Source organism: Pontibacter vulgaris (assembly GCF_022758145.1).
In the GTDB taxonomy this organism is placed as follows: Bacteria; Bacteroidota; Bacteroidia; order Cytophagales; family Hymenobacteraceae; genus Pontibacter; species Pontibacter vulgaris.
On record NZ_JAJVDH010000004.1, the window covers coordinates 115344 to 346029 of the forward strand.

At 44.3% G+C, this 230686-nt stretch carries 211 protein-coding genes, 3 tRNA genes, 1 pseudogene and 1 riboswitch (1 of these 216 running past the window's edge); of the genes and pseudogenes, 92 read left to right on the forward strand and 123 right to left on the reverse strand.

Annotated features, from left to right (window positions below; all coding sequences use genetic code 11):
* Nucleotides 1-96: 96 nt before the first annotated feature.
* The 4 genes from LWP20_RS10680 (at nt 97) to LWP20_RS10695 (ending at nt 2832) form a co-directional block, all read left to right on the forward strand.
* A tRNA-Thr gene (locus LWP20_RS10680) sits at nt 97-169 on the forward strand.
* Nucleotides 170-228: 59 nt separating this feature from the next.
* Nucleotides 229-301 (forward strand) — tRNA-Thr (locus tag LWP20_RS10685).
* A gap of 266 nt (nt 302-567) precedes the next feature.
* Nucleotides 568-1734: a hypothetical protein gene (locus LWP20_RS10690; RefSeq protein ID WP_242928135.1), complete on the forward strand. Its 1167-nt coding sequence runs from the start codon at nt 568-570 to the stop codon at nt 1732-1734.
* Between the two features lie 78 nt (nt 1735-1812).
* Complete coding sequence (locus LWP20_RS10695; RefSeq protein ID WP_242928136.1) at nt 1813-2832, forward strand: metal-dependent hydrolase; 1020 nt, start codon at nt 1813-1815, stop codon at nt 2830-2832.
* 55 nt (nt 2833-2887) lie between these two features.
* Here the strand turns inward: LWP20_RS10695 and LWP20_RS10700 are convergent, their stop codons facing one another.
* Complete coding sequence (locus LWP20_RS10700) at nt 2888-3628, reverse strand: hypothetical protein (RefSeq protein ID WP_242928137.1); 741 nt, start codon at nt 3626-3628, stop codon at nt 2888-2890.
* Nucleotides 3629-3756: 128 nt separating this feature from the next.
* Between LWP20_RS10700 and LWP20_RS10705 the strand changes: the two genes are divergently transcribed.
* The 5 genes from LWP20_RS10705 to LWP20_RS10725 all read left to right on the forward strand — a co-directional run bounded on the left by LWP20_RS10705 (nt 3757) and on the right by LWP20_RS10725 (nt 10103).
* Nucleotides 3757-4527 (forward strand): SDR family oxidoreductase, encoded by a 771-nt coding sequence (locus LWP20_RS10705; RefSeq protein ID WP_242928138.1) that lies wholly within the window; start codon nt 3757-3759, stop codon nt 4525-4527.
* 194 nt (nt 4528-4721) lie between these two features.
* Nucleotides 4722-4910, forward strand: coding sequence for a hypothetical protein (locus tag LWP20_RS10710; RefSeq protein ID WP_242928139.1), 189 nt, complete (start codon nt 4722-4724; stop codon nt 4908-4910).
* Nucleotides 4911-4993: 83 nt separating this feature from the next.
* Nucleotides 4994-7534 (forward strand): DNA gyrase subunit A, encoded by a 2541-nt coding sequence (gene gyrA / locus LWP20_RS10715; protein ID WP_242928458.1) that lies wholly within the window; start codon nt 4994-4996, stop codon nt 7532-7534.
* 74 nt (nt 7535-7608) lie between these two features.
* Nucleotides 7609-8742 (forward strand): tetratricopeptide repeat protein, encoded by a 1134-nt coding sequence (locus LWP20_RS10720; RefSeq protein ID WP_242928140.1) that lies wholly within the window; start codon nt 7609-7611, stop codon nt 8740-8742.
* A 299-nt stretch (nt 8743-9041) separates the two neighbouring features.
* Entirely contained in the window at nt 9042-10103 is a 1062-nt protein-coding gene (locus LWP20_RS10725) for an oxidoreductase (protein ID WP_242928141.1), read from the forward strand.
* Between the two features lie 2 nt (nt 10104-10105).
* Here LWP20_RS10725 and LWP20_RS10730 read toward each other — a convergent pair whose 3' ends face one another.
* A complete protein-coding gene (locus LWP20_RS10730; RefSeq protein WP_242928142.1) occupies nt 10106-11032 on the reverse strand; it encodes an AraC family transcriptional regulator in 927 nt (308 codons plus the stop codon).
* Nucleotides 11033-11158: 126 nt separating this feature from the next.
* Between LWP20_RS10730 and LWP20_RS10735 the strand changes: the two genes are divergently transcribed.
* Together LWP20_RS10735 and LWP20_RS10740 are read left to right on the forward strand one after the other, a co-directional pair.
* Entirely contained in the window at nt 11159-12691 is a 1533-nt protein-coding gene (locus tag LWP20_RS10735; protein ID WP_242928143.1) for an aldehyde dehydrogenase family protein, read from the forward strand.
* A 65-nt stretch (nt 12692-12756) separates the two neighbouring features.
* A complete protein-coding gene (locus LWP20_RS10740; protein ID WP_242928144.1) occupies nt 12757-13119 on the forward strand; it encodes a DUF779 domain-containing protein in 363 nt (120 codons plus the stop codon).
* Between the two features lie 110 nt (nt 13120-13229).
* On the opposite strand, the gene LWP20_RS10745 is transcribed toward LWP20_RS10740, so the two are convergent.
* The 4 genes from LWP20_RS10745 to LWP20_RS10760 form a co-directional block, all read right to left on the reverse strand.
* Nucleotides 13230-13637 (reverse strand): phage holin family protein, encoded by a 408-nt coding sequence (locus LWP20_RS10745; RefSeq protein ID WP_242928145.1) that lies wholly within the window; start codon nt 13635-13637, stop codon nt 13230-13232.
* A gap of 114 nt (nt 13638-13751) precedes the next feature.
* A complete protein-coding gene (gene msrA, locus LWP20_RS10750; RefSeq protein ID WP_242928146.1) occupies nt 13752-14441 on the reverse strand; it encodes a peptide-methionine (S)-S-oxide reductase MsrA in 690 nt (229 codons plus the stop codon).
* Between the two features lie 140 nt (nt 14442-14581).
* Nucleotides 14582-14866, reverse strand: coding sequence for a GIY-YIG nuclease family protein (locus LWP20_RS10755; RefSeq protein WP_242928147.1), 285 nt, complete (start codon nt 14864-14866; stop codon nt 14582-14584).
* Between the two features lie 120 nt (nt 14867-14986).
* A complete protein-coding gene (locus LWP20_RS10760) occupies nt 14987-15274 on the reverse strand; it encodes a hypothetical protein (protein WP_242928148.1) in 288 nt (95 codons plus the stop codon).
* A gap of 332 nt (nt 15275-15606) precedes the next feature.
* Here LWP20_RS10760 and LWP20_RS10765 point away from each other — a divergent pair, with 332 nt between their 5' ends.
* From LWP20_RS10765 to LWP20_RS10775, 3 genes are all read left to right on the forward strand, one after another.
* A complete protein-coding gene (locus tag LWP20_RS10765) occupies nt 15607-16029 on the forward strand; it encodes a hypothetical protein (protein ID WP_242928149.1) in 423 nt (140 codons plus the stop codon).
* A gap of 81 nt (nt 16030-16110) precedes the next feature.
* Nucleotides 16111-16539 carry a hypothetical protein gene (locus LWP20_RS10770; RefSeq protein ID WP_242928150.1) on the forward strand — a complete coding sequence of 143 codons (429 nt, stop codon included), beginning with the start codon at nt 16111-16113 and terminating at the stop codon, nt 16537-16539.
* 75 nt (nt 16540-16614) lie between these two features.
* Complete coding sequence (locus LWP20_RS10775; protein WP_242928151.1) at nt 16615-16881, forward strand: hypothetical protein; 267 nt, start codon at nt 16615-16617, stop codon at nt 16879-16881.
* 10 nt (nt 16882-16891) lie between these two features.
* On the opposite strand, the gene LWP20_RS10780 is transcribed toward LWP20_RS10775, so the two are convergent.
* Complete coding sequence (locus LWP20_RS10780) at nt 16892-17092, reverse strand: hypothetical protein (protein WP_242928152.1); 201 nt, start codon at nt 17090-17092, stop codon at nt 16892-16894.
* A gap of 174 nt (nt 17093-17266) precedes the next feature.
* On the opposite strand from LWP20_RS10780, the gene LWP20_RS10785 reads away from it, so the two are divergent.
* On the forward strand, nt 17267-18013 hold the full coding sequence (locus tag LWP20_RS10785) for a pseudouridine synthase (RefSeq protein ID WP_242928153.1): 747 nt from the start codon (nt 17267-17269) through the stop codon (nt 18011-18013).
* Here the strand turns inward: LWP20_RS10785 and LWP20_RS10790 are convergent.
* The 7 genes from LWP20_RS10790 to LWP20_RS10820 form a co-directional block, all read right to left on the reverse strand.
* A complete protein-coding gene (locus tag LWP20_RS10790) occupies nt 18003-18356 on the reverse strand; it encodes a hypothetical protein (RefSeq protein WP_242928154.1) in 354 nt (117 codons plus the stop codon). The two genes, LWP20_RS10785 and LWP20_RS10790, sit on opposite strands and share 11 nt — an antisense overlap.
* A 25-nt stretch (nt 18357-18381) precedes the next feature.
* Complete coding sequence (locus tag LWP20_RS10795; RefSeq protein ID WP_242928155.1) at nt 18382-19326, reverse strand: DnaJ C-terminal domain-containing protein; 945 nt, start codon at nt 19324-19326, stop codon at nt 18382-18384.
* 153 nt (nt 19327-19479) lie between these two features.
* The gene (locus LWP20_RS18420) at nt 19480-20079 is read right to left on the reverse strand and encodes a YqaE/Pmp3 family membrane protein (protein ID WP_437179405.1); all 600 of its coding nucleotides are present in this window, start codon (nt 20077-20079) and stop codon (nt 19480-19482) included.
* A 160-nt stretch (nt 20080-20239) separates the two neighbouring features.
* Nucleotides 20240-20938 carry an N-formylglutamate amidohydrolase gene (locus LWP20_RS10805; RefSeq protein WP_242928156.1) on the reverse strand — a complete coding sequence of 233 codons (699 nt, stop codon included), beginning with the start codon at nt 20936-20938 and terminating at the stop codon, nt 20240-20242.
* Entirely contained in the window at nt 20932-22188 is a 1257-nt protein-coding gene (locus tag LWP20_RS10810; RefSeq protein ID WP_242928157.1) for a carboxylate-amine ligase, read from the reverse strand. Before LWP20_RS10810 ends, LWP20_RS10805 begins: the two co-directional genes overlap by 7 nt.
* Nucleotides 22181-23653, reverse strand: a complete 1473-nt coding sequence (locus tag LWP20_RS10815) for a RimK family ATP-grasp domain-containing protein (RefSeq protein WP_242928158.1) — start codon at nt 23651-23653, stop codon at nt 22181-22183. The genes LWP20_RS10810 and LWP20_RS10815 overlap by 8 nt, the downstream gene beginning before the upstream one ends.
* Before the next feature lie 3 nt (nt 23654-23656).
* On the reverse strand, nt 23657-24379 hold the full coding sequence (locus LWP20_RS10820) for a C39 family peptidase (protein ID WP_242928159.1): 723 nt from the start codon (nt 24377-24379) through the stop codon (nt 23657-23659).
* A gap of 188 nt (nt 24380-24567) precedes the next feature.
* Here LWP20_RS10820 and LWP20_RS10825 point away from each other — a divergent pair, with 188 nt between their 5' ends.
* A complete protein-coding gene (locus LWP20_RS10825) occupies nt 24568-25254 on the forward strand; it encodes an MCP four helix bundle domain-containing protein (RefSeq protein ID WP_242928160.1) in 687 nt (228 codons plus the stop codon).
* 18 nt (nt 25255-25272) lie between these two features.
* On the opposite strand, the gene argH is transcribed toward LWP20_RS10825, so the two are convergent.
* The 8 genes from argH to LWP20_RS10865 all read right to left on the reverse strand — a co-directional run bounded on the left by argH (nt 25273) and on the right by LWP20_RS10865 (nt 33873).
* A complete protein-coding gene (gene argH / locus LWP20_RS10830; RefSeq protein ID WP_242928161.1) occupies nt 25273-26607 on the reverse strand; it encodes an argininosuccinate lyase in 1335 nt (444 codons plus the stop codon).
* 50 nt (nt 26608-26657) lie between these two features.
* Nucleotides 26658-27710, reverse strand: a complete 1053-nt coding sequence (locus tag LWP20_RS10835) for a M20 family metallo-hydrolase (protein ID WP_242928162.1) — start codon at nt 27708-27710, stop codon at nt 26658-26660.
* A 1-nt stretch (nt 27711) separates the two neighbouring features.
* Nucleotides 27712-28512 (reverse strand): acetylglutamate kinase, encoded by an 801-nt coding sequence (argB, locus tag LWP20_RS10840; RefSeq protein ID WP_242928163.1) that lies wholly within the window; start codon nt 28510-28512, stop codon nt 27712-27714.
* Nucleotides 28513-28651: 139 nt separating this feature from the next.
* Complete coding sequence (locus LWP20_RS10845; protein ID WP_242928164.1) at nt 28652-29605, reverse strand: Rossmann-fold NAD(P)-binding domain-containing protein; 954 nt, start codon at nt 29603-29605, stop codon at nt 28652-28654.
* Nucleotides 29606-30754, reverse strand: coding sequence for an aspartate aminotransferase family protein (locus LWP20_RS10850; protein ID WP_242928165.1), 1149 nt, complete (start codon nt 30752-30754; stop codon nt 29606-29608).
* Between the two features lie 195 nt (nt 30755-30949).
* Nucleotides 30950-31960, reverse strand: coding sequence for an N-acetyl-gamma-glutamyl-phosphate reductase (gene argC, locus LWP20_RS10855; RefSeq protein WP_242928166.1), 1011 nt, complete (start codon nt 31958-31960; stop codon nt 30950-30952).
* Nucleotides 31942-33153 carry an argininosuccinate synthase gene (argG, locus tag LWP20_RS10860; RefSeq protein ID WP_242928167.1) on the reverse strand — a complete coding sequence of 404 codons (1212 nt, stop codon included), beginning with the start codon at nt 33151-33153 and terminating at the stop codon, nt 31942-31944. The genes argC and argG overlap by 19 nt, the downstream gene beginning before the upstream one ends.
* Nucleotides 33154-33174: 21 nt before the next feature.
* Nucleotides 33175-33873, reverse strand: coding sequence for a GNAT family N-acetyltransferase (locus LWP20_RS10865; protein ID WP_242928168.1), 699 nt, complete (start codon nt 33871-33873; stop codon nt 33175-33177).
* Between the two features lie 553 nt (nt 33874-34426).
* On the opposite strand from LWP20_RS10865, the gene LWP20_RS10870 reads away from it, so the two are divergent.
* Nucleotides 34427-34708, forward strand: coding sequence for a hypothetical protein (locus LWP20_RS10870; protein WP_242928169.1), 282 nt, complete (start codon nt 34427-34429; stop codon nt 34706-34708).
* Here the strand turns inward: LWP20_RS10870 and LWP20_RS10875 are convergent.
* Nucleotides 34705-35955 carry an aspartyl protease family protein gene (locus LWP20_RS10875; RefSeq protein WP_242928170.1) on the reverse strand — a complete coding sequence of 417 codons (1251 nt, stop codon included), beginning with the start codon at nt 35953-35955 and terminating at the stop codon, nt 34705-34707. The two genes, LWP20_RS10870 and LWP20_RS10875, sit on opposite strands and share 4 nt — an antisense overlap.
* A 136-nt stretch (nt 35956-36091) precedes the next feature.
* Nucleotides 36092-37426 (reverse strand): voltage-gated chloride channel family protein, encoded by a 1335-nt coding sequence (locus LWP20_RS10880; RefSeq protein ID WP_242928171.1) that lies wholly within the window; start codon nt 37424-37426, stop codon nt 36092-36094.
* A 50-nt stretch (nt 37427-37476) separates the two neighbouring features.
* Nucleotides 37477-37552: riboswitch (Fluoride riboswitch) on the reverse strand.
* A 235-nt stretch (nt 37553-37787) separates the two neighbouring features.
* On the opposite strand from LWP20_RS10880, the gene LWP20_RS10885 reads away from it, so the two are divergent.
* Complete coding sequence (locus tag LWP20_RS10885) at nt 37788-38414, forward strand: carbonic anhydrase (protein ID WP_242928172.1); 627 nt, start codon at nt 37788-37790, stop codon at nt 38412-38414.
* Nucleotides 38415-38526: 112 nt separating this feature from the next.
* Entirely contained in the window at nt 38527-39873 is a 1347-nt protein-coding gene (gene nhaA, locus LWP20_RS10890) for a Na+/H+ antiporter NhaA (RefSeq protein ID WP_242928173.1), read from the forward strand.
* Between the two features lie 60 nt (nt 39874-39933).
* On the opposite strand, the gene LWP20_RS10895 is transcribed toward nhaA, so the two are convergent.
* On the reverse strand, nt 39934-40860 hold the full coding sequence (locus LWP20_RS10895; RefSeq protein WP_242928174.1) for a universal stress protein: 927 nt from the start codon (nt 40858-40860) through the stop codon (nt 39934-39936).
* A gap of 223 nt (nt 40861-41083) precedes the next feature.
* Between LWP20_RS10895 and mbhE the strand changes: the two genes are divergently transcribed.
* The 7 genes from mbhE to mnhG are packed head-to-tail and all read left to right on the forward strand — an operon-like array spanning nt 41084 to nt 46941.
* Nucleotides 41084-43348, forward strand: coding sequence for a hydrogen gas-evolving membrane-bound hydrogenase subunit E (gene mbhE / locus LWP20_RS10900; protein WP_242928175.1), 2265 nt, complete (start codon nt 41084-41086; stop codon nt 43346-43348).
* Entirely contained in the window at nt 43345-43887 is a 543-nt protein-coding gene (locus LWP20_RS10905; protein ID WP_242928176.1) for an MnhB domain-containing protein, read from the forward strand. Before mbhE ends, LWP20_RS10905 begins: the two co-directional genes overlap by 4 nt.
* Before the next feature lie 5 nt (nt 43888-43892).
* A complete protein-coding gene (locus LWP20_RS10910) occupies nt 43893-44249 on the forward strand; it encodes a Na+/H+ antiporter subunit C (protein WP_242928177.1) in 357 nt (118 codons plus the stop codon).
* Between the two features lie 12 nt (nt 44250-44261).
* Nucleotides 44262-45776 carry a proton-conducting transporter transmembrane domain-containing protein gene (locus tag LWP20_RS10915; RefSeq protein WP_242928178.1) on the forward strand — a complete coding sequence of 505 codons (1515 nt, stop codon included), beginning with the start codon at nt 44262-44264 and terminating at the stop codon, nt 45774-45776.
* Entirely contained in the window at nt 45773-46273 is a 501-nt protein-coding gene (locus tag LWP20_RS10920) for a Na+/H+ antiporter subunit E (protein WP_242928179.1), read from the forward strand. The genes LWP20_RS10915 and LWP20_RS10920 overlap by 4 nt, the downstream gene beginning before the upstream one ends.
* Nucleotides 46270-46539 (forward strand): MrpF/PhaF family protein, encoded by a 270-nt coding sequence (locus LWP20_RS10925; RefSeq protein ID WP_242928180.1) that lies wholly within the window; start codon nt 46270-46272, stop codon nt 46537-46539. The genes LWP20_RS10920 and LWP20_RS10925 overlap by 4 nt, the downstream gene beginning before the upstream one ends.
* A gap of 6 nt (nt 46540-46545) precedes the next feature.
* Nucleotides 46546-46941, forward strand: a complete 396-nt coding sequence (gene mnhG, locus LWP20_RS10930; protein WP_242928181.1) for a monovalent cation/H(+) antiporter subunit G — start codon at nt 46546-46548, stop codon at nt 46939-46941.
* On the opposite strand, the gene LWP20_RS10935 is transcribed toward mnhG, so the two are convergent.
* Entirely contained in the window at nt 46938-47744 is an 807-nt protein-coding gene (locus LWP20_RS10935) for a metallophosphoesterase (RefSeq protein ID WP_242928182.1), read from the reverse strand. The two genes, mnhG and LWP20_RS10935, sit on opposite strands and share 4 nt — an antisense overlap.
* A gap of 215 nt (nt 47745-47959) precedes the next feature.
* Between LWP20_RS10935 and LWP20_RS10940 the strand changes: the two genes are divergently transcribed.
* Nucleotides 47960-49738: a chloride channel protein gene (locus LWP20_RS10940; protein WP_242928183.1), complete on the forward strand. Its 1779-nt coding sequence runs from the start codon at nt 47960-47962 to the stop codon at nt 49736-49738.
* A 94-nt stretch (nt 49739-49832) separates the two neighbouring features.
* On the opposite strand, the gene LWP20_RS10945 is transcribed toward LWP20_RS10940, so the two are convergent.
* A complete protein-coding gene (locus tag LWP20_RS10945) occupies nt 49833-51479 on the reverse strand; it encodes an AsmA family protein (protein ID WP_242928184.1) in 1647 nt (548 codons plus the stop codon).
* 193 nt (nt 51480-51672) lie between these two features.
* Between LWP20_RS10945 and LWP20_RS10950 the strand changes: the two genes are divergently transcribed.
* The 3 genes from LWP20_RS10950 to LWP20_RS10960 are packed head-to-tail and all read left to right on the forward strand — an operon-like array spanning nt 51673 to nt 53753.
* Nucleotides 51673-52230 (forward strand): TetR/AcrR family transcriptional regulator, encoded by a 558-nt coding sequence (locus tag LWP20_RS10950; RefSeq protein WP_242928185.1) that lies wholly within the window; start codon nt 51673-51675, stop codon nt 52228-52230.
* 34 nt (nt 52231-52264) lie between these two features.
* Nucleotides 52265-53131, forward strand: a complete 867-nt coding sequence (locus LWP20_RS10955) for an alpha/beta fold hydrolase (RefSeq protein WP_242928186.1) — start codon at nt 52265-52267, stop codon at nt 53129-53131.
* A 46-nt stretch (nt 53132-53177) separates the two neighbouring features.
* Complete coding sequence (locus tag LWP20_RS10960; protein WP_242928187.1) at nt 53178-53753, forward strand: hypothetical protein; 576 nt, start codon at nt 53178-53180, stop codon at nt 53751-53753.
* Nucleotides 53754-53814: 61 nt separating this feature from the next.
* On the opposite strand, the pseudogene hisIE reads toward LWP20_RS10960, so the two are convergent.
* From hisIE to hisH, 4 genes and pseudogenes are all read right to left on the reverse strand, one after another.
* Nucleotides 53815-54441 (reverse strand): annotated as a pseudogene (hisIE, locus tag LWP20_RS10965) (bifunctional phosphoribosyl-AMP cyclohydrolase/phosphoribosyl-ATP diphosphatase HisIE); the annotation flags it as partial.
* 54 nt (nt 54442-54495) lie between these two features.
* Entirely contained in the window at nt 54496-55254 is a 759-nt protein-coding gene (hisF, locus tag LWP20_RS10970) for an imidazole glycerol phosphate synthase subunit HisF (RefSeq protein ID WP_242928189.1), read from the reverse strand.
* Nucleotides 55248-55970: a 1-(5-phosphoribosyl)-5-[(5-phosphoribosylamino)methylideneamino]imidazole-4-carboxamide isomerase gene (hisA, locus tag LWP20_RS10975; protein WP_242928190.1), complete on the reverse strand. Its 723-nt coding sequence runs from the start codon at nt 55968-55970 to the stop codon at nt 55248-55250. Before hisA ends, hisF begins: the two co-directional genes overlap by 7 nt.
* A complete protein-coding gene (gene hisH, locus LWP20_RS10980; protein ID WP_242928191.1) occupies nt 55967-56548 on the reverse strand; it encodes an imidazole glycerol phosphate synthase subunit HisH in 582 nt (193 codons plus the stop codon). The genes hisA and hisH overlap by 4 nt, the downstream gene beginning before the upstream one ends.
* A gap of 323 nt (nt 56549-56871) precedes the next feature.
* Here hisH and LWP20_RS10985 point away from each other — a divergent pair, with 323 nt between their 5' ends.
* Complete coding sequence (locus tag LWP20_RS10985; protein WP_242928192.1) at nt 56872-58920, forward strand: S9 family peptidase; 2049 nt, start codon at nt 56872-56874, stop codon at nt 58918-58920.
* 260 nt (nt 58921-59180) lie between these two features.
* Here the strand turns inward: LWP20_RS10985 and LWP20_RS10990 are convergent, their stop codons facing one another.
* The 13 genes from LWP20_RS10990 to LWP20_RS11050 all read right to left on the reverse strand — a co-directional run bounded on the left by LWP20_RS10990 (nt 59181) and on the right by LWP20_RS11050 (nt 72305).
* Complete coding sequence (locus LWP20_RS10990) at nt 59181-60191, reverse strand: bifunctional 3-deoxy-7-phosphoheptulonate synthase/chorismate mutase (RefSeq protein WP_242928193.1); 1011 nt, start codon at nt 60189-60191, stop codon at nt 59181-59183.
* Complete coding sequence (gene trpA / locus LWP20_RS10995; RefSeq protein ID WP_242928194.1) at nt 60188-60970, reverse strand: tryptophan synthase subunit alpha; 783 nt, start codon at nt 60968-60970, stop codon at nt 60188-60190. Before trpA ends, LWP20_RS10990 begins: the two co-directional genes overlap by 4 nt.
* Nucleotides 60960-62153, reverse strand: coding sequence for a tryptophan synthase subunit beta (gene trpB, locus LWP20_RS11000; RefSeq protein WP_242928195.1), 1194 nt, complete (start codon nt 62151-62153; stop codon nt 60960-60962). The genes trpA and trpB overlap by 11 nt, the downstream gene beginning before the upstream one ends.
* Before the next feature lies 1 nt (nt 62154).
* A complete protein-coding gene (locus LWP20_RS11005; protein ID WP_242928196.1) occupies nt 62155-62787 on the reverse strand; it encodes a phosphoribosylanthranilate isomerase in 633 nt (210 codons plus the stop codon).
* Nucleotides 62784-63599 carry an indole-3-glycerol phosphate synthase TrpC gene (gene trpC, locus LWP20_RS11010; protein WP_242928197.1) on the reverse strand — a complete coding sequence of 272 codons (816 nt, stop codon included), beginning with the start codon at nt 63597-63599 and terminating at the stop codon, nt 62784-62786. The genes LWP20_RS11005 and trpC overlap by 4 nt, the downstream gene beginning before the upstream one ends.
* 44 nt (nt 63600-63643) lie before the next feature.
* The gene (gene trpD, locus LWP20_RS11015) at nt 63644-64654 is read right to left on the reverse strand and encodes an anthranilate phosphoribosyltransferase (protein ID WP_242928198.1); all 1011 of its coding nucleotides are present in this window, start codon (nt 64652-64654) and stop codon (nt 63644-63646) included.
* A gap of 146 nt (nt 64655-64800) precedes the next feature.
* On the reverse strand, nt 64801-65364 hold the full coding sequence (locus LWP20_RS11020) for an anthranilate synthase component II (protein WP_242928199.1): 564 nt from the start codon (nt 65362-65364) through the stop codon (nt 64801-64803).
* Between the two features lies 1 nt (nt 65365).
* Nucleotides 65366-66775: an anthranilate synthase component I family protein gene (locus LWP20_RS11025; RefSeq protein WP_242928200.1), complete on the reverse strand. Its 1410-nt coding sequence runs from the start codon at nt 66773-66775 to the stop codon at nt 65366-65368.
* Nucleotides 66776-67096: 321 nt separating this feature from the next.
* Nucleotides 67097-68191 carry a bifunctional histidinol-phosphatase/imidazoleglycerol-phosphate dehydratase HisB gene (hisB, locus tag LWP20_RS11030; RefSeq protein WP_242928201.1) on the reverse strand — a complete coding sequence of 365 codons (1095 nt, stop codon included), beginning with the start codon at nt 68189-68191 and terminating at the stop codon, nt 67097-67099.
* An 85-nt stretch (nt 68192-68276) separates the two neighbouring features.
* A complete protein-coding gene (gene hisC, locus LWP20_RS11035; protein WP_242928202.1) occupies nt 68277-69326 on the reverse strand; it encodes a histidinol-phosphate transaminase in 1050 nt (349 codons plus the stop codon).
* A complete protein-coding gene (hisD, locus tag LWP20_RS11040) occupies nt 69327-70607 on the reverse strand; it encodes a histidinol dehydrogenase (protein WP_242928203.1) in 1281 nt (426 codons plus the stop codon).
* Nucleotides 70607-71467 carry an ATP phosphoribosyltransferase gene (hisG, locus tag LWP20_RS11045; RefSeq protein WP_242928460.1) on the reverse strand — a complete coding sequence of 287 codons (861 nt, stop codon included), beginning with the start codon at nt 71465-71467 and terminating at the stop codon, nt 70607-70609. Before hisG ends, hisD begins: the two co-directional genes overlap by 1 nt.
* A 340-nt stretch (nt 71468-71807) precedes the next feature.
* Nucleotides 71808-72305, reverse strand: a complete 498-nt coding sequence (locus LWP20_RS11050; protein WP_242928204.1) for a T9SS type A sorting domain-containing protein — start codon at nt 72303-72305, stop codon at nt 71808-71810.
* Nucleotides 72306-72868: 563 nt separating this feature from the next.
* Between LWP20_RS11050 and LWP20_RS11055 the strand changes: the two genes are divergently transcribed.
* Complete coding sequence (locus LWP20_RS11055; protein ID WP_242928205.1) at nt 72869-73696, forward strand: DUF2911 domain-containing protein; 828 nt, start codon at nt 72869-72871, stop codon at nt 73694-73696.
* Between the two features lie 58 nt (nt 73697-73754).
* Here the strand turns inward: LWP20_RS11055 and LWP20_RS11060 are convergent, their stop codons facing one another.
* The 5 genes from LWP20_RS11060 to mnmA all read right to left on the reverse strand — a co-directional run bounded on the left by LWP20_RS11060 (nt 73755) and on the right by mnmA (nt 80561).
* A complete protein-coding gene (locus LWP20_RS11060; protein WP_242928206.1) occupies nt 73755-76193 on the reverse strand; it encodes a TonB-dependent receptor in 2439 nt (812 codons plus the stop codon).
* A 12-nt stretch (nt 76194-76205) separates the two neighbouring features.
* A complete protein-coding gene (gene rpe, locus LWP20_RS11065) occupies nt 76206-76865 on the reverse strand; it encodes a ribulose-phosphate 3-epimerase (RefSeq protein ID WP_242928207.1) in 660 nt (219 codons plus the stop codon).
* A gap of 168 nt (nt 76866-77033) precedes the next feature.
* Nucleotides 77034-78620 carry a S8 family serine peptidase gene (locus LWP20_RS11070; RefSeq protein WP_242928208.1) on the reverse strand — a complete coding sequence of 529 codons (1587 nt, stop codon included), beginning with the start codon at nt 78618-78620 and terminating at the stop codon, nt 77034-77036.
* A 58-nt stretch (nt 78621-78678) separates the two neighbouring features.
* Nucleotides 78679-79434: a hypothetical protein gene (locus LWP20_RS11075; RefSeq protein WP_242928209.1), complete on the reverse strand. Its 756-nt coding sequence runs from the start codon at nt 79432-79434 to the stop codon at nt 78679-78681.
* Complete coding sequence (mnmA, locus tag LWP20_RS11080; protein ID WP_242928210.1) at nt 79431-80561, reverse strand: tRNA 2-thiouridine(34) synthase MnmA; 1131 nt, start codon at nt 80559-80561, stop codon at nt 79431-79433. Before mnmA ends, LWP20_RS11075 begins: the two co-directional genes overlap by 4 nt.
* A gap of 240 nt (nt 80562-80801) precedes the next feature.
* On the opposite strand from mnmA, the gene LWP20_RS11085 reads away from it, so the two are divergent.
* Nucleotides 80802-81422 (forward strand): phosphoribosylanthranilate isomerase, encoded by a 621-nt coding sequence (locus tag LWP20_RS11085; RefSeq protein WP_242928211.1) that lies wholly within the window; start codon nt 80802-80804, stop codon nt 81420-81422.
* Between the two features lie 81 nt (nt 81423-81503).
* Here LWP20_RS11085 and trmB read toward each other — a convergent pair whose 3' ends face one another.
* The 12 genes from trmB to LWP20_RS11145 form a co-directional block, all read right to left on the reverse strand.
* Nucleotides 81504-82157 carry a tRNA (guanosine(46)-N7)-methyltransferase TrmB gene (gene trmB, locus LWP20_RS11090; protein ID WP_242928212.1) on the reverse strand — a complete coding sequence of 218 codons (654 nt, stop codon included), beginning with the start codon at nt 82155-82157 and terminating at the stop codon, nt 81504-81506.
* Between the two features lies 1 nt (nt 82158).
* The gene (locus LWP20_RS11095; RefSeq protein WP_242928213.1) at nt 82159-83451 is read right to left on the reverse strand and encodes a bifunctional folylpolyglutamate synthase/dihydrofolate synthase; all 1293 of its coding nucleotides are present in this window, start codon (nt 83449-83451) and stop codon (nt 82159-82161) included.
* Nucleotides 83452-83465: 14 nt separating this feature from the next.
* On the reverse strand, nt 83466-84344 hold the full coding sequence (locus LWP20_RS11100) for a hypothetical protein (protein WP_242928214.1): 879 nt from the start codon (nt 84342-84344) through the stop codon (nt 83466-83468).
* Nucleotides 84345-84358: 14 nt separating this feature from the next.
* The gene (locus LWP20_RS11105; RefSeq protein WP_242928215.1) at nt 84359-84760 is read right to left on the reverse strand and encodes an ExbD/TolR family protein; all 402 of its coding nucleotides are present in this window, start codon (nt 84758-84760) and stop codon (nt 84359-84361) included.
* A gap of 2 nt (nt 84761-84762) precedes the next feature.
* Nucleotides 84763-85473 carry a MotA/TolQ/ExbB proton channel family protein gene (locus tag LWP20_RS11110; RefSeq protein ID WP_242928216.1) on the reverse strand — a complete coding sequence of 237 codons (711 nt, stop codon included), beginning with the start codon at nt 85471-85473 and terminating at the stop codon, nt 84763-84765.
* A gap of 1 nt (nt 85474) precedes the next feature.
* Entirely contained in the window at nt 85475-86632 is a 1158-nt protein-coding gene (locus tag LWP20_RS11115) for an HU domain-containing protein (RefSeq protein WP_242928217.1), read from the reverse strand.
* Between the two features lie 6 nt (nt 86633-86638).
* Nucleotides 86639-88327 (reverse strand): TonB-dependent receptor, encoded by a 1689-nt coding sequence (locus LWP20_RS11120; RefSeq protein ID WP_242928218.1) that lies wholly within the window; start codon nt 88325-88327, stop codon nt 86639-86641.
* A gap of 32 nt (nt 88328-88359) precedes the next feature.
* Nucleotides 88360-91437 carry a tetratricopeptide repeat protein gene (locus tag LWP20_RS11125; RefSeq protein ID WP_242928219.1) on the reverse strand — a complete coding sequence of 1026 codons (3078 nt, stop codon included), beginning with the start codon at nt 91435-91437 and terminating at the stop codon, nt 88360-88362.
* Between the two features lie 233 nt (nt 91438-91670).
* Nucleotides 91671-92717, reverse strand: coding sequence for a DNA polymerase III subunit delta (gene holA / locus LWP20_RS11130; RefSeq protein ID WP_242928220.1), 1047 nt, complete (start codon nt 92715-92717; stop codon nt 91671-91673).
* A gap of 196 nt (nt 92718-92913) precedes the next feature.
* Nucleotides 92914-93297, reverse strand: a complete 384-nt coding sequence (locus LWP20_RS11135; RefSeq protein ID WP_242928221.1) for a DUF3037 domain-containing protein — start codon at nt 93295-93297, stop codon at nt 92914-92916.
* Complete coding sequence (locus LWP20_RS11140) at nt 93275-94075, reverse strand: HipA family kinase (protein WP_242928461.1); 801 nt, start codon at nt 94073-94075, stop codon at nt 93275-93277. The genes LWP20_RS11135 and LWP20_RS11140 overlap by 23 nt, the downstream gene beginning before the upstream one ends.
* Before the next feature lie 137 nt (nt 94076-94212).
* On the reverse strand, nt 94213-95514 hold the full coding sequence (locus tag LWP20_RS11145) for an NCS2 family permease (protein WP_242928222.1): 1302 nt from the start codon (nt 95512-95514) through the stop codon (nt 94213-94215).
* A 333-nt stretch (nt 95515-95847) separates the two neighbouring features.
* Here LWP20_RS11145 and LWP20_RS11150 point away from each other — a divergent pair, with 333 nt between their 5' ends.
* A complete protein-coding gene (locus tag LWP20_RS11150; RefSeq protein WP_242928223.1) occupies nt 95848-97365 on the forward strand; it encodes a malate:quinone oxidoreductase in 1518 nt (505 codons plus the stop codon).
* 201 nt (nt 97366-97566) lie between these two features.
* Nucleotides 97567-98871, forward strand: coding sequence for a tyrosine--tRNA ligase (gene tyrS, locus LWP20_RS11155; RefSeq protein ID WP_242928224.1), 1305 nt, complete (start codon nt 97567-97569; stop codon nt 98869-98871).
* 81 nt (nt 98872-98952) lie between these two features.
* Here the strand turns inward: tyrS and LWP20_RS11160 are convergent, their stop codons facing one another.
* Together LWP20_RS11160 and LWP20_RS11165 are read right to left on the reverse strand one after the other, a co-directional pair.
* The gene (locus tag LWP20_RS11160) at nt 98953-99141 is read right to left on the reverse strand and encodes a BF3379 family histone-like protein (protein WP_242928225.1); all 189 of its coding nucleotides are present in this window, start codon (nt 99139-99141) and stop codon (nt 98953-98955) included.
* A gap of 104 nt (nt 99142-99245) precedes the next feature.
* Complete coding sequence (locus LWP20_RS11165; protein ID WP_242928226.1) at nt 99246-100484, reverse strand: aminotransferase class I/II-fold pyridoxal phosphate-dependent enzyme; 1239 nt, start codon at nt 100482-100484, stop codon at nt 99246-99248.
* Nucleotides 100485-100699: 215 nt separating this feature from the next.
* On the opposite strand from LWP20_RS11165, the gene accC reads away from it, so the two are divergent.
* Nucleotides 100700-102205, forward strand: a complete 1506-nt coding sequence (gene accC, locus LWP20_RS11170; protein WP_242928227.1) for an acetyl-CoA carboxylase biotin carboxylase subunit — start codon at nt 100700-100702, stop codon at nt 102203-102205.
* A gap of 161 nt (nt 102206-102366) precedes the next feature.
* Here the strand turns inward: accC and bshB1 are convergent, their stop codons facing one another.
* The 8 genes from bshB1 to LWP20_RS11210 all read right to left on the reverse strand — a co-directional run bounded on the left by bshB1 (nt 102367) and on the right by LWP20_RS11210 (nt 111015).
* Nucleotides 102367-103086 carry a bacillithiol biosynthesis deacetylase BshB1 gene (gene bshB1 / locus LWP20_RS11175; protein ID WP_242928228.1) on the reverse strand — a complete coding sequence of 240 codons (720 nt, stop codon included), beginning with the start codon at nt 103084-103086 and terminating at the stop codon, nt 102367-102369.
* Between the two features lie 8 nt (nt 103087-103094).
* The gene (locus tag LWP20_RS11180; RefSeq protein WP_242928229.1) at nt 103095-104045 is read right to left on the reverse strand and encodes a M23 family metallopeptidase; all 951 of its coding nucleotides are present in this window, start codon (nt 104043-104045) and stop codon (nt 103095-103097) included.
* A gap of 234 nt (nt 104046-104279) precedes the next feature.
* Nucleotides 104280-105218 carry a thioredoxin-disulfide reductase gene (gene trxB / locus LWP20_RS11185; RefSeq protein WP_242928230.1) on the reverse strand — a complete coding sequence of 313 codons (939 nt, stop codon included), beginning with the start codon at nt 105216-105218 and terminating at the stop codon, nt 104280-104282.
* 153 nt (nt 105219-105371) lie between these two features.
* Entirely contained in the window at nt 105372-106235 is an 864-nt protein-coding gene (locus tag LWP20_RS11190; protein WP_007656436.1) for a sigma-70 family RNA polymerase sigma factor, read from the reverse strand.
* A gap of 187 nt (nt 106236-106422) precedes the next feature.
* Nucleotides 106423-108564: a polyribonucleotide nucleotidyltransferase gene (gene pnp / locus LWP20_RS11195; RefSeq protein WP_242928462.1), complete on the reverse strand. Its 2142-nt coding sequence runs from the start codon at nt 108562-108564 to the stop codon at nt 106423-106425.
* Between the two features lie 137 nt (nt 108565-108701).
* Nucleotides 108702-108977 (reverse strand): 30S ribosomal protein S15, encoded by a 276-nt coding sequence (gene rpsO, locus LWP20_RS11200; protein ID WP_242928231.1) that lies wholly within the window; start codon nt 108975-108977, stop codon nt 108702-108704.
* Between the two features lie 116 nt (nt 108978-109093).
* The gene (locus LWP20_RS11205; RefSeq protein WP_242928232.1) at nt 109094-110506 is read right to left on the reverse strand and encodes an LptF/LptG family permease; all 1413 of its coding nucleotides are present in this window, start codon (nt 110504-110506) and stop codon (nt 109094-109096) included.
* 104 nt (nt 110507-110610) lie between these two features.
* Nucleotides 110611-111015, reverse strand: a complete 405-nt coding sequence (locus LWP20_RS11210) for an START-like domain-containing protein (RefSeq protein ID WP_367615748.1) — start codon at nt 111013-111015, stop codon at nt 110611-110613.
* Nucleotides 111016-111150: 135 nt separating this feature from the next.
* On the opposite strand from LWP20_RS11210, the gene LWP20_RS11215 reads away from it, so the two are divergent.
* A tRNA-Met gene (locus LWP20_RS11215) sits at nt 111151-111224 on the forward strand.
* 587 nt (nt 111225-111811) lie between these two features.
* On the opposite strand, the gene LWP20_RS11220 is transcribed toward LWP20_RS11215, so the two are convergent.
* From LWP20_RS11220 to LWP20_RS11260, 9 genes are all read right to left on the reverse strand, one after another.
* On the reverse strand, nt 111812-113092 hold the full coding sequence (locus LWP20_RS11220) for an alginate export family protein (RefSeq protein WP_242928233.1): 1281 nt from the start codon (nt 113090-113092) through the stop codon (nt 111812-111814).
* A gap of 609 nt (nt 113093-113701) precedes the next feature.
* Nucleotides 113702-114046 (reverse strand): 50S ribosomal protein L20, encoded by a 345-nt coding sequence (gene rplT, locus LWP20_RS11225; RefSeq protein WP_007656428.1) that lies wholly within the window; start codon nt 114044-114046, stop codon nt 113702-113704.
* A 91-nt stretch (nt 114047-114137) separates the two neighbouring features.
* Nucleotides 114138-114332 (reverse strand): 50S ribosomal protein L35, encoded by a 195-nt coding sequence (gene rpmI, locus LWP20_RS11230; RefSeq protein ID WP_242928234.1) that lies wholly within the window; start codon nt 114330-114332, stop codon nt 114138-114140.
* A gap of 23 nt (nt 114333-114355) precedes the next feature.
* Entirely contained in the window at nt 114356-114880 is a 525-nt protein-coding gene (gene infC / locus LWP20_RS11235) for a translation initiation factor IF-3 (protein WP_242928235.1), read from the reverse strand.
* A gap of 117 nt (nt 114881-114997) precedes the next feature.
* Nucleotides 114998-116935, reverse strand: coding sequence for a threonine--tRNA ligase (thrS, locus tag LWP20_RS11240; RefSeq protein WP_242928236.1), 1938 nt, complete (start codon nt 116933-116935; stop codon nt 114998-115000).
* Nucleotides 116936-116953: 18 nt separating this feature from the next.
* Nucleotides 116954-118027 carry a tetratricopeptide repeat protein gene (locus LWP20_RS11245; RefSeq protein WP_242928237.1) on the reverse strand — a complete coding sequence of 358 codons (1074 nt, stop codon included), beginning with the start codon at nt 118025-118027 and terminating at the stop codon, nt 116954-116956.
* A gap of 169 nt (nt 118028-118196) precedes the next feature.
* Nucleotides 118197-118979, reverse strand: a complete 783-nt coding sequence (locus LWP20_RS11250) for a tetratricopeptide repeat protein (RefSeq protein WP_242928238.1) — start codon at nt 118977-118979, stop codon at nt 118197-118199.
* 63 nt (nt 118980-119042) lie between these two features.
* Nucleotides 119043-121796 carry a DNA gyrase/topoisomerase IV subunit A gene (locus tag LWP20_RS11255; RefSeq protein WP_242928239.1) on the reverse strand — a complete coding sequence of 918 codons (2754 nt, stop codon included), beginning with the start codon at nt 121794-121796 and terminating at the stop codon, nt 119043-119045.
* Nucleotides 121789-123651, reverse strand: a complete 1863-nt coding sequence (locus LWP20_RS11260) for a DNA topoisomerase IV subunit B (RefSeq protein ID WP_242928240.1) — start codon at nt 123649-123651, stop codon at nt 121789-121791. Before LWP20_RS11260 ends, LWP20_RS11255 begins: the two co-directional genes overlap by 8 nt.
* A gap of 354 nt (nt 123652-124005) precedes the next feature.
* Between LWP20_RS11260 and LWP20_RS11265 the strand changes: the two genes are divergently transcribed.
* The 3 genes from LWP20_RS11265 (at nt 124006) to fbaA (ending at nt 127880) form a co-directional block, all read left to right on the forward strand.
* Entirely contained in the window at nt 124006-125139 is a 1134-nt protein-coding gene (locus LWP20_RS11265; RefSeq protein ID WP_242928241.1) for an AI-2E family transporter, read from the forward strand.
* A gap of 132 nt (nt 125140-125271) precedes the next feature.
* Nucleotides 125272-126681 (forward strand): exonuclease domain-containing protein, encoded by a 1410-nt coding sequence (locus LWP20_RS11270; RefSeq protein WP_242928242.1) that lies wholly within the window; start codon nt 125272-125274, stop codon nt 126679-126681.
* Nucleotides 126682-126800: 119 nt separating this feature from the next.
* Nucleotides 126801-127880 carry a class II fructose-bisphosphate aldolase gene (gene fbaA / locus LWP20_RS11275; RefSeq protein ID WP_242928243.1) on the forward strand — a complete coding sequence of 360 codons (1080 nt, stop codon included), beginning with the start codon at nt 126801-126803 and terminating at the stop codon, nt 127878-127880.
* Nucleotides 127881-128000: 120 nt separating this feature from the next.
* On the opposite strand, the gene LWP20_RS11280 is transcribed toward fbaA, so the two are convergent.
* From LWP20_RS11280 to LWP20_RS11300, 5 genes are all read right to left on the reverse strand, one after another.
* Nucleotides 128001-128939: a 1-phosphofructokinase family hexose kinase gene (locus LWP20_RS11280; protein WP_242928244.1), complete on the reverse strand. Its 939-nt coding sequence runs from the start codon at nt 128937-128939 to the stop codon at nt 128001-128003.
* A gap of 78 nt (nt 128940-129017) precedes the next feature.
* Nucleotides 129018-131420 carry a glycoside hydrolase family 65 protein gene (locus LWP20_RS11285; RefSeq protein ID WP_242928245.1) on the reverse strand — a complete coding sequence of 801 codons (2403 nt, stop codon included), beginning with the start codon at nt 131418-131420 and terminating at the stop codon, nt 129018-129020.
* A complete protein-coding gene (gene otsB, locus LWP20_RS11290) occupies nt 131413-132984 on the reverse strand; it encodes a trehalose-phosphatase (protein ID WP_242928246.1) in 1572 nt (523 codons plus the stop codon). Before otsB ends, LWP20_RS11285 begins: the two co-directional genes overlap by 8 nt.
* 40 nt (nt 132985-133024) lie before the next feature.
* Entirely contained in the window at nt 133025-135769 is a 2745-nt protein-coding gene (locus tag LWP20_RS11295; RefSeq protein WP_242928247.1) for a cation-translocating P-type ATPase, read from the reverse strand.
* Between the two features lie 64 nt (nt 135770-135833).
* Complete coding sequence (locus LWP20_RS11300; RefSeq protein ID WP_242928248.1) at nt 135834-136082, reverse strand: hypothetical protein; 249 nt, start codon at nt 136080-136082, stop codon at nt 135834-135836.
* Nucleotides 136083-136272: 190 nt separating this feature from the next.
* On the opposite strand from LWP20_RS11300, the gene pgi reads away from it, so the two are divergent.
* Together pgi and LWP20_RS11310 are read left to right on the forward strand one after the other, a co-directional pair.
* Complete coding sequence (gene pgi / locus LWP20_RS11305) at nt 136273-137913, forward strand: glucose-6-phosphate isomerase (protein ID WP_242928249.1); 1641 nt, start codon at nt 136273-136275, stop codon at nt 137911-137913.
* A gap of 52 nt (nt 137914-137965) precedes the next feature.
* On the forward strand, nt 137966-139546 hold the full coding sequence (locus LWP20_RS11310) for a hypothetical protein (protein WP_242928250.1): 1581 nt from the start codon (nt 137966-137968) through the stop codon (nt 139544-139546).
* Nucleotides 139547-139709: 163 nt separating this feature from the next.
* Here the strand turns inward: LWP20_RS11310 and LWP20_RS11315 are convergent, their stop codons facing one another.
* Entirely contained in the window at nt 139710-140792 is a 1083-nt protein-coding gene (locus tag LWP20_RS11315) for a DNA topoisomerase IB (RefSeq protein WP_242928251.1), read from the reverse strand.
* A 163-nt stretch (nt 140793-140955) separates the two neighbouring features.
* On the opposite strand from LWP20_RS11315, the gene LWP20_RS11320 reads away from it, so the two are divergent.
* The 6 genes from LWP20_RS11320 (at nt 140956) to LWP20_RS11345 (ending at nt 147750) form a co-directional block, all read left to right on the forward strand.
* Nucleotides 140956-141366 (forward strand): hypothetical protein, encoded by a 411-nt coding sequence (locus LWP20_RS11320; protein ID WP_242928252.1) that lies wholly within the window; start codon nt 140956-140958, stop codon nt 141364-141366.
* 79 nt (nt 141367-141445) lie between these two features.
* Nucleotides 141446-144295 carry a M16 family metallopeptidase gene (locus LWP20_RS11325; RefSeq protein ID WP_242928253.1) on the forward strand — a complete coding sequence of 950 codons (2850 nt, stop codon included), beginning with the start codon at nt 141446-141448 and terminating at the stop codon, nt 144293-144295.
* Between the two features lie 214 nt (nt 144296-144509).
* The gene (locus LWP20_RS11330; RefSeq protein ID WP_242928254.1) at nt 144510-145343 is read left to right on the forward strand and encodes a M48 family metalloprotease; all 834 of its coding nucleotides are present in this window, start codon (nt 144510-144512) and stop codon (nt 145341-145343) included.
* A 48-nt stretch (nt 145344-145391) separates the two neighbouring features.
* Entirely contained in the window at nt 145392-146534 is a 1143-nt protein-coding gene (locus LWP20_RS11335; protein WP_242928255.1) for an App1 family protein phosphatidate phosphatase, read from the forward strand.
* 324 nt (nt 146535-146858) lie between these two features.
* Nucleotides 146859-147356, forward strand: coding sequence for a class I SAM-dependent methyltransferase (locus tag LWP20_RS11340; RefSeq protein ID WP_242928256.1), 498 nt, complete (start codon nt 146859-146861; stop codon nt 147354-147356).
* A gap of 10 nt (nt 147357-147366) precedes the next feature.
* A complete protein-coding gene (locus LWP20_RS11345; RefSeq protein WP_242928257.1) occupies nt 147367-147750 on the forward strand; it encodes a nuclear transport factor 2 family protein in 384 nt (127 codons plus the stop codon).
* Nucleotides 147751-147788: 38 nt separating this feature from the next.
* Here LWP20_RS11345 and LWP20_RS11350 read toward each other — a convergent pair whose 3' ends face one another.
* Nucleotides 147789-148253 carry a YybH family protein gene (locus LWP20_RS11350; RefSeq protein WP_242928258.1) on the reverse strand — a complete coding sequence of 155 codons (465 nt, stop codon included), beginning with the start codon at nt 148251-148253 and terminating at the stop codon, nt 147789-147791.
* Nucleotides 148237-148974 carry a monofunctional biosynthetic peptidoglycan transglycosylase gene (gene mtgA / locus LWP20_RS11355; RefSeq protein ID WP_242928259.1) on the reverse strand — a complete coding sequence of 246 codons (738 nt, stop codon included), beginning with the start codon at nt 148972-148974 and terminating at the stop codon, nt 148237-148239. The genes LWP20_RS11350 and mtgA overlap by 17 nt, the downstream gene beginning before the upstream one ends.
* Before the next feature lie 197 nt (nt 148975-149171).
* Here mtgA and LWP20_RS11360 point away from each other — a divergent pair, with 197 nt between their 5' ends.
* Both LWP20_RS11360 and LWP20_RS11365 read left to right on the forward strand, forming a co-directional pair.
* On the forward strand, nt 149172-149807 hold the full coding sequence (locus LWP20_RS11360; RefSeq protein ID WP_242928260.1) for an LON peptidase substrate-binding domain-containing protein: 636 nt from the start codon (nt 149172-149174) through the stop codon (nt 149805-149807).
* Between the two features lie 32 nt (nt 149808-149839).
* A complete protein-coding gene (locus LWP20_RS11365; protein WP_242928261.1) occupies nt 149840-151066 on the forward strand; it encodes a metallophosphoesterase in 1227 nt (408 codons plus the stop codon).
* A gap of 1 nt (nt 151067) precedes the next feature.
* Here LWP20_RS11365 and LWP20_RS11370 read toward each other — a convergent pair whose 3' ends face one another.
* The 3 genes from LWP20_RS11370 to LWP20_RS11380 form a co-directional block, all read right to left on the reverse strand.
* Entirely contained in the window at nt 151068-151976 is a 909-nt protein-coding gene (locus LWP20_RS11370) for a diacylglycerol/lipid kinase family protein (protein ID WP_242928262.1), read from the reverse strand.
* 139 nt (nt 151977-152115) lie between these two features.
* Nucleotides 152116-152322 (reverse strand): hypothetical protein, encoded by a 207-nt coding sequence (locus LWP20_RS11375; RefSeq protein ID WP_242928263.1) that lies wholly within the window; start codon nt 152320-152322, stop codon nt 152116-152118.
* 153 nt (nt 152323-152475) lie between these two features.
* Nucleotides 152476-153285 carry a M48 family metalloprotease gene (locus LWP20_RS11380; RefSeq protein ID WP_242928264.1) on the reverse strand — a complete coding sequence of 270 codons (810 nt, stop codon included), beginning with the start codon at nt 153283-153285 and terminating at the stop codon, nt 152476-152478.
* 387 nt (nt 153286-153672) lie between these two features.
* Between LWP20_RS11380 and LWP20_RS11385 the strand changes: the two genes are divergently transcribed.
* Entirely contained in the window at nt 153673-153864 is a 192-nt protein-coding gene (locus LWP20_RS11385; protein ID WP_242928265.1) for a hypothetical protein, read from the forward strand.
* Between the two features lie 93 nt (nt 153865-153957).
* On the opposite strand, the gene LWP20_RS11390 is transcribed toward LWP20_RS11385, so the two are convergent.
* Nucleotides 153958-154773, reverse strand: coding sequence for a murein L,D-transpeptidase catalytic domain family protein (locus LWP20_RS11390; protein ID WP_242928266.1), 816 nt, complete (start codon nt 154771-154773; stop codon nt 153958-153960).
* Between the two features lie 275 nt (nt 154774-155048).
* Between LWP20_RS11390 and LWP20_RS11395 the strand changes: the two genes are divergently transcribed.
* Nucleotides 155049-155426 (forward strand): hypothetical protein, encoded by a 378-nt coding sequence (locus LWP20_RS11395; protein ID WP_242928267.1) that lies wholly within the window; start codon nt 155049-155051, stop codon nt 155424-155426.
* Nucleotides 155427-155479: 53 nt separating this feature from the next.
* On the opposite strand, the gene LWP20_RS11400 is transcribed toward LWP20_RS11395, so the two are convergent.
* From LWP20_RS11400 to LWP20_RS11410, 3 genes are all read right to left on the reverse strand, one after another.
* Nucleotides 155480-155881 carry a hypothetical protein gene (locus tag LWP20_RS11400; RefSeq protein WP_242928268.1) on the reverse strand — a complete coding sequence of 134 codons (402 nt, stop codon included), beginning with the start codon at nt 155879-155881 and terminating at the stop codon, nt 155480-155482.
* A 378-nt stretch (nt 155882-156259) separates the two neighbouring features.
* Nucleotides 156260-156718, reverse strand: a complete 459-nt coding sequence (locus LWP20_RS11405) for a DUF4199 domain-containing protein (protein WP_242928269.1) — start codon at nt 156716-156718, stop codon at nt 156260-156262.
* Between the two features lie 29 nt (nt 156719-156747).
* On the reverse strand, nt 156748-157218 hold the full coding sequence (locus LWP20_RS11410) for a DUF4199 domain-containing protein (RefSeq protein WP_242928270.1): 471 nt from the start codon (nt 157216-157218) through the stop codon (nt 156748-156750).
* A gap of 312 nt (nt 157219-157530) precedes the next feature.
* On the opposite strand from LWP20_RS11410, the gene LWP20_RS11415 reads away from it, so the two are divergent.
* Together LWP20_RS11415 and LWP20_RS11420 are read left to right on the forward strand one after the other, a co-directional pair.
* Nucleotides 157531-159156 (forward strand): ABC-F family ATP-binding cassette domain-containing protein, encoded by a 1626-nt coding sequence (locus tag LWP20_RS11415; RefSeq protein WP_242928271.1) that lies wholly within the window; start codon nt 157531-157533, stop codon nt 159154-159156.
* A 27-nt stretch (nt 159157-159183) separates the two neighbouring features.
* Nucleotides 159184-159852, forward strand: coding sequence for a hypothetical protein (locus LWP20_RS11420; RefSeq protein WP_242928272.1), 669 nt, complete (start codon nt 159184-159186; stop codon nt 159850-159852).
* 65 nt (nt 159853-159917) lie between these two features.
* On the opposite strand, the gene LWP20_RS11425 is transcribed toward LWP20_RS11420, so the two are convergent.
* Together LWP20_RS11425 and LWP20_RS11430 are read right to left on the reverse strand one after the other, a co-directional pair.
* Entirely contained in the window at nt 159918-160067 is a 150-nt protein-coding gene (locus LWP20_RS11425; RefSeq protein ID WP_162345496.1) for a lmo0937 family membrane protein, read from the reverse strand.
* A 69-nt stretch (nt 160068-160136) separates the two neighbouring features.
* Nucleotides 160137-160289, reverse strand: a complete 153-nt coding sequence (locus LWP20_RS11430) for a lmo0937 family membrane protein (RefSeq protein ID WP_242928273.1) — start codon at nt 160287-160289, stop codon at nt 160137-160139.
* Nucleotides 160290-160734: 445 nt separating this feature from the next.
* On the opposite strand from LWP20_RS11430, the gene LWP20_RS11435 reads away from it, so the two are divergent.
* Nucleotides 160735-161643: a 3-hydroxybutyryl-CoA dehydrogenase gene (locus tag LWP20_RS11435; RefSeq protein WP_242928274.1), complete on the forward strand. Its 909-nt coding sequence runs from the start codon at nt 160735-160737 to the stop codon at nt 161641-161643.
* Between the two features lie 75 nt (nt 161644-161718).
* Here LWP20_RS11435 and LWP20_RS11440 read toward each other — a convergent pair whose 3' ends face one another.
* Nucleotides 161719-162531, reverse strand: a complete 813-nt coding sequence (locus LWP20_RS11440; RefSeq protein WP_242928275.1) for a 2,3,4,5-tetrahydropyridine-2,6-dicarboxylate N-succinyltransferase — start codon at nt 162529-162531, stop codon at nt 161719-161721.
* Between the two features lie 52 nt (nt 162532-162583).
* Here LWP20_RS11440 and LWP20_RS11445 point away from each other — a divergent pair, with 52 nt between their 5' ends.
* The 6 genes from LWP20_RS11445 (at nt 162584) to mnmE (ending at nt 170353) form a co-directional block, all read left to right on the forward strand.
* Complete coding sequence (locus LWP20_RS11445; protein WP_242928276.1) at nt 162584-163720, forward strand: glycosyltransferase family protein; 1137 nt, start codon at nt 162584-162586, stop codon at nt 163718-163720.
* 77 nt (nt 163721-163797) lie between these two features.
* Nucleotides 163798-164796, forward strand: a complete 999-nt coding sequence (locus tag LWP20_RS11450; protein ID WP_242928277.1) for a 3-oxoacyl-ACP synthase III family protein — start codon at nt 163798-163800, stop codon at nt 164794-164796.
* 113 nt (nt 164797-164909) lie between these two features.
* A complete protein-coding gene (locus LWP20_RS11455) occupies nt 164910-165566 on the forward strand; it encodes a metal-dependent transcriptional regulator (RefSeq protein WP_242928278.1) in 657 nt (218 codons plus the stop codon).
* A gap of 97 nt (nt 165567-165663) precedes the next feature.
* On the forward strand, nt 165664-167547 hold the full coding sequence (locus tag LWP20_RS11460; RefSeq protein ID WP_242928279.1) for an Nramp family divalent metal transporter: 1884 nt from the start codon (nt 165664-165666) through the stop codon (nt 167545-167547).
* A 100-nt stretch (nt 167548-167647) separates the two neighbouring features.
* Nucleotides 167648-168253, forward strand: a complete 606-nt coding sequence (locus LWP20_RS11465; RefSeq protein WP_242928280.1) for a thioredoxin family protein — start codon at nt 167648-167650, stop codon at nt 168251-168253.
* A gap of 720 nt (nt 168254-168973) precedes the next feature.
* Complete coding sequence (gene mnmE / locus LWP20_RS11470; RefSeq protein WP_242928281.1) at nt 168974-170353, forward strand: tRNA uridine-5-carboxymethylaminomethyl(34) synthesis GTPase MnmE; 1380 nt, start codon at nt 168974-168976, stop codon at nt 170351-170353.
* A gap of 44 nt (nt 170354-170397) precedes the next feature.
* On the opposite strand, the gene LWP20_RS11475 is transcribed toward mnmE, so the two are convergent.
* From LWP20_RS11475 to LWP20_RS11490, 4 genes are read right to left on the reverse strand one after another with little or no spacing between them, the layout of a single operon-like run.
* Entirely contained in the window at nt 170398-171210 is an 813-nt protein-coding gene (locus LWP20_RS11475; protein WP_242928282.1) for a hypothetical protein, read from the reverse strand.
* Nucleotides 171207-171386, reverse strand: coding sequence for a hypothetical protein (locus LWP20_RS11480; protein WP_242928283.1), 180 nt, complete (start codon nt 171384-171386; stop codon nt 171207-171209). The genes LWP20_RS11475 and LWP20_RS11480 overlap by 4 nt, the downstream gene beginning before the upstream one ends.
* 2 nt (nt 171387-171388) lie before the next feature.
* Nucleotides 171389-172471, reverse strand: a complete 1083-nt coding sequence (locus tag LWP20_RS11485; protein WP_242928284.1) for a toxic anion resistance protein — start codon at nt 172469-172471, stop codon at nt 171389-171391.
* Nucleotides 172472-172476: 5 nt separating this feature from the next.
* Complete coding sequence (locus tag LWP20_RS11490) at nt 172477-172917, reverse strand: Z-ring associated ZapG family protein (RefSeq protein WP_242928285.1); 441 nt, start codon at nt 172915-172917, stop codon at nt 172477-172479.
* 358 nt (nt 172918-173275) lie between these two features.
* On the opposite strand from LWP20_RS11490, the gene LWP20_RS11495 reads away from it, so the two are divergent.
* The 4 genes from LWP20_RS11495 to LWP20_RS11510 all read left to right on the forward strand — a co-directional run bounded on the left by LWP20_RS11495 (nt 173276) and on the right by LWP20_RS11510 (nt 176812).
* Nucleotides 173276-174403, forward strand: coding sequence for an MBL fold metallo-hydrolase (locus LWP20_RS11495; protein ID WP_242928286.1), 1128 nt, complete (start codon nt 173276-173278; stop codon nt 174401-174403).
* Nucleotides 174404-174482: 79 nt separating this feature from the next.
* Nucleotides 174483-175373, forward strand: coding sequence for a phosphorothioated DNA-binding restriction endonuclease (locus tag LWP20_RS11500; protein ID WP_242928287.1), 891 nt, complete (start codon nt 174483-174485; stop codon nt 175371-175373).
* Nucleotides 175374-175489: 116 nt separating this feature from the next.
* Nucleotides 175490-176044 carry a 3'-5' exonuclease gene (locus tag LWP20_RS11505; protein WP_242928288.1) on the forward strand — a complete coding sequence of 185 codons (555 nt, stop codon included), beginning with the start codon at nt 175490-175492 and terminating at the stop codon, nt 176042-176044.
* 447 nt (nt 176045-176491) lie between these two features.
* The gene (locus LWP20_RS11510; RefSeq protein WP_242928289.1) at nt 176492-176812 is read left to right on the forward strand and encodes a hypothetical protein; all 321 of its coding nucleotides are present in this window, start codon (nt 176492-176494) and stop codon (nt 176810-176812) included.
* A 6-nt stretch (nt 176813-176818) separates the two neighbouring features.
* Here the strand turns inward: LWP20_RS11510 and LWP20_RS11515 are convergent, their stop codons facing one another.
* Together LWP20_RS11515 and LWP20_RS11520 are read right to left on the reverse strand one after the other, a co-directional pair.
* On the reverse strand, nt 176819-177259 hold the full coding sequence (locus LWP20_RS11515) for a DinB family protein (protein WP_242928290.1): 441 nt from the start codon (nt 177257-177259) through the stop codon (nt 176819-176821).
* A 277-nt stretch (nt 177260-177536) separates the two neighbouring features.
* Nucleotides 177537-181169 carry a T9SS-dependent M36 family metallopeptidase gene (locus tag LWP20_RS11520; RefSeq protein WP_242928291.1) on the reverse strand — a complete coding sequence of 1211 codons (3633 nt, stop codon included), beginning with the start codon at nt 181167-181169 and terminating at the stop codon, nt 177537-177539.
* Between the two features lie 783 nt (nt 181170-181952).
* Here LWP20_RS11520 and LWP20_RS11525 point away from each other — a divergent pair.
* Nucleotides 181953-182420 carry a MaoC family dehydratase gene (locus tag LWP20_RS11525; protein ID WP_242928292.1) on the forward strand — a complete coding sequence of 156 codons (468 nt, stop codon included), beginning with the start codon at nt 181953-181955 and terminating at the stop codon, nt 182418-182420.
* A 159-nt stretch (nt 182421-182579) separates the two neighbouring features.
* Here LWP20_RS11525 and LWP20_RS11530 read toward each other — a convergent pair whose 3' ends face one another.
* On the reverse strand, nt 182580-183986 hold the full coding sequence (locus LWP20_RS11530) for a S8 family peptidase (protein ID WP_242928293.1): 1407 nt from the start codon (nt 183984-183986) through the stop codon (nt 182580-182582).
* A 519-nt stretch (nt 183987-184505) separates the two neighbouring features.
* Here LWP20_RS11530 and LWP20_RS11535 point away from each other — a divergent pair.
* From LWP20_RS11535 to LWP20_RS11545, 3 genes are all read left to right on the forward strand, one after another.
* Complete coding sequence (locus LWP20_RS11535) at nt 184506-184835, forward strand: hypothetical protein (RefSeq protein ID WP_242928294.1); 330 nt, start codon at nt 184506-184508, stop codon at nt 184833-184835.
* An 85-nt stretch (nt 184836-184920) separates the two neighbouring features.
* Nucleotides 184921-185073 (forward strand): hypothetical protein, encoded by a 153-nt coding sequence (locus LWP20_RS11540; RefSeq protein ID WP_242928295.1) that lies wholly within the window; start codon nt 184921-184923, stop codon nt 185071-185073.
* A 452-nt stretch (nt 185074-185525) separates the two neighbouring features.
* Nucleotides 185526-186812, forward strand: coding sequence for a citrate synthase (locus tag LWP20_RS11545; protein ID WP_242928296.1), 1287 nt, complete (start codon nt 185526-185528; stop codon nt 186810-186812).
* A gap of 175 nt (nt 186813-186987) precedes the next feature.
* On the opposite strand, the gene LWP20_RS11550 is transcribed toward LWP20_RS11545, so the two are convergent.
* The 5 genes from LWP20_RS11550 to lepA all read right to left on the reverse strand — a co-directional run bounded on the left by LWP20_RS11550 (nt 186988) and on the right by lepA (nt 193084).
* Nucleotides 186988-188913: an OmpA family protein gene (locus LWP20_RS11550; protein WP_242928297.1), complete on the reverse strand. Its 1926-nt coding sequence runs from the start codon at nt 188911-188913 to the stop codon at nt 186988-186990.
* A 6-nt stretch (nt 188914-188919) separates the two neighbouring features.
* Complete coding sequence (locus LWP20_RS11555; RefSeq protein WP_242928298.1) at nt 188920-189573, reverse strand: 7-carboxy-7-deazaguanine synthase QueE; 654 nt, start codon at nt 189571-189573, stop codon at nt 188920-188922.
* Between the two features lie 237 nt (nt 189574-189810).
* Complete coding sequence (locus LWP20_RS11560; RefSeq protein ID WP_242928299.1) at nt 189811-190692, reverse strand: bifunctional 5,10-methylenetetrahydrofolate dehydrogenase/5,10-methenyltetrahydrofolate cyclohydrolase; 882 nt, start codon at nt 190690-190692, stop codon at nt 189811-189813.
* Nucleotides 190693-190726: 34 nt separating this feature from the next.
* Nucleotides 190727-191227 (reverse strand): class IV adenylate cyclase, encoded by a 501-nt coding sequence (locus LWP20_RS11565; RefSeq protein ID WP_242928300.1) that lies wholly within the window; start codon nt 191225-191227, stop codon nt 190727-190729.
* A 72-nt stretch (nt 191228-191299) separates the two neighbouring features.
* On the reverse strand, nt 191300-193084 hold the full coding sequence (gene lepA, locus LWP20_RS11570) for a translation elongation factor 4 (RefSeq protein WP_242928301.1): 1785 nt from the start codon (nt 193082-193084) through the stop codon (nt 191300-191302).
* Nucleotides 193085-193249: 165 nt separating this feature from the next.
* Between lepA and LWP20_RS11575 the strand changes: the two genes are divergently transcribed.
* The 3 genes from LWP20_RS11575 (at nt 193250) to bamJ (ending at nt 197836) form a co-directional block, all read left to right on the forward strand.
* Nucleotides 193250-196636, forward strand: a complete 3387-nt coding sequence (locus LWP20_RS11575; RefSeq protein WP_242928302.1) for a methylmalonyl-CoA mutase family protein — start codon at nt 193250-193252, stop codon at nt 196634-196636.
* A gap of 180 nt (nt 196637-196816) precedes the next feature.
* Nucleotides 196817-196948 carry a hypothetical protein gene (locus LWP20_RS18235; RefSeq protein WP_262914578.1) on the forward strand — a complete coding sequence of 44 codons (132 nt, stop codon included), beginning with the start codon at nt 196817-196819 and terminating at the stop codon, nt 196946-196948.
* A 288-nt stretch (nt 196949-197236) separates the two neighbouring features.
* Nucleotides 197237-197836 (forward strand): BamJ family beta-barrel-assembly machinery protein, encoded by a 600-nt coding sequence (bamJ, locus tag LWP20_RS11580; RefSeq protein ID WP_242928303.1) that lies wholly within the window; start codon nt 197237-197239, stop codon nt 197834-197836.
* Between the two features lie 55 nt (nt 197837-197891).
* Here the strand turns inward: bamJ and LWP20_RS11585 are convergent, their stop codons facing one another.
* A complete protein-coding gene (locus LWP20_RS11585) occupies nt 197892-198383 on the reverse strand; it encodes a hypothetical protein (RefSeq protein ID WP_242928304.1) in 492 nt (163 codons plus the stop codon).
* A gap of 299 nt (nt 198384-198682) precedes the next feature.
* On the opposite strand from LWP20_RS11585, the gene LWP20_RS11590 reads away from it, so the two are divergent.
* On the forward strand, nt 198683-200107 hold the full coding sequence (locus LWP20_RS11590) for a Glu/Leu/Phe/Val family dehydrogenase (protein ID WP_242928305.1): 1425 nt from the start codon (nt 198683-198685) through the stop codon (nt 200105-200107).
* A gap of 33 nt (nt 200108-200140) precedes the next feature.
* On the opposite strand, the gene LWP20_RS11595 is transcribed toward LWP20_RS11590, so the two are convergent.
* Nucleotides 200141-200548 carry a hypothetical protein gene (locus tag LWP20_RS11595; protein WP_242928306.1) on the reverse strand — a complete coding sequence of 136 codons (408 nt, stop codon included), beginning with the start codon at nt 200546-200548 and terminating at the stop codon, nt 200141-200143.
* Between the two features lie 281 nt (nt 200549-200829).
* On the opposite strand from LWP20_RS11595, the gene LWP20_RS11600 reads away from it, so the two are divergent.
* The gene (locus tag LWP20_RS11600) at nt 200830-201561 is read left to right on the forward strand and encodes an SIMPL domain-containing protein (RefSeq protein ID WP_242928307.1); all 732 of its coding nucleotides are present in this window, start codon (nt 200830-200832) and stop codon (nt 201559-201561) included.
* Between the two features lie 58 nt (nt 201562-201619).
* Here LWP20_RS11600 and LWP20_RS11605 read toward each other — a convergent pair whose 3' ends face one another.
* Nucleotides 201620-203428, reverse strand: coding sequence for a M61 family metallopeptidase (locus LWP20_RS11605; protein ID WP_242928308.1), 1809 nt, complete (start codon nt 203426-203428; stop codon nt 201620-201622).
* A 109-nt stretch (nt 203429-203537) separates the two neighbouring features.
* Nucleotides 203538-203930, reverse strand: a complete 393-nt coding sequence (locus LWP20_RS11610) for a hypothetical protein (RefSeq protein ID WP_242928309.1) — start codon at nt 203928-203930, stop codon at nt 203538-203540.
* Nucleotides 203931-204243: 313 nt separating this feature from the next.
* On the opposite strand from LWP20_RS11610, the gene LWP20_RS11615 reads away from it, so the two are divergent.
* The 3 genes from LWP20_RS11615 (at nt 204244) to LWP20_RS11625 (ending at nt 206411) form a co-directional block, all read left to right on the forward strand.
* Nucleotides 204244-204801, forward strand: a complete 558-nt coding sequence (locus tag LWP20_RS11615; protein WP_242928310.1) for a C40 family peptidase — start codon at nt 204244-204246, stop codon at nt 204799-204801.
* 107 nt (nt 204802-204908) lie between these two features.
* Nucleotides 204909-205283 (forward strand): hypothetical protein, encoded by a 375-nt coding sequence (locus LWP20_RS11620; RefSeq protein WP_242928311.1) that lies wholly within the window; start codon nt 204909-204911, stop codon nt 205281-205283.
* A gap of 678 nt (nt 205284-205961) precedes the next feature.
* Nucleotides 205962-206411 (forward strand): DUF2147 domain-containing protein, encoded by a 450-nt coding sequence (locus tag LWP20_RS11625; protein ID WP_242928312.1) that lies wholly within the window; start codon nt 205962-205964, stop codon nt 206409-206411.
* Nucleotides 206412-206558: 147 nt separating this feature from the next.
* On the opposite strand, the gene LWP20_RS11630 is transcribed toward LWP20_RS11625, so the two are convergent.
* Nucleotides 206559-207020 carry a hypothetical protein gene (locus LWP20_RS11630; protein ID WP_242928313.1) on the reverse strand — a complete coding sequence of 154 codons (462 nt, stop codon included), beginning with the start codon at nt 207018-207020 and terminating at the stop codon, nt 206559-206561.
* Between the two features lie 245 nt (nt 207021-207265).
* Here LWP20_RS11630 and LWP20_RS11635 point away from each other — a divergent pair, with 245 nt between their 5' ends.
* On the forward strand, nt 207266-207826 hold the full coding sequence (locus LWP20_RS11635) for a hypothetical protein (protein ID WP_242928314.1): 561 nt from the start codon (nt 207266-207268) through the stop codon (nt 207824-207826).
* A 121-nt stretch (nt 207827-207947) separates the two neighbouring features.
* A complete protein-coding gene (locus tag LWP20_RS11640) occupies nt 207948-210128 on the forward strand; it encodes a T9SS type B sorting domain-containing protein (RefSeq protein WP_242928315.1) in 2181 nt (726 codons plus the stop codon).
* Between the two features lies 1 nt (nt 210129).
* On the opposite strand, the gene LWP20_RS11645 is transcribed toward LWP20_RS11640, so the two are convergent.
* Complete coding sequence (locus tag LWP20_RS11645; RefSeq protein WP_242928316.1) at nt 210130-210756, reverse strand: cytochrome c oxidase subunit 3; 627 nt, start codon at nt 210754-210756, stop codon at nt 210130-210132.
* A gap of 254 nt (nt 210757-211010) precedes the next feature.
* On the opposite strand from LWP20_RS11645, the gene LWP20_RS11650 reads away from it, so the two are divergent.
* Nucleotides 211011-211574 (forward strand): hypothetical protein, encoded by a 564-nt coding sequence (locus tag LWP20_RS11650; RefSeq protein WP_242928317.1) that lies wholly within the window; start codon nt 211011-211013, stop codon nt 211572-211574.
* Between the two features lie 475 nt (nt 211575-212049).
* On the opposite strand, the gene LWP20_RS11655 is transcribed toward LWP20_RS11650, so the two are convergent.
* Entirely contained in the window at nt 212050-212376 is a 327-nt protein-coding gene (locus tag LWP20_RS11655) for a hypothetical protein (RefSeq protein ID WP_242928318.1), read from the reverse strand.
* A 2-nt stretch (nt 212377-212378) separates the two neighbouring features.
* Entirely contained in the window at nt 212379-212597 is a 219-nt protein-coding gene (locus LWP20_RS11660) for a hypothetical protein (RefSeq protein ID WP_242928319.1), read from the reverse strand.
* Nucleotides 212598-212757: 160 nt separating this feature from the next.
* Here LWP20_RS11660 and LWP20_RS11665 point away from each other — a divergent pair, with 160 nt between their 5' ends.
* Nucleotides 212758-213264, forward strand: a complete 507-nt coding sequence (locus LWP20_RS11665; protein WP_242928320.1) for a DUF4920 domain-containing protein — start codon at nt 212758-212760, stop codon at nt 213262-213264.
* A gap of 169 nt (nt 213265-213433) precedes the next feature.
* A complete protein-coding gene (gene ligA / locus LWP20_RS11670; RefSeq protein ID WP_242928321.1) occupies nt 213434-215443 on the forward strand; it encodes an NAD-dependent DNA ligase LigA in 2010 nt (669 codons plus the stop codon).
* 70 nt (nt 215444-215513) lie between these two features.
* Here ligA and LWP20_RS11675 read toward each other — a convergent pair whose 3' ends face one another.
* Both LWP20_RS11675 and LWP20_RS11680 read right to left on the reverse strand, forming a co-directional pair.
* Nucleotides 215514-216269 carry an ABC transporter permease gene (locus tag LWP20_RS11675; protein ID WP_242928322.1) on the reverse strand — a complete coding sequence of 252 codons (756 nt, stop codon included), beginning with the start codon at nt 216267-216269 and terminating at the stop codon, nt 215514-215516.
* 14 nt (nt 216270-216283) lie between these two features.
* The gene (locus LWP20_RS11680; RefSeq protein ID WP_242928323.1) at nt 216284-217243 is read right to left on the reverse strand and encodes an ABC transporter ATP-binding protein; all 960 of its coding nucleotides are present in this window, start codon (nt 217241-217243) and stop codon (nt 216284-216286) included.
* Nucleotides 217244-217565: 322 nt separating this feature from the next.
* Between LWP20_RS11680 and LWP20_RS11685 the strand changes: the two genes are divergently transcribed.
* The 10 genes from LWP20_RS11685 to LWP20_RS11730 all read left to right on the forward strand — a co-directional run bounded on the left by LWP20_RS11685 (nt 217566) and on the right by LWP20_RS11730 (nt 228655).
* Nucleotides 217566-218570 carry a sensor histidine kinase gene (locus tag LWP20_RS11685; RefSeq protein ID WP_242928324.1) on the forward strand — a complete coding sequence of 335 codons (1005 nt, stop codon included), beginning with the start codon at nt 217566-217568 and terminating at the stop codon, nt 218568-218570.
* Between the two features lie 11 nt (nt 218571-218581).
* The gene (locus LWP20_RS11690; RefSeq protein WP_242928325.1) at nt 218582-219316 is read left to right on the forward strand and encodes a LytR/AlgR family response regulator transcription factor; all 735 of its coding nucleotides are present in this window, start codon (nt 218582-218584) and stop codon (nt 219314-219316) included.
* 99 nt (nt 219317-219415) lie between these two features.
* Entirely contained in the window at nt 219416-220285 is an 870-nt protein-coding gene (dapA, locus tag LWP20_RS11695) for a 4-hydroxy-tetrahydrodipicolinate synthase (RefSeq protein WP_242928326.1), read from the forward strand.
* A gap of 537 nt (nt 220286-220822) precedes the next feature.
* On the forward strand, nt 220823-221479 hold the full coding sequence (locus tag LWP20_RS11700; protein ID WP_242928327.1) for a DedA family protein: 657 nt from the start codon (nt 220823-220825) through the stop codon (nt 221477-221479).
* Between the two features lie 71 nt (nt 221480-221550).
* Entirely contained in the window at nt 221551-223488 is a 1938-nt protein-coding gene (locus LWP20_RS11705) for a KUP/HAK/KT family potassium transporter (RefSeq protein ID WP_242928328.1), read from the forward strand.
* Between the two features lie 332 nt (nt 223489-223820).
* Nucleotides 223821-225581 (forward strand): amino acid permease, encoded by a 1761-nt coding sequence (locus LWP20_RS11710; RefSeq protein ID WP_242928329.1) that lies wholly within the window; start codon nt 223821-223823, stop codon nt 225579-225581.
* A gap of 10 nt (nt 225582-225591) precedes the next feature.
* On the forward strand, nt 225592-225948 hold the full coding sequence (locus LWP20_RS11715; RefSeq protein ID WP_242928330.1) for a hypothetical protein: 357 nt from the start codon (nt 225592-225594) through the stop codon (nt 225946-225948).
* Nucleotides 225949-226061: 113 nt separating this feature from the next.
* Complete coding sequence (locus LWP20_RS11720) at nt 226062-227552, forward strand: amino acid permease (RefSeq protein ID WP_242928331.1); 1491 nt, start codon at nt 226062-226064, stop codon at nt 227550-227552.
* Nucleotides 227553-227706: 154 nt separating this feature from the next.
* On the forward strand, nt 227707-228192 hold the full coding sequence (locus LWP20_RS11725; protein ID WP_242928332.1) for a hypothetical protein: 486 nt from the start codon (nt 227707-227709) through the stop codon (nt 228190-228192).
* 13 nt (nt 228193-228205) lie between these two features.
* Nucleotides 228206-228655 carry a DUF421 domain-containing protein gene (locus LWP20_RS11730; RefSeq protein WP_242928333.1) on the forward strand — a complete coding sequence of 150 codons (450 nt, stop codon included), beginning with the start codon at nt 228206-228208 and terminating at the stop codon, nt 228653-228655.
* 80 nt (nt 228656-228735) lie between these two features.
* Here LWP20_RS11730 and LWP20_RS11735 read toward each other — a convergent pair whose 3' ends face one another.
* From LWP20_RS11735 to LWP20_RS11745, 3 genes are all read right to left on the reverse strand, one after another.
* On the reverse strand, nt 228736-229284 hold the full coding sequence (locus LWP20_RS11735) for an SRPBCC family protein (protein WP_242928334.1): 549 nt from the start codon (nt 229282-229284) through the stop codon (nt 228736-228738).
* Nucleotides 229285-229483: 199 nt separating this feature from the next.
* Nucleotides 229484-230029, reverse strand: a complete 546-nt coding sequence (locus tag LWP20_RS11740; protein ID WP_242928335.1) for a hypothetical protein — start codon at nt 230027-230029, stop codon at nt 229484-229486.
* A gap of 102 nt (nt 230030-230131) precedes the next feature.
* Nucleotides 230132-230686: the 3' portion of a hypothetical protein gene (locus tag LWP20_RS11745; RefSeq protein WP_242928336.1), read on the reverse strand. It continues 132 nt past the right edge of the window; 555 of the gene's 687 nt are visible here — the last part of the coding sequence; its start codon lies beyond the right edge, outside the window; the stop codon is at nt 230132-230134.

Below are 230686 nucleotides of genomic sequence, written 5' to 3' on the forward strand. Positions count from 1 at the left end.
AAAACCTTTTAAAAAAGTTGGAAGAGGTGTTTGCAGATTAAAAATTAGAATATACCTTTGCAACGCTTTAGAACGATAGAGCAACACAAAGAGTAAGCCTCCATAGCTCAGCTGGTAGAGCAACTGACTTGTAATCAGTAGGTCGTTGGTTCGATTCCGACTGGGGGCTCTTCTCAAAAAGCAAATGATTGTACTGCATTTGCTTTTACAGTAACAAAATAAGTACAAGCCTCCATAGCTCAGCTGGTAGAGCAACTGACTTGTAATCAGTAGGTCGTTGGTTCGATTCCGACTGGGGGCTCAGAAAAGGCTTCAGAGAAATCTGAAGCCTTTTTGTTTTTATACTTTTCCCCAGGCCAAATATACTTTTCGGTTTAGCTCTATTTCCTGAAAGCCGCTTAACCCTTAGTTCTCTGGCAGCAATTCATTTCAAATCCGATCAATTCAGGCAAGTATAAATTACCTGTGCAGCAGAATAGCACGGTCAGTCATACCTTGTTGTTGCCATGGTTTTATCAAGTATAATTCTTTATTTTGAGCTTCTGTTTGAAAGGCAAAACCAACACGATGCAATTAGTAGAAGTAACAACCCCTGAACTTGCCGAGGCATTTCTGAAAGTACAGATCCAACTGTATAAGAACGACCCGAATTACATTCGACCACTTGATAAAGACATACACAGTGTTTTTGATCCGGCCAAGAATAAACTTTTGCGCGATGGTGAAGCTATACGCTGGGTTTTAAAGGATGCGCAAGGCAAGCTAATCGGGCGTGTGGCTGCTTTCATTAATAAAAAAACTGTGAATGCATCTGAGCAGCCAACCGGCGGCATGGGATTTTTTGACTGCATAAACGACCAGCAGGCAGCCAATATACTTTTAGATGCCTGCAAAAACTGGCTTCAGGAGCGTGGCATGGAAGCTATGGACGGGCCTATTAATTTTGGCGACCGCGACAAGTGGTGGGGTTTGCTGATAGATGGTTTTCACAAGCCAAACTATGGTATGCATTATAACTACCCATATTACCAGGGATTGCTCGAAAATTACGGCTTTGGCTTATACTTTAAGCAGTATACGTATTACAGAAAAGTAAATGATCCGCTTCCTCAGAAGTATAACGATAAAGCCGAGCGCATTCTGGCCGACAAGGCTTACAGGTTCAGGCACATGGATAAAAAGGACCTGGCGAAGTATACAGAAGATTTCAGAGAGGTTTATAACAAAGGCTGGGCAAAACACGAAGGCGTAAAACCAATGAGCGAAGCACAGGCAGCCAGCATCATGAAAACCCTTAAGCCTGTGATTGATGAGCGCATTATGTGGTTTGCATACTATAACAACGAAGCTGTTGGCTTCTTTATAGCCATACCAGAGCTAAACAGGTTATTCAGGTATGTAAATGGCAACATGAACCTTTGGGGCAAGCTGAAGTTTGCTTTTCACCGCTGGAGAGGTGCCTGTAAAACGATGTATGGTATTGTATTCGGCATAACACCGGAGCACCAGAGCAAAGGCGTAGAGGCAGCCATGATCGTAGAAGCCGGCAAACTGATTCAAGGCAATCCGAGCATTCCGTATGAAGACCTGCAGATGAACTGGATCGGTGATTTTAACCCTAAAATGATGCACCTTGTTGAGCAGATTGGTGGTCGTATTTATAAAACACACGCAACCTTCCGCTACCTTTTTGACAGAACAAAGGAGTTTAAGCGCATGCCGCTAATTAAATAGCCTTCAAATTTTGAAAGTATAAACCTTTGCTGCTATACTGTGCTTTAAGTATAGCAGCAAAGGTTTTCGTTTTATACCATGGATTCTCTTACACAAATAGTTTTAGGCGCAGCAGTAGGCGAGGCGGTTTGCGGCCGCAAGATCGGGAACAAAGCTATGTTATGGGGCGCAATTGCCGGCACCATTCCAGACCTTGATATCCTGCTTAACCCCTTGCTTGATATGGTGGAGCAACTAAGCTTTCATAGGTCTATAACGCATTCTTTTGTGTTTGCAGCGGTAATGTCGCCTATACTTGGTTGGCTGCTCCGGAGGCTTTACCGCAACCAAAGCGCTACTTTCCGCGACTGGACGCTTTTGTTTTTCCTGGGCTTTACCACCCACGCCATACTTGATAGCTTCACCACCTGGGGCACGCAGCTTTTCTGGCCATTCAGCAACTATGGCGTAGCCTTTTACAACATCTTTGTACTAGATCCTTTCTATACTGTTCCGTTTCTAATTTTAGTGGTTGCTGCCGCATTTCATAGCAAACACAATCGCAAACGAACTATACTTAACTACGCCGGCCTTGCTATCAGCTCTTTCTACATATTGTTCTCTTTTGTAGCTAAAAACAGGGCAGACGCAGCTTTTGAGAAAAGCTTGCAACAACAAGGCATACATTACACTTCCTACATCAGCAAACCAACCCCGCTCAATACTATACTCTGGGCCGTAACTGCCGAAACCAAAGAAGGTTATTACACAGGTTTTTATTCGTTGCTGGATAAAAATGCAAGTATAAAGTATAACTATGATGCCAGGAGTGAACACTTGCTGAAACCCTATTTACAAGACACCAAAATGCAGCGGCTACTGGAAATTACCAAGGGTTATTATACTGTAGAAAAAGCAGACACCGGCATTTACATAAACGATATGCGGTTCGGACAATTTGATGGCTGGCGCGAAGGTGAGGGCCGTTACGTGTTTGTTTACCACGTCTGGAAAGGAAAGGATGGCGCAACAAAATACAAGGAATTGAATTATCGGCCTAAACCAGACAAAGCATACTTTAAAGCTTACCTGGGCCGCATTACCGGAAAATCACAATAAACATAAAAGGCACCCGATCGGGTGCCTTTTCCAATGTCAAAAAAACCTAAACCAGCTACAGGCTTTCGTAATAATTCAGAACTTTGATCCAGCCATCTTCGGTACCGGCATCAATTTTTTCCTTCTCTAAATAAGCCTGCACTTTCTGTTGTTCGTTCGCCAACACCTTCAGTAAATTCTTTTTATTCAGTTTTACTTTCTGCGCGGTTTTATCCGATTTAACGATGTAATAAGCATTTTCGGTCAGCAGCTCATCGTGCGTGCGGTTTGCACTATAACCGCCCTTATAATCAGCTTTCAGCAGCGATTTTGATGGGTTAAGCAATAATTTATACTTACTTCCTTCGTAAAGTATGGCATTAAACTGAGTTCCTGCTTTCTTATCTATTGCAGCCAATTCAGGAGTACGCTTAAACATATAATTTTTAAGCCCCAGGCTATCCTGCAGTATAAAATAGTCTAAATTATTCGTATTCAGTTCTAGCACCGAACCATCAGGTTTGCGGTACAAAATCGTATTATCATACACATTATACTTCAAAACCACATTGTCATACTTCGTCTTGCCGTTCAGCACCAAAGACGCTTTGCCCCAGTTTTCTAAGAAAAAAGGCGTGCCCTTTATGCCGGAATAACGATTATCATACGTTCTCACCAATCCGCCGATACGGTCAGATGCGAGCTCATTCAGGTTTTGCTGTGCATTAAGGCCAGTTGGTATATTATTCTGCTGTTGCGCAAAACATACTGGAGCCGCAAGTATAAATAACGAAGTTAGTGCTGTTTTTACATCCATTACAGTTACATGCCAGTGGTTTTAGAGAAGAAAAATATTAACTAATTTAATGTTTTATTTCGATTTGAATGCCGATTTATACTTTTATACTTTCACGGGTCAAATACAGATTTTAGAAACTACAGAAAATGCAGCAGAACAGATGGTCGCTTGCCGGTAAAAAGGCAGTTGTAACAGGTGGCTCCAAAGGTATAGGAGAAGCTATTGTAAAAGAATTTATAGCACTGGGGGCCGATGTGCTGGCCGTAGCCCGCAAAACGGAAGATCTGCAACAACTACTTCAGCAATATCCGGAAGGCTTGCACATTCTTGCAGCAGATGTGAGCACACCGGAAGGCAGACAAACTTTGATTGATACAGTACAGCAGAAATGGGATAAGCTCGACATACTGGTAAACAACGTGGGCACCAATATTCGCAAGCCTGCCACTGCCTATACTTCTGAGGAGTATGATTTTATACTTAACACGAACCTGCGCTCGGCATTTGAGCTTTGCCGTTTATTACACCCCATGCTGGTAAAGTCGGAGCAGGGCAACATCATCAATATTACTTCTGTAGCCGGCCTTGTGCATGTGCGCACAGGCGCCGTTTATGGCATGACCAAAGCAGCTCTGGTGCAGCTCACGCGCAACCTGGCAGCCGAGTGGGCCGAGCATAACATTCGTGTTAATGCCGTAGCGCCCTGGTACATCAGCACACCGCTGGCACAAACTGTGCTGCAAAACCCTGAATATTACGAAGCTGTCATCAGTCGTACACCAATGCGCAAAATTGGCAAACCAGAAGATGTTTCAGCAGCTGTGGCCTTCCTGAGTATGCCGGCATCTGCTTACACCACAGGGCAGTGTCTTGCCATCGATGGCGGTTTCACTATTAACGGCTTTCATCCGCTATAATCTGGTAGAATTCAGTGTGTTTTTCAGGGTATAAAGTGCAGGTATAGATGCTGGTTTTTTCCGTAAAAAATGCGTACTTTTGTATGATTAGGCAATAAGAACAGCGCTAGTATAATGCTGTTCTTTTTAACACAAAATGCATGGCCCTTCACCGAATTTTATTGCTGCTGAGCCTGGCTCTGCTTTCCTTAAATATGTTTTCCTGTAAACCGCGTTGTCCAATTTATTCCTGCCAGGTGCGCATGCTGCACCGCCATGGCGAACAGGAGTTCAGGGGCGTGCCGATCTACAAAAAACAGAACATGAAAATGGGAGAGAAGCTACCTAAACAAAAAGGCGAAAAAGTAGTCAGGAAAAACGACAAGAGCAGGAATAAACAGTAGTAATTTAGGCTGTAAAGGCTTTTTTGCATAACTTGCCTACTATATAGTAAAAAAGATATTTCATTAAATATTAAACCTTGAACATGAACGAAGGCGAACGAATAATACCGATAAACATTGAGGACGAAATGCGTGGTGCATACATCGACTACTCAATGTCTGTTATCATTTCCAGAGCCTTACCCGATGTAAGAGACGGCCTGAAGCCTGTGCACCGCCGCGTGCTTTACGGTATGTCCGAACTGGGGGTATCCTATAACAAAGCTTATAAAAAGTCTGCCCGTATTGTGGGTGAGGTACTGGGTAAGTATCACCCGCACGGTGACTCTTCGGTGTACGAAACCATGGTACGTATGGCTCAGGAATGGTCGTTGCGCTACCCGTTGGTTGATGGCCAGGGTAACTATGGCTCTATCGATGGCGACTCGCCGGCGGCAATGCGTTATACCGAGGCTCGCCTGAAGCGTATCGCGGATGAACTGCTTGCCGACCTGGAGAAAAACACGGTAGACTTTGTACCAAACTTCGACGACTCCCTGAAAGAGCCTTCGGTAATGCCTGCCAAATTCCCGAACCTGCTGGTAAACGGTACATCGGGTATTGCAGTAGGTATGGCTACCAACATGGCGCCGCACAACCTTACTGAAGTAATTAATGGTACCATTGCCTACATCGACAACAAAGAGATCACTGTTGCCGAACTGATGCAGTACATCACAGCGCCAGACTTCCCGACAGGTGGTATTATCTATGGTTACGATGGGGTAAAAGCTGCATTTGAAACTGGTCGTGGCCGTGTGCTGATGCGCGGACGCGCTACTTTCGAAACAACTTCAACAGGCAAGGAGCAAATTATCGTGACGGAAATCCCGTACATGGTAAACAAGGCTTCGATGATCGAGAAAACGGCTGCCCTAATAAACGAGAAGAAAATCGAAGGCATATCGGACTTACGTGACGAATCTGACCGCGATGGTTTACGCATTGTATACGACCTGAAGCGCGATGCCATTCCGAATGTAGTTCTTAATAACCTTTACAAGTATACGCAGCTGCAGTCTTCGTTTGGTGTTAACAACGTGGCACTTGTAAAAGGCCGCCCAATGACACTGAACCTGAAAGAGCTCATCCATTATTTTGTTGAGCACAGGCATGAAGTGGTAGTTCGCAGAACACAGTACGAGCTGGATGAAGCGAGAAAACGCGCGCACATTCTGGAAGGCTTGCTGATAGCGCTGGATAACTTAGATGAAGTGATCAACCTGATTCGTTCGTCGCGAGATCCTGAAATTGCCCGCAATGGTTTGATGGAACGCTTTAACCTGAGCGAGATACAGGCACGTGCCATTCTGGATATGCGTTTACAGCGCCTTACTGGCTTGGAGCGTGATAAAATTCAGGCAGAGTACCAGGAGATCATGAAACTGATCGATTACCTGACATCTGTTCTGAACGACGAAGGCCTACGTATGCAGATCATCAAAGATGAGCTTACGGAGATAAGAGAGCGTTACGGTGATGAGCGCCGCACTGGTATTGAAGCATCAACAGGCGACATTTCTTACGAAGATATGATACCAGAAGAGAACATGGTAATTACCATATCTCATGAAGGTTATATCAAGCGTACTTCGCTGAGCGAATACCGCAGCCAGAGCCGCGGTGGCATTGGCTCAAGGGGAGTAGCTGCTTCTAAAGAAAGTGACTTTACAGAACATATTTTTATTGCCAGCACGCACCACCACATGTTGTTCTTCACAGAATTTGGTAAAGTGTTCTGGCTGAAAGTATACGAAATACCAGAAGGAGGGAAGACGACCAAAGGCCGCGCTATCCAGAATCTGATAAACATTGAGAAGGACGATAAAGTACGCGGCGTAATTAACGTACACGATCTTAAAAACCAGGATTTTGTACTAAACCACAACCTGGTATTCTGTACTGAACAAGGTACCATTAAGAAAACGGTACTGGAGTCTTACTCACGCCCTCGCACAAATGGTATAAACGCCATCACTATCAACGAAGGCGACAGACTGCTTGATGTTCAGCTGACAACCGGTAATAGCGAAATTGTTATCGCGCTAGAGTCGGGTAGGGCCATACGCTTTAACGAAACACAGGTGCGCCTGATGGGCCGTAATGCTGCGGGTGTGCGCGGAGTAACCCTAGCCGGACCTGATGACAAAGTAGTTGGTATGGTTTGTGTAGAGAGTCCGGAGACTGAACTGTTGGTAGTTTCTGAGAACGGATTTGGAAAACGCTCCCTGCTGGATGAATACCGTATTACAAACCGTGGCGGTAAAGGTGTTAAAACCCTGAACGTAACGGATAAAACCGGTAAACTGGTAGCCATAAAGGGTGTTATCGATTCTGATGACCTGATGATCATTAACCGCTCAGGCATTACGATCAGATTGCGTGTGGCTGATATCAGAGTAATTGGCAGGGCTACACAAGGCGTACGTCTGATCAAACTGAACGAAGGCGACCAGATATCTTCTGTAGCAAAAGTAGAAATGGAAAACGAGGAAGAAGTAATTTTACTTGAATCGGAACCGAAGCCGGAAGATGTGTTGCAACCCGACGACATGATTGACCCGACAACTACTGAGGAAGTTTAGTAGCACCATTTTGGAATTTAATTTCATAATACAAACGTTTAATTAGTAATCTCAAACCTTTTCTTAGAACAAGTATGAAGAAAGTACTTTTGACAGCCTTGGCCGCCGCAAGCATTTCGGTTGCTTCAGCTCAGAACTCTGCCGTTAACAGTGCGGTTCTAAACCATAAAAATGGCACTTTAGACAAAGCACAGGCTGATATCAATAAGGCTATAGCGCATCCAAAAACAAAGGAGAAAGCCAAAACTTGGTTCTATCGCGGCGTAATTTACCAGGATATGCTTGGTAACCCGATCTATGGTAAACTTACAGATGCCAAAACGCCAGAGATTATAGTGGAGTCTTTCAACAAAACTGTTGAAATTGATGGCAAAAACGGGGAGTATGGCAAACAGGTGCCTGAGCGCATGAACATGCTATATGGCCAGGTGCTTAATGAGGCCGTTGAGTTCCACAACAAGCAGGACTGGGATAACGCTATTGCCAAGTATGACCTAGCATCTAAAGTAAACCCAACTGATACAACTGCAGTGCTTTACGCTGCTTATGCATCAGCTGCGAAGCAGGATTATCCTGGCGCTATCAAATATTATGATAAATTGATAGGAATGGGCCACAAGACTGAAGATGTTTACAAAGCAAAAGTTCAGTTGTTGCAAACCACTGAGGCGAAAGACGAAGAAGTGTTAAATACACTTGCTGCTGGTCTGAAAGAGCATCCGAACAGTGTTTACCTGATGCAGGAAGAACTGAAGTACTACCTGAAAAACAACCGTGCTGACGAAGCTATGGCTAAATTGGATGCCGCAATTGCTGCTGATCCTAAAAACGCCAGCCTTTATGCAGTAAAAGGTAACTTACAGGAGCGCAAGAAAGACATAGACGGTGCTTATGCCAGCTATAAAAAAGCTATTGAAGCAGATCCGAACAACTTTGATGCTTACTATAACCTAGGTGTACTGGAGTACAACAAGGGTAGCGAGTTTAACAACAAAGCTGCTAAAATGGACTATGCAACATACCAGAAGAAAGGTAAAGGCTTAGAAGCTCAGGCTAAAAAGCACTACGAAGCATCTTTGCCATACTTTGAGAAAGCTCTTGCAATTCAGCCTAACGATCAGAGCACATTACAAAACCTTCAGCGTGTTTACACGCGCTTAGGCCGTAAAGCAGATGCAGACCGTATTGCGAAATCTATCAAGCAATAACAAAACATAACAGCTAATAAAAAGATAAGGGAGGTTAATTTAGCCTCCCTTTATTATTGCCAAACACATTACTTAACATAATATAAATTATAAGACTGATTTATACATCCTAAATAAGTGTCACTGATAATATACTTTATGTTAAATAGGCTTAGTATTTAATTTTGCTTCATAATATATTTATTTGTGATTTGCGTTTCATCTCATTTTAAAAGTATAAATAGCTTTGAGAAATTTATTATGAGTATACTTAAGTATAATTGCTTTAGCTTCTACCACTTTCGTATTATTAACGACAAATGACACAAACTATAAATGTAGGCCTTATCGGCTTTGGCATGTCTGGCAGAATTTTTCATGCTCCATTTATTTCCAATGTGCCTGGATTGAGCCTGAAAAAAATCAAAGCAAACCGACCTGAAAGTATTGAATTGGCTAGACAACGGTATCCGGATGCTGTTGTGGTGACTAATGAACAGGAAATATTTGAAGATGCGACAATTGACCTTGTTGTAATTGCTACGGCAAATCCTACGCACTATAGCCTGGCAAAAGCTGCTTTCCTAGCTAATAAACACGTTTTGGTAGATAAACCTTTTACTATTACCAGCACCGAAGCCGATGAATTAATTGAACTAGCAGCCGAAAAAAATAAAGTGCTGACCATTTACCAGAACCGCCGCTGGGACAGCGATTTTAAAACTGTGAAAAAGGTGTTGGATGCGCATTTACTTGGCAATCTTGTAGAATATGAAGCCCACTTCGACCGATTCCGTAACGCCATAAAACCCGATACATGGAAAGAAGAAAACCTTCCCGGGTCCGGCATTCTCTATGACCTTGGCTCCCATCTTATTGATCAGGCATTGGTACTTTTTGGCGAACCTCAGGAAGTGTTTGCCGATATACGCTCGCAACGTACTGGCTCTCAAATACCTGACTATTTTGAAGTTACATTATACTATGAAAACTTTAAAGCCATACTTAAAGCAGGAATGCTGGTCAGGGAAACCGGCCCGCATTTTATACTTCATGGTGATCAGGGCTCCTTTATCAAGTATGGAATGGATGTACAGGAAACCGCACTTAAGGCAGGCTCCTACCCTTCCGAATCTGCTGACTGGGGTATGGAGCCGGAAGATCAGTGGGGTATATTAAACACAGAAATACAGGGAATGCATTACCGTGGCAAAATCACCAGCGAAGCAGGCGACTATAGTGGCTTATATAATAATGTATACAATGCCATACTTGGGCAGGAAGAACTGGAAGTAAAACCGGAGCAGGCACGCAATACTATCCGAATAATTGAGCTTGCCATGCAAAGCAGCCACGAAAAACGAAGAATAAAGTATAGTTAATTTTAATTTAGTAACGACGACTGAAAAGCTTTTGGTGTAGTGCCTACCTCCTTTTTAAAAGCCCTGATAAAATAATTAAGATTATGGAAACCAGCCATATAGCAGGCCTGCGTTACAGAATTTAACGGGTTTTGGAGGTACTGTTTCGAAAGCCGGATGCGTTCCTTTAAGATATAGTCTGCTGGCGTGTATCCAAACTCTTCTTTAAACTTTCTGAAAAAGTTTGCCCTACTCATGCAGGCCTTATCGCTAAGTTTTTCAACGTCAATTTTCTCTCGTATACTTTCCTTTATATACTGGATAATATGCGCAAAACGGTTGCTGCCAGCCATCTTTTTATAGTTTGCTTCTATCAACGTACGGGCCTGGGTCTGCATCAGTCTTACCAGTAATTCCCGTAAAGCAAGGCTCGTCAGAATATCTTTTTCCCTTGTTTTATCATTGATACTGATCCGAATTACACGATTAATGCTGTCAGCCAGTTCGCTGTTGTTACACAGGTGAAACATCTGTTTATCAAGTTGCCAGATTGCCTGCGGCTCTACTTTCGGATAACGTTCATTCAGCATATCTATAGTTGACTGAATATGCTCTTCTGCTATGGCGAGTGCAATGCATTGCGTAGGATTTTCAAGCCTTGCTTCCGGAAAATCAATTATCATTTCCTCATTTGGCGGTACAATAACGGTTTCGCCTGGCAGGTAGTCAAAGCCTTTGTTTCCGAAAAGGTGCATTACTTTTTTGCCGCGCAGCATGCTTGTTAATACCAAATCTTTGAAAACCAAAGCTACATTTTCAGCTTCCTGACGGGTCTCGAACACGTTTAGCTCACAATTCTCTAAAGTATAAGCAGAACGGTTCTCAACAAGCGTGCTTAACGAGTGTTCGGTATTTACCGGAATTGCCTGTAACTGAAATTTTTCTTGCATACACATTTAACGGAAAATACAGCATTCTATTCTGATACAATAGATATATTTTTTGATACAATAGGATAAGTTTAAGATTTAATTTCTTCAGAGATTCGTTTCAAACAAATAAAGAAACTATACCCTATGGAAACTTTAAATGCAACAAAGCAAGCGTCTCCGGTACTGGAGCGCCCCACCTTTAAAGAGAAATACGAGCATTTTATTGGCGGAGAGTGGGTAAGCCCAGCTAATGGCGAGTATTTCGAAAACATTTCACCTATTGATGGCAAAGTATTTACCAAAGCCGCCCGGGGTACAAAAGAAGATATTGACCGGGCGCTTGATGCAGCACACAGGGCCTTCCCTTCCTGGTCCAGAACATCGGCTGGCACACGTAGCAAAATATTGCTGGATATCGCAGAGCGCATGGAGCAGAACCTGGAATTTCTGGCCCGGGTAGAAACAGTTGATAATGGAAAGGCCATACGCGAAACACGCGCAGCTGATATTCCACTGGCAATAGACCACTTCCGTTATTTTGCCGGTGTTATCCGTGCAGATGAAAGCACGATGGCCGAGCTCGATGAACATACTGTAAGTATAAACCTGCAAGAGCCGCTTGGTGTAGTTGGCCAGATCATACCTTGGAATTTCCCGTTGCTGATGGCAACATGGAAGATGGCCCCTGCCCTTGCAGCCGGCTGCACCATCGTACTTAAACCCGCCGAGCAAACACCTACCAGCATTATGGTGCTGATGGAGCTTATTCAGGACCTATTGCCGCCAGGAGTACTGAATATAGTTACAGGATTTGGCCCTGAAGCTGGCAAGCCCCTGGCTACCTCTCCCCGGGTTGCCAAAGTAGCTTTTACAGGCGAAACCACTACTGGCCGCCTGATCATGCAATATGCTTCAGAAAACCTGATTCCGGTAACAATGGAGCTGGGCGGTAAATCACCAAACATATTCATGCCAAGTATAGCCGATGCTGATGACGAGTACTTCGATAAATGCGTGGAAGGAGCTGTTATGTTTGCCCTGAACCAGGGCGAGATCTGTACCTGTCCTTCACGTCTGATCATCCACGAAAGTATATTCGACCGCTTTATGGAGCGTGTGGTGCAGCGTACAAAAGCGATAAAAGTAGGCAATCCGCTCTCCGAAGATACTACTATGGGTGCACAGGCATCTAACGACCAGTTCGAAAAGATCCTCTCTTATATGGATATAGGCAAGCAGGAAGGAGCCCAGGTTCTTTGCGGCGGCGGCATAGCCAAGCTCAATAATGGCCTGGAAAATGGCTATTACATTGAACCAACCATTTTTAAGGGCAACAATAAAATGCGTGTGTTCCAGGAAGAGATTTTCGGCCCGGTGGTTTCGGCAACAACATTTAAAACTCCGGAAGAAGCTGTTTCTATTGCCAACGATACGCTATATGGCTTAGGGGCCGGCCTCTGGACCCGCGATGCGCATGAGATTTACCAGATACCGCGCGCCATACAAGCTGGCCGTGTATGGGTAAACTGTTACCATGCATATCCGGCGCATGCGCCATTTGGTGGATATAAGAAGTCAGGTTTTGGCAGAGAAACGCACAAAATGATGCTCAACCATTATCGCCAGACTAAAAATATGCTTATCTCTTATAATAAGAACAAGCTGGGTTTCTTTTAGAATTTGATAATATACCTATAGATCCCTGCTTATACTTTAGGCAGGGATTCTTTTTACATTTCATCATGGAAACAGAACGCGTAAAAGTTACTGAAGAAGCAAAAAAGATAATAGACCAGTTGCGGGATAAGTATGGCCCGCTGATGTTTCACCAGAGCGGGGGTTGTTGCGACGGCTCGCAGCCAATGTGTTTTGAAGCAGGCGAATTTAAAGTTGGGGATAGTGATGTATTACTTGGCACTGTGCATGATTGCCCGTTCTACATGAGCCGTGATCAGTTTGAATACTGGAAACATACACAATTAACCTTAGATGTAATACCTGGTAGAGGTTCCAGTTTCTCATTGGAGATTCCCCTAGGCGTACGCTTTTTAATCCGGTCCAAATTATTTACCGAAGAAGAAATGAAGCAACTGCCTGTTTTGTAATCGGGTTAGCCTATTTATAAGCATAAACAGCTAATCTATACTTGATACCAAACAAAAAGCCTGCAGAGCAGCTTTGCTTTACAGGCTTTTATACTTTAAAGGTCTTACTTTTAGTTAGCGGCGTATAAAGCCTGCGATGGCACTTCTATGCGCGCTTCTTCTAATTCATCCATTTCTTCATCGCGGGTGGCACGGTCTACCAGGCTGCTGGCAATTGCGAGAGCTATGGCTATTACAATTGCGGGCCAGAAACCTTTAACCTCGAAATTTCGAACCAATTTATCTACCAGTTTGATAATAAGAGCAGTAACTATCAGGCGCACAATAAAGCTTAACAGGAAAAATGTAACCAGGTTAAGCGGCAACCTGATCAAAAAACCAACGGTTGCATTCAGCAAACCGATAAGCAACGCTACCCATACGGCAGTCCAGAAGCTTTTTACATGTACTTGCGGCATAATATATGCCAGGAGCACAAGTACGCCGGCGCTAACCAGCAGATTAATAATAAAGTCCATAGTTTTGTGCAGATTAAGTTAAACAGTTGTATGCTACATACGTGCAATGGTTTTAAAAGATAACCTACAATCGCATGGCTAATTTATCTGCTTCTTCTACTAAGCTTTATTCGTTTAATTGCTCTTTAACTTGCTCCTGAAAGCATCTTCGAACTTCTTTATTTTGGGACGTGCTACAGAAACAACATAAGGGTCTGTCGGATTAAGGCGGTAATAATCCTGGTGATAATCTTCCGCTTCCCAGAACTTAGTAAACGGCACTAATTGCGTTACTATCTTATTTTTATAGGTGCCGGCAGCATCCAGTTCTACAATGTACCGCTTTGCCTGTTGCTGTTGTTGTGCATCGTGGTAAAATATAACTGACCGATATTGTTTTCCTACATCGGGGCCCTGCCGGTTTAGAGTTGTTGGGTCATGGGTAGCAAAAAAAACTTCGAGCAGCTCTGCATATGATATTTCTTTAGGATTAAAATATACCTGCACCGCCTCTGCATGGCCAGTCTTACCAGCGCTCACCTGCTGGTAAGTCGGATTTAATTCCTTACCTCCAGTGTAACCTGATACAACATGCTTAACCCCTTTCAATCGCTCAAAAATGGCTTCGGTACACCAGAAACAGCCACCTGCAAAAGTCGCTTTAGCCAGACTGGTAGTATCGGGTTCACTCAGGTCCTCTGCCTCAGTTGTGGTTTCGTTAGTATTATCATTGTTATTGAGTGCCTGCACGGTTCCTGCACCTGGGTCTGAGCAGGCAGTTAAAAGCATTAATAGCGGAAGAAAAAAGGATAAGAATGTAGCCATGGTAAAAGCGCTTTATACTTTAGATTACGGTAAGTAGCGCTCCCCGGATTTATACAGAACTACATTGAAGGAATTTTGGGGAATAAATAAAGCTGCCTCATTTACAAAAGACGAGTTAACCTTACAGAGTATAGGTAAGATCAGTCTGTAAGCGTATCACTCAGGTCGAGCCAGTTTGGGTTCATGGATTCGATCAGGCTGAAGATGCTATCTATAGTAGCATTTTTTATATGTCGTTCGCGTGCTACTGCCACTTCCTCCAGATCATAGTGCTCATAATATATTAGCTTAAATGGATCGTTGTCAACTGTATTAGCCTGCTGTTTAATCTGTTGCTGCAGGTCTCCTACTATCCCAATCTGTACAGTTGAACGGGGCTCGGTACCAAAAATATAGACGAAGTAATGGGCTTGTTGAATTTGCATGGCGATCACCTTTGTAGCATGAGTTAATGTATACGCTGTTCACTATATTGCGTTCAGGCAGTAAAGGAATTTTGTTTAAGTAAAACGCCAGTATTATCCTTCAAAGTATAAAGTATAGCTTTATACTTCAGCAGGTTGCATCAGGAGCCAGTCCATAGCGGTAACTAAATCAAAAAAAGTCTTAATAGTCACTTTCGAGCTTAATTCAATTATTGAATCGGTACCTACCTGTGTGTAGAATTCAGGAGAGTACACCCAGGCAAAATAGAGAACGCCCTCGTCAAATAGCGAAGGGAACCAGATTTTTCCGACCCAATCTATAGCACCAGGATAATGCCCTGTTACATGCTGGTTATTGTTCAGTATTTTGGTAACAGGGTATTTTTTTACGTGCTCTAAAATCTGCAAGCATCCCTCCTTTGCCCGGTTCGCATCTAAAATACCAGACCAATCTGCTGCTATAAAACCTGGGTTTTCGCAGTAATAAATATTCAGATATTCATTAGAATAAACATGTTTTATATCATAATATTTACTATACCGGTACATTTCTTATGCAAGATTTAATGGTTTGATTGCCATGCACTTATAATACTATTTTAAGATATACGTAGTATATTAATATGCTTCACAGAATTTTATCTATTTAAATTTGAATTATTATTCATTTATATTGTTTAACATTCATACTTAAAAATGAACATCCGCAAAATTATTCTGTAGTAGAAGTTTACTCAATTATGATTGTATTTCAAAACCAGAACTTTTCAATTAATATTTCAGAGGAGAAAAGCCTGTTGCAGTTAACCTGGCTTAAAGTAGTCAGCTCTGAGCAGTTTAAAGCCGGCTTCAGGAAAGCGGTAAACTTTGCTATACATTACCAGGTAAAGTATTGGGTATCTGATAATCGGATTGGCACAGAACTTGACCTCTCTACGCAACGGTGGCTTGCTGAATTCGCAACGGAGAATTTACCGCAAACTTCACTGGAAAAGTTTGCGCGTATAATTCCTTTAGATGCCTTTGTGCATTTTGTTTCTTATAAAGTAAATGACCGGATCAGCCAGAAGCGCGCGGAGGCATTTTCGTTTGAAGTATTTACAGATATGGACCAGGCAACTTACTGGCTGTTTGAAAATAATCAAATGTCTATATCGGCCTAATAATCCGGACCATACTTATTTTATTTCGATAACCATTTACATTATATATTTGCATACTCATCGTTAGATTCTGCTGCTTAAATGTTGCTTCACCAAGATAAATACTGTTTAGTTACTTTAGACTCAGCAAACAGTTTACTGGAAGTAAAATGGCTGTCGGTGCCCGACCCTGATGCTTTTGTAAAGTATTTTACCATGTGCCTGGATTTTTCAGAAAAGTATCATGTAAAGTATGTGCTGGCAGATAATACCTTAGGTGTTCAGATAGATGTGGCTACTCAGCGCCGTGTTATCGAAATTGGTGGGGAACGGTTAAAAAAGATAGTAGTTAAAAAATATGCCCGTGTGGTGCCCATGGATGCTTTTCAGGAAATGGTATCCTATAAAATTGCGACCGAGATATTAAAACTGGTACCAAACGATATGGAGTTAATGGTGTTTTCCAACACCGATTCTGCCAGAACATGGTTATTGGGTTCTACAGTTAGCGTTAAAATCACCACCGCCTGATTCGCTGTTTTAATCCCCAAACTATATCTCTTAATTATTATGTGCGTACTATAATTGCAATCAAACTAATAATTTATGCCATTAAGCCCACGCCTGGAAGCCAAACTTAGCAAAATATTTAAGCCCGATACCCGCATAGAAGACAACTATAACGGCAAAGACATTACCTTTATCACAAACGAAAATGGGGAGGCTGTTACTTTGTTTATAGGAAAACGTCGTGATGATGGTGCTATTAGCGGTGAGCGTTACGTACGACGTATTGTGCGCAAACCCAACAGCCAGGAAATTCAGAAAAGCCACTGGGATCTGAAAGGAAAAGTAACAAGAGATACTCTATAAGTTGTACTACTTATAGCTCATTCAGGTCAAAGTCTTTGCCCCTGCCATACTTCACCAGGTCATTTAAGTTATAAGTTTCCAGTGTGTTCAGATCTTTAACTGTGTACACGCCATCTGCAGGCATATCCAGCACCTGAAAATCAAATACCTCTCCATAGTTTTGTAAACTATATTTCTTTCCTTTTCTCAGGTTGTCAAACGATAATGGCATACAGTTAAATCATATTAAGCAGGCAACAAATATAAGGCCTCTTTTATCTCCATCTCTATATACAAAATATAAAGGCTGCGAAGGCTCTCATATTTATAGTTTAGCCATAGATGTAGATAAACAGGCAAAGTATAAATTTGGTTACCTTTGCATTGTTCTACTTATAGTGGTATTGTGGAGTTAGATATAATTTATGAGGATGCGTACTATGTGGCCGTTAACAAACCAAATGGCTTGCTGGTGCATCGTACGCGAATAGCCGAAGAAAAAAAGGAATTTGCCTTGCAATTGCTGCGCGATCAGTTGGGCTACCATTTGTTTGCCGTGCACCGGTTAGACAGAGGTACATCCGGCGTGCTTTTATTTGCTAAATCGCCGGAAGCTACGGCCCCAATGGTGAAAGCGCTGGAAGAGCGGCAGGTAGATAAAGTATACTATGCAATTGTGCGCGGTTATACTCCAGAAAAAGAAACCATAGACAACCCCATCCGCCCCGATAAAGACCATAAGCATAAAGCACCGCAGGATGCCGTAACACATTTTGCACGGCTGGCAACTATAGAATTACCAATACCAGTAGGCCGTTATGCTACAGCGCGCTATTCGCTGGTTCAGGTCAGGCCGGAAACCGGGCGCATGCACCAGATACGCAAGCATTTTGCACACATCAGGCATTACATTGTTGGCGATAAACGGCACGGCGATTGGCGCCACAACCAGATGTTTCTGGAGCAATTGCAGAGCCCATCCTTATTACTTCATGCAGCCGAACTTACATTTACGCATCCTTTTACAAAAAAGGAAGTAACCATAAAAGCACAGCCACCTGGGAACATGCTGCGCCTTTGCCGGCAATTTAACTGGACAGCCGCACTTACAGAAGCCGGAATTGAAGTACCAGAAAGTATACTTACAGATTAAGCATTCGCTTTACAAGTTCTACCTGCACTTTGGCAACCACATTTTTACGCGAATCTGAATTGATGACCAGCAACATATAAGCCAGCGGTGATAATCGCCAGTCCTGTACCACTTCGCTACCCTGAGACCGGAAAACTGCTTTAAAGTTTTCCTGCAAGGGCATGTGCATGCAAGTACATACTTCGGTGGCACGTTTTAAGGCATGGCTTAGCTCATCCATACTTTGGCAACCTTCAAGTTTCATAAGGTCGCTGGCATAAAAAGTAAGATTCCTGTCGGTTAGGCTCTCAACAAAATCATCGATCCGCGTGTGTACCCTGCTTTGGTCTGTGGTCATCAACATAGTTGTTCGGGCTTTATAAGTTTACTTATACATGCGCTGCCTTTTTCTGGTACAGGTCCCGGAGTTTTTTCATCAGTTCCGTTTCCTCATCTGTCAGTTGGGTAGGCAGCTTGATATTTATTTTTACGTACAGATCGCCATGCTGGTCAGGTTTGCCATAGTGTGGCATCCCTTTACCGCGCAGGCGCAGGGTTTTATCATTTTGGGTGCCGGCAGGTATTTTCAGCTTCAGCTGGCCGGTAAGCGTTTTCACATGGGTGTCGCCCCCAAGTATAGCCGAATAAATATCCAGTGGCAACGAAGTATACAGATCATCGCCTTTGCGTTCGAAATCAGGGTGAGGCTGTACCAAAACGTTAATGAACAGATCGCCACTTTCGCCGCCGCCTACAGCCGGGCCGCCTTTACCTTTTATGCGCAATGTCTGGCCATGAGCTACACCGGGCTTTGTGGTAATGCGCAACTGCTGGTTATTTACATTAAGTAAACGTGATGTTCCGTGGTAAGCTTCCTGCAGCGAAATTTCCATTTCTGCCTGGTAATCCTGGCCTTTGTGCGCACGCCCACGCCCGGCCCGTTGGCCACCTCCAAAGCCGCCACCGCCTCCTCCAAAAAACTGTTGAAAGAACTCTGAAAAATCGGAGCCAAACATATCGCCGGCATCGCCACCGAAACCTCCGCCAAAGCCACCACCGGGTTGCCCGCGGTACTGGCCGCCGCCATAACTGCCCCCGCCCTGCTGAAATTGCCGCCAGTTAGCGCCCAGTTGGTCATACTGCTTGCGCTTTTCTTCGTCGCCCAGCACTTCGTATGCTTCGCTTATATCTTTAAATTTTTCTTCGGCAGCTTTATCGCCTTTGGTTTTATCAGGGTGATATTTTTTGGCAAGCGCACGGTAAGCCTTTTTAATTTCGGCCTGAGAGGCAGACTTCTCTACACCCAATATTTTGTAGTAGTCCTTGTAGTCCATGCAGCAAAAATTTGAAGCTCTTTTGTTTAATTATACTTTGATTTACAATTTAAGAAACGTAAGCAATGTCGGATAGTTGGCAAGCATTAACCGTAAAATCAAAACGAGCACTACCAGGGGCAGTGCTCGTTTTGTTATAGTTTATACTTTCCGTTAAATACTATCCGTAACTACCAGCAAGGCGTGAATAACACCCGGTATGAAGAATAACAACGTCAGGATGATATTTATCCAGAAAGAAGTACCGATACCATCATGTAGGAAAACAGCCAGTGGCGGAATAAAAATAGCAAGTATAATCTCTACTATGTTTGTTCTGGAACCACCACGGTCTTGTTTTATCGCTTCTTTCAGTTCTTTTTTAAACTCCTTTTTCTCAGCTTTTGTCATGCTGGCAATGCGTTCTTTAGCCATGGCCATTGCAGCGGCTTCGGTAACAACGTTTGCTTTTGCTTCGCGGGTTGCAGTCACAACTGGCTCAGCTACCGGAGTTTTAACTTTAGCAGCAACTGGTTTCGCCACACTTGCTTCCAATGCCGGCTCAGTTTGTGCAGCAACAGCTTTTTCATCGGCAGCAACCAAGGCTACTTCAGACATAGTTGGTGCAACTTCTGCTTCAGGAGCAGGTTTTTGTTTTGTATGGTTATAAGCATCTGGCTTGTTGGCAGCAAACTCATAATATTTGGCTGAACTACAGGCAAATAGCAATTGAGTTACTACCAATACCATCACTAAATTTAGTAAACTTCTCATTCTCATAGATTTTATTATATTAAAGTTGGAAATTCAATTGAAAATAAAGCTTTTATATAAGCGTGTCTTATACTTTGGAAAGTACAAAATGGCCTGAATCTAAATACCAATACTCAAAATATTAAGTTTTTGTTATCTAATTTCAGAAAAGCATCTTATACTATTTATTTTTAAGCAGTGCAGCAAGCGATGTTTTTATTGTTTGCTTGAGCTGCTTCCAGTCCTGATCATGACCCAGCGGAAACTTCTGATTCACTTCCAGCTCTATGCCGCTATACTTTACCGGACTATATTTTTTGCGAAGATAAGTAGTTAAGCCATCTGCTTTGCCCTGGTAAGGATAATTAAAACGAACGCGCAACTCGTTAGCTAGATGCTTTAGTTGCTGTTTCCATTGCTTGCAAAATAACTGTTCTTGCTTCCTGACCGGGTCAAAAAGCAAACCGATATCTGCGTTTCGCTCCTCTCCGTCCAGCACTGGTGTAAAAGAATGAACTGACAAGTGCAGCACTTGATTGCCAGCTGCAAGTAAACGATCAACCATTTCTTCCACCTGCTGGCGGTAAGGCTGGTAATAATGCTGTATTATACTTGCCTTCTCCTGGATTGGCAAAGGCTTGGTAGCAACAGAAAATAACTTAGGATGATGAAGTGAACGGTTGAGCTCGACCAGTAACCGGCTGGTTTCAGCGTAAATACTTTCATCTGCCAGATCTTCCAGCTCAAAGTATAAATCTAGTGCACCAGGGTCCCAGCCCTGGTGCGAATTAAGTAAATCTTCTTTGCCCAGGAAAAGCGAAGTATACTTTTCAGGAATCCGGTTGCCGCCATGCTCGCATGTAAGCAGGAGTTTTAGCATGGTTTTTCAGCCAGAAAAACGCCCCCACGTTGCAGGCAAACTGCCAAACGGCTGTATACTCTTTTTATGTTTTCTTCTGATGGGTTATTACCTAATGCTTCCAGTATTCTGGTAGATAAATTACCTCTGGAAAGTAAAATATTCAGGGCATAAGCAATTTCCGGTTGTTCGTCCAGGGCAAGTGTTTCTTTTGTAAGGTGGCGCCATAGTTCGCCAATTGTACAGTTCTCGCTGCAATCAAACCCGAAGCATCTGATAAAATCATAGTCGTTCAAGATAGCCGACTGGCCTTGTGAAATCACTTTCAGAAATATAGCTGACAATGTATTTTCATCCCATTTTTTGAGCTCAGCTATAGGCACCCAACGCTCTGATACCAAGGCTTTAATTACAGCTACAGCAGCCTGTGCTATGGCCATATCCACTACCGGGCTTTCTTGTATATCCAGTAACCGGATCTCGATGGTGTTGCGCTCGAAACGGGCTATCGCGCCGCGTGAGTTCAGGAATTCTTCCTGCAAAGTTCCATCCGGGTCGTAAGGGGCAACATCAGCATACATTTTCTGAAGAATTTTCTCCTCATACTCAACCTGGCTGAAAACCTGCTCTGGTATTACCTGGCCTGCTATACTTGGAATTTTGCTCTGGTTTGTACGATAAACATCCAGGCGCGTGTCCTGCAAGCCGGTTACCTTACCATCCAGTATAGGTGACGAAGCGCTCAGTGCCGGAAGTATAGGCAACACCATGCGTATAGCGGCGTGCAGTTTCTCAAACTCCTCGTCGTTGGCAAACGGCAGGTTCAGGTGTGTACTTTGCAGGTTGGCCCAGCCATGTCCACGGCAATCGAAGATTCGGTTATAGGCTTCGTAAACGGCGTTGTGCTCATGCGGCCATAGTTGTGTTTCGGTATACGGGTCCATTAGCGGGTGTGCGCCGGTTGGCAAAAGCATGGCGTTATACTTCTCCAGTATAGCATTTATCTTCTGTACATGCTCCTGGAACATGCGGTGCAAACCTGCAAGCGATTTTACAGGTCCCTGCGTTTTCAGCTCGACCACATGCAGCACCAGCTCGTTAGACCAGGCAACATCGCCAAACTCGACATCAGACACGTAAGCGCCCACTTCTTCCCAGATCAGTTTATCTGTTATCGGGCTTACCTGCAGGGTGTCGCGTTGCACGATCATGTATTCCAGTTCCACGCCATACCCTTCGAAAAGGTGCAGCGAATTGGGAGAATTACTCATCAGTTCTGATGTTTTTATGGTTGTCAATGCGACGCTTGATGGACTTGATAATGGAAGCATAGAGTTCTTTCTTAAGGATTTTATCTTCGCAACCCGCGTCTATACTTGGGTTATCGTTTATTTCGATTATGTACGCTTTACCGTCAATTTCTTTAATATCCACCCCATATAAACCATCGCCTATCAGGTTAGCCGCCTTCAAAGCTGTGTGCAATACATGAAATGGTACTTCCTCGAACGGCACTACTTCATCATCTCCTTCCTCGTCCTGCTTTTTCTTTCCGTTCCAGTTATAAATTTGCCAATGGTCTTTGGCCATATAATATTTGCAGGCATAAAGTGGTTGCTTATCCAGTACGCCAATACGCCAGTCAAAGTCTGTTGGCGTAAACTCCTGGCCTATGATCAGTTCCGAATCTGCCAACATTTCATCCAGCTTCTTTTTCAGGCTTTTAGGATCATTTGCTTTCACCACGCCCTGCGAGAACGAACTATCCGGTTTTTTCAGCACACAGGGTAAGCCTAACTCTGCCTCTACCTGGTCACGATTATCTTTGTGGATGATCATGGTTTTAGGTACAGGCACTTTTGCTTTGGTAAGTAATTCGGCTAGATATACTTTGTTTGTACATCTGAGTATAGAAACCGGATCATCTATCACTACCATACCATCGGCGTAGGCTTTGCGCGCAAACTTATAGGTATGATGGTTTACAGAGGTGGTTTCCCGGATGAACAGGGCATCAAACTCGGCCAGCCTTCGGTAATCGTCTTTGGTGATGAGTTCGGTATAAAATCCCTGCTGTTCTGCTGCATCTACGAAATTTTGGATCGCGCGTTCATTAGATGGCGGAGCTTTTTCATTCGGATCTACAAGAATAGCCAGATCATATACTTTACGGCTGATGCGGGCACCTGCAAAACGATGGCGTGCAAAGTATGATCTGGCAAATTTTACCATGTAGCGGCTATGGTTTTCAGGTACATCAGTTACAGGTATAGGCGATATACTTTGCAACACCCATTCATCTTTATAAACAAACTGGGCACGCAGCAACGGTGCCTGAAAAAGATCGTGCAGTTGTTTGCAAAGCTTCTCGTATTTCTGGGCCACATTCTGGCCGAAGTATATACTAAGCGTGAAAGTTTTCGATTTTAGCTTGGAAAGGCTCTTTTGGATCAGGTCGTTAATTTCTACAGTAATGGCCCGCGCTATAGTTGGCGTTTTCAGGTCCTGCATAGTCGTAACGCTGGGTATGGGTTTGTGCCCACGCGCTTCTGCCAGCAACGATACATAATAACCTGCGCTCTGATATCTGTAAGAGCGGCACATATTAAATATCCGGGCGTGTTTTATATCGGTATAGGTTGTGTCGGTTAAGTATGTTTGCGCATCCACTACCTCTACGTCCTCAATCGGTGTATCCCAATCTTTGAGATAATCGACAACAACAATTTTTCGCATGTTTTATTCTTCGGAATTTTCTGGTAAAGCCGGCTGAATAGCCAGCAGGTTGGCGTCGTAAGTGGTCATGCCCAACATGATGGAATTGAGCAGGCGCGAAATACTTACCTCGTAATAATTGTTTTTAAAGTATGGGTTCTCTTGGTATGGATCGGCAACAACAATGTGTTTCTGGTCTTCGCCAAAACCGCAGAGTACCACAAAATGCCCCATCGGGTAGCCCTGCACATCATCGTAAACAGATTCTCCCTGCTCGTTGCTATACTCACGGGCACTCTGGTATAAATAAGTAGCGCTTAAACCCGTTAGCAGCGGAATGCCCTGGTCAAAGTATTCGCGTAACAACCCCTTTGTTAGGTCTTTGCATTTTATTTCGCCTCCAAGCCGCAGGAAATCAATGTAAGCTTGTGTAGCCCGCTGAAGCTTTTTGCCTTTCTTTACTGCCATCTGCTGCTCCAGTTTTTCTATCACTTCTTCGTTGCTCAACCCGATCCAGGTGGGGTCGAAAATGTTCAGGTTGTAAGTATAAATATGTGCGCGATAGCCTCTTTGCAAAGCATGGCAGGCCAGCAAAACCTCCAGCGTACCACCCTCATCCAGGTAAGGCACTTCTTTGATCACTTCACCCAATGGAATAGGATCTTTAAAATACCGGTAAACGGCATGCAGGCTGGTAGGCCCGCAGGTAGAGTCGTCTGGCTGAGTATGTATCTTTATGGGTATCACGGTTATCGCTGCTGTACAAGAGTGCAATGTCTGCCTCTTATACGCTGCCAACCCGATAAGTTATTCGAATTAAACAAGATAGTATAGGACCAAAACTTCCTCATCTGGATTAAAAACCTATCTCAAATCAGCTTAAGTTTTAGTTATTTCACTCAGAATGATTATCTTAGTATACTAACTTAAAAAGTATGAGCTGGAGTTTTGAGTTGAAGAAACGCAATAAAATAGCCTTTGCCTTTGCTGCTATTTTTGTGATAATTATACTTGCCAACTGGTTTGTGAGCTATACTATGGAACGGGTAAGCAGAAATTTCCAGTCTGTTTACCAGGACCGGTTGGTGCCCTCATTGGATATATCACAGATACTGGAACGGTATTATCAGAACCGGATGCTACTGGAAGAGCATGTAATGGCAGAGGACCACTCGTTACAAACCAGCCTGCAACAACGCATATTTGCCAATACCAAAACGATAGATTCGCTCGCTGCCAAATTCGGTAACACCTACCTGGTTGATAAGGAATTGCAGGAACTGGCTACTTATAAAGCACAATTCGAGAGGTTGGTAAACGTTCAGGACCAGATCTTATACCTGAGTGCACAAGGAAAAAAGGCCGAGGCAAAACAATTATACCGCTCTGAAGGCCAGGAAGCTTTTCAGGATTTACTGGTTCCGCTGCACGCGCTCATTCGGGTGCAGGGCGATGTCGGTCAGGAACTTTACCAATCGGCAGACAGAAGTGTAAAAATGCTTAAAGTGCTTTCTTACCTGGTTATCGGGTTGGCCGTTATAGTTGCCCTTATAGTGGGCACATTGCTACAGACATCGCGCAAACTAAACAACGTGAAGCCCCAGAAATACCACCTGAACTAAGTATAAAAGCGGCAGTTACTATTCCGCTAGCAAAGCACTTACAGCTGCATCAACTACAGCAAAATCGAATCCTTGTAACACCTTTTGCATTTGCGTTGCAATTTGCTCCGTACAGAGGTTTCCTATACTTCCTTCGTGGGTATGATTTAGTTGTGTTGGCGCTTCGAAAGTACCGTTAGCTATAGTTGCACCGATGTTCTTATAAGCATCCCGGAAAGGCACGCCCTGCAGCACTTCGTTGTTCACCACTTCCACGCTAAAGGCATATTTATACTTTTCGTCCTGCATGATGTTTTCTTTCACTATAAGTTTAGGTAGCATATAATTCGCCATCTGCAGGCAGTCGAGTATCGTCGTAAAAGCCGGGAACAAACTTTCTTTCAGCAGTTGCATGTCGCGGTGGTAACCGGATGGCAGGTTTGTAGTTTGCAGCGCTATTTCGTTTGGTAGTCCCTGTAGTTTGTTGCACTTGCCACGAATAAGCTCAAACACATCGGGGTTCTTTTTGTGCGGCATAATACTGGAACCGGTAGTCAGTTCATCTGGCAGACTTACAAAAGCAAAATTCTGACTCATGTAAAGGCAAAGATCCATCGCCATACGGCCAATCGTTGCAGCTATAGTTGCCAGTGCGGTTGCTACCACACGTTCTGTTTTGCCGCGGCCCATCTGCGCATACACCACGTTATAGTTCAGGCTTTCGAAACCTAATAAATCAGTAGTTAGCTGACGGTTTAACGGGAACGAAGAACCATAACCAGCCGCAGAACCCAACGGATTTTTATTGCTGATTCGGTAAGCCGATTGTACTACCAACAGGTCATCAATCAGACTCTCGGCATAAGCGCCGAACCACAGACCAAACGACGAAGGCATGGCTACCTGAAGGTGTGTGTAGCCTGGTAGCAATTTATTTTTATGCTCTTCGCTTAGGTCCTGTAAAGTATGAAACAACATTTCAGTAGCTTCTACTACCTGCCGCAATTGGTGACGCATGTATAGTTTAAGGTCCACCAAAACCTGGTCATTACGGGAACGGCCGCTGTGTATCTTTTTTCCGGCTTCGCCAATGCGTTTGGTCAGCAGCAATTCCACCTGCGAATGCACATCTTCAACGCCCTCTTCGATCACAAAATTACCCTGCTCAACTTCTGTGTATAGTTGCTTCAACTCACGTTGCACCGCAACCAAATCATCCTGCTCCAGCAGACCAACATGGTTTAGCATACGCGTGTGCGCCAGTGAGCCAAGTATATCGAACGGGGCAAGCTCCAGGTCCATTTCGCGGTCGTTGCCAACCGTAAAACGTTCAATCTCTTCCTGTACCTGTATGTCTTTCTGCCAGAGTTTCATCTGATTGATGGTTAAATTGTTGGATTGTTTAATTGTTGATCTGGTAACTATTAAACTACCTTTTCAAGCATTTGTATGTATAGTTGGATGCCTTCTTCCAGTTCCTGCAGTTCGATATATTCATCAGCAGTATGTGAGCGGGCGGAGTCTCCGGGGCCGAGCTTTACCGATGGTACGCGAAGCAACGCCTGGTCGGATGTGGTGGGTGAACCATAGGTGTTGCGACCTAGCGCTAAACCGGCCTGAACTATAGGATGCGAAATTGGAATACCGGAAGGTTGCAACCGGACAGAGCGCGGCGTAACTGTTGCCTTTACATGCTGCTTTACCGTATCCAGAACTTCTTCCAAAGTATAAGAATCCGTTACGCGAACATCAACGGTAAACTTACAGGTATCCGGCACCACATTGTGCTGCGAACCGGCCTGCACCACCGTTACGCTCATTTTTATCGGACCAAGCGTATCTGATACTTTCTCGAATTTATAGTTGCGGAACCACTCAATATCGGGTATTGCTTCGTAAATGGCATTTACACCTTCTTCGCGGGCAGCGTGACCGGCTTTTCCGTGGGCAACACAGTCTAGTACCAGCAGTCCTTTTTCAGCTATGGCCAGGTGCATTTGGGTTGGTTCGCCAACTATAGCAAAGTCAATTTCGCCGAGTAAAGGAAGTATAGATTCAAGTCCGTTTGTACCGGAAATCTCTTCTTCGGCAGTGGCGGCAAGTATAAAGTTATACTTCAGGTTTTGCTGCGGATAGAAGTATAAAAACGTCGCGATCAACGACACCAGGCAACCACCTGCATCGTTGCTGCCCAGCCCGTATAGTTTGCCGTCTTTTATTGTCGGCGTGAACGGATCTATAGTATAACCGGCGTTTGGTTTTACGGTATCATGGTGCGAGTTAAGCAGTATAGTTGGCAGTTCCGAGTTGAAGTGCTGGTTACGAGCCCACACATTATTTCCCTGTCGCTCAGCTTTTACGCCGTGTTGCTCCAGGAAAGTATAAATGGCATCAGCAGTTTTATCTTCTTCGCGACTGAATGATGGGATGCTTATCAGTTCTTTTAGCAGGTCCAGCGATAGTTCTTCTACAGTCATTTTATACTTCCAGCGCTATAGTTGTTCCGGCACTTTTACCTTCGGCCATTGCCAGCACATCTTCAGACTGCCCTATTTTAACTACACTTACGCCACTCCGCAGGGTAGCAAAAGCATTGTCCAGTTTCGGTAACATACCGGCAAACACCTGACCCTTCTCCTGCATCACTTTATACTTGTCCGGTGTCAACAATTCCACTACAGATTCATCATCTGCAGCATCTTCAAGTACTCCTTTCTTCTCGAAACAATACAGTAACTGCACAGTATACTTCTGCGCCAGAGCTACTGCCAAAACCGATGCCACGGTATCAGCATTCGTGTTCAACAAAGAGCCGTTGCCGTCGTGAGTAAGTGGTGCTACAACAGGTGTAAAGCCGGCCTGCAGCATGGCATCCAGTGCCTGCACATTTATACTTTCAGGGCCTTTCACATCACCCACAAAACCATAGTCAATCGTTTTAACCGGACGCTTTTCTGCTTTAATGATGTTGGCATCGGCACCGGTTAAACCAATAGCATTGTTACCTAATGCCTGTAGTTGTGCCACGATGTTTTTGTTCACCAGACCACCGTACACCATGGTAACTACTTCCAATGTTTCGGCATCTGTAACCCGACGCCCATCTACCAGTTTAGGTTCGATGCCCAGCCGCTGGCCAATGGCCGACGCTATTTTACCGCCGCCATGCACCAACAACTTAGGACCGGTTACTGCCGCAAAATCAACCAAAAAGCGGTGCAGCAACCGGGGATCATCAATTACATTTCCACCGATCTTAACTATCGTGAGTTTTTGCATCTTATACTAATGTTGTCATTTCGACCGGCGGGAGAAATCTGGGTTATAAATTAGCCCCAGATCTCTCACTTCGTTCGAGATGACAATTTGTAGTTTTATAGTTACCATCTATTCCTGAAACATCTAAGTCTTAGAAATTTTAGATCAAAGATTCCAGCATGCGTTTCAGAACAGCCTGCGCCGCATAGGTACGGTTGTTGGCTTGCTGCAGTACAAGCGAGTTTGTTCCGTCCAGGATTTCATCGCTAAGCTCTACGTTACGGCGAACCGGCAAACAGTGCATTACTTTTGCGTTGTTTGTCAGCGCCAATTTTTCTTTGGTCATCATCCAGCCTTCGCCATCAGTCAGCACTTTGCCGTATTGCTCGTAGCTCGACCAGTTTTTCACATATACAAAATCAGCGTCTTTCAGGGCTTCATCCTGGTTGTGAAAAACTGTAGCGCCCTTAGTAAATTCATCTGCCAAGTCATAGCCTTCCGGGTTGGTAATTACCAGTTCTACATCTGCCTGCTGCATCCATTCGGCGAAAGAGTTAGCCACGCACTGCGGAATAGACTTTACGTGCGGCGCCCAGGTTAACACTACTTTCGGCTTTTTATTGGCAGGCTTTTGCTCGGTTATAGTTACCAGGTCGGCCAGACTTTGCAGTGGGTGGCGCGTAGCAGATTCCAGGCTTACCACCGGCACGTTGGCATAAGAAATGAATTTGTTCAGCAGGTCTTCGCTGTAGTCTTCTTCTCTGTCCTGCAACTTCGGAAACGAGCGGATACCGATGATATCACAGTACTGGCCCATTACAGCGGCAGCTTCTCTTATGTGCTCCACGGTAGTGCCATTCATAATAGCGCCATCCTGCGTTTCCAGCGCCCAGCCTTCCTTATCCAGGTTCATTACTAACACGTTCATGCCCAGGTTCTGCCCGGCTTTCTGGGTGCTCAGGCGTGTGCGCAGACTTGGGTTCAGGAAGATTAGTCCCAGTGTTTTGTTCTCGCCAAGTGTTTTATACTTATATGGATTTTCTTTCAGGTGCAGCGCTTCATTTACTAACTCATTCACATTAGCAACATCTTGCACAGAAGTATATTTTTTCATTTAGTTTTCCTGAAGAGAATAAACAATTGATTCAAAGGCAGTGATGAAAGTCTCCACTTCTCGGACACCTATAGTTAATGGTGGCAACAGGCGAAGCGTATTTTTATCTGACGAGGAACCTGTAAAGATGCGGTGTTTCTCCAATAGCTCTTTACGAATTGGGGCGCAAGGTTCTTCCAGCTCTACTCCTATCATTAAACCTTGGCCGCGTACTTCGCGCACACCCGGTAATGTCTGCAATTCCTGCATCAATCGCTGACCCATACGGTTTGCATTGTCAACTAACTGCTCTTGTTGCATTACTTCCAGTACAGCTATACCTGCAGCACAAGCCAGGTAATTGCCACCAAAAGTAGTGCCCAGCATTCCATGTTTCGCTTCAATATCCGGGCTAATCAAAACTCCGCCAATTGGGAAGCCATTGCCCATACCTTTTGCTACTGTAATAAGGTCAGGTTTAACACCGGTATGTTGGTGCGCGAAGAATTTACCTGAACGGCCATAACCAGACTGAACCTCATCCAGAATCAATAAGGCGCCTACTTTTTTGCAACCGGCCGCTATAGCTTTCAAGAAAGTCGGTTCCGGAATATGTACGCCTCCTACACCTTGTATACCCTCTACAATAACAGCTGCCAGCTCATCTCCATACTTTGTAATAGCCTGTGCAAACGCATCGAGGTCGTTAAGTGGCAGGAATACCACATTATTTGTTTCGTTTACCGGCGCTATGATAGACGGATTGTCGGTAGCGGCAACGGCAACAGAAGTACGGCCATGGAACGCTCCTTTAAAAGAGATGATCTTTTTACGCCCTGTATGGAAAGAGGCTAGTTTGATGGCATTCTCATTGGCTTCGGCTCCGGAATTGCACAAAAACAAACTATAATCCGGGTATCCACTCAGCTCTCCGAGTTTAGCAGCCAGTTCTTCCTGCATCGGCATCTGCACCGAGTTAGAGTAAAAACCGATATCGTATAGTTGTCGCGCGATGCGCTTCACATAATGCGGGTGGCTGTGCCCGATAGAAATAACAGCGTGGCCGCCATAGAGGTCAAGGTAACGGGTACCTTTGTCGTCCCAAACGTAACAGCCTTGGCCGCGAACAGGGTTTATATCAAAGAGAGGATAAACATCGAAGAGAATCATGGTATCTGCGTTGTAGATTAGATGTAAGAAGTAAGACAGTAAATGAAGTACTTGACGTACATATAGTTAATTGTTGATTGTTGTATTGTTAAATTGTTGTTTTCAGAATTTATCATTTCAAGGATGGTAAGAAATCTATTTAAAATTTGAGATAGATCTCTCCTAACGTCGAGATGACAATTCTTAAGCTATCGTTTAAAAACCCGAAGGCTTCAGTTTTAATCCGGCAGTTTCTTCCAGTCCAAACAGCAGGTTCATGTTCTGCACCGCCTGGCCCGATGCTCCTTTCAAAAGGTTATCGATCATGCTCGTGATCACGAGCATTTCACCTTGTTTCTCCAGGTATAAAATGCACTTATTTGTGTTCACAACCTGTTTCAAGTCCGGCGTGCTATCGCTTATCCAAACGAACGGATGTGAACTGTAATAGCTGCTGTATAGTTCGCGAACTTCTTCTATAGTCTGGCTGCAATGCAGGTAGCTGGTGCAAAGTATACCACGCGTAAATGGCCCACGGTAAGGCACAAAATGAATAGCTGGTAACTCCTGAGTTGGTTGTAGTTCATGCAATGTGCGGCGAATCTCATTAAGGTGCTGGTGGTTAAGCACTTTATAGTTGGAGATGTTACCGCTGCGCCAGCTGTAATGCGATGTCGGACTCAGGCTTTGTCCAGCTCCTGTGCTACCCGTAATACCACTTACATGCACTTCTTCTGTGATCAAACCCTTAGAAGCCAGTGGAAGCAATGCCAGTTGAATGGCTGTAGCAAAGCAACCCGGGTTAGCAATGTGCTGTGCCTGTTGTATACTTTCGCGGAGCATTTCCGGCAAACCATAGGTAAAAGCTCTGCCGTTTGCATCTATAGTTTGCGCTTTACCAGCTTCACCGTTCCAACGAAAATCCTGGCTCAGGTCGATGATTCGGGTACTTACTGCAAAAATGTTCTCCGCTAAAAATTTCTTCGCTTCACCGTGGCCTACGCACAAAAATAGCACGTCTATTTCCTGCTCGAAAGAGTCGCTGAAGTATAGTTCGGTTTCGCCCAGTAGGTCGGCGTGAGTAGCATGAACTGGTTTTCCTGCCTGGCTTTTGCTGTGCGTGAAAACCAATTCAACATTCGGGTGATTCAGCAACAGCCGCAGCAATTCGCCGCCGGTGTAACCCGCTCCGCCAATAATGCCAGCCTTTACTCTTTGGTTCCCCATGCTACGGTGGTGTTGTTTACGTTGTGGTATAGTTTGGTCTGATTACCAAATATCTTGGTAAAGCCTTTTACATCGTCAGCCGTCCAGGCGCGGTTCATTTCGCCGTAGCTGCCAAACTTATCGCTCATCAGATCGTGCTCGCTTTCAATACCTTCTACCTGGAAACGATATGGCGCCAGCAGCACATGCACTTTACCGGTTACGGTTTGCTGAGTGCTCTCCAGGAAAGCTTCAATATCGCGCATCGTTGGGTCCAATAGTTGGCCTTCGTGCAGCCAGTTACCGTACCAGGTTGCCAGTTGATCTTTCCAGTATAGTTGCCATTTGGTTAGGGTATGCTTCTCCAGTGTGTGGTGCGCTTTGATGATCACCATCGGGGCAGCTGCTTCAAAACCTACACGGCCTTTGATACCAATGATCGTATCACCCACGTGTATATCGCGGCCGATTGCAAACGGACCGGCAATTTCCTGCAAGCGCTGTATTACCTGTACCGGGCCCTCAAAAACTTCATCATTCAGACCTATAGGTTCGCCGTTTTTGAAAACTATAGTTACACGCTCAGCATCTTGCTTTGTAAGCTGCGTAGGGTAAGCTGATTCCGGTAATGGCAGGTGCGATGTAAGGGTTTCTTTACCGCCAACTGATGTTCCCCAGATACCTTTGTTGATCGAGTATTGTGCTTTGGTAAAGTCCATCTCCACACCATGTTTGCGCAGGTATTCAATTTCTTCTTCACGCGAAAGTTTCATGTCACGGATCGGTGTGATGATCTCTACATCCGGAATGATCGCCTGGAAAACCATATCAAAACGAACCTGGTCGTTACCGGCGCCAGTACTGCCGTGGGCGACATAATCTGCACCAATACTCTTGGCAAAGTTGGCTATACTTAAAGCCTGCGTAACACGCTCCGCACTCACTGATAATGGGTAGGTATTATTCTTCAGCACATTCCCGAAGATCATATACTTGATGCAGCTCTTATAGTAGCTTTCCTTCTCATCCAGGTGCGTGAACTGCTTTACACCTAAACTATACGCACGGCGCTCAATTTCCTGAATTTCTTCTTCAGAGAAACCACCGGTATCCACTAAGGCAGCATATACTTCCAGCCCCAGTTCCTGCGACAGGTAAATAGCGCAATAAGATGTATCGAGGCCGCCACTAAAGGCTAACAAAACTTTTTTCATGATTTTTATACTTTGATGGCCTTAAGAGGCTTGCTTATTTTCGTCTTTATCCTGATCTGGTAACTGTATTGGTTGCACTGCCAACCGCTGACGGTAACGTACCCAACGCTCCTGTAAACTACTCGGCTTAGCAGCTGGCTTTTGCTCAGCCACTGGCAATGGTATAAAAGTCGGCTCCTGTGCTGGGTCAAACAACATAGCGGTACACAGGCAATTGCTGCGGTTCTTGCTTGTCAGGATCGGGAAATTCACACAGCTTTCGCAGCCTTTCCAGAATGACTCATCATCTGTCAGTTCAGAGTAAGTAACTGGTTTATAGCCCAAGCCAGAGTTTATCTTCATAACAGCCAGCGCCGTGGTTAAACCGAAGATCTTTGCATCCGGGTACTTGGTGCGAGAGAGTTCAAAAACCTTTTGCTTGATCTGGCGGGCCAGACCGCTTTTGCGAAGCTCCGGCGATACTATAAGGCCAGAGTTTGCCACGTAGTTACCGTGCCCCCACGTTTCGATGTAGCAGAAACCAGCCCACTTGCCATCCGGGTGCAGTGCTATCACGGCTTTGCCTTCCTGCATTTTAAGCGCTACGTATTCCGGCTTGCGTTTAGCGATACCGGTACCACGCGCTTTGGCAGAGGCTTCCATCTCATCGCAGATCGTCTGCGCATAACCCACATGGCTTTCGTTAGCCACTGTAACTATAAAATCCGGTAAATTGGTCATCTAATAATTAAAATGTATCCCGTAAGGCTGCGCCAACAGCCAGATCAGTAAATCAGATAAAATACAAATGCCTTGAGCTGCCTTTCGAAAAAGCTGAGCTTAGTACAAATGATCCCGTAAAATGAATGAATTGGTTAAACTGATGACCACTACGTAGGCGGTCAGGCAAGACATCGGCCTAGGGCCTGAGTCGAAGAGAAGAAAAGGTGCGCCTAAAAACTACCCGGCCTAACAGGGTAGAAAAAGTCTCACTCTTGCGGAAAGAGTGTTTTATCGTTGGCATTACACCAGATAAAAGGACCTTTTTTTTCATTTTTAAAAGTTAAAAGAAATATGTCTTGAGGTTTATACCTTTTTGGAATACAAATGTTTTTAATAAATTCTGAGTTATACAAACATTCGCCTATATTTCAGATAAACTTTATACTTTATACTTTCAAAAAGCAAATTTAAGACCAGTTTTCACCTTTCCCATTATTTTTAGCGATCTGCTTTAACTCTGAATTAAAAGTAACCTAACTTGCGACTTTCAAGCAAAAGGTAAAATTTAGTAATGAACCGATTTTCAATCAGCCTGATTTTAGGTATACTTTTCTCAGCCATAGGCACAGCCTCCTTGTTTCTTACAAAAGAATACCTTACACCAGCCATCTGGCTGAGCTTTGGCAACGGACTTATACTTTCTAACCTGAGGTTTACGAGAAAAGATGCAAATGGAAATGTGGAAACCATGCCTATTCCTAAAGCAAGAGTTTATTCCGGACTTTTTCTGATCGTGCTGGCGGTAGTATTGTTAGGCATCCAGGTTTATCTCGATATGCAGCGTATTTCTTAAATTTCGCTTTTCAGCACCAGGTCTACGTTGTGCACAACGGCGTCGCGCTTAACCTGCATGCGAAGTTTACGGCCAGGCTTACTTTCAAATATCTCCATCAGTTCGTTTAGGGTCAGCTCGGTGCAGTTTTTCCCGTTTATATTGAGTAACTGGTCGCCTGGTTTTAGCCCTACTAACTTGGCTGGGGAATCTTCTACAACATTGGATACAGTATAATAATTGGTGCCCGGCAACGGTGTACTTACCTCAAAGCCGGCCATGTTATAATGAAATGGCTCTTTGAACTTGCGGTTTGGTTGCAGCACCATGCGGTTGTGCGGATAATCAAGTATAACGGTAAAGCGCTTTAAAATATCCGAGCCAAGATTGCCATTCCGGTTTGATATGTTGAGTGCCAGCTTAATGGCTTCTTCGTTAGGGTAAGATGCCGGCAAATTCAGTAACTCATAGCGTCCAATCTTAAACCCGTTAATTCTTCCTATTTTCCCGTTAATGTCCCCACTCAGCCCCCTGCCTAAGTATGCTTCCATCACTTTTGGGGGCAGCGTAAGGCGGTTGTTAGATGGCAGATACAAGGAGAGTGTATGGCTTGCCCCAGTATCCACTACAAGCTTAACATTTACCGTATCGCCGTTGTGCTGGCGCACATTAGCAAACACATAAGCCTTGTTTCCTTCAATATGCAAGGGGTATTCTTCCGCTCGTTTTTTTCTGGCCAGTTTAATATCCGGCCTGTAAAGGGTTATTGTTTTGGCGTGATAATTAATCTTTACTACAAAATTTTTGAAAATATCATACCCGATTATACCATGCACAGGCATCCCCATGCGTGTAGACAGATCGAACATATCTTCCAGAAGTACATACACCTGGTGGTTATCACCTTGAATGCCCTCCATACTCATGGTATTGCCGCTCGAAAAAAGTGCCTCCACTGTATAACCAGTCCCAAGTCCGCTCAATGTAATTTTATCGGCCTGGTTCAGATCCAGGGAATCGCTATAATAAAGGCGTGTAATGATCGTATTCCTGACGCCGGAATCAAGTATGAAATTGAGAGATTTAGAGTCGTTTATTTTAACCGGAATTATAATCAGATTATGCACCAACTGGAAAGGAAGCGTAATGCTTTTGCGGTTGGACGTGAAGTAGACGGTGTCTTTGGAAACAGGTTGCCCCTGTGCCCCCGCCAGCAGCAGCAGGTACAGGCAAAGACAAAGCAACACAGCAGAACGTGCTCTTGTCATATCCCAGTTGGTTTATAGTTCAATACGTTAATGAATATACGTACATTGCGCTATAAAATCAACAAAATGCCATTATAAATTAATTGGTTTACAACAGTTTATACTTACAGGTAGCAGCTTGTAAGTATAACATACTTTAGCTTAGCTTTCTTTTGCGTCTTTGCTCGGCAACTGCAGCCAGGCTTTTGCCTTTTTCACGCCCGAAGAAAAGATGTTTAGGGCTACCGATAACCTGTGAGCCATAAATGCCGCTATGCCCCGAAAACAGATAAGCAGCTACACAGGCAACTGCCATAAAAACACTGCTCTCGGCACCGAAAAGCTCAATAGCCATAAAAGTACAGGTGAGCGGTGTGTTGGTAGCACCAGAAAAAACGGCTACAAACCCCATACCTGCCAACAGAGCCATGGGCAACGGAATTACCTGTGAAAGCGCATTGCCCATAGTAGCCCCGGTAAAAAACAAGGGGGTTACTTCTCCGCCTTTAAAGCCAGCCCCTAATGTAAATGAAGTAAAAAGCACTTTAACAAAGGCATCATAAGCAGGGAGTTCCTGCGAAAAAGCAGCCTGAATGGTTGGTATGCCCAAGCCGATATACTTTGTTGTACCCAGCAGAAAAACCGCACCAGCTATTATAATACCTCCAACTACCGGGCGTAGCGGAGCATATCCTATACTTTGTTTAAATACTTTGCTCCAGAAAGAGGTTGCTTTTGCGAAGATCATCCCTGCCAATCCAAATAAAGCGCCTGCAATGAGGGCAAAGACTAAGCCAGCCGGAGAAATTTCTGGCACAAATGGAATAGTATAAATTGTATGGTGCACGCCCCAGGCATTGCAAGTATAACTTGCGATAACGGCTGCCATAAAACTTGGTAAAAGGGCATCGTAGCGAATCCGGCCAATAACAAAAACCTCCAGCCCGAAGACTGCCGCCGCCAGGGGCGTTCCAAACAAGGCAGAAAAACCTGCACTAATACCGGTAATGATAAGTATGCGACGATCGCGGGGGCGCAGGCGTAACATTTTAGTGAATTGATCGGCGATGGCCCCGCCCATTTGTACGGCTGTACCTTCGCGGCCAGCAGACCCACCAAATAAGTGTGTAGCAAGCGTACCAAAAAGCACAAGTGGCGCCATGCGCAACGGGATTATACTTTTGGGCGCATGAATTTCATCGAGTAGCAGGTTGTTGCCTTTTACAGCACTTTGGCCGAAATAATGGTAAAGCAATCCGATAACCAGGCCTGCAACAGGCAATAACCAGATAATCCAGGTATGTGCCTCGCGGTAGTTGGTTACCCAATCAAGGGCAACAAGAAAAAAAGCACAGGCAGAACCAACCAGAATACCAACCAACAGGCAAATAAACAGCCATTTTACAGTATAAAGTATAGCCGTAACTGGCTCACCAGCTGATAATAGTCTACTCAGTATTTTTTTAACCTGGTTAGGAGTGTTTTTGCGCATCGTTAACTGCTGATAATAGTTTAATATACTGGCAAGCCTGATTGCTTACCACTTCAGCAGGAGTTATCAGCCGATGCACTTTGCGTGAGGAGGCGGTTTCAGGCAAACCCCATTGCCTTTAGCGCAAATGTAATAAAAGTGCTTCTTTAATTTAAACCTGCTGCTTTAAAACTAAGTTATTTGGGCAAAAATCTGTTATCTAACATAGTGCCAGCTATAAAATTAGCCTTAGAGCAGAAAGAACCAGCGCATTCGTTATACTTTACTTAACTCTTGCCCTAATCGTATTTTACCTATATTTGAATGCTAAAAATATAGCAGTTGGCAGCATATTCAGCTCAACTAATTAAAAATCAGACCTATGCATTACCACGAATACAGCGACCTGATAAAGAACAACCTTGAATGGGCACAGGAAAAACTCGAACAGGATTCGTCTTATTTCGAGAAGCTTGCGAAAGGCCAGCGTCCTCCGTTTTTGTTTATCGGCTGTTCCGATAGCCGCATGCCGCTGAATAGTTTTACCAAAACCGAACCTGGCGAATTATTTATACATCGTAACGTGGCTAACCAGGTTTCGCTGACAGATATGAACCTGCTGGCTGTGCTGGAGTATGCAGTAGAATCTTTGGAAGTGCAGCATATTGTGGTGTGCGGGCATTATTGCTGTGGTGGCGTAGAGGCAGCCTACAGAGGAACAGCTACCGGGGTGGTAGAAAACTGGGTTAATCCTATCCGTGAATTATATATTAAAAACCGCCAGGAAATTGACGCGCTTCCAACAGATAAACTCAGGCTGAATAAACTTGCCGAATTAAACGTAGTGGCTCAGGTAAAAAACATCTGTAACACATCTGTTATGCACCGTGCTTTTAAATCCGAACGGTATCCGCAGGTGCACGGCTGGGTGCTAGATATTGAATCGGGCCACATTAAAGACCTGGAGTTGCCGCTAAATAACTGGCACGAAATGGGTATTATGCCTTAAAGTATAGCTTAAATTAATTTATACTTTACTTTACTGTACTACCTAAAACTTTTGAACTGACGCCACGTCTTAAGTATACTTAAATTGAAGTATAAATATAAAGGCTATCATATTGAGCAGTTCTACAAGGTTTCAACTTCTTCGCAGCATTCTGCATCCTATACAGGATTTCATCAATAAAGAATCTTTTAGCGGCCTGTTGCTGATGTTTATTACTGTGGCAGCGCTGGCCTGGGCCAACTCACCCTTGGCAGACAGTTACGACAAAATCTGGAACACACCTTTTAACATTTCCTTCGGAGATTTCGGACTTGAAAAGGCAGCCATACTTTGGATTAACGATGGCTTGATGGCCATTTTCTTTTTTGTAGTGGGGCTGGAAATAAAGCGTGAAATACTTACCGGTGAACTGGCCAGCCCCCGTAAAGCTGCATTTCCGGTAATAGCAGCTCTAGGCGGAATGGTGGTGCCGGCCGCTATTTATATTTTCCTTAATTTAAATAACGAAAATCTGCATGGCTGGGGAATACCAATGGCCACTGACATTGCTTTTGCTCTTGGCATACTTGTACTGCTTGGCAAACGTGTTCCGCTTTCGCTGAAGCTATTTCTGGTAGCCTTTGCCATAGTTGATGATATTGGGGCTGTTCTGGTTATTGCATTCTTTTATACTTCAGAAATCAGTATGCTTAGCCTGCTGGTAGCAATTGGTGTATTCGGTATTCTTCTTGTTCTTAGTGCCCTGAATGTGCGCAATATCTGGCTTTATACTTTGTTGGGCCTAATTTTGTGGGTAGCCTTCCTGAAATCGGGCGTGCATGCTACTGTGGCAGGTATCTTACTGGCCATGACCATACCTCACCGGTCCAAAATAAGCGAAGAAGAATTTATAGCCAGCACCAATTCCGTTCTGGCTGAGTTGCATGCCGTACATTTACCTCGCAACAATACAGACGAAGAGAATGATGAAAATGAAGCTTTGGATTCTGAAAATTTTCAGGCTACCATACATACCTTAGAAACTAACTGCGAGGAGGCACTATCGCCGCTGGCCAGGCTGGAGCACGCTTTACACCCGTGGGTAGCCTACCTGATTATGCCGGTTTTTGCTTTATCCAATGCTGGAATCAGCATAGATAGCGCTATGCTTAACAGTTTCAGCGACCCTGTACTTACCGGAATTATACTTGGACTCGTACTTGGTAAGCCAGCAGGCATTATGATTTTCACATGGCTTGGCGCTGTTACCGGGCTGGCTGCAAAACCTAACGATATAAGCTGGATACAAGTTCTGGGAGCGGGGCTACTTGGCGGTGTGGGTTTTACCATGTCCATATTTATTGCCAACCTGGCATTTGCCGGTTCGCCCATGCTTGTGTTTGCAAAACTGGCTATACTTAGCGCCTCATTAATTGCCGGTTTGGTCGGTTACTTGGTACTACGCTCTGTTAAGGCTTAAGAGGACATTGCTGAGTGCTTTTTATTTTTTAAAAATTCTATAATACCTTGAATGCCCGACTTAATCTCCGCTGATAATTGCATCTAAAAACCCGATTTCTTCATCTCGTTTTTTAAATACAATAAGCGGGATATCATCGTTATACCGCAGCACTTTTTCAGTAGTGCTGCCCAATACAAACAATGCTGCCGCTGATTTTCCTTTTGCCCCGATCACGAGTAAATCGGCTTTGGCACGTTTAGCTTCCAGTACAATCAATTCGCCGGCTACTTCATCCTGTTGTTGTTTAACTAGCCTTAGGTTGGCATGTGAACCAAGCTCAGGAAAACGCTCTAACACGCGTTCAAACTTTTCGTTCGCAAAGCCCTGCATTCGCCGGTCAAACTCGTCGTAACTGATGCCTAGCGTAATATAACCGGGCGGCACCTGGTATACATGCATACAAATTATTTCGATGCCGGGCTGCGTGTTTGTTAACCGAAGTACATGTTCGAGCGCCATCGTTGAATACTCTGAGAAGTCGATACTGACAACAACCCGCTTTAAAACAGTTTCTGCGTTTTCAGGAATAAAGAGTATACTTACCCTGCCTGTCCGAAGCAATTTCCCAGGCAACAACCCGCTCCCTTTCAGACGAAACTTTCTGCCTACCATAATCAGGTCTATGTGTTTTACTTTAGACCAGTGCAACAGCTCTTTCAGCGGGCTACCCTCTACAACCTGCACTCTTACCTGCACATGGGGCAGTTGTTCAAAGTATGGCCTCAACTTATCTTCGAGTAAATCACAGAAGCGTTCATCGGCTGGCATGTGGCTACTGCCTGTATCCAGCAATATCTCCTGAGGTATATCCAGATTTCGCTCTACATGCAGAAAGTATACTTTCTCTACCGGAAAACAGGAACACATAAAGGCTGCATAACGGATCAGCGTTTCGTCCATTACAGTCAGGTCAAGCCCTACCATCAAGCGGTTTACAGCATTCATACAATAGATTTCTGTAGATAAAATTTAACTACTAATATGGTACCTCAGACTGTTCACCCGGCCTTTGATTAAAAATGAAACTTAATGCAGGAAGGCCTGTAAACACTAGTATAAACTTAATACGGGAAAAAACATGTAAGATTTCAGAAGATTACCATTTAGATTACTAATAATGCTTTTAGCAACCATAGTCCGCTTACCAGTTACGTATGCTGCACCCATTATGCAACGTATACCAGGCAGACAATTGTTGGTTCCGGCCGCGCTGTTACCTCTTGTACTATTTGCGTATTTCTGCACCTACCTTTCCGAAATCATTTCCGGAAAAACATTCAGTTTCGCTTATTCCTGGGTACCCGAACTTAACATTAACCTCGCTTTTTACCTGGATGGGCTCAGCCTGTTTTTTGCACTCCTCATCAGTGGATTTGGTGTCTTTATTATGGTGTACTCTGCCGAGTATCTCAGAGGCCACCCGCTGCTGAATCGCTTTTACCTGTACCTCAGCGTATTTATGCTCTCCATGCTGGGGCTGGTATTGGCAGACAACCTTATTTGCCTCTTTATTTTCTGGGAACTTACCAGCATCAGCTCCTACCTGCTTATCGGGTTTTCACATGACAACCCGGTTTCACGATCATCGGCATTACAGGCTTTACTGGTAACAGGGCTGGGCGGCCTAGCACTAATGACTGGTATGATTCTGCTGGGTAACGTGGGCGGTACTTATACGATTAGCGAATTACTCACACGCGGCGAGCTGGTTAAATCCCACCCCTTATACTTGCCTGCGCTTTTACTTATATTGCTGGGGGCTTTTACAAAATCGGCGCAGTTTCCGTTTCATTTCTGGTTGCCCAATGCCATGGCTGCACCAACGCCTGTAAGTGCTTACCTGCACTCAGCTACCATGGTAAAAGCCGGCGTCTATTTACTCGCCAGGTTTACTCCTGTTTTAGGAGGTACTGAAGTATGGCAGTATACTTTGGTTACTATTGGAGCCATAACAGCCTTACTGGGTGCCTTGCTGGCTGTGCAGCACATCGATCTGAAAGCAATTCTGGCGAATACTACCATCAGTTCCCTTGGCGTACTGATGATTATGCTAGGTATAGGAACGCCAGCAGCTTTAGAGGCACTGCTGGTTTTTATACTGGCACATGCCCTTAATAAATGCGCCCTTTTCCTGATAACAGGTAATATTGACCATGCTACCGGTACCCGCGATTTTAAGGTGCTGTATGGCTTAGCGCTGAACATGCGGCCTACGGCTGTTGCAGCAACTATGGCTGCTTTGTCGTTTGCAGGTATGGTCCCATTTCTGGGGTTTATCTCAAAAGAAATGCTTTATGATGCTACCCTGGGGGCCGGCAAAGCAGGTTTCCTTATTTTTAGTATAGTTTTTATTTCCAAGGTAGTAGCTATTTTGATCGCCATTATTATAGGGTATAAACTATTCTGGCCGCGTGTTTCTGAGCCAACTCCTATCCACCACCCCTGCGGACTTAACCTGACAATTCCGCCTATGGTAATGGCATCAGCCGCGCTGGCATTTGGTATGCTCCCAGGCATTATGGCAACTCCTTTAATACAAAGCGCCCTTGCGCCAATTGCCGGTAAAACACTATTTATAGAGCTTAAAATATGGCATGGCCTGAGCCTAGGGTTAATTAACTCCATCATGACATTTATACTCGGCACACTGGTTTATACTGTACATAGCCGGATTATTGAATTTAGCCCCAGACTCACTCCTCTTTACAACTATGGCCCTAATTCTATATACCAGTTTTTCGTAACAGGCCTGGTAAAAGGCTCATCTAAACTGATCTCAATTATACAGAGTGGGTATGTTCGGAGTTATATTTCTGCCATTGTGCTTACTATGGTTGGCCTGGTAGCACTTTCGCTTTGGAATAAGGTCCCATTGCTGAATCTCACACAAGAGATAAAAATGTTACACGATGTAAGGCTGTATGAGCTTGTACTCCTGTTTCTGATTTTGCCAGGACTCTTTTTTCTTTTCAAGACCCACTCACGCCTTATTGCCATCGCCATCATGGGCATAATTGGTTATTCTGTTGCGTTGTTTTATATATTGTTCGGAGCTCCTGATGTAGCTGCCACCCAATTACTGATCGAGACGTTAACGGTGGTGCTTTTTGTGCTTGTGTTACATAGGCTACCGCCCTTCCGTTTTATCAGCCATAAATCTAAAAGGTATAAATACATCCTGATTTCAGCACTTTTCGGAGCCATGATGACCTATGTTGTATTGCTGGTAAAACAATACCCGCTACACTCCGAACTAAAGCAATTTTACGGCGACAACAGTTATCTGCAGGGCCATGGGCGCAATATAGTAAATGTAATTCTGGTAGATTTTCGTGGCTTTGATACGTTGGGCGAGATTACTGTACTAGCAGTTGCTGCTATTGGCATTGTGGCACTACTGCGGCTCCGGTTAGAGAAAGGAGGTAAACGATGAAAACGCTTGTTCTGTCTGTAGCTATCAAATTGCTGATACCGGTTTTTCTCTTTTTCTCGCTCTACTGCCTGTTCAGAGGGCATAACCACCCGGGTGGTGGCTTTATAGGGGGCCTGATCGCTTCAATAGCATTTATTTTTCATACGATGGTGCATGGCCCAAACCGCACTATTACCAGCTTGCTCAAAATTAACCTGTATGGTTTTGAACATCAGCCAAACCAGAGCCGCTCGCTTTTCCTGATGCGCATGCAACGTGTTAAAAGATGGCGAAGAAGGTGCGCTCTGGATGATAAAAAATCCGGCAAACCGGATTTTCGTCTCGACCCTTTCGACCTGATTGCAACGGGTTTACTGGTAGCAGCCACCAGTGGTATAGTTGGCTTTCTCTTACAGGAGCCTTACATGAGTTCCAGTTGGTTCGCATTTTCGGTTCCGTTCATCGGCAGTATCGGCACCCCGGTCATTTTTGATATCGGTGTTTACCTGCTTGTGCTTGGCGTTGTACTTAAGATCACATTTGTAATGTCTGAAGAGTAAATATCATGGAAATTATACTTCCTTTTCTCATTGGAATTCTGTTTGCTTCAGGCCTTTACCTGATTCTGCACCGCCATTTCTTTAAGCTTATACTTGGCCTGATGTTGTTTAGCCTTGGTACAAATTTATTTGTATTTGTGATAGGCCGCCTGACGCGGGGAGGCTCTCCTATTATTGATAAAACTGCTGAAACCGCCACAGTACCCTACGCCGATCCGGTGCCTCAGGCGCTGCTTTTAACTGCCATTGTTATTGGCTTAGGTATACAGGCCTTTGCCATTGTACTTATTAAAAGAGTGTATCAATCATTTAATACCAACGATCTGGATGAACTACGCAATGCTGAATTAATCGAACATTGAAACACCCACCCAATGAACCACCTCTTGCTTTTATTACCCTTGCTGATTCCGATCTATGGTGCCCTCCTTTGCCTTTTTTCGTGGCGTAATGTTGCGCTACAGAAAATTATTGCACTGATGGCGCAGTCAGCTTTATTTGTTACAGCAGTGTTGCTCCTGCTTTGGGTTAATGCAAATGGCATCGTTTTAACTCAGATCGGAAACTGGCCTGCTCCGTTTGGCATTACTATAGTTGCCGACCTTTTCAGTTGCCTTATCCTGCTTTCGTCTACTGTTATTGGTGTGGCTGTGTCGTTGTACTCGCTTTATGGACTTGATGAGCAACGGCAGCGACACGGCTACTACCCGATTATGCTGCTGTTGCAATTAGGTGTAAGTGGCGCTTGCCTTACCGGCGATCTGTTTAACCTGTTTGTCTGGTTTGAAGTCCTGCTGATTTGCTGTTTTGTACTGATGGCACTGGGCGGAACAAGGCCACAACTGGAAGCATCCATCAAGTATATGACCATCAACTTTTTGGCTTCCGGTTTTTTATTGACGGGCATTGGGGTAATGTACGGGCTAACCGGAACACTTAACATGGCTGAGCTGGCCAGGATGGTGCGCACCCCGGATCCAGATTCGCACCAGGATCTGGTAACTATGGCCAGTATGTTCTTTCTGGTTGCATTTGGTATAAAGTCAGCTGTTTTCCCATTGTTTTTCTGGTTGCCGGCCTCATACCATACTCCCCCGGTTGCCATTTCGGCTTTTATAGCGGGTATTGTAACCAAAGTGGGAGTATATGCTATGGTTCGGTTATTTACCCTGGTATTTATTCCAGAATCTGATTTTACACTTTTGATTTTATCGGTGATAGCAGGTCTGACAATGGTTATAGGAGTGTTGGGCGCTGCTGCTCATTACGATTTCCGGAAAATTCTTTCCTTCCACATTGTCAGCCAGATTGGCTACATGATTATGGGTTTAGCGCTGTTTACTCCGCTTGCACTGGGCGGAGCCATTTATTTTATTATACATAACATACTTGTAAAAACTAATCTTTTCCTGATAAGCGGCGTGGTTGCAAAGCAACATGGCACTTTTGCGCTTAAAGACCTGGGTGGTGTGTATGCAAGTCAACCGTTTCTGGCATTGCTTTTTGGAGTTTCGGCATTTTCGCTGGCTGGCTTACCACCGCTTTCCGGTTTTTGGGGCAAGTTTATGCTTGCTAAGGCCGGCCTGGAAACCGGAAGTTATCTATTGGTTACTACCTCGCTTGTAGTTAGTCTGCTTACGCTGTTTTCTATGACTAAGATCTGGAACGAAGTGTTCTGGAAAATGAAGCCTGTTGCAGAAAATACAAATACAACAGAAGCCACTCCTCATCTTCAATTTTTATACTTCCCGGTAATATTTTTAACCTGTTTTATACTTTTTATAAGCTTTTTTGCCGCCCCCCTGATCAACCTTGCCTCACGTGCTGCCCAACAGCTCTTTCATCCTGAACTATACATGAACGCCATACTTAAACCACCACTGAAATGAAGACCTTCCTGCTGCATGTGATAATTGCCTTAACAGTATCGTATGAACTTCTCAGATCTGTAATTACCACTGCCATTCCTTATAACGCCACCTTTGCACTGCTCCTTTTTATACTTGTATTTATACTTTTCTGGCTAACTACAGCACTTTATAACCGCGAGTATTTCCGGAAGCTGCCAAAAGCGTTAGGCCTGTATGGATATTTTATAAAAGAAATGATCCATGCAAACCTGACTATTGCATACGATATACTAACTCCAAGTTTCAGCATGACGCCCTCAGTGCTGAAACTGCCTCTGACTGCCCGCAGTAATCTGGAAATCACACTGCTTGTAATTATTATCTCGCTTACACCGGGCACTCTTTGTTTAGACCTCGATGAAGACAAAAGAATTCTGTACATCCATGCGCTATACTTTGATGATGGCGGCACAGACAAACTCAGGCAAAGTATAAAAAACGGATTTGAAAGGCGGTTACTGGAAATAATGCGATGACACTTTTTCAACTTTCTCTGCTTGCAGCCATTGTTGTGCTGAGCCTGTGCCTGGTACTGGTAGCCATTCGTTTTGCCATTGGCCCCACCTTACCAGACCGTATCTCGGCATTCGATCTTTTTGTTGCCAACGTGATCGGTATCATCGCCATTTATACTGCTTTCACCGGTCATCAGGATTTTATAGATGTTGGGATCATACTTTCGCTTTTCGGCTTCCTGGGTTCAATTTCATTTGCATACTATATTATGAAAACCTACCAGTAAACGAGCATGGAAGAAACCAGCCATATCCGGGAAACCATTAGTGCGGTATTTATACTTGCCGGCGTGATCTTTATGGTTATTGCAACTATCGGATTGTTACGCTTCCCGGATTTTTACAGCAGGATGTCGGCTATTACAAAAGGGGCAACGCTAGGGCTTGGGTTAATTGTTGGCGGCATGGGAATTTATTTTAACCTACCCGACATGTCGCTGAAAGTGACGCTAATTATTTGTTTTATAACGATAACCGCTCCTGTTGCAGCGCATGTAATGGCCAGAACTGCTGTGCGTAACAAAGTCTCTTTCTGGCATAAAACAGACCTGAAGGAATTTGAGGATTACATGCACGAAAAACACCTGGAGAAATTAAAAGAACAAGATAAAGAAAGTAAGAAAGCTTAATGTGTACGATGCGGTAAAAATGGGCGAACAGATTCTGCGTAAATTTCCAGGGCATCAACCTGCGTAAGTACATGGTCGGGGTAGGTAAGTGCTGTCAGTTTACCCCCGAACACGCAACCTGTATCAATATTAATCGTGTTGTTTCGCCAGCGGGGAACATGTATAGGCGTATGGCCATAAACTACCACCGCTTTCCCGCAATAATCAGCAGCCCAGTCCAGCCGGATAGGTAATCCTTTTTCATCAACTTCGCCGGTTGTAGGGCCATACAGGCAAAGCTCCCGCGCTCCTTTCGTGTCCCTCCCATGATGGCGCTCTTCGAGGCCGGCATGCGCTATTACCAAACGGCCCTCGTCTAAAAGTATGTGGTGCGGCAGTTTCTCTAAAAAGTCTTTCACCCTGGTCACAAAGGCCTTGTTATACTTCTCCAATTGTTCCATTGTGAGTTCTAAACCATGCCGTACCTGCACATTGCGGCCCATGAGTTTGCGGTATAGTTTGTTGTCGTGGTTACCGCTGACACAGTAGGCTACGTCCTGGTCCATCATATCCATCACCAGGCGCAGCACTTCCGGCGAGTTAGGCCCACGGTCTACGAGATCACCTACAAAAACAACTTTGCAACCAGATGGAGGCTCTACAACATACCGTTTTTGTTCGTAATTGTCTGTTATAGTATAGCCCAGTTTACGCAATAATAGCAGCAACTCATTAAAGCAGCCATGTACATCGCCTATTATATGAAATGGGCCATGTTTATCTAATAAAGTCAGGTATCCGCTACTGTCATTTTTATCTGCCATACACAATGGTAATGTTTCAACCTGTATTATAACTTGTAAAAAGAGATTTTGGTTAAGCCAGAAGCCATGTTTTTAATTGAAGGTATACTTCAGCTGCTGTTTATAAAAGAAGCTGTAAATTTAAAACAAAGTATATGGTTTAACTTAATAATGTAGAACTTAACTGAGATAGCAAGTACCTTTGTATTCTTAAGTATTAACAATACCCGCATTTCATGTCTTTCCTTAAAAAGTATAAATTACCCCTCCTCTGGTTGCGCCGGCATACCTCCAGCCGCGAATTTATGCTTATTTCCAGTGCACTGGTTGGGTTCACAGCAGGCATGGCTGCTGTTATACTTAAGACCATAGTACATTACCTTTACATTATGCTTGCCTATGGTGGCCGCCTGCTCGACAGGCCAGTGCTGCTGGTAATATTGCCCATCATAGGTATACTTCTGACGGTATTGGTAGTACAGCTGTTTTTTAAAGGAAAAGTAGAAGGTGGTACGGCTGGCATTCTTTACAGTATAGCTCAGAAATCAAGTATAGTCCGGAGGAGTAAAATGTACTCTTATGTCATAACCAGTGGTATTACAGCAGGTTTTGGTGGTTCTGCAGGTCTGGAGTCCCCTATCGTGGTTACCGGTTCGGCCATTGGCTCCAACTTCGGCAGGTCGTATCATCTTAATTACCGTGAACGCACGCTTTTACTGGCTTGTGGTGCTGCTGCTGGTGTTGCGGCAGTTTTTAATGCCCCTGTTGCGGGTGTTCTGTTCGCTGTCGAAATTTTGCTTACAGATATAAGCATTTCTGCTTTTATACCGCTAATGGTTGCAGCTGTAGTTGGTACGCTCTGCTCTACACTTACCCTGGACGAAGACCTGCTATTCTTTGTTGAAAAGATAAATGATTTTTACGCCGGCAACATTCCTTTTTACATGATTTTAGGCGCGCTTACCGGCCTGATATCTGTGTACTATACCCGCACCGTACATTGGATAGAACATATTTTTGAACCACTAGCCAGCAATGTATACAAACGTGCTTTGATCGGTGGCTTATGCCTGGGCTTGTTGATCATGTTGTTCCCGCCACTTTTCGGGCAGGGCTACGAAGCTATAAAACTGCTGCAGCACGACAACGCTGATCTATTGCTGAAAGATAGCTGGCTAAACTTTTTCGGGACGAATGAGTGGGTGGTGCTTTGTTTTGCAGGTGCGCTTGCCTTGGTAAAAGTAGTGGCTTCTACCCTTACACTGGTCTCTGGTGGTAAAGGTGGTAATTTTGGTCCTTCTATGTTTGTGGGTGCTTTTGCAGGCTTCTTTTTTTCGAAGTTTGTAAACCTCACAGAACTGGGAAATGTACCTATAAACAGCTTTACCATGGTGGGCATGGCCGGTATACTTAGCGGTGTGATGCACGCGCCTTTAATGGGGATATTTTTGATCGCAGAAATTACGGGTGGCTATGCCCTTATTATACCGCTGATGATCGTTTCTGCCACCTCTTATGCGGTTGTAAAATATTTCGAGCCATACTCCCTTGAAGCAAAAAAACTGGCACAAAAAGGACAACTCCTCACGCATAATAAAGATGCTACCGTACTTCGGATTATGAAGATCCGGCACCTGATCGAAACCGAATTTCAACCTGTAAGCCCGGAGGCAACGTTACGCGAACTGGTAGATGTTATCGCCCATTCCCGCCGAAACCTTTTCCCGATTGTAAATGCCCAAGGCACATTGGAAGGTATCATTTTGCTGGAAGATATCCGTGAAATAATGTTCAATACCTCTAAATATGATACGGTTAAAACCAAAGAACTAATGGTAAAACCACCTGTGCTGGTGCAATACGATGATAGTATGGCAGACGTCATGAAAAAGTTTGATGAATCAGGGGCCTGGAATCTTCCGGTGGTGGAAGGTGAAAAATACCTGGGTTTTGTTTCTAAGTCCAGCATTTTCACGAAGTATAGAAAGCTGCTGATAAAGACAACCAATGTTTAAAAGCGTAAACTTATGCCTATCTATAGTTCTGGCCAGGTTTATATCAAGCGATTATACTTCAACTGAATTTAAGTTTATACTTCTGAGCTATACTTTACCTGTTCGGGTCCTGTAAATCTACACCTAACTTTTCAACTCCGGCGGCGCTCCTGAAACCACTTATCAGGCAATCTTTCCAGTAGCTTATGACAGATCTTTTCCTAGAGCGTGCAACAGTGATAGTGCCTGCTCGCAGGCTTTCCCCCTCTTTCGGGTTATCAGATTTTATAACCACTTTGTTGGCTACTTTAGAGAGTATTTTTTTCCGGAAGGTTTGCCGCTTGTCTTCGTCTTTGCTTAACACATCCACTTTGAGGTCACTATAGCGCAGGTTAAGGTTTCCGGTTGCTTTTGTTCTGGTAAGCTCCACCCTGAAATCACTTTTCTGAATCCGGCCTTCCTCTATACTTATAAAAGCGGTTGGCTCCAATATAGAATTAAGCGTAGCAGGATTTGCCGGACCAACAGTGCCCTTCAATGTATGATAACCACTTGGGTCGAGCAGGTTAAGGCGTATGGTGGCCGTTACCGGTGCCGTACCATTTATACTTCCGCGCACTTTAGCTACTGCAGGACTTTTAGCCGACATCAGGTTCTTGTCGTTGGTTAGGTTACTTATACTTGCATTGATATTCTGAATAGTAATCACTCCGGTCTTGGTTGCTTCGGGCACCAGTTCTTCGTAGCGCACAAACATACCCTGCACTTCCAGGTGCCTGATATTTAAGCCGGTTTTTAATTCCTGCACCAGGTCGTGCGGCAAAGGCTTCTCGCCTCGCTGCACGTAGTTCTTCTTATCCTGGTATGCTCTTAACGACGGATTTTTTATGTCCAGTCGCTTTACTGCCAGGTTATTGTAACGCGAATGGGCATTGTAATTCACGCCACTTACATTTATTTCGGGCACAGTCAGTCTTATTCGTGATATTGCTTTTCCCTCACTTCGGGCCATTTCGTTATACTTCAGCAACGGCATCACTTTAAAATTTCCTAAGTTCAGGGTGCCATCCGCTGTATTAGCTTTAACTGCACTTGCCTGCAACTTATAGGTGCCATCCGGTAAAGTATAACCAAATTCACCCGATTCTAAAGCCAAACTTTTTGCATAATAGGCTCTGCTCTTATCGTAAAAGGAAGCACTGTCTAAGCGGAGATCATGCACATTAATTGTAAAATGCTCCAGATAAATCTTATCAGCTTTTGAGTCTTTACCAGTTCTGATCCGTATCGTTCCGTCTTCAATTTCGATGCGGTTAATGTGCAGGTTTTTAGCAATGCCTTGCAGCGATTTATGTAAAGGCTCATGCTGCTGCGTTGTATCCGGGCGCATTTCTGTTACCTGCAAAGCAGGTTGCTTTACAACAAGGCTACTTACATCAAGCGGTTTTCCCTGAAGTATACCTATAAAATTCACCCCTGATATTACAAGAGATCTTGTGTTCAGATCGAGCAGGATGCGTGGTGCTTTATTGATTTTCGAAGCGCTGTTTTTAGCTGCTTTGTCATGTTTCTCCCACACAGAAAAATCAGGTATAAAATGCACGCTATCGGCAGCAATGCGTCCGCCCAGAAAGGAAGTGCTGAAGCCATATAGTTTCAATGTATACAATCCTTCGGTTTGAGTGCGAACTGTAGTTTCCAGCTTCTCTTTTAACCAGGGACTAAAGTAACGTGTGGTTACCAATACTGTAATACCAATCAAGAGCAAAACGACAAGTATAGCCCAAGTCCACCATCTACGAAAAAGAGATCTGAAATTCACGGATAAGTCAAATTTTAGGCTACATACGCTTTTCTGTCTGCACTGTTCATCAATAGTTTAATTCCTAAATCAGACTTTGATTTGGCTAAGTAAAATTAAAACTTTAATATTGAACGTACGTTCATTCATAAATATGAATCGATTTCAGGAAAAGCGGGAACTAACTATAAATAAGCTGCTTGAGGTGGCCTTGCGCTTGTTTGCAGTACAGGGTTTTGAAGCAACTTCTATCCGAACTATAGCCGCAGAAGCAGGAATCTCGCTGGGCTTGCTATACAATTATTTTAAGAGCAAAGACGAACTGCTGGAAGCGATCTTTAAACGCGGCGTAGAAGATATACATGCTTCTTTTCAGAAAACGCATGACACCTCTGGCTCCGGAATAGAGCGGCACATACGGCAGACAGTTAAACTGTTGAAAGAGAAAAAAGACTTCTGGAAACTCCTTTATGGTATCAGGATGCAATCTGCAGTGGTACGCCAACTTATGGATGAAATGAAGGAACAAACAACTTTTATAGAGGCTCAGATAAAACACAACCTGATAGAAGCAGGTACCCCCTTCCCTGACCTGGAAGCCAAACTGCTGTTTGCCTCTATCGACGGAATAGCGCACCACTATTTGCTATATGACAATTACCCGATTGATGACGTAGCTACCTTGCTTATAATGAAGTATAAAAAGAGCTGATTAGTAAGCTCCTGCAACATCAAACTACAAAACTATGAACTCACCAAAATGGCTAGACCGCATACTTTATCCGTTTGCGCACCACACATTGCAGCTACCACAAGGCAATATGCATTATGTAGATGAAGGCGAAGGCGATGCGATCGTATTTGTACACGGTACGCCCACCTGGTCATTCTTGTGGCGGCAGCAGATTAAACGATTAAGCAGAACCCACCGCTGCATTGCCCCCGACCATCTGGGTTTTGGCCTGTCAGATAAGCCTGTTGATTTCAGTTATACTCCGGAAGCCCACGCCGATAACCTGGAAAGATTGATAGATCATTTGCAACTGAAGAATATCACATTGGTCGTGCATGATTTTGGAGGGCCAATAGGTTTGCGTTATGCCCTGCGCCACCCTGAAAATGTAAAGAACCTAGTGATACTAAACACCTGGATGTGGAGCCTGGAGGCTGAAAGCAAGATCATGAAGATCAGCAGGTTTATGTCAGGTGGAATTGGCAGATTTTTATACTTACAACTGGGTTTTTCAGCTAATATACTTCTGCCGCAAGGCTACCACGAGCGCAAGCACCTCCCCCGCGACATTAAACTGCATTATCAAAAACCGTTATCGTCAGCCAGTAGCCGATTCGGTACCTGGCAATTTGCTAAAGCCCTACACAATTCAACTCTATACTTTGCTGAACTATGGGAAGAACGCGAGAAACTACGAAGTATAAACAAGCTTATACTTTGGGGTGAAAAAGACAAATTGTTGCCGCTGCATTTCCTAGATAAATGGGAACAGGAATTTCCGGAGGCAAAGGTTATAAAGTATAAAGCCGGGCATTTTGTGCAGGAAGAACGTGGCGGTGAAGTAGCCGAAGCCATTCAGAACTTTATATTAGAAAAATAGAATATTTGGCATCATCTTGGCTAAGTAGTTTTGTAAAATAAAACCTATGAAAAAGACATTACTTTACATTTGCCTGACTTCATTAGCCCTCCTCAATTTCTCTTGCGACAGCGACGACAAAGAAGAAGTTATTCCGGAAATGGAGCTTTCCATGGATCGTACCTTTATGTACCACGATACCCATGAAACAAAAGCTGCCAGCTATGCTTCTGATGATCTGCAAAGCGGTTTCTTAACTGGAAATGAAAAGTTAACCATTTATGTAGGTTCCGAAAAAGATGGAATCTCTTTTGAGATAGCAGATGCTGATCTGATAAGCGGTTATGTTGGGAATTATACGTTGAAATCACTTCCTAATCCGGAGAACGGCAAAGCTAAAATAACTTACTCTTACTCAACCAGCGGAACATCAGGGTCAGTCATGTTTAGCCAGGCAAACACAATGATCGGCTCAATTGAAATAACCGACTATAATGAAAAGCACAACCTTATTAGCGGTGCTTTTGAGTTAAGAATGGAAGATGTGCCAGACCCAACAGCCACATCACCAACTAACCCAAGAAGATGCGATGTAACTGTAACTGGAACTTTCGAGAATGCTAAACTGACTTCAAATCCATAAACAAAAAACAGCGCCAAGTATACCTTATACTTGACGTTGTTTTACATAATAACCCTACTCTTTACTTCTTCTGATGGCGTTCCTGCAGCACCGCCACAACATCTGCTAGTTCCAAACCAGTAGCAGCTAATAACACTAATAGATGGTAAAGAAGATCAGCCGCTTCGCCTTTCATGGTATCCAGTTTACCGGCTACAGCGTCAATTACTGTTTCTACCGCTTCCTCTCCTACTTTCTGGGCTATCTTGTTCACGCCCTTTTCGAACAGGAAGTTGGTATAAGATCCTTCCGCCGGATTAGCTTTACGCTGTTGAATAACTTCTTCCAACTGCGCTATAAATTGAATTGCCTTCGCTCTTTTGGCAGTCTGTTCTTCACCAAAGCAGCTGGTGGCTCCTGTATGGCAGGTTGGGCCGTTGGGTCTCACTTTTATTAGGAGCGAATCGTTGTCGCAGTCTTCGGCTATACTTACCACCTGCAGCGTGTTGCCCGATGTTTCGCCTTTGGTCCAGAGGCGGTTTTTGGAGCGGGAAAAGAAAGTCACCAGTCCTTCCTGCTGCGTTTTTTCCAAGGCTTCTTGGTTCATGTAGCCTAACATCAGCACCTGGCTTGTCTGCTCGTCCTGTATTACAGCGGGCACTAATCCGCCCATTTTATCAAAATCAATTTTCATAAAGTTCTGAGTCTCGAGTTCTGAGTTCTGAGTTTATAATCACTCATTCGCTCAGTCACTCATTCAAAATTATATTCTCACATCCACGTCCTGCGCTTTCAGGAAACGTTTCAGGTCCGGTATCTCCAGTTCACGGAAATGGAAGAGGCTGGCTGCCAGAGCAGCGTCGGCGTGTGCCTTGTTGAAAGCGTCTACAAAATGCTGCATGTTACCTGCACCACCCGAAGCAATAACCGGAACAGAGACAGCTTCCGAAACGGCTTTGGTGATATCTAACGCAAAACCTGCTTTAGTGCCGTCGTTGTTCATGCTGGTAAGCAGAATCTCGCCGGCGCCCAGTTCTACTACTTTCTTGGCCCAGTCAACTGTATTGTACTCAGTTTCCACGGTGCCGGCGCGGGTGTATACTTTCCAGCCGGTGGCCTCGGTATACTTGGTGTCGATGGCAACAGTAACGCATTGGCTACCAAAGCGGCTCGCCAGATCGTGTACCAGCTTTGGATTTTTAATGGCAGCTGAGTTGATGGATACTTTATCAGCACCGGCCTGCAGCAACAGTTCTACATCGGCAACAGCACTAATGCCACCACCCACCGTGAAAGGAATATCAATGTGGCGGGCTATATCGCGCACCAGTTCTGCAAAGGTTTTGCGCTCTTCATTCGTAGCAGTAATATCCAGGAAAACCAGTTCGTCGGCACCTTGTGCAGCATACCATTTTGCCAGTTCTACCGGGTCGCCGGCATCACGGATATTCTCGAAACGGACACCTTTTACTGTGCGGCCATCCTTAATATCAAGGCAAGGGATAATGCGTTTGGTTAACATACAAATCGCTCTAAATCTTTTAAACTGATGGTGCCTTCGTAAATTGCTTTGCCAATGATAGCACCTTTAACGCCGATCTCCTGCAGTTGCTCCAGGTCGGTTATAGTTGTAACACCGCCGCTTGCAATTACTTCAGCTTCTGGCAGCGTAAGTTTTAAATGGCGGTACGTGTTAATGGATGGCCCCTGCAGTTTGCCGTCTTTGCTTACATCTGTACAGATAAAAATACGTGCACCAGTTTTTACATAACCAGAAATAAAATCCTGCAGCGGGTATTTGCTTTCTTCAGTCCAGGCGCTGATAGCGATGTTGGTGCCTTTAAAATCTGCCCCGATGATGATCTTCTCCGATCCATACTTAATCAGCCAGTTCTTTACCGTTTCAGGTTCGCGCACAGCTATACTTCCGGCCGTAATCTGAGCTGCGCCAGCGTCAAAAGCCTGTTTTACCGCTTCATCCGACTGCAGACCACCACCGAAATCTATGATTAAGCCTGTATTGGCAGCTATACTTTCCAGTACCGCCAGGTTTACCGGTTTCTTGGCACGGGCACCATCCAGGTCTACCAAATGCAGGCGTTTGATTCCGTGTGCTTCAAAACGTTTGGCTACTTCCAGCGGTTTGCTGTCGTAGGTGGTTTGCTGGGCAAAATCGCCTTCGGTAAGGCGCACGCACTGGCCGCCAATTATGTCTATCGCTGGGATGATCTCCATCATAGGGCTAAAAAGTTTTTCAGAATTTGAGAGCCGGCAGGTCCGCTTTTCTCCGGGTGAAACTGCGCGGCGTAAAAGTTTTTATAGTGTAAGGCAGCCGAGAATGGCTCTGGGTACGATGTCTGGGCAATGGTATATTCGCTCATTGGCACGTAATAGCTGTGCACATAATAGGCATACTCACCTTCATTTATACCTGCAAAAAGCGGTGATTGCAGCTTCTCGAGCTGGTTCCAACCCATGTGCGGTACCTTCAGATCAGTTTCAAATCGCTTTACCGCCAGCGGAATAATACCCAGCAGATCGGTATCGCCTTCTTCGGAGTGCTGGCAAAGCAGCTGCATGCCCAGGCAAACACCAAAAAACGGCTGCTCCAGCGTTGGCAACAGCTTATCCAGGTTGCGGGCCTTCAGCTGGGCCATCGCTGAGGAAGCTTCGCCTACACCCGGAAAGATCACCTTGTCGGCAGACTTAATGGTCTCGAAGTCGCAGCTAAGGGTAGCATTTATACCCAGCCGTTCCAGCGCAAACATCACCGACTGCACATTGCCCGCCTTGTAATCAACTATAACTAAGTTCATTTTGTATTAATTACAAATTAAATAATTACGAATTATGAATGAATTCTAAAGTATAAATCCTGTAAATCCTGATTCGGACAAAAACAAAAAAGCCTGACTCGTTTCGGAGTCAGGCTTTTGGATATATACGTTTATACTTCTAGCAAATCCATAGGCAAGCGGCTCCGAAACTATTGCTTCGTGCATGATGATGGTACATATGAGCCATTGTGCCTTTCATTACTGCAAATATAAGACAAGTATAGTTCAGTAACTACAAAATCTTACAATCTCTTCTCTTCACAAGCATTTCAGAATACCGCCATTTAAATTACATTTGAGGTATGAAAAAGACATTGATACTGGCTGGCGTGTTTGCTGTAACTATAGCGCAGGCACAACAGCGCATGACTCCGGAACTGCTCTGGAAGCTGGGGCGCGTTTCGGCTGAGGCGGTAACGCCCGACGGTAAATCGGTTATCTACGGCGTTGGCTATGTAAATATGGAAGAAAACGGCAGCGAGCGCAATCTCTACCGTATTCCTGTTGCTGGCGGACAACCTACCCAAATAACAGCTACAAAAGGTGGCGAAAGTGTAGTTAGGGTTGATAAAGCTACTGGCAACATCATTTACCTGCACAAAGGCCAGCTGTGGCAGCTAACAGGCGGTAAAGGCGAACCAAAGCAGCTTACCAACGTTGAAGGTGGCCTGAGCAATGTTCGTTTCTCGCCGGATGGAAAGCATGTGTTGTTTTCGCGCGAGGTGGAAGTGAAAAACGTACACAGCAAGGATATTTACCCTGAGCTGAAGAAATCGAACGCTTACGTGTACGACGACCTGAACTACCGCCACTGGGATACCTGGGAAGACGGTAAGTTTCAGCACGTTTTCTTCGCCCCTTACAACGAAGGCAAGATTGGCACGGCTACCGACATCATGAAAGACGAGCCTTTCGATACGCCGCAAATGCCGTTTGGCGGACTGGAAGACATGATCTGGAGCCCGGACAGCAAAGCTATACTTTATGTGAGCAAGAAGAAGTTCGGAAAAGAGTACGCGGTTAGCACCAACACCGACATTTACCGCTACGACATAGCTTCAGGAAAAACAATCAACTTTACGGAAGGCAACATGGGATATGACAACGCTCCTGCCTTCTCGGAAGACGCTACCAAACTTGCCTGGTTAAGTATGGATGAAGACGGTAACGAAGCCGACCAGAACGAGATGATTGTTCTCGACACCAAAACCGGACAGAAGTATAACCTGACCAAGGACTGGGATGAAACGATAAACTCCTTTACCTGGAGCAAAGATGGCAGCAAGATCTGGTTTGTAGCGCCAACTAAAGGTACGATACAGCTGTTTGAAGTATCGCTACCTAAAAACTTAGGCAAATTCTCGGCTAAAAGTATAAAGCAGGTTACCAAAGGCCAGTTCGATATCAATGGCATTGCAGGCCAGTCAGGCAACAGCCTGATCGTGTCGCGCGCCGACATGAACCACGCTGCCGAACTTTTCCGTGTTGACCTGAAAAACGGTAAACTGACGCAACTGACCAATGTGAACGACGCGATCTACAGCAAACTATCACTGAGTAAAGTTGAGTCACGCGTTACCAAAGCTACTGATGGCAAAGACTTGTTCTCGTGGGTAGTTTATCCGCCGGATTTCGACCCGAACAAAAAATACCCAACCTTGCTTTACTGCCAGGGTGGCCCGCAATCAGCCTTAACACAGTATTACTCTTACCGCTGGAACATGCAATTGATTGCTGCTAACGGTTATATCGTGGTTGCACCGAACAGACGCGGAATGCCGGGCCACGGCGATGAATGGAACCGCCAGATCAGCGGCGACTGGGGCGGACAAGCCATCCGCGATTACCTGACTGCTATAGATGATGTGGCGAAAGATAAGTATGTAGACAAAGACAGACTTGGTGCTGTGGGTGCCAGCTACGGTGGTTACTCCGTGTTTATGCTAGCTGGTCTGCACGAAGGTCGCTTCAAGACCTTTATCGCACACGACGGTTTATTTGATATACGCAGCTGGTATGGCACTACCGAAGAGCTTTTCTTTGCCAACAACGAACTGAAAGGCCCTTACTGGGATACAAAAGCCCCGCAAGCTTATAAGGAATTCAACCCGATCGAGCATGCTAATAAATGGAACACGCCAATCCTGATCGTTCAGGGTGGCCAGGACTTCCGTGTAGGTATTGAGCAAGGTTTGCAGGCTTTCCAGTTGGCACAGCTGAAGGGTATTAAAAGCCGACTGTTATACTTGCCAGACGAAAATCACTGGGTACTGCAGCCGCAAAATGCAATAGTTTGGCAGCGTGAGTTCTTCAAATGGTTAGATGAAACGCTGAAACCAGCCAATAACTAAAGTATAAAAGCCCGGTGCAATTAAGTACCGGGCTTTTTCTTTTTGACTGTCCCCTTGAGGGGACAATAGGGGTGTTTACTCGTGCAAGATAAATATCCCCCCTAACCCCTTCAAAGGGGGACTTATCCTTTCAAGCTTTTCCTTTTGCTGGCGCGGGTTTGCAACCCGTGTCCTTACAATAATATCGGATTTATTATCCGATTAGGCCAGAGGCCCAACTATAGTTCGTCACGAGCGAGGACGCTCGCGCCATAGCTATTCTAAAAACTCTCCCTTAAAGTATAAGCCTGACGCATACGACGTATCAGCCTTTCTGACTCTTTAAAATTCACCGTCTGCTGTCCGTCAGAGAAAGCCTCTTCAGGCTTCTGATGCGTTTCGTAGATTACACCGTCTGCACCAGCCATCACCGCTGCCAGCGACATTTCTTCTACATAGTCGCGTAGACCAATTCCATGCGATGGATCAACTATAACCGGCAAGTGTGTTTTGGCTTTCAGCACTGGCACTGCGTTAAGGTCCAGCACATTGCGGTAAGAGTTTTCATAAGACCGAATACCGCGCTCGCACAGCATGATCTTTTCGTTGCCGTTCGAGAAAATGTACTCTGCAGCCTGCAGCAGTTCTTCCAGTGTACCGGAAATACCGCGTTTTAGAAGTACAGGCTTCTGCGCCGCCCCTAAGGAATCCAATAAGTTAAAGTTCTGACTGTTGCGCGCTCCCACCTGGAATACATCCACATAATCGATCATGTCTTCGATCTGCGACACCTGCATAACCTCGGTAATGATCTTGATCCCGTTCTCACGGCAAATGCGGTGGAACATCTGCAATCCTTCCAACCCAAGTCCACGGAAAGCATACGGCGAACTGCGCGGCTTGAATACGCCGCCACGCATGATCTTCACATTATTCTCAACCAGGTGCTGCACCACCAACTCGATCTGCTTTTCGCTTTCGATAGAGCAAGGGCCGGCCATGATACTGAACTGCCCTTCGCCAATCACCACGCCATCACCTAGGTCAATGCGGGTAGGTTCAACTTTCCATTTGCGAGAGATCAGTTTATATTCATCCGACACGCGGTGAATGTCTGCTACGCCAGGCAACTGGCCAATGGTACGAATATCAAAATCTTTCTTGCCAATGCCTACGATGTAATGGCCTTCCTGCGTCAGTACTTCGTTGCCCTTAAAGCCGACAGCCTTAATCTGCTGCAGGATGTTTTCTTTCAGTTCAGCAGGTATACCTTGCTGCAATTGTATGATCATACTTCTTGTTTAATGCGTTGGATGAATGTCTGGATATTTTGCTCTAGGCTGCCTTCCTGGGCCAGCGCCTTTATAAAAGCACTGCCGATGATGGCGCCGCGTGCGTGGTTGCAGGCCTGCGAAAAAGTATCGCGGTTGTGAATGCCGAAGCCGATCATGCCCGGATTACGAAGCCCCATCTGGCCTACCCGCTCGAAATAACCGGTGTTAACTACTGCCTTTCCGTTCGTGCTGCCAGTTACCGACGCCGACGAAACCATGTATACAAAACCATTGGTGTGGCTGTCGATCTCACGAATGCGCTGCTCCGGAGTTTGTGGCGTGATCAGGAAGATCTTGCTCAGGTTATTCTGCTCAAACAGCGCTTTATACTCCCGCACATAATCTGAAAGCGGCAGGTCCGGAAGGATAATTCCATCTATTCCGATTTCTTTGGCTTTCTGGCAGAAGCGCTCCACTCCATACTGCATAACCGGGTTCAGGTAGCCCATCAGCACCAGCGGAATCTGTGTATATTGGCGGATGTCTTTTAACTGTTCAAACAGCTTCGGAATGGTCATGCCATTGCGCAGGGCAATTTCACTGCTTTGTTGTATGGTTGGGCCATCCGCCAAAGGATCAGAGAAAGGCATCCCTACCTCAATCAGGTCAACGCCATTCTTCTCCAACTCCAGGATGATCGGAACAGTATCTTCCAGGTTTGGGTAGCCGGCCGTAAAGTATACCGACAGCAGCCCCTGTGGCTTTTGTTCGAAAAGGGTTTTGATTCTATTTTCCATGGAGCTCAAATCTGTCTAAGTAGGTAGTTAAATCTTTGTCGCCGCGACCGGAAAGATTCACAACTATAACTTCGTCCGGCTTTGCACCGATTCTGCCAAGAGCTGCCAGTGCGTGCGCGCTTTCCAATGCAGGTATGATTCCTTCCAGTCTCGTTAGCTCCAACACTGCCTGTAGTGCTTCGTCATCGGTTATACTTTCGAAAATGGCTCTTCCGGATTGGTGCAGGTGCGCATGCAGCGGCCCAACACCTGGGTAATCCAGCCCCGCCGAGATAGAGTATGGCTCGGTTACCTGCCCGTCATCTGTCTGCATAAGCAAGGTGCGGCTGCCGTGTATAATGCCTTCTCTGCCCAACACCGATGTAGCTGCCGACTCACCGGAACCAACGCCCAATCCGGCTGCTTCCACAGCCACAAGTTTCACTTCAGGCGTATCCAGGTAATGGTAGAATGCGCCTGCTGCGTTGCTGCCGCCGCCCACACAAGCCACCACATAATCTGGGTTCTCGCTGCCGGTCTTCTCTTTCAGCTGTACTTTTATCTCTTCTGAAATTACCGACTGAAAACGCGCTACCATGTCCGGGTACGGGTGAGGACCAACTACCGAACCGATGATGTAGTAAGTGTCTTCGGGGTTGTTGATCCAGTCGCGGATGGCTTCGTTGGTGGCGTCTTTCAGGGTTTTGCTGCCGCTGGTGGCTGGCACTACCGTGGCGCCTAACATTTTCATTCTGGCCACATTAGGTGCCTGCCGTTGAATGTCTACTTCACCCATGTACACGATACACTCCAGTCCCATCAGGGCGCAAACCGTAGCCGTAGCCACGCCATGTTGTCCGGCACCTGTTTCGGCAATAATGCGTTTTTTACCCAATCGTTTCGCCATCAGTACCTGCCCAACGGTGTTGTTGATCTTGTGCGCACCGGTATGGTTCAGGTCTTCGCGCTTCAGGTAAATGTTGGTGTTATACTTTTCAGATAAGCGCTTGGCAAAGTATAGCGGCGTTGGGCGGCCCACATAATCTTTCAGTAATGTCTGCAGTTCTTCCTGAAACTCCGGCTCTGCCATAATCTTTAGGTAATTCTGGCGCAGCTCTTCCACATTGGGGTACAGCATTTCGGGGATATAAGCTCCGCCAAATTTGCCATAGAAGCCGTTTTCGTCAACGTTATAGTTTATCATCTTAATTCTTCTCTTTAATAAATATGATCAGCTCCTTCACCTTCTCCACATCCTTCAGCCCCGGCTCCAACTCAAATCCGCTGTTTACATCCAGTGCAAACGGTTTCGGCCAGATTTTTTCAAACTCCCGGCTCTTAAGGTTTTCCAGGCTCAGGCCACCGCTCAGGAAGTATGGCTTGTCAGACAGGTAGCCTTTAAGTATTTCCCAGTCGAAGACAGTTCCATTACCACCGTAGTTGTTGCCACGGGTATCGAACAGGAAGTAATCACAGCTTCTTTCATACAGCAGCGTGTTTTCAAAGACAAAGTTATCATCTACTGAGAAGGCCTTTATCACCTCTAACCCAGCTTCTTGTAGTTCTTTGCATTGCCTTGGAGTTTCTCTTCCATGCAACTGTATTACATCCAGTTTATACTTTCGGGCTGTGTCAAGTATAACTTCAGTAGATTCATTTACGAACACACCTACCTTTTTTATACTTGCCGGCAGTTCGTCTAACAATTTCGGAGTTATAGTTTCATCACAATAGCGCTTAGACCCTTCGTAAAAGATGAAGCCCATGTAATCCGGCTGAAGCGCCGCGATCTGCCTCAGGTTCTCCGGCTCTCGCATGCCGCATACTTTTACCTTCATACTACCTGTGCTTTAAGCTCCTGTAATTGGCGCAGTTCTTTTACAAAAGCAGCGGCAGCACGCTCAGGACGGCTGTCGGTCATAAACGTCTCTCCAATCAGGAAGCCGTTGTAGCCTGCCTGCTGCAGCTCAACCAACGTTTGTGCCTGGCTCAGCCCACTTTCCGAAACTTTAGTAATACCCTGAGGAATGTACTGCGCCAGCTCAAACGATAAGCCTACATCAGTCTTAAATGTTTTAAGGTTGCGATTGTTCACACCGACTACGGTTACAAATTCGTTAAAGCTACTTTCCAGTTCTTCATTGTTATGAACTTCCAACAGCACTTCCAGGCCAAACGAGCGGGCAAAAGAGGCCAGTTCTTTCAAGCGTGCAGGATCTAGGGCAGCCGCAATCAGCAATATGGCATCGGCACCGATCGATTTTGCTTCCACGATCTGGTACTCATCCACCATAAAATCTTTGCGAAGAATCGGGCAGAAATTAAATTTGCGGGCTGTCACCAGGTCTTCGTTCTTACCGCCAAAGTAGTTGGTGTCAGTAAGAATAGATAAGGCAGAAGCGCCTGCCTGCATGTAACCAATAGAAGTGCGCTCCACCGATACATAAGGATTGATATCGCCTTTGGATGGGGACTTACGTTTGATCTCGGCAATGATCCCACTCTTGTCCGGGCGCAACAGGTAACGCTCCAGCGACAGGCAAGGTGTTTCGAAGTATAAACTCTTCTCCAGCAACTTTACCGGGTATAGGTCTTTGCGTTCGGCTACTTCTTTGTATTTATGGGCGATGATTTCGTCGAGTATGTTCATGTTGTTTAATTTGTAAATTTGAAAATGTGGAGATTTGAAGATGTTTAAGCTTCCACTAAGTTCTTATCGTTTATCAAGCTGTTAAATAGCGCGTAAGCTTTTCCTGATTCCAGCGTTTGTTTAGCTAGTACAACAGCATCTGTAGTGTTGAGTACCGGTCTGGCGCATTGGATAGCCATTCCGGCGTTGGCGGCAACTACGGCAGTCTGGGCAGCCGTGCCTTTACCTTTCAGCACCTTCACAAAGACCTCGGCCGATTCGGCTATACCTGCTCCGCCTTTGATCTGCTCGTGCTGCAGGCGTGGCAGGCCAAGGGCATCCGCATCTAACAGAGACTCTTTGCTGTCAGAGATCACTTTAAACGGGCTGGTGAGGGAAATCTCGTCGTAGCCATCCAGGGTATGGATGATGCTATACTTCACATCCGGCTGCTGCTGGTACAGGTAGCCGTACATGCGAGCCAGCTCCAGGCTGAACACCCCAACCATCTGCAGCTTCGGAAAGGCAGGGTTTACCATCGGTCCCAGCATGTTAAAGAAGGTCTTCACTCCCAGGTCTTTCCGGATCGGGCCTACGCTCTTCATGGCCGGGTGAAATAAAGGCGCATGCAGAAAACAGATGTTATACTTGTCAATGCTTCGCTCCAGCCTGTCAGTATCAGTGGTAAACTTGATCCCCAACGCTTCCAGCACATTGGAGGAGCCGCAGGACGATGAAACGCCGTAGTTACCGTGCTTGGCAACCGGAATACTATTGGCCGCCACTACAAAAGAAGAAAGTGTCGAAATATTAAAGGTATCCTTGCCATCGCCACCCGTACCGCACAAGTCAATAGGGTTATATGCCGATAAGTCAACGCGATGGCAAAGGTCCAGCAGCGCATTCCGGAAGCCTTCCAGTTCCTCCACAGTAATGCTGCGCATCATAAACACGGTAAGGAAACTTGAGATCTGGTTCTGGTTATACTTGCCGCCTGCAATATTCACCAGCACTTCCCGCGCCTGCTCCTTGCTTAGCGTTTTATGTTCAAATAAGTGATTTAGTATTTCTTTCATGGTTGATATTCTGTAGATGATTTACCCACCCCTGCCCCTGCAGGGAGGGGATTTTTCGATTGTACCAAATTCCCCTCCTCGGAGGGGTTAGGGGTGGGTACAATCTGCTCACTCCTTACTTTCTAACTTTCTAACTCTCAAAATTTCTAATTTCCCAGCCAGTTCTTAATCATTTCCTTCCCATGCTCGGTCAGCACTGATTCCGGGTGAAACTGCACGCCGCGTACATCATGCTCTTTGTGGCGCAACGCCATGATGTTTCCAGTTTCATCTACTGCCGTTGGCACCAGGCACTCGGGTAATTCCTGCTCCACCAGCCAGGAGTGGTATCGGCCGGTGTTAAACTGATTTGGCAGGTTTGTGAACAGTGGCTCCTCCTCGCACACCACCCGAACGGGGGTAGCCACACCGTGCCATACTTCGTTGCTATTAAACAACTTACCACCATATACTTCACCAATTGCCTGATGTCCTAAACATACTCCAAACAGGCTTTTTGTCGACCCAAAAGTGCGAATGATTTCTTTCAGCATACCAGCTTCGTCGGGTATTCCCGGACCGGGAGACAGCATGATCTTGTCAAAACTGGCTACTTCTTCCAACGTGGCCTTGTCGTTGCGACGCACCGTTACATTAGCGCCTAGTTCCTGCAGCAGGTGCACCAGGTTGTAAGTGAAAGAGTCGTAATTGTCGATTACCAGAACATTCATATTAATTGATCTCCTGTGCCAGCTGAAGCGCACGTCTTAATGCCATTAACTTATTGTCTACCTCCTGCAGTTCACTTTCCGGGTTAGAAGCCGCCACAATGCCGGCCCCAGCCTGGTAAAACAGCTTGTAATCTTTGCTCAGGAACGAGCGGATCATGATGGCACTGTTGAAGTTGCCGTTAAAATCCAGGAAGCCAATGCAGCCGCCGTAAAAAGCTCGGTTAGTCGTTTCATACTTATCGATGAGCTGCATGGCTTTGTGCTTAGGTGCTCCGGAAAGCGTGCCTGCCGGAAATGTGCTGGCTACCATCTGCAGCGAATCTTCCTGGTTATGCAGCTGCCCCGATACTTTCGATACCAGGTGAATGACGTGCGAGTAAAATTGTATTTCCCGGAAGGTTTCCACTTCTACGCTGTGTCCGTTGCGGCTCAGGTCGTTGCGTGCAAGATCCACCAGCATCACGTGTTCGGCATTTTCTTTCGGATCGGCTAATAGTTTTTCAGCCAGTGCAGCATCGGCCGCGTCATCGCCGGTTCTTCTGAAAGTACCTGCAATCGGGAATATACTGGCTTTGCCGTCTTTGATCACCAGCTGCGCCTCCGGCGATGAGCCGAAGATCTTGAAGCTGCCATAATCGAAATAGAACAGGTAGGGAGACGGATTAACAGACCGCAACGCCCGGTACACGTTAAACTCATCTCCCTGGAAAGCCTGCTCAAATCTTCTGGAAAGCACCAACTGAAACACATCCCCGCGGAAGCAATGCTCCTTTGCTTTCTGTATATTTTTTAAAAACCCTTCGCTGCTGATGTTATGAGCTTCTGCACCAGCCGTTTTGAAAGTATAACTCGGGATGTTACGGCTGTTCAGGAGTGCCTCTAGTTGCGTTATACCGTTCTCGTCGCTTTGGTTATAGCTGTGCGAGAAAATATAGGCTTCGTTGGTGAAGTGGTTGATCGCGATGACAAAGCGATACACCGCATAAAACAGGTCCGGAATATCCTGGCAGTCTGGGCGCAGGTTCAACTCGATATCTTCGTAATAGCGAACGGCGTCGTAGTTCATGTAACCGAAGAGTCCGTTAGTGATGAAGCTGAAGCCGTTCTGCTCTACCTCGAAACTCTGTGCGAAGGCTGCCAGTTGCGCCGGCACATTTACATCCTTCGTGATAGGCGTCTGTCTGGTGCTACCATCCGGGAAAAGCTCCGTCAGCACTTCGTTCTCGGCTTTTATACTTGCCATCGGGCTGCAGCAGATATACGAGAAGCTGTTTTCGGCACCGTGGTAGTCCGAGCTTTCCAGCAAAATGCTGTTTGGGTAACGGTCACGTAGCTTCAGGTACACACTTACCGGGGTTAGTGTATCTGCGAGCAATCGTTTGTAATTGGTTGTTATTTTATAGTTACGCATGGTTCTGGTTTGGTCTAAAAACAAAAAAGGCCTGCTGTTCAGGTGAACAGCAGGCCTTTGATACCTTTGGCTTAAGACTATACTATCTCTTCAAAAAATGCATAGCCGGGCTGTTCACGATATTTTGCGTAACGTGCCACCACCATGCATTAAGATGAAGATTCTGGATCATGTTCTGTTTAAATGTCACAGCGCTTATAGTTGCGACGTCACAAATGTAAGCCCCGATTTTTCAAAAGCAAACTATACTTCAGTTTTATTTTTAAGCTATCGCTTATACTTAGGTTAAAATAAGCCCACAACTATTTGTGGACTAACGAATTACAAAACTCCTTTTGTTGAAGGCAAAGAATTATCGTTGAGGTTACGCTGAACCGCCATGCGTATGGCTTTGGCAAAAGCTTTAAAGATTGCTTCAATCTTATGATGCTCGTTCTGCCCTTCTGCTTTGATATTCAGGTTACATTTAGCGGTATCGGAGAAAGATTTGAAGAAGTGGAAGAACATTTCGGTTGGCATGTCTCCTACTTTCTCGCGTTTAAATTCGGCATCCCAAACTATCCACGGCCTACCTCCAAAATCAATCGCCACCTGAGCCAGTATGTCGTCCATAGGGAGTAAAAAACCATAGCGCGTAATACCTTTTTTGTCGCCCAACGCATTCAGGAAAGCTTCGCCTAACGCCAGCCCAGTATCTTCTATCGTATGATGTTCGTCTATGTGCAGGTCACCTTTCACAGCTATTCTCAGATCCACGTTGCCATGGCGGGCCAGTTGCTCCAGCATGTGGTCGAAAAAGCCAAGGCCGGTTTTGATATCTGACTTTCCGGTTCCATCCAGGTTCAGGTCTATCTGGATATCAGTTTCTGAAGTCTGGCGGCGGACACTTGCTTTGCGCTCTGGTAGCTTCAGGAAAGTATAGATCTCGTCCCAATCGTTGGTGTTCAGGGCAGCGTCTTCGCTCTGAAAATCGGCCAGAAGTATAGCTTTAGCGCCCAGGTTTTTCGCCAGTTGTACATCGGTCAGGCGGTCGCCGATCACATAGCTGTTTGCCAGATCGTACTCTTCTTCCAGGTACTTTTTCATCATCCCAATGCCGGGTTTGCGCGTTTCAAGTCCTTCGTGCTCAAAACTGCGGTCAATCAGAATATCATGAAACTCTACGCCTTCGCTCTTTAGTATATCCAGCATTTTATTCTGATAAGGCCAGAAGGTATGTTCCGGGTAAGAGTCAGTACCAAGCCCGTCCTGGTTGGTAACCATCACAAACTCGTATTCCAGCTCGGTGTAGATCTTATACAAATTGCGGATCACTTTCGGAATAAACTCAAACTTCTCAAAAGAATCTACCTGGTAATCGGTTTTGGGCTCGACAAGTATGGTACCGTCGCGATCTATAAATAATGCTTTTTTCATTTTGGAAAGATATTGATGTTAGACTCTGAAAAAGCCTAATCATCTGGATTCTAACAACTATAGTCTAATTTCTAACTTGTTATGTCTAAATATTAAACTCTGACATGGCCTGGTATAGTTGCTGGTTCTCGTCGGTGGTACCAACGGATATGCGCAGGCAATTATCGCAGCCGGGCACACTGGAGCGGTTACGGGTCACAATTCCCTTATTTAAAAGGTAACTATAAAGGCTGTTAGCGTCAGTTACTTTTACAAGTATAAAGTTGGCATCTGAAGGATAAACTTTCTCAACTATAGCCAAGGTGGGCAGAGCCGTCTCTAACATCTGTCGTTCCTGAATGATCTCTTCGATCATATACTTCAGTTGCTCATCCTGATCAAGGGCTTTCAGAGCAAGTTCCTGAGTAGCTTCGTTTATGTTATACGGCGGCTTTATTTTGTCGAGCAGCGCGATAATCTCCTCAGATGCGAATGCCATACCTAAACGCAAACCGGCCATTCCCCATGCTTTGGAGAAAGTCTGCAGCACTACCAGGTTCGGGAAATCCTGTAGTCGGGTGGTCCAGCTTGGCTCCTCCGAAAAATCAATGTACGCTTCGTCAACTATCACCAGTCCATCAAAATTGTCAAGTATGGCTTCAATGTCTTCTGATTTAATAGCATTACCTGTCGGATTGTTGGGCGAGCAAATGAAGATGAGCTTTGTTTCTGGCTTTACGTTTCGCAGCACTTCGGCTACCGGTATTTGGAAATCAGCTGTCAGCTGCACGGTATCCAGCTGCACATCGTTCAGGTTAGCTGACACTTCGTACATGCCATAAGTTGGCGGTAAAAACAGCGCGCGGTCCTGGCCCGGTCGACAAACCATACGGAACAGCAGGTCAATTGCTTCATCAGAGCCGTTACCCAGGAATATCTGCGAAGGCTTCACTCCTTTTATACTTGTAATCTTACTTTTAAGCGCTTTCTGGTGCGGATCAGGATAGCGGTTATAGTTGCTGCCGGCCAAACTTCCCAGGTTATTTTCATTGGCATCCAGGTATACGCTGGCGGTGCCTTTAAACTCGTCGCGGGCCGATGCATAGGGTTTCATGCGCCATACATTCGGGCGAACTATACTTTCTAGATCAAACATTTATAGCGTCTTTAATCTGATACTTACTGCATTTTTGTGTGCCTGCAACCCTTCGGCTTCGGCCATTACTTCAATCGTTCTGCCAATATTCTTCAGGCCTTCTGTAGTGATATGCTGGAATGTGATCTTCTTGACAAAACTATCCAGCGACACGCCACTATAAGCGCGTGCATAGCCATTGGTTGGCAAGGTGTGATTGGTACCGGAAGCATAATCGCCGGCTGCTTCAGGTGTATAGTTGCCCAGGAAAACCGACCCTGCATTTACCACGCCATTTGCTATAGTTTCAAGATCCTGAATGGCAAGTATAAGGTGCTCCGGTGCGTACAGGTTCGAGAAATCAAGCATCTGCTGTGAGTTTTCCAGAACTATAGCCATGCTGTTTTCCAGTGCCTGTGCCGCAACAGCTTCTCGAGGTAGTTCCTGTAGCTGCTTCTGGATTTCAGCGATCACCTGATCAACTATAGTTTCAGATGTGCTCAGCAACACCACCTGCGAATCCGGGCCATGCTCTGCCTGCGAAAGTAAATCAGCAGCTACAAAAGCAGGGTTAGCTGTTTCATCGGCCATCACCAGCACTTCCGATGGTCCGGCCGGCATATCGATAGCCACGCCTAGTTGCGTTACCAGTTGCTTCGCCATGGTTACATACTGGTTTCCGGGTCCGAATATTTTGCTTACAGCCGGTACGCTTTCCGTACCAAAAGCCATAGCCGCTACTGCCTGTGCACCGCCTGCCTTCACTATAGTTTCGATGCCCAATAAAGCAGCCGTGTAGCGAATGGCCGGGTGAATAGCACCTTCTTTTGATGGCGGTGTGCAAAGTATAATTTGCTTACAGCCAGCCAGTTTAGCAGGCACACCCAACATCAGCAACGTAGAAAAAAGCGGTGCCGTTCCTCCCGGAATGTATAAACCTACTTTATCGATGGCCACACTTTTACGCCAGCAGTTTACCCCCGGCATGGTTTCCACTATAGGCATTTGTTCAGCCTGCTGCAAATGGAAAAGCTGAATGTTACTATATGCCTGTAGTATCGCTTCTTTCAGTTCCGGGCTGATTTCACTTTCTGCAGATGCCAGTTCCTCCGGTGTGGCCAGTAAAGCTTCAGGACGCTTGCCATCATACTTTTCAGCCAGTTGATACAGGGCTTCATCGCCTTGCTCCTGCACCAGCTTAAAAATGATGCGGATGGTTGACTCCAGTTCCTGAAGGTCTTTTACAGGTCTTTTTGCCAGTTCAGGCCAGTTTATAGTTTCTGGATATAAGATCTTTTTCATCAGATGATCATTTTCTCGATAGGTACAACCAGAATACCCTGCGCACCGGCTGCTTTCAGTTTTTCTATGATCTCCCAGAAATCATCCTCGTTTACCACAGAGTGCAGCGAGCTCCAGCCTTCTTCGGCCAGCGGAAGTATAGTTGGTGATTTTACGCCTGGGAGTAATTGAGAGATCTCGGCTACCTTATCATTTGGTGCGTTTAACAGTATATATTTGGCGCGTTGTGCGCGTTGCACAGCATGTATCCTGAAAAGCAGTTTCTCAAGTATCTCTTTCTTTTCAGCACTCAGATCCTGGTTGGCAATAAGTACAGCCTGCGATTTAAACACACGCTCCACCTCTTTTAAACCATTGCTGATAAGGGTACTTCCCGAGCTTACAATATCGCAAATGGCATCGGCCAAACCTATACTTGGCGCAATCTCCACAGACCCGCTTATGGTATGAATATGTGCCTTGATGCCGCGCTCCGAAAGGTATGACTCCAATAAATTAGGATACGAAGTAGCAATATTCTTTCCGTTCAGGTCCTCCAGGGAAGTATAGTTTTCTCCTTTTGGAATAGCCAGAGACAGGCGGCATCTGGAGAAACCAAGCTCTTCTACAGAAAGGTGTTTCATCCCTTCTTCTACCAGCACGTTCTGGCCAACTATACCAATGTCGGCCACGCCATCGGCTACATAACCAGGTATATCATCGTCGCGGAGAAAGAGGATTTCCAGCGGAAAATTAGTGGATTCTGTTTTGAGTTTCAGGCTGCTGCTGATGAACGAGATACCGCACTCACGGATCAGTTTAAGCGAATCATCACTGAGTCTGCCTGATTTTTGGATAGCTATACGAAGCATAAATGTTATTCTGAAAATGAAAATAAAGGCGATCTATACCCTGCTTCCTGCAACGTATAAATGGGTATACACCCAACGGGGGCTATATGTTAATTGGATTCCTCTTACGAGGAATGATAGAAATGATGTACGTGCGCAGCAGTACCATAAGCAACAGAAGTTGCCGGAGTAGAAAGGATGCTATGTAACGTGGTGTTGCGCATTATGTGCTGCAAAAGTAAGCAGGAATTTTTAGTAAACTATAAACACTGGTAAAAGTTTTAGTTTATTCTTTAAGGCTATCCTTTTAAAAATAAAAGTGCTGGCCTTAAGCAAGACCGGCACTTTTGTTGAAAATTTTATACTTGTATTACTTTTTAAGCAGCATTTTTAAAGTTTTGGTACCTGCCGTAGTTGATAAACGTGCAAAGTAAATTCCCTCGGCCATACTTCTGGCATCGAGTTCATACTCATATAGTTTACCTTTCTCTGCTACGCCCATGTCTACTTTTTTGATCAATGCACCTCTTACATCAAAAACTTCCAGCACAAAGCTTTCTTCTTTTTCTAAACTAAAAGCAATTGTAGTTCTGTCTGAGAAAGCATTCGGATAATTGTAGAATTCAGAAGTGCCCGGCTCAGGTTTTGAAATAGTTTCGCTTATAAATTTGCCTGACCCGGTAGCTTTAACCACCTCATGTATTACGATAGAGCCGCCGCCAAGTATGGCTGTAGAAGAAAGGTCAGCATTTTCGGCGGTTCCTTTTTCGTTATCATAAACTACATCTCCGCCTGATTTCCAGATCTTAATTCTGAACTTATCGGATCCACCTCCTCCTGTTACCTGGCCATCAGTGGCTACATCCATAAATTCATGCACATCAGAGCTTCCGTTAATATAGCCAGTACCTTTATATTTAGTAGAATTTTAATATCCATATAAAGCAGTATAAAATGTGTTATGATAGGGAAAACTAAAGTGGAAATGCCACACTATGGCGCAATAAGCTATACACAAGCTCTGCCCAGGAGCACATAATTGTGCTTTGGGGTATTAAGAAATTTTCATAGCACGATGTAGGAGCGGGAGTGTGCTTTATTGTAAAAGCTCAAGCATTGGTTTTTGTATACATAAAATTGAAACTTATGTTTCGTAATACAATAAATTATTTTTAATTTTATATTATTAAATTATGTATTGATGAGGCTTAATAGTAAATAGGACTTATGACAGATGTTGGTAGCACACAAAAGCCAAACATAAAGTAGTATATATCAGCTTCATTGAAACTTTATTACCTTTGCAAACCAATTTATACTTTGCTGGCGGGCATCTGGCATAGTTTTTTCGGGAGAATAAATCTAAATCAATCGATTTTCAGCAGTAGAATGAATAAGTACTTACTACACATATTTTTTTTAGCAGTTTTTATGCTAGCAGGCCAGGCTGCTACTGCACAGCTCAGGCTGCCACAGGCCAGCCCTGAGTCTTATCTGAGGCAAACGATAGGACTTACCGACATTACAGTACGGTACCATGCACCAGGTGTGAAAGGGCGTAAAATATTTGGGTCGCTGGTGCCTTACGGGCAACTTTGGCGTGCCGGAGCCAACGAAGCTACACTGATTACTTTTTCTGATGAGCTTTTTCTGGAACAAGAGCGCGTGCCTGCCGGAACATACTCCTTGTATATACTTCCGGAAAATGATTCGTCCTGGAATGTAGTATTAAACAAGGATACTACTTTATGGGGACTAGAAGGCTATAATGAACTAAATGATGTTGCTTATGTGCATGTAAAACCTACTAAAGCTGCGTTTAAAGAAACCATGCAATTCTCTTTCTCCGATATCAGCTTAAACAAAGGTTACTTATACCTTAACTGGGAAAACACGCAGATTGCCATCCATATAGAAACAGAAATTGAAAAAAAGGCGCTGGCCAATATTTCAAAAGCACTCGCAGAAGCCAAACCCGACGATTGGTTTATCTGGGCGCAATGTGCTGAGTACCTATCTACTAAAAAGGAGTTTCAGGAGAAGGCCTTGGAGCTGATAAATAAATCCATTGCCATTAAAGAAAACTTCTATAACAATTGGGTAAAAGCACGGTTGTATGCTCAAAATCAGGAATATGAAGTGGCTGCCTCTTTAACTGCCAAAGCCATGCAACTGGGCACAACTGACCCCGAAGCTTATAAAACGTATGCCCGCGAAATTGAAAGCGCCTATAACGACTGGAAAAAGAAGCGTTTTTAGAAACTCAGAAAGTATAAAATAAAAAAGGAGCGGTTAAACCACTCCTTTTTTATTGCCTTTAAAATCTTGCTATAAACCGCAGGTTTAACCTGCGGCCTGTCAGGAAGTTCGGAACAGCGTATGTAACGCCATTTAAATCGTCTACATAAGTATAAGATACCCTGTTTTTTGCATCTATCAGGTTTAAAACTTCCAATCCTATCCAAAGACTTTCCAGCGAGAATTTATTTTTTTCTGCTAGGTCATCTCCCAATACAATCACTTTCGAAAAACCGATATCTACCCGCTTAAATGATTTGCCTGAAAAGGCATTTCGGTACTCAGGTCGGTTTGGAGGCCCAAAAGGTAACCCGCTGTTATACACCAGGTTTAAATACATCCGGATGGTTGGATTATCCGGTAAATGGTCCTGGAAGTATACGCCAACATTCAACAACTGGTCAGTGGGTCTTCGGATATAACCCAATGGTTTTTTTCCTGCAATATCACCGTTGCCATTGTAAACAAAAGTAGAATCGTTGTCCAGGTTTTCCTTTGTCGAAAGCACGCCCAGGCTCAACCAGGATTCAGCACCTTTTATAAATTCGCCGTTTACGCGTATATCAAAACCGGCTGCATAGGCCTTGGCATTGTTTTGGGCATAATATCGCAGGCGCACATTATCAATATCGTAAGGCACCACGTTTGTCATGTGTTTATAGTATGCCTCAGCTGTTAGTTTAAAATCGCGGTCCCAGGCTTTAAACATATAATCGGAGCCAACTATAGCATGAAGCGAGCGCTGTGCTTTCAGATTTTGATTGATAACTCCCTCAAAGTTGCGAAGCTCCCGATAAAACGGCGGCTGGTAATATAATCCCACGGCTGCTTTAAAAGACAGATCCGGGTTATGTTTTGTAATAAATGAGTATTGAACACGTGGTGTTATGATGAATTCTTTATTGAAGCTCCAGTAAGCAGCACGCAAACCATACGTTATCGTTTTAAGGGAATCGATCTCGTAAGTATGCTGGGCGTAAGCATTGTAGCGCTGCGAGTTCATGTTAAGGTCTGATGTAAGAAAATATGACGGCGAAACATAATCAGCAGAATCTCTGAAACCGTATTCGTGCAGTTCATCGTCCATCTTTTCAATACCTGCTTTCAACCCAAACTCAAAGCGGTTTTTACTGTTCAGTTGCCAGCTGTTGCGGTTTTCTGCTGTGGCAATTCGTGCAAGCAGGGCGTTACGGGCATAGTCGTACTGGCTACCAATGCCACGCTCCTGCAGACATTCGCCATAGTTATCGCCGTTTTCTGTATTTACATCACACAACCGGTAACCAGCCTCCAGATCCCTGAACTCACGCTCCCGCGATTGCACCACCGAAAGTATAAGCTCCGACAAAAAATCATCTGTAAAACGATGCGACAGGTTCAGGCCCAACTGGTATGTAGTATACTTCATCAGCTCATGGCCATCAAAACCTACCTGCAGGCGCAAGGGGGTTTGACGAGTTCCGAAAGTAGTTACTCTGGATTCGGGCTCGACCACATAATCATTCTGGGCGTAGCTGGTAAGTATACTTAAACTGGTGCGGTTACTTGTTATGGAATCTTTTGTTAGATCAACAGTAACATAAGCCTGCGCATCTGAGAATTTTGGTTTATACTGCCCATCGGTTTGTAGCCCTTGCAGCATGTATTGCCCGTTTTTATGCCGGAGCCCCAGCAAATAAGTCACTTTCTTGTTTTTAGACGCCGACTCCAGGTGCATGGTTCCGCCTGTTAAACCGCCGGTTACAGAGCCTGCAAATGTCTGCGGTTTTTTATAAACAATGTTAAGTACCGATGAAAGTTTATCGCCAAACTTGGGCTGCCAGCCACCCGATGAAAATTCGATGTTGCCAACCAGATCCGGGTTTACAAAACTTAGGCCCTCTTGCTGTGCGTTTGTTACTAAAAAAGGCCTGTAAATTTCGATGCCGTTTACATACACCAGGTTTTCATCGTAGTTGCCGCCACGAACTGTGTAAGTAGAAGAAAGCTCGTTGTTGCTGCGTACGCCTGGCAGCGTAACCAGTATTTTATTGAAGTCGCCGTAGGCAGAAGGAAGTTCTTTGGTTAGGCGCGGATCAAGCTTTGTTACGCTTACCTGTTCACGGGTATCGTCTGTGTTTTTGCCCCGGACATCTACGGTATTGAGCTGGCGGGCATCTGGCTGAAGTATAAACTGCAGATTTATACTTTGACCAGGTTGCAGACGCAGGCTTCGCTCCTGCTCTTTGTAGCCAAGGTAGCGCACCAGTACAATCAGGTCCTGGTCTGCCGGTACTTTAATTATAAATTTGCCCTGGTTATCGGTTTGAGTGGCCAGCGTAGTGCCTTTTATACCAATGGTTGCCAGTTCAAGCGGCTGTTTCGCTTCTCCTGTTACAGTACCGGAAACTGTAGCCTGTTGTGCTGAAACACCTAACGGCAAAAGTATAAATAACCATACCGATAGATATTTCAGCATCCGGCCTGAATATTAGTTTACAGTTACGTTTTTAAGATCAGTTATAGTTTGCAACGGATCGGATGAAGAGAAAACAAAGCTTCCGGCAACCAATGCGTCGGCACCTTTTTCAAGTAAAAGTGGTGCATTCTGCTGGTTTACGCCACCATCAATCTCTATCAGCGCATTAGAGTTACGTTGGATGATTAGGTCCTTCAGCGCCTCTATTTTACGAAAAGTATTCTCAATAAACTTCTGGCCGCCAAAACCCGGGTTAACAGACATGATACAAACCAGATCAGCATCTGCGATCACATCATCCAGCAATTGTACTGACGTATGCGGGTTAATAGCTATACCAGCTTTAGCGCCGGTTGCTTTAATTTGCTGCAAAGTACGGTGCAGGTGGTTACAGGCTTCGTAATGCACTGAAATAATTTCTGCGCCTGCTTGTCTGAACTGCTCAATGTATAGTTCTGGCTCCACAATCATCAGGTGCACATCCATTGGTTTTTTAGCATAACGCTGGATAGCCTGCATTACCGGAAAACCAAAAGAAATGTTCGGCACAAAGCGGCCATCCATAATATCGATGTGTAACCAGTCGGCCTGGCTGTTGTTAAGCATTTCTACCTCCGATTGCAGGTTGGCAAAGTCAGAAGCAAGTACAGAAGGGGCAATAATTGGTTTCATGAATCAAATATAAGATTTTGCAATGCGAGATTAACTATATGAGAAAATAAATTGGGAAAGAACAAAGTATAAATTCATCAAAAGCTTTGTCAGGGTTCGGCATTGTTCAATGTATTTATACTTGTGTTAATAATAAAAATGATAACTATGATAGCGCCTGTTTATACTTTACAGCTTTACAAACCTGATGGTACTGCTTTCGGTGCCAGCGCTAACTTTACACAAGTATAAACCTTGCTTTAACACCTGAGGGCGCAGCGAAATGACATGCTGGTTCTGGTTAGGAGGCAAAGCCTGTTTAAACAGCATTTTACCTGTAACATCATACACATAAACTGTAGAGCGTTGCGTTGCCCATTTATTACCTATAGTTAAGAAAAGCTCGTTTGAAGTTACAGGATTGGTAAGTATCAGCGCATCTGCAGGGGTTTGAACCAGCAACCGGGTATAATTGGGAATGCCGTAGCCAAGCATATTATCCGGCTTGCTGGCATTGCTCCCGATCTGGCGCATCAGTCTGATCATTTCCAGGTTGGTTTTGGTGTTATTGGCCTGCCACAAACAGGCAACCATGCCCGCTACTATTGGCCCCGAAAATGAAGTACCGTTACTTTTTACAACTGCGCCGTTAGGGCTCATTACATATGCCCTATAACCCAACCCAACCACATCCGGTTTAATCCTGCCATCAGCTGAGGGTCCGAAAGAACTGAAAGGCGCTTTAATGCCGAGCGAGTCTACAGCACCAACTGTCAGCACAGAATCTGCATCGGCAGGTGCCGAAATATAGCGCCAGGGTTTGTTGCCTTCGTTTCCGGCACTAACTACCACCAGCATACCCGTTGCCGCAGCAAAGTCAGCGGCTTTAGTAATTAGTGCTGTGTTACCATTTAACTGGTCGTAAGTATAACTAGTGGAGGGAGCATCAAAAGTAGTATAACCAAGCGAAGAATTGATCACATCAACGCCGGCGCTATCAGCATATTCGGCAGCTATGAGCCAGTTTATCTCTTCTATGTTATGCTCGGTAGCAGCGTCCTCTGTCCGGAAAAGGTAATAATTAGCTCCATAAGCTGTACCTATCATTTTAGCGGGCTCTTTTGCCGCCATAGTAGACAGAACACTGGTGCCATGTGAGCTGTTGCTATAAACATCCGGCTGCTTCGTTACAAAATCAAAAGTGCCTTTCAGTTTATTGTTCTGGTAGAGATGGGCAAAAGCGGGCAGCGTATTTACAGCCGGAAACCCAGCATCAAAAACAGCGATAGTCATACCTTCGCCGGTATAACCAGCTTCGTGCAGTTTATCTGCGCCCAGCATATTGGCCTGGTGGTAAGCCGGTCCGTAATCTTTTACATCCGGAGCAGTTAGCTGGCTGGCATCTACCTGTTCCTGTGGCTTAAGTTGCTGAGCTAGCTGGTTTGTAAATGCAATACGGTTAAGGTTTTGTGAAGCCCGAACGAATGGTAATGCCTGAATTTCAATAAGTTGCTCTGTGTTGCACTGCACCACAGCAGCGTTAAACCAACGCGAAGTATACCATACTTTTACACCCAACTGTTTCAGGCGGCTTACATATGCAGCATTTACCGGCAGGTCGCGCGGGGTTATACTTATACCTTGCTTTGTACGGCGCTCCAAAGCTTTCTGCGATAAGTATAGCTGTGGTTGCTGGGTTGAGTAAGGAGAGTTGGCCTTATCGGTAAAGTATATTAAACGCTTTTGCTCCTCCCCGCTGCCTGTCTGCTGTGCCATAACATTTGGCAAGTATAAAAGCAGAAAGGATATAGAGAGGAGCAAATGGCGCATTTTGTTATTCTTTTCCGTAAGAAACCAGCACTTCGTGCCGTTCGTGGCCGTCTAGTTTAAATTGCTCCCCGAACGCACATTGGTTAGGTGCACATGGAGCAAAGGTCGCACGATTAAATATCCTGTAAACTCTACCTATTCCTTTAGCATATACCTCCTTACGGTCATCAATACCCATAATAGGGTCAATAGGTGTGCCCTGTATAATGGTGACTGTATTCGTATATGATTTACCACCTACACTATAAGGCTTATCTACATCTATAAAAGTAGATGGCTCTTTTATTTTAAACGGATCACGATCACTCATAAAATCATTCCGCTTCTCTTCTGGTATGGTATGGGTGTTATACATATCAGCTGCCCACTTTTTCCCTTCTTTTACAGGAAATACCATTTTAACATACTTTGTATTATCCTTAGTAAGGATAACATTAGTAAGAGACTTTGTTACAACCATTACAGAATCTTCCTGCCACTCGCTGTTATCATCTGCCCTTATAGAGCGGATAATTTTATAGTTAACAGTATTGGTCTGGTCTATGAAAGTTGTATCAACTAACTCACGCATCTGAAAACGTGTGGTATCTCCCACGTTATGCAGAAAACGAATGTTAGTTACATCGTAGATACGGTAATCACCGACTTCCAATGGATAATAATCATAGCCGGCAGTACTTGGATCAAGCTCTGCAAACTTATCGTCGCAACCGGCTATAAACGCAGTTGCAAGCACCAGACTCAACACTATTTTTTTCATGAAGGAAGTATATCCAACGGGTAAAACTCGTTATAGTTTGTTTCTATCCAGCCACCACCAACAACATCATCGCCTTCGTAAAACACAGCCGCCTGGCCAGGTGCAATGGCGTGCACTCCACTCAGGAAGTGTACTTTCATCTTATCGCCTTCCTGTTCAATAATGGCTTGTGTGCCCGGGTCGTTATAACGTACTTTGGTTATAGTCGGAATCGGCTGATCGATCAGGTTTTCATACTTTACCATGTTCAGCTTGCCTACCGTCATGGCGTTTTTGGCCAGGTCCTCATAATTACCCAATACCACACGGTTCGTTTCTTTCTCGATACGCGTTACATAAGCCGGAAAACCTAAAGCTATGCCCAGGCCTTTACGCTGTCCGATAGTATAAAACGGGTAACCTTCGTGCTTACCAACCACAGTACCATCCTCTAAAATAAACTCGCCGCCGGCAACCTGCTCTTCCAGGCCTTCCACCCTGCGTTTCAGGAAGTTACGGTAATCGTTATCTGGTATAAAGCATATTTCGTAAGATTCCGGTTTATTAACCAGCTCGGTAAAGCCACGGTCAAGCGCCATCTGGCGAATCTCGGTTTTACGCAGCTTGCCCAACGGGAAAATAGTACGGCTCAGGCTTTTCTGAGAAATTCCCCACAAGGCATAAGACTGGTCTTTGTTTTCATCCAATCCTTTAGAGATCACATAGCGTCCGTTCTCCTCGCGTATGTTTGCGTAATGCCCGGTGGCTATAAAATCACAGCCTAACTGGTCGGCACGGCGCAACAGCGCATCCCATTTAATGTGCGTATTACAAAGCACACAAGGGTTTGGCGTGCGGCCGGCTATGTACTCATCCGTAAAATGGTTGATAACAAAATCACCGAATTCTTCACGTATATCAATAATGTAATGCGGAAAACCAAGCTGTACGGCAATATTACGGGCATCGTTTATAGAATCAAGGCTGCAGCAGCCAGTCTCTTTTTTAGAGCCGCCACTAGAGGCATAATCCCAGGTCTTCATGGTCATGCCAATTACCTCGTATCCTTGCTCATGCAGCATAACGGCAGCCACCGAACTATCGATACCACCGCTCATAGCTACCAATACCCTTCCTAACTTACTCATATATAGTTAAAAATGAAAGTGCGATTAAATATAGATTTTCTACAAAGATAGCAACAACCGCACACTTATAAAGATTCAGAAGACTAAATAATGTAGTTACACCGTTTGAATACAAATAATGAGGAAATAGATTCTCACAAAAAAAATGCAAAAAAGGTAGCATAACACTCCTGAAGCGTTTTACTTTGGGCTATTAAAATTCAAAGCGGATTTACCTTACAAATAAAAGTATAGATTTCAATGGGATTGCGTACCTCAGTGATAGTGAACGGTGTAAACAACCTAAGTGATGCCCGGTTTTGTGCCGGAATGGGTGTAGATATTATTGGGTTTAACTTAAGATTAGACAGCCCGGAGCGGATCTCGCCTGAAATGCTGAAAGAAATTACAAGCTGGGTATCGGGCGTGAAACTGGCCGGCGAATTTACAAGAGCCCGCCCCGAAGTTATAAACGAACTTGCCGAAGAGTTTAAGCTTGACCTGATACAACTGGACACCGCCTACCTGATAGACGAGATAGAAGAAATAAACCGCCCGGTCATTCAAAAAATTTTTATTGATAAGGACACAGTTGAAGGCGAACTATTGGAAATGATGGAACTCTATAGCCCGGTAGTGCACTCCTTCCTTATTTATTCCAACGACTTTACAACCATAGATGACACCAATACGCGTTTGTTAAAATCTGTTGCAAAAAAATTCCCGATCATTATTGGTTTTGGCATTAATAAAGAGAATGTGAATACTATACTTGATAAAGTAAAACCAGCTGGTATAGGTTTACAGGGAGGCCACGAAATAAAACCCGGCCTGAAAGACTTTGATGAGTTGCAGGATATTTTTGAAGAAATCGAAGAGTAATTCCTGTTAATTGTAAGTATAAAAAAGGCCGCTGAAATATATTTTAGCGGCCTTTATTATACTTATTAGTTTATACTTGCTCTACATTGAGAACTGCAGGTACTTGATCGGAATGCCTTCTTCCAAGTAGCGCTTCTCATAGGTAGTATAAATTCCCATCGTATGGTTCTGCAGATCAGAAGTATAAAGGTCAGCGGTGCAGATAAGATTTTTTGCCTGGCGCTCCAGCAAAGTTTCCAGGGTATACTCATACAAACACTGGTTATCTGTTTTTAAATGCACCAAACCGCCTGGCTTTAGAATGCGCTTGTAGATTTCCAGGAAACGAGGCGACGTAAGACGGCGTTTGATGTCGCGGTCTTTCGGACGTGGATCCGGGAAAGTGATCCAGATCTCATCTACTTCACCTTCAGCAAACTGGCTGCCTATACTTTCTATGATCAGGCGAAGAAAAGCTACGTTGTAGAGGCCTTCTTCAATGGCCATAGTGCTGCCCTTCCAGATGCGGGAGCCTTTAATATCTACGCCAATAAAATTCTTGTCTGGAAAAAGACGTCCCATACCTACCGTATATTCACCACGACCACAACCAAGCTCCAGTACAATAGGATTATTATTCTCGAATTGTTCTTCGCGCCACTTCCCGGCCAACTGGCCAAACTGTGCATCATCAGGCTCGATCACGTTTTCACGCTCGGCCAACTCATTAAATTTTCTAAGCTTTGTTCTTGCCATTCTAAAGTTCTTCAATCTCTGCCACTACAAAGGTACTACCTCCTAAAAAAATTACATCATCGGGGGCAGCATTGTGTTTGGCAGCATTTACTGCTTCGGGTACAGTTGTGTATACTTCACCGCTTAAGCCAACAGAAACCGCTTTTTCATAAAGTTCGTTCACTGGCAAAGCACGCGGAATCTGCGCCTGGCAAAAGTAATAACGGTACTTTTTTGGCAGCAACGCAAGTATAGTAGTAATATCTTTATCGTTTACAGCTCCAAAAACCATGTGTACCTGCTTAGGATTCAGCGCCTGCAACTGTGCAAGTATTTGTTTTATTCCATCAACATTATGACCTGTATCACAAATAGTTAAAGGAGTTTTACTTAACACCTGCCACCTACCCTTCAGGCCGGTTATACTTTTTGTATTTGCCAAACCGGCACGTATAGCTTCATCGGTAATTGCAAAGCCTTTTTCCTGTAGTATAATAATAGTTTGCAATACACCGGGCAGGTTATACTTCTGGTAAATACCGGCAAGGTCTAAAGCCAGTTCGGGCAAGTATAAATCCTGATTTCGGTAAACATTAAATACCTGTTGCTCCAGGTTGCCTTCTTTCAGGTTTGCCTGTACATGATCTGTTGCAAAGTATAAAGGTGCATGTACAACTGCGGCCTTCTCTTCGAATACATGCGCAATGTCAGCTTGCCTGGTGCTGATTACAGCTGGTGTGTTGGGTTTTATTATGCCGGCTTTTTCTCCTGCAATTTCTTCCAGCGTATCGCCTAGCAAAGCCTGGTGGTCGTAACCAATGTTTGTAATAAGCGATACTTCCGGCTGAATAATATTGGTGGAATCAAGTCTTCCACCCAAACCAACTTCAATTACAGCCACATCTACCTGCTCATCTGCAAAGTATTTAAAAGCAAGCGCCACCGTCATCTCAAAAAAGGATGGCTTTATACTTTCGAACAGGCTTTTATGCTGCTTTACAAAATTAATGAGATACTGCTGTGGTAGCTCGTTGCCGTTGATGCGTACGCGCTCGGTAAAGGATTTGAGGTGGGGTGAAGTATAAAGTCCGGTCTTGTATCCCGAACGCTGCAAAACGGCAGCCAGCATATGCGAGCTACTGCCTTTGCCGTTTGTGCCTCCAACATGTATGGTTTTAAACTGATGCTGTGGCTGGCCCAGTGCCTCACAAAGCGAAATAATATTGTCCAGGCTCTTCTTAAAAGCAGCATTGCCGATGCGTTGAAACATCGGCAATTGCTGGTATAGGTAATCAAGGCACTCTTGATAAGTCATAAATTAAAATAAACTTAGCGGGATCTGATAACGAAGGTAACTACACCACTTGCTCCTGTTGCGGCGGCAGAACTTGAACCAGTCCTGCTGAAAGTTGATTTTTGTAACTGGTCTTTATACCACTTCTCTACGTGCGAAGAAACGGTACTTTCCAATGTAGTTACAGAAACCAGGTTACCATCAGAGTCGATTTTGATCCGGAATTTTACAAAGCCGGTCTCGTTATCATAAGGGTCACGCTTCGGTTGAATATCGTAGCGCCAGCCTGGCATATCAAGGCCTTCTCCGCCTCCACCTCCACCTGGTTTGCCGTACAGTGCTTTCGCATCCAGCTTACCTTCCGGCGATCCTTTATCTCCTACTTTGCCTTCATCGTCGCCGTTGTTATTACCGGTAGGGTTATTTGAGGTTCCGGCTTTGCCATTACCTGTGCTGTTAGTTGGCTTTCCGGGATATAATGATTTCGGCTTTTCAGGCTCCTTTTTTACAACTTCCTCTTTAGGTTGCGGCTTTGGTTCCGGTTTAACTTCCTCTTTTACACTAACTGGGGCATCGGCAGTTGTGGTTACAACTTTAGGTGCTGCTGTAGGCGTTGGAGGCGTTGGCGTTACAGTAGGTTTAGGCTCAGAAACCGGATCTGGTTGCGTTGGAGCAGGTTTACTATCAGCTACATTTTTTGATTCGTTTGCTGCGGCAGTTGTCTGTACATTACCACTACCAGCCGCGTCCATTCCAAAATTTAATTCAATACCAATCTCTGCTGCAGGTGGATCCGGAGAGCGCCATGCCATAATATAAATCAAAAGAAGCACAAGTATAGCGTGCACGACAACGCTTACGCCTGCTGCAATACGCTTATTCTTTTCCTCCTCCTGTGTCAGGGCTAATGCCATACTTTAATCAATAGTTATTCTGTTGGCACAGTGGCCAGCGTAACTTTAGCTTTTAATTCTGTTGCAATACCTGCCACCTTAACAAGGTGCTCTACTGGTACGCTTTTGTCTACGTGTAATACAACCACGCCATCCCCTTCTTCAGTTCCCTGCAAAAGTGCTGCCAATTGTGGTTCAAGCTCGTCAAAAGCTACAGGTTTCTCATTAAGATAGTATTTCAGATCTGGCGTTATTGTTACACTTATCTTCTGCATCACAATGTTAGATGATTTGCTCGAAGGCAAGTTCACTGGCAAACCTGTTGGTGTAACAAAGTTTGAAGTAAGCATAAAAAAGATAAGCAACAGGAATATGATGTCCGTCATGGAGGACATACTGAATTCGGCACTTATCCTGTTTTTTGAGCGAAGATTCATTCTTAAAGCTGTGGTTCTTGTAAAAGATCAAGGAACTCTATTGAAGAGTACTCCATAGAATGCACGATACTATCAATTTTAGATACCAGGTAGTTGTAGCCTACATAAGCTGGCAGACCAATGATCAAACCAGCAGCTGTTGTAACCATCGCCTGATAAATACCGCCTGATAGTAACTGCGGGCTAACAGAGCCTTCGGCCTGTGCAATGGCGATGAACGCCTGGATCATACCAGTTACCGTACCCAGGAAACCCAGCATGGGCGCAGCACCGGCTATAGTTGCCAAACCAGACAGGTTGCGCTCCAGGCGGCTGATCTCTATCTTACCAACATTCTCGATAGAGGTCTCGATGTTTTTGAGCGGGTTACCGATACGTGTAATACCCTTTGCCAGCATTCTGGAAACCGGAGTATTTGTTTGCGCGCAAAGCATTTTAGCTCCGTTAATATCGCCAGCCAATACCATACTTTTAATGCGGTCGTTAAAGCCTTCCGGGTTTTTAGCTGCCTTCTTCAGCGTAAGGTAACGCTCTACGAAAATGTAAACCGCAGCCAGTGATAATAAAGCTAATGGAATCATAGCCCAACCACCGGCAAGTGCCAGATCTATCAGCGAAACAGTAGTTTCAGTTGCGGCTTCAGCACCCTCAGCAAGTGCAGCAGTAGTATCGGCAGGAGCCGTAGTAGTAATTTGTAATAAGAATGAGGTCATGTTAGTTATTAAGTACCCAAATGGTTTCTCCGAATGTTTTTCTGTAATCTTTCAGGGCAGCCTTCGCTTCTTCTTCAGTAGCAAAATCAGCAACGGCTACACGGAAAAGTCTGCTGCCACGTACAGGCTCCAGCACAACCGCCTTCTGTCCTTTATTTATAATGTCATCACGGTTGATCTCAGCATTATGTAAACGCGCATATCCGCCGGTAATAATGTAAAAACGTCCAGTCTTTTCTTTAATTATAAGTGCTTCAGACTTAGTTTCAGCTACTGGCGCAACAGCTTCTTTAACTTGCTCAACCTCCTGAACACCAAATCCTTCAGCCAGGCTATCAGAAGTTATACTTTCATTCTCTGAAGTACTATCGGCAAACTGCTCTCCACCTTCTGCCCATGCTTCTTCTGTAACTTCAGCTACCGGAGTATAAGCTGGAATTATAGCTTCGTAAACTGTAGCACGTTCTTCTTCTGTAAGCGGAATAAAGTTTGAGGTATACCTTGATACTACCCTGTCGCCGATATTAGTAGATGTACCGAAGAAAGACATCGGGTTAAGGCTGCTCAGATTATAGTCATTCTGAAGTGATAGTAAGTAGAAAACTGAACCCACAATGCCACTAAGTGCCAGGGCCGCCGCTACATTGTAAATACGCTTCAGGCGCTTGCGTAAAGGCTGTTTGGTAGCTACTGGTGCAATATTACGATCTTTCAGCAGCGTGCGCAGTACAGCCGGCTCTTCTGCTTTAATAGGCCGAAGGGTTAACTCCGGTAAGCCAAAGCTTGCTTCCAGCAGGTTATCTGCTTCTACATACTCAAAAACCAGTTTGCGTTCGGCATTATACTTAAAAACACCGATCTCTGGCAGTTCAAAGCGGTTTTCAGTATCAAGCTGGTTTTTAGCCTGATGCACAAATGATGACACCAGACGCTGTGCCTCTTCCTGCGAAATGTTCTTGTGGTAGGCGATTGAGCTTATGAGTAAGCCATCGTTCAGAACAAGCTTTTCGTTGAAGGCAATGCGCCTGGAAGGTGGCACGATGGTGTGCTTAACCGGGTAAATCCTGGCAGAAACATAACGCGCTATCAGTCCGCCAAAATCCGGAATAATGACACAGTCATGATCATACAACAAGGATTTGATGTGCTTTTCTACCATAAAGCCTTAGAATGAATAAGATATACCGCCTATCAGGTTTATACTTTTGTTTGGGTAATTTACAAACCGTTCGTACTTCTTGCCAAACAAATTGTTGGCCATCACAAATGTTGTGAATTTATTCGAGAATCTGTAATCCGCTTTCAGGTTCAGATCTACGATGCTGTCGGTTTCCCGCAACACCGAAGTACCGTCAGGTCGTGTGATACGCCCAAACGAGCTACCAATATAGTAAAGTTCTGAATTAAACAGAATCTTATCGTAGAAGTTATAGGTACCGAAAACGCTGGCCATCATCTCAGGGCGATGAAACGGTTGCTCTAAGCTGGCCGTGTTATACTTATTATAATCAGCCTTTAAACCCAGGCGAATCTCATCAGAATAATTAAATACTGCCTCTGCAAAAATATTTAAAACATTTGTTACACCATCGTCATAAACCAGGTCAAACTTGGTAGAGTCAGAAAGCGAGCTGTTATAGAAGTATAAATTACGGATGTTCTGATAAGCTACGCGGCCTGTAAGGTGTACATAGTTGGCAATGTTGGCCGACATGCCCCCGTAAATTTCCAGACCTTTGTTTGTATCTGCTACGCGTACATTCGGAGCCAAGAACGGATTCTCTTCTGTCAACCCATATAAAGTAACTCTTTGCAGATCACCACCCAAACCAGCGTAAATCAACAGGTTATCTTTAATAGGCTCCACTCCTAAACGTACCATCGGGTATACATTAAACTTACGGGCATCGTTAACGGTATCGCCGGTGTAAGCAACGTTCGCACCAATGGCCAGACGCAAGGCACCCAGCTGGCGCTCGTAAGTCGGGGCCAATTTAAAGTAAGAGCGGCTTACGTTGGCAGAGTCGTTGTGTGAAAGTATAGACAGGTCAGCATCAACTTTAAAGCCGGAAATTGAATCGGTGCTGTACTCACCGGTTACCTTAAAGGCCAGGTTCGATTCGCTCATGTCAAACCGATCGTTCAGGTAATTGAATTTTATACCTGCGTTGTAAAGGAAAGGCATTCCGGATGTCTGGTTATGCATAAAGCCTTCAGCGGCCACCCGGTTAAACACCTGGCGGATCGTATCTTTATCAACTTCGGTATCGGCAACAGGTTTGTAGCCATAAAAATGGTACTTGTCGCGGCCATAGTTAAGTCTGCCACCGGCCGTGAAGCCTTTCATGTAACGTTCGCCGTGAACACCCAGCATAGAGTTGGCAACAGCAGAATTACCTCTGTCTACCGGCCCTTTGGCTGAGCCTACGTGGCTAACTTCTGCGCCATAAGAACCAACATCGTTGCGCTTGTTATGGAAATAGCCTTTTAAGTATAGCGTACCATAGTTACCAATACCAGCTTTCAGGTAGTTACCGTAAAGTTTATTCAGCTCGTCCTGCTTTATCGTAAGCACCTTCATTTGCAGGTTAATATCCTGCGAAGGCAGGCGGTAATCTGTGAAACGGTAACGTACGTTGCGCTCGCCGGTAGTTGGCTGCTGTATCCTGAATTTCTCGAAGTTACGGGCAGCCTGCGGTAATTCTATCACCCGGTTTTTCTCTACCACAATTTCAGCATCTTCCAGTTTTGAGCCTTCGCCCCAACCTGTATTTTGAGCCTGTGCCTGGTTCATAAAACTATAACCAACACACATTACAATGGCAAGCGAGGCTATTCTTATCTTCTTTTTCATGGGATGTTCTGTTCTTCTGATACTTCGGATGATTACTTCTGCTCCTCTTGTTTAGGTGTGCCGGTAGAATCCTGCTGCGCTGGCGTTGATGCAGGGGCCGCTTTATCGCCTCCCAGTTTTTCCAGCTTTTGCTTCGCTTCTGCTACTATTTCTTTCTCCGGAGAGTTTTCGATTATGGAGTTCAGCGTGGCACGCGCCTGGAATAGTTCGTTCTGTGCAGTATAGTTATCAGCTATAACCAGGAACGACTTGCCAAGCCAGTAATCATAGTTAGAGAACTTGTTGTTGTATTCGTAAGCCGCATCAAGCGACTCTTTATACTTCTTCTGTTTATAATATACTTCTGCTACCAGGTATTGCGCCTCGGCGCCATTAACATCCGAAGCAGTTTTGGCAGTCTCTTTAAATTCAGTTAGCGCCTGCTCCAGGTTACCCTCGCCGTAAGTAGATTTAGCACGGTATAACAAAGCCGTATTGAAAGCATTAAGCGCAGCATTTCCCTGGCTGATCAACTCGTTAGCAATTCGCTTGGAACCTGCATAATCGTTGGTTCGGTAGTAGCTCATCATTAAACCGGTAAGCGCTGTTTGCTGCTCTTTTCGGTTCGCAGCTACATCGCGCAGGCGGCTGTAATATTTAATAGATTCCGTATAGTTTTTGCCTTCATACTCCAAGTCAGCCACTTTCTGAATAGCGCGGTTCACATATTCAGACTTATTTTCAGCGATCACCTCTTTCATGCGCTGCAAACCAGTTTCGCGGTTGTTCTGGCGCAGGTATGAATCTGCCAGGAAGTAGCGGGCATTGCTCGCATACGGGCTCTTGGCATAAGTTGTCAGATAGTTCTCGAACTTAGGAATTGCCTGAGCATATTTCTCACTGAAATACAGGGTCTTAGCTGCTTCAAATTCAATTGTTTCTAAAGCTGTGCTTTCAGGGTTTGATGATTTATATTTGGCCAGGTAAGTATCAAATTCTTCGCTTCTGTCCTGTGTGGCCAGCACTTCCTGTAAACTATAAAGTGCGCCGCTTGCTACCTTAGACGACGGATACTCATCCAGTACACGCTTAAAGTCTTCAATAGCTTCGTTATACTTTTTCAGGTTTGAGTTAGCAATTCCACGCTTGTGCAACGCATTTGGTACCAACTTGCTATCGGGGTTATTCTGTATAATAGAAGAAAAACCTGTAATGGCAGGCGCATAGCTACCTGCTTCAAAATCAAATAGTGCACGCTGATACTTGGCATCATCCGCATAGCGCGAATTCGGATACTGCTTCAGCATAGTTTGCAGGTTCTGAGATGCCTGATCAGTTTTGCCGCTTATACCTAACACAACACTTTTCTGGAAGTAAGCATAATCCTTATCAGGAGAGTTGGATGCAATTACTTTGTCGTAAAGATCCAGCGCTTCGCCGTAATTTTTGCTCACATAGTAGCAGTCAGCCAGGCGCATGGTTGCATCATAGTAGTTGGCATCGCTTTTCGGAACAGCATTTACATAAGCCCTGAAATGTGTAAGCGCTTTATCATATTGTTTCGTGTTATAATAGGCATAGCCAATACCGTAACGCGCCTTGGTGTAGTAATCAGATTTACCGGCACTGCTGTTACGGAACACGGCACCATAACTATTAATGGCATCATCATAACGCTGCCCTACCGAAAAAGCCTCGCCCTTCACAAAATGACTGGCCGTGGTTACATCCTTGTCATAAGGGTATTGCAACGATTTGTCCAGCATGGCTACTGCCGCCGGAAATTTGCTTTCGTTGAAAAGGTTTACTGCATGGTAATAGGTTACGCGCTGGTAAGTTTGCAGAATACGGTAACTTTTCTTCGGCATACTTTCGATATGGCGAATAGCTTCCGGGTAATTGTTTGAGTTGAAGTATGCTTCGCTGATCAGGTTGTCGGCTTCGTCGGCCTGGTCCGAATCAGGGAAATCCTTACCGAAATTAGCCAGCGCATTTATAACCTCGCGCAGGTTACCCAATTCATAACTTACCTGCGCATACTTTAGCGTAGCTGCTTCTGTAATGTCTTTATCCTGATCGTTTTTACGGGCCTGGTCAAAAGCTGTTAAAGCGAATTGCTTGTTGTTCTCGCGCAGGTAGCTAAGTCCTAAATAGTAGGCTGCGTTCTGGCCAAGTGCACTTTTCTTAAGCGCTACTGCTTTAAAATTGGTAATAGCGTTTTTGTAATCGTTGTTCTTGTAATTAGTGAAACCGATCTTATACTGCACTACTTCATCCAGGCTTTTCTTGCCTTCGGCAAACTGGTTAAAATATTTGGCAGCCGTTTTATACTCGCCACGCTGGTAATAAGCATCGCCTACCAAAAGCGCTATCTCATCAGCCTGCTGTACTTTAGGCGTTTTAGCCAGCGCTGCCTCTCCATAACGAATTACCTCATATACATCGTTTTCCTTGTACAGAATTTCAGTAACCATGTAAGGCACGATCTGGGCATAAGCTTCGTTCTGTTCGGCAATCTTTAAATCTGCTTTGGCTGCGGCATAATCGCCATTGCGATAAGCAATGTAACCGGCATAGTAGTTAGACGCATATGCAAAACGGTGCTCATCTTTGCGGAACCCGGAAGTTTTGTTCTTATCGAAGTATACTTTGGCATTCTTAAAATCCTTTGTAGCAAAATATGAATAGCCCAGTTTAAACTCGAGTTCTTTGTTTTGCTTTATACTTAGTAAATGTACCGGGGCACGTTTAAGATACTCCACTGCATTTTTGTAGTCTTTACGCTCGAAATAGTAAAGGCCCAGCTCGTAGTTTGCCGATGCAGTTTTGGGGTGAGAAGGGTATTTTTTAGTGAAGTTAAGTATAAGCTGTTCTGCATCGGGGTGCAGCAGGTATAAGCCACTGATAGCGTAGTAGTATTGTGCGTCGGCCGTTTTAGCATCATCTCCAATCAGGTTTATATACTTTCTGAAAGCTTCCTGTGCCGAGCCATACTTGGCGCGGTCAAACAACTCAACGCCCTCATGGAAATACTTATCTTCAGAAGTGAAAACCTGCGTGTGCTGTGCCGCTACAACATGCGAGCCACCAGCTAATACCGATGCAAGTGCTACTTTGTACGCTATCTTCATATTTTTATCTGTTTGCCCATCTCGGGCACGTGTATCTTGTGTGTCTTGGTTAAGTATGAGCCGTTTTTATACATTGGCTATACTTTTCAGCCTTGTCGGCCAATCTCAAAGTTAATAAAAAAAAGAAAACTCATTGCCCCGGCATAACTGCACCGCAGCAACGGATCTTAAGTAATATTTATACAATGAGTACAGTTGGCTTTATATTGTACTGCCAGGTATAAATTTTAAAATCACGATGCCAGCGCACGCGGAACCGGGTGCAGAATCTTAAAAACCAGCTCTTTCAGTATATCGCCCTCCGACATATCACCCCCGGTTATACCTTTCACCTGCAGGTCGGCTACCCGAATAAAATGGATGATATCAACGGTGCGTTGCCCCGGATAAGCACGAAGGGCATGCATGTACTCTTTTACCAGGAATCCTTTATTACCCAACTCCTTGCGTATGCCTGGCTCCGACTTATCTTTTGCCATGTGCAAGCACAAAAGCTTGGTGAAGAACGAAAACAGCAGCGACAGGTTCGGGATAAGCGGATTGTTTTTAGGATTGGCCTCGAAATACTGGATAATACGGTTTGCTTTCAGAGCATCCTGCGCAATAAGTGCCGACTGTAACTCAAAAATATTGTACTCCTTGCTGATGCCTACATTCTCCTGCACCACGCGCTCATCTATAGGCTGTCCTGGTTGCAGGTTTATCAGCAGTTTATCAATTTCATTAGCCAGGCGGGTCAGGTCAGAACCAATAAACTCGCTCAGCATGGTTACTGCCTGCGGCGTCGCTTTCAGGCTCTTCGACTTGATATAGCTTGTCACCCAGGCCGGCACCTGGTTATCGTAAAGTTTTTTTGTAGTGAGAAGTATAGCGTGTTTGTTTACTGCTTTTGCCAGCGCCTTGCGCCCATCCAATGATTTATGTTTGTGGCAGAAAACAAGTATAGTTGATGGCAGCGGATTCTGGAGATAGGCTTCGAGCTGTTTCATGCCTTCTTCCTTCTCTATATCCAGTATACTTTGGGCCTCTTTTACAATTACTACTTGTCGCTCGGCCATCATCGGGAAACGCTTGGCCTGCAGCAGCACCGTGCTAACGTCTACATCCTTTCCATAGATCACCACCTGGTTAAAGCCTTTTTCGTGCTCCTGCAGCGCATGGGCTTCTATGTAATCGGCAATCAGGTCAATATAGTATGGCTCTTCGCCCTGCAGGAAATATATAGGTGCGAACTGGCGTTTTTTAAGCTGTTCTAGTATGCCTTCGGGTGTGTGCGACATCAGTTGCAATAGGTTAAGGTAAAATAAGGCGAGTCAGGAAGTTATACTTCGGCAGTAATATTTATACTTCCTGCGCCACCTCTCTCCTACAAATTTAACCCACTGCAGCCAAACTCAAAGTATAAATCCTGATAATTGATAAAGTATAGTTTCTTTTCAGGATTTATGCTGATACCAAGTATAAGCCGCTGAAAGCCTAGAGCACCAGTTCTGTATGCAGATGTGTAAGCATCTTTTGGGCATCATCACACAAGCCAGGGTGTACAGGCGATGTTTGCACGATAGTACTCCGGGCTGCTGTTAACCAGCGGAAACGCTCTGAAATTGATAACTGTCCGATCGTGCCGCCTTCTTTTCGGCCTGCACAGATCTTCTCGAAAGCCTGAAGGCGCGCTTTGAGTTCCTGGATGTCCAGATCTCCTGCAAAGGCGTTCAATCGGTTCTCGTTGAGTTCGTAAACAGTTTGCAGAAACCCAAGGCTACGGCAATACAGAATTACGCCCACATTCATGAATTCTTCACGCTCTACCCGCGGAACCACACGGATTACGGCATACTCAAATAAGTGCTTTTCTTGCATGCTGCGCTTCTTTGACAAAAATTTCTGAATGGGCAATACGGGTATTTAAAAAATAGGCATAAGCCTGTCGGTGTTCTTCTGCAGTAGCAAAAGGCGACTCTTCTCCAGCGAGCCATGCATCCGGGATAAGCGATACTATACTTTGGATCACTTCCGGGCCAAGTATACTTCTGAATTCGGCATCAATGGCTTCCAGTTCGCTGGCCTGAGGCAGCAGCACGTGATCTTTTATAGGTGCAAATGGCCGCTTAGCCTGTTCTTCCCAGTTAGTCCAGGAGTGATGAAAGTATAAAGAGGCTCCATGGTCTATCAGCCATAGTTGCTTGTGCCACATCAGCATATTGGTATTGCGGGCAGTGCGGTCAACGTTGGTAACCAGGCAATCGAGCCATACTATCTGGGAGGCCAGTTTTGCGTCAATGGTTGTAACCAGGGCATCGTAGGTGATGGCGCCGGTAAGGTAATGAAGCGCCAGGTTCAGGCCTTCGCTGGCACGCAGTAAGTCCTGAATTTCCTCGTCAGGTTCGGTCCGGCCAAAGGCTTCGTCCAGGTTCACAAACACGATTTCAGGCACCCTAAACCCAAGCGCACGGGCAATTTCACCGGAAATGATTTCAGCAATAAGCGCTTTTACTCCCTGGCCGGCTCCCCTGAACTTCAGTACATACATGAACTCATCGTCTGCTTCCACTATGGCAGGCAAAGAGCCGCCCTCCCGCAGGGGCGTCACATAGCGGGTTACATTAACTGTTCTTAATTCTGGCGGATTATACTTCATAGTTGAGTTAATCATACTATATACTTCCTCGGATAAGCCATTTCAGGCTAATCCGGTTTGAAACGGAAGTCGGGTAAAAAAGCTTCAAATACAGTCTTTATTTATACTTGTATCTGAAATTCAGGTAGAGGACAATTCTACAATACCAACGCCATTATGGCAAAAATATCTATTATCCAGAGGGCCAGGCTAATTTCTTTTGGCTTACCGGAAACCAGTTTTAAAGCGGTCCAACTCAGGAAACCCCAGATAATACCCTGCGTTATAGAATAAGTAAACGGAATAAGCACCATTGCCAGAAAAGCAGGAATTGCCTCATCAAGCTCTGTCCAGTTAATTTTAGTTACAGGGCGCACCATAAAAACTCCAACCAGCACCAGAGCCGGTGCTGTAGCAATTGGCGGAATAATAGAAAGCAACGGTGCCAGGAAAAGGAATGGCAGGAAAAGCAAGCCACCCACAACAGCCGTTAAGCCGGTACGGCCGCCCGCCTCAATACCTACCGCAGACTCTACATAAGCAGTACCAGGACTTGAGCCTACCAGTCCAGCCAGTGTAGTTGCAACCGCATCAGTAGTTAACGATTGTTTTACGTTTCTCGGCTCACCGTTTTCATCCATTAGGTTTGCCGCTTCTGCCAGCCCTACAAACGTTGAAATACTATCAAACATATCCGTGAAAACGAAAGCAAATATCACCGGAATAACCGAAAACTGTAAAGAGTTTACCAGATCTAACTGCATTACCAGGCTGAAATCTGGTGAAGACAAAAGACCTTTCCAGTGTATGAGGGGCTCCATGTCTGTAGCCCACCAGCGACCTAACGGATAAGCTGCCAGTGTAGTAAAAATGATCCCTATCAGCATGGCTCCTTTCACATTTTTCACCAAAAGTACAGCCGTAAGTAAAAGGCCTACCAGAAATGTGAGCAATGCCGGGTTCATAGGACTAATACCGATAATAGTAGCCGGGTTAGCAACTATAAACTTGGCGTTAGCAAAACCGATTAAACAGATAAACAAGCCTATACCTGCCGCAATAGCAAAACGCAACGGCCGCGGAATAGCCCGAACAATATGCGTTCGAATATTAAATACCGAAAGTATGAGAAAGACTATACCAGACCAGAATACAGCTCCCAGCGCAACCTGCCAGCTTATGCCCATACCTAATACCGCTGAATAGGTAAAAAAAGCATTCAGGCCCATGCCAGGAGCAACCAAAATCGGGTTGCGGGCATAAAGCCCCATCATCACGCTGCTAAAAAAAGACACCAGAACTGTAGCTGTCAGTACTCCTGAAAAAGGCATACCCGCCTGGCTTAAAATGCTGGGGTTAACTACAATAATGTAGGCCGTAGCCAGAAAAGAAGAAACACCCGCTATAATTTCAGTATGGATGTTGGTACCGTTCTTTTTCAGTTCAAAGTATGATTCCATTCGGAGTTAGTATGAAAACGTGGAGCCGCCTTAAAAATCGCAGCCAATAGTGAAGCTTGAAATTAATAAAAAAGCATAACAATGATTTCGGCAAATTTCCAATTACCGTTTTCAGGATAACTACTTTCTTATTCTAATATTTTAACCCTATAAATTACCGCTATAAAACAATTCATACAGTTAAGATTCATTCAGCAATAGTACGCCATCACACGATTTTATTTCCTACGTCATCATCAAAGGCATCTCGCAGTAAAATCATCGTATAAACTGTATTCCTTCAAAAGGTGCCCCGTATTTAACTAAAAGGGCATTACTAACAATGTATGAACTATGATTTTAAAAGATAAAGCAACTGCAACTAGCCCGGATGTTATCCTGATTGGTGCCGGCATTATGAGTGCTACCCTTGGCATGATGCTGAAAGAACTACACCCCGGCATTACAATTGATATTTATGAGCGCCTGGATGTTGCCGCCGCTGAAAGCTCAGATGCCTGGAACAATGCCGGAACCGGCCACTCCGCTTTTTGTGAATTAAATTATACCCCTGAATTGCCTGATGGCTCTATCGACACATCAAAAGCAGTAAAAATTGCCGAATCGTTTGAAGTGTCGCGGCAGTTCTGGGCTTACCTCATACAACAGGAACACATTGCCTTACCAGAAGATTTTATCAGAAGTATACCCCACATGAGCTTTGTTTGGGGGCAGGAGAATGTAAACTTTCTGAAGAAAAGGCATGAAGCACTAACCAGTTGCCACCTTTTTAAAGGTATGGAATACTCTGAAGATCCTGACCAGCTGAAGGAATGGATGCCACTCACCATGGAGAGTCGTAATCCGGCTGAGCAGGTTGCCGCAACCCGCATGGAAATTGGTACCGATGTAAATTTTGGGGCATTAACCCGAAGTATGTTCAATCAGTTAAAGAAAATGGAAGGTATAAACCTCTATTTTAACCACGAAGTTCGCAAAATACGTCGCATGTCAGATGGCAGTTGGCGCATAAAAGTGAAAGACCGGACAAAGGGAGAAAAAAGAAAAGTTTATACCCAGTTTGTGTTTATAGGTGCCGGAGGCGGATCCTTACCCTTGCTTATGAAATCGGACATTCCGGAAGGAGAAGGTTATGGTGGCTTTCCAGTTGGCGGGCAATGGCTTAAATGTGTGAACCCTGCCGTAATCGAAAAACACCAGGCTAAAGTATACGGCAAGGCTTCTGTTGGCTCTCCTCCCATGTCGGTGCCGCACCTGGATACCCGGTATATTAATGGTAAAAAAGAATTGCTTTTTGGGCCCTATGCTGGTTTTTCTACCAGGTTCCTTAAAAATGGCTCCTTATTCGATCTGCCGTTCTCGGTAAGCCCTACTAACCTGCGCCCCATGGTAGCGGCTGGTATAAAAAATATTCCGCTTACACAGTACCTCATTAACCAGGTGCGGCAATCGCCGGAAGACCGGTTGGCTTCGTTGCGGGATTATTACCCGAATGCCCGGGCAGAAGACTGGGAACTGGAAATAGCAGGGCAACGTGTGCAGGTAATCAAAAAAGATCCGAAACAGGGTGGTGTACTTGAATTCGGGACTGAAATGGTAAGCGCCTCGGATGGCTCGCTGGCCGCACTGCTCGGTGCCTCTCCGGGCGCTTCTACCGCGGCTTCTATTATGCTGGAACTACTTGAACGCTGCTTTCCCGAGCATATGAACTCGCAGCAATGGCAGGAAAAAATTAAACAGATGATCCCTTCCTATGGCCAGTCGCTGGCAAAAGATGCAGCTTTACTGGAAAGAGTACGCACCTGGACATGTGAAGTACTGGGGTTAGAATACAAAGAGCTACTAAAGTAAAAACAGTAACTAACTATACTTGAGGAAGGTGCATTTAATTTAATGTAATGTACTCTCCTCAAGTATAAAAATGCTTACCCAGCCTCAAAACCTCAATTTATACTTTAGAATTAACAGCAATACCCCACATCATTATTCAACGGCCCCACTAATCTGCCAACTCTTTTTTATATTTGCCCTGAACAGACGATTTAGGCTTACATGAATTTAATAGAAGAACTGAGATGGAGAGGCATGCTCCACGATTTCATGCCCGGTACAGAAGAGCAATTAAAAGCCGAAATGACAACGGGTTATATTGGTTTCGACCCTACTGCTGCATCGCTGCACATTGGTAATCTGGCTACTATTATGCTTTTGGTACACCTGCAACGCGCCGGCCATAAGCCAGTTGCTTTGGTTGGTGGTGCTACCGGTATGATCGGTGACCCTTCCGGAAAATCAGCTGAGCGTAACCTGTTAGATGAGGCAACCCTGCGTGCTAACCAGAAAGGTATAAAAGCACAACTGGAGAAGTTCCTGGATTTTAATAGCGGTGCCAATTCAGCAGAAATCGTTAATAATTACGACTGGTTCAAAGAATTCAGCTTCCTGGGTTTCCTGCGTGAGGTGGGCAAACACCTGACTGTAAATTACATGATGGCCAAAGATTCTGTTAAGAAACGCATCAGCGCCGTTGAAGAAGGAGACCGTGCGGAGGGTCTTTCGTTTACAGAATTTTCTTACCAACTTATACAGGGCTACGACTTTTACCATTTGTACAAAAACAAGAGTGTAAAACTACAGATGGGTGCTTCAGACCAGTGGGGCAACATTACCACCGGTACCGAGCTTATCCGCCGCATGGATGGCGGCAAAGCTTTTGCGTTGGTAGGTAAACTGGTTACAAAATCGGATGGCACTAAATTCGGAAAATCAGAAGGCGGTAATATCTGGCTCGACCCGGCTTTAACCTCTCCTTACAAATTCTACCAGTTCTGGCTTAACCTCTCCGACGAGGAAGCTGAAAAGCTGATAAAAGTATACACGCTCCTGCCACAGGATGAGATCGAAACTTTAACTGCTGAGCATAAAGAAGCCCCGCACCTGCGTATTTTGCAGAAAGCCTTAGCTAAGGATGTTACAATTCGGGTACATTCTGAAGAGGACTACCAGGCGGCTGTAGATGCCTCAGAAATTTTATTTGGCAAGGGTGATTTAGAGACCTTAAAAGGCCTAAAAGAGTCAGTTTTGCTGTCGGTGTTCGAAGGTGTGCCTCAAATTGAAGTAGCACGCGTTAAGTATGAGGAAGCCCCAACTGTAAGCGATTTGCTTTCTGACCTGACAGGTGGGCAAATATTTGAATCGAAAGGCGAGGCTAAGCGCATGATCAAAAACGGCGGCGTAAGCATAAACCGCCAGAAGATTGGTAACCCGGAAGATAAAGTAGCTTACGAGCTGTTGCAGCAGAAGTACCTGGTTGTACAGAAAGGCAAGAAGAACTATTACCTGGTATCTGTTAACTAACTGATAACTAAGTATATAAACACAAAAAAGGTGACCTGAAATAGGTCACCTTTTTTGTTAATGTCTTAAGCAATTTGCTTATTAAGCTTTCTCAGCAGAGTTTTTCATGTCCTGAACTTCCTTACGGATGTCCTGAGCCATGTTTTTCAGGTCTTGCATACCTTTACGTACACGTGTACCAGCAGCTGCATTGTTCTTGTCGTAGAACTTTTCGAAATCAGATTCCAACGACATTACAAGATCCTTCAGTTTGCTAAAGTTGTTGTTCATTAGAGCTATTGTTATAGTGAAACAATTGTTTTATAACTCTAATATACACATTTAATCATAACAAGCAAAAATTAAGAAAATTTAATATATGCCTTTTAAGCGAATTAGGCAGTAACTGTAGACTTAGAGTACAAGCCTTTGTCCAATTTCTGTGCAATTTTCTCAAACGCTTCTATTGTCTCCTTCACATCGTCCAGTGTGTGGGCAGCAGTAGGTATAAGGCGCAGCATGATCACATCTTTAGGCACAACCGGGTAAACCACGATAGAACAGAAAATGCTATAGTTCTCACGCAGGTCCAGCGTTAATTGCGTTGCATCCGGAATCTGGCCATTCAGGAACACAGGCGTAACCGGTGATTCTGTTGTACCAATGTTAAAGCCTTTCTCGCGCAGACCTGTTTGTAAAGCATTTACCACTTCCCAAAGCTTATCTTTCAGCTCTGGCTGGGTACGCAGTAATTCAAGTCTTTTAAGTGCACCAACCGTTAACGGCATTGGCAGCGATTTTGCAAATATCTGAGAACGCATGTTGTAGCGCAAGTACTCAACTACCTGCTCATTAGATGCCACAAAAGCACCAATGCTAGCCATAGATTTGGCAAAAGTAGAGAAGTATACATCTATACCATCCTGCACACCCAGGTGTTCGCCTGTACCGGCACCTGTTTTACCCATTGTACCAAAACCATGGGCATCATCAACAAATAAACGGAAGTTAAAGTCTTTTTTAAGCGCAACTACCTCATCCAGCTTGCCCAGGTTACCAGACATACCAAATACACCTTCAGTAATTACAAGTATAGCGCCACCGGTGTTCTCAGCCCAGCGTGTAGCACGCTCAAGCTGCTTGCGCAGGCTATCCATATCGTTGTGGGCGTAAACAAAACGCTTGCCCTGGTGCAGACGAACACCATCAATAATACACGCATGAGACTCCGCATCATACACAATCACATCATGGCGGTCTACCAGCGCATCAATGATAGAAACCACACCCTGGTAACCGAAGTTAAGCAAAAGGGCGTCCGGTTTCTGAACGAAATCAGCCAGTTCCGACTCAAGTTGTTCGTGCAGGTTTGTGTTACCAGACATAATGCGGGCACCCATTGGCGCTGCCATACCCCATTCAGCTGCTGCATCTGCATCGGCTTTACGCACCTCAGGATGGTTAGCCAAGCCAAGGTAGTTGTTCAGGCTCCAGGTAAGTACATCTTTCCCTCTGAATTTCATGCGAGGAGCAATTTCTCCTTCTAATTTAGGGAAAGTGAAATAGCCATGTGCATAATGAGAGTGGCTGCCTAGTGGGCCTCTGTTGGTTAACAACTTTTCAAATAAATCCACTTGTGTAATAATTAGGTTATCGGGAAAATTTCAGATCGTTAATTAAGCTCAGTAATACATTTAAACGAATAAAGGCATACTGCGGTGCAAATTTATATTTTTAATGCTTCATAAGCAATTTCTATATATAAAGGAAGCACCTTTTTCCTCGGCTCATTTTTAAGTCTCGCCTTAAAGCATTTTCTTTGAAGTATAAATAATACATTAGCTTCTGCATGAGAAAAATAAACAAGATACTGGTAGCAAACCGGGGAGAGATTGCGCTGCGTGTTATGCGTTCTGCAAAAGAAATGGGCATCAAAACAGTGGCCATTTACAGCGAGGCTGACCGTAATGCCCTGCATGTGCGCTATGCTGATGAGGCAGTCTGCGTTGGCGGGCCTAAATCGAATGAGTCTTACCTGCGGGGTGATGTGATCCTTGATGTGTGTAAGAAGCTAAAGGTTGATGCTATTCACCCGGGTTATGGTTTCTTGTCTGAGAACGCCGGATTTGCCCGAATGGTACAGGAGGCAGGCCTTATTTTTATAGGTCCTTCTCCGGAAGCTATTGAGCTTATGGGAAGCAAACTGGCAGCAAAAGCAGCTGTTGCTAAGTATAACATACCTATGGTGCCGGGCACCGAAGAAGCTATTACTGATGTAGAGGCTGCTAAAGTTATTGCCCACGAGGTTGGCTTCCCGATACTGATTAAAGCCAGTGCAGGCGGTGGCGGTAAAGGCATGCGTGTAGTAGACCACATCGATATGTTTGAGGAACAGATGAAACTGGCTGTAAGCGAGGCTACTTCTGCCTTCGGCGACGGCTCTGTTTTCATTGAAAAGTATATTGGCTCGCCACGCCACATTGAAATACAGGTTTTGGGCGATACGCACGGAAATATTGTGCATTTGTTTGAACGTGAGTGTTCTATTCAGCGACGCCATCAGAAAGTAATTGAAGAAGCGCCATCTTCAGTGCTCACTCCTGCCCTTCGCGAAGAAATGGGCCGTTGCGCTGTAAACGTAGCCAAGGCCTGCGATTATGTAGGTGCCGGCACGGTTGAGTTTCTGGTAGATGAAAACCTGAACTTCTACTTCCTGGAAATGAATACGCGCCTGCAGGTAGAACACCCGGTTACAGAACAAATAACAGGCCTTGACCTTGTAAAAGAGCAGATTTTAATAGCAGAAGGAAAAGCCTTAAGTTTCAGACAAGAACAGCTGCATATTAACGGACATGCTTTAGAGCTTCGCGTTTACGCCGAAGATCCTGCTAACAACTTCCTGCCTGATATCGGAAGACTGGAAACTTACAAACGCCCACAAGGCTTAGGAGTACGCGTGGATGATGGATTTGAGCAAGGCATGGATATTCCGATCTATTACGACCCTATGATAGCCAAGCTGGTTACGTTTGGCAAAGACCGCCAGGAAGCGATTGACAAAATGCTGCGCGCCATTGACGAGTACCAGATCACAGGAATTGAGACAACTCTGCCATTCGGAAAGTATGTTTTAACGCACGAAGCATTCCTTTCAGGTAATTTTGATACAAAGTTTATCGAGCGCTATTTTGCTCCGGATATGCTGAAGCTGCAGGTGGATGAAGAAACAGAACAAGTGGCGGCTGCTTTAACAGCTATACTTTTGCAGCAAAACAAACCAAACGCAACACAGGAATCAGCTGGCACTATAAGCAATCATACAGCATCTAACTGGCGTACAAACCGGCTCAAGTAAATCGTTAAGCATAATCTGAATGTATAAATCCCACGGTACTGGTAGTGCCGTGGGATTTATACTTTAGAGCAAAATGGATTAAAAGTATAAATCTTGTTAATCAAAAAAAGAGCAGCATCCACACCGGATGCTGCTCTTTTTATACTTTATACTTTCAGTTTTTAAATCAGGTCGAATAAGCTACGAACTCCCATTCTGCGCTCTGTGGTAAAACCTTCGCCATACTTTACCCCAATGGCATGACCATATTCCTGCGCGCGTGCTTCAATAAAATTCAGAAAATCAGGAGAGGAAATATAGGTATTTGGAGAGGTATCATCCGGGTTGTAGAACTGAGATTTAAATGCCCGGATAGTTTCCATTTTCTTTTCCCAGAAAGGCGTTACATCTACTACAATATCAGGTTGTATGTAGCGGTCTTGTATAAAATGATATACTGCTTTTGGGCGCCAGGCCTGCTGTGCTTCACCATTATCTCCTATGGTTTCAATCATTTTAAGGCCAGCCAGGAAACAAGCTTCTGATACTACCTGCGAGCCACGTCCATGATCAGGGTGGCGGTCATAAATAGCGTTCATCAGCACAATCTCCGGTTGGTATTGCCTGATCTTCTGCACAACCTTCAGTTGGTGCTCCCGATCATTCTGAAAGAAGCCATCTGCAAAATCAAGATTATCTCTTACCAATAGTCCCATGATCTTTGATGCATCCTCTGCTTCTGCAGCACGCATTTCCGGTGTTCCTCTTGTTCCCAGTTCACCCCTTGTCAGGTCTACAACACCAACCGTTTTGCCGGCAGCTATGTGCGCTATCAGTGTTCCGGCACAACCTAGTTCCACATCATCGGGGTGTGCAGCAAATGCAAGTATATCTAACTTCATACTACTATCTATTTTATGCGGAGCGACCTTCCGACTCTAAGTGTCGTACGTGTACTGATTCCGTTTAAACGAGCAACCTGGCTTGCTGATACACCATACTTCTTTGCTATACGCGACAAAGTATCACCACTTCTTACACGATGGTACATGGTTTTGCGTGCAGCAGAAGAACTCCCCTTAGCCTTATTGTAATAGTTAAACAAGGCGGAAGTAATCTGGAAATTCTGACCTTTCAGCAGGTAATCCGGGAAATCATAAATATGTTCCGGATCTATCGGATTGCCCTGGTAGCGTACTTCATAGTGTAAGTGCGGCCCGGAGCTACGGCCGGTACTACCACCCAAACCAATAACTTCACCGGCTTTTACAAACTGACCAGACTTAGCAATTGGCTTACTCATGTGGCCGTATAATGTTTCCAGACCGTTGTAGTGGCGCAGCACAATGTAGTTTCCATAGCCACTTCCATCCCATTTATTGATTCGGACTACGCCATCAAAAGCCGCATAAATTGTATCGCCGGTATTCAGGTCTATATCGGTACCATAATGCCAACGATACCCGCGATGGCCGAAATGGCTGGTTATCGGGGTTTCATACAAAGGCATTTTATAGTTACGGTTAGCTTTCGGATCATATAGCTTGATATCTACAGTATCCTTCAGCTGTCGGCCATCCATACGGTAAGGATTAATATTACGCGTATCCCAGATGGCATAGTAACTGGCAATTTTTATCCAGGAAGAATCTATTAGAACTTCTTCCGATACCTCCACAATATGTTGCTCTCCCAGGTCTAGCTCTGAAGTATCTTCACTAACAATAGAGAGCTCTTTCTTAGGATTGAAATAAATGGATTTACCCGCGTCCGAACCTTCATCATCAAACTCCTCATACTTGATAAGTATGGTAGTATCAGGCCTTACGTACTGGATCTTAGGTGATTTTACCTTAAACAAGTCCTTTACTTTTCCTTGTGCAAAAACGGCATTGCATCCCCAAAGGGTACACAACAAAAAAAGTACAACTGATAAAGGTGCTTTATACTTTAACATCGGAATTTAATTAGGCAGTGGGGCAGCATCTAAACCTCTTCTCGCAAACATAAACTGCGCCCTGACCATTTTATTGTAGAATTACATCTGCCAGAAACCAAAAAATCTGTACAATATGCTTGTTCTACTTTTTATAAATTAATGCAAATCGCGCGAAGCCAGGTAACGCTCCGCATCAAGTGCGGCCATACATCCTGTACCAGCAGCTGTAACAGCCTGGCGGTAAGTAAAGTCCTGCACATCGCCACAGGCAAATACACCATCTATGTTTGTTTTAGATGTACCAGGTATAGTTCTGATATATCCGTTTTCATCCAGGTTCAGGTAATCTGCAAAAATAGCCGAGTTAGGCTGATGGCCTATGGCTACAAAGAAACCCTGGGCAGGTATTTCACGGGTTTCGCCAGTAAGTATATTTTTAACACGTACAGCTTCTACCACATCCTTGCCTAATATTTCATCGGTTACTGTATTCCAGAGTATCTCAATGTTTTGCGTTTTCTTAACACGCTCCTGCATAATCAGGGAAGCACGCATTTCGTCGCGGCGCACTACCATGTATACTTTTTTGCACAGGTTAGCCAGGTAAGTAGCTTCTTCAGCAGCCGTATCGCCGGCGCCAACTATAACAACATCCTGCCCACGGTAAAAGAAACCGTCGCAAACAGCACACGCCGAAACACCATTTCCATTTAACCTGGCCTCTGACTCCAGGCCAAGCCACTTTGCTGAAGCTCCAGTTGAAATAATTACAGTATGTGCCTCAATTACCTTTTGGTCATCTATAGTTACTTTATGCGGCTGCGAAGAAAAATCAACGGCTGTTGCAATTCCATAGCGAACATCAGTGCCAAAACGCTCTGCCTGCTTTTTAAAGTCCTCCATCATCTGCGGGCCGTTAATACCCTCAGGATAACCAGGATAATTTTCTACATCGTTCGTAATGGTAAGCTGTCCACCGGGCTGCAGACCCTGGTAAAGCACCGGGCTAAGGCCCGCTCTAGATGCATAAATAGCGGCTGTATAACCAGCAGGACCTGAGCCAATAATCAGGCATTTAACTTTTTCTATTTCCATTCGTGTTGGGAGCGATCAAATTTGGTTGCAAGTATACAAAATTTCTGCTCCTTTGCCTGCATTCATTTATGGCTTTATTCATTCAGGCTGAAGTATAAACACACAAAAAAGCCCCGGTTTGTGGCCGGGGCTTCCTTCATTCAGCACAATTACTTATCCTAAGTATGGCTTTAATGCTTTGCTTCTGGATGTATGGCGAAGTCTTCTGATAGCCTTCTCTTTAATTTGTCTTACGCGCTCGCGTGTCAGGTTAAACTTCTCACCTATCTCTTCAAGTGTAAGTGAGTGTTCGCCATTCAGACCAAAGTATAACGTAATCACATCGGCCTCACGTTTAGTAAGTGTAGAAAGGGCACGCTGTACTTCTTTGCGAAGCGAATCGTTCATCAAACCAGTATCCGGCGACTCTTCATCTTCGTTTTCAAGCACATCTAACAGGCGGTTTTCTTCGCCCTGCACGAACGGAGCATCTACTGACACGTGGCGGCCAGAGATTTTCAGGGTATCAACTACTTCGGCAGTGGTTAGTTCAAGAACTTCGGCAATCTCTTCCGGAGACGGCTCGCGCTCAAACTTTTGTTCAAGCTCTGAGAATGATTTGGAAATCTTGTTGAGTGAACCTACACGGTTAAGCGGCAAACGCACAATACGAGACTGCTCAGCCAAAGCCTGCAGAATAGACTGGCGAATCCACCAAACGGCATAAGATATGAATTTAAAACCTCTTGTTTCATCAAAACGCTTTGCCGCTTTGATCAAACCCAGGTTACCTTCGTTAATAAGGTCACCCAGCGAAAGGCCCTGATTCTGGTATTGCTTAGCCACCGACACCACAAAGCGCAGGTTGGCTTTCGTCAATTTCTCAAGCGCAAACTGATCTCCTTCTTTGATTCTCTGTGCTAACGACACCTCTTCATCCGGAGTAAGCAAATCAACTTTACCAATCTCCTGCAGGTATTTATCAAGCGACTGGCTTTCGCGGTTTGTTATCTGTTTGCTTATCTTGAGTTGTCTCATCAGAGTAATTTATTAATTCAGGAATGTAAAAATTTTTATTTCGGCTCGGTGTGGTAACATAAGAAAATCGCGCAAAGTTCTTACATCTTATAAATAAAATCAAGAGCAATAGCGATAGCACTGAAAATAAAAACTCCTGGTGCCGCTCTGACCACTACAGAGGCTGCACCAGGAGTTGAAAATCATACTATTGGTTTGGCTGCGTAGCTTCCGGTTTTGGAAGTATAGCCTTACGAGACAGTTTGAATTTACCTGTCTTTTTATCTACATCGATTAGCTTCACTTTCACTTCTTCGCCAATCTCAAGTACACCGTCCATCGTTTCCAGGCGCTCGTGCTTAATTTCGGAGATGTGCAGTAAACCATCTTTACCAGGCATGAACTCAACAAAAGCACCGTAAGGCTGAATTGACTTCACTTTACCTACGTATACTTCGCCGATTTCAGGCTGAGCCACGATGTTTCTGATCTTTCTAACAGCCTCGTTCATAGAATCCTGGTTGCTCGCAAAGATATTTACATGGCCTTTTTCGTTCTTCTCTTCGATGATGATCGTAGCGCCAGTATCTTTCTGGATCTGCTGAATTACTTTACCACCTGGTCCGATAACCGCACCAATAAATTCTTTATCGATCACGATGTTGAATGAACGCGGAGTATGCGGCTTGTAATCAGGGTTTGGAGCAGAGATAGTTTTCGCCATCTCATTCAGGATATGCAGACGACCATTTTTAGCCTGTCCTAATGCCTGGCTAAGAACTTCATGCGATAAACCTTGTACTTTAATATCCATCTGGCAAGCTGTGATACCTTTTTTAGTACCGGCAACTTTAAAGTCCATATCACCTAAGTGGTCTTCATCGCCCAGGATGTCAGAAAGTACGGCAAATTTACCAGTAGCTACATCCGTGATAAGACCCATAGCGATACCAGAAACGGCATCTTTTACAGGCACACCGGCATCCATCAGCGCTAAGCTACCGGCACAAACCGTAGCCATAGAAGATGAACCGTTAGATTCCAGGATATCTGAAACGATACGGATAGTATATGGATTCTCTGCATCAGGTGGAAGCACCTTCTTTAGTGCACGAAGCGCCAGGTTACCATGACCGATCTCGCGACGGCCCGGGCCTCTGTTTGGCTTCACTTCACCAGTTGAGAATGCAGGGAAATTATAGTGCAACAGGAATTTGCTTGTACCTGAAACCATAGCACTGTCAATCATCTGCTCATCCAGCTTTGTACCCAGCGTTACAGTAGTCAAAGACTGCGTTTCGCCACGGGTAAACACAGCAGAACCATGTGTAGCAGGCAGGTAATTTACTTCAGACCAGATCGGGCGGATCTGATCAAGCTGGCGGCCATCCAGGCGAACACGATCATTCAGGATCATGTTACGAACAGCTTCCTTCTCCACATCGTGGAAGTATGTTTTGATCATGCCCAGGTCATATCCATGCTCCTCGCCCAAAGATGCGATAAACTCGTTAGCCACAGCACTGAATCCTTCTTTGCGGTCAGATTTTGAAGCGCTGCCTCTCTTAGCTACCTCGTATGCTTTCTGGTAAGTGGCATCGTATACTTTCTGGCGAAGTTCATCGTCATGTGTTTCGTGCGAGTACTCACGTTTTTGCAGTTTGCCAACCATTTCAGCAAGCTCAAGCTGCGCCTGGCACTGCACTTTAATGGCCTCGTGTGCAAAAGCAATTGCTTCCAGCATTTCCTCTTCCGAAACTTCGTTCATTTCGCCTTCTACCATGGCAACACTGTCGATAGAAGCACCCACGATCATATCGATATCTGCACGCTGCAGATCAGATACGCTTGGATTGATCACCAACTGGCCATCGATACGGGCAACACGAACCTCAGAAATAGGGCCGTTAAAAGGAATATCAGAAACTGCCAGCGCAGCAGAAGCAGCAAGTGCTGCCAGTGCATCTGGCATGATCTCCGTATCAGCAGAGATCAGATGTATAGTCATTTGTGTTTCTGCATGGTAATCATCCGGGAACATAGGTCGCAGGATGCGGTCTACCAGGCGAGACACAAGAATTTCGTAATCAGAAAGGCGGGCTTCTCTTCTCAGGAAACCACCAGGGATTTTACCAGACGAAGCGAACTTCTCCTGATAGTCTACAGAAAGCGGAAGGAAATCAACTCCCTCACGTGCTTCTTTGTTTGAAACAACGGCAGCAAGCAACATGGTGTTACCCATTTTAACTACTACCGAACCGTCAGCCTGCTTGGCTAGTTTACCAGTTTCGATTGTGATCTCCCGGCCATCCGGAAGAAGGATTGTTTTGTTTATCGCGGTATAAGACATCATCAATTATTTTTAGCATCAATAAAACAGCGCCACCCATTGCGGCAACTGTCGGGTACTGGCAAAAGAGGAAAGAAAGGAGGGTACTTAGAAAAAGATTAGGGAATCCCAGTAAGAATTCCCTAACACTAATAAACTTATTTTCTGATACCTAGCTCAGCTATGATAGCTCTGTATCGCTCTATATCATTTTTTGTAAGGTAGTTAAGCAATCTTCTTCTTTTACCTACCAGCTTAAGAAGACCAAGGCGAGTGCCATAATCCTTCTTGTGAATTTTAAGGTGCTCTGTAAGATCAGAGATGCGAGTTGTGAAAAGTGCGATCTGAGCTTCAGCAGAACCAGTATCGGTTTTAGACTTGCTTACGCTGTACTTTTCAAAAATTTCTTGTTTCGCTTCAGTAGTTAATTTCATTGCGTATAAAAAATATCAAACTGTTTTTCTTGGGCTGGATAGCTGTATAAGCCGCAAAGTTATAAAAAATTATCTTTATTAAAAAATTATTTACTGTCTCTTATACAGTAAAAGCACTATATTTTATTTCGTTTGAGGCGGGTCATCAGTTTTCGCCAGAAATCCACTTCCAGTAAGCTCGAATCGTTACGCGCCTGGTAAAGGAAAAACAAGCCTATTGGCAACAGGATCATGTTGGCTCCCCACATACCTGCTCCAACAGAAACCAGGCCTTCCCTCGCCCACTTCTCACCAAGTATGGCCATCACATACATGGTAATAAAGAAGATGATAGAGATAAGAACCGGCACCCCAAGTCCTCCTTTTTTAATGATTGCCCCCAGCGGTGCCCCGATCAGGAACATGATGAGTATAGCTGCAGACTGGGTATACTTGCGCCAGATCTCAATTTCATAGTTGTTTGCCTCGCGCACCGTATTGTTTACACGCTCCACATAACTTGATGTAAAGCTCTTTATGTTTCGGGCTTTATTGGTTGCCAGAGTCATAGCTTCAGAAGTTAAAGGCGGCAATTCGTTCTTAACTTCTTTCTTCACCAGCCGCATACCATTTTTTATATCGCCGGTGTCGGCTTTGAAATACATGTAAAACGGGTCAACGTTAGGAGCAAACAGTTTCCTTTCGCGCTCGCCATAGGTACGCAAAGAATCTGTTACCACATCCAACTGACTGATGTTTTTCATCATCTTGTTGTCTGAGAAAAGCTCTTCGCGCGTACGATCGAGGTTAAAAGAAGCCAGACTGAACACAATTTTGCTTTCGTTAAACTTTTGCCTCACAAACTGCTCAGTCGAGTTTCGGATAGAGCCATCGTCCTGATCTACATAAGTACTGCCGTCAAACAACTCCAATACCATGTAATTATCGTTGTTCTGCATATACATCTTACCAGAATCGGCAAGTATAACTGTTGTATTGGAACCACCTTTCGAGTGGTCGTAGATCATGATGTTGCGTAGGGCTTCACCATCATTCAACTTCTCATTTATTTTAATGCTGTACCCCGGCAGGCCATTATAAAAAGCGCCTTCCTTAAAGTTCATGGTCGGCTTTTTCTGGCGGATATCCCATAGCAAACTATAAGCTTTGAGGTTTGCCTTTGGCACTATAATGTTATTAAAGAAAAATGCACCTACCGACAACCCCGCTACCAGGAAAAAGATAGGGCGAAGTATACGAGGCAATGCAATACCCGAAGTTTTAATGGCGGTGAGTTCGTGGTGCTCGCCTAGTGTACCAAAAGTCATTAAAGACGAAAGCAATACCGCCAGGGGCAACGCCACGGGCGCCATGTTCAGGCTGAAATAGAAAAGAAGTTCGCCGAAAACTTCAGCGCCAAGGTCTTTTCCTACCAGTTCATCCAGGTACTTGAGCATATATTGCGTTAGCAGTATAAACTCAACTACAGCAAACGTAAGTATAAAGGGGCCGATAAACGACCTGAGTATAAGCTTATCTAATTTCTTCATGTGAGCCCTTAAGGCGGATAGCGTACTGGCCGCCACAATGCTTAATCAACAACAACGGCTTGCCAAAAATCGTGCAAAGATAAGCAGTTGAAGCAGAAGACGTGCTACCCTCCTACTATTTCGCGCAAATTTTGCAGCAAATGCTCCCACAGCTCCGATAATTCCTCTACATCCTCTTCCTCGGTATAATCGGTTACTTTAAGGAACTGCTCCTGCGTGAGCTCGCTCGATTCGATAGAAAAATCTATATAAGACGGGTCTGAAACCGGCTGTTTTCTATCATCCAGGAAAAGAAAGCGGACAGAGCGGTTTGTGCGGTGGCCGGTCATCTCTGCAAAATGGCTGGTGCCATCCCAAACAAAGTTGTATACTTTATCACCGTTTATAGTTACGTTATCACAAAACCACTGCGATAAGCCACTCGCTGTGCTCAGGTAAGGGTAAAGGAGTTTAGCCGAGGCATTGATAGGGTATTCACGAACAAATTTCGTCTTCGTAGCTCGCATCATAATTGGTATTGTAAGTGTTTGAGTAAGTATAGCACTAATTTTTGATTTAGTATATATCTTAAAAATAAAATATTTTTTTTTGAGGCAAACTGTTGTGCGGAATAAAAACTTTTACATACTTTTGCATCACAATTCGGCGGGGTAGCTCAGATGGTTAGAGCGCAGGATTCATAACCCTGAGGTCGGCAGTTCGATTCTGCTCCCCGCTACGAAAGTCAAAAGGCTTGTTGGTTTATCCCGACAAGCCTTTTTTGTTTTCTGTCTGAATCAGAATTTATAGTTTCAGGATTACCGCGATCAGACAGTTTATACATTAGTATAGTATACTTTAAAGTATAAAGTTTTGTAACAGGAATTGATGGCATTAATCTTAAGCTGAAACCAATAAGTCAGCTCTATGCAACTCTATTTTAGCGCTTTACCTGAAGTAGACTTTGTACTTGCAAAACCACTCTTTCCGGATCTTCAGCCAGCAAAATAGCAGCACATTTCTCCCCGTAATATTATAAAAGTGTTAAAGCGGGAACGCCGGTGCCTGAACTCTCCTACCAAGAACTGGTTACAACGGATGTATAATTCTTCTTCCATAAAATTGATGCATTGAAATGGATAAAAAGATTAACTGACATTTTCATTATACTTTAATCAATTGTAATAACGAAGCATAACCAGGCTAAAGTGGATTGTATTAAAGCACTTCAGTCAATTTTAACTCCGGGTTTACCGAAAACAAAAAGAAGGCGCATATCATATATATTCCATGCGCCTTCTTTTTTATACTTCAACAGGGAGTTTCTTACTGCTCCTTATCAAATGCTTTCAGTAAGATCTTCGGTTGTATGTTAACCATCAGCCATCCCCAATCGGTATGCTGCGAAGCATCGCCACCACGTAGCGCTTCCATAGAATCCGAAGCAAAAAGGGTACTATAACCTACCGAAAAGTTTATTCCTTCTGAGTATTTATAATTAAAAACCGCATCTAGCTCAGAGCCCAGGTATTTATTTTTAGTACCGCTTAAAGTTTCAGTAGCTGGCACATTAGCGGCTAAGGCAAAATAATGATAGTCTAAAGCTACATTATAATTTGGGTTGGTGCTGTAGTGAAGCTTAAAGTAATTATCGTGCAAGCCACCGTTGCGGGTATCCATAGGCAAATTGGTGAAATAATCCATGTAGCCATAGTATTTATGGTTGGTAGCGTACAGCGTGTTAAAAGTACGGGTCTTGCTTCTCTCTCCACCTGATCCGGAAAGATGGTTGAAGCCGATAGTAGCTTTTAATGAGTTCAGAGTATAATGTGCCTCCGCCACTCCCATATATGCTCCAATTGCCTTATCACTTACACCGGTACCAGATTGATGGTAAAATGCTCCGTTTAGCTGCAGCTCACCCTTTTTATACATCAGGTCTGCGCCATAAGTATATCTGAACAGGATATCCTTATTGGTGCCTTTACCCTGAAACCCATCGCTCACAAAGAGGCCGGATAAAGTGAAATTTTCTTGCAGTACTTTTTTGCCCCACACAAAACCAAGCACTTTATAGTTGTTTAAAGTATAATCAGTCTGGCTTAGCTGTTCCTTTTCCTGGTTAAAGGCTCCCCCAGCATCAAGGCTCCAGTCGTTGTTAAACCGGGCTTTAAGCACTACAGCATCATGGCTACGCGCCTGCTGTGCCCAGTCTACGCTACCTAACAGCCGCTCGTCGTTATAAGCAAGCTCCTGTCGCCCCAGTCTCATCGAAAATACATCTGAGAACATGATTTCGCCCCAAGCCTCATGCACACTAACTGATGCTACATCTTTTGCCTGTTCTTCATCGCCCCAAACACGCACATCCTGAAAACTAAACCTGGAAGTTATCTTGTCCTGTTTATAATCCAGCGTTACGCGAGAGCGCTGCGAAACAAAAAAAGCAGCCTTTGCAGTGGCTGAAGGTAAATTTTTATACCCATTCCGCCACTCGGCACGCGGCCTGATTTGAGGCGTTAGGGTTAGCTGCGCAAAGGCTGTACTTAGTGGCAATGCCAAAAGCGACCCGAGTGTAACTAATCGGCCAATAGCTTTAATTTTCATGATCCTGAACGTTAAAATTATTCCATATCCTTTTCTTTTCACAAACTATAGCCTGTAAACAAGACACAGTACAGTCCATTAGCTTTTTATCTGCAAATGCCGTTTTGAATGCCAATTCCAGTAATGTTTTAATAAACAAGTGCACTTAACAGGTTGCTAAGCTCCGAAAACGATCATGGTTGAAGTATGATGGGTGTCATGCAAGGGAATGACTTTCATTAGTAAAACTACTGCAAGAGTAATTCCTATCCAGAATAAGTATAGAAGAGAATTATTAGAAGGGAGCACAGCATTTATACTATGCTGCAGTATAACCGAAACTATATTAGACTTGCTGTTAATGCGGCAATTTACTTTTCCGGACATCAGAGTCCAATACGAATGCTGCTGAAGAAATCTTTGTTAATGTTGAAGTAATAGGGATCAGGAACCCCCACAGAACATTAAGTTTAAACTTTGGAAAGTATAAACTTAAGTATAAAACATGATCAATAAAGGGGCCTAGCCGATTAATGACTTTGACAACAAGCTACAATGAGCTGGGTAGGCTATATAAAAACAAAAAGGGCTTAGCATGTGCTAAGCCCTTCTCTTATGGTCAAAAGTAAATTACTTTACTTTATCAACGATGCTTTTGAAAGCTTCCGGGTGGTTCATCGCCAGGTCAGCAAGTACTTTGCGGTTAAGGTCGATATTAGCCTTTTTAAGGGCACCCATTAACTGCGAGTAAGACATGCCATGCTCACGTGCACCTGCATTGATACGCTGAATCCACAACGCTCTGAAGTCTCTCTTTTTCGCTTTTCTGTCACGGTATGCATAAAGCAAACCTTTTTCAATTGCGTTTTTCGCAACTGTCCAGACATTCTTGCGACGGCCAAAGTAACCTTTGGCCATTTTCATCATTTTTTTTCTTCTGTGTCGTGCTGCTACGACGTTTACCGATCTAGGCATTTCTTTAAAGTTTTGGCGGCTGGTGACATTTTCATGCTTAAAAAACCAGGCACCGGGTTCGTACTAAATTAACCTTACTAATTCCGAAGAATTAGATTTGAAGCATAAGCTTCACTCTTACCGTGTCAGCTGTGCTAACAAGGCCTGCATGCGTTAAATTACGCTTCTGCTTAGTCGTCTTCTTGGTCAGGATGTGGCTTTTGTAAGCGTGCTTACGCTTAATTTTGCCAGTACCTGTCAAAGAAAAACGCTTCTTTGCACCAGATTTAGTTTTTACTTTTGGCATGTGTATATAATTAATTAAACAAATTACTTTTTAACCGGAGCTGCAACTTTTGGCGCAAGAATCAGGAACATTCTCTTTCCTTCCAGCTTAGGCAGTTGTTCTACCTTCGCTACGTCTTCCAGTGCCTGAGCAAACTTAAGCAACAAAATCTCGCCTCTTTCTTTGAACACGATGGTTCTACCAACAAAGTGTACATAAGACTTGATCTTGAAACCACTTTCCAGGAAAGCTTTTGCATGCTTCATCTTGAATTCGAAGTCGTGATCATCCGTGTTCGGACCGAAACGAATTTCTTTGATTACCACTTTCTGCGCTTTCGCCTTCATTTCGCGCGTTTTTTTCTTCTGCTCATACTTGAATTTTGAGTAGTCGATAATGCGGCAAACAGGCGGAACTGCAGTAGGCGAAATCTCAACCAGATCCAGGTTTTGTTCGTTGGCCATTTGTTGGGCCACGCGAACCGGATAGACACCTTGCTCTACATTGTCACCAACTAGCCTGACCTCTCTGGCAGTTATTTTATCATTGACTTTGTACGGCTCTTCCACCTTTCCTCGTGGGATGTAGCGCTTATTTGGCGTAGCTATAGTTTTACCTCCTTAATTAAATTTCACAATTAGGCTGCGAATATCGCAATTAATCTATCAAGAAAAAAATATCTTTCCTTAATTGTTTAACATCTCGGCTATTTTAGCCTTGAATGTTTGGATGAATTCATCCACTGGCATGGTGCCAAGATCGCCTTCCCCGTGCTTACGCACCGATAGGGCATTCTCTTCCTGCTCCTTCTCTCCTACGATCAGCATGTAAGGCACTTTGCGAACCTCCGCATCGCGTATCTTACGGCCAATTTTCTCATCGCGGTTGTCTATAAAACCACGGATGTCTTCCTGCTGCAGGCGTTCGTATACCTGCTGCGCAAAATCCTGGTACTTCTCAGAGATAGGAAGTATGGCAAACTGCTCCGGGCTTAACCACAATGGGAAATTACCGCCACAGTGCTCAATAAGTACAGCTACGAAACGCTCCAGTGAGCCAAACGGCGCACGGTGGATCATTACTGGGCGGTGCTTGGCATTATCTGCACCAATGTATTCCAACTGGAAGCGTTCTGGTAAGTTATAATCTACCTGAATAGTTCCCAACTGCCACTTACGTCCCAAAGCATCCTTCACCATAAAGTCGAGCTTAGGTCCGTAAAACGCAGCCTCGCCCAGTTCGGTTACAGTACGTAAACCTTTCTCAGTGGCAGCTTCAATAATTGCGCTTTCGGCTTTCTCCCATGCTTCGTCGGCACCAATATACTTGGCTTTATTTTCCGGATCGCGCAGGGAGATCTGGGCAGTATAGTCTTCGAACCCAAGTGCTTTAAATACATAAAGCACCAGGTCAATTACCTTGATAAACTCTTCTTTTACCTGATCAGGCCGGCAGAAAATGTGTGCATCATCCTGGGTAAAGCCACGAACACGGGTTAAGCCATGCAGCTCACCGCTTTGCTCGTAACGGTAAACGGTACCAAACTCTGCCAGGCGCACCGGCAGCTCCTTATAAGAGCGCGGACGTGTTTTATAGATCTCGCAGTGGTGCGGGCAGTTCATCGGCTTCAGGAAGAACTCCTCGCCTTCGTTCGGCGTTTTAATTGGCTGGAATGAATCTGCTCCATACTTTTCGTAATGGCCTGAAGTTACATAAAGCTCTTTGCTGGCGATATGTGGCGTTACTACCGGCTGGTAACCTGCACGCATCTGGGCCTTGCGCATAAACTGTTCCAGGCGCTCGCGCAGCAAAGTTCCTTTTGGCAACCACAACGGTAAACCCATGCCAACTTTTTCAGAGAAAGCAAATAACTCCAGCTCTTTCCCCAGTTTGCGGTGGTCGCGTTTTTTAGCTTCTTCCAGGCGCTCCAGGTATTCGCTCAGTTCCTTTTGTTTTGGGAAAGTGATCGCATAGATACGGGTAAGCTGCTTGCTTTTTTCATCGCCGCGCCAGTAAGCACCGGCAACGTTCATTAGTTTGGCAGCCTTTATAACACCAGTATTCGGGATGTGCGGCCCACGGCAAAGGTCTACGAAGTTACCCTGTGAATAGAAAGTAATACTTCCATCTTCAAGGTCCTTTAACAGGTCCAGTTTATACTCATCGCCTTTTTCAGTGAAGTAGGCAATGGCATCGGCTTTAGAGATTTCCTGACGCTTATACTCGCTTTTATTACGGGCAAGTTCCAGCATCTTCTGCTCGACTTTGGCGAAATCATCCTGCGAAAAAGTTCGCTCGCCCAGATCTACATCATAGTAGAAACCATTTTCTATCGGCGGACCAATGCCGAATTTAATGCCAGGATATAGTTCTTCCAGCGCCTCCGCCAGCAGGTGCGCAGAAGAGTGCCAGAATGTATTCTTCCCTAAATCATCGTTCCAGGTGAGTAACTGCACCGTCGCATCTTCCTGTATCGGGCGCGAAAGGTCCCAGACAGTATCGTTTACTTTTACGGCTAACACATTACGCGCTAAGCCTTCGCTGATGCTTGTTGCAATCTCAAGGCCTGTTACACCCTTTTCATACTGGCGAACAGAGCCATCTGGCAATGTGATGTTGATCATGTATATTTTAATTTACGTTTACTCAATGATTACTGGCTGCACGCTGGTTGTATCGGCTGCAGGCCGTTGCAATTTACTTTTAAGGCGCCTGATGCTGCCATAAGCAAATGTATAATTCGGATCCCTGGCAAGAATACGCTGGTACTGTTCCAACGCTTTCAGGTATTGCCCGGTTCGTTCGTAACTACCTGCTAAAACAGCATTATACTTTAACAGATGCTCGTAACCCGGCGCTTTGAGCAAGTGCGAAATAGCCGCCTCGTTTTCGCCCATAATATAAGCCCGCAACCCTAATTTATAATGTGCACCCTGCAACGTATCGGCTATACTTATTGCCCTGTTAAAGAACGCATGCGCACTATCCGGTTTTTGCTCGCCCAGGTATAACAAACCTCTGTAATACCAGAGCAAGCCATCCTTAGGAGCTGCCCTTTGAGCCTTTGTCAGGTAAGAACGTGCTGTAACATAATCCTTCTGGGCAACTAGTATTCCGGCTAATTCGCGTTTAGGCTCCATAAATTCCGGTGACTGGTCTAATGCTAATCTATAGTTACGAACCGCTCTAACTGTGTCGTTTGCCGCTTCTGCTAACCGCCCCTGGTAGTATAAAGCAAATTCATCTGTTGGAGATAGCTCCAGTGCTTTCCGGATATATACCCTTGATTGCGCATAATCCTTTTGCTTCAGGTATAACTCCCCAAGCAAAACATATAGCGATGTATTCTGGTCGGAATTTCGTTCTGCCTGTAATGCAAGCGGCAAGGCTTCTTGTTCGCGGCCTAATAAACGTAATGCCTGAGCTTTTACAAAAAGTGCCGACGGATGATTTTTTGTCAGCTTTACCGCTTCGTTTGCATCAGCAAGTGCCTCGTTATAGGATCCTTTTTTTAAAAGAACCATAGCACGACGCGTATACAAACTTCCATCGCGTTTAGAGCGGGCAATAGCTTCGTTAAGGTTTTCCAGTTGCTTATCCGGGTTGTCTTCAACCTTCTGCAAATCTACCATCTGCTCTCTGTTGCCCTCGTTCAGGCTACAGCCCGAAACCATAACCACCACTAGCACCAGCAAAAATAAAGCGCGCACATTCATGAGATATAGTTTATACTTTGGGCAAGCCTGCCACAGCTTTGTAGCGCTAAATTATAGATTATTATCTTAAATAGCGAAATACCTGCACGATTGCCTTCCATAGATTTTAAAAACAAAGAAGCCTGCAACCAAAAAGGATACAGGCTTCTTTTATACTTTATGCTGACAATCAGTTTTTCATGTGTTGCTGAAGCATGATTTTGCAGCGCCTGCTTAGTTCCAGTTCCTCTTTCGTATCAAGGTTCACCGTCAGTGCCTGCTCCAGGGTATTCACGCATGCTTCGCTATCCTTAAGCTCATCATAAATGGTAGCTAAATCGTAGTAATACCTGATATTTTGTGGGTTATACTTAATAGCCATTTTCATAGCTTCTACAGCATCAGCATTTAACGGACGCTCGCATACACCGCCAAAAAACAGTTTGGAGGCTGCTACTTCAGCAAAATTGAGGTTTGCCATTTTAAAATACCAGCGACCAAGTAAATGCCACGCGCCTGCATGCTCGTTGTTACAAGCCAGTGCGGCATCCAGAAAAGATTTAACCTGGTTAGTTACTGCCAAACGCTGTCTTGGCCCCGACATCATGGCTGAACAGGCCAGTGATAAAGCCATCACATAATTTGATTCCGCATCAGCCGGGTTAAGCTCGTAAGCTTGTGTGGCATATTGTTTTGCTTTTGCGTAGTGATTCAGCTTGCGGGTATCATCGGTGAAACGGTCGCCGATACGGCTGTGCAGGAAACTTGCCCTGCAAAGTGCCTCGTAGTTTTCAGGAGAAGCAGACAAAACCTGCTCGTAAACTTTTAAAGCCTCTACATCCTTGTAATTAACAAGCAATTCTTCCGCTTTACGCAATAACTGCTCATTGCCTGAAGTGGCAGCTGCCTCAAAAGCAGGCAGCCCCATTCCAAACATTAAGATCAATAATATTGCTTTAAAAAGTCGTTTCATTTTGAGTGCTTCACTAAACAAAGTACAGAAACAAAAAGACTTATGCAAATTTATTGCTTCGGGTTAAAACAGGTTTAGCTGTTTTTTCTTCTTTAGCGCTTCTTTTTCTGTATCCTTATCTACTTCATTCTCTACGGCAACTACAGCATCAGGTTGAGTTCCGCTTGCACGGGCAGCTTCCTCAGCCAACTCCTTCAGCTCAGATGGCAGCGTAACAGGTTCACGCTTAGCGGCAGCTTTCTTTGCTTTCGGCTTATCTTCCTCATACTCTACCACTTCCTGCTTCGGCACTGTCACATCAAATATCTTGAAGTAATTGAGCTTATTACCCATAGCTTTCCAGCCTTTTACATCAATAAATTCGCTTAACAGAATCTTCTCAGATTCCTTGTCGCCACGCAGGCTACGCTTGAATTTGATCTCAGCCAGTGGCTCCGGATGTGTAGATACGGCTTCCAGCCTGGAGTTCTTGCTTTCCGAAATGAAGGTGAATTTCTTACTAACCGTAGAAGTTTCGATCTTGAAACGTTTCACATAGTAGGTTTTATTGTCACCTTCGTAGTAAATCGTTGAAACAACCAGTTCCGGATCAAACTTCTGCAGCACCTTGATCTTCTCTACTGTATAGTGGTTGCTCAGGTCAAATGTGGTTTGCTCGTACGTACCATCCTCGTAGATCACAAGTATAGTATCCTCGGTATTAAACGAACCCAAGTAACGTCCACGACCTTCTGTGTTCAGTCGACCAATCACTTCATCGTAGAAGATCTCACGTCCACCTAAGGTAGAATCGCCCAGGCTCTTCTGCACCACTTTTTTGATCGGGTACTTGGTTACAATATTACCGTTAGAGCCTTTGCCTTTAATCATCAACTCCGCAAAGTCGAAATCAAACTGTTTGTTGCGGGCCGTAGACTGTGGCGACAAGGTTATACTTACCACTTCCGATTCAGAGTTCGGGTTAGCCGTCAGGTAGTGTACCTTAGAGTTCTTCTCTCCTTTCGTCAAGTCGTACTCCTTATCACGGGTGATGGATTTCACAGCAAAGCGTTTCGCAAACGAAATACCGGTCTTACCATCCACATAGATCATGTTGTAGACCATGTGCTCGTCGTTCTTGTTATAAACGCCAGCCATGATGATATCTTTCCCTACGAAAGTCTTGTCTGCTACTTTGGTTACCGTGAACTTGCCGTCTTTACGGAACACAATAATGTCGTCCATATCAGAGCAGTCGCACACAAACTCGTCTTTGCGCAGGCTGGTACCAATAAAGCCATCTTTGGCATTCATGTATAGCTTCTGGTTGGCAATGGCAACCTTCTGTGCCGTAATTACATCAAAGGTTTTGATCTGTGTTTTACGATCACGGCCCTGGCCATACTTCTTTAGTAAGCCTTCAAAGTATGCAATGGCATAACGAATCAGGTTAGCCAGGTTATCATCCACCTCAGCCATTTCCTCTTCCAGCTTGTTGATGTATTCATCAGCTTTGAAAGAGTCATACTTAGAGATACGCTTGATACGGATCTCCGTCAGGCGGATAATATCGTCTTGTGTTACTTCACGACGGAGTAGCTTTTTGAACGGATCAAGTCCTTTGTCGATAGCTTCCAGTACAGCCTCCCAGGTTTCGCATTCTTCGATGTCGCGGTAAATGCGGTTCTCGATAAAGATCTTCTCTAGCGACGAGTAGTGCCACTTATCTTCCAGTTCACCTTTACGGATTTCCAGCTCACGCTTCAGCAAGTCTACTGTTTTAAAAGTAGAAATACGAAGCAACTCATCCACGCTCAGGAAGTGCGGCTTATCGTCAATAATTACACAGGTGTTTGGCGAGATAGACACTTCGCAATCCGTGAAAGCGTACAGTGCATCCATCGTTAAATCCGGAGAAACACCCGGCGGCAACTGCACCTGTATCTCTACATCAGCAGCCGTGTTATCGATCACCTTCTTGATCTTGATCTTGTTGTTCTCGCTCGCTTTCACGATCGATTCCATCAGACCAGTAGTCGTAATTCCATAAGGCACATCACGGATGATGAGCATGGTCTTGTCTACTTTCTCAATCGTAGCACGCACACGGATCTTACCACCGCGCATACCATTGTTATAGTTGGTCACGTCTACCATACCACCGTTCGGGAAGTCTGGTAATAAGGTAGTGCTACGGCCTTTCAGTACATCGATAGAGCCTTTCAGCAACTCCTTAAAGTTGTGGGGCATTATCTTCGTAGATAAACCTACGGCTATACCTTCCACACCCTGCGCAAGCAAAAGCGGGAATTTAACAGGCAATGTTACCGGCTCGTTTTTACGACCGTCATAACTCAACTGCCAAAGCGTTGTCTGCGGATTGAATACCACATCCAAAGCAAACTTGGAAAGACGTGCTTCAATGTAACGTGGTGCCGCCGCACTGTCGCCGGTACGAACATCACCCCAGTTACCCTGTGTTTCGATCAGCAAGTCTTTCTGACCCAGGTTTACCATCGCATCGCCAATAGAAGCGTCGCCATGCGGATGGTACTGCATGGTCTGACCAATAACATTGGCCACCTTGTTAAAGCGACCATCATCCATCTCTTTCATGGCGTGCAGAATACGGCGCTGCACTGGTTTTAAGCCATCTTCGATAGCTGGTACCGCACGCTCCAGAATTACATAAGAAGCATAGTCGAGAAACCAGTTTTCGTATAATCCGGAGACAGGCGTAACGTTATGAATAACTTCTTCTTCGCCATCTGTAAACGCAACTTCCAGTTCCTCTTCTTCGTGATGGTGCAATTCTTCGTTTATATCGTCGTTATGCATAAATTTCTTCAACTATGTCTTTCTCAATCTTCAAATTCTCGATGATGAACTGCTGACGTTCCGGCGTGTTCTTGCCCATATAGTAGTTCAACATTTTCTGGATCGTGGTATCCTTCTGCAAAATCACCGGCTTCAGTTTGATGTTGTCGCCAATGAACTTGCCAAACTCTTCCGGCGAGATCTCTCCCAACCCTTTGAATCGGGTAATCTCAGGGCGCTTGCCCAGTTTCTGTATCGCTTCCTGCTTCTCGGTTTCGTTGTAGCAATAGATCGTTTCTTTCTTGTTGCGCACACGGAACAATGGAGTTTCCAGGATATACACGTGGCCGTTACGCACCAGATCCGGGAAAAACTGCAGGAAGAAGGTAAGCAGCAACAAACGTATGTGCATACCATCAACGTCGGCATCTGTAGCAATTACTACGCGGTTGTAACGCAGACCTTCCAGACCTTCTTCAATGTTCAGGGCGTGCTGCAGCAGGTTAAATTCCTCGTTTTCGTACACTACCTTTTTCTTCATACCGAAGCAGTTCAGCGGCTTACCTCTTAAACTAAAAACGGCTTCTGTATCAACGCTGCGTGATTTGGTGATAGAACCACTCGCGGAGTCACCTTCTGTTATAAAGAGCGTAGAAAGAAGTGTTTTCTCGTGCTTGTCTTCATTAAAATGCAGGCGGCAGTCGCGCAGCTTACGGTTGTGCAGGTTGGCCTTTTTAGCACGCTGGTTAGCCAGTTTTTTAACACCGGCCATATCCTTACGCTCACGCTCACTCTGCTCAATGCGCTTCTTCAGCGCTTCGGCTGTAGTCGGGTTCTTGTGCAGGTAGTTATCAAGCGCTTCTTTGATAAAGTCATTGATGTAGGCACGCACTGCAGGACCATCCGGTCCCATTTCAATGGAACCTAGTTTTGTCTTCGTCTGAGACTCAAACACCGGCTCCTGCACACGCAGTGAGATAGCACCTATAATAGAGCCACGGATATCCGCAGCATCGTAATCCTTTTTAAAGAAATCACGCACCGTTTTAACAACCGCTTCCCGGAAAGCAGCTAAGTGCGTACCACCCATGGTAGTGTACTGACCGTTCACGAAAGAATAATACTCCTCGCCATAGTCGTTACCGTGTGTTAGTGCCAGCTCGATATCCGGTCCTTTCAGGTGGATGATCGGGTAGCGCATGCTTTCTTCGTCGGCTTTGTTACGCAGCAGGTCCAATAGACCATTTTCTGAATAAAACTTTTTACCGTTGAAGTTTATAGTTAAGCCAGCGTTCAGGTAAACATAATTCCAGATCTGATTCTCCAGATACTCCAGGTTAAACTGGTAGTTTTTAAAGATGGTATCGTCCGGGGTAAACGTAGTAAGCGTACCGTTACGCTGCGAAGAATCCTGTAATTCAAAATCTTCTGTAAGCACACCGCGTTCAAATTCAGCAGCTTTCATCTTTCCATCACGAACCGACTGAATACGGAAATGGCTGGAAAGGGCGTTCACCGCCTTTGTACCCACACCGTTCAGACCAACTGATTTCTGGAAAGCTTTGCTGTCGTATTTACCACCGGTGTTAATCTTACTAACGCAGTCGATCACTTTACCCAGTGGAATACCACGGCCATAGTCACGCACTTGTACCTTATGGTCTGAAATTTTGATGTCGATGGTTTTACCAAAACCCATCACGTGTTCATCGATGGAGTTATCGATTACTTCTTTCACCAAAATATAAATACCGTCATCGGCCGAAGAACCGTCTCCAAGCTTGCCGATGTACATACCAGGGCGCAACCTGATGTGCTCGCGCGGCTCCAGCGAGCGAATGCTGTCTTCGTTATAATTGTGTTCTAACTCTGCCATTATGTAAGCGTAAGTGTAGTTGTGTTAGTAAAATCAATCGGAAATATAGAAAATTAAAAGGCTATTGACACAATTTTAGTTCAGTGCCTTGGTTTTCTGAAAACATTTGAGCCTTTATTTGCTAATTTTTTTAGCTTTCAATACAAGACTAAATCCTTTATTTATAAAGCTACAAGTATAAAACCAACTATACAAAGGTGTAGTTCATTTCTGAAGCAGGTTTTCAAAAATAAAATCAACTAATTTATTTAGCAAATTTATATATTATTTTTAATATACTTGCAGCTATACTTTAGCAAATTTAAAGTATAAGTTAGGGCAACAAAAGAAGCGTATTGAGAACAAATTAACCCGATGGAAATAAAATTACCTGCTTACTTTAAGTATACTGTTATACTGCTGGGCCTGCTGCTGTTAATGTATGTACTGGAGACATTTAAACCGGTACTGATGCCACTTGCATTTGCGGGGCTCTTTGCATTGTTGCTGCTTCCCATTACCCGTAAATTAGAAATGTGGCGCTTACCACGCGCAATTGCCATACTTTGCAGTCTTATACTTATCATCATTATTCTAGTGCTTCTTATCTGGTTCCTGTCATCGCAGCTTATCAGCCTGACTTCGGAGCTGGAAACTATAGAAGAAAACTTTGATAAGCTGCTGGCAAATGTACAGGAATTCCTTTACCACAAATTTGGCATCGTACCGTCAAACAAAGGAGAACTGATCAGGACGGCAATCGGTAATGTGAGGGAATATGCTACCTCGCTAGTTGGCGGCACTATTTCTACTACCACCGGAGCCCTGAGCCTTATTACCATTATACCCATTTTCATTTTCTGCTTTCTGTATTACCGCGACCACCTGCAGCAATTCATGTTTCGGTTTGTGGCCAAGGACCGTCGAAGCAATATTATGCAAACCCTAGAAAACATACAGCGCGTAGTTCAGAGCTATATTTCCGGTCTAATGATCGTCATTATCATCGTATCCATTCTCAACTCGATTGGCTTACTCTTTTTAGGAATAAAGTATGCTATCTTTTTTGGGGTATTTGCTTCTATACTTACCATTATACCTTACATCGGTATATTAATCGGCTCTATGCTGCCAGCCTTATTCACGCTGGCATCTACGGGCAATTACATTGATGCCTTGCTGGTAATCGGTGTTTTCACGTTTGTGCAGTTTCTGGAAGGTAATTTTATCACACCGTTTATAGTTGGCTCAAAGGTAAGTATAAACCCGTTTGCGGCTATAGTGGCTTTGCTGATTGGCGGGGAAGTATGGGGAGCTGCAGGCATGATCATTTCCATACCTGTAATTGCCACGATTAAAGTTATTTTTGATGCCTATGAGCCGATGCAACCTTTTGGTTTTTTACTGGCTGATATAGATGATATTAAAACCGGACCATCGAGCCGATTCAAGAAAATTTTCGATAACCTGCGCGATAAAGCAAAGCGTAAAGGAAAAGAAAATGCTTAAGCTTTTACTAAAGCTTTTCGCAATAATAAGCAGCTGATACAATTTGAAACGTATTGCTAAAAATATTGGTTTACAGGAAGTATGCTTTCGGTATGACCTGAAGCATTTATTCAGCACTAAAAACACCGACGCTTGTACGCCATCATAGATATTGAGACAACGGGCAGCCAGCCTGTTCAGGACAAGATAACTGAAATTGCCATTTTCATTCACGACGGGCATCAGATCGTGGACAAGTATAGCACGCTGATTAACCCGCAGCGCCCTATTCCCTATTTTATCTCGCAGCTTACCGGCATTACCGATGAAATGGTACAGGATGCACCAAAGTTTTATGAGGTAGCTAAAGAGATCGTGCAGTTTACAGAAGGTAAAGTGTTTGTGGCACACAATGTTCGCTTCGATTACTCCTTCATTAAAAAAGAGTTTGCAGACCTGGGCTTTACGTTTCAGCGCAAAACACTTTGCACCGTACGCCTTAGCCGTTCGCTCATTCCGGGCTTGCCTTCTTATAGCCTGGGCAAACTTTGCAAAAGTATAGACATAGACCTGCAACAGCGGCACCGAGCAATTGGCGATGCCGAAGCAACTGCCAAGCTTTTTGATAAACTCATTAAAATAAACCGGCCGGTTATAGATGGCGCTAATCATGCCGCTGAACCATCCGAGCAGATTAAGCACGAGATCAAAACATCACTGCTACCGCCAAGTATAAAAAAAGAACAGGTAGATGCCCTACCCACAGAGCCAGGCGTTTATTACTTCCATAACGAAGTCGGCGAAGTGATTTATGTTGGCAAAAGCATCAACATACGCAAGCGCATTATCCAGCACTTTAACATCGATTATAAAAGCCGTAAATCACTGGAGTTCAAAAACAGCATTGCCGATATAACGTATGAGCGCATGGGCAATGAGCTGGTGGCCCTGTTGTATGAATCGGCTGAGATAAAACGCATGAAGCCCCATTATAACCGGCAGCAGCGCCGCAGCGTGTTTAACACGGGCATATTTGTTTACGAAGACAGCAATGGCTACAAGCGCCTTACGTTTGGCAGCGTTAATAAGGCCGATAACGTGAACATGACGCCCATTATAGCGCTTTCAAACCAATACAAGGCAAAAGGTTTTCTGTTTCATAAAGTAGCTAAGTATAACCTGTGCCAGAAACTGTGCGACCTGTATAAAACAAACGGCGCCTGTTTTGATTACCAGGTGCATCAGTGTAAAGGCGCCTGTATCGGGCTTGAAACACCAGAAGTGTATAACGCCCGTGTTGATGAAGCCTTGGATTCTTTCACCTATGAGCACAATAGCTTTGCAATTATTGGTAAAGGAAGAGAGCAGGGTGAGAAATCAATCGTTATTGTAGAACACGGCACCTACCTGGGCTTTGGGTTTGTAGATGATCATTTTTTGGCACAAAGTATAGAAGACTTTAAAAGCGCCATTACCCGCTACAACGATAACAAAGATATACAGCAGATTATACGGGGCCACATGCGCAGCAAGCACAAGGATAAAGTAATCGTATTTGGATAGAAAACTACCTTTACATTTTTATCCTGCCTATCTTTGCTTTTAAAGCTAAATTAAAGTAACTCTGAAGTATAAATCTATAACCTGCCAGGCAGCCCTTGCTTTGGCCAAATAAAACATAAGTGAAAGAAACAAACACAAAGTTCAGAGCAGGCGTTTTGTCTGGCGATGAAGTAACAGAACTCTTTAAGTATGCCAACGAGCAGAATTTCGCGCTTCCGGCTGTAAACGTAATTGGTACCAACTCGGTAAATGCCGTTCTGGAAACAGCAAAAGCAGTTAATTCACCTGTAATTATACAATTCTCACATGGCGGGGCGCAGTTCTTTGCAGGCAAAGGCCTTGCAAACGACGCCCAGAAAGCTGCCATTGCCGGCGCTGTTTCTGGCGCACAACACGTGCACCTGATGGCAGAAGCATACGGTGTTCCGGTTATACTGCACACTGACCACGCTGCAAAAAAATTATTACCCTGGATAGATGGATTACTGGATGCAGGCGAGAAATTTTTTGCCCAGAACGGTAAGCCCCTTTATAGCTCGCACATGCTGGACCTTTCTGAAGAGGAGCTGAAAGAAAATATTGAAACCTGCGCCAGCTACCTGAAGCGTATGGACAAAATGGGTATGACTGTTGAGATTGAACTAGGTGTTACCGGCGGCGAAGAAGATGGCGTAGACAATACTGGTGTGGATAGCTCACGCTTGTATACCCAACCTGAAGAAGTAGCCTTTGCTTACGAAGAGCTAAACAAGATTAGTAATCGCTTCACAATTGCGGCAGCTTTTGGTAACGTGCACGGGGTTTATAAGCCTGGCAACGTAGAGCTTCGCCCTGAAATATTGAAGAACTCACAGGAGTATATTCAGCAGAAATTCGGCACTGGCCACAACCCGGTAAACTTTGTATTCCATGGTGGCTCAGGTTCTGAGAAGGCCAAGATAAAAGAAGCTATCGACTATGGCGCTATCAAAATGAACCTGGATACCGATATGCAATGGGCATTCTGGGATGGCGTACGTAACTACTACGAAGGCAAAAAAGGCTATCTGCAAAGCCAACTTGGTAACCCGGAAGGAGCCGATTCGCCAAACAAAAAATACTATGACCCAAGAGTATGGCTGCGCGAAGGCGAAACAAGCTTTATTACTAGATTAAAAGAAGCTTTCGAAGACCTGAACTGCATTAACCGCAACGCATAGATGGTTAACTATAAAACAAAAGAGGTAGAGCTGCAGCTCTACCTCTTTTGTTTTATAGTTATGTCAGGCAATCAAAGTATAAAACTATACTTCAGGCATTAAGTTTAACCTAGTATAAATTTATTTGTGGTTAAGCAGCCATTGATAGATCATATCGGTATCCTCTCTGCGGCAAAGCTCGGAACCTGTTGTCATGGTAGCGGCTGTGCCGGCAGCTACGCCATAGCGAACCATCTCTTCCAGGCTAAAACCTTTTATCAGGCTAAGTACCATACCTGCTACCATACTATCGCCTGCGCCAACGGCACTTTGTTGTTTAACTGTAGGCGGCACCACGTAATGTATACCCTGGTCTTTTGTAGCCAGCATTGCTCCCCGCGGCCCCAACGAAACTACTAAAACCTGGCACTTGCCCTCATCCAGAATTTGCTTTGCAATAACCTCCTGCTCCATAGCTGATATATGCTCTTTGCCAGCCAGTGCCGCAAGTTCTCCAAGGTTGGGTTTGAGTAAGTATACACCTTCGCCTGCGGCTTTTAATAATGCCTCCCCGGAAGTATCTACAATAAGTTTAAAGCCTTTTTGCCTGGCCATTTGAGCCAGTTGGAAGTAAAAATCATCAGGCATGCCGGGCGCCAGGCTGCCACTGGCCACCACGAAATCTGGTTGCTCATCCAGCTTTTCCAGTTTATCTAAACATGCTCTCCATTCAGCTTCCGAAGTTTCCGGTCCGGGCATACCGAAGCGGTACTGTGCGCCATTACTTTCATCTATTACCAGCAGGTTTTCACGGGTCCAGTTTTTTGAAGGAATTACCAGACTTTCTACCTGTTCCTCATTTAACAGTGTAATCAGGCGGTCGCCGGCAGGGCCACCGGCCAGAAACCAGGCCCATGCTTCGCCTCCTAGCTTTTTCATTGCCCGGGCCACATTTATACCTCCACCGCCGGCTTCGTAGCGCGGTTCTTTGCAACGTAGTTTTTTATCAGGTACAACCTGTTGTACGCTGGTGCTTTTATCCAGAGCCGGGTTAACGGTTATCGTAATTACCTTGTGCATACAACGTAGTATAAAATGCCTGAAGGAAAGACAAATAAGGTTAGTAAGTCAATCTATACTTTATAGTATTTCAAACATTTAACGCCTGATATCGAACTCGCGTTTATCGCCGGTTCTGAAAATATGCACCTGCCCGCGCACTCCTATCTGTACTTCGTTCGACCAGCCCCGGGCAAAAGTTATCACCATGCGCTCACTTGTTAACTCCAGCGATATCCAGTGCCCACGGTAGCGCAATTGCTGCTTTAAGCAACCTAAGGCCTCAGGCAAAACCGGGTTCAGCCACAACACATCATCTCTTATTTCCAAACCGATATAACAGCGCTGCACTAAGTCTATAGTTCCGGCCATTGCTCCCAGGTGAATTCCCTCCGCTGTAGTACCTCCCTGCACATCTTCCAAATCGCTTAACAGAGCCATTTCAAAATTAGACCAGGAACGTATACGGTCAGAACGGGCAAGAACCCAACTATGCACAATCTGGCTTAGTGTAGAACCATGCGAAGTACGCTCTTCATAATACGCGATATTCAGTGGTATACTTTCAGGGTTAAATTTGTAACCGATACGCGTAAAAAGCTGCACCAACTCTTCAGATGAAAACAGGTAAAACAACATCAGTACATCGGCCTGCTTACTCGCTTTATACTTATTTACGTTCTTGCCTTCGCTCTCCAGAATACGGTCCAAACGCATCACTTCGCCATACTTTTGCTTGTAGGTATTCCAATCAAATTCCTGAAGCTCATCATACCCTTCAAACTGGGCAATAATCTGGCTTTCGGCAATAAAGGGAACAAACATTTTCTGGCTGATGTGATGCCATTGTTCGACTTCCTCGGCAGTTATGGCACATTTTTCAAGCAGTTCCTGAAGCCGGGATGCGTCGAGCATTTCAAAAAGCTTGAGGGCACACTGTATTACCCACACCGCCATCACATTTGTATAAGCGTTGTTATTTAAGCCCGGCTTATCAGAGTCCGGATAGGCTGTATGGTATTCATCCGGCCCCACAACATTTCTGATCTCGTAGCGATCTTTTTCTGCATTATAGGCTGCAATGCTGGACCAGAAAAGTGCGATCTCAAGTATAAGCTCGGCACCAATATAGGTGAGAAACTCCCTGTCTTCGGTAGCCTGGTAATACTGCCATACATTGTAGGCTACAGCCGCGTTAATATGACGTTGCAAAAAAGTATTATCCGGAAGCCAGCGACCTGATTTAGGATTCAGATGAATGACTTGGCTTTCTTCGCGCCCGTTACTCCCACTCTGCCACGGAAACATAGCCCCACGGTAACCAGCCTGCTGTGCAGCAAATTTAGCCTCTTGCAGGCGCCGGAAGCGGTACATGAGCAAAGCCCTGGTAAGTTCTGGCTGGCGTAGGTTCAGGAAAGGAAAGATAAAAAGCTCGTCCCAGAAAACATGCCCTCTATAGGCCTCACCATGTAGGCCACGGGCGGGAACCCCGGCATCGCGCCCGACTATGTGCACTGAAACCGTTTGAAGCAAGTGGAAAATATGCAACCGCAGCACAGCCTGGGTTTTTGTATTACAGGCCAGGTCGAGATCGAAGCGATCCCAGGTGTGGCGCCAGGCCCTGCGATGTGCCTTAAATATCTCCTCAAAATTACCCCACCTGGCCAGGTTGGTTCTGGCTTCCAGTAAGGGTTCGGAAATAGCAAAATCACGGGAAGTATAAACAGAAACAGTTTTTTCAATTACCACATCTTCGCCCTGCCGGCAACTTAGTTGTAATATTTGTTCTATGTAATCTTCTTCGCGGTTTAACTGACTTTTTACTTCCTGCTTTTTGCAATTAGCATATACAAGGGTACGTGCTGCCTGCGCCATCCTGATTTTGGATTGATTTGTTTGCACCAGGAGAAAAACAGTGTCAGGGTCGTGCTGGCCGGCTGCTATAGGTTCCAGGTGTTTTTTCTGGAGGCTGCGGTATCTGGCTATACCATTATTTTGCACACGGCCGTCGAGGGCAGTTCGCACTTCTATTTCACCAGACCAGTTAACCGGGATAATTTCCCATTGCAGTGCCGCCGCATGCGGGTTGGCCATACTTACAAAGCGCCTGCTGGTTAGTTTTGTTTCTCTTTCTGAGGTATCTCTAAAGTGAAGCTGCCGTGTAAGTAAGCCAATCTCCATATCCAGTTCCTGACGGAAGTTTAGCAGCGTAACCTTTTCCAGGCTAAACCACTCCCCATCTTTATGGCGAAAAGTAAGCGGCAGCCAGTTTGGCCAGTTTACTAGGTCTTCGTTTTCAATTTCTTTACCCGCTACTGTGGAGGTCAGGCGGTTATAACCCCCTCCCAGGTATGTACCCGGATAGTGAATCTTCTCATCATCCTGCGCTTCTTCGGCAGCGCCCCGGGTTGCAAAATTACCATTGCCTAATGTGCAAAGCGCTTCGCGCACCGGCTGTACCTCTGGCTGCCAGCTGTCGTAAACAATTTTCCACTTATCCATGGTAAGTTAAAGTATGCAGAAGTTGATCCAGAAACTGCTTCACTTCATCTACATCTTTTAGCCTGTAAGTTGCCGCCGTTTTTTCGTCGTGCTCGCCAACAAGTATAGTTATACCACGATCCTGAAGTGTTGCAAAAGCATCTTCGTCTGTAATATCATCACCAATGTATAGTGGCATTGTTACCTGTTCATTCAGCTCAAGAGCCTCCATCAGCCAGAGCACCGCTTTGCCTTTGTGCCAGTCCAGGTTTGGCTTTAGTTCGATAACCATTTTACCTAGGCCTTTTTTTAGTTCCGGGTGTTGTGCTATCACTTCTTCCGTAATTTGCTTTACCTGTTCTACATTTTCATCGGCTACATTCCGGTAATGTACAGCAATGGCATAGCGTTTTCGTTCAACAAGTGTGCCTTTTATACTTTGTAATTTCTCACGGAGAACTTTTGCAGAAGCATCTAATGCAGGCAATGCGGCGCTGGCACCTCCCGGCTCTGTATGCATGCCACCCGGCCCGGAAATATCGAACCCATGGGAACCGGCAAAGTATACATTATCGAGTTGAACCAGTTGCTTAACATTCTGCCGGTCGCGGCCGCTTACTATGGCTACTTTACAAACATCGGCAAGCTGACGCAACACATTCCGCATCTCATCGGAAAGTATGGCTTGGTCGGGGTCTTTTACAATGGGTGTCAGGCAACCGTCGTAGTCCAGGAAAACAGCCGGCTGTTTTCCGTTTAGTTTTTCCTTAAGCAAGTTGTTTTCAAGAGCTGAAGGCAGTTCTTGGGCTTCGGTTCTATGTATGGTTGTTTCCATGCGGTTGTCTGTAAAATTACTGATCACCAGATCAGCGCCGTTGTGTAAAAGAGTATTGGCTGCGTTGCCCCTGTTTACCCCAACTACAAGTGCAAAGTTGCCGGCCTTGCCTGCTTTTACCCCCGCCAGTGCATCTTCAAAAATTGCTGCCTGCTGTGGCAATACACGTAACTTGCGGGCAGCCTCCAGAAAAATAGCCGGATCAGGTTTTCCTTTCAGGCCAAGTTCTTCAGCTACCACCCCATCTACCCGCACATCAAATAAATTTTCGATTCCTGCACCACGAAGTATGGCCTGGCAGTTTTTGCTTGCTGAAATGATGGCTGTTTGCCTGCCAAGTCTTCTTTGTTGTTCGAGCCAACTTATGGTATCGGTATAAACTTCCGCTCCGCCCTGCTTTACCAGTTCCAGAAAGTATTGATTTTTTAGATTCCCGAGGCCTGCTACGGTTTCTTTTCCGGGTTCATCCTGGGGGCTACCTTCGGGCAACGATATACTTCTGGTTTTTAGAAAATTTCTTACTCCATCATAACGCGGAATTCCATCGATATACTGGCGGTAATCAAGTGGTATACTTAGCGGCTCGTATTCTTTTTTATCCTGTTTGCCACGTTGCAAAAGATAATCATCGAACATATGTTTCCAGGCGTTGGCATGCAGCTTGGCTGTTTGTGTAACCACTCCATCCAGGTCCAGGATAAGCGCCTTTATACTTTTCCGGTTCAGGGCATTTTCTAAAATCTTATTCATCATTTTGAGCTACCAGTGGAAGTATGATCTGCCATAAAACTTATACTTTACTTCCTGTTTTAATGAGCTTCCCAGCACCTCTAAACCACAAGAATTTATAAAGCTCCGCTACCAGAATTACGATCGAAGAAAGCAATATCAGGAATACCAAATCACGAATAGGCATTAGCTCGAAACGGAAAATATTGCGCAGGTAAGGCGAATATATAACCAAGGTGAGCATTGCCAGGGAGATCAGGAAAACAATGTTGAGGTACTTATTGCTGAATGCCCCTATTGAAAATAATGACTTGTTGAGCGATCGCATGTTATAGGTATTAAAAACCTGGGCCATTGCCACTACCAGAAATACGGCCGTACGGGCAGTGCCTGCTCCCTGCGGCAAGTATAACCGGAAAGCTCCCAGCGTTAGCACAACCATGGTTATGCTCATGAGCAACAGGTAAGGTATTACAGATTTATCAAGTATAGGTTCATCACGGGCAACCGGTTTCTGTTTCATAATATCCTCTTCGCCACGCTCGCCAGCCAACCCCAGTTCCATAATACCATCGGTTACCAGGTTTACCCATAATATCTGAGTGGCAGTAAGCGGAAATGGCCAGCCAATGGCTATGGCAACTATAAAAACCGATACCTCTGCAAAGTTTGTAGTAAGCAGAAAAAAACTTGTTTTGCGCACGTTCTGGAACACGATCCTGCCTTCGCGCACGGCTGCTACTATGGTAGAAAAATTATCATCTGATAGCACAATATGGGAAGCGTCCTTAGCTACATCTGTCCCTCGGATACCCATTGCAATGCCAACATCGGCACGTTTGAGGGCTGGAGCGTCGTTTACACCATCGCCTGTCATGGCTATCAGGTGACCTTTATCCTGCAGGTGCTCGGCAATGCGCATTTTGGTAGCCGGGCTTACACGCGCAAAAACGGATGTATGCTGCACCTGCTTTTCAAATAATGCTTCATCTTCTTCCAGTTCGTTTTCCTGCAAGGCGTGTGGGTAGTTTTCATCCTGTTCATGGTGTTCGATGATGCCTACCTCTCTGGCAATAGCTGCGCCTGTTTCTTTATGATCACCAGTGAGCATCATAACCCGGATTCCTGCAGATTTACAGGAGCCTATGGCTTCTTTTACACCACTCCTCGGCGGATCCACGATACCTGTAATACCCACAAAAACCAGATCATTTACATCATTTGAGTTGGCTGATGTTATACTTGCTGGAACAGGTTTATAAGCCAGGGCCAATACCCGCATGGCTTCACTTGTCCAGGTCCTTACAGTTTGCGATAACTGTTCCTGAAAATCCTGACTTAAATCCTGCACGCCTTCTTGTGTAAGCCGGCGGGAGCTACGCTCCAGTATAATTTCGGGAGCACCTATTACGAGTAACTCACGCGTGTTATCAGCATGTGCTATTAAAGTGGCCCTGTACTTTTGATCTGAACTGAACGGCAGATCATCTAACGTTTCGGTTTGCGGAAGTATGAACGCTGAAAGAGCCTGCGCTTTTTTAGAAAGTACAAGCAAAGCCACTTCAGTAGGATCGCCGCTTACAAGCGGCTCGCCGGGCAAATTTACATTGTGCTCCAGGTGGGCATTATTACTTTTTTCAGCGATAAGCAGCAATTGGCGCAGCACCGGGTTGGTTGCCATATCAGTCTGTGGGCCTTGCTGTTCAAACGCACCCTGTGTGGTATAGCCATCGCCAGTCACAGAAAATGAGGAACCATCGCCCAGGAAAAGACGACTTACAGTAAGTATACTTTGGGTAATAGTGCCTGTTTTATCGGTAAGTATAACCGTTACAGCACCCAGCATTTCGGTAGCAGTAAATTCCCGGATAATAGCATTTTGCTTTGCCATGCGGTTGGCCCCTATGGCCAGCACAATAGATATAACGGCAGGCAAGCCTTCCGGCACAGACGAGACAAGTGTTGCTACCGTTATCAAAAGCACATCCTGAAATGCAAAGCCCCGCAGATAGTACCCGATCACAAAAACAATTATAGAAGTAAATATAGCTATGGCTGCCATCTGCCTGCCCAACTTCGAAGTTTTTTTCCGGAAATTGGTTTCTGTGATTTTTATCTGGCTAAGCGACTCCGATATCTTTCCGATTTCGGTGTTTTTTCCGGTAGCCGTTACAATGGCTTTAGCTGTACCATGTGCCACGTGGGTGCCCCTGAAAATCATATTCTGCCTGTCGCCGATACTGGTTTTTTCTTCGATAAGCTCTGTGTGTTTACTTACAGGCAACACCTCGCCGGTAAGAGACGCTTCCACCGTTTTCAGGTTTTTCTGTTGCAGAATACGTGCATCGGCGGGCACGCCATCGCCCTCTTCCAAAAGTATAATATCGCCTGGTACTAACTCGCTTGCATCTATTTCTTTTGCTTTGTTATCGCGCAGCACAGTAGCCTGCTGCTTTATCATCCGCTTCAGGGCAAGTATGGCTTTTTCGGCCCGGTACTCCTGCAAAAAACCAAGAATGGCATTGAACAAGATAATCCCCAGAATCACGTACACATCAACATACTGGCCGCTATACCAGGCTACACCAGCCGCAATCAGAAGTATAAGTATCAGAAAATCCCTGAACTGCTTTAAAAACAGGAAAAGCATACTGGTACCCTCCTGGCCGGTCAGTTCATTGGGTCCGTAGTCCTGAAGCCGTTGGGCGGCTTCATTGGCAGAAAGCCCTTCTGAGCAGGTTTGGAGTTGATCCAGTGTTTCATCTACCGGAATGCAATGGTAAGGATACTTCTGGTTGATGGCCATTGATTTTAGGTGTGATCTTAGTGTGGAAAACTACAAAGAACTAAACCTGATGTAATGTGATGGCTTAAGGTATACCGGCTGTCTGCTCTTCAGGTGGCACCTGCGGGCCTTGCTCTGGCCGCGTAGCCGGATTATCGCCACCTGTAGTATATTCTTTTGGCGCAGGTTGTTGTGGCGGTTCCGGCTTTGGTGTGCTTTGCTGTTGCTCACGGGTTTTATCAGGTGCCGCATCTACCGGATCTACGTTTAGAGCAATCAGGTTTTGCAGACCTACAGTTTGGTTACTAAAGAATAAAATATCGGCTAATGACATGAATTTGTGCAGTTTAGTATGATTAGCTTTACGCAAAGCCTTCAAACATGTGTTACGGCTGGCTCCGGATATTATTCCTATAAGGCATATTTATAGTTTAGTAAGCGTAAAAAACGGTTTCCTGAGTAACCACGACAACAATTTTGCTATGTTTGCAGTAATTCAACCGAAGCTACGCTAACCTAATATTATGCTGAAAAACTACTCTCCGACCACGACACAAGCCTGGAAAAAACTTGAAGCACATTTTGCAACACTTCAGCCACAACACTTGCGTGAGTTGTTTGCCCGGGATCCGGAACGTTTCGATAAATTAAGCTTCCGTCTTGAGGACACGCTTTTTGATCTATCAAAGAACAGGATAACGGAAGAAACCCTGGATTTGCTAACCCAACTGGCAGAAGAAACCGCCTTACCGGAAGCAATAGAAAGTATGTTCAGAGGCGATAAAATAAACGCCACTGAAGGACGTGCCGTGCTACATACTGCTCTTCGTAATTTTACAGATGCGGAACTGATTGTGGATGGCGAAGATGTGCTGAGTGAAGTACGGGATGTGCAGCAGCAAATGAAAAATTTCTGCGATAAGCTGCATAGCGGCTCCTGGCTTGGCTATACCGGCAAACCGATAAACAGCATCGTGAATATTGGTATCGGAGGATCGCACCTTGGCCCGCAAATGGTTTTTGAGGCGTTGAAGAAGTATAAAAAACCGGAGCTTGAAGTATACTTTATCTCCAATGTAGATGGTACCGATGCCGCTGAAGCATTGCGCAAACTCGATCCTGAAACAACGTTATTTATCATTGCTTCCAAAACCTTTACTACAAAAGAAACTATAGCCAACGCTCATACTTCGCGCAGTTGGTTTCTGGAGAAGGCAAAAGACGAAGCGCATATCAAAAAGCATTTCGTAGCACTTTCAACCAACACAGCAGAAGTAGAAAAATTTGGCATTGCACCTGAAAACACGTTCAGATTCTGGGATTGGGTGGGAGGCCGTTTTTCGCTGTGGTCTGCAATCGGGCTATCGGTGGCTTGTGCGCTCGGCTATGATAAATTTGAAGAGTTACTGCGGGGTGCCGAGTCCATGGACAAGCACTTCCGGCAGACGCCGCTCAGAAAAAACATACCGGTACAACTGGCCTTGCTGAGCATCTGGTATACTAATTTTTTTGGTGCGCAAACACATGCTATACTTCCTTACGACCAATACCTGCGCCTGCTACCCGATTACATGCAGCAGCTATTAATGGAAAGTAACGGCAAAACCACCGACCGAAACGGCAAACAAGTTACTTACCAGACACAACCTGTAATCTGGGGTGCAGCAGGCACAAACAGCCAGCATTCATTTTTCCAGCTCATACACCAGGGCAGTATACTTATACCTTGCGATTTTCTTGCTCCGGCTATCAGCCAGAACCCTATCGGCGAGCATCATGCCATGCTACTTTCCAACTTCTTTGCCCAGACCGAAGCCCTTATGAAAGGCAAGACCGAGGACGAAGTAAGACTGGAAATGGAGAAAGCAGGAAAGGTAAACGAAGAGCTTGTACCGCATAAGGTATTCGCAGGAAATAATCCATCTACCTCCATTATGTTCCGTGAACTGAATGCTTATACATTAGGTAGCCTGATTGCCATGTATGAGCACAAAACATTTGTGCAGGGCGTCATCTGGAATGTTTATAGTTTCGACCAATGGGGCGTTGAACTGGGTAAGCAACTGGCTGGCACCATTGAGAAAGAATTACTACAAAATACCGAAGCGCAGCACGATAGTTCTACCACTGGGTTGATAAACTTTTACAAAGAAAACCGCAGCTAAGAGCTATACTATTAAGTGCCGGGGTCTTAAACTGTTTACTTACTTTACACGCATGTCTTTAACACGCTGGGCGCTTTTCCTGTTGGGCTGTATGCTGCTGGCCAGCTGCGCCGATGCTGATTTCTTTCAGAAAGATGCTTTGGTGAAGCAACCTCAACCAGCCGGCACAGATAGTGTTTGGGTAGTTGCAGGCAGGCATTATGACCGCAGCGCTTTTCACCGTTTTTTCTGGGGAGACCATAACCGCGATATCTGGACAACACCGGTAGCAGTACCGGTGTTTAACCTGCACACTACACAAGTTGGTTTTAAACTGATAGAGAAAGGCGGTGGCTTCCAGACCATCAGTTTCGAGCTACAGGATAAGTTTGGCCGGACCTATGCCTTACGCTCTATTGATAAAGATCCGGTACAGGTATTGTCAAAGTTCTGGCAACCAACTTTTGTAACTAATATAGTGCGCGACCAGACCTCAGCTGCCAACCCCTATGCTGCTTTGGTAGTGCCGGTTTTAGCAGAGGCGGCCGGCGTTTTGCACACTAACCCCAGGCTCTACTACATTCGCTCCACTGACCAAAGCTTTGGCCAGTATGCCGCGCTTGTGCAGGGCAAGCTTTTCCTGCTCGAAGAGAAGTATAAATCCCCTGCTGATCTGCAGGATGGCTTACATAATGTAATTGACATCGAAGGTTCTGAGGATGCACTACGACTGCGTTTCACCAATCCCCGCTATCATTTTGATCAGAAAGCATTTGCCCGGGCCAGGTTGTTAGACCTGTTTTTAGGCGACTGGGACCGGCATAAAGGGCAATGGGATTGGGCTTATATAAAGCAAGATTCCGAAGTATACTTTAAGCCCATACCGAAAGACCGCGACCAGGCTTTCCTGAAAATGAATGATGGTGTGATTCCATTTATAGCTACAAGCAAATTGCTGGCCCGGAAACTCCATTCTTTCAGTAAAAATATTGATGATGTAAAGGCCCTAATGATAAATGCAGCTTTCATTGATGCCCGGCTTTTGAACGAACTTACCCGAAACGACTGGCAGCAAATTGCAAAGCAATTACAATTAGCTTTAACCGATGCAGTAATTGAAAAGTCTGTCAGGCTGCTTCCGGCGCCAATTTATACTTTGATAGGCAAAGAAATTACCCAAAGTTTAAAGAACCGAAGAAAACAATTGCCAGCTGCAGCAGATGAAATGTATAAACTATTGGCAGCAGAAGTAACGATAGCAGGCACCGACCTGAAGGAAAATTTTATAGTTAAGCGCCTGCCCAACGGAAATACAGAGGTAACTATGCTTCGCCCGGCTACAACCAAGCTACCTGCCAAAGTTATGTACCAACGCGTATTTCTCCCGCACGAAACAAACGAGATCATACTTCATGGTTTGGCTGGCAATGATGAATTCAGTGTGGATGGTGATGTGCAGGATGCCATACTTGTTAAAATTTACGGTGGCTTAGGCGAAGACAAAATCACAGATAACTCACACGTTGCAGGCAGGAAAAAAATGACGCAGATCTACGATACCGAGCGCGGCAACGAAATACTATTCGGCACCGAAGCCAAAGATTTTACCACCCGCGATGTTCGCGTACACGCCTACGACAGAGAAGGAAACTGAAGCACCCAGAAAGGGGTAATTCAGAGTCCTGAGTCACGAGTTCTGAGTTATGTAAAAAGCGCTGGTTAGAAGTATAACTTTATGCTGTTTCCGAACTTATTAACTCTTATCCTCCAATAACAAGTATAAGCAAGTAAAACTCAGAACTCGCGACTCAGAACTCTTATTTCTGCTTTGCTACTTTTTCCAGCATCTTCAGCACCAGCTCTTCTGTACCGGTTATGTAATTAGATTTAGAGGCCGTTGCATCGTGCGTTTTCAGGTACTTCAGCAGCTTGTCTTCACGGAACAGATTAATTACTTCCGGATGAATATAATACTTGCTGCACACACTGGGCGTGTTTCCCAAGCCTTTGGCCACCATTTTCACAGCCTCTTTTATACCTTTCTCCTTGTCCAGTTCTGGTTCGTTGTCTAAAACCTGCTCCAGGCATTCTACCATGCGTACCGTGCCACCCCAGGTCCTGAAATCTTTTGCCGTGAAATCATACTCCGTGGCGTCACGCAGATACTCATTCACATCACCGGATTCCAGTGTCTGCCGTTGCCCGTTTTCGTCGTAGTACTGGAACAGATCATACCCCGGAATATCCTTGCATTTTTTAACCAGCTGAGCCAGTCTGCGGTCTTTAATATCGATGTCGTGCTCCACTCCTTTTTTCCCCCGGAAGGTAAACTTAAGCTGGCTGCCATTTATCTGCACATGCCTGTCGCGGAGGGTAGTAAGCCCATACGATTTGTTTGTTTTGGCATAGCTGCGGTTACCGATCCGGATCAGGGCATTATCGATGAGCGAAAGTACCAGTGCCGTTACTTTTCGTTTATTAAGTTGCTTTGCCTGCATGTCTGCATCTATACTTTGGCGGAGCTGCGGCAACGATCTACCAAAGGCGATCATACGGCCAAACTTGGTAAGGCTGCGGGCCTGTTGCCAATCCGAATGGTAAAGGTATTGCTTGCGCCCTTTTGCATCGTAGCCGGTGGCCTGCAGGTGGCCTTTAGCCGACGGCGAAATCCATACTTGCGTCCAGGCTGGCGGAATGACCATCTTCTTTATCCGCTCCAGCGTTTTTTCATCTGTTACTTTTTCGCCTTTTGCATTTACATAAATATAGCCGCTGCCGCTTTTTTTGCGGGTAATACCGGGTTTAATATCTGAAGTATACCGCAGGCCTGCCCAGGCAGCTGTGCCACTGGGGTCGGCGTGTAATTCGTGTAAATCTATTGCTGTTTGTTTTGTAGCCATAAAAATGTGCGGTAAAGTATAGCCGCATTCCCTAGCAGTACAGCACAAGCCGTACAAAGGTTATTTCTATACTTTGCCCCAACCCTACTTTAAAACTTATTTACCTGATTTATACTTGCAGCTTATATGTGTATCTTGCCAGCGAAATACATGCTGTATTCTTATGACCATACATAAACAGATTTCCTACCTCTACGCTTTTTTTGGCGCATTCCTGATTGCCTGTGGTTTTGTAGCCGTAGATGTGGCTGGTACACAGGCACAAACAGCCCTGATAACCGGCGCGATCGGCGGCTTGCTGGCGCTTACAGCTGGGCACTTCCTGAACCGTGGCAAACGCCTTGGATTTATACTTGGTGCTGCCGAAGCCGGCCTGCTTACGGTGCTGCTTTTCTGGCGTGCCGGCGCTTACTTTATTAAATTACTGGAACTGGTAAAGAACACCGAAGGGGCAGATACGCCTCAAACTGCAGGTATGGCTTTTCTGGTAACAACGGCTATGCTGGTAGTGGCACTTTTAACACTGGCTGTATCGGTTATGTTCGCAAAACAGGTGTTGGGAGAAACAAAATAGCTTTTCGTCTATATTTTTTGTAGTTAATGTAGCGCTGCACTATCTTGATTAGGCAAACATACACCTAATCATCAACACTATGCTACAAAAAATTGGCTTGAGCATCGTACTTACTGCCAGCATTGTTAGCGCTGCAGAAGCTCAAACAAAATTAGTAGAGAAAGTAACCAAAAAAGGCGACGAACTGGTTATTCCCTACGAAAAGTATAAACTGGCCAATGGCCTTACCCTGATCGTGCACGAAGACCACTCCGACCCTGTGGTGCACGTGGATGTAACGTACCACGTAGGTTCTGCCCGCGAAGAAGTAGGCAAATCTGGCTTCGCTCACTTTTTTGAGCACATGATGTTCCAGGGCTCTGATAACGTAGCCGACGAAGAACACTTTAAAGTTGTATCGGATGCCGGTGGCACCCTGAACGGAACTACTAACCGTGACCGCACCAACTACTTCGAAACTGTACCTAGCAACCAACTGGAAACAGCGCTTTGGTTAGAAGCTGACCGCATGGGCTTTTTGCTGGATGCCGTTACGCAGAAGAAATTTGAAGTACAGCGCGAAACCGTAAAGAACGAGCGTGGCCAGAACTACGACAACCGCCCTTATGGTCTGGTATACGAACTGACCTCTAAAAACCTTTACCCATACGGCCACCCTTATTCCTGGACAACTATAGGTTACCTGGAAGACCTGAACCGTGTGAACGTAAACGACCTGAAAAACTTCTTCCTGCGCTGGTATGGCCCTAACAATGCTACCATAACTGTTGGTGGTGCTGTGAAGCCTGCTGAGGTTGTAAAACTGGTAGAGAAATATTTCGGCTCTATACCTGCTGGCCCTGCCGTAGAGGATATGAAGCCAATGATGGCACAGCTGGAAAAAGACCGGTATGTATCTTATGAAGACAACGTGCGTTTCCCGATGCTGCGCATGACCTTCCCTACTCCGGAAGCAGGCCACAAAGACGAAGCTGCACTGGATGTGCTGGCTGAGATAATTGGTCAGGGCAAAAACTCTATCTTCTATAAGAACATTGTAAAAGATCAGAAAGCGCTTTCTGCTTCTGCTTCTAACTCTACTTCTGAGCTTGCCGGTGAGTTTGGTATCAGCTTAATGGCTTTCCCGAATAACAACCTGGCTTCTGCTGAAGACATGTTACGCAAGTCTGTTGCTGAGTTCGAAACACGCGGCGTAACTGACGAAGACCTGCAGCGCTTCAAGGCATCAGCAGAATCTAACCTGATAAACCGCCTGGCAAGTGTAAGTGGTAAAGTATCGCAACTGGCATCTTATGAGACTTTCCGTAACAACCCGAACGAAATCCAGGAAGAGCTCCGTCGCATACAGGGCGTTACAAAAGCAGATGTTGTACGGGTTTACAATGAGTACATTAAAGGCAAGCCAAGCGTTATACTTAGCGTAGTTCCTAAAGGCAAAAAAGACCTTGTAGCCAAAGCTGATAACTATACTGTAGACACCAAGAAATCGGTAGCACAGCCGCAGGAGTACGGTAACCTGAAGTATACCAAAGCGGTGGATACCTTTGACCGTAGCAAGCGCCCGGTAGCAGGCCAGGCAACTGCCGTTACAGTACCAAACTACTATACTGCCAAGCTGAAGAATGGCCTGGAAATTATTGGTACCAAATCTGATGAGATCCCAACTGTAACCTTGCAGTTAACAATAGCTGGTGGTCACAGATTATCTGCAGCTAACCCTGGTAAAGCAGGTATTGCATCGCTTACAGCGTCTATGCTGAACGAGGACACCGAAAACTATACTTCAGAAGCTTTCAGCAGCGAGCTGGATAAACTGGGTAGCTCTATCCGTATAGGTTCAGGTTCTGAAGACACTTACGTTGTTGTTCAGTCTCTGAAGAAAAACCTGGATAAAACGCTTTCCCTGTTAGAAGAACGTATGTTCCGTCCAAAGTTTGCGCAGGATGATTTCGACCGTCTGAAGAAGCAGCAACTGGAAGGAATAGCAAACCAATCTACGCAGCCAACAGCTATTGCTAACAATGTATACTACAAACTGCTTTATGGCCAAGGCCACATCGAGGCTATCCCTACATCTGGTACTGCTGAAACAGTAAGCAGCATCACGCTGGATGATGTGAAGCAGTTCTATAAAGCAAGCTTCTCTCCTTCTGTTTCAAACCTGGTAATAGTTGGTGATATTGCCGAGAAAGATATACTTGGCAAACTTGACTTCCTGAAGAAATGGGAGAAGAAAAAGGTAGCTATACCTGCGGATGTGAAAGCGCCTGCTATTGCGAAGACAAAACTATACTTTGTAGATAAGCCAGATGCAGCACAGTCTGAGATCCGTATCGGTTACGTGGCTATGCCTTACGATGCAACCGGCGAATACTATAAAACTGGTCTGATGAACTTCGCACTTGGTGGTGCCTTTAACAGCCGCATCAACCTTAACCTGCGCGAAGACAAAGGTTATACTTATGGTGCTCGTTCTAATTACGCAGGCAGCAAATATGCAGGTCCGTTCACGGCTATGGCAGGTGTACGTGCCGATGCTACAGCTGCTTCAGTTGTGGAGTTCATGAAAGAGATCACTGAGTTCAAAAACAAAGGTATCACAGAGGCAGAATTACAGTTCATGAAGAACTCTATTGGTCAGTCAGATGCCCGCAAGTATGAAACTCCTGGTCAGAAAGCCGGTTTCCTGGGCCGTATCTTAGAATATGACCTGAAAAAGGATTACGTAAACAAGCAGACCTCTATCCTGAACAACATCACGAAGAAAGAGCTGGATGCGCTGGCGGCTAAAAACCTGCCGGTTGATAACATGCACATTGTGGTAGTTGGTGACAAAAAGAAAGTAATGGCAGACCTGCAGAAACTGAACTATGAAATAGTTGAGCTGGATGCAAACGGTAACCAGATAGCAACTTCTTCCACCAAATAAGGTTAAAATTTATTATTCAGCTGAAAAGCCCTTGAAAGATTTCAAGGGCTTTTTTTATTGTACTAATATTCAGCAGTTTTTATATGTAAAAGCACCTATAAATGGCAACCACATACAACAATATCTCCGTAGTTGCAGTTTAGGAAATTAGCAGATGCAAAAATACTCTAAACTATAAAGTATAATTTGCACCCATTCAACTTAAAATACATACATGAAAAAATCGCTTTACACGCCGGTTTGGCTTTTGGCCCTGGCAAGTATTCTTACATTTAGCAGCTGCGAAAGCAACGATGGCGTTATCTTCTCTACTCAGGATGATCTTAAACTAGGCGCGCAGGTTTCGGCGCAGGTAGACTCTACCTACCGTGCAAAAGGCCAGTTGCTCGAGCGCAACAGCACCAATGCCAATACACAAAAAGCTTATGCCAGCCTGGATCGTATCGTAAACCGTGTGCTTAATTCAGGCCAGGTAAAGTATAAAGAGGAATTTCCGTGGACGATTAAGATCATTAACGATCCGAATACGCTTAATGCCTTTGCCACACCTGGCGGTTATATTTATGTATACACAGGGCTTATTAAGTTTTTAAATGACGAAGACCATTTTGCAGGTGTGCTGGCGCACGAAATTGCACACGCCGACAAGCGCCACAGCGTAAAGCAACTGCAACGCCAGTACGGTATTTCTATACTTTTATCGGTAGCGCTGGGCAATAATGCCGGTACCTTGCAGGAAATTGCAGGCCAATTGGCAGGTACACTGGCTGGTCTTAAGTTTAGCCGCGATGCCGAAACCGAAGCCGATAACACCTCTGTAGTTTACCTGGGAGGCACAAATTATTACGCATGCGACGGAGCAGCCGGTTTCTTCGTGAAAATGACGCAACAGGAACAGGCAGGCAACCCACCAGAATTTCTGAGCACGCACCCTAACCCGGATAACCGTATAGAGAATATAGAGCAGCAGGCCGAGCAGAAAGGTTGCAAAACCACTACCGCTCCTGACACCGATTTTGCCGAACTCAAGAGAAGTCTGAACCTATAAACCTTAAAAATGCCTGCCCTGTAAAGCAGGCATTTATTTTTTAATACTATGAAAAACCTGAAACAAAACGCAGGAAAGGCAATACTTAAAGCCGAAGAAAAATTAGACCAGTTAACTTTTAACCTGAAGCAAAAGCTAAACCTCAACGGACCATTGCAGATTGTACCTTACCGCAGCTATGGCACCGTGAACAGGCTATATGTAAAAGGCCGTGTACTTATAAACAAGGGCATTACACAATCTGAAGAACAGGATACCCTCTGGGAAAACCTGCTGAACATGTACCGCAGGTTTGAAAGCGATGAGATTCCGAATGCACGTATACAGTTTTCGTTACTCGATCAGCAGCACGAAATAACGACAGACGAAGAAGGCTATTTTGTACTGAACATTGAGCCTAAAACACCCCTCCAGTTACAGGACATCTGGCACCCGATAGACCTGAAACTTGTGGATGCCCCCATTCCGATAGAACAGGAAGTTACAGCCACAGCTCATGTATTGGTACCGCCACCTGATGCTGAGTATGGCATTATCTCCGACATTGACGACACCATCATGCGTACCGGGGCCACGAGTTTGCTGGAATCCGGTAAAAACATTTTACTCAACAATGCACATACCCGCATACCTTTTCATGGGGTATCTCAGTTTTACAAATCCCTGCAATTGGGCCGGAACGGCAAGCGCAACAACCCTTTCTTTTATGTGAGCAGCAGCCCCTGGAACAACTACGATTTGCTTTACCAATTTCTGGAGCTGAACGAGATACCACAGGGCCCTTTGTTGCTTCGCGATTTTGGTTTTGATGAAAACAAACTTGGCCACTCCGACCACATGAGCCACAAGTATAAAGAGATCGAGAACATACTTATTACTTACCCTGAGCTTGATTTTATACTTGTAGGCGACAGCGGGCAGCAGGATGCCGCCATTTATAGCGAGGTAATTAAAAACCACCCAGGCCGTATAATGGCAGTTTATATCCGGGATGTAGCCATAGAGAAACATACCCGCAAAGTAATTGGCATTGTGGATGAGTTGAAAAAAGGTGGTGGAGAAGTAGAAATGCTGCTGGTAAAAGAAACGGGCGAAGCTGCCAAGCATGCTGCCAGCAAAGGATTCATTTTTGTAGAAGAAGTGAAAGAAGTGAAGCAGGAAGTGGAAGTAGATGAAGCCGGCGATGAGTAAGACTTAATGTAAACAATATGAAAAGGGCTGAAGTATAACTTATACTTCAGCCCTTTTTCTTAATGGCAAACCTAATTTCACCTAATGCTTTACGGCGTAAGTATAGCTGACATTATTTTGTTAGTATACATCAAACCAAAAGTAGCAGAACTAATGATTTCATTATTATCCTATCCGGTTGATATAAAATTACTGACCCAGAAGTTCAGGGAAAAGCGTTTCCAGCATTTTAGGTCATTACTTAATTCTATTGGCAATGGGAAAAAATTGAAGATCCTGGATATTGGCGGCACTCAGAAATACTGGGAGAACATGCGCTTCGGGATGAACGATGAAGCAGAAATAACTTTGCTTAATCTCAAAACCTTTCCTACCAGTTATCCTAATTTTAAAAGTATAGCTGGCAACGCATGCGACCTGAGCTATTTTGAAAATAAGTGCTTTGATGTAGTATTTTCCAATTCTGTGATCGAACATCTTTTTACAAAACAGGCCCAGCAACAAATGGCCAGCGAAGTACAACGGGTCGGAAAAAATTATTATATTCAAACACCAAATTTATACTTCCCGGTAGAACCACACTGGATTTTTCCTCTTTTCCAGTTTTTACCATTTGATTTAAAAGTTGCTCTGACCCTGAATTTTGATCTAGGGCATTACAAAAAAGCAGCAAATAAAGAGGCGGCCATACAGCGGGTTAAAGAAGTCAGGCTGCTTTCAGAAAAAGAAATGAAAAGTCTTTTTGCTGATGGCGAAATATACCGGGAACGCATCGGTGGATTAACAAAGTCGATCACCCTTTATAAATTTTCAAAAACTTAAAATACTTCTGGTGGATAAAGTAACTGTTCAGGGCATTATTGAGGATTATATATATGCCTACAACATCTTCAATGTTGAGGATATGCTGGCAAATATGGCTCCTGATATTGAGTTTGAAAGTATAACCAATGGCGAAGTTACCCTCGAAATTAAGGGTATTGAGAATTTCAGATCGCAGGCAGAAGCTGCTACCAATTACTTTACCAAGCGGAAGCAAACAATAACCTCCCTAAGTATAAGAGGAAATACTGCAGAAGCAGTGATCGATTACGAAGCCAAACTTGCCATTGATCTGCCAAACGGGCTTAAAGCCGGCGATAAACTGGAGTTAAAGGGCAAATCAGTTTTTACTTTTGAAGATGGCAAAATCATGCGCCTTCAGGACTATAGTTAGAGACTGATCAAATTATACTTCACACGCCGGGTTATACTTTAGCTCGAATGGTCGGCAATGATCTTCCAGCCATCCGGAAAGCGTTTGAAAATAACAGAGAAATGCCCTTGCAGATCGCCTTTTGCTGCATCACGTTTCAGATGCCATTTTCCTACCACCAGTATAGTTTCCGGCGATAGGTGGCGCATCTCCTTCAGGTCGAAGTTTAGTTTGCCCATGGCCGTTACATCAGGGTAGTTGCGCTTATAGTTATCAAGGGTTTTCTGCCAGCCATAGGTAAGGCCGCTCTTGCCCACAAACAACAACGAATCAGATTTCCAGTAACCCTTCATGTAGCATTCCAGGTCGCCTTTGCTCCAGCAGTCTGCCTGCTCGCTCAGAACCTGTTTTACTGAAGCTTCGGCGCTTAATGCAGTTGTTTGCACAGGCTTTGTGCTCTGGCAGGAAGTGGCCATTATACTTGCAACTACCATAAATATAAGCAGGTTACTTTTCATCTTCATAAGCAGGAAGTATAGATTTGATATAATTTATGCCACCCAGCCTGCCCATGGCTCGCGAAATACGGCTGCGGCGACGCAGTACATACCCGGATGGATTATTGGCTTTATACTTGATCGGGTTTGGCAAAACGGCCGCAAGCAAAGCAGCCTGTTTCCGGCCTGCGTTTTTAGCCGAACTATGGAAATATTTCCGACTGGCAGCCTCTACGCCAAATACCCCATCCCCCATCTCAGCAATGTTCAGGTATACTTCCAGAATCCGCTGCTTGCCCCATATTATTTCTATCAGGGCTGTAAAATAAGCTTCCACGGCTTTGCGCAGATAACTGCGGCCATGCCAGAGAAATACATTTTTGGCAACCTGCTGGCTGATGGTGCTACCGCCACGAATCTTTTTACTATCCTGGTTGCGCTGAAAAGCATCCCAGATAGCTTCAAAGTCAAAACCGTTGTGCTGTAAAAAAAGCTGGTCTTCGGAAGTAACCACAGCCAGTGGCAACTGCTCCGACATTTCCTCCAGGGGAACATACTGGTAGCGAATTTCAGGGTTTTCTTTGCCTGCTGTACCAGCTTCAGCACGGCGCAGCAGCATGTGCAGCGTAACCGGCGGAGCTACCCATTTATACAACGTTACCCAGGCAATGCTCAGCAGGAAAAGGCTCAGTACAAGCTTTATAAAGAGTAACTTTATCTGCCTCAGCCCCAAACGCTTCTTTTTCATGTATGCTTAAAAATTAGAAGCCGCAAAGGTACAGGTTTTGCACTATATTTCCAGCTGCCCGCTTACACGCTTCAGCCAATAAACAAAGCCAACACAACACAGATCGGGTGCGTATGCCAAAACTGGTATTTGCAGGTATAAGCTTCTGTGGTAGAAACTTTGCCGGCTTCTTTGTTATACTTTAAATGTATAAAGCCATGGCTACATACCTTCCTCTTTTCCCATTAAACGTGGTGGTCTTTCCGGGCGAAAAGCTGAACCTGCACATTTTCGAGCCTCGGTATAAACAGTTGGTACGTGATTGCCTGGCCGATAACATTACTTTTGGTATACCTACCTATATCAAAAACAGCGTTGGCGTATACGGCACAGAAATTAAGCTGCTGCGCGTAGAAAAGAAGTATGACAGTGGTGAGCTCGATATCCGTACGGAAGGTGTGGGTGTGTTTAAAATCCTCAGTTTTGATAAGCAGGCTCCAGGCAAACTATACGCCGGCGGACAGGTAGAAATTATTGAGGATACCTCGGAAGAAGACATTATTACTAAAATAAAGATCAGGGAAAATATTTTTCAGCTATACCAGGCCCTGGGCTTAAAAAAGCTGTATACGGAGCTTCCTGAGAATTTTACTTCATTTGATATCGGCCATAACCTGGGGTTAAGCACCGAGCAGGAATATACGCTGCTACAATGCGAAAGCGAAAGGCTAAGGCAGGAAATGATTTTAGACCACCTGACCCGTATAGTGCCAATAGTGCTTGAAACCGAACGGTTGAAGGAACGCGTAAAGCAAAACGGGCACTTTAAACATCTTATTCCCCCTAAATTCTGATTATTAGAATTTAACAAGTATAAACTTACTAAATGCTGCTATACTTTATCATCGTCATCGCTGTGCTAGGCACTGTTTACCTGCTCTTCAGTTACTTGCAGGAGCTAAAGTATAGGCGTAAACCATACTATAAACTCAGCGACGTAGGCTGGCGGACATGCCACCCTGGAGCCGATAGCACCAAAGTACACTCCATAGCTTTTGTAGGCGACCCAGGAGCCGTTGCAACAGACGGAACAGACCCGGTACTGAACTTACTGCAGCAATGGCAAAAGGAAAACGATAAAGAAGGTACCATCATATTTCTGGGCGATAACATTTACCCTGTGGGTTTGCCTGCCGAAGGCCACCGCCATTATACCCTGGCAAAAGAGCGCCTTGACCAACTACTGATTACAATTAAGAATTATGCAGGAAAAGGAATTTTTCTGAGTGGCAACCACGACTGGAACAAAGGCCGCGCCGGAGGTTATGCCCAAATGCTCCGCCAGGAACAATATGTAGTGAATGCCCTGCAGGATGAAGAAAGTTACCTGCCCCGTAACGGTTGTCCCGGGCCAACGACACTACAACTGGCCGACGGATTACTTTTACTGGTAATAAACACGCAGTGGTGGGTACAGCGAGCTGAAAAACCTATTGGCCAAAAAGATGGCTGCCCTTACAATGACATTGAAGATTTTTTTGTGGAGCTTAACAGCATTTTAAGGCAAAACAAGCACCAGCGCATACTTGTAGCAGCTCACCACCCGCTGTATAGCAATGCTCAGCATGGAGGCAAATTCACACTGCGCCAACACATATTTCCGTTAACGGCTGCCCATAAACGATTTTTAATACCGTTACCTATTTTTGGCTCTTTGTATCCGTTTTACCGCAAAATGTTCGGTGCTTATGAAGATATGTCGCACCGTAAGTATAAGCGCATGCGCAAGCGGTTATTGCGTATTTTCCACCGTTACAGCAACATTATTTACCTGGCCGGCCACGACCACAACCTGCAGCATTTTGAGGTCAGGCAAAACCACTACATCGTAAGCGGTGCCGGCAGCAAAACATCGTTTGTAAAAAAAGGCGGCAAGGCAACGTTTACCTTAGAACAACTCGGTTTTTTTGTGCTGGATTATTACGACGATGGAAAAGTATGGATGGAAGTACGGGTAGCTAAAACCAACACAGATGCAAGCACAGAAACAAGCCCTGTCGTTTTCCGGAAAGAGCTAAAAAGTATACTTCAACCAGAACCAACAAAAGTATAGTTTATACTTCTTCTTCCGGCACGGGCAAAATCACCTTCAGGCTTTTGGGGTGCATAGTAACTTTAATCTCCTTGCCCAGGTCCACAAACTCGCCATCAATGTGTAGCACTTCGCCATCAATATTATAAATGGTAGCTGTTTTACAACTTAAGCGCCGGGTATACACTGAGCTATCTATGGTATCATTGTAAAGCCTGTAAAGTATGCCAACTCCTGCCGCCTTCGGAAATGGCTCTATCAGACAAATCTCGAAACGGCCATCGTTCAGTATACCGCCTGGATTTATGCTGGCATTGCTGCCAAAGGCATTGGCGTTAGCAATGGTAACCATAAAAGCCTGTCCTTCAAAAGTCTCGGTATCAGTATCAATGCGGTAAAACTTGGGCTCATAGTTCAGGTATTCCTGCAAGGCAATCCAGGCATAAGCACCAGGCCCGCGCCTGTCGCCTTCGCCAAATTTTTTCACAACAAGCGCATTAAAGCCCAGATCACTGAGGTGTATGGATGGGTGCCCGTTCAGGTCGATGGTATCTATGTTGCGAATTACGTGGCGGCGGATAAGCTCAAGGGCATCTTCAGTATCCTGTGGTATATTCAGGTCTTTGGACAGGCCATTACCCGAACCAAGCGGAATTATACCTAACGGAATATTAGTATCGATCAGCAAGGAAGCTACCAGGTTTACGGTGCCATCGCCTCCAACTGCATACACTGCATCGTACTTATTTTTCGCTATCAGGTCTTTCAGGTGCTCTTTGTCTTTATCGCCGGTAGTTTTGTATACTTCCAGTTCAATGCTGCTTTCCCTGCAAATGCCGGCAATATCTTCTTCAAGGTCCTCTTTATCTATGTCGCCTGCTATAGGGTTTACAACAAACAGCAGGTTATTGTGCTTATTTTCGTTTTGCATGGTTGGTTACGCAGTTTTACTCCTGCACTGATACGCAATTTTGGAAGAGTAAGTGTTCGGAAAAAGAAAAAACTAACCCTTAAAGGATTAGTTTTTCCAGGCCGGTGTAAAAAATCCGGCATTTATACTTTGTGCCTGCTTACTTATTGCCCGACGACTTTGAACCTGATCCTGTAGATTTAGATCCTGTTGTCTTAGACGATGAAGTAGAGCCGCTTGTAGAGCTACTGCTCTTAGAAGTTGTTGATTTGTTTGCATCTGTTTTGCCAGATGTAGAAGAAGATTTATTCATATCTCCTCCTTTTGAGCCTTGGTTTTTAGTTGGCATACTCTTAATAGCTTTCATGTTAGTTTTTCTGTCCAAGTCAGTTTACCCACTGCCATACAGTGTAACGAAGCATTGATAGCTAAATACTAAGATTTAAACTATACTTTCCTGTTATACATACTCAGCTATATAAAGTTGTTAGAAGATGTAAGAAATATAACTACTTAATTACTATTGAATTAGTCCTTCAGGTAAGCCATTCGGGTATTCCTTAGCTATTGCCTGTTCAATTTCTGCGATACGGTTACCCGGGTTAGGGTGTGTTTGTGCAAACTCTGGCCCTCGTGCTCCTCCGCTTGCTTCTTCCAGAATGCGCATTACCTCTATCATGGCACGTGGGTCGTAGCCCGCTTCTCCGGTCAGGCGTACCGCCAGCCTGTCTGATTCCAGTTCATCTTCCCGGCCAAAGCGCATTGTCATTAGCTTCCCTATCATGGCGGCAGCAACGGCGCCGGTACGGCTGGCTGGATTATCAGGATCATATGTAGCAATGGCCGCAGCGCCCGATAAACCTTGTGTCAGTTTGGCCTTAGCCAGCTGCTCTGCTGAGTGCCTGGCCACAACATGCCCGATCTCATGGCCCAATACACCAGCCAACTGCGCCTCCGAACTAAGTTTTTTTAGCAAGCCAGCTGTAATAAAAACCTGGCCGCCCGGCAAAGCAAAAGCATTTACCGTTTGTTCATCAGCCAGTAAGTGAAAATCGAATTTATATGGGGTTTCTGTTACACCAGTGCTGTTCACCAGTTTCTGTCCGATGGCATTAACTTCAGCAGCAGCTTCTTTGTCGGGGTGCAGGCCGCCATACTGCGATGCCATTTCGGGTGCTGCCTGCAAGCCAAGTGCAATTTCCTGCTCCACTGTCATATCAACGTATTGTGTTTCGCCGGTAAACTCATTCTCCTGCCGGTTACACCAGTATGTTACCAACGATACGGCAGCAATCAGCAGGGCAGCTATAAATTTAAGTGGTCCTCTCATTCTGTTTGTTTTAAATATGTAAACTTATGGCTATACAGCTGCAAAAAAGTGCAACTCAATAAAATTTATACTTCTGAGATAAAACAAAGTATCATTTACTGTAAGCGACACCCTGTGCAGCAGGATAGCTATTTACTGATGAGAACGTTACCCGGGCTGCTGTGGTTGTACCCGTTTTCCGGACCTTGATAAGCCCAACTTTTGATGTTTAGAAGTATAATTCAAGTGCAACTATTAGCTACTAAACTGTAGTGAAACTTAATACTTTAGAATTATACTTCTTTATCAAATTAAAGAATAGTCAATCTAATTTATATGATTATCGTAATACAGGAGAAAATACCTTTAAGGTATAGCTAACACAATAAAAATACAGAAACTATGAATATGAAACGAACATTCGGTGCCTTGCTAACCATACTTGGTATAGTGGGCATTATTTGGGGAGCATATGCTTTTATGATGGGCGGCGCAGGTATAGCAGGTGGTAAATTTTCTGCCATCATCCCTTTTGCTGTTGGCCTGATTTTCTTTTTTGCCGGTTATGGTTTAGTTAAAACAACAAAAGACCAGACCTGATAAATCAAGTATAAAAGTATAAAGCCCGCGTTCAGCAAATTTTACTGAACGCGGGCTTTTTTATTTTAAACAGGTTTTACCTGCAGGAATGTCTTATTTATTATAAGCTAACATCGCATTTTCAAGTGCAAATCCTTCTATAGCTTTCTCCGGGTTTAGGTAACTGGAAGTATAGTTCTTATCTGCTGAATGGATGTAAAGGCAGGTATTGTCTTTTATTAACTCTATTACCTGCTTTGATATTGCCACCGGCACAGCAGGGCAACCCAGGCTACGGCCCAATCGGCCATACTGCTTTACAAAAGATTCGCTCACATAATCAGCGCCATGCACTACAATAGCACGCTCCATCGCATTGGAGTTATACTTTTTATCCATTCCGCTAAGCTTAAGCGACAGGCCATGCTTACCAACATAAGTTTTATTTGTAATATAAAAACCCATGCTGCTCATATAGGAGTTAGGCTGATTAGAAAAATACATGGCTTTAGATTCGCCGGTGTTGCGGCCGTGCGCTACCAATGTATTATAAAGTACTTTTTTAGACTTCAGGTCAATGATCCACATGCGCTTTTCACGGCTGGATTTTGTGAAATCAATAACAGTAAGTATAGATTTTTTTGAGCTTACCAGATTCTTCTGCTTAAAATTCTGAAAACCGATATAAGCCTTACGGAACACATTGTAGGATAAACCTGATTTGCTCAGCTCAGAGTTCTGGTACAAATCTTCCACATGATTCTCGAAAGCGAACTGCTTGTCGGCAAAGGTTGCATAAGTTGAGGTGGTAAGTTCTTTGTTTACTATTCTGTCTTTAATATCGGAATTAAGACCTACAGCACTGTGAGCACCAGGTGTAGTAAAAGACAACAGACAAAGGGTAAAGGAAGTTAGAGCTACTCTTAACATAGATTTCGGGCTTCTGTTTTACGCGATCAGAAAAAACAACAGGAAATTTTGTGCAATTTGTTCCACTTCGTACAAAATGAAACAAAATAAGCACAACCCAACATAAGCTATTTTGTGCAATAATACAGTATAACCTCTTGAATAAGAGCTAATTCATTAGTACAGTTAAATTTATTAAGTATATACTTCAAAACCCTGCAAAAGTTATCGTAAACTTGTATGCTTAATGCACAAACCGTAAAAAGGTGCTTTAAGAAGATGCTATGTTAAGATTTTTGAAAACACTACCCTTCCTGCTTTTTATACTTTTGATCTCCTGTTCAGAGCCCGCGCGCATAGAAGGATTTGACAGTAAGGAATGGAAAAGTGACAGAGCCGGTTGTAACGGAACCCGCCAGGAAATGCAGCAGAAATTTGAAAGTATAAGAACCGGCTTGTATGGCAGACCTGAAAAAGAAATAATAGATATACTTGGCCGTGCCGACGGTGAAGCATTGATGGCCAGAGGCCAGCGTGTATTCTATTATTACCTGGAGCCGGGCACCCAGTGCCAAAAGAAAAACTTCTTATCAGAAGCTAACCGTGCCGAGGTAAGATTTAATGCCTTAAACCGTGTGAGTGAGATCACATACATCAGACCCTTATCAAAGTAAAAGCCCGGCTTTATGGGCCAGGCTTATAGTATAGCTGTGAAAAAAAATTTGGATTAATGATCGCCGTTCTCGCTTATAAAACGGGTATTTTGTCTTCCTTCCAGTTCCAGGTATAAGTTTAACTGTTCGTCTGTCAGCACATTGTTCAGCGCTTTATCGCTTTGCAGATGAATATTCCGGAATTTGCGCTGAAGTAGGGTTGGGTTTGCCGCATAAGCATTCTCAGCATCCAGAATTTGCTTATAACGCTCCTCATTCAGTTTACTAACAGCCGCCTCCTGTTCGGTAGTCAACTGCAGGGTTTGTTTCATTTCTACGGTTGCCATTTCGGCTCCAGTCATGTTAACAGCTAATACTTGTTTATCCAGCGGGTCGTCTGCTATTTTTGCCCGCTGAGCATTTGCACCTGTAGCTGCACCAATACATATAAACGCTAATAGTATAATCTTTTTCATAAGGATAAAAGCAACTCCTGAGGCTGCTGGCTAGTGTATTCTCTGTTATAGAGAACGTATAATCGAGGCCGAGGTTTGGGTCTTACAAAAAATAATTTTATACTTTTCCTATAATCCCAAAAAGCGACTGCATTAAATGCTTTTAAATAAATAAGGATTATATTATATATAAAAACAGATATATTACAAAACATCTATTTTAAATTGAGAACAATCAAGTATTTCAATTCAAAAACTCAAGCCTTGCTTATACTTAGAAAGCCAATTAATCTATAAAAGTGCAATAGTTGATTAAACCTATAAACAGTAAGTCCGGCTTCAGATATTTCTGAAGCCGGACTTACTGAAAGTATAAATTATACAAGTATAGTAATTTAATCAAGGGCTGCCAGGCACTTTATGATCGTCGCGCTTAAAATACTGCATGGCTATAAACGATATCATAAAACCGGATATCACACCTTCCAGCATCAGCACAATAAAAATTACAAGCCCGGGGGTTACCTGCATTCTATCACCGAATAAGCTTTGGGCTGTCAGCATTTCAAGTAGTTTGCCATCAAAAGCCTTTATATACAGCAACATAAAGCTGGCAAAAATAACTGTGGCTATAACGGCTGTAATAAATCCAGTGCCTAATCCGGTAAAGTAACCTATCATGCCATTTACCCTGATCTTGTAGGCCCTGATTGCCAAAACAATACCTACAGCCATAATAAGCCCGTTCAGAAAACGCAACTCAATAATATGCACCAGCCCAAATAACCGCATCAGCAGAAAATAAGCAATAAGTGCGGCGGCAGTAAACAGACCATACTTCAGGCCTACTTTTTCCATAGTTCAATTACTTTTATCCGGGTTATAGTTTAGATACGTTTGGCCATGGTATGATCTGGGCGCTTAAACCACTGCATGGCCACAAATGCAATTATAAAGCCTGGTATAGAACCATAAATAATTGTGAGAACAAATAAAGATAGTATAGAAAGGCTGCGCGGGAAAAGTGAACTTGCCTGCAGGTTAGCCAGGTAACTGCTATCGAATATGTTCAGGTAAAGAACAAGGAACAGGGCAAGTATAGTAGATGACACCACCCCCACTGTAGCCCCGATGGCCAAACCCTGGAAATAATCTATTTCACCATTTTTAGCCCGTTTAAACGCCATAATTGCCAGGCAAATACCACCAATCAGGAAGATCGAACTCAAGAAAGAAAGTTCTACTATGTCCTGCAGCCCGAACAAACGCATGATCAGAAAATAGATAATATGCGCTATACCTACAAATATTCCATATTTAATCGATACATTCTGATAAGTTACTTTTCCAAAAGCCATATCTCTAATAATTAAGTTATATCATTAATGATTTAAAAATGAACAGATTAATTACACATTTGGTTATTTTAATCAGTACCCAGACCGGGTGCGTGCATTAAACTGTATATTACTAAAATAATATACTACAGAAACACAGATGGCGTTGTGCTTTGAGCCTTGTTTTTTCTGAACTACAAGCCAAACCTGCTCATTTAAAAGGTTTTAGTAAAAAATATTACCAACCTTACCAAGCAGTTTGTAACACGTTTAGCCAACCCGTTTTTATTTTGTAATTTTGCAACCAAGTAACCATTATATTTCACATAATCTATGATCAGTACCAGCAACGTTAGTCTGTCTTATGGCAAGCGTACCCTTTTTGAAGATGTAACCATAAAGTTTGTACCTGGCAACTGCTATGGCCTTATAGGCGCCAACGGTGCGGGTAAATCAACTTTCCTTAAAATATTATCAGGCGAGATAGATCCGAATACCGGTACTGTGGATATACCTGCCAATGCACGCCTTGCCGTACTAAAGCAGAACCATTTCGAGTTCGATGAGTCTCCTGTTTTGCAGACTGTAATTATGGGCCACAAGCGCCTGTACGACATTATGCAGGAGAAGGACGCTATTTATGCCAAGGCTGACTTTACTGATGCTGATGGCGAGCGCGCTGCAGAACTGGAAGGCGAATTTGCCGACCTGGAAGGCTGGAACGCCGAGTATGAAGCGGCCGAACTCCTAAGTGGTCTTGGCATTGGAGAGCACCTGCACTACTCCCAGATGAAAGAACTGAGTGGTAGCGAGAAAGTACGCGTTTTGCTGGCTCAGGCATTATTCGGCAACCCGGATATCCTGCTACTCGATGAGCCTACCAACCACCTGGACGCTGAGTCGATCATGTGGCTGGAGAATTTTCTCGATAATTTCCAGAACACGGTTATAGTTGTATCGCACGACCGCCACTTCCTGGATGCTGTTTGTACGCATGTAGCCGATATCGACTTTGGTAAGATTCAGATGTTTGCCGGTAACTATAGTTTCTGGTACCAATCGAGCCAGTTAGCGCTAAAGCAGCGTTCTGATGCCAACAAGAAAACAGAAGACAAGCGTAAAGAACTGGAAGAATTCATTCGTCGTTTCAGCGCCAATGCTTCTAAGTCCAAGCAGGCTACTTCACGCGCCAGGTTACTTGAGAAACTGACTGTAGAAGACATCAAACCTTCTTCCCGTAAATATCCATACATCGCATTCAAGCCTGAGCGCGAAGCAGGTAACCAGATACTGAATGTAGAGAACCTGAGCAAGTCTGTAGATGGCCAGCCTGTATTTACAGACATCAGCTTTATGGTTGATAAAGGGGACAAGATTGCAGTAATAGGCCGTAACGACCTGGCAGCATCTACTTTCTTCAAGATCCTTTTTGATGAAGAAAAGGCAGATAGCGGGGAGTTTAAATGGGGAACTACCATTACTTCTTCTTTTTTCCCGAAAGATAACCAGGAGTTCTTTGATACAGACCTGAACCTGGTAGACTGGTTACGCCAGTATTCTGTAGAAAAAGATGAAAGCTTTATCCGCGGATTCCTGGGCCGTATGCTTTTCTCAGGCGAGGAGTCTCTGAAGAAATCTAACGTATTATCGGGTGGTGAGAAAGTGCGTTGCATGTTCTCGCGCATGATGCTTCAGTCTGGCAACGTGCTGGTTTTTGATGAGCCAACCAACCACTTGGACCTAGAGTCTATCCAGGCGCTAAACAACTCGCTTCGCGATTTTGATGGCACCATTTTGTTCTCTTCACATGACTTACAGTTTGTAGATACTATCGCTAACCGTATTATTGAGTTAACGCCTGGTGGTATTATTGATAAGCGCATGAGCTATGAAGAGTACCTCTCTGATGAGAACATTAAAGAGCTTCGCAAAAAAATGTATGACAAGGCTATGGTTTAATCCATAGCCTTACAAGACCTTACTTTTATGCGACAGCACCTACGCCTGATTACAGCATCTGGCTTACTATTTATACTTTCTATAATTGCTATACCGGCATCCTTTGCACAGGTTAAACCAACCTTGCCAACCGGGCCTCCGGCTGCAGAGCCCCAGCAGCGGCCTACGCAGCCGCAACCTGTACCGCAACGCCAGGTGCAACAACCTGACTCAGTGCAGGTGCAGCAGGAGGAAGAAAAGCCGGAGTTAAAGAACAGGTTATACACGGGTGGTAGTTTCGGACTGCAGTTTGGCACCTTTACCAGTGTACAGCTATCGCCTATACTTGGCTTTAAGGCTACCGAAAAGTTATGGATGGGAATTGGCGCCGTTTACCAGTTCAGAGGCAGCAGGGAAGTGAAATTGCAAAACTATGGAGGAAAGGCATTTATGCAACTGGAAGCCATCGAGAATTTCCTGGTACATGCCGAGTACGAAATGCTGAATACAGAGAATGCTATACTTTACCAAGGAGGCCAGGTTGAGAAAATAAGGAAAACCATAGGCATGCCTATGGCAGGCCTGGGTTACAGGCAACGCATCGGGGAGCGAGCATCAAGCGATCTGTTAGTGCTTTATAACTTCAGCGATAGCCCTTACTCGCCATACTCAAATCCTGTTATCCGGGTAAACTTTAATATACCGCTTGGTAAGTGAGGTATGTATAAAATAAAAAGGGCTGCTATAGTTTATAGCAGCCCTTTTTATTTTATAAAGTAAAATTATCCCCGTATCAGGCGCAGCAGCACCATAATAACGGCAATCACAAGAAGTATGTGAATCAGGCCACCAACGGCATCAGGAAAGCCTAAAAATCCGATCAGCCAGAAAATAACTAGTATTACTGCGATTATATACAATAAATTTCCCATAGTTTTAAATATTTAGATCTTCAAAAATTAACCTGTTTGTAAGTATTAAACGATGTTATGTTGCTTTAGTTAAGCTCTCCTTATCAGGCGCAGCAGCACTGCCACAACAGCAAGCACTAATAATACATGAATAATTCCGCCTACCTGGCTCGGAAAGCCCAGGAATCCTATAAGCCAAAAAATGACCAGGACAACGGCTATGATATACAATAAATTTCCCATAGTTGTGTGTGTGTTATACTTCTAAAATTACCAACTTGTTGCTACTCTTAAGTGAGCCCGGCTGCATTTAAACTGCTTTAACCAGCGAGCAACAATGTTTGTATTTTTTTGTTTTAGCTTTTACGCATCTATATTCTAAAGGATTTATATACAGCCATTTTTTTGTATACTTTTTTTAACATCTTTGATTGAAGAATATATTAAAAAGCACAAATTTGCAGCACACAACACTGATTATCAGAACAAAACAACCTCTTAAGCCACAAGCAATTTTAGCATTTCCCATAAACACAGAATCCAAAACCTGCATATTTTTTTTGAATAAAATAAATTGGTGTTTTAACAGAAATTGAAGTCTTCTAAGAGAAAGTATATTTAACCACGCTGAAACGTTAAATATTTTTAGCTTTGTATAAATTACCTTAACCACATACTCGCTTAACCTATGAAGAAAGTTGCAGTTATTGGTTCTGGCACAATGGGAAACGGAATTGCCCATGTTTTTGCACAGAACGGTTTCAGTGTTTCACTTATTGATATCTCGGAGCAGGCGCTGAACAAAGCGCTGGCTACTATTTCTAAAAACCTGGACAGGATTATAGCCAAAGGCAACCTGACTGAAGATCAGAAAGAACATACTTTAAAAAACATTACTACTTATACTTCGCTGGAAGAAGGTGTAAAAGAAGTAGACCTGGTTGTAGAGGCTGCTACTGAAAATGTAGACCTTAAACTGAAAATTTTCCGCGACCTGGATAACTTTGCGAAGCCAGAAGCTATACTTGCCAGCAATACCTCCTCTATTTCTATTACTAAGATAGCATCGGTTACAAACCGCCCTGATAAAGTAATTGGCATGCACTTTATGAATCCGGTGCCTGTAATGAAGCTGGTAGAGATTATTCGTGGTTATTCTACTTCGGATGAAGTTACTTCTGCTATTATGGAGATGTCGCTGCAGCTAGGTAAAGTACCTACCGAGTGCAACGATTACCCTGGCTTTGTTGCCAACCGCATACTTATGCCAATGATTAACGAAGCTATTTATAGTTTATATGAAGGTGTAGCTGGCGTTGAAGAGATTGACACGATTATGAAGTTAGGTATGGCACACCCGATGGGACCGCTGCAACTAGCCGACTTTATTGGACTTGATGTTTGCCTGTCTATACTTAATGTATTGCATGATGGCTTTGGTAACCCGAAGTATGCGCCGTGCCCACTGCTGGTAAATATGGTGCAGGCTGGTCATAAAGGAGTAAAATCCGGCCAAGGCTTCTATTCCTGGGTTGCAGGCAGCAAAGAGCTTGTTGTAGCTGATCGCTTTAAGAAGAATAAATTTGCTGCTATTTAGTAATAAAAAGAACTTAAAAGAAAAAGCCCGACTGTAGTAGTTGGGCTTTTTCTTTTAAAAAAAAGTTATTGATAATTAAACTGCAACAGCGTGGTCACGCAATACATCATTCAGCGAAGTTTTCAGATCAGTGCTAGGCTTACGCTGACCGATGATTAAGGCGCAAGGCACCTGGAAATCACCGGCAGGGAATTTCTTGGTATAAGAGCCAGGTATAACAACAGAGCGTGGCGGTACATAGCCTTTGTATTCTACAGGCTCTGCTCCTGTTACATCTATAATTTTAGAGCTTCCGGTAATAGTAACACCAGCGCCAATCACAGCTTCTTTGCCAATTCTGCATCCTTCAACAAGTATACTTCTGGATCCGATAAATGCGCCATCTTCAATAATAACCGGGGCAGCCTGAACCGGCTCCAAAACACCACCTAAGCCAACACCACCACTCAAGTGCACATTCTTGCCAACTTGCGCACAGCTGCCTACTGTAGCCCACGTATCCACCATGGTTCCTTCATCTACAAAAGCCCCAATGTTCACATAAGAAGGCATCATTACAACACCTTTGGCAAGATAAGCGCCATAACGCGCCACTGCATGAGGTACAACACGCACCCCTAGCGATGCATAGTTCGTTTTCAGGCTCATCTTGTCATGGAACTCAAACGGGCCCACCTCTATTGTTTTCATCTGCTGTATCGGGAAGTATAACAGTACTGCTTTCTTCACCCATTCATTCACTTTCCAGTCGTCGCCGGTTGGTTCAGCTACACGCAGTCTGCCTTTATCCAGTTCTTCTATTACTGATCTGATTGCTTCTATGGTAGCATGCTCTTGCAGCAGTGCGCGGTTTTCCCAGGCCTGCTCTATAATTTCTTGAAGCGCCATGTATAAAATTTAGTTAGTCTGTATTAATGCGTAAAAGTATTAAATTTAGCCGATGTCTGAAAAGAGAATACTACTTGCTTCGCTTTTAAAGCCAATTAACGATACCCGCATGTATGAGAAGCTGGGTGTATCGTTAAGCAAAATGCCGCAGGTAAGTATACACATCGCCGGATTTCAGGCAATGGTTCCTGAGGGTGCGCCGGCCAATATTAGCTTCTACCCTGTTTTCGGTTTCCGGAGGATAAGCTTCGGACGTGTGCAGGCACAAACTATATTCTGGAGATTATTGCTACAGATAAAGCCACAGGTTATCATCGTTACAACCCACGAATTACTTGTAGTTAGCGCCATGTATAAAAAGCAATACGGCTGCAAACTCATCTACGACATCCAGGAAAATTACACGTTAAATCTGCGTGCCCAGCATAATTATAAATCAGGCCTTAAACACTTGCTGGCACATGGAGTTGGAAGTATAGAAAAATTAACGGCTTCAGCTATAGACCATTTTTTTGTTGCTGAGCAAAGTTACCTGCAGGAGCTTTCTTTCTTAAAAAACAAGTATAAACTACTCGAGAACAAGTATAAGCCAGCTCCAAACTATAAAGTGCCTCAAACACCGGTACGCATACTTCCTGGCCAGTCGCTTAAATTATTATACAGCGGCACGATCTCCGATATCTATGGCATTTTTGAGGCTGTGTATTTTACACAAAAACTACATGCTATAAATAATAAGGTGAGCTTAACCATTATAGGATATTGCGCGCAGCAACATACTTTAAGCCAAGTACGGCACCTGCTGCAGGATAAACCTTATATTAACTTAATCGGCGGGGAGCATCTGGTACCACATCATCAGATAATGGAAGAAATTATTTTGCACCACATTGGGCTGCTACCCTACCAACCAAACGAAAGCACTTTCCGCTGTATTCCCACTAAGTTGTACGAATACATGGCGCACGCACTGCCGATGGTTGTACAGCAAAACCCAGTTTGGCAGCAAATTCTGGAAGTACACTGTGCAGGTATAAGTATAGATTACCGTCAGGCTGATCCGGCGGCTGTACTAAATGCTTTCTATAGCCGTACGTATTATCCGGATGGAATACCGGAAAACATTAACTGGAACAAGGAAGAAGAAAAATTATTGAAGCTGATGAAAGTTCTACTTGCAGAAGTATAGCAGTAAGAATAAAATTTATTTTTAGACGAATCTAAATTCAAGAAAACAAAGTATATTTGATCATTAACATTAACAATATGCGAAATTCAAAAATAGCAGGCGTAGGCCATTACGTGCCTGAAAAAGTAGTTACCAACAAAGACCTGGAAAAATTAATGGATACCTCGGATGAGTGGATCCGGGAGCGTACAGGAATTGTGGAACGCCGCTACTTTCAGGAAGGCATAGATACTACTGCCAATATGGGGGCAAATGCAGCCCAAAAGGCCCTGAAAATGGCTAACCTCGATGCTACAGATATTGATATGATCGTATTTGCTACCCTGAGCCCTGACTATATGTTCCCTGGCTCCGGCGTACTATTGCAGCGCGAACTTGGCCTGAAAGAAATTCCTGCTCTTGATATACGTAACCAATGCTCTGGTTTTGTTTACGCGCTTTCTGTAGCTGACCAGTTCATAAAAACAGGTATGTATGACAACATACTTGTAGTTGGTTCCGAAATTCACTCTAGCGGCCTGGACTTCTCAACCAGAGGCCGTGGTGTATCTGTAATCTTTGGTGATGGCGCAGGCGCCGCTGTTCTTACTCCTTCCGAGAGCAACGATAAAGGTATACTTTCTACGCACCTGCACGCCGACGGGGAGTTCGCAGAAGAGCTTGCTGTAATTGATCCGGGCAGCATCAAAAACAACCGCCTGACCCATGAGATGATAGATGAGGGCACTATTTACCCTTACATGAACGGTAATCTGGTTTTCAAACATGCTGTTACCCGCTTCCCGGAGGTAATTCAAGAAGCACTTAATAAGAATGGGTATAAAGCAACTGATATAGATATGCTTATCCCTCACCAGGCCAACCTTAGAATCACATCTTATATTCAACAGAAGATGGGCCTTCCGGCAGAAAAGGTAATGAGCAATATCCAAAAGTATGGCAATACAACAGCTGCTTCTGTACCTATCGCACTTAGCGAAGCCGTTCAGGAAAACCGCATTAAAGAAGGCGACCTGGTTTGCTTAGCTGCATTCGGTAGTGGCTTCACCTGGGCCTCCGCCCTGATCCGTTGGTAGTTTTACTTTTTGGAAATTTGGAGATGTATAGATTTGAAAATTACTTCCAGTAATCATTATGAAAAATCACTCATCTTCAAATTTCCTCATCTTCAAATTTTCAAATTAAAAAGGTGTACAGCTTTACCGAAGAGAATTACATCAAAACCATCTATAAGCTATCAGCGGCCGGGCTTACAGAAGTTAATACCAATGCCATTGCCGATACCCTTGCTACTAAAGCTGCTTCCGTTACCGATATGCTGCGCAAGCTCAGTGCAAAAGGCATTGTGCATTATGTAAAGTATAAAGGGGTATCGTTAACTGAACAAGGAGAACGTACTGCCTTGCAGATCATCAGGAAGCACAGGCTTTGGGAGGTTTTCCTGGTTGAGAAACTAAAATTTAACTGGGATGAAGTACATGAGGTGGCTGAAGAACTGGAGCACATCAGCTCTGATTTGCTTGTAAAACGCCTCGATGAATTTCTTGGCTACCCGAAATTTGACCCGCATGGCGACCCTATTCCATCTGAATCAGGCGAAATAAACCTTAAGCAGCAAAAACTACTCTCCGAAATGGATGTTAACGACTCGGGCATTGTGGTGGGGGTTAATGATTCGCAGCCGCTCTTCCTGCAGTACCTCGATAAGATGGGGATATTTCTGGGAGCAAAAATTAAAGTACTGGATAAAATACCCTTCGATAATTCACTGGAGATCAACTTAGAAAACAAAAAACAATTAGTTATTTCTTCTGAAGTATCACGTAATATTTTTCTTTCTGCCTAAGTATGTGTTTGTTCCAAGCTGCTTAGAAAGTCAGTGTTAAAAAAGTTTTAATGCAAGTACCAAACAGTTTACAAGTAGAGTACATACTCGGTTATTTATGCTAGATCAGGAATCAACTGCAAGCAAATCGTTAGGCGAAGTACATGCAACTATCGATACAACTACCCAAACCGGTTTCTGGAAAAAGCTTTTCTCGTTCCTGGGCCCGGCTTACCTGGTTAGTGTCGGGTACATGGACCCTGGCAACTGGGCAACCGACATAGCTGGCGGCAGCCAGTTTGGCTATAAGCTGGTTTGGGTACTTATCATGTCGAACCTGATGGCCATACTGCTGCAAAGCCTGGCTGCCCGGCTGGGTGTTGTTCGTGGAAAAGATCTGGCACAGGCTTCCCGTGAGGCATACCCTAAGTTCATTAATATTCCGCTTTACATACTGGCCGAAATTGCCATTGCAGCCTGCGACCTGGCCGAGGTTTTAGGTATGGCAATAGGTTTACAGCTACTTTTTGGCATGCCACTTATATGGGGAGTAAGCCTTACAGTACTCGATACATTTTTGTTGCTGTTCCTGATTAACAAAGGCATGCGCAAAATGGAAGCTTTTATACTTGCGCTGGTAACTATAATAGGGTGCGCTTTTGTACTGGAGATGATTTTTGCCAAGCCTGATATGGGCGCCTTGGTTAATGGGCTGGTGCCCAGCATACCAAACAGCGATGCACTATACATTGCTATTGGTATTATTGGGGCCACTGTTATGCCGCATAACCTGTACCTCCACTCCTCGCTTGTGCAAACCCGCAAGTTCGAAAAATCAAGAGAAAGTATACGCCGCGCCATCCGGTTCAATAATATAGATTCTGCCATAGCCCTGAACCTGGCCCTTTTTGTTAATGCAGCCATACTTATACTTGCTGCCGCAGCTTTCTACAAAAATGGCATGTTCAATGTATCCGAAATAAAAGATGCGCATAAGTTTCTGGAACCTATACTTGGCAATAAATGGGCTCCTATACTCTTTGCTGTTGCCTTAATAGCTGCCGGCCAAAGCTCAACACTTACAGGTACGCTTGCCGGCCAGATTATTATGGAAGGTTACCTGAACCTGCGCATACAGCCCTGGCTCCGTCGTATAATCACACGTTTGTTTGCTGTTGTGCCGGCTTTGTTTGTTATTATTTACTTTGGTGAAGATGAAACAGGCAAACTACTGGTACTCAGTCAGGTAATATTGAGCTTGCAGCTGGGTTTTGCCGTAATCCCGCTTATTCATTTTGTAAGCCAGAAGGAGAAGATGGGTGAGTTTGTTGCAGGCAAATGGGCTAAAACCGGCGCATGGCTCGCTGCATCTGTAATTGTAGTACTAAACGCGAATCTTGTTTTTGAAGAAATTATGGGATGGCTGGAAACATCGCAACGGCCGCTGCTTATAGGGCTTACAGTAGTGCCTATAGTGATCGCCTGCGCCTGCCTGCTTCTATACATCACGTTTCAGCCATTTATAGCCAAAGTTGCGGCTCCCGTAAGCTTAGCGCCGCACTACCGCCCTGTAAGTTACCAGCCGCAGGAAAAACCCTTATACACCAGAATAGCTATTACCCTTGATTTTACTGCCGTTGATAAACAGGCCATCAATAATGCCCTGGCCATTGGAACACATACTGCCGATTACCTGCTTATTCATATAGTTGAATCTGCCGGTGCGCTTGTAATGGGGCAGGAAATACAAGACTACGAAACCAGCACCGATAACCTGAATCTGGAAAGATACGCTAATGACCTGCGCGAAAAAGGCTATAGGGTAAGTTACCAGCTAGGTTTTGGTAGCCCCAAAAAGCGCATACCAGGAATTGTAAAGGACTTTAATGCCGACCTGCTGGTGATGGGTTCACATGGACATCAGATGGTAAAAGACATTATACTTGGTACAACCATTGAGTCGGTGCGCCATAAAGTTAAAATACCAGTGCTTATAGTCTGATCTTTTTGAAGCGGTGTGGTGGCTACTGGAATTTTAGGAGTACTTATACTTGTTTCACTTTGGATATGATTTATCAGAACCAGCTTTAACTCTAAAACGCATGCTGCACTGCAAACTTTTCTTCATCTCACTTACAGCTATACTTTCACTAGCGGGTTGCAAAGTTAACAACAATAGCAAGGCACCCGAACCTGTTGCTGAAAAAGAAACTTCAACTACTACATCAACTGCACAAGTAGAAAATAATCAGACTGAAAGCAAATCTACAGCTCCAATAAAGTGGCTAAGTATAGAAGAGGCTGCTGCCAGGCAAAAAGTGGAGCCCCGCAAAATGGTAATAGATGTGTATACAGATTGGTGTGGCTGGTGCAAAAAAATGGATAAGTCTACTTTTACAGATCCGGAAGTGGCGGCCTATATCAACAAAAATTACTACGCTGTAAAACTGGATGCGGAAGGCAAAGAGCCTATTACGCTTAACGGTCGCACATTTAAGTATAACCCAGAGTATAAAGCGCATGAGTTAGCCGTCGCTTTGCTGAATGGCCAGATGAGTTTTCCGTCCACTGTTTACCTGGATGAAGAAATGAAAATGCTTTCGCCTGTACCTGGTTATCTCGATGCCCCTGCCTTTTCTAGAATCCTCTCCTACTTTGGCGAAAACCACCATAAAACCATGAGCTGGCAGGAATATGAGAAGAAGTAGTATGACGATCTGGCAATGTGCACAGCTCCTACTAACATCTAAATTTTATAGTTTAAGCTTTCTTTAACTGGTGCCGAGCTATACTTCCATAGTTATCTCTAATCCTGGGAGCTTTACAAGCCTATCGTTTCATTTTATACTTTGGTACCCTCCAGGCCGGGTGGCCTCGTCTTTGGGTATCGCGCTGTCTATTGAAGCTGCTCAACCCAAGGACTGGAAAGGACACTTCTTCGTTAGCGGTTATGCAACAGGAAATACAAAGCAATAGCTTTTCTAAGTGCACCAATTGACGATTCGATGTTTGAGCGTTCAGCGAGTGGGGGTAGGGGCCCTCGATAAACGAATTGTCTTGATTCTTTTACTTACAGGGGTGCAGGGGTCCCTTTTAGACTTTCTCATCAAAGAGAAAAGTGAGGCCCAGCCGGCGAAAAGCTAGTTTAAAGCAACATAATAAATTTTATTAGAAGCATTTAGCAAAGGAATGTTAAGCTCCCCGCCTTAGACAAGGAGGGATACAAGGGCGAGTTTATACGTTGGTTGTATAAGATCCCTCGGCTAGCGCTCATGATGACAAAAGAGTAGCCCCCCTTTGAAGTCAAAGATACCGGACTTGTTTCGGGCTAATGAAATAGATGCTGATTAACTCTCAACATGTTTCCTATTAACCACCCACTTCATCAGATAACTTCGTAAATTTGTATTCTGATAAAGATCATAAATTTGAACGCTAATATACTTTCCAACGATACCATAGTAGCCGTAGCTACAGCACCCGGTGCAGGAGCTATTGCCGTTATCCGCCTTTCCGGGCCCGATGCCGTTACCATTACGCAACGTATTTTCAAGGGCAAAAACCTGGAGCAACAACCTTCGCATACTATTCATTTCGGTACTATCCGCGATGAAAGAAAAATTGTAGATGAAGTACTGGTATCATTGTTTAAAGCCCCTCATTCTTATACCAAAGAGAACGTGGTAGAGATCTCCTGCCATGGCTCTGATTATATTGTTCAGCAAATTGTAAAACTGCTTTTGCAACACGGTGCCCGCCTGGCAAATGCCGGAGAGTTTACAAAACGGGCTTTTCTGAACGGGCAGTTTGACCTGGCACAGGCCGAAGCCGTTGCCGACCTTATTGCTTCCGACTCGGCTTTGTCGCATGAAGTGGCCATGAAACAGATGCGTGGGGGTTTTTCGCAGGAGATAAAAAGATTAAGGGCTGAGCTGGTGCATTTTGCATCGATGATTGAGCTTGAACTGGATTTTGGCGAAGAAGATGTAGAATTTGCCGACCGCGACCAGTTACGCACGCTTATACTTAATATTCAAAGTATAATAAGGGAGTTACTGAAGTCATTTGAACTGGGTAATGTGATCAAAAATGGTGTACCCACTGTTATAGTTGGTAAGCCCAATGCCGGTAAATCCACCCTGCTAAATAAGCTGTTGAACGAAGAAAAAGCCATCGTATCGGATGTGCCCGGCACTACCCGCGACTTTATTGAAGATGAGATCAGCCTGGATGGCATTACGTTCAGGTTTATAGATACGGCCGGCCTCCGCGAAACCACTGACAAGGTAGAAGCCATTGGTGTGGAGCGTACCCTGCAGAAACTGAGCCAGTCGTCGCTGATCATTTACCTGTTCGATATAACCACCACCTCGCCTGAAGAAGTTCTAGCCGAACTGGAGGAACTGAATCCCAAAAAATTACCTGTATTGCCGGTAGCCAATAAAATAGATGAAGCTTCCCCTGCTATACTTTCCGCTTTCGATAACATGGACGGCCTGGTAAAGATATCGGCAGCAGAAGGTGCTAACATGGAAGCGCTAAAGGATGCTCTGATCCAAAAAGTGAACCTGGGCAAACTAAATACTCAGCAGCAAACTATAGTTACCAACCTCCGCCACGTAGACAGCCTGAACAAAACCTACACTGCACTGGATGATGTGCTTAACGGCCTGGCCCTCGGTATGAGCGGCGACCTGGTAGCAGCCGACATCCGACGTGCGCTTTATAGTTTAGGAGAGATAACCGGAGAGATCACTACGGACGATCTATTGGATAATATCTTTACTAAGTTCTGTATTGGAAAGTAACCTCAAAACTAAATAACCACTATCGTTAAAAAGCCGCTGAGTTATCAGCGGCTTTTTCTGTATGTTCTGACCGGGAAAAGCCGAAAGTCATCTAAGTATAGCGCGTAAGGCGAGCCGTTCCAGTGTATAACTGGCACCATTTCTGGCGGGCTGGAACCGGGTACATCAGGAATATGAACCATAGCATTACCCAGGTAGGTAATTTCTTTTACGCCGAGTTTACCAGATATATAGCGAATAAAGGTTTCTTTTTCTTCAGGCGTAGAAGTAAAGCCAATTTCATCTGAGGTCAGGCCATCCGGTTGGTTCTCTTTCAGATATATGATATTTGCGAATGTGTCGATGGAAATATCCGGAATGGTAAGCCTGGCGACATTAGCTTTAACGGCGTGTGTCTCTCCATTATAGCTTGATCTGGGTTCTCGTTCTAATACCTGTGTAGTTTTTGCTTCATTACCATTCGGAACAAGTATAGTTTTTCTGGCTGCAGCTTTATTATCTGAAACCGGAGAAACCAAGCTCTCCTGCCTGTGCTGTTGGTGTGCATCCATTATTACGTTAAAGGTATTCAGGAAATGGTCGGTATGCTGCAAATGAAATAATTCCAGTTCATTCACCCGGTTTTTGCTTAACAGGTAAGTATGAATTCGCTCCGTCTTTTCATACACAGATTTTATGTTTTGTGCATGCGTTGAGTTTTTATACCTGTTATACAGCTCTCGAAGTGCGGCAAGACGTTTTTTTGATTCCGTTATATGTGGCACATCCTTTACATCTATACTTACCGGGTTGCCCACCACAGCCCTTCTGCCAGTTGGTTTTTCCCGGCCAAAAATAAAACGTAAAAGGCTTCTCATTTAGTAGTAACTATCTTTTTAAGGTGCTGTGTCTCTATTTCTACCTGCACCTTTTCAGACGCTTTTAACTCCTCGAAAAAATTATCCAGCTTTTGGATGTATAGATCCAGGATGGTTTCCTGCTCTTTTGACAGGATGTGGGCAGGAGAAGTATGGTGGTTGTTTAGGTTGGTCATTTTCAGGTTTCAATTTGTTTTGATTTGCTGAACGTGCCGATGATCTTGCTGTTGAGTTCTTCCTGCACTTCGGCAAGCTCTTTAACAGCCTCTGCCCTTTTGCGGCTTCCCTCTTCCGATATTTTTAAAACAGCGTCCAGTGTTTCTACCATATCGCGGTTTACTTTTTTGAGCGTTTCCACATCTACTATACCGCGTTCATTTTCCTGGGCAGCATTTACCACGTTTGTTTTCAGCAGCTGCGAGTTTTTAAGCAGCATTTCGTTCGTAGTGTCTGTTACCTTTTTTTGTATCTCCAGTGCTTTGCGTTGCTTTTCCAGGCCCAAGGCAATGGCTACCTGCTGGCGCCAGACAGGTATAACGGTATCAACTGAATTCTGGATCTTCTGCGCCAGCACATCATTTGTAGTCTGGATCATCCGGATCTGAGGAAGTGCCTGCGTGGCTATAGTATGCGAAAGCGTCAGGTCGTGCACCTTCTTTTCCAGCCGGTCTTTAAATGCTACCATATCGCTTAGCCGCTGCACCACCAACTCGTCCTGGCCGCTCGTTTCCACTTCTGCCTGTAGTTTTGGAATGGTTTCGGTCTCAATTTCTGTAATCTTGAGTTTGCCGGCAGCAATAACAGCCCGTACTTCCTGTATGTATTCCACGGCCTGCTTAAACATTACCTCCAGCGTTGTGGAGTCCTTTAATATGCTCTGCCTCGTTTTCTCCAGTTTGATAACTACATCATCTACATTTTCGGCAATTGAATTATACTGGCTGGCTATGCGCTTCGATTTGTCTTTATACTTCTGCACGAAAGGTATTCGCGATAAAAAACCACGCTTCTCCTCTTCATCAATTCTGATCATGTTAATTTGCGCCAGCAATTCATTAATGGCCGCCCCGGCATCGCCAGAATCCTTTGCCCTGACCTTAGTTAACAGCTCGTTGGAATAATAACCCAGTTTGCGTTGCGTCTCTACCCCAAAATTGGTAAGCGTTTCCGGTTTGGCCGGATCAATGGTTCTGGAAATATCCTGCGCTTTTTGCTGTAGCAATTCCTTGTTCTCGGCTATCGAAATATCTTTATTCTCCATAGGTTTTATTTTCCGGAATGTTGTTGGTGCATGTTGTCTAAAGAACTCAGGTGCTTTCTGATGTTATCATGCCGCTCTTTGGTTTCGTACCACTCTATATCGCTTAGCGGCAGGTAATCGCCCAGCAGTTCACGCATTTCTTTCAGCAGGGCTTCCCCTTTTTTTGTCCTGAATTCGGGATTCTTATAGAAGGCATCTAGGTATTGCACCTTTACCTGCCCGCTTTTGGTAACAGCCAGCTCTTTTACTTCTACCACAAGCTCCGACGACTGGTTATGATCTGTTACGATGGTTTTATATACACCTTTGCTACTTTCTTCCAGTACAGCTGCGCACGTTTCACGGGCCTCTTTAATGGCTTTTCGCAAACGCTGATTGGGTTTTATATAGTAGCCGAACACATACCCCAGTATGGCTCCGATAACCAATGTCCAAAAAATTAACATATTCAAATGAGCTTATAAATCAACCAGATAGGCTTTACGTTTTATACGCGGAAGGCTGCCATACAGCTGTGTTATACTCGCAAAAGGGTACAAACCGCTTTTAAATTGGTTACAGACGGGATTTGTAATACACTGTCAAACTTATTTGCATGCAACCCTTTACCTAATCCTTCTAAATACCAGTTAATTTGCGCTGAGTTAATTTCACCTTAATTTTCTAGTAATTAAGGTTTTTATGCTGATCAGATAATACCGGTTTATACTTCCGGAGTCTTTATCTTTAGCGCGTATTTGAATTTATACTTGCAACCGGCTACAGTGAAAGCTACATAGCTTATAGAACTACCTCTATCCCCAGATGAAGAAAATGCTCAGACTCTCTCTTTCTATACTTAGCTTTATTTTAGTGCTGGCTTTTGTGGCAGGATGCTCTTTCCTGAAACTATCTCCCCAGTTTGGTGCTGAAGCCAAAGGTGCCCGCCTGGAAACTATACTTAAATCGCCAAACTATAAAAACGGGCAGTTCCAAAACCCTGTAGCCACAAACATGGATATTGGCTTTAAAGGGTTTGTAAAGATCTTTTCGGCCAGGATATTCGGGAACAATGATAAACAGGTGCCTGACTGGATAGTACCGGTTAAGAAGCTGGATGCACGGCAGTTTACCAGCACCGTACAGGATACCGCCACTATAGTTACCTGGTTCGGGCATTCTGCTTTTATGATAGAAATAGACGGCAAACGCCTGCTGCTAGACCCCATGCTGGGCGACATTGCCTCCCCCATCAGCTTTATCGGGCCGAAGCGCTTTTCGGCGCTGCCCGTTACTGTGGAAGAACTGCCAAGTATAGATGCCGTGCTGATATCGCATGACCACTACGACCACCTCGACTATGGTTCTATTAAAAAGCTGAACGAGAAGACAGGCCATTTTTATGTAGCGCTGGGCGTTGGTGCCCATCTTGAACGCTGGGGTGTACCTGCCGAAAAAATAACCGAAATGGACTGGTGGCAGGAAACAACCTTTCAGGGGCTGACCTTCGCCGCTACCCCATCGCGCCATTTCTCCGGCCGCGGCTTCTCCGACAGAATGAAAACGCTGTGGATGTCGTGGGTAATTATAGGCAAGGAAGACAGGATCTTTTTCAGCGGCGACTCCGGCTACTTTAATGGATTTGCCGAGATCGGTGATAAGTATGGCCCTTTTGATATTACCTTGATGGAATGCGGCCAGTACAACGAACTATGGCCCAACATACACATGATGCCCGAGCAAACCGTGCAGGCCCACCTCGACCTGAAAGGCAAACTGCTCATGCCCATCCACTGGGGCGCTTTCGCGTTGGCCATGCATACCTGGACCGACCCTATAGAACGAGTATCGAAAGAAGCTGCCAAGTTGCAGGTGCCTATGGCTACTCCGCTTATCGGGGAGTCTTTAGTTTTAGGAAAGAAAGCGCCTGGGAAGGTATGGTGGAGGAAATAGTGTCATTCTACTTAACCTTAATATTTATTCAAATATTGTATCTTAGCTATAACTAAACATTGCGTCAATCCCAAAGCCGATGAAGCCCAAAGACCTCCTCTCCCAGTTCCAGAACATCAACACCTGGAAAAGCAAAGGCACACGTGCACCGCACAAGCCTTTGCTTATACTTATGGCTTTGGGAGAAATTCAGCGAGGTAACACAGGCTTTATACCTTACATAAATATAGAACCGAGGCTAAAAGATTTACTGATTGACTTTGGACCATACAGGAAAAGCTACTATCCTAACTTTCCTTTTACAAAATTGGCCAACGATGGTCTTTGGCAGTTAAATGAGCCTGAACTGATTGATACAAAACAAGATTATACTTCAAAGTTTCTGCGCGAACACCAATTAGCTGGAAAGTTTCCGGAGTATGTGGTACAACAATTAAGACAGGATCCGGAATTATTGAAAAGTATAGCTGAAGTTATACTTGAGCAGAACTTCCCGGAAACACTGCATCAGGATATACTTGATGCAGTAGGCTTAGATCTGGCAGTAACGCCATCAAACCACATTATTAAACCTACCCGCAAACGCGACCCACTCTTCAGGGAAAGTATTTTAAAAGCTTACGAGTATCAATGCGCTGTTTGTGGTTTTAGCGTTAGGCTGCGGCACCAGTTGTTAGCACTTGAAGCAGCGCATATTATGTGGCACCAAGCTGGCGGACCGGATGTAGAAGTAAATGGTTTAGCACTATGCGCTACACACCATAAGCTTTTTGATATGGGAGCCTTTACCGTTACAGAAGAAATGAGAATGCTGGTGTCTGATGAAGTAAATGGTGTTGGGGCTCAGGAGTGGTTAAAGCAGCACCATGGCAGATCCATTAACCCACCACAAAAGAAAGCCTACTATCCTAATCCTGAGTATACTGCCTGGCATGTAAACGAGGTGTTCAAAGGCGGTTACAGAAGTTAACAATGACCATTATCCACAAACTAGCCTGGATCGAGCTCCGGAGAAGGTTTGGTGGAGGAAGTAGAAGGAATAACAGAATTTATTGAAGCTGCCTGTATAAATCCCTAAATTGCGCCATGGATTTTATTGCATTAGACTTCGAGACAGCTACGCCACAAAGAGACAGCCCTTGTGAGATAGGAATAACAGTGGTAAAGGACACGCAGATTGTAGAAACCCGTTCCTGGCTGATCAAGCCTTTATACTATCCGCACTTTAACCATTTTAATGTGGCGGTGCATGGCATAAAACCAACCGATGTGAAAGACCAGCCTGATTTCAGGGAGCTGTGGCCGGTACTGCAGCCTTACCTGGAAGGACAGTTCCTGATCGCGCACAATGCCAGCTTCGATATGAGCGTACTGCGCAAAACACTTGCAACCTATAGCATTCCACTACCAGAGGCGCGCTATTCGTGCAGCCTGAAATTCTCTAAAAACATCTGGAAAGGCATGACTAAGTATGATTTGAAAACGCTCTGCAACATGCACCGGATCGACTTCCAGCACCACAGGGCTGCGTCAGATGCCCATGCCTGTGCCGCACTTTCTCTGAAAGCTATTGAACAGACTGGTACTGCTTCGGAAGAAGAGTTTCTTGCAAAAATGGGAAGCAAGATCAGCCGCGTCTGAGTTTATACTTTGTGTGTTAACTCTACTACCTAGCTGTTACCCTACCTCAGGGACTCCGGATACGGAAGCTCCTATACTACGAAAGGTAACTTATACTATTTGTAATCTTCATAGCTAATCTATAACCAGCTCAATTACGAAATAAGCTAAGGAACCAACCAGAAGCAAAGCAAGTGCAGTATTAGGTGTCATAGGCAAATAAATTTTATTGACTAACAATAATCAGCAGTTTATACTTTAAGTAACTACCTGAGCATCAAAATGTTTAGCAACAAAACTTACCAGAAAAGGCTTAATAAAGCTGATACAAGTGTATTTTACTAAAGATTAAGATGGACAGGCTGTTGAGTTGATTCTAGCTATTAGGAGTACGCCTTTCAGGGAAGAGTTACAGAAACTATAAACTTTACCAGTTACTTTGCAAACTATAACTGTTTACTACCACCCATGACAAAACAAGCTCGCTATACAGCAACCGTAAAGCAAATTTTCAGTGCCTACATAGACGGCATAATTGACAATGAAGAACTGATACTAAAGCTCCGGGAAGTTGAAATGCAACTTATGTCTGATCAAGACTCAGAAGATGAAGAAACCGAAGCTACCAAAGGACTTTGGATCCGTTTTTTTGAAGGTGATACACAAGGGCTAACCATTCAGGAAATTGAAAATGACCTGAGTAATCAAGCTCATCCAAACTATAAAATACTGCGCCACGGCATAGCTATAGGTCTGGCTGATGATGAACTGGAGGTTCATTACAATTAGCAAGTCTTACTCCAGTACCCGCCGCAGGTAATTGATCTGCCCCAGATGGTAAGATAAGTGTGTCGTAAGGTGTACCAGGAAAAAGGCTGTTGTCATGGGTTTGTCCAGAACTTGCTCCGGGTAATTTTGCTCCAGGTCGGCTGGTTGCAGCTGTTGCAACGTTTTCGCTACCATCTCCCGGGTTTGTTCTACCTGCTTTAGTAGCTCTGCTTTAGGCACATCCTTGCTGCTGAACTCTGCCGGCCTGTTGCGCTCGTAGCCGCTGTCGCCAAGCTTAGCGCCAATATATGTATTCAAGTTACCACACAGGTGCAGGCAAAGGTTACCCGCTGAGTTAGTAATATTTCCTGTTGTTTTCCATAGGTTGGCTTCGGCTGTAAATGCATCAATTTCATTGTACAGCTTTTCCAGGTCTCGGGTAAGTATAGTTGTCAGGTCTTGCAGCATTCTAAGAGTTAAGTGGTTTTCCTCTTACTTTTTTAGTCGAAATTCAATTATTCAAAATTAAAAATTCTTTCCAGTTCGTGAAACGTCCTTACAGTGTTTTCACCTTCAAGTATAAACTAAGGCAGTTTGATGGCTAGCTAATTACGCGAACTATGGCCGACGCAAGTATAAAACTATAAAGTTGCTATAAACAACAATACATTCATACTTCCCCTATCACCAAAAAGCCGCTCCTGAAATCAGGAGCGGCTTTTCTCTGGCTTTGTAAGATGCGTTGTTATTTCGTGATCATGATGCGGTGTGTTTCAGAGTACGAGCCCGCTGTTACCTTAAAGAGGTAGATACCCGGCGTTAGTTTCTGTACATCCAGTACGGCTCCTTTCCTGGCTTCGTCAGTCGCTAGCTGTATGGTCATCACTTCCTTACCATACACATCCACAACCTGTATACCTATACTTCCGGTCAGACCTTCGGCCAGTTGCAGGTTCAGCTTACCCTGCGTAGGGTTAGGGTACATAATGGTTTTAGTTGGCTTAGCGGCAGCATTAGATACCAGCGTCTGGCTCAGGGTTCCGGCTTTCAGCACCAGCGTTTCTACGTTAGCAGTGGCATCTCCGCCGAAGCGCGAAGTTACCGTAGCCGAGTTAGCTATAGTTACCGGGTTCGAAACAATGTCCACGTTATCTACATACCAGCCAGTAGCCGCAGTTAGTACATCAGACGCCATTTTAAACCTTACAAGCACTTTCTGTCCTTTGTAAGAAGCCAGATCTACAATGGTCTGTATGTATCCGTTGCTGTTACCTGTAAAGGCCGGGCCGCTTATAGTTGCAGCATTTTCCAGCGGAATCGAGCTGTTATAGCCGTTCTGTATCATTTTACTACCGAGGTTGGTCCAGGTAAGGCCGTTGTTAGTGCTGATTTCTACAATACCACCATCAAAACCTTCTTCGGTTGCATAGCTGTGCCAGAAACGCATCAGCGCATTTTCACCTATAGTTACTGGCGATGAAAGTGTCAGATACTGATCACTGATGTTGTCAGGATCTGCTGCAAACCAGGCATTTTTGCCACTATATGGATTTTTGGAGCTTAGCACCCAGTTGTTGAGCAACAGTGTGCTGCTTGTCTTCCATTTGGTAGCACCATTCTCCATATCATCATTAAAGTAAACAGTTGTTCCGTCACCTTTATTCACTTTCACTTTAAAGCTGCGGTTTATAGTTTCGCCCTGTGCCATGCGCACTGCTTTAAAGCTCACGGTGTTGCCAGTTACTTTTACATCTTTGTTACCATCAGTCACAAAAGAGGTGCTGGCCGGCACGTTACTGGTTACGGTCACGCCGCTAACAGCGCCTGCCGTGTTGTTGGTTACAGTAATATTATAGGTCAGTTCCTGGCCATCTGTAACCGGAGAAGGGTTCGCACTCATGTTTATAGCAAACTGTGGTGCGCAGGATGGTGGCATATCAAAGGCCTCTACCCCATCGGTCAGGTCGTCGTTACTGCCCTGTTGTGCACTATAGCCCAGGCCACGCTTGGCAAATGCCGCCCAGATGTAGCATTGGTTCGCGCCGCCGTTGTTTACCTGGTCGGCTGCAAGTATAGCATTACGGGCATCTATAAAGCCAGGGCTGCAAGGCTGTAGCTTAAGGCCATCTATTATCAACTGCAGGGCAATATTGTTACCGCCTTTACCATTGTAGATGTTCGGGTCGTAGCCATACTCGTCTATCAGGTTCCAGGTCAGGTCCCATAGCATAGTTGCCCAAATAAAGCCTACGCCGTGCGGTACAGATATTTCCGGGTTCGAGATGTCGCCATAGGTATAAGGGTTGATGCTCATGTCGGTGCTGTAAGGTGCAGGTCTGATACCGCCCCCATCAGTTGGCTGCGACTGCACATACGTACCAATACCTCTGACCTGCGGACCAGTATCACCGGCTTTCATGGTCATGTATAAAGCAAAGAAATCGCTCCAGCCTTCACCGCCCTGCTCTGCTCCTGTCAAACACTGTGTGCTTGGGCCACCCGTTAAGCGGGTAGAGATACCATGGCCATACTCATGCGCAATAATTCCATTATCCAAATCACCGTCTTTCAGTGGAGGCACGCCACCTTCGCGACGCAGGCTACCTGCCAGGCCACCACTAAGCGCCGCTACCAGTTTATCTCCATCAGCTTTACTGATCATGATAGCCGGTATAAGCACGGTAGCACCGGTTTCATCACCACCCATTGAAAGCGGATCGCCATCTATGTTATTGATGACGATAACTCCTGTTGCCCCAGAGGCCTGTGCGTTAAGTGCTTTAGAAATAAAAGAACAATCGCCGCGGTAAACCAGTGCAATGTTTCCGGTAATAGCGGCCTGGTTGTTGAAAGGCAGTGGCACAGAACCGGCAGGCAATGCAGGAGCGGCATTACAGCCATTAGCCGGGTCAGCCAGTACGATCTTACCGGAAACTCCTGTCTCATCTACTTCAGGGCCAAAAGCAGCCTGCACGCCTGTGTATGAACCCGCCACTGACGATGGAGCTGTTATGTGGAGTAATTTAGCAGGTAGCGAGGAGGTCCAGAGATACATCTGCATACGGCCCGGCACCCCATCCTGCAAGGTCAGGAAGTTGGCATTGTTGGTACCGCCTCCGTCCTGTGCTTCGGCCATTACACCGTCCAGTCCGGCACCCTGGCCAGTAAAGTTTGTCTGCTGAAAATTACCGCTTACTTCATCGAAACCGAACTGGTAAAAAACGTCGTGCATCAGGTTGTTCCAGTAGAACAGGTTAGTTGTGGCTGCCTGCACATACGTATCAGGTTCTTTTGCAAAATCAATCGGGAAATCGAAAACCAGGTTTGTGCCACCATCCGGGCTTAAGCCGGCATTAGCTCCTGCCCTGTCCTCGTAGGCGTGCACGTTGTTACCTTTAGTTATCGTATAACTAAAGGTACCATCGTTGTGCCAGCCCAGCGGAGAGGCAGTCGCATTCTCTTTGCCGGTAACTAAGGTTCTGTCGCCATGGTTTGGTGTTTCGAAGGGCACATCTAGTATACGGTAAGTACCGCTACCGGCAACCGCAACGGCATTGCTCAAAGCTGTAGCTTTAGGCGCAAACAACTGGGCATAGAACTTCTGTTTTGCCTGCTGCTGCAGTACCTTTTTAGTAGCTCGTGATGTAGCAGTTGTTGTTATAGTTTCAGCCTTGGTTTCGGGTGCATCTGTTACAACCTTCGGTCCCCAGTTATCCTGTACCACCAGGTCTTTTTTCTGCAGCACTTGTCCCGTAGCTGCATCCACTCGCATGCTCCAGTAGTGCTGTGCATCCAGGTTATAGATCTCTACCTCCCAAGCCAGTCGCACAGTACCATCTGCCATAGGCTGGTACACCAGTTTAGCAGGTATAGGATTAAGCGAAATGCCACCATCTGTTAATACTACGGCCTTCGCAGCTGCAGTTACCTTTTCTGTCGGTTTCTTTCGCTCTTTAATATCCAGTGGCTTTTTAACAGTCAGTTTTAAATCGCGGGCTGCGGCACTGGCTGCCTGAGGTGCTGAAATCGCAGCAGTGTTATTACGGATAGCAGCTCTGAGGTTCGGAATAAACCTGTTTCCCATATTTATTACCTGGCCGTCCTTAGTAATATTGATGTTGATATTGGCGCCAACTACTTCAATGCCGTTAAAACGCTGCCGCAGGTAGATATGGGTTACACCGTTGTTCTTGCTGGTATACTGGTCAGTAACTATGTAATCGGCCAGGTCAGCGGTAGTGAGTTTATGTTCTGCTTTAGTTTGCTGTATGTGTTGCAAAGCCCTGTCGAGCGCCGACTGAGCTTGTGCATTCAAAGGTGCCAGGCATAAAAACATCCCTAGCAGACACAGCAAATGCTTAGTAATCTTTTGATTCATAAACAGTTTAGTTAAAGGTGTTACATATGGTATTATAAAGGGTATTGTAAAATTCAAATAACAAAAACAATTGCACTATAAGAAGTCATAAGCTCGGTTACAGCTTATCAACTAAAACCAACCATAGAGTACTATATACATGCTTTAACAACAAACTTATCTGTTGATAATGAATCCAATACGAAGGATATTAAAATATAGATTTTAGAGGATTACCTGCTCCAATACATCAGATTGTATTTAGCTTAGAAAACACTAAAACAGCCAGAATAGTGTTATAACGCAGGCTTTTAGACAGTTTAAGTGGTAATTGGGAAGTATAAATCATCATTGATTTGACCACAGAAAGGTAAATTGCCAATATGGTTTACCGGCATTAATTGCTTCGAGTAAATAGGTGAACAAAACTATTTAATTCAAAGCACCATGTGATATAATTATATATATTTTATTTTTAACTATAGCCATCCTGAAAATATATTATATAATTATACTTTTCCAAGTTATAAATATTAATAATTTGTATAATTTGCTTTCATATCACATACCATAATGTAGCAATGCTTACAGCTCCAGAGGTTATGCTCTCTGTGACAAAATAAATTGAAAGCTCAGATTTGCGTTCTTAATTCCGGAACTTGCGGGTTAGATCTTAATAATAGAGTAAATGCTATGATCATCTATCAGACTGTGCCAAATTCAGGATTACATGTATATTTGATGGTGCTAAACGATAGCATGAAGCGCCAACAACCATAAACACACCTAACAACGACCAACAACATGAGTAAATTAACCATAAAAAGCCTGGCAGAGCTTTCCAGCTACGAAGGCAAAGAAATGGGCTTATCAGATTATCATACCATTACGCAGGAGCAGATAACCAAATTCGCCGAAGCTACCCTGGATTACCAATGGATTCACCTGGATGAAGAGCGTGCCAAAACCGAAACGCCGTTTGGGGCTACTATTGCGCATGGCTACCTTACCGTGTCGCTGTTGCCTTATTTATGGAACCAGATCGCCTCTATTGAGAACCTGAAAATGCAGGTAAACTATGAGATAGAAAGCCTTCGATTTAACCAGGCTGTAACTGTGGACAGTGATGTGCGCCTGCGTGCAAAACTACTTTCTGTAAAAGACCTGCGAGGTATTGCCAAAGCACGCCTGGAGGTAACGCTGGAAATTAAGGACAGCAAAAAACCAGCTTACACAGGTATCATTACCTTCCTGTATCACTTCAATAATTAATAAGTACCGGACAACCATTGGCAATTATATTTCCTGTATTTATACTTTACTTATGCGCCACTTAGTATAAAAGTCTTAAGGTAATTACCCGGTAGTCATCATAAAAAAAGCCGCCCTGATCTAACTCAGGGCGGCTTTTTACTTATTAGGTGTTAGTTCTTAGAAACCGCTAACATTCAGGCGGCCACCTGTAACGCACTTACCTGACAGAGAAGCTGTAGGTATGGCGCTGCTCATAATGGCGTTCTTAATAGCTGCAGCAGTTGAGCCAGGGTGAGAAGCTGCATACAGTGCTACGCCACCAGTTACGTGAGGCGTTGCCATTGACGTACCGTTATAAGATGAATACGTGTTGTAGGCTGTAGTAGAGTTGATAGCAGAACCAGGAGCTCCGATATCTACTGTAGTAGCACCGTAGTTAGAGAACGAAGACTTAGCACCAGTGTTAGTAATAGCTGCAACAGCAATTACGTTAGGCAGGTCCATGTTAGATGGGTAGCTTTCTACTGCATCGTTGTTATCGCCTACACCGTCGCTACCGCCGTTACCAGCTGCTGCTACAAACAGAATCTCTTTTGTGTTTGCACGGTTAACAGCATCGTAAAGTGCCTGCGAGAAGCCGCCGCCGCCCCATGAGTTGTTGCTGGCTACTATGTTCATACCATGACGCGTTTTCAGGTCGGTTAAATAATCTACTGCTTTAACAGCATTAGCAGTTGTACCACCTCTGCGGCCCAAGAACTTAAGCGAGATCATGGTTACGTTCCAGTTAACGCCAACTACACCAGTTCCATTATTCGCCGCGCCAATAGTACCGGCTACGTGAGTACCGTGGTCATCGAGGCTACCTCTGTCGCCACCGTCATATACTTCGTTATTATTACCGTCAAAGTCCCAGCCGTGTGTATCATCTATATAACCGTTGCCATCGTTATCCACGCCATCTATAGGATCGTACGGGTTGGTCCATACGTTAGCTGCAAGTTCAGGGTGTGTATACTGAATACCTTCATCAATAATACCTACCACAACAGATGCAGCACCAGTGTTGCCGCCAGCCCACGCTTCGGCTGCCTGGCTACCATACTGGTTAGCCGGAGAAGAAGCATCGCCATACATACCCCAAAGTGATCCATTGGTAAAATATGGATCGCTGGAAGTAGCGGTGTGTGTGTAAATATAGTTAGGCTCAGCATACTCAATTTCAGCAGCTCCTTTCAGCTTGCTCAGAGCATCAAGCGCAGCCATAGAAGTATGAACCAATGTAAGTCCTTCTCTATCGCCAACGCGCTCCATAGCTTTTGTAAGGATACGCTCTTTTACAGAACCGCTGATACGGGCCAGTGCAGTAGCTCTTGCATCATCAGAAATGCCTGACTTGAATTTAACAAGAACCTCGTTTGACACAAATGCCTGACCTTTGCCGGCTGTTGCCTGTAATTCCTGCGAAGTTGCAAACTCTTTGTTCTCCAGAGTAGTTTCTTTTTCGCAGCTCGACAGGAAAGCAGCAGACAGGATAGCCATCGCAACAGCGGACTTACCTGTAGTAATGAAATTTTTCTTCATAATGATTGAGTTTAAGGTGAGTGAGTTTTTTTTATTTTCTAAATAGACGAAATAATAATATTTATTTAAAGGAATAAACACTTAAAAAAGTAACATCACCAACTTAAACTTACCAAGACATACACACCTGCATATCAGGCTATTTAAATTACATATACAATTAATTTAGCATTTCAACCAAGTATATAATGCACGAAAAGTAACTATATACTTTTCACTATATAATCATATATAGCCAGATTTGTTTTCACCTACTTGTGCCATAATTTAAAGTATAACCCGATTAAGTATGAAGATCAAAGCATAGTTCTTTTCTATGTTTATACTTTAAAACCTATATAATTTGCGGCAGTTAACTTCAGCGTTTTCTTCTGGTAAGCTTATAAAGTATGGCAGGATATACTTGTAGATCTTCATCAACTCTAGGTCTTACCTGGTAAAAGCATGACCTATTGACTTGCGGCAGATAACTATAAATTTCAAAAAAAGTAAACTATATCTAATTCAAGTATTGCCGGCATGGAAAAAATAAATCTATCAGACTGGGACGAAGACAGGTACCTGGAGCTGAACACTTACTTCCGGATAATGATACAGCGCCTTGTAGATTCGGACCCTTATATTAAGGAGTTGCAGCAGCAGGATAGCGGGTTGCAGTTACAAGACCTGATCGGGCGTATGTCGGATCGGGACCAACTGCTTTGGGAGGAATTTATAAAGCTTGATAAAATAAAACTGCACCAGGATATGATAGATCACCTGGAAGGCAGGAATACGCCATATCACCCTCAAAGCGGATTCAGTAGAAAGGACCCATCTTCAGATGACGATGACCAACACCCCTGGTAAGTATACTATCTATCTTAATTTTGCCAGCTTTTAATTTGCTTCTACTAAAAAAGCTCTAAAACTCTTTATATTATAGTATAGTACAATGATTAAAAAAATCATAGCTTTAGAAAACTATACACCACTACCCATGGCAAAATCACAAGACGCTAAAAAAGAAACAAAGAAAAAGCCTGCAAAAACCACCAAGGAAAAAAAAGCAGAAAAGCAGGATAAAAAGAAAAACAGCTACGACTAAGCTTTTGTAAAGTATAATTATACTTACCGAAACAGGAGAAGAAGCTTAAAACTAAGCAGTCAGAAAAAAAATTAAATATTTTTTAACTTTCTGTAACCTTCGCAAAACCTGCACCGTATAAAAGCATGGCTAAAAGTTGAAAATATCATATTTTCACACGAAAAGGGCTCCTCATTGCAGGAGCCCTTTTTGATTTATACCCATCCTACTCCTAAAAATGCTGCTTCCCGCTTTTATTTAATTCCTATAAGCTTATAGCCTAGGGCAAATCATTAGCCTGTTTTACAAACTTTTTTAATCACAGACGTTAATACACAAAGCCACGGCCAATGCAAAAGCGTTGCGCTTGTATTAAATTAATTTATATAGTAAAAGTGGATTTCTTTTTAAAACATTTTTACATAATTTCGCTTCCTTAAGAGACACAACTACAGACATAAAAAAAAATACACATGTCAGATTTCGCTGAAATAATTTTAGATGGTAAATCCTACAAACTCCCGGTAGTTGTAGGTACTGAAGATGAAAAAGCAATCGATATTTCTAACCTCAGAGGCGAGAGCGGTTATATCACTCTTGATTCGGGTTATAAGAATACAGGTGCAACTACCAGTGCTATCACATTCCTTGATGGCGAAAAAGGTATCCTGAGCTACAGAGGTTATCCGATAGAGCAACTAGCCGAAAAGTCTAACTTTATTGAAGTAGCTTACCTGCTGATTTATGGCAAGTTGCCTACAACACAGGAGCTTGATGATTTCAGCAACAAGATCAAAATGCATACGCTTGTAAACGAAGATATGCGCAAGATCCTGGATGGCTTCCCTTCTACTGCTCACCCTATGGGTATACTTTCTGCTTTGGTTAGCTCACTTACTGCTTTCTACCCTGAGTCGCTTAACCCGAACCAGTCTAAAGAAGAAGTTGATCTTTCAATCATCAGACTGATGGCTAAGATCTCTACTATTGCAGCATGGTCTTATAAGAACTCTATCGGGCATCCGGTTAACTATCCAAAAAACAAGCTGGATTATTGCTCAAACTTCCTGCATATGATGTTTGCCTACCCAACTGAGGATTATGAAATTAACCCGGTTGTTGTAGATGCCCTGAATAAATTGTTAATCCTGCACGCTGACCACGAGCAAAATTGCTCTACTTCTACAGTACGTCTGGTAGGTTCAGCAAACGCTAGCCTTTACTCTTCTGTTTCTGCTGGTATCAACGCGCTTTGGGGTCCGCTGCATGGTGGTGCTAACCAGGCTGTAATCGAAATGCTGGAAGCAATTAAAGCAGATGGAGGCGACTCTAAGAAATACATCGCGAAAGCAAAAGACAAAGACGATCCTTTCCGTTTGATGGGCTTCGGTCACCGTGTGTACAAAAACTTTGATCCACGTGCTACCATCATCAAGAAAACTGCTGATGATGTACTGGAAGCTCTTGGTATTGATGATCCTATCCTTAATATTGCGAAGGAACTGGAAGAAGCAGCACTGACTGATCCTTACTTTGTAGAGCGCAAACTATACCCTAACGTAGACTTCTACTCAGGTATCATTTACCGTGCACTTGGCATTCCTACTGATATGTTTACAGTAATGTTTGCCCTTGGTCGTCTACCAGGTTGGATTGCACAGTGGAAAGAAATGCGCGAGCAGAAAGAGCCAATTGGCCGTCCGCGTCAGGTATATACCGGCGAAACTGAACGCAACTACGTTCCGATCGAACAGAGATAAGACATATTTAAAGTATAAAATCGCCGGCTACTGCAAAGTGGCCGGCGATTTTGTTTTATAGTTATCTTAGTAAGTATAAGATCAGTCTGTCAGTTCCCATACAAACTGTTTCCGTAAAATCTGGTGTTAGGCAAGCCCAAACTACTGACAGCTAACACTTTAAAAGCTGTTGTATTTACAAAACACGCATCTCAATGCGCCGGTTAAGCTGGCGGTTAACCTCAGATGTGTTTGGCTTGATAGGTTTTGATTCGCCATAGCCTTTAAAGTTGATCCGGGCCTTGGCAATGCCATTATTGGCCAGGTACTCAACCACCGATCTGGCTCTACGTTCAGATAATAACTGGTTGGCTTCATCAGAACCTACGTCATCTGTATGGCCGGAAATCTCAACCTGAACGGCGCTATTTTGACGCATAAACGCAATCAGTTTATCTAGTTCGGTTTTGGATTTCTTTTCCAACGTATACTTGTTCGTATCAAAGAAAAGGTTGTTAAGCACAATGGCAGCTCCGGCTTTTATTGGCTTCAGGTAAACATCCAAGGCAACCGGCGATAGTGCTTTCTCAGAAGTATAATCAAAACTAATACTGTTTAGCATGTATTTTGGCGCGCTTACATAAAGGGCGTATTGTTTTCCCTGGGTAAGTACAACTGTATACTCACCGTTCAGTTTGTCAGATTTTACCTGCTGTAATAGTGTATCTGCCACTACATCGTAAAGTTGAACTAAACCTGCCAATGGCTTTTTGGTATCAGCATCAAATACACGGCCTTGGGCATAGGTACTTTTCGTCTTGCTTTTCCATACTTCGGGCACTACAAAACTATAGAGTTGTATGCTCACATTGTTGTCGGTAATGTGCTGGCGCGAGTAATAGCCGGTTTTATTATCAGGAGCTATAAAGAGTGAGCCTTCATCTGAATGCGTATTCAATGGATAGCCCATGTTTTTAGGCTGCGACCATTTTTTCTTTTGCTCGAGTGATGCCATAAACACATCCAGCCCTCCCATGCCCGGATGCCCATCACTAACAAAGTATAAAGTAGAGCCGCTTACATGTATAAACGGAGCCATATCACGGCCTTTCGAGTTAATAGGCTCACCAACGTTAGCTGGTTTCTGCCAGGTTCCATCCTGATTTAAGTACGATACCCAAACGTCTTCTTTTCCGATACCTCCACCACGTGTTGAGGTAAAGTATAACGTACGGCCATCAGCAGAAAGACTCGGCTGCGAATCCCAGGCTTTAGAGTTTACTGTATTTCCCATGTTCTGGGGTTTGCTCCACTCGTTGCCTGTTCTGAAAGAAATATAAAGATCGCAGTCGCCTTGGCTGTCCGGACGGTTACAGGAAGTAAATACAAGGGTTTTACCATCCCCGGAAATAGTACCGGCACCTTCGTTGGCAGGGGAATTTATATTATCAGAAATTGATACCGGTGCCTGCCACTCTCCGTTTCGTAGTTGTGAAATATAAATATCCTCGTCCTGATCAGGCCGGATGCCGGCACGTGCCGTGTAAATAAAATATTGCTGATCGGCGGTAGTATAAGGGAAGTATTGCAGACCAAACTGGTTTATAGGGCCAGCCAGCCTAACAGGCTTAAAATCAACAGGATTTTTGATAGCTTCTGCAGCAAATTCGCTTGCTTTAATCTGTTGCCTGGCATGTTCTATCAGCTTTACATTTTTCGGTTTGGCCTTTATGTATAGCTCATAGTTTTCGCGGGCTGGCGTATACTCCCCTTTATCAAAGTATAATTCAGCCAGGTTGTAGTATTCATTTGCAAAAGCAGGGTGGAATGGCAAAAGCTTTAAGCCCTTCTGGAGTTGCTCAAAAGTGGCAGCTTTGTTACCCATCATCTTGTACAGGTTAGCTGCCTTTAAGTATGCTTCCGCAAAATTCGGGTCTTTCTGGGTGGCTTCCGAAAGCGCATTCAGAGCCCGGTCAAAATCACGGGCGCGCGCATATTCATCTGCTTTATAGTATAAATTTTCTGCTTTTTTGGAGGTAGTTGTTAACTGTCGGTTCTGGGCCAGGCTCAGTGTAGCAGAACCCATGATCAGAAGAAAGGCAAAAAGCAGGTTTTTAAACATAGGATGTTACGGGATGTCCATGTACTTGTGCGTCTGTAACGACACACGCCATTTCGGGTTGTTTTTAACGTATTCTACTATCAGTGGCATTAACTGGTTGGCTTTGCTCCACTCTGGTTGCAGGTATAACCGGCATTCCTCTCCTACTTTCTCAGCATGCTCTTCTGCCCAGGCAAAATCACTTTTGTTAAAGATAATAACTTTCAGCTCATCGGCAAACGGATAAACGGAGGCATCCGGCGCTTTAAACTTTTTAGGCGACAGGCATACCCAATCCCAATAACCACTAATCGGGTAGGCACCTGATGTTTCAATCATGGTTTTAATGCCATGCTCGTGCAGTTGAGAAGTTAATGGGTTCAGGTTATAAAGCAGCGGCTCGCCGCCTGTAATTACTACCGTTTTACCCGGAAATGTTTCGGCCGTACTTACAATTTCGGTAACCGGTGTTAGCGGGTGCAATGCCGCATCCCAGCTCTCTTTTACATCGCACCAATGGCAACCTACATCGCAGCCACCAAGCCGGATAAAGTATGCAGCAGTACCTGTATTGGCTCCCTCGCCCTGTATGGTATAAAAAGCTTCCATCAAGGGCAGTTCGCTGCCATCTTTGGGTACTGTATGTATAGAAGCTGTTTTGTAAGTTTTAATTGATTCCAAAATTGTATGCTGCTACGCCCACGCACTATAGCAATAGGCATTTTAAATTATAATTACTGCACGGCCATACTTTAAAAGTATAAACCATGCAGAACTTGCAAAGTTAGTTAAAATTGCAACAAGGTTGGTAGTGTGTTCTGTTCCGTTTGGGTTTCCTGAATGTAGAATCGAAGTATAAATAAAAAGCCCACAGCATCTTGTCTGATACTGTGGGCTCAAATATTACTGGTTTTATACTTACGCGTATACTTCGCGCTTAGCTGCTTTCAAAGTATTCTTCAACAACATGGCTATCGTTAATGGCCCAACACCGCCCGGCACTGGGGTAATATAACTACACTTTGGGGCTACGTTATCGAAATCAACATCGCCACGCAGCCTGTAGCCAGCTTTACGGGTGGCATCTGGTACGCGGGTTGTTCCTACATCTATCACAACAGCGCCTTCTTTTACCATATCTGCAGTTACCAGGCCCGGCAAGCCTACTGCTGCAATTATGATATCAGCCTGACGGGTATAGTATGGCAGGTCTATGGTGTTGCGGTGGCAAAGCGTGACAGTGGCATTACCCGGATAAGCAGCCTTTGCCATCAGTATACTCATCGGAGAGCCTACAATGTTACTACGCCCGATCACGACACAGTGCTTGCCGTTCGTTTCTATATTATAACGCTCCAGTAATTGCAAAATGCCGGCAGGCGTTGCAGGCAGAAAAGACGATAAACCTGCTACCATGCGGCCCACATTTGCCGGGTGAAAACCATCCACATCTTTCTTAGGATCAACGGCTTCCAGCACCTTCTGGGTATTAACGTGCTTTGGTAGCGGCAACTGCACTATAAATCCGTCAATTTCATCATCCTCGTTCAGTTCCTGAATTTTGTTCAGTAATTCCTCTTCGGTTACATCGTCTTCGTAGCGGATAAGTGTAGAGCCGAAGCCTACTTTTTCGCAAGCCAGCACTTTGTTCGTAACATACGTAACCGAGCCGCCATCATTACCTACAAGTATAGCTGCCAGGTGCGGCACCTTACCGCCGTTGGCCTTTATATCAGCAACTTCAGCAGCAATTTCTAGTTGGATGGCTTCGGATGTTTTTTTACCGTCGAGCAGAATCATAATAAAAAGTATAAGTATGAATTAAGAATGTGAGTTACAAATCAATATAGGAGTCGTTAATCAGGTCTTCATCGGCTATCTGCAGGAGCTCTTTGTAATAATGGCATTGCTGATGCAGTATAGCTGTGCCCAGCGAGCCGTCTAAATCTATAGCTTCTATTTCGATAAACGATCCCTGGCCATCAACCTGGTCGATGTGAAATTTAACATTATCAATGAAGTATATTTTGCGCAGTTTCCGTAGCTCGTTCATAACCTGTAAGCTCCCGCAAACCTCCTCTATAGTTGCGCTGCCCGGGTTTTTAAGGTACATCAACACTTCAGTTTGCTTCAAACCCTGCACCGAAAACCTGTTATAATGTATGAGCACGTTTTCAATGTTGCCCTGCCGGAGCTTTAACTTTCCATAATCAACATTATAAAAAGTATCTGTCTGCACGTCCAGACCTTTGTAGTCGGCGTTATGTTGCTGAAGTATACTTTCCACTTCTGCTGGATCAGGGCAACGGGCTTTTATAGTTATATCGGCGTACAAATTTTTGAAATTACGATTGGTTATTAAACCACAAGCCCCGGCGCGCAGGCAGCACGTCGGGGCTTGTTATACTTAGTCGAGTTTAAGTACGGCTAAGAAGGCTTCTTGCGGAATTTCCACGTTACCAACCTGTCTCATGCGTTTCTTACCTTTCTTCTGTTTCTCAAGGAGCTTTCGCTTACGGGAGATATCACCACCGTAGCACTTGGCCAAAACGTTCTTTCGCATGGCTTTTACAGTTTCCCTGGCAATAATTTTCTGACCAATGGCAGCCTGAATGGCAATTTCGAACATCTGGCGAGGAAGCAGTTCGCGTAGCTTCTCGCACAGGCGCTTACCCCAATCATAAGCCTTATCACGGTGAACAATGGCACTTAATGCATCCACTTTCTCTCCGTTCAGCATCACATCCAGCTTCACCATGTTCGACTGTCGGAAACCGATCAGCTCATAGTCAAGTGAGGCATACCCGCGCGATATTGTTTTCAGTTTATCAAAGAAGTCGAATACGATCTCAGCAAGCGGCATTTCAAATGAAAGCTCTACCCTATCGCTGGTCAGGTATGTCTGGTTTTTCAGGATACCGCGCTTATCCATACAAAGTGTGATGATCGGACCAACAAACTCTGATTTTGAAATGATCTGCGCTTTAATGAATGGCTCTTCGATATGGTCGATATAGTTAGGCTCCGGCATCTCGGAAGGTGCGTTTACCTTGATCATATCGTTTTTGGTAGTATAGCAATGGAACTGAACCGATGGCACTGTAGTAATTACAGTCATGTCAAATTCACGCTCCAGGCGCTCCTGCACAATCTCCATGTGCAGCATTCCTAAGAAACCGCAACGGAAACCGAAACCAAGGGCAGCCGATGTTTCAGGCTCCCAAACCAATGAGGCATCGTTCAGCTGCAGTTTCTCCATAGAAGCGCGCAGCTCTTCGTACTCGCTGGTCTCTACCGGGTAAATACCGGCAAATACCATCGGCTTTACATCCTCAAAACCCTGTATACCTTCAGCCGGACGATCTACGTGGGTAATAGTATCACCAACTTTTACTTCTTTGGCATTTTTTATTCCTGATATCAGGTAACCCACGTTACCGGCACCCATTTCCTGACGAGGCTCCTGGTTCAGTTTCAGTACGCCAATCTCATCAGCTTCGTAGGTTTTGCCCGTGTTTATGAACTTAACCTTTTCGCCTTTTTTCAGGGTACCGTTAAATATGCGGAAGTATACTTCTATACCTCTGTAAGAGTTAAATACAGAGTCAAAGATCAATGCCTGTAGTGGTGCAGCCGGGTCGCCTTTTGGCGCAGGAATGCGGTCGCAGATGGCATTCAGAATATTTTCTATCCCTATTCCTGATTTACCGGAAGCATGGATGATATCTTCTCTGTCGCAACCGATCAGGTCAATGATCTGATCTGAAACTTCTTCCGGCATCGCGTGTGGAAGGTCAATCTTATTCAGGACAGGTATAATTTCCAGGTCGTTACCAATCGCTAAGTATAAGTTAGAAATGGTCTGAGCTTCTATACCTTGAGAAGAGTCAACAATAAGCAAAGCGCCTTCGCAGGCTGCAATTGAACGGGAAACTTCATAGGAAAAGTCAACGTGACCTGGCGTGTCGATCAGGTTCAACACATAGTCTTCTCCTTTATAATGGTAGTTCATCTGGATGGCGTGGCTCTTGATAGTGATACCGCGCTCGCGCTCCAGGTCCATGTTATCTAACAACTGGTTTTGCATCTCGCGCTCCGCAACTGTAGATGTAAACTCCAACAGGCGGTCGGCCAGGGTACTTTTACCGTGGTCAATGTGAGCGATGATGCAGAAATTGCGAATGTTCTTCATAAATATCTATACGAACAACAAAGTTAAGAAGAAAGTGGCTTTGTTTATAGAATCTGATGCAAAAACGTACAACTAATCTATAACGTCTGTATAAAGGCAACACCACCTTTGTGCTATAAATTCTCTATATTCGCATCAATTTTTGAAAACTCTTGTTAGTAAAATATGCAACTTACTACAGTAGAACCATATAAGCCTGTCAACCATATCCGTATCGTTACAGCCGCTTCTTTATTCGATGGTCATGATGCTGCCATAAACATCATGCGTCGTATTATTCAGGCCTCGGGCGCGGAAGTGATCCACTTAGGTCACAACCGTTCGGTACAGGAAATTGTGGATTGTGCCATACAGGAAGACGCGCAGGCCATTGCGATCACTTCTTACCAGGGTGGTCACCTGGAGTACTTCAAGTACATGTATGACCTGCTGAACGAGCGCGGCTGCGGCCATATCCGCATCTTTGGTGGCGGTGGCGGGGTTATACTTCCAACCGAGATCGAAGAACTTCACGGTTATGGTATTGCCCGTATCTATTCTCCAGACGATGGACGCGCGATGGGCTTGCAGGGTATGATCAACGACATGCTGCAGAAATGCGACTTCCCGACAGGCCAGAACCTGAATGGTGAAGCTAAGCATTTAAAAGATAAAGATCCGAAATCGATAGCCCGTTTAATTTCCGCTGCTGAGAACTTCCCGGAAGAAGCCAGATCTATACTTAACGAAGTAAAAGAGCAGGCCAAAGAAGTTAAGACGCCGGTATTAGGTATAACAGGTACAGGTGGTGCTGGTAAATCATCTCTGGTAGATGAACTGGTACGCCGCTTCCTGCTGGATTTCCCGGACAAGAAAATTGCTATCATCTCAGTAGACCCATCAAAACGCAAAACCGGTGGTGCTTTATTAGGTGACAGGATCCGAATGAACTCGATATCTAACGACAGAGTTTACATGCGCTCGCTGGCAACACGCCAAAGCAACCTGGCCCTGAGCAAGTATGTGCAGGATGCCGTGGACATCGTAAAAGCTGCTGATTTCGACCTTATTATACTTGAAACTTCTGGTATTGGTCAGTCTGACACCGAGATCATCGAACACTCTGATATGAGCCTGTATGTGATGACGCCGGAGTATGGTGCCGCCACGCAACTCGAGAAGATCGACATGCTGGACTTTGCCGATGTAATTGCCCTGAACAAATTCGACAAGCGTGGTGCCTTAGACGCGATACGCGATGTGAAAAAACAGTACAAGCGCAACCACCAACTATGGGATGTGAACGACGATGATATTCCGGTTTTCGGCACTATTGCTTCGCAGTTCAACGACCCGGGCATGAACCGCCTGTACCGTGCGGTAATGGCGAAGATCACAGAGAAAACCGGTGTAGAATTCGCTTCTAACCTGCACACGTCGCAGGAGATGTCAGAGAAAGTATACATCATCCCTCCTGCCCGTACCCGTTACCTTTCTGAGATTTCTGAGACCATCCGTAACTACGACAAGTGGAGCAAAGACCAGGCAGAAGTAGCGCAGAAACTATACGGCATCAAAAAATCTATTGAAGCAGTTCAAAGTATAGAAATTGCCGATAAAGACAGACTGGTTAAGCAATTGGAAGAAGCTTATGCCGAAGTAGCGCTGAGCCTTGACGGCCAGAACAAGAAGATACTGGAGAACTGGAAAGACAAAGTACAGGCTTACAAGAATGAGTTCTACGTGTTCAAGGTTCGTGATAAAGAACTGAAGATTAAGACGCATACTGAATCGCTTTCTCACCTACAGATTCCAAAAGTATCTACTCCTCGCTACGAAGCATGGGGTGATCTATTGAAGTGGAACCTGCAGGAGAACGTACCGGGTGAATTCCCATACACAGCGGGTGTGTTCCCTTTCAAGCGCGAAGGCGAAGACCCTACCCGTATGTTTGCCGGTGAGGGTGGCCCAGAGCGTACCAACCGTCGCTTCCACTACGTGAGCTTGGGTATGCCAGCCAAGCGTCTTTCTACAGCGTTTGACTCTGTAACACTTTACGGTGAGGACCCTGACTTCCGTCCGGACATTTATGGTAAGATAGGTAACTCTGGCGTAAGCATTTGCTGCCTGGATGATGCCAAAAAACTATACTCCGGCTTCAACCTGGCCGATCCGATGACATCGGTTTCGATGACCATCAACGGTCCGGCGGCTATACTTACCGGTTTCTTCATGAACGCCGCCATCGACCAGCAGTGCGAGCTTTACATTAAAGAACACGGCCTGGAAGAGGAAGTAAACACGAAAATTGAAGCGATCTATAAAGAGAAAGGTGTTGAGCGTCCAAGATACCAGGGCGAGTTGCCAAAAGGCAATGATGGCTTAGGCCTGATGTTGCTGGGGGTAACCGGTGACCAGGTATTGCCTGCGGAAGTATACGAGCCGATCAAGACCCGTACACTCGCAGCTGTTCGCGGAACCGTGCAGGCCGATATCCTGAAAGAAGATCAGGCACAGAATACCTGTATCTTCTCGACAGAGTTCTCGCTTCGTTTAATGGGTGACGTACAGTCGTATTTTATTGATAAGAACGTACGTAACTTCTACTCGGTATCTATCTCTGGTTACCACATTGCTGAGGCTGGTGCTAACCCGATCTCGCAGCTGGCCTTTACGCTGGCTAACGGCTTTACCTTTGTAGAGTATTATGTGAGCCGCGGCATGGACATCAACAAGTTTGCGCCGAACCTAAGCTTCTTCTTCTCCAACGGTATCGATCCGGAGTATGCGGTTATCGGTCGTGTGGCACGTAGGATCTGGGCGAAGGCGATGAAGCATAAGTATGGCGCGGATGCCCGCTCGCAGATGCTGAAATACCACATCCAGACGTCCGGCCGCTCGCTGCACGCACAGGAAATTGACTTCAACGATATTCGTACCACACTGCAGGCGCTTTACGCTATTTATGACAACTGTAACTCGCTGCACACCAACGCTTACGACGAGGCCATCACAACACCTACGGAAGCATCTGTTCGTCGTGCGATGGCTATCCAGTTAATCATTAACCGCGAGCTGGGACTTGCCAAAAACGAGAACCCACTGCAGGGCTCATTCATCATCGAAGAGCTGACCGACCTGGTGGAAGAAGCAGTATTGTTAGAGTTTGACAGGATTACTGAACGTGGCGGTGTACTGGGTGCTATGGAAACCATGTACCAGCGCGGTAAGATTCAGGAAGAAAGTTTATACTATGAGACCCTGAAGCATACAGGCGAGTACCCGATCATAGGTGTGAACACGTTCCTTTCTTCTACCGGTTCTCCTACGGTGTTGCCAACCGAAGTAATCCGTGCTACTGAAGAAGAGAAACAGTACCAGATCTCTATGCTGCAATCGCTGCAAAAGGGTAATGAAGATAAGACTGCAGATATGCTGAAGCGTATCCAGCAGGTGGCGATCAACAACGGCAACATCTTTGAAGAGATGATCGAAACGGTGAAATTCTGCTCCTTGGGCCAGATAACGAATGCGCTGTTTGAAGTTGGCGGACAGTACCGCAGAAATATGTAAGTTATATTTCAAAAGTATAAAGTATAAAAAAGGAGCCGGTGAAAACTGGCTTCTTTTTTGTTATACAGCACCTTGTTATTTGTTATTAATAGTAAATTTAAAATATAATAATATAAAGGAGCAACCTGAATCACCAAAAAGCGTTAATGCTAATAGTTTAACTCCTCAACATCGTATCACATGAAACGTCTATCTACTATATCTTCGTTGTTCCTGTTAGGCACAACTTTTGGCTTTATCATGAAAGGATTGCTAACGCCACACAACATCGAAATTGATCTTTCAGATGAAGATTACCATTTATACTTGTAACCTAAAAATATATGATCAAAACAAGAGCGGCCACTTTCGAAATCAGGAAAGTGGCCGCTCTTGTTTTATGCAAACCTCTTAGCTACAGGTATACCTGTACTCTGCTGTAATATATTATTCTGTATACTTTTCTGGCAGTATACTTTGCCATCTATATCTCCAAAGAGGCAGGTAACTCTACGTTATACTTTCCGTTCAGATGTAAATGTGTAGTTTTGTGGCGAAAGCCGCAAGGCTATGCAAATAATTACAACATAGCGCTCATGTTTGGCGCAAAATCTAAAACGAATGGAATTGAAAGACAAGATCAGCTACATTATTGGCCGCGACATGGCTACTAACCTGAAAAAACAAGGCATTGATATTGAGGCAGAGCCTTTTATGCAAGGATTAAAAGAAGTGCTGGCAGGGCAGCCTTCATCTTTGTCAGCTAATGATGTGCAGGAGGCCATGATGGCGCTTCAGCAGGAAATGGGCCAGAAACAAGGTGCAAAAGCTGCAGATAACAAAAAAGCAGGCGAAGCTTTCTTAGCTGAAAACAAGGGCAAAGAAGGCGTAAAAACACTGCCAAGTGGTTTACAATACCAGGTGCTGCAGGAAGGTTCAGGCAAATCCCCATCTAGTTCTGATCAGGTTACAACTCATTACCACGGTACTTTAATAGATGGTACTGTTTTCGATTCATCGTATGAGCGTAACCAACCGGCTACATTCCCGGTAAATGGCGTTATCGCCGGCTGGACTGAAGCATTGCAGTTAATGAAGGAAGGTGCAAAATGGCGCCTGTTTATACCATCAAACTTAGCGTATGGCTCACAGGGCGCAGGCGATGTGATCGGGCCAAACTCTACTCTTATCTTTGATGTAGAGCTGATCTCGGTTAATTAACCTATACTGCTTTAAAAACAAAATGCCGGGCTTTTAAAAGCCCGGCATTTTGTTTTTATATACTTATTGTTTCTGTTTCAGCTTCAGTTATACTCTCCAGCCACCGCAAACTTTCCTCTATGTATAAGTAATGGTTTATAATCAGAAAGTTATCGTTATAAATAAGTTCGTCTCCGTCAAGCTCACTTACAAGACTTTGGAAAGAATAAACCGGAAGTATAATCGCAACAAAAATATTGCATTGCAACAATCTTAGTGCCTGAGAAAAAATATGCTTTATTACCCAAAGCTGGTCTTCGCGCTTGATGCTTTCACGATTCCGTAAATCAAGCACCCACCTGTTAGGTTTAAAATGCTTAACCATTTCAATTACCTTATAGTAACCAAATTTTACATCCGCAGAACTTACTTCGCCATGCCATTCAATAAAGAGCATGTTTTTAGAAGCATCATACTTTGAGTGCAGTTTACCGGAAAAAGATATTTCAGTTGGGTATAAGTTCAATGTGTTTAATGGAAAACTCTCCGTCATAATCTCGCTAGCCATTCATGTGAAGAATAATACTTGCTGTACTTTAATTAATGTTAAATGCTTGTACAGGCAATTTTAAGATTACATTTCTGTACAAAGATGAACACAGAATAGATTTTAAGCAAGATTTATTTGAATATATTATACTTTAAATATTCTGTAGCTCTTAAACAGCTGATTCTTATAACGTAAGCATAGTGATACAATTTTATACTTTATACATAAATATTTCCTTTAGCATATAAATCGCCGAACAAAACTATCTGGGAACCGTTCTAAAAATCGTTTTAATATTCATTTCAAAACTATTTAGTATGGCACAAAACCATAACGAAGGAAAAAAATTCCTGGATAGTGTTCACCAGTATTTCGATCATGCAGCCAGCTATTCGCGCCTTGACTCCGGTATACTAGCACAAATAAAAGCATGCAACAGCGTTTATAAAGTGTCTTTTCCGGTTGAAGTAGACGGCAAAATCGAAGTGATTGAGGGAATACGGGTACAGCACAGCCATCATAAGCTGCCTTCTAAAGGGGGCATCAGGTATAGCCTACAGGTAGATGAAGATGAGGTTAAAGCCCTTGCTACCCTTATGACTTTTAAATGCGCCGTAGTAGATGTGCCATTTGGAGGGGCAAAGGGTGGTGTCAAGATAAACCCAAGAACGAGCTCTGTTAAAACTCTTGAAAAAGTCACCCGCCGCTACGCTGCCGAACTTATAAAGAAAAACCTTATTGGCCCAGGCATGGATGTACCGGCACCGGACTATGGTACTGGCAGCCGCGAAATGGCCTGGATTGCCGATACCTACCAGGCACTAAAGTATGGCGAAACAAACGGCCTTGGTTGCGTTACCGGCAAGCCTGTAGGCCAGGGAGGAATCAGGGGGCGTGCAGAAGCAACCGGACTAGGTGTATACTATGGTATAAGAGAAGCTTTAGGTGACACAGAACTTTTAAAAAATACTGGTATTACCGGCAATACGCTGCAGGGTAAACGAATCATAGTACAGGGGCTGGGTAATGTGGGCTACCATGCGGCATACTTTTGCCAACAGGATGGCGGTCTTATTATAGGAATTGCAGAACGTGAAGGCGGAATTTACGACCCTAACGGGCTTGACGTTCAGGATGTTTTCAAGCACCGCAATGAAACAGGTTCGATCCTGAACTATAAAAACGCTAAGAACATAGAAAACTCACTGCTTTTGCTTGAGGAAGAATGCGATATACTTATACCTGCTGCCCTGGAAAACCAGATTACGCAGGAAAATGCGGCAAATATAAAGGCTAAAATAATTGCTGAAGGCGCTAACGGGCCTGTAACCGGTGATGCCGAAAAAATACTTCTTGCTAATGGCATTATTCTTTTGCCAGATCTTTATCTGAATGCAGGGGGTGTTACAGTTTCATACTTTGAGTGGCTGAAGAACTTATCAAATGTGCGCTTTGGCCGCATGGGTAAACGCGCCGAAGAAGCCAGTTATAAGAGATTGGTTAACGCAATTGAATCATCATCAGGAAAGAGCCTGACTGCACAGGAAAAGGCTTTACTGACGCAGGGCTCAGATGAAATAAAAATGGTAAGATCGGGTCTAGAAGATACGATGATCAACGCCTACCATGAGATACGCGAGGTGATGAAGCAAAAAGGAATAGCTGATATGCGCACCGCTGCCTTTTTATCAGCCATAGAAAAAATAGGTGTTAGCTATGAGGCACTGGGCATTTTCCCATAGCCCTAATATTAGCTTTAATAATTTGAAGTATAATTAATGGCCGGTATGTTGCAAAACAGCAGTGTACCGGCCTTCATAAATATCACCAAGCCAACTAAGGGCCTCTTCCTGCTCTGTAAAATAGTTAAAATGAATAAAATCGTTATTAGGAACAGCTGGCGTAGCAAGGTAATTAGTAACTAATGCTTTAAAATGATCTTCCGAAAATACAACTGCAGCATAAATATCATCCCGGATAATATTATACACCAGTGCATAATATTCTGAATAAAGCCAGCCTTCCTGCTCCCTGTTTAAAGAGCCACTTAGGGTAAGATCAGTACAATAAAGTTTCACATACGGGTGGCCAGCCACATAATTAAGCGTACTTAAGTAAGCCTCTTTAAAAGCTGCAGTTTCCGGCATTTTTACCCACTTCATTAAAATACTTTGTGTATCCATGCAGTGAGAAATAGTTACAAATGGTGTCTTAAAAATTACCATACACCTTTAAACGGGTTATAATATGCTGTTATCTAAATATATAATTTTGAATATAAATATTTCAGACACTCACTGCAACTCTCCCCTTGTAATAGTTTTAATTAATTTTAAATCTTCCTGGTATCTATAAAAAATTTATGAAGCAATTTAACTTTATGCCTACATAAGACTTTATACTAAAATCTAGTGCCTGACGTATAAACTCTGAAGCCTCTTTAAACTGCTGTGCTGCAAAATCTATGAACGACAAGTATAACCTGTTCATGCCTGCTCTGGTACTTGGCATCAGTCTCGTATTGAGCACCATTATTTTTGCAGGTTTCTGGAACAAACGCGCAAAAACAAATCAGACCATAACAGTTACCGGTTCAGCAAAAAGAGTAATCAATTCAGATGTAGGTATTTTACGTGGCAACCTTCAGGCTACAGGGGCAACTGCCGAAGAAGCTTATAAACGGCTGCAAGCGCAGAGGCCAACCGTTTTTGCATACCTGAAACAACAAGGTTTTGAGGATAAAGCTATAAATCAGTATACCATCAACCTGAACCCTGTTTTTGAGCTCAGCATCCAGGGCTACCCAACCAACAGAGTACTGGAGTATAATGCAAATCAGCAGATCGAGATAAAATCAAAAGATGTAGCTAAAATAAAGCGTGTTTCGCTGGATATAACCTCGCTTGTAAATAAAGGTGTTAGTTTTTCTGTAAACCCACCCGAATACTACTATACTAAATTAGCGGATATTAAAATTGACATTCAGGCCGACGCAGCCAAAGACGCACTGAACCGTGCTCAGAAAATTGCAAGTGCTACCGGCAGTAGCCTCGGTCCTATTTCGAATGCCCGGATGGGCGTATTGCAAATTACTCCCGTAAATTCTAACATAGTTTCGGATTACGGTGTGAACGATGTTTCATCTATCGAGAAAGAGATAACAGCAGTAGTTAACGCTTCTTTCCGGCTGGAATAAAAAAGGGCAGCTCTTTGCAGGAGCTGCCCTTTTTTATTTTTATACTTTACAGTTTACCTTAAGCGTTCGCAATTTTAAGCCATTTCTTAAAGATTTTCTGCTGTAGTTCGGTTGGGTTTTGTACTTGCTCAAAACGATAGCGCACGTTTTTATCCTGTACCAAAGGCACTTCAAGCGTCAGTAATTTACCATCACGGCTTACCAGCACCTCAACTTTTTCGCCAATAGCGCGGCCAGCCAGGAAGCTGTTTACATTTCCCTCAACGCGGTAACCATCTATTGCAATAATTTCATCGTTTACATTAAGGCCGCCATCCCAGGAACTGCTGCCTCTTGCCACACTTGTAATAACATTTCGGCCGTTAGTTTGTGATGTTGCTGCACCCCAGTTTATTTCTTTCGAGCCTTCGTTTACATTTACCAGTTTAAGGCCTGCTGCTTCGAAGTAACTGTTATAGTCTGGCGTTTTAGTACCATTGATATAATCTCTGAAAAAGGCATCCATTTTCTTGCCTGCCATCAGCTCCACAGCCTCCTGAAACTCTTTCTCTGTATAACCACGGTTCAGCTTCTTGTAATACTTGTTATACATGTAGCGCATGGCATCATCCAAACTCTTCTCTCCTTTCGTGCTTTTCATGATCTCCATGTTAAGCAACTGCCCCATTACCCCGCCTTTTGTATAGTAAGACACTTCGGCATTGTTGGAATTCTCGTTACGGCGGTAATACTTAATCCAGGCATCCAGGCTGCTTTCACTTACCGTCTGAATCTTGTTACCAGGCGTGTTCTCTACCGAGCTTATACTTCCGGCCACTACATCTAGGTAACGCTGCGGCGAAATCATTCCAGCCCTGCGTGCGATCAGGTCATCATAATAACTTGTGATGCCTTCAGATACCCATAGCAGGGAAGTATAATTTTCCTGATCGTAATTAAATGGACCAAGCGGGAACGGGCGCAGGCGCTTTACATTCCAAAGATGAAAGTACTCATGAGCCACTAAACTTAAAAAACCAGTATAACCGCTTTCGGTGCCATAGCTCGAGCGTGTCGTTTGCAGGGTAGTAGAGTTAAGGTGTTCTAATCCGCCACCGCCGCGCTGCAGGTTATGCACGATAAATACATAGCGCTCAACAGGCAGTTCACCCATAACGCTGATAGCTTCTTCCGTTACTTTTTTCATGTCGGCAGTCAGGCGTTTTGCATCGTAATTGCCTTCGCCATACATGGCAACTTCATGAGGTATTCCATTGGCTGTAAACTGCAACACTTCATGGTTACCAATCTCCAGCGGGGAATCTGCCAGAATATCGTAGTCAGGGAAAGTATACGTAAAGTTGCCGGTACTCTTCAGGCCTGTAGATACCTTGTTCCAGCCTTTATAGGGTTTTACAACCAATGTTCCATTCTCTTTCTGGTAACCATCCGGGTACATGAACATGCTGGTACCGTTTACATAACCATGCGAGGCATCCAGGAAACTGGTGCGTACGGTTAATTCAAAGGCGTATACTTTATACTTCACCCGTACCACATCGGCTTTATTGCTGTACACGCGCCAGGTATTCTTGTTTATTTTTTGGGCGCTTAGTGCTTTACCGGCTTTGTCTGAAGCTTCGAAGCTTTCTACGTTTTTAGCAAACTCGCGCACCAGGTAAGAGCCCGGCGCCCAGACAGGCAATTTATAATCGATATACTTTTTACGGGCACCCTGCAATTCCATTTCCACTTCAAAGTAGTGGGTATGTGGTTCCGGCATCGAGAGTGTATACTTTATATCGGCTGCCAAAGCAGCGGCTGCATGGTAGAAGTATAAAAGAAAAAATAAAAAGAGTGAGTTAGTTAGTTGCTTTCGTGTAAGCATATTTTGGATAGGATTTAGGTTAAGGTTTGGCATTTTACAATAAATTGCCAGCTTTTCAAAATCCGGATCCCAAAGAAAGGCATTGCTATGGAGTAGCGGGAAAGTTTACTTAGTGATGCACAGAATGATTTTTTAACCAGGCCTTGGCTTCTTCTATGTCGCAGAAGGTGCTAAAAATTACGAATGAATTATAGCTCTGCAGCCCATAAGAACCTGCCTCGTTCAGCATGCGTTGGTAACAATTTTCGGCCACAACTATAGCTACATAATTATCTGAGCCCAACGACATCATAATCTGGGGGAAAAGCTGTACCTGCACCCACGACTCTTCTTCTTCGCTTAATTCGCCTATGCTCCTGTAATCCAGCAGCCATTGTTTTAAATTATGCGCTTTTGCGAATCGTAAAGCCTGTAGGTGCCCTTCTCTGAATTCCTCAGAATTCACAGCTCCCCGACACTGCAGAAAAATTCTTTCCTGCGTTTCATCAAAAGAAGCTTCCAAAGATTTTGAATTAAACACCTTCATCTTAACACCAACAATTATCTGCTTTACAAAATTATGAAATTTTTATATTTAATTTAACTTTTATAATAAATATTTTTCTGTTTTCCTGATATATAAGTGAATGTTAACTAAATAGTGACGAAGTGAATTTTAAGAAAAGTAAACTATTTGAAGCTATGTAACTGTTAAACTAAGTATAGCAGTGCAATCAAGGGTACTATTAGCCTAAGCTGGTACCTAACGAACAAGTATAATACAGGTTTGGCACGGTATTATCTTAGTATATGCTACCACTAAATAAGTATAAATTATGAAAAAAATATTCTTATTTATCTCATCGCCATTACTTTTAGTAGGATCGCTGCTTTTTCTAAAACCAGATGATGGCAATACTGCTGCACCTACTGTACCTGTATCAGATAATATTACCTATACAGCTGTTAACTATAGTTACGGCAAAGAAACTTCCGAGACTGCTGGCAATAAAAGTGATATCATTGTATCCTATGCACTATCGTTGATAGGAAGCCCGTATGTGTATGCAGGCATTACGCCGGATGGTTTTGATTGCTCTGGATTCATAACGCATGTGTACGATAAGTATGGGATAGCTGTACCGCATGGTTCATCGTTGCAGGCGCTTGAAGGCGAATCCATAGCGCGTAACGAAGCCCAGAAAGGAGATCTGGTTATATTTACCGGAACCGACGAAAGCGTGCGCGAACCCGGTCACGTAGGCATCGTTATTTCCTCGCCTGGTGATACTATCTCTTTTGTGCACTCATCTTCCAATGGTGGAGTAAAAATCAGCCAGGTAGAAGGAACCGGCTATGAAGCCAGATTTTTACAGATCAGAAGAATCCTGTAGTAACGGCCTATACTTCTTAAAGTATAGGTAGGATTTGTTTACACTTTATTGCCGTGCCCGTACATATCCCTAAGCAATATTTTATTTGTTAGGCTAATAGTACAGGTATGGTACACCCCTACATTATAAATACCATTAATGGTTTAGTGCTGCTGATTGCAGGTTTAGCAGGATATTTTGCCGGCACAGATATGATTGTGGCAACTATACTGGCGCCTGCATTTGGTATTTTACTGCTAGCATGCTCTTACCACCTGCACAAGCACAATCGCTTTGTTTTTAATACGGTAACAGCGCTTACGCTCCTTTTTGGTATTGCATTGGCTACACGTATTAATTTGACCAATTTTGGCTTTAACAGCCGCGATGTCCTGCTTTCAGTTATGTGCCTGAGCTGTTTTGTGGCGGTGGCTTTCTATATCGGAACGTTTGTGCAGGAGCGTCGGCTGGGAAATAACTCCATATACAAAGACGATTTGTAGGATTCCGGAAAAAGAAAATGCCTGATGTTACCCTAAGGCATCATCAGGCATCAGAATCCTTCTTAATCTTAACAAGCGGCACCCTGTTTTCAGTAGCACCATCATTAAAGACCAAAGGTAATACTAACTGCGAAAGCAGTAGTGTTTACTGCTTACTAAGCCAGTTCACTGTTAAAGTGAATACTATTACCTGTGCTTACTAAGACGACTGATGGATTAGACATAGCACCTCCTTTCTCTTTGATCCGACATGAACCCTGAAACTGCCACTTATTATTATGTCAGCTTTTAAACTCAGAGCTGTAGCACTCGCTACTGTTTTATAAAGATAAAAGAACGTGTATAAGTTCACAAAAGTTAGCACTTTATTTTACACACTTTCGGGATGAGTAGGGCAAGGCCGGTAAAGTAAAACACCTTTAAACCAGAATACCATAACATAGCAAGTATAACTCACTAATTAGCAGCACATTCATTGCAATACAACTTTTATACTTTGAGCTAAGTGGCTTTAAGTACAAAGTATAGCACGTCTAAAAAAATTTTTTATAACAGAAATTCCTTCACTATTCAATACAACTAATTTATATGCAAATAATATTTATAACCTGCCTGATATGAATTATGGGCACAAATACTTATATTTCGTTACTTATCTTAACACACAACTAACCTATCATGAAAAAAAGTCTGTTTACTATTTTTATGCTGATGCTGTTTTCCACCTGTGCGTGGGCGCAAAAGCTTTCGCCACTGGGCGTATGGACAAATGAAGATGGCAAGGCGAAGTTCGAGATTTACCAGTGCGGTAATAAGCTTTGCGGAAAAATAGTTTCTCTAAAAGAGCCTCTTCGTAACGGTAAACCAAAAATGGATGATAACAACCCTGAAAAGAAACTGCGTAGCCGCCCGTTGCTTGGCCTGGAGTTTTTGAAAGGCTTTGAATTTGATGGCGATAACAAGTGGGACGAAGGAACGATCTATGACCCGGAAAGTGGCAAGACTTATTCGTGCTTCATGAAAATGCACAGCAAAGATAAAATGGAAGTGAAAGGTTATATTGGCATTTCATTGATAGGCAGATCACAGAACTGGTCGCGGGTGAAAGCAAGCGAAGCCAGCAGATAAAATACTCAGAGGGTATAAAAGAAACAAAGGTTAGCATAATCGCTAACCTTTGCTTTTTCTAACCCTTTACAATTATTTAAACTCTGGTTTGACCTTAAAGGTTATGTTAATATTCTAAGCAAATTTTTACTTTCTAGATAAAAACGCTTAATATACCTGTAAAATCTTGTATGTCTTATCTCTGAACTCAAACGTATCGCCTGTAGTTTTACCTGCCATGGCCTTGTAAAGCGGCGACATACCAGAAATTGCATAGAAAGATTCACCATCTATTTTTATTTCTCCCAGGCTCACCCCAATAAAATAATTCTGGAGTTCGGTCATTACCACGGCCCCCATCGATATCTCGTTGTTCAGTTTAGTAGCATTAATCCGTTTTAGAACCCCCATAGTCGAAATAAGCTCGTCTAACTGGCGGGCATACATGTCGCGCTGTATCTGGCAGGCCTCTCTGAACGATTCAAATTTGTCTTCTATCGCCCCCTGGTGCTCATTTGCGCTTTCCTGTGCTTCGTCCATAGCCGCTTTGGCTGCATTTATTTGTGTAGTCAGCAACTTAGAGCATTCCTGAAGCAGCTTTTTTTTAAGTTCTAGTTCTTGTGTTAGCATGTTGGTTATGGGTTATAAAACCGAAATTATACTTTATGAGCAGCAACCGACACTATACTTTGTGCCACTAATCGCGAATCAGCCTATTTAAACTAAATATAGTTAATTTTATTTTACGTCAAACCTAGCTCTGCAAATGCGCCTTTACCAGACGCTGCATATGCTAAAAACTATTTTGAGAGCTGTGTGTTTATGAGGTAAATATTTAAATGCCGTTTAACGAATTTTTAAACCGATTGTTGGGTTTGGGTAAAACAACACCCACCTGTTGCCAACTGAAGCGCTCAGACAAGTATAAATCTGGCTTCAGGGAGTGGCAACAAGCGCAGGTTTACTTAAACTGGACGCATCATTTTTTCAAATCTTACCATTACGTAAAAGCCTCACTTACACACCAATACAGGGTTCAGATAATTTCAGAAGAGAGCCACCGGGGCGCTATTTTATTTTATGACCCTAAAATTGGTGCAGACAATTTTTCTTTTCTGTTTGACCTCCTGAAAGAGCGTGTGCAACAGCAAAGCTATAGGTTACACAGCGCAGATCAGCACCTTGTAAGGCATAAGCGATATACCGAGCTTTCTGAGCGATACCTGCTTACGCCTCCTGCTTCTGATGTACCCGGCACTGCGCTTTGCAACCAGCTTTATGGTAACGTGCAGCTTGATTATATAAAAGTAAACAACCACCCGGGCTACATCAGGTTTACCACAAACCCTTATACTGATTCATACTTTAGCAAACCTCTACCCTTCGACCACCTGCTTGAAAAGGTGCTGCAGCCGCAGGAACAGAGAAGAGATTAAGGATTAAACGGCCTGATACTAAGTACGTAATATATCTTGCCGCTAATAATTGTGTATTAACTATTTAAGTTGTAACTATATCATTTAAATACAGTACGACCACTTTAAGCGAAAAGCAGGTATGAGGCTACCTTTACTCTTGTTAAGCATATTCCTGATTATAATCCTCAAAGCCAATGCTACCCATATTGTAGGCGGCGAATTTGAGTTGCAATACCTGCAGGGTAATACTTACAAGTTAAATATGAATTTATACTTCGATAATATAAACGGCGATCCGCTGGCCCAGGATCCGTTTGCTGCCGTCCGCATTTTTGAAAAAAACACCAACCGCCTGATGCTGGAGCTGACGTTGCCTTATGCTTCCGAAACAATGGTAAACTATACCAATATCGAATGCACAACCGGCGAACTTAGTACCAAGAAAATTATTTACGCATCTAATATTATACTTGAACCATACCGTTACACCAGCGAGGATGGCTATTATGTAGTATGGGAGCGCTGCTGCCGTAACAGAACAATCAATAACATTATCAGGCCCGAAGACGCAGCTCAGGCATTTTACATGGAGTTTCCGGCTGTAACAAAAAACGGGGCTTTCTTTAAAAACTCATCTCCTACCTTATTTCCGCCCCTCAGTGATTATGCCTGCGTAAACGAGTTATTTTATTATGATTTCGCCGGCTCCGATGCCGATGGCGACTCATTGGTTTACGACATGGTTACTCCCTTAAATGGCCATGCCTCTATTGCCATTGACAACCGCGCTCCGCTCCCGTCGCCTGCGCCATATTCAGAGATAATGTGGCAAACAGGTTATAGCCGCGAAAACCAGATTAACGGCACGCCTTCTATCCGGATAGATGAACAAACCGGTTTGTTAATTATGAGGCCTGCCAACAAAGGCTTGTATATATTTGGCGTACGCTGCCAGGAATTCAGAAATGGTAAAAAGATCGGGGAAATACGACGCGATTTTCAGGTACTTGTTAAAGAATGCCCAACAAACGAAAGCCCTGTTGTAATGGCAAAGGCCCAAGGCAGCAGCGAATTTTACAAACCAGGCGATATACTTCGGCTTAAGGGCGGAACAGAACGCTGCATTAATGTACTTTTTACTGACCCAGACCGCAACGAATCACTTATACTTACAGCGCGGCCGGTTAACTTTGTAAACCAGGACTATACTATCAATGGTACCACTTCTGGCGCTGTAAATACAGGCATAACCTTAGATTCCCTAAAAGCTACAATATGCTTTTCAGAGTGTTTTGATACCGAAGGCAAAGTATACCAAATGGACCTGATTGTAAAAGACGATGGGTGCAGCCTTCCCCGCCAGGATACGGTACGTGTCAGCTTTGTGATAGAACCCGAACCGGATGCACCTCCTATGCTTTCACTGTCCACACCAGACCGCATTTTTACAGTTGGCGAGGGAGCTATACTTACGTTTGACGTTACAGGCACAGATCCGGACCAGCAGGAAATAAGTTTATCCTTGTTGAATAGCGGCGACGCTGCCGGCTATACTTTCGAGAACCAAACCGGCATTGGCCCGCTTACCTCCACTTTCAGTTGGCCAATAGATTGTGAGGTTCTGAAAAAGGAATCTTACCTGTTAGAGTTTGTTGTAAGCTCTACTGTTTGCGGGCAGCAGGTTACAAAAACTGAAACAGCAGAAGTACGGACCATCAGTAAAAATAACCCGCCAACACTTACCACTGATAAACCGGCTTTAACTTTTGAACTTGCCCTGAATGAAACGTTTGAGGCAAAACTCTTTGGTGATGACATAGACCTGAACAAACTTAGCTTACAAAGTGCAGGCGAAGGTTTTAACCTGGCTGAACTAGGCATGACCTTTACCAGCACGGGTGGCAACGGCAAGGCAGAAGGCTTATTCAGTTGGGTTGCAAATTGTGCCGCAGTAGAAAAAGGCGTAGTGAAAGTAGATTTTATACTTACAGAAGATGCCTGTGCCCCATCCACAGACCGCAAACTTACCATGGAATTTAAAGTAAAAGCACCTGAAATCAGCGACTATATACCCGCTAATATCTTCACACCGAATGGCGACGGCCTGAACGACTACTTTGAAATTCCGGGCTTACCAAGCGATTTCTGCACAACAACTTTCAGAAACATCAGAATTTATAACCGATGGGGTAAGGAAGTATACCGAAGTGATCAGAACAACTTTAAGTGGGATGGCAAAAATGTAAATGACGGCGTATACTTCTATGTTATTGATTTTGGGGCAAGTGAGTATAAAGGAGCCGTAACGCTGGTGCACTAAGCTATGCCAGGAAAAGGAAAACTATATAGATACTAACCCAAAGCATATCCATAAAATGCCAGTAACTGGTCACCATCGATAACTGCAGTCTGCGGTAAGGGTCGCGGATAAAGATGAGGCTGCGAACCCCGTCAGTGGCTACATGGGCCGTGGTAAAGAACAGAAAAGCCAGGAAGATAATGCCTCCTGATAAGTGAAGCATGTGTAGCGCAGAGATAAGGTACAGGTAAGTACCGGAAGCTTTGCCGGTAAAAGTCATACCTGATGCTGCTATCTCATTCCATCCTAAAAGCTGCGCTCCAATAAAGAGAATACCCAGTAAAAGCGTAGCCCCCAGGTAGCGTGTCATCTTGTTAAGTTTGTCCTTTTTATAAATGCGCGGCACCTTGCTTATAGTATAGCTGCTAAGCATGAGCAAAATGGTACTTATACTGAAGAACTTCGGGAAACGGAAACCTTCGTAATTAAAACCGCCTGTGCGGGCAAAAGCAACTATAAGTATGAAAAACAAAACCCCTATTCCGATCATACTTAGGTAAAGCAGCATCCGGATAGGGTGCATCTTCTCGATATTGCTGAATGCCGAGCCCTGCCTGAAGTGTACTTTGTTCTTCTTATCTGAATCCATTTTAAGCTAATAACAGGATAACCGCCAGCAGCGGGCTTTGTCATGAAAATAGTGTTCTATTACTTTTACTATATACCTAAGCTACACCCGTATAGTTTTAAAATAAGGCTATAAAATTACATGGCTGCTATAGTTTATACGTATAAATAAAATATTAAACTCACAAAGCCTTACCAACCGATTTGATGCCCTTATATTGGTTTAACAATGCATGAACACTTTATGATGACACATTGATTTATACTTTATATATTATGCCAACACGTGCACTCCTACCTATACTAATGCTGCTTGTGCAGGCAGTAGCTTACTCTCAATCACAGCAATATTATACAGGAGGCAACAACATTATTATAACCCTGGAAGGCACAGATAACCGCTACGAGTACAGATCGGAAGAAATGTTGGTGAGGTATAACGATGACACCCATAAACTGGAATGTGTATTGCCCATTGATAATCTCAGACCGGCTAATGATTATAGTCCGGCAAGTATGCTACACGACCTTTTTTATACAGCTAAATTTCCTGAATTGCAGATCGAAATTGATGCGCCCGTCGAAAAAATAAATGCCGGAAATTTATACGCCGAAGTACTCAATAAGAAAATACGTGTGTTGTTGCAGGGTAAAATTAAAGAGATGAATAACCAGGTAACCTTTACTCCGGATAAACGGGCGCTTATGTTCAGCACCAGCTTTGAGCTTACTTTTAATAATCTCAATATCCTGGTTCCGGCAAAATATATACCCATGCTTACCGGCCGTATACTGGTAACCATCAGCAATGCCAGGTGGGCAGATACGGATTTAAGGTAATTTATACTTGCAGTTCAGGTAAAGTATAAATTGTTAACAAATCACCACAAGACGTAAAACCTATACTTTAATCAATAAAATTTACACCTCTGATTATCAATGTAGTTAACCTTTAACAAGGACTTAAATAATATACTTTATACTTAAGAAAAATCTGCCGTTTTATTGTCCTTGCAATGCATTTTAATTGCCGAAATAAATATTTGCTTTGCTGCTCCCCTAAGTATAATACAGCTTCAGTAACATCATTTTGGCCAAAGTATAGGTAGAGCTTCTAGTTCCGATGCTTGGCTGGCGATAAAATAATTTTCTGGCAAAGAAAGCAGATTATCTAGGCGCAATGCAACTCATACTATACACTGATATTCAATCAACAAACCATTAACACCTAAAGTATAAGTATAATATCATATCATTTTTCTGGATAGCTTTACTTTGAAGGTGGCAGAAAATTTTAATGCCTAATCAGTAAAGCTTACCTTCCGAAAAACGAACCAATTTTACCAAAAATGGCACTGGCAGTAATGCGCGCACTGGAGCCTTTCCCAAACTCTACATAGGTTTTGCCATTAACCCGAACATCTACTATCATATTTACAGCACGCACCAGGTCGTTTACAATGTTCAGGGTTTTCATAGGCCCGCCACCCGATAAGCCTGAGCTGGTTCCACCTGTTAAGCGATCAAGTGCTTTCTGGTTTGGAAATTCTATGATCAGGTAATTTCCCTCGCCCACTACCGCTATATGATCATCACCGTTTGTAACCAGCAGCTTTACCGATATGTCTATTGTTCCGGCCAAGGTTATTGTTTATTTTGTTCCTGTTCGTTGTTCTGTGTCCGGATGCGAACTTTACCGTTCAGTTTCCATTTTGCCTGCGGGGCATCCGACGCCGTGCTGCTGGGCACATCGAGTTCCAGGTTTTCAAACTCGTAAGTTATCTCAGCATTCTTGCCTGTTAACTTATCGTAAAGTGCTGCTGCCAGTTCCGGCCAGTTCTGGGTATCTTTTAATTGGTCCATAGTTTTAAGAATAAAGTTTGTTGTAGTGCAATTTACTTTTGCTTGCTATACTGTAACATTATGCTGCTGGTTATGTTTTGCCAGATCAAAAGCAAGTCAGTTTCTCATAATCACAACTTTAACTATATTTGTTTTAAACCAACCTCAACCACCTCACCACATGAAAAAAATTGGAATGCTGCTTTTTGTTACGTCCATTATAGTTGCCTGTAACCAAACCAAACAACCTACAGCAGAACATAGTACTCCCTCTGCTAACGAAGCTCCTGCCGACACAGCAAAAACTTATGGCGCTGCTTTCGCGGAAGAAAATGTGATTGCTGCTTCCGAGCTCACCAGTTTAGCTTCCGGCAAAGATTCTGTGCAGGCTACCGTTTCAGCGGAGGTTGTAGAAAGCTGCCAGTCCAAAGGTTGCTGGATGGATGTGAGATTAGCTGACAACAGCACCATGAAAGTTACCTTCCGCGACTATGGCTTCTTCCTTCCGATTAAAGACCTGAAAGGGAAAAATGTTGTTTTCACAGGTACTGCCAAGCGTGAAGTCGTGTCGGTAGATGACCAGCGCCACTACGCAAAAGATGCTGGAAAGCCGGAATCTGAAATAAACGCGATTACACAACCAAAAGAAGAGCTGCGCTTTGTGGCAGATGGTGTAATCATTAAATAACCGCAAGCTGTACATAAAGTAGAGGCTGCTCTGTAGGGCAGCCTTTTTATTTTTAGCTAATGCACAGCCAACCAATAGCATACATTAGAAATAACGGCCAACACCTTAAACTATACTTTGCGCAAGTGGCATGTTTTAATATTTTTACGGAAGCATAACAGATAAAAAGATGGCATCAGAGAAAGATCCGGCAACTGAAATACAGGAACTTACCCACCGCATTAATTACCTTAACCACCAGTATTACCAGAACAGCACTTCTGAAGTATCAGATTATGAGTTTGATATGATGCTAAAGCGCCTGCAGGAGCTGGAAGAACAGCACCCGGAGCTACGCATGCCCAATTCGCCATCGCAGCGCGTAGGCGGCACCATCACCAAGTCTTTTAAAACAGTACTGCATAAATACCCGATGCTGTCGTTGAGCAATACTTATTCTGAAGAAGATTTGCGCGAATTTGATAAGCGGGTACGCAAAGTGGTAGGCGACGAAGTGGAGTATGTTTGCGAGCAGAAGTTTGACGGTGTTGCCATAAGCCTGACGTACGAAAACGGCGAATTTATACAAGGTGCTACCCGTGGCGACGGAACCCGCGGCGATGACATTACATCCAATGTAAGAACCATACGCGATGTGCCTTTACAGGTGCATGGCAAAGATTACCCGGAATTATTCGAGGTGCGTGGCGAAGTGTTTCTGCCCTTACAGGTGTTTGATCAGCTAAACCAGGAGCGCGAGGAAGCCGGTGAGCAGTTGTTGGCTAACCCTCGAAACGCTGCATCCGGCACCCTGAAACAACAGGATTCTTCGGTTGTGGCAAGCCGTAAGCTGGGTTGTTTTTCATATGGTTTCCAATGCTCTCCTAACCCTTTCGATACACATTCCGAAAGCTTACAGGCCATTCAGAAATGGGGCTTTAAAGTATCGGATACCTGGCGCAAATGCGAATCTATAGAAGATGTGCTGGCATACATAAACGAGTGGGAAAAACGCCGCTTTGAGTTACCGATTGCTACCGATGGTGTGGTGGTAAAAGTGAACAGTTACGCATTGCAGGAAGAGCTGGGTTTTACAGCTAAAAGTCCGCGTTGGGCTATTGCTTATAAATACCCGGCTATGAGCGCCGCTACGCAGCTTTTGGGTATACAATACCAGGTAGGCCGTACCGGTGCAGTAACGCCTGTTGCTTTATTGCAACCTGTATTATTGGCCGGCACCGTCGTAAAACGTGCCTCTGTGCACAATGCAAACGAAATTCAGCGCCTGGACCTACGCCTCGGCGATACCGTTTTTGTTGAGAAAGGCGGTGAGATCATCCCTAAAATTACTGGTGTCGATTTTGCAAAGCGCCCAGCCGACAGCCTGCCTATACATTACCCTACCAACTGCCCGGCCTGCGGAACTCCTCTGGTTAGAGCCGAAGGCGAAGCCAATTTCTACTGCCCGAACGACAGGGACTGTGCTCCGCAAATTCAGGCAAAGCTGGAGCATTTTATTTCCCGCAAAGCCATGAATATCGATGGTATTGGCCCCGAAACAATTGAGCAGTTATACAACGTTGGACTGGTGCACAATGTAGCCGACCTGTACAGCCTTAGCTTTGAGCAACTGATTCAGTTAGAGCGTATGGGCGAGAAATCAGTGAACAACATTCTGCAGAGTCTTGAAAGATCCAAGGCAACACCATATGACAGGGTGCTTTTCGCGCTTGGCATCAGGCATGTGGGAAGTACCGTAGCAAAAAAACTGGCAGAGCAGTTCCCTGACATAGAAGCCTTGCGTGGTGCCATGTACGAAGAACTAGTAGCTGTAAATGAAATCGGGGACCGTATCGCTCATTCTATACTTGAGTACTTCCGCGACCCTGACCACTTGCAGGTACTGGAAAGATTGCGGGCCGCCGGCCTTCAACTAAAATCAGATGCTACACCGCTTGTGCTGGAAAGCGATATACTGGCAGGCAAGACATTTGTTATTTCAGGTGTGTTCCAAAGTATAAGCCGCGATGAACTGCAACACCTTATCATCAGCCATGGAGGTAAAGTGGTTAGCTCTATTTCTGCAAAACTTACTTACCTGGTAGCCGGCGATAAAATGGGCCCTTCGAAACTGGAGAAAGCTACAAAACTGGGTATTACTATACTTACTGAAGATCAGTTTTTAGAAATGATAGCTTAGAAAATAAAAGAGCCAGCCGTAAAACAGCTGGCTCTTCACCTTAAATAACAACAAACAATTCAATTTCATTTTACAACACTTTCTTTCTGGCAACATCCAGGTAACCAAGTATAAACACAACACAGCCCACAACCATACTTAGCACAACTTCCTCGGTAAAAACCTGGTACTCTTTTTTCATAAATCCTTTCATAACCATTAGCGGATAAGCAAAAGGATAATAGTTGATATACTCCCATCTGTTGGCAACCAACGTTGTTATAATTGCCACAATAGCTACTCCCATTGCCAGAGCGAAACTATTGAAACGTATACTTAACCAGAACTGAATGGCAATGATAACCACCGAGGCCAGAAATATCTTGAAGCTGGAGAAAATGATAATATCCAGCTTTTCATAAGTACCAAAGCCTAACTCAGGACGTAGCCAGTTTAACACAGTTCCGGCCATTATCAGGGCAACTATAAACACCACCGTACTTAACAACACAAGCCCAAGCGTAATCAGTACTTTAGAAAAGTATACCGTGCTCTTTGGTAATGGCAACGCGTACAGGTGTTTCCAACCATTAGCTTTGTGCTCTATGCCGTTAGTCATGCTGGTTAGCAAGGCAATGAAAACAGGCATCAGCAGTTGGGTATAAACTATAAAGTTATTCATTCCAAAGCTTACCCAGGCACCAACTTCTTTATTTACCAGATTTTCTCCTTTAGCCCAGAATGCCAGGAAATACATACTTATCAGGGCGCATGGGGCCAGCACTGCCATCCAAAGCGCGAAAGTGCTTTTCAGTTTCAGCGTTTCAGCGCTGAGGCTGCTTTGCATATAAGTTAAGGCCTTCATAATTGTGCGGGTTGTAAAGTTTCGGATGGTAAATTGACAGCTGTATCACCATTGGTTATACTTAAGAAAAGATCTTCCAGGCTTTGCGAACCTGGGTTCAGGCTGTATACTTCCAGTCCGTTCTCTACGAGTAATCTGTTAACAGCGGCAACTTGCTTTTTCTCTGCAAGTTGCACCGTTATAGTTTCTGCTTCGTGCGCAATTAACTGGTATTGATGATCGGAAAGCAGTTTGGCTGCAATAGTTGTATTATCGCAACTGAGTGTAAGTACCTGGCTCCGGAAAGCATTCTGATACAGATCCTGCATGCGGCCCTGGTATAACATCACGCCTTTATCGATGATGGCGAGTTCGGTAGCAGTTTTTTCAATTTCGGAAAGCAGGTGGCTAGACAGAAAAATGGTTTTCCCAAAATCGCGGTTCAGGCTGATAATCAGGTTGCGTATTTCCCTTATTCCGCTTGGGTCAAGCCCGTTTGTGGGCTCATCGAGTATCAGCAGCTCCGGGTCTGAGAGCAGGGCGAGTGCTATACCCAAGCGCTGGCTCATACCCAATGAGTATTCCTTAGTTTTACGCGTTGCGTCATGGTGCAGGCCAACAACTTCCAGCACTTCGCCTATCCTGCTTTTGGGTGCCTGCACAATTCTCCTTGTTATTTCCAGGTTATCATACCCTGAAAGATGGCGATACAGCGTTGGCATTTCAATTAAAGCGCCAGTCTTTTGCAGAATTTCCAGCCTGTTATATTTCAGGTCTTTACCATGCACACGTACCTGGCCTTCCGGCACCTGCAGCAAGCCCAGCAATACCCGGATCGTAGTAGATTTACCTGCTCCGTTAGGTCCCAGAAATCCGAAGATACTACCTTTTGGCACCCTGAGGCTAAGATTCTGCAACACCTGCCGCTGCCCGAAGGAGTAACTAAGGTGCTTTGTTTCAATAATGTTAGGTTTCATAGTCTGGAGAGGCGAATGTGTTTATACATTACAAATGGAATCAATTTGAATGAGTCTTGAAAACCTATTATACCAATCGCTTAAAAAACTAGACCAAAGCCATTTAGCTCCCAAAAACATGTTTAATCCTGTAAAACAATACTTTAATAGCTATAAATAAAGCCTTTGTATATAGTTAGCAGCTCCAACACACTTAAATGCTATACTTTGCTTATCTTTAAGTGTAAAACAGGCATTCGGAAAAGATACTTAACCTGTTTTTTATACTTTACTCAAAACCTGATTTGTGAACTCGACTACCTTTGCCTTACATGAGGTTCCAATGAAAAAGCGATATCAAGTTGCCCTGCATGTGATAGGCTGGCTGATTTTCGGGGCCTGGATATTTTATTACCTGCAGGCTAACAGAGCCTTGTCGGTAGCTAAGGTGTTCGATGTAGCCATAGGCCTGTCGTTTCAGCTGCTTATTTTTTACTTTAACTGGTATGTGCTTATACCAAAGTACCTGGCCCGTAACCGCATTTTCGTTTACATTGCCGCCGTACTTGCTACTCTTTCATTAATTGCCCTGGTGCGCTCTCCCCTCGATTTTTATGTATTCAGAGAGTTTAACCCCGGCATGAAATCTTTGTACAGTTACGAGCGGCTGTTGCAATACGTACTTGGTGGATTGGTAACTGTGTTTATCAGCTCTGCCTTAAAGGTAACAGGCAATTATATTAAGAATGAGCGCCGCAATAAAGAGCTGGAAAATCAGAAACTGATGGCTGAGCTGGCTTACCTGAAATCGCAGGTAAACCCGCATTTCCTATTCAACACGCTTAACAATATCTACTCGCTGGCTTACAAGCAATCGCCGGAAACGCCGGATGCTATTATGAAACTTTCGTTGCTGATGCGCTACATGCTGTATGAGAGTAACGACACCCTGGTAAGCCTGCAAAAAGAAGTAGACCACATCCAGAACTTTATAGACCTGCAAAAGCTTCGCCTGCGCGAGCAGACAAGTATAAAATTTAACATTCAGGGCAACCTCGACGGAAAACAGATAGCCCCTATGATGCTGATGACGCTGGTGGAGAATGCTTTTAAGCATGGCCTGGTCAGCAAGAACGAGGTAGGCATCATCATTAACCTGGTTGTAGGCAGCGATTACCTCCTTTTTAGCACGATTAACAACTCAAGCACACATAAAAAACGGGAGTATGGCGGTATTGGCTTGCAAAACCTGCGCCGGCGCCTTAACTTGCTGTATGCCAACAAACATGAGCTTGCTTTAGAAGAAAAAGAGAACACATTTTACGCTACGCTGAAACTATACTACTAATCTATAAAACTATGACCATTCGCTGCCTTGCCGTTGACGATGAACCTCTGGCACTTGATATAATTGAAAGCTACGTAAGCAAACTGCCTTTTCTGCAGCTTGTAAAAACCTGCTCCAGTGCCACTGAGGCTATGCAGGTTTTGCAGGAAGAGAAAATCGACCTCATGTTCCTGGATATTGAGATGCCAGAGCTAACAGGTATACAGTTTCTGAACATACTCAAAAACCAGCCTCTCATCATCTTCACTACCGCTTACCCTGATTATGCACTTGAAGGCTTCAACTACGATGCAGTGGATTATCTTCTTAAGCCAATCCCATTCGACAGGTTTTTGAAAGCAGTAACCAAGGCACAGGAACGGCTACAGCACAATGGCAAACCCACCGAAACACCTGCTGCTCCTGTAGCCGCACCGGCAGCCGAGCACGATTTTATGTTTGTAAAGGCAGACTACAAAACCATTCGGGTCGATTTTAAAGACATACTCTGGATAGAAGGCCTGAAGGATTATATCATTATTCAAACAAGGGATCAGAAGATCATCACGCTGCTGTCGATGAACAAAATGATGGAGAAGCTACCCGAGACCAAATTTCTGCGGGTGCACCGCTCCTTTATTGTTGCCCTGCAAAAGATTGATAGCATCGAAAAAAGCCGTATCCGGATTGGTAATAAAGAAATTCCGATAGGCGAAGTATACAAAGACCAGTTCCTGAAATGGGTGGAAGAGAATAACATCCAGTAATCACAGGCACGCCAAATAAAGCTCGATTAAAAGATTCGGGGCAGCTATACTTGCAGAAAACGTTTCATAGTTCGTACTTCGTGTTTCATATTTTCTGAAATGATACAAGATACTTTAAGAGGCACGGGTGTAGCCCTGGTTACGCCATTCACAAAAGAACTTGCCGTAGATTACAATGCGCTTCGCAAACTGCTGGATTTTACAGTAGAAGGCGGCGTCAATTATTTGGTAGTAAATGGTACAACAGCCGAATCGGTAACCACCACAACCGCCGAAAAAGCAGAAATTCTGCAATTTATAAAGCAACACGTTAATGGTCGTGTTCCGTTGGTTTATGGCATTGGCGGCAATAACACGCAGCATGTTATCGATACGATAGCTTCAACTGACCTGAATGGCATTACAGCTATACTTTCGGTGAGCCCATACTATAACAAACCATCGCAGCAGGGTATTTACCAGCACTATGTAATGGTGGCAGATGCTTCACCGGTTCCTGTTATATTGTATAACGTACCCGGCCGCACCGGCAGCAATGTAACTTCCGATACTACGCTGAAACTGGCCGTACATGAAAACATCATTGGCATAAAAGAAGCATCGGGCAACCTGGAGCAGTGTATGCACATTGCCAAACACAAGCCAGCCGATTTTATGCTGATCAGTGGCGACGACCTGCTTACGCTGCCCATGATTACATTCGGAGCGGTGGGTGTTATTTCTGTTCTGGCAAATGCTTTCCCTGAAAAATTCAGCCGTATGGTTCAGTTTGGTTTGGAACACAACTTTACAGCTGCATCAGAACTGCTGTACGATTTTGTTGACATAAATCCATTGATGTATGAAGAAAGCAACCCGGTTGGTGTTAAAGCCGTTTTGGAGCGCTTTGGGGTAAGTACGGCAGCCGTTAGGTTACCGCTGGTTGAGGCTACATCTGGTTTAAAAGACAAACTTTACAAGTTACTGTAAGCAAGTATAAAGTATAAAGGCAGAGCCGGAGGCAGTTTAATTGTCTCCGGCTCTGCCTTTATACTTGAAATTGCAAAAAAATCAGCATAAGTGGCTGTATAACAAATATTCTTAGCCTTAACATTTGCTTTCGATTTTTTTACCTTTTTCCTTTGCCAGAATATTCCGGGCTGATGGCATTTTGATGAGGAAACAGGAGTTTTGCTTTAAAATATCAGGTCTGTTATGTTTTATACTTTTATCAAGGGTTAAGTCTACGTCTTTGCATACTTATCAAATTACAGTTCAGAAATCTGAATTTTCAGAAGGCGTAAAACATACTTCAAAGCTTTGTTCCGTTGCTTTTGCACCTGTTAACCTGCATAACGATCAGCAGCTTTCCTTTTTAAAAAGCATGAATGCATTTATCCGCTATACGCTCAGCTACTTCTCATTTATAGAAAAACCACACAGCTGATTTCCAATTTCAGGATTATACCGTAAGAGCTCTTCTGTATATCCGCTAATTTTAATCTGTCTCAAATAAAAATTTAAATAATGGAGATAATCCAACAACTGATCGATTTTATACTTCACATTGATGTGCACCTGGTTGAATTGCTGAAAGAGTATAAAATGTGGATCTACCTTATACTTTTCCTGATCGTATTTTGCGAAACAGGTTTAATTGTAACGCCTTTCCTGCCGGGCGATTCGTTGCTTTTTGCTGTTGGAGCGTTGGCAGCTGTTCCTTCGTCAAACCTCAATTTGCTATTCCTGATTGTATTATTGTGCGTTGCAGCCATTTTAGGCGACTCTTTTAACTACTTTACCGGCTACAAACTTGGCGATAAAGTATACCTGCGCAATTACTGGTTTCTGAGCCGCGAACACCTTGATAAGACGCAGGAATTTTATGCCAAATACGGCGGCCGCACCATCATTTATGCCCGCTTTATACCTATCGTTCGCACGTTCGCGCCATTTGTGGCCGGAGTTGGAAAAATGAACTACCGCCACTTTATTTATTATAACATTGCAGGTGCTTTGGCATGGGTTCTGTTCTTTACCCTAATTGGCTATATGTTTGGTAATATGCCGGCTGTTAAGAAGAATTTCTCCATGCTTATACTAGGTATTATTGTGATATCGCTGATACCTCCGGTTTGGGCCTTTGTAAAACAAAAACTAGCTCCTAAAAAAGAGTTCAAATAAATACAGCCCATACTTTACCTCAGACCAGAAGTAAAGTATGGGCAATAGTAAATTAAATCTGAATACCTGTAATGAGTATTAAACAAAATGCCAGCGCAGTTTCTACGGCCGGCTTACTGATTTCGCTGGGCATTATTTACGGAGACATAGGCACCTCGCCGCTCTATGTAATGAAGGCTATCATTGGGGAGGCGGTAATTAACAAAACCCTGGTTTACGGTGGTATTTCCTGTGTTGTCTGGACGTTAACCCTGCAAACAACTATAAAGTATGTTATACTTACCTTACAGGCCGATAACAATGGCGAAGGTGGTATTTTCTCGCTTTATACGCTTATCCGCCGTAAAGCCAGATGGCTTGTAGTACCGGCTATGCTTGGAGGTTGTGCCCTGCTTGCCGATGGCATTATCACTCCTCCGATCTCTGTTTCTTCAGCTATCGAAGGGCTTCGTATTCTGCAACCTTCCATACCTACTGTGCCCATTGTGATAGCTATACTTACATTGCTGTTCATGATGCAGAACTTTGGTACAGAGATCGTAGGTAAAGCTTTTGGCCCTATAATGCTGGCTTGGTTCACGATGCTTGGGGCATTAGGTCTGCTTTCGCTGGTACATCACCCGGAGATACTTGCTGCGTTTAACCCGCGCTACGCCTACGAAATGCTGGTAAATTACCCGAACGGTTTCTGGCTGCTGGGTGCTGTTTTCCTGTGTACTACGGGTGCCGAGGCCTTGTATTCTGATTTAGGTCATTGCGGTAAAGCAAACATCCGTTTCAGCTGGACTTTTGTAAAAACCTGCCTTTTGCTGAATTACTTCGGTCAAGGCGCCTGGCTGATGTCGCATGCGGGCAGCAAACTTACTCAAAACCCGTTTTATGCCATTATGCCAGGCTGGTTCCTGATTTTCGGAATCGGTATAGCTACCATTGCAGCTATAATTGCCAGCCAGGCGCTTATCAGCGGTTCTTTCACACTTATAAGCGAAGCCATCCGCCTGAACTTGTGGCCACGGGTTAAATTGGTTTACCCAACAAACCTGAAGGGCCAGCTGTATGTACCTAGTATAAACCGTATGCTTTGGCTTGGCTGCGTAGGTGTGGTACTTTATTTCCGCGAATCGGAGCACATGGAAGCTGCTTATGGCTTGTCTATTACTGTGGCCATGCTGTCTACCTCCATTTTGTTAAGTTATTACCTGTATGTAAAGTATAAACTTCGCCTGCTAGTAGTTGTATTCCTGGCCATTTATATCAGCATCGAATCATCCTTCCTGATTGCCAACCTGAGCAAATTTCCGCATGGTGGCTGGGTATCGCTCCTGATTGGTATTGTGCTCCTTGCCGTTATGTATACCTGGATTAAGGCCTTTTACATCAAACGTAACCTGACAGAGTACGTGCGACTGCGCGATTACATACCTGCGTTGAAAGAGCTAAGCGAAGATGATACCATTCCAAAGTATACCACCCACCTGGTATTTATGACCAGTGCCCCGAAAACGAAAGAAATAGAATCAAAGGTTATTTATTCAATTTTCCAGAAACGCCCGAAACGTGCTGATATTTACTGGTTTGTACACGTAGACACAACCGACGAGCCCTATACAATGGAGTATAAGGTGCGAAAACTGGATGAAGAAGATGTGATCCGCATTGATTTTAAACTTGGCTTCCGGGTAGAGCAGCGCATTAACCTGTTCTTCAGAAAAGTTGTTGAAGAGCTGGTAGATAATGGAGAAGTGGATATTACAAGCCGCTACATATCGCTTAACAGGCAAAACCTTATTGGTGACTTCCGTTTTGTAGTACTTGAAAAATTCCTGTCTTACGAAAACGACCTGCCTCTGAAAGAGCGCCTTATCATGGAGTTATACTTCTATATCAAGCAGTTTACCAGCTCAGAAAGCAAGTGGTTTGGCCTGGATACCAGCTCTGTTAAGGTAGAGAAAGTACCGTTGGTAATTTCTCCTGTTCAGGCACCCCAGCTTAAACGCGTTTCTGTTTAGGTTTGTAGTTAAAGTAAGTAATACGCTAATAATTTTAGATGCAGCAGTATCCTTAAAAAGGAAATACTGCTGCATCTTTTGTTTTCAGGGTTTCAGAAGCTAACCTGGAAAGTTTCTTTTTAAGCTTTTTTGGCAGTTTTCATTCAAGATTCCACTTCTATTAGTATCTTGCTATATCTTTATTTACTTAATATCTTTATCTGCTTATAGGTGTATTGGCTTTTAAGCTTAAAAATGATCAGGATTTCAGTTATCGGATCGGATATAAGGCTAATACTATAGTATAAAAGAACCACTTTAAAAATATAAGTAGCTGTATACAGCAACCTTACATGAATAAACTACTCCTTAATTTACGCCGCCGCAAGAGCGCTACTGCACTTCTCAACGACTATAAAGACGATGCGCACATTCAGGGAACTGACCTTGTGCGTACGCTTCGCCTCCGCGATCTAATCTCTTTTGGTATTGCCGCTATTATTGGTGCTGGTATTTTCAGTACAATAGGTAATGCCAGTGCTGCAGGCGGGCCTGGCGTTTCGCTGTTATTTATATTTACTGCTATTGCCTGTGGCTTCTCGGCATTATGCTATGCTCAGTTTGCCTCTACCATTCCGGTAGCAGGTAGCGCCTACACGTATGCTTATGCTTCCTTTGGCGAGTTGATAGCCTGGATAATCGGGTGGGATTTACTTATGGAGTATGCCATTGGAAATATTGCAGTAGCCATTTCGTGGTCCGATTATTTTACAGCCCTTTTAAGCGGCATTGGCCTGGTTATACCAGAATACCTGACCATGGACTTCCTGAGCGCCTCTCGCGGCCATGCAGAAGTGATGGCTCAGCTGGCCCAGGGTACTGCGCTTTCATCGCTGCCTTCTAACCTGCAGCAGGCATACGCGGCCTGGCAGAATGCACCTTCTTTGGGAGGCATTAAATTAGTAGCTGATATTCCGGCATTGGCCATTACTGTCCTGATCACATACCTGGTTTACATTGGCATTAAAGAATCGAAGCGAACAGCTAACCTTCTTGTATTGCTAAAGCTGATTGTTATATTTATTGTGATTGCAGTAGGTGCATTTTATGTAAACCCGGGTAACTGGAGCCCTTTCGCTCCTAACGGTATATCAGGCATTATGAAAGGTGTTTCAGCAGTTTTCTTTGCTTACATCGGTTTTGATGCGATTTCTACAACCGCCGAGGAATGCGAAAATCCCCAACGCGACCTGCCTCGGGCTATGATCTGGTCTCTGGTAATCTGTACAGCGCTTTACGTTGTTATAGCCCTTGTGCTTACCGGCATGGTGCCTTATACTGAACTTGCTGTTGGCGACCCGCTGGCGTATGTATTTTCAAGAGTGAACCTGGATGCAATTGCCGGTATCGTGGCTGTGAGTGCGATTGTGGCCATGGCAAGCGTTCTGTTGGTTTTCCAGTATGGGCAACCACGTATCTGGATGAGTATGAGCCGAGATGGTCTTTTACCTAAGATATTTTCAAGCATTCACCCGAAACACAAAACGCCCTGGTTTGCAACTATAGTTACCGGTTTCGTAGTAGCGGTGCCAGCCTTGTTCATGAACCTGACCGAGGTAACCGACCTGACAAGTATAGGAACGTTGTTTGCCTTTGTACTGGTATGTGGTGGCATTCTTATTCAGCAGCAGAAACATGAGGTTCCGGTTGGTAAAGGCTTCCGGGTGCCTTATGTAAATGCCAAGTATGTGCTGCCTTTACTACTTATTATCTGCATAGGCCTTGTCTATATTTACAACCAGGAAGGCATTGCACAGTTCTTTAGTATGACAGAGGGGGAAGCGTCTGGCTGGGAAGTATTCCAGCATAAATTGCCACTAATAGGCTTTATGCTTGTTACAATTGTTATGGTATACCTGAGCTTTACGCGCAATCTTTCTCTTATTCCGGTTTTAGGCCTGCTTACAAACCTATACCTGATGACGGAACTGGGTATTACAAACTGGAGCCGGTTCCTGGCATGGCTTGTACTTGGGCTTATCATATACTTTTTCTACGGCTACAGACACAGTAAATTACACCCTACTAACGCAGCTGCCCCTACTAAAGCATAAAGCTTAGATAATGAATAAAACGAAAAGCATAGCAACTGCTTTAGCCATAGTTTTCTGGCTGGCACTGCTATGCTTTTCAATTAATTTCCAGGTTCAGCAATTTAGAACCTCCATCCCCTCCTCTGCTGTATCTTCTGATCAGCAGGACTTCATTACTCCTGTTTCTGCAGAACACGCTGTAGCCTGGATCGAACAGGTTCTCGATCTGGAAGTTATCTCATCTTTTAAAAACTGGGCACTGCCAGCTTCTTTACTGGCCTTTTTGCTACTTTATGCCGATGCATGCGCAATAAAGAAGCAACTACGCCACAGTTTCAATTTCATATTCCTATCTCTTCGTTTCCGGATTTTCCCCAACGCTCCATAGATTTTTCTGCTATTTGCAGGTATGTCTTTTTGATTAGTTACGACTGCAATACAGTGCAATCTTTTTATATTAGAACTCTACTTACTAAACACCTAACACACAACTAAACTTTTATGGCAAAAAATATTTTTGCGACCAAATCAGTTGCCAAGCTTATCAGGGAATCTGAGGGCGGGGAACATACCTTAAAACGGACCCTTACAGCCAGCAACCTGACTATGCTGGGCATTGGTGCCATTATTGGTGCCGGTATTTTCGTGTTAACAGGCACAGCTGCTGCCAACGCGGCAGGTCCGGCAATTGTATTCTCCTTTATTATAGCCGGTCTGGGCTGTTTATTTGCCGGGCTTTGCTACGCTGAGTTTGCCTCTATGATTCCGGTAGCTGGTAGTGCATACACATATGGTTACGCTACGTTAGGCGAGTTTATTGCCTGGATAATTGGCTGGGACCTTATACTTGAATACCTTTTCAGTGCAGCTACCGTAGCTGTTGGCTGGAGCGGAAACTTTGTGAGCTTACTCAAATCTCTTGGCATCCACATTCCTGCCATAGTAGCAAGCGCACCTTTGGCTTATGATGGTACTTCTATTACAACTACTGGTACTTTTATAAACCTGCCAGCTGTTTTGCTTATACTCGTACTAACTGCCCTTCTTATAGTTGGTATCCAGGAATCTGCAAAAATCAATAACCTTATCGTAGTTGTTAAGATCTCTATCGTTTTACTGGTAATCATCTTTGGCTTCCAGTATGTTAATACTGAAAACTGGGTTCCTTTTGTTCCGGAGATGGAAATACTGCCAAATGGCAGCACACGTTTTGGTTGGAGTGGTATTGTACAGGGTGCAGCCATTGTATTCTTCTCTTACATTGGTTTCGATGCCGTTAGTACTGCTGCCCAGGAAGCTAAGAACCCTCAGCGCGACATGCCGATAGGTATGCTGCTATCACTTGGTATCTGCACCGTGCTTTACATACTTATGTCACTGGTTCTTACCGGTTTAACGTCTTACGAGAATCTTAATGTACCAGATCCTGTACTGGTAGCGCTTACAGCTGCAGGCCCTGCGCTTAAGTGGTTATACTTCTTTACTGGTATCGGCGCAATTGCAGGTCTTGCATCAGTGGTACTGGTAATGCTTATGGGCCAGCCGCGTATTTTCTTTGCAATGTCGCGCGATGGTTTATTGCCGGCTTTCTTCGGTAAAGTGCATCCACGTTTTGGCACGCCACACGTTGCTACCATTGTTACAGGTGTGATTGCAGCTATTATTGCCGGCATTTTCCCGATTGGCTTGCTTGGCGAGCTGGTAAGTATAGGTACGCTGCTGGCTTTCGTGATTGTGTGTGCCGGTATTATTATGCTGCGCCGCACCAGCCCGGAACTGAATCGTCCGTTCAAGACACCATTGGTGCCGCTTGTACCTATTTTAGGTATCCTGATCTGTGGTTACATGATGCTAAACCTGGGTTTTGATACCTGGATGCGACTGATCATCTGGATGGCAATAGGTATACTTATTTATTTCCTGTATGGCCGTAAGAATAGTAAGTTGCAAAAACAGCTGGAAGATGCTCCTGTAGAAACGCTGAAAGCATAACCAACTTTCCACTATAAGTAAAAAGCCACTGTTAATTACAGTGGCTTTTTTTATGCAATTATACCCAGCACTCAAACTTCCGGAATGTTAAAAATCACCACCCAAAACCATAAAAATCATGCTGCGTTTAACGGCTATAATTAGCTTTAAACACATGAAAAAGCACAATCAGGAACTTGATATTGATGAAGACCTGGCACTGGAGCATAAGTCATTAATTTTAGAACGGATTGGTTGGATACTCATGCTGCTATTTGTAGTTGCCGCTGCACTTGGCTTTACAGGACGCGGTGGAATTATAAATGACAAAACGGAAGGTAGTACTGCAGCTGGTATAGAAGTTGCCTATGAACGTTTTCTAAGAAGAGATGCACCATCTACCCTGAAAATCACGCTCCACGAACCAAGCTCTCAAGTACGTTTCAGCAAGGCATTCTATGAAAAAGTAAGGATAGAGGAAGTAGTTCCGGAGCCAAAACAAGTACAGGTTACTCACGAAAGTATACTTTATACTTTTGAGGGCGCACCGGTAAACGCTTCACTGCTCTTCTACCTCAAACCACAAAAAGCCGGCAGCTTGCAGTACATGGTTGATAATGGTAAGCACCAGCTTAGTATCTCTCAATATATATATCCTTAACCCTTAAAAACACATGGATTCTGTAATACGTGGCGTTATAGTATACTTTTTCCTGTTATTGATATTCAGGATAAGTGGCAAGAGAACCCTGAGCGAGGCAACTGTTTTTGATTTTGTGTTATTGCTTATTATCTCTGAAACAACGCAACAAGCCCTGCTTGCCGATGATTATTCGATCACAAATGGTTTCCTGCTGATTACAACCCTGCTGATTGTAGATGTGGGCATGTCGTTATTCAAACAGCGCTTTACCGCCGTAGAGAAAATTCTGGATGGCGTACCGCTTATTATTATCGACAATGGCAAAATGCTGAAAGAACGAATGAAGAAATCGCGGGTAAACGAATCAGATATTATGGAATCTGCAAGGGAGTTACAAGGCCTTGAAAACCTTGATCAGATTAAATATGCCATATTAGAGAAAGATGGCAAAATCACGATCATACCAAAAGAGAATAAATAAAAGCAGCAACGCTACAAACTAGGTTATACCTCTGCTTCTTTTAAAATAATGTAAAAAGATTAGACCTCCTTTACATTTTATTAATGATTTGATGAAAGCTGGTTTTCAGAGATTTTTTTCAGGTTGGCTAACCCACGCTCGAAATCCGGGCCAATCATACCATCCATAAACAACCCGACATACTTACTTACAGGGTTATTACCCATATCCGTATCCATAGCCCAGGTTAAAAAAGTGCCATCAGCCAGTTCTTTAAAAGTATACGTACCTGTCCCTTTCCCATTTTCCCGGAAGTCCATTTCAGCAACTATGAGCAAGTTTGGCTGGCTTTTCTTTAGCGTAAGTATACCATTGCCTACATTAGGATGCTGGCTTGACCAGGAATAGCGGGCACCCGGACCCATTGCAGGACCTGTATAAGTAAGTTTCATTGCAGGATCTATACTATGCCAAGGCGACCATTTTTCCCAGTTACGCAGCGTGTTTATCTGCTCGAAAACAAGGGAAGCCGGTGCCTTGATAATTACTGTTCGCTCTACGTGCACTTTTGAAGGCAGAAAGATGGAAACAACTACCAAAAGCAACACAATAACAAGCAAACTAAAACCTGTATACTTTAGTGTTTTCATATAAAAACTGGTAAATCAGAAGTATAATTTTAATAAAAATACGCAAAGAATAGCAGTTTTACAATATTTCAGGAAAGGCCATAAAAAAAGACCGCAACTGTAATTGCGGCCTTTTTCAGATGGAAATTTAATACTAATGTATAACCCTTATACGTAAGTGTACTGATAAGTATACAATTTTTGATTTTGCACTTTTCTACTACCAGTTGCCTGTTCTATCGGATGGCCCGTAATGGTCGTTACCAAAATCACGAAATTCATCCTCGTGCCCATACGAGGCATCGTGTCGGTAGCCATGGTTGCCCCGGCTATCAAAATTACGGTAACGATCTCCTTCTTCCGGATTATCTAGGTTAGGGTCGTACCCCATACTATACCGGTAATGCGACCGCTGATGTCCGTACGGTCCTTCATCCAAAGGGTAAAAATGTATACGGTTTACATCGTTCTCGGCTCCGTGTGGTAAACCGTAATCTTCATGACGTGGCATACCATAAACATTGCTCGACTCATACATGGTATTTAAATAATCTTCCCGGCTACCACCGCGGCTATCTCCCCTGCCCTCGTAACTTGGCGGCATCCGGTATCCTCGCTCCATACGGTCGCCATCTTGCAGGTAACCACGTTCACCTTCATACTCTCCTCTGTGGCGGTTATGCATCATTTTCTGTTCGTAGCGCCACTGCTTTTTGCCATAATCACCTTCGTCGTTGTGCTCTCTGCTATCTCTATAATTTCTCATAATTGTTTTTATTGTTAAGACTTCAGCCCCAGGTAGTACCCGGGTACCGGAGCGCCGTTATATAGTTATAGTTTATACGTTTGCGTTACAAATTGCAGCTTGTTACCGGTTACGCGGTCCCCGCTCATTGCGCCCTTGCTGCTGGTTCTGCCATCTATCCTGGTTGCCGTATGAAGTATCTTCACCAAAATGAGGTCTGCCCTGGTCGCTATAGTTTCTTCCGGCAAAGCCTCCCCTGTAATCACTATCATACCTTGGATTGCCTTCTTCGTAGCGTCTGTACGATTCAAAATCTCCGCGGGAAGAATGTCCCAGATACAAATCATCCTTACGATTACGGGGGTGCACAACATCATGCCCGAAACGCTCATCAGCCATACGATAGCGCTCGCTTGGGTGTGCATTATGGCGTAAATGCTCGTAATCAGTATTTCTATAGTCAGCACGGGCATCGTAGTGGCGGCCAGAATTATACCGATCATCAGTATAAACCACACCAAGCGGGTTGTTTCTTCTAGGGCGCCTATGGCTGCTGAAATCTTCTCCGCTATAGGTAGCTCCACCCGATTGGTAACGCCCTTCGGGGTACATAGAACTTTGTTCTGCATTTGCATTAAAATTACGCTGGTCGCCATAATCTTTATCGTAAGCCCGGCC

What these genes read in the sequence shown, in the direction of transcription:
- LWP20_RS10690 (WP_242928135.1), top strand. Translation starts at nt 568, where the DNA reads ATGCAATTAGTAGAAGTAACAACCCCTGAACTTGCCGAGGCATTTCTG.
- LWP20_RS10695 (WP_242928136.1), top strand. Translation starts at nt 1,813, where the DNA reads ATGGATTCTCTTACACAAATAGTTTTAGGCGCAGCAGTAGGCGAGGCG.
- LWP20_RS10700 (WP_242928137.1), bottom strand. Translation starts at nt 3,628, where the DNA reads ATGGATGTAAAAACAGCACTAACTTCGTTATTTATACTTGCGGCTCCA.
- LWP20_RS10705 (WP_242928138.1), top strand. Translation starts at nt 3,757, where the DNA reads ATGCAGCAGAACAGATGGTCGCTTGCCGGTAAAAAGGCAGTTGTAACA.
- LWP20_RS10710 (WP_242928139.1), top strand. Translation starts at nt 4,722, where the DNA reads ATGTTTTCCTGTAAACCGCGTTGTCCAATTTATTCCTGCCAGGTGCGC.
- gyrA (WP_242928458.1), top strand. Translation starts at nt 4,994, where the DNA reads ATGAACGAAGGCGAACGAATAATACCGATAAACATTGAGGACGAAATG.
- LWP20_RS10720 (WP_242928140.1), top strand. Translation starts at nt 7,609, where the DNA reads ATGAAGAAAGTACTTTTGACAGCCTTGGCCGCCGCAAGCATTTCGGTT.
- LWP20_RS10725 (WP_242928141.1), top strand. Translation starts at nt 9,042, where the DNA reads ATGACACAAACTATAAATGTAGGCCTTATCGGCTTTGGCATGTCTGGC.
- LWP20_RS10730 (WP_242928142.1), bottom strand. Translation starts at nt 11,032, where the DNA reads ATGCAAGAAAAATTTCAGTTACAGGCAATTCCGGTAAATACCGAACAC.
- LWP20_RS10735 (WP_242928143.1), top strand. Translation starts at nt 11,159, where the DNA reads ATGGAAACTTTAAATGCAACAAAGCAAGCGTCTCCGGTACTGGAGCGC.
- LWP20_RS10740 (WP_242928144.1), top strand. Translation starts at nt 12,757, where the DNA reads ATGGAAACAGAACGCGTAAAAGTTACTGAAGAAGCAAAAAAGATAATA.
- LWP20_RS10745 (WP_242928145.1), bottom strand. Translation starts at nt 13,637, where the DNA reads ATGGACTTTATTATTAATCTGCTGGTTAGCGCCGGCGTACTTGTGCTC.
- msrA (WP_242928146.1), bottom strand. Translation starts at nt 14,441, where the DNA reads ATGGCTACATTCTTATCCTTTTTTCTTCCGCTATTAATGCTTTTAACT.
- LWP20_RS10755 (WP_242928147.1), bottom strand. Translation starts at nt 14,866, where the DNA reads ATGCAAATTCAACAAGCCCATTACTTCGTCTATATTTTTGGTACCGAG.
- LWP20_RS10765 (WP_242928149.1), top strand. Translation starts at nt 15,607, where the DNA reads ATGATTGTATTTCAAAACCAGAACTTTTCAATTAATATTTCAGAGGAG.
- LWP20_RS10770 (WP_242928150.1), top strand. Translation starts at nt 16,111, where the DNA reads ATGTTGCTTCACCAAGATAAATACTGTTTAGTTACTTTAGACTCAGCA.
- LWP20_RS10775 (WP_242928151.1), top strand. Translation starts at nt 16,615, where the DNA reads ATGCCATTAAGCCCACGCCTGGAAGCCAAACTTAGCAAAATATTTAAG.
- LWP20_RS10780 (WP_242928152.1), bottom strand. Translation starts at nt 17,092, where the DNA reads ATGCCATTATCGTTTGACAACCTGAGAAAAGGAAAGAAATATAGTTTA.
- LWP20_RS10790 (WP_242928154.1), bottom strand. Translation starts at nt 18,356, where the DNA reads ATGTTGATGACCACAGACCAAAGCAGGGTACACACGCGGATCGATGAT.
- LWP20_RS10795 (WP_242928155.1), bottom strand. Translation starts at nt 19,326, where the DNA reads ATGGACTACAAGGACTACTACAAAATATTGGGTGTAGAGAAGTCTGCC.
- LWP20_RS18420 (WP_437179405.1), bottom strand. Translation starts at nt 20,079, where the DNA reads ATGAGAAGTTTACTAAATTTAGTGATGGTATTGGTAGTAACTCAATTG.
- LWP20_RS10805 (WP_242928156.1), bottom strand. Translation starts at nt 20,938, where the DNA reads ATGCTAAAACTCCTGCTTACATGCGAGCATGGCGGCAACCGGATTCCT.
- LWP20_RS10810 (WP_242928157.1), bottom strand. Translation starts at nt 22,188, where the DNA reads ATGAGTAATTCTCCCAATTCGCTGCACCTTTTCGAAGGGTATGGCGTG.
- LWP20_RS10815 (WP_242928158.1), bottom strand. Translation starts at nt 23,653, where the DNA reads ATGCGAAAAATTGTTGTTGTCGATTATCTCAAAGATTGGGATACACCG.
- LWP20_RS10825 (WP_242928160.1), top strand. Translation starts at nt 24,568, where the DNA reads ATGAGCTGGAGTTTTGAGTTGAAGAAACGCAATAAAATAGCCTTTGCC.
- argH (WP_242928161.1), bottom strand. Translation starts at nt 26,607, where the DNA reads ATGAAACTCTGGCAGAAAGACATACAGGTACAGGAAGAGATTGAACGT.
- LWP20_RS10835 (WP_242928162.1), bottom strand. Translation starts at nt 27,710, where the DNA reads ATGACTGTAGAAGAACTATCGCTGGACCTGCTAAAAGAACTGATAAGC.
- argB (WP_242928163.1), bottom strand. Translation starts at nt 28,512, where the DNA reads ATGCAAAAACTCACGATAGTTAAGATCGGTGGAAATGTAATTGATGAT.
- LWP20_RS10845 (WP_242928164.1), bottom strand. Translation starts at nt 29,605, where the DNA reads ATGAAAAAATATACTTCTGTGCAAGATGTTGCTAATGTGAATGAGTTA.
- LWP20_RS10850 (WP_242928165.1), bottom strand. Translation starts at nt 30,754, where the DNA reads ATGATTCTCTTCGATGTTTATCCTCTCTTTGATATAAACCCTGTTCGC.
- argC (WP_242928166.1), bottom strand. Translation starts at nt 31,960, where the DNA reads ATGGGGAACCAAAGAGTAAAGGCTGGCATTATTGGCGGAGCGGGTTAC.
- argG (WP_242928167.1), bottom strand. Translation starts at nt 33,153, where the DNA reads ATGAAAAAAGTTTTGTTAGCCTTTAGTGGCGGCCTCGATACATCTTAT.
- LWP20_RS10865 (WP_242928168.1), bottom strand. Translation starts at nt 33,873, where the DNA reads ATGACCAATTTACCGGATTTTATAGTTACAGTGGCTAACGAAAGCCAT.
- LWP20_RS10870 (WP_242928169.1), top strand. Translation starts at nt 34,427, where the DNA reads ATGAACCGATTTTCAATCAGCCTGATTTTAGGTATACTTTTCTCAGCC.
- LWP20_RS10875 (WP_242928170.1), bottom strand. Translation starts at nt 35,955, where the DNA reads ATGACAAGAGCACGTTCTGCTGTGTTGCTTTGTCTTTGCCTGTACCTG.
- LWP20_RS10880 (WP_242928171.1), bottom strand. Translation starts at nt 37,426, where the DNA reads ATGCGCAAAAACACTCCTAACCAGGTTAAAAAAATACTGAGTAGACTA.
- LWP20_RS10885 (WP_242928172.1), top strand. Translation starts at nt 37,788, where the DNA reads ATGCATTACCACGAATACAGCGACCTGATAAAGAACAACCTTGAATGG.
- LWP20_RS10895 (WP_242928174.1), bottom strand. Translation starts at nt 40,860, where the DNA reads ATGAATGCTGTAAACCGCTTGATGGTAGGGCTTGACCTGACTGTAATG.
- mbhE (WP_242928175.1), top strand. Translation starts at nt 41,084, where the DNA reads ATGCAACGTATACCAGGCAGACAATTGTTGGTTCCGGCCGCGCTGTTA.
- LWP20_RS10905 (WP_242928176.1), top strand. Translation starts at nt 43,345, where the DNA reads ATGAAAACGCTTGTTCTGTCTGTAGCTATCAAATTGCTGATACCGGTT.
- LWP20_RS10910 (WP_242928177.1), top strand. Translation starts at nt 43,893, where the DNA reads ATGGAAATTATACTTCCTTTTCTCATTGGAATTCTGTTTGCTTCAGGC.
- LWP20_RS10915 (WP_242928178.1), top strand. Translation starts at nt 44,262, where the DNA reads ATGAACCACCTCTTGCTTTTATTACCCTTGCTGATTCCGATCTATGGT.
- LWP20_RS10920 (WP_242928179.1), top strand. Translation starts at nt 45,773, where the DNA reads ATGAAGACCTTCCTGCTGCATGTGATAATTGCCTTAACAGTATCGTAT.
- LWP20_RS10925 (WP_242928180.1), top strand. Translation starts at nt 46,270, where the DNA reads ATGACACTTTTTCAACTTTCTCTGCTTGCAGCCATTGTTGTGCTGAGC.
- mnhG (WP_242928181.1), top strand. Translation starts at nt 46,546, where the DNA reads ATGGAAGAAACCAGCCATATCCGGGAAACCATTAGTGCGGTATTTATA.
- LWP20_RS10935 (WP_242928182.1), bottom strand. Translation starts at nt 47,744, where the DNA reads ATGGCAGATAAAAATGACAGTAGCGGATACCTGACTTTATTAGATAAA.
- LWP20_RS10940 (WP_242928183.1), top strand. Translation starts at nt 47,960, where the DNA reads ATGTCTTTCCTTAAAAAGTATAAATTACCCCTCCTCTGGTTGCGCCGG.
- LWP20_RS10950 (WP_242928185.1), top strand. Translation starts at nt 51,673, where the DNA reads ATGAATCGATTTCAGGAAAAGCGGGAACTAACTATAAATAAGCTGCTT.
- LWP20_RS10955 (WP_242928186.1), top strand. Translation starts at nt 52,265, where the DNA reads ATGAACTCACCAAAATGGCTAGACCGCATACTTTATCCGTTTGCGCAC.
- LWP20_RS10960 (WP_242928187.1), top strand. Translation starts at nt 53,178, where the DNA reads ATGAAAAAGACATTACTTTACATTTGCCTGACTTCATTAGCCCTCCTC.
- hisF (WP_242928189.1), bottom strand. Translation starts at nt 55,254, where the DNA reads ATGTTAACCAAACGCATTATCCCTTGCCTTGATATTAAGGATGGCCGC.
- hisA (WP_242928190.1), bottom strand. Translation starts at nt 55,970, where the DNA reads ATGATGGAGATCATCCCAGCGATAGACATAATTGGCGGCCAGTGCGTG.
- hisH (WP_242928191.1), bottom strand. Translation starts at nt 56,548, where the DNA reads ATGAACTTAGTTATAGTTGATTACAAGGCGGGCAATGTGCAGTCGGTG.
- LWP20_RS10985 (WP_242928192.1), top strand. Translation starts at nt 56,872, where the DNA reads ATGAAAAAGACATTGATACTGGCTGGCGTGTTTGCTGTAACTATAGCG.
- LWP20_RS10990 (WP_242928193.1), bottom strand. Translation starts at nt 60,191, where the DNA reads ATGATCATACAATTGCAGCAAGGTATACCTGCTGAACTGAAAGAAAAC.
- trpA (WP_242928194.1), bottom strand. Translation starts at nt 60,970, where the DNA reads ATGGAAAATAGAATCAAAACCCTTTTCGAACAAAAGCCACAGGGGCTG.
- trpB (WP_242928195.1), bottom strand. Translation starts at nt 62,153, where the DNA reads ATGATAAACTATAACGTTGACGAAAACGGCTTCTATGGCAAATTTGGC.
- LWP20_RS11005 (WP_242928196.1), bottom strand. Translation starts at nt 62,787, where the DNA reads ATGAAGGTAAAAGTATGCGGCATGCGAGAGCCGGAGAACCTGAGGCAG.
- trpC (WP_242928197.1), bottom strand. Translation starts at nt 63,599, where the DNA reads ATGAACATACTCGACGAAATCATCGCCCATAAATACAAAGAAGTAGCC.
- trpD (WP_242928198.1), bottom strand. Translation starts at nt 64,654, where the DNA reads ATGAAAGAAATACTAAATCACTTATTTGAACATAAAACGCTAAGCAAG.
- LWP20_RS11020 (WP_242928199.1), bottom strand. Translation starts at nt 65,364, where the DNA reads ATGAATGTTCTGGTAATCGACAATTACGACTCTTTCACTTACAACCTG.
- LWP20_RS11025 (WP_242928200.1), bottom strand. Translation starts at nt 66,775, where the DNA reads ATGCGTAACTATAAAATAACAACCAATTACAAACGATTGCTCGCAGAT.
- hisB (WP_242928201.1), bottom strand. Translation starts at nt 68,191, where the DNA reads ATGAAAAAAGCATTATTTATAGATCGCGACGGTACCATACTTGTCGAG.
- hisC (WP_242928202.1), bottom strand. Translation starts at nt 69,326, where the DNA reads ATGTTTGATCTAGAAAGTATAGTTCGCCCGAATGTATGGCGCATGAAA.
- hisD (WP_242928203.1), bottom strand. Translation starts at nt 70,607, where the DNA reads ATGAAAAAGATCTTATATCCAGAAACTATAAACTGGCCTGAACTGGCA.
- LWP20_RS11050 (WP_242928204.1), bottom strand. Translation starts at nt 72,305, where the DNA reads ATGGATGTAGCCACTGATGGCCAGGTAACAGGAGGAGGTGGATCCGAT.
- LWP20_RS11055 (WP_242928205.1), top strand. Translation starts at nt 72,869, where the DNA reads ATGCTAGCAGGCCAGGCTGCTACTGCACAGCTCAGGCTGCCACAGGCC.
- LWP20_RS11060 (WP_242928206.1), bottom strand. Translation starts at nt 76,193, where the DNA reads ATGCTGAAATATCTATCGGTATGGTTATTTATACTTTTGCCGTTAGGT.
- rpe (WP_242928207.1), bottom strand. Translation starts at nt 76,865, where the DNA reads ATGAAACCAATTATTGCCCCTTCTGTACTTGCTTCTGACTTTGCCAAC.
- LWP20_RS11070 (WP_242928208.1), bottom strand. Translation starts at nt 78,620, where the DNA reads ATGGCACAGCAGACAGGCAGCGGGGAGGAGCAAAAGCGTTTAATATAC.
- LWP20_RS11075 (WP_242928209.1), bottom strand. Translation starts at nt 79,434, where the DNA reads ATGAAAAAAATAGTGTTGAGTCTGGTGCTTGCAACTGCGTTTATAGCC.
- mnmA (WP_242928210.1), bottom strand. Translation starts at nt 80,561, where the DNA reads ATGAGTAAGTTAGGAAGGGTATTGGTAGCTATGAGCGGTGGTATCGAT.
- LWP20_RS11085 (WP_242928211.1), top strand. Translation starts at nt 80,802, where the DNA reads ATGGGATTGCGTACCTCAGTGATAGTGAACGGTGTAAACAACCTAAGT.
- trmB (WP_242928212.1), bottom strand. Translation starts at nt 82,157, where the DNA reads ATGGCAAGAACAAAGCTTAGAAAATTTAATGAGTTGGCCGAGCGTGAA.
- LWP20_RS11095 (WP_242928213.1), bottom strand. Translation starts at nt 83,451, where the DNA reads ATGACTTATCAAGAGTGCCTTGATTACCTATACCAGCAATTGCCGATG.
- LWP20_RS11100 (WP_242928214.1), bottom strand. Translation starts at nt 84,344, where the DNA reads ATGGCATTAGCCCTGACACAGGAGGAGGAAAAGAATAAGCGTATTGCA.
- LWP20_RS11105 (WP_242928215.1), bottom strand. Translation starts at nt 84,760, where the DNA reads ATGAATCTTCGCTCAAAAAACAGGATAAGTGCCGAATTCAGTATGTCC.
- LWP20_RS11110 (WP_242928216.1), bottom strand. Translation starts at nt 85,473, where the DNA reads ATGACCTCATTCTTATTACAAATTACTACTACGGCTCCTGCCGATACT.
- LWP20_RS11115 (WP_242928217.1), bottom strand. Translation starts at nt 86,632, where the DNA reads ATGGTAGAAAAGCACATCAAATCCTTGTTGTATGATCATGACTGTGTC.
- LWP20_RS11120 (WP_242928218.1), bottom strand. Translation starts at nt 88,327, where the DNA reads ATGAAAAAGAAGATAAGAATAGCCTCGCTTGCCATTGTAATGTGTGTT.
- LWP20_RS11125 (WP_242928219.1), bottom strand. Translation starts at nt 91,437, where the DNA reads ATGAAGATAGCGTACAAAGTAGCACTTGCATCGGTATTAGCTGGTGGC.
- holA (WP_242928220.1), bottom strand. Translation starts at nt 92,717, where the DNA reads ATGTCGCACACACCCGAAGGCATACTAGAACAGCTTAAAAAACGCCAG.
- LWP20_RS11135 (WP_242928221.1), bottom strand. Translation starts at nt 93,297, where the DNA reads ATGCAAGAAAAGCACTTATTTGAGTATGCCGTAATCCGTGTGGTTCCG.
- LWP20_RS11140 (WP_242928461.1), bottom strand. Translation starts at nt 94,075, where the DNA reads ATGAAGTATAATCCGCCAGAATTAAGAACAGTTAATGTAACCCGCTAT.
- LWP20_RS11145 (WP_242928222.1), bottom strand. Translation starts at nt 95,514, where the DNA reads ATGGAATCATACTTTGAACTGAAAAAGAACGGTACCAACATCCATACT.
- LWP20_RS11150 (WP_242928223.1), top strand. Translation starts at nt 95,848, where the DNA reads ATGATTTTAAAAGATAAAGCAACTGCAACTAGCCCGGATGTTATCCTG.
- tyrS (WP_242928224.1), top strand. Translation starts at nt 97,567, where the DNA reads ATGAATTTAATAGAAGAACTGAGATGGAGAGGCATGCTCCACGATTTC.
- LWP20_RS11160 (WP_242928225.1), bottom strand. Translation starts at nt 99,141, where the DNA reads ATGAACAACAACTTTAGCAAACTGAAGGATCTTGTAATGTCGTTGGAA.
- accC (WP_242928227.1), top strand. Translation starts at nt 100,700, where the DNA reads ATGAGAAAAATAAACAAGATACTGGTAGCAAACCGGGGAGAGATTGCG.
- bshB1 (WP_242928228.1), bottom strand. Translation starts at nt 103,086, where the DNA reads ATGAAGTTAGATATACTTGCATTTGCTGCACACCCCGATGATGTGGAA.
- trxB (WP_242928230.1), bottom strand. Translation starts at nt 105,218, where the DNA reads ATGGAAATAGAAAAAGTTAAATGCCTGATTATTGGCTCAGGTCCTGCT.
- LWP20_RS11190 (WP_007656436.1), bottom strand. Translation starts at nt 106,235, where the DNA reads ATGAGACAACTCAAGATAAGCAAACAGATAACAAACCGCGAAAGCCAG.
- pnp (WP_242928462.1), bottom strand. Translation starts at nt 108,564, where the DNA reads ATGTCTTATACCGCGATAAACAAAACAATCCTTCTTCCGGATGGCCGG.
- rpsO (WP_242928231.1), bottom strand. Translation starts at nt 108,977, where the DNA reads ATGAAATTAACTACTGAAGCGAAACAAGAAATTTTTGAAAAGTACAGC.
- LWP20_RS11205 (WP_242928232.1), bottom strand. Translation starts at nt 110,506, where the DNA reads ATGAAGAAATTAGATAAGCTTATACTCAGGTCGTTTATCGGCCCCTTT.
- LWP20_RS11210 (WP_367615748.1), bottom strand. Translation starts at nt 111,015, where the DNA reads ATGATGCGAGCTACGAAGACGAAATTTGTTCGTGAATACCCTATCAAT.
- LWP20_RS11220 (WP_242928233.1), bottom strand. Translation starts at nt 113,092, where the DNA reads ATGAAAATTAAAGCTATTGGCCGATTAGTTACACTCGGGTCGCTTTTG.
- rplT (WP_007656428.1), bottom strand. Translation starts at nt 114,046, where the DNA reads ATGCCTAGATCGGTAAACGTCGTAGCAGCACGACACAGAAGAAAAAAA.
- rpmI (WP_242928234.1), bottom strand. Translation starts at nt 114,332, where the DNA reads ATGCCAAAAGTAAAAACTAAATCTGGTGCAAAGAAGCGTTTTTCTTTG.
- thrS (WP_242928236.1), bottom strand. Translation starts at nt 116,935, where the DNA reads ATGATCAACATCACATTGCCAGATGGCTCTGTTCGCCAGTATGAAAAG.
- LWP20_RS11245 (WP_242928237.1), bottom strand. Translation starts at nt 118,027, where the DNA reads ATGAATGTGCGCGCTTTATTTTTGCTGGTGCTAGTGGTGGTTATGGTT.
- LWP20_RS11250 (WP_242928238.1), bottom strand. Translation starts at nt 118,979, where the DNA reads ATGAAACGACTTTTTAAAGCAATATTATTGATCTTAATGTTTGGAATG.
- LWP20_RS11255 (WP_242928239.1), bottom strand. Translation starts at nt 121,796, where the DNA reads ATGCATAACGACGATATAAACGAAGAATTGCACCATCACGAAGAAGAG.
- LWP20_RS11260 (WP_242928240.1), bottom strand. Translation starts at nt 123,651, where the DNA reads ATGGCAGAGTTAGAACACAATTATAACGAAGACAGCATTCGCTCGCTG.
- LWP20_RS11265 (WP_242928241.1), top strand. Translation starts at nt 124,006, where the DNA reads ATGGAAATAAAATTACCTGCTTACTTTAAGTATACTGTTATACTGCTG.
- LWP20_RS11280 (WP_242928244.1), bottom strand. Translation starts at nt 128,939, where the DNA reads ATGCACAAGGTAATTACGATAACCGTTAACCCGGCTCTGGATAAAAGC.
- LWP20_RS11285 (WP_242928245.1), bottom strand. Translation starts at nt 131,420, where the DNA reads ATGGATAAGTGGAAAATTGTTTACGACAGCTGGCAGCCAGAGGTACAG.
- otsB (WP_242928246.1), bottom strand. Translation starts at nt 132,984, where the DNA reads ATGAATAAGATTTTAGAAAATGCCCTGAACCGGAAAAGTATAAAGGCG.
- LWP20_RS11295 (WP_242928247.1), bottom strand. Translation starts at nt 135,769, where the DNA reads ATGGCCATCAACCAGAAGTATCCTTACCATTGCATTCCGGTAGATGAA.
- LWP20_RS11300 (WP_242928248.1), bottom strand. Translation starts at nt 136,082, where the DNA reads ATGTCATTAGCCGATATTTTATTCTTTAGTAACCAAACTGTAGGTCTG.
- pgi (WP_242928249.1), top strand. Translation starts at nt 136,273, where the DNA reads ATGCTGAAAAACTACTCTCCGACCACGACACAAGCCTGGAAAAAACTT.
- LWP20_RS11310 (WP_242928250.1), top strand. Translation starts at nt 137,966, where the DNA reads ATGTCTTTAACACGCTGGGCGCTTTTCCTGTTGGGCTGTATGCTGCTG.
- LWP20_RS11315 (WP_242928251.1), bottom strand. Translation starts at nt 140,792, where the DNA reads ATGGCTACAAAACAAACAGCAATAGATTTACACGAATTACACGCCGAC.
- LWP20_RS11320 (WP_242928252.1), top strand. Translation starts at nt 140,956, where the DNA reads ATGACCATACATAAACAGATTTCCTACCTCTACGCTTTTTTTGGCGCA.
- LWP20_RS11325 (WP_242928253.1), top strand. Translation starts at nt 141,446, where the DNA reads ATGCTACAAAAAATTGGCTTGAGCATCGTACTTACTGCCAGCATTGTT.
- LWP20_RS11330 (WP_242928254.1), top strand. Translation starts at nt 144,510, where the DNA reads ATGAAAAAATCGCTTTACACGCCGGTTTGGCTTTTGGCCCTGGCAAGT.
- LWP20_RS11335 (WP_242928255.1), top strand. Translation starts at nt 145,392, where the DNA reads ATGAAAAACCTGAAACAAAACGCAGGAAAGGCAATACTTAAAGCCGAA.
- LWP20_RS11340 (WP_242928256.1), top strand. Translation starts at nt 146,859, where the DNA reads ATGAACGATGAAGCAGAAATAACTTTGCTTAATCTCAAAACCTTTCCT.
- LWP20_RS11350 (WP_242928258.1), bottom strand. Translation starts at nt 148,253, where the DNA reads ATGAAGATGAAAAGTAACCTGCTTATATTTATGGTAGTTGCAAGTATA.
- mtgA (WP_242928259.1), bottom strand. Translation starts at nt 148,974, where the DNA reads ATGAAAAAGAAGCGTTTGGGGCTGAGGCAGATAAAGTTACTCTTTATA.
- LWP20_RS11360 (WP_242928260.1), top strand. Translation starts at nt 149,172, where the DNA reads ATGGCTACATACCTTCCTCTTTTCCCATTAAACGTGGTGGTCTTTCCG.
- LWP20_RS11365 (WP_242928261.1), top strand. Translation starts at nt 149,840, where the DNA reads ATGCTGCTATACTTTATCATCGTCATCGCTGTGCTAGGCACTGTTTAC.
- LWP20_RS11370 (WP_242928262.1), bottom strand. Translation starts at nt 151,976, where the DNA reads ATGCAAAACGAAAATAAGCACAATAACCTGCTGTTTGTTGTAAACCCT.
- LWP20_RS11375 (WP_242928263.1), bottom strand. Translation starts at nt 152,322, where the DNA reads ATGAAAGCTATTAAGAGTATGCCAACTAAAAACCAAGGCTCAAAAGGA.
- LWP20_RS11380 (WP_242928264.1), bottom strand. Translation starts at nt 153,285, where the DNA reads ATGAGAGGACCACTTAAATTTATAGCTGCCCTGCTGATTGCTGCCGTA.
- LWP20_RS11385 (WP_242928265.1), top strand. Translation starts at nt 153,673, where the DNA reads ATGAAACGAACATTCGGTGCCTTGCTAACCATACTTGGTATAGTGGGC.
- LWP20_RS11390 (WP_242928266.1), bottom strand. Translation starts at nt 154,773, where the DNA reads ATGTTAAGAGTAGCTCTAACTTCCTTTACCCTTTGTCTGTTGTCTTTT.
- LWP20_RS11400 (WP_242928268.1), bottom strand. Translation starts at nt 155,881, where the DNA reads ATGAAAAAGATTATACTATTAGCGTTTATATGTATTGGTGCAGCTACA.
- LWP20_RS11405 (WP_242928269.1), bottom strand. Translation starts at nt 156,718, where the DNA reads ATGGAAAAAGTAGGCCTGAAGTATGGTCTGTTTACTGCCGCCGCACTT.
- LWP20_RS11410 (WP_242928270.1), bottom strand. Translation starts at nt 157,218, where the DNA reads ATGGCTTTTGGAAAAGTAACTTATCAGAATGTATCGATTAAATATGGA.
- LWP20_RS11415 (WP_242928271.1), top strand. Translation starts at nt 157,531, where the DNA reads ATGATCAGTACCAGCAACGTTAGTCTGTCTTATGGCAAGCGTACCCTT.
- LWP20_RS11420 (WP_242928272.1), top strand. Translation starts at nt 159,184, where the DNA reads ATGCGACAGCACCTACGCCTGATTACAGCATCTGGCTTACTATTTATA.
- LWP20_RS11425 (WP_162345496.1), bottom strand. Translation starts at nt 160,067, where the DNA reads ATGGGAAATTTATTGTATATAATCGCAGTAATACTAGTTATTTTCTGG.
- LWP20_RS11430 (WP_242928273.1), bottom strand. Translation starts at nt 160,289, where the DNA reads ATGGGAAATTTATTGTATATCATAGCCGTTGTCCTGGTCATTTTTTGG.
- LWP20_RS11435 (WP_242928274.1), top strand. Translation starts at nt 160,735, where the DNA reads ATGAAGAAAGTTGCAGTTATTGGTTCTGGCACAATGGGAAACGGAATT.
- LWP20_RS11440 (WP_242928275.1), bottom strand. Translation starts at nt 162,531, where the DNA reads ATGGCGCTTCAAGAAATTATAGAGCAGGCCTGGGAAAACCGCGCACTG.
- LWP20_RS11445 (WP_242928276.1), top strand. Translation starts at nt 162,584, where the DNA reads ATGTCTGAAAAGAGAATACTACTTGCTTCGCTTTTAAAGCCAATTAAC.
- LWP20_RS11450 (WP_242928277.1), top strand. Translation starts at nt 163,798, where the DNA reads ATGCGAAATTCAAAAATAGCAGGCGTAGGCCATTACGTGCCTGAAAAA.
- LWP20_RS11460 (WP_242928279.1), top strand. Translation starts at nt 165,664, where the DNA reads ATGCTAGATCAGGAATCAACTGCAAGCAAATCGTTAGGCGAAGTACAT.
- LWP20_RS11465 (WP_242928280.1), top strand. Translation starts at nt 167,648, where the DNA reads ATGCTGCACTGCAAACTTTTCTTCATCTCACTTACAGCTATACTTTCA.
- LWP20_RS11475 (WP_242928282.1), bottom strand. Translation starts at nt 171,210, where the DNA reads ATGAGAAGCCTTTTACGTTTTATTTTTGGCCGGGAAAAACCAACTGGC.
- LWP20_RS11480 (WP_242928283.1), bottom strand. Translation starts at nt 171,386, where the DNA reads ATGACCAACCTAAACAACCACCATACTTCTCCTGCCCACATCCTGTCA.
- LWP20_RS11485 (WP_242928284.1), bottom strand. Translation starts at nt 172,471, where the DNA reads ATGGAGAATAAAGATATTTCGATAGCCGAGAACAAGGAATTGCTACAG.
- LWP20_RS11490 (WP_242928285.1), bottom strand. Translation starts at nt 172,917, where the DNA reads ATGTTAATTTTTTGGACATTGGTTATCGGAGCCATACTGGGGTATGTG.
- LWP20_RS11495 (WP_242928286.1), top strand. Translation starts at nt 173,276, where the DNA reads ATGAAGAAAATGCTCAGACTCTCTCTTTCTATACTTAGCTTTATTTTA.
- LWP20_RS11500 (WP_242928287.1), top strand. Translation starts at nt 174,483, where the DNA reads ATGAAGCCCAAAGACCTCCTCTCCCAGTTCCAGAACATCAACACCTGG.
- LWP20_RS11505 (WP_242928288.1), top strand. Translation starts at nt 175,490, where the DNA reads ATGGATTTTATTGCATTAGACTTCGAGACAGCTACGCCACAAAGAGAC.
- LWP20_RS11510 (WP_242928289.1), top strand. Translation starts at nt 176,492, where the DNA reads ATGACAAAACAAGCTCGCTATACAGCAACCGTAAAGCAAATTTTCAGT.
- LWP20_RS11515 (WP_242928290.1), bottom strand. Translation starts at nt 177,259, where the DNA reads ATGCTGCAAGACCTGACAACTATACTTACCCGAGACCTGGAAAAGCTG.
- LWP20_RS11520 (WP_242928291.1), bottom strand. Translation starts at nt 181,169, where the DNA reads ATGAATCAAAAGATTACTAAGCATTTGCTGTGTCTGCTAGGGATGTTT.
- LWP20_RS11525 (WP_242928292.1), top strand. Translation starts at nt 181,953, where the DNA reads ATGAGTAAATTAACCATAAAAAGCCTGGCAGAGCTTTCCAGCTACGAA.
- LWP20_RS11530 (WP_242928293.1), bottom strand. Translation starts at nt 183,986, where the DNA reads ATGAAGAAAAATTTCATTACTACAGGTAAGTCCGCTGTTGCGATGGCT.
- LWP20_RS11535 (WP_242928294.1), top strand. Translation starts at nt 184,506, where the DNA reads ATGGAAAAAATAAATCTATCAGACTGGGACGAAGACAGGTACCTGGAG.
- LWP20_RS11540 (WP_242928295.1), top strand. Translation starts at nt 184,921, where the DNA reads ATGATTAAAAAAATCATAGCTTTAGAAAACTATACACCACTACCCATG.
- LWP20_RS11545 (WP_242928296.1), top strand. Translation starts at nt 185,526, where the DNA reads ATGTCAGATTTCGCTGAAATAATTTTAGATGGTAAATCCTACAAACTC.
- LWP20_RS11550 (WP_242928297.1), bottom strand. Translation starts at nt 188,913, where the DNA reads ATGTTTAAAAACCTGCTTTTTGCCTTTCTTCTGATCATGGGTTCTGCT.
- LWP20_RS11560 (WP_242928299.1), bottom strand. Translation starts at nt 190,692, where the DNA reads ATGATTCTGCTCGACGGTAAAAAAACATCCGAAGCCATCCAACTAGAA.
- lepA (WP_242928301.1), bottom strand. Translation starts at nt 193,084, where the DNA reads ATGAAGAACATTCGCAATTTCTGCATCATCGCTCACATTGACCACGGT.
- LWP20_RS11575 (WP_242928302.1), top strand. Translation starts at nt 193,250, where the DNA reads ATGCAACTTACTACAGTAGAACCATATAAGCCTGTCAACCATATCCGT.
- LWP20_RS18235 (WP_262914578.1), top strand. Translation starts at nt 196,817, where the DNA reads ATGAAACGTCTATCTACTATATCTTCGTTGTTCCTGTTAGGCACAACT.
- bamJ (WP_242928303.1), top strand. Translation starts at nt 197,237, where the DNA reads ATGGAATTGAAAGACAAGATCAGCTACATTATTGGCCGCGACATGGCT.
- LWP20_RS11585 (WP_242928304.1), bottom strand. Translation starts at nt 198,383, where the DNA reads ATGGCTAGCGAGATTATGACGGAGAGTTTTCCATTAAACACATTGAAC.
- LWP20_RS11590 (WP_242928305.1), top strand. Translation starts at nt 198,683, where the DNA reads ATGGCACAAAACCATAACGAAGGAAAAAAATTCCTGGATAGTGTTCAC.
- LWP20_RS11595 (WP_242928306.1), bottom strand. Translation starts at nt 200,548, where the DNA reads ATGGATACACAAAGTATTTTAATGAAGTGGGTAAAAATGCCGGAAACT.
- LWP20_RS11600 (WP_242928307.1), top strand. Translation starts at nt 200,830, where the DNA reads ATGAACGACAAGTATAACCTGTTCATGCCTGCTCTGGTACTTGGCATC.
- LWP20_RS11605 (WP_242928308.1), bottom strand. Translation starts at nt 203,428, where the DNA reads ATGCTTACACGAAAGCAACTAACTAACTCACTCTTTTTATTTTTTCTT.
- LWP20_RS11615 (WP_242928310.1), top strand. Translation starts at nt 204,244, where the DNA reads ATGAAAAAAATATTCTTATTTATCTCATCGCCATTACTTTTAGTAGGA.
- LWP20_RS11620 (WP_242928311.1), top strand. Translation starts at nt 204,909, where the DNA reads ATGGTACACCCCTACATTATAAATACCATTAATGGTTTAGTGCTGCTG.
- LWP20_RS11625 (WP_242928312.1), top strand. Translation starts at nt 205,962, where the DNA reads ATGAAAAAAAGTCTGTTTACTATTTTTATGCTGATGCTGTTTTCCACC.
- LWP20_RS11630 (WP_242928313.1), bottom strand. Translation starts at nt 207,020, where the DNA reads ATGCTAACACAAGAACTAGAACTTAAAAAAAAGCTGCTTCAGGAATGC.
- LWP20_RS11640 (WP_242928315.1), top strand. Translation starts at nt 207,948, where the DNA reads ATGAGGCTACCTTTACTCTTGTTAAGCATATTCCTGATTATAATCCTC.
- LWP20_RS11645 (WP_242928316.1), bottom strand. Translation starts at nt 210,756, where the DNA reads ATGGATTCAGATAAGAAGAACAAAGTACACTTCAGGCAGGGCTCGGCA.
- LWP20_RS11650 (WP_242928317.1), top strand. Translation starts at nt 211,011, where the DNA reads ATGCCAACACGTGCACTCCTACCTATACTAATGCTGCTTGTGCAGGCA.
- LWP20_RS11660 (WP_242928319.1), bottom strand. Translation starts at nt 212,597, where the DNA reads ATGGACCAATTAAAAGATACCCAGAACTGGCCGGAACTGGCAGCAGCA.
- LWP20_RS11665 (WP_242928320.1), top strand. Translation starts at nt 212,758, where the DNA reads ATGAAAAAAATTGGAATGCTGCTTTTTGTTACGTCCATTATAGTTGCC.
- ligA (WP_242928321.1), top strand. Translation starts at nt 213,434, where the DNA reads ATGGCATCAGAGAAAGATCCGGCAACTGAAATACAGGAACTTACCCAC.
- LWP20_RS11675 (WP_242928322.1), bottom strand. Translation starts at nt 216,269, where the DNA reads ATGCAAAGCAGCCTCAGCGCTGAAACGCTGAAACTGAAAAGCACTTTC.
- LWP20_RS11680 (WP_242928323.1), bottom strand. Translation starts at nt 217,243, where the DNA reads ATGAAACCTAACATTATTGAAACAAAGCACCTTAGTTACTCCTTCGGG.
- LWP20_RS11685 (WP_242928324.1), top strand. Translation starts at nt 217,566, where the DNA reads ATGAAAAAGCGATATCAAGTTGCCCTGCATGTGATAGGCTGGCTGATT.
- LWP20_RS11690 (WP_242928325.1), top strand. Translation starts at nt 218,582, where the DNA reads ATGACCATTCGCTGCCTTGCCGTTGACGATGAACCTCTGGCACTTGAT.
- dapA (WP_242928326.1), top strand. Translation starts at nt 219,416, where the DNA reads ATGATACAAGATACTTTAAGAGGCACGGGTGTAGCCCTGGTTACGCCA.
- LWP20_RS11700 (WP_242928327.1), top strand. Translation starts at nt 220,823, where the DNA reads ATGGAGATAATCCAACAACTGATCGATTTTATACTTCACATTGATGTG.
- LWP20_RS11705 (WP_242928328.1), top strand. Translation starts at nt 221,551, where the DNA reads ATGAGTATTAAACAAAATGCCAGCGCAGTTTCTACGGCCGGCTTACTG.
- LWP20_RS11710 (WP_242928329.1), top strand. Translation starts at nt 223,821, where the DNA reads ATGAATAAACTACTCCTTAATTTACGCCGCCGCAAGAGCGCTACTGCA.
- LWP20_RS11715 (WP_242928330.1), top strand. Translation starts at nt 225,592, where the DNA reads ATGAATAAAACGAAAAGCATAGCAACTGCTTTAGCCATAGTTTTCTGG.
- LWP20_RS11720 (WP_242928331.1), top strand. Translation starts at nt 226,062, where the DNA reads ATGGCAAAAAATATTTTTGCGACCAAATCAGTTGCCAAGCTTATCAGG.
- LWP20_RS11725 (WP_242928332.1), top strand. Translation starts at nt 227,707, where the DNA reads ATGAAAAAGCACAATCAGGAACTTGATATTGATGAAGACCTGGCACTG.
- LWP20_RS11730 (WP_242928333.1), top strand. Translation starts at nt 228,206, where the DNA reads ATGGATTCTGTAATACGTGGCGTTATAGTATACTTTTTCCTGTTATTG.
- LWP20_RS11735 (WP_242928334.1), bottom strand. Translation starts at nt 229,284, where the DNA reads ATGAAAACACTAAAGTATACAGGTTTTAGTTTGCTTGTTATTGTGTTG.
- LWP20_RS11740 (WP_242928335.1), bottom strand. Translation starts at nt 230,029, where the DNA reads ATGAGAAATTATAGAGATAGCAGAGAGCACAACGACGAAGGTGATTAT.